General features: G+C 67.5%; 197 protein-coding genes, 1 tRNA gene and 10 pseudogenes (2 of these 208 running past the window's edge). 115 read left to right on the top strand and 93 right to left on the bottom strand.

Annotated elements, in window-relative coordinates; translation table 11 throughout:
• A protein-coding gene (gene rsmA / locus HND92_RS18690) for a 16S rRNA (adenine(1518)-N(6)/adenine(1519)-N(6))-dimethyltransferase RsmA (protein ID WP_011807187.1) crosses the window boundary here: on the top strand, positions 1-482 show its 3' portion. It extends 280 nt beyond the left edge of the window; 482 of the gene's 762 nt are visible here — the last part of the coding sequence; its start codon lies off the left edge, out of view; the stop codon is at positions 480-482.
• A 294-nt stretch (positions 483-776) separates the two neighbouring features.
• On the opposite strand, the gene HND92_RS18685 is transcribed toward rsmA, so the two are convergent.
• The 6 genes from HND92_RS18685 to HND92_RS18660 form a co-directional block, all read right to left on the bottom strand.
• Complete coding sequence (locus HND92_RS18685) at positions 777-1,202, bottom strand: barstar family protein (RefSeq protein WP_011807186.1); 426 nt, start codon at positions 1,200-1,202, stop codon at positions 777-779.
• A gap of 139 nt (positions 1,203-1,341) precedes the next feature.
• On the bottom strand, positions 1,342-1,746 hold the full coding sequence (locus HND92_RS18680; protein WP_011807185.1) for a ribonuclease domain-containing protein: 405 nt from the start codon (positions 1,744-1,746) through the stop codon (positions 1,342-1,344).
• 154 nt (positions 1,747-1,900) lie between these two features.
• Entirely contained in the window at positions 1,901-4,213 is a 2,313-nt protein-coding gene (locus HND92_RS18675; protein ID WP_172209046.1) for an NADP-dependent malic enzyme, read from the bottom strand.
• 255 nt (positions 4,214-4,468) lie between these two features.
• The gene (locus tag HND92_RS18670; protein WP_172209043.1) at positions 4,469-5,608 is read right to left on the bottom strand and encodes a sensor domain-containing diguanylate cyclase; all 1,140 of its coding nucleotides are present in this window, start codon (positions 5,606-5,608) and stop codon (positions 4,469-4,471) included.
• Positions 5,609-5,691: 83 nt separating this feature from the next.
• Positions 5,692-7,209, bottom strand: a complete 1,518-nt coding sequence (locus HND92_RS18665; protein WP_172209032.1) for a CoA-acylating methylmalonate-semialdehyde dehydrogenase — start codon at positions 7,207-7,209, stop codon at positions 5,692-5,694.
• A gap of 67 nt (positions 7,210-7,276) precedes the next feature.
• The gene (locus HND92_RS18660) at positions 7,277-8,635 is read right to left on the bottom strand and encodes an aspartate aminotransferase family protein (RefSeq protein ID WP_172209030.1); all 1,359 of its coding nucleotides are present in this window, start codon (positions 8,633-8,635) and stop codon (positions 7,277-7,279) included.
• A gap of 86 nt (positions 8,636-8,721) precedes the next feature.
• On the opposite strand from HND92_RS18660, the gene HND92_RS18655 reads away from it, so the two are divergent.
• Both HND92_RS18655 and HND92_RS18650 read left to right on the top strand, forming a co-directional pair.
• Entirely contained in the window at positions 8,722-9,660 is a 939-nt protein-coding gene (locus tag HND92_RS18655) for a LysR family transcriptional regulator (RefSeq protein ID WP_047349238.1), read from the top strand.
• A 54-nt stretch (positions 9,661-9,714) separates the two neighbouring features.
• On the top strand, positions 9,715-10,020 hold the full coding sequence (locus tag HND92_RS18650) for a flagellar basal body protein (protein ID WP_011807180.1): 306 nt from the start codon (positions 9,715-9,717) through the stop codon (positions 10,018-10,020).
• A gap of 170 nt (positions 10,021-10,190) precedes the next feature.
• Here HND92_RS18650 and HND92_RS18645 read toward each other — a convergent pair whose 3' ends face one another.
• Complete coding sequence (locus HND92_RS18645) at positions 10,191-10,457, bottom strand: DUF2061 domain-containing protein (RefSeq protein ID WP_011807179.1); 267 nt, start codon at positions 10,455-10,457, stop codon at positions 10,191-10,193.
• 160 nt (positions 10,458-10,617) lie between these two features.
• On the opposite strand from HND92_RS18645, the gene HND92_RS18640 reads away from it, so the two are divergent.
• From HND92_RS18640 to HND92_RS18605, 8 genes are all read left to right on the top strand, one after another.
• Complete coding sequence (locus tag HND92_RS18640; RefSeq protein WP_172209029.1) at positions 10,618-11,679, top strand: SPFH domain-containing protein; 1,062 nt, start codon at positions 10,618-10,620, stop codon at positions 11,677-11,679.
• Positions 11,680-11,761: 82 nt separating this feature from the next.
• Complete coding sequence (locus HND92_RS18635) at positions 11,762-13,258, top strand: DUF4178 domain-containing protein (RefSeq protein WP_172209027.1); 1,497 nt, start codon at positions 11,762-11,764, stop codon at positions 13,256-13,258.
• Positions 13,259-13,307: 49 nt separating this feature from the next.
• Complete coding sequence (locus HND92_RS18630; RefSeq protein ID WP_011807176.1) at positions 13,308-13,529, top strand: DUF350 domain-containing protein; 222 nt, start codon at positions 13,308-13,310, stop codon at positions 13,527-13,529.
• 79 nt (positions 13,530-13,608) lie between these two features.
• Positions 13,609-15,240, top strand: coding sequence for a site-specific DNA-methyltransferase (locus HND92_RS18625; RefSeq protein ID WP_172209026.1), 1,632 nt, complete (start codon positions 13,609-13,611; stop codon positions 15,238-15,240).
• A 5-nt stretch (positions 15,241-15,245) separates the two neighbouring features.
• Complete coding sequence (locus HND92_RS18620; RefSeq protein WP_047349266.1) at positions 15,246-16,952, top strand: ATP-binding protein; 1,707 nt, start codon at positions 15,246-15,248, stop codon at positions 16,950-16,952.
• A 107-nt stretch (positions 16,953-17,059) separates the two neighbouring features.
• Positions 17,060-19,759: a DEAD/DEAH box helicase gene (locus HND92_RS18615; protein WP_172209025.1), complete on the top strand. Its 2,700-nt coding sequence runs from the start codon at positions 17,060-17,062 to the stop codon at positions 19,757-19,759.
• Positions 19,756-21,321 carry a polyamine aminopropyltransferase gene (locus HND92_RS18610; RefSeq protein ID WP_172209023.1) on the top strand — a complete coding sequence of 522 codons (1,566 nt, stop codon included), beginning with the start codon at positions 19,756-19,758 and terminating at the stop codon, positions 21,319-21,321. The genes HND92_RS18615 and HND92_RS18610 overlap by 4 nt, the downstream gene beginning before the upstream one ends.
• A 95-nt stretch (positions 21,322-21,416) precedes the next feature.
• The gene (locus HND92_RS18605) at positions 21,417-23,147 is read left to right on the top strand and encodes an FAD-dependent oxidoreductase (RefSeq protein ID WP_253940075.1); all 1,731 of its coding nucleotides are present in this window, start codon (positions 21,417-21,419) and stop codon (positions 23,145-23,147) included.
• Between the two features lie 46 nt (positions 23,148-23,193).
• Here the strand turns inward: HND92_RS18605 and HND92_RS18600 are convergent, their stop codons facing one another.
• Positions 23,194-23,994 (bottom strand): cation-translocating P-type ATPase, encoded by an 801-nt coding sequence (locus HND92_RS18600; protein WP_305793033.1) that lies wholly within the window; start codon positions 23,992-23,994, stop codon positions 23,194-23,196.
• Positions 23,995-24,047: 53 nt separating this feature from the next.
• Here HND92_RS18600 and HND92_RS18595 point away from each other — a divergent pair, with 53 nt between their 5' ends.
• On the top strand, positions 24,048-24,515 hold the full coding sequence (locus HND92_RS18595; protein ID WP_123675469.1) for a hypothetical protein: 468 nt from the start codon (positions 24,048-24,050) through the stop codon (positions 24,513-24,515).
• Between the two features lie 36 nt (positions 24,516-24,551).
• Here HND92_RS18595 and HND92_RS18590 read toward each other — a convergent pair whose 3' ends face one another.
• The 6 genes and pseudogenes from HND92_RS18590 to HND92_RS18565 all read right to left on the bottom strand — a co-directional run bounded on the left by HND92_RS18590 (position 24,552) and on the right by HND92_RS18565 (position 30,476).
• Positions 24,552-24,872 carry a hypothetical protein gene (locus HND92_RS18590; RefSeq protein ID WP_172209019.1) on the bottom strand — a complete coding sequence of 107 codons (321 nt, stop codon included), beginning with the start codon at positions 24,870-24,872 and terminating at the stop codon, positions 24,552-24,554.
• A 102-nt stretch (positions 24,873-24,974) separates the two neighbouring features.
• Positions 24,975-25,958, bottom strand: a complete 984-nt coding sequence (locus tag HND92_RS18585; RefSeq protein ID WP_172209017.1) for an FAD:protein FMN transferase — start codon at positions 25,956-25,958, stop codon at positions 24,975-24,977.
• A pseudogene (locus HND92_RS18580) lies at positions 25,939-28,115 on the bottom strand (PepSY domain-containing protein). The gene HND92_RS18585 and the pseudogene HND92_RS18580 overlap by 20 nt, the downstream one beginning before the upstream one ends.
• Positions 28,116-28,128: 13 nt before the next feature.
• On the bottom strand, positions 28,129-28,611 hold the full coding sequence (locus tag HND92_RS18575) for a DUF2271 domain-containing protein (protein ID WP_047349248.1): 483 nt from the start codon (positions 28,609-28,611) through the stop codon (positions 28,129-28,131).
• A gap of 39 nt (positions 28,612-28,650) precedes the next feature.
• Complete coding sequence (locus HND92_RS18570; RefSeq protein ID WP_172209015.1) at positions 28,651-29,073, bottom strand: PepSY domain-containing protein; 423 nt, start codon at positions 29,071-29,073, stop codon at positions 28,651-28,653.
• Positions 29,074-29,093: 20 nt separating this feature from the next.
• Positions 29,094-30,476, bottom strand: coding sequence for a ferric reductase-like transmembrane domain-containing protein (locus tag HND92_RS18565; protein ID WP_172209013.1), 1,383 nt, complete (start codon positions 30,474-30,476; stop codon positions 29,094-29,096).
• Between the two features lie 147 nt (positions 30,477-30,623).
• Between HND92_RS18565 and HND92_RS18560 the strand changes: the two genes are divergently transcribed.
• The 9 genes from HND92_RS18560 (at position 30,624) to HND92_RS18520 (ending at position 42,674) form a co-directional block, all read left to right on the top strand.
• Positions 30,624-30,953, top strand: a complete 330-nt coding sequence (locus tag HND92_RS18560) for a PepSY domain-containing protein (RefSeq protein WP_172209003.1) — start codon at positions 30,624-30,626, stop codon at positions 30,951-30,953.
• A complete protein-coding gene (locus HND92_RS18555; protein ID WP_011807163.1) occupies positions 30,953-31,624 on the top strand; it encodes a response regulator transcription factor in 672 nt (223 codons plus the stop codon). Before HND92_RS18560 ends, HND92_RS18555 begins: the two co-directional genes overlap by 1 nt.
• Positions 31,621-32,988: a sensor histidine kinase gene (locus tag HND92_RS18550; protein ID WP_172209001.1), complete on the top strand. Its 1,368-nt coding sequence runs from the start codon at positions 31,621-31,623 to the stop codon at positions 32,986-32,988. Before HND92_RS18555 ends, HND92_RS18550 begins: the two co-directional genes overlap by 4 nt.
• A 356-nt stretch (positions 32,989-33,344) precedes the next feature.
• Positions 33,345-36,731, top strand: a complete 3,387-nt coding sequence (locus HND92_RS18545) for a site-specific DNA-methyltransferase (RefSeq protein WP_172208999.1) — start codon at positions 33,345-33,347, stop codon at positions 36,729-36,731.
• Between the two features lie 10 nt (positions 36,732-36,741).
• A complete protein-coding gene (locus HND92_RS18540; protein ID WP_041836131.1) occupies positions 36,742-37,902 on the top strand; it encodes an AAA family ATPase in 1,161 nt (386 codons plus the stop codon).
• Between the two features lie 2 nt (positions 37,903-37,904).
• Positions 37,905-38,507, top strand: a complete 603-nt coding sequence (locus tag HND92_RS18535; protein WP_011807159.1) for a DUF4276 family protein — start codon at positions 37,905-37,907, stop codon at positions 38,505-38,507.
• Positions 38,508-38,513: 6 nt separating this feature from the next.
• Positions 38,514-41,330 carry a BPTD_3080 family restriction endonuclease gene (locus HND92_RS18530; RefSeq protein ID WP_011807158.1) on the top strand — a complete coding sequence of 939 codons (2,817 nt, stop codon included), beginning with the start codon at positions 38,514-38,516 and terminating at the stop codon, positions 41,328-41,330.
• Positions 41,331-41,460: 130 nt separating this feature from the next.
• On the top strand, positions 41,461-42,177 hold the full coding sequence (locus tag HND92_RS18525) for a riboflavin synthase (protein WP_011807157.1): 717 nt from the start codon (positions 41,461-41,463) through the stop codon (positions 42,175-42,177).
• Positions 42,174-42,674: a GNAT family N-acetyltransferase gene (locus tag HND92_RS18520; RefSeq protein WP_172208997.1), complete on the top strand. Its 501-nt coding sequence runs from the start codon at positions 42,174-42,176 to the stop codon at positions 42,672-42,674. The genes HND92_RS18525 and HND92_RS18520 overlap by 4 nt, the downstream gene beginning before the upstream one ends.
• 106 nt (positions 42,675-42,780) lie before the next feature.
• On the opposite strand, the gene HND92_RS19470 is transcribed toward HND92_RS18520, so the two are convergent.
• The 4 genes and pseudogenes from HND92_RS19470 to HND92_RS18510 form a co-directional block, all read right to left on the bottom strand.
• Entirely contained in the window at positions 42,781-43,062 is a 282-nt protein-coding gene (locus HND92_RS19470) for a TonB-dependent receptor (RefSeq protein WP_253940074.1), read from the bottom strand.
• Positions 43,063-43,102: 40 nt separating this feature from the next.
• Positions 43,103-43,558: pseudogene (locus tag HND92_RS19465) on the bottom strand (TonB-dependent receptor domain-containing protein); the annotation flags it as partial.
• Positions 43,453-44,025, bottom strand: coding sequence for a hypothetical protein (locus HND92_RS19460; RefSeq protein ID WP_253940073.1), 573 nt, complete (start codon positions 44,023-44,025; stop codon positions 43,453-43,455). The pseudogene HND92_RS19465 and the gene HND92_RS19460, both read right to left, overlap by 106 nt.
• A 101-nt stretch (positions 44,026-44,126) precedes the next feature.
• Positions 44,127-44,513, bottom strand: coding sequence for a hypothetical protein (locus HND92_RS18510; protein ID WP_172208995.1), 387 nt, complete (start codon positions 44,511-44,513; stop codon positions 44,127-44,129).
• A gap of 103 nt (positions 44,514-44,616) precedes the next feature.
• On the opposite strand from HND92_RS18510, the gene HND92_RS18505 reads away from it, so the two are divergent.
• Entirely contained in the window at positions 44,617-45,102 is a 486-nt protein-coding gene (locus HND92_RS18505; RefSeq protein ID WP_047349257.1) for an NUDIX hydrolase, read from the top strand.
• 141 nt (positions 45,103-45,243) lie between these two features.
• Here the strand turns inward: HND92_RS18505 and HND92_RS18500 are convergent, their stop codons facing one another.
• From HND92_RS18500 to HND92_RS18480, 5 genes are all read right to left on the bottom strand, one after another.
• Positions 45,244-46,221, bottom strand: a complete 978-nt coding sequence (locus tag HND92_RS18500) for a tripartite tricarboxylate transporter substrate binding protein (protein WP_172208993.1) — start codon at positions 46,219-46,221, stop codon at positions 45,244-45,246.
• 64 nt (positions 46,222-46,285) lie between these two features.
• Positions 46,286-47,365: an IS630 family transposase gene (locus HND92_RS18495; RefSeq protein WP_005801445.1), complete on the bottom strand. Its 1,080-nt coding sequence runs from the start codon at positions 47,363-47,365 to the stop codon at positions 46,286-46,288.
• Positions 47,366-47,755: 390 nt separating this feature from the next.
• A complete protein-coding gene (gene tcuB, locus HND92_RS18490; protein ID WP_011807152.1) occupies positions 47,756-48,982 on the bottom strand; it encodes a tricarballylate utilization 4Fe-4S protein TcuB in 1,227 nt (408 codons plus the stop codon).
• Between the two features lie 5 nt (positions 48,983-48,987).
• On the bottom strand, positions 48,988-50,412 hold the full coding sequence (gene tcuA / locus HND92_RS18485; protein WP_371814903.1) for an FAD-dependent tricarballylate dehydrogenase TcuA: 1,425 nt from the start codon (positions 50,410-50,412) through the stop codon (positions 48,988-48,990).
• 174 nt (positions 50,413-50,586) lie between these two features.
• Entirely contained in the window at positions 50,587-51,561 is a 975-nt protein-coding gene (locus tag HND92_RS18480; RefSeq protein WP_172208989.1) for a LysR substrate-binding domain-containing protein, read from the bottom strand.
• 149 nt (positions 51,562-51,710) lie between these two features.
• Between HND92_RS18480 and mnmA the strand changes: the two genes are divergently transcribed.
• A complete protein-coding gene (mnmA, locus tag HND92_RS18475; protein ID WP_172208987.1) occupies positions 51,711-52,850 on the top strand; it encodes a tRNA 2-thiouridine(34) synthase MnmA in 1,140 nt (379 codons plus the stop codon).
• 238 nt (positions 52,851-53,088) lie between these two features.
• Positions 53,089-54,750 carry an L-lactate permease gene (locus HND92_RS18470; protein ID WP_172208985.1) on the top strand — a complete coding sequence of 554 codons (1,662 nt, stop codon included), beginning with the start codon at positions 53,089-53,091 and terminating at the stop codon, positions 54,748-54,750.
• 107 nt (positions 54,751-54,857) lie between these two features.
• On the opposite strand, the pseudogene ssb reads toward HND92_RS18470, so the two are convergent.
• Together ssb and HND92_RS18460 are read right to left on the bottom strand one after the other, a co-directional pair.
• A pseudogene (gene ssb, locus HND92_RS18465) lies at positions 54,858-55,402 on the bottom strand (single-stranded DNA-binding protein).
• 134 nt (positions 55,403-55,536) lie between these two features.
• On the bottom strand, positions 55,537-56,718 hold the full coding sequence (locus tag HND92_RS18460; RefSeq protein ID WP_172208983.1) for an MFS transporter: 1,182 nt from the start codon (positions 56,716-56,718) through the stop codon (positions 55,537-55,539).
• Positions 56,719-57,008: 290 nt separating this feature from the next.
• Between HND92_RS18460 and uvrA the strand changes: the two genes are divergently transcribed.
• Together uvrA and putP are read left to right on the top strand one after the other, a co-directional pair.
• On the top strand, positions 57,009-60,098 hold the full coding sequence (gene uvrA, locus HND92_RS18455; protein WP_172208981.1) for an excinuclease ABC subunit UvrA: 3,090 nt from the start codon (positions 57,009-57,011) through the stop codon (positions 60,096-60,098).
• Between the two features lie 235 nt (positions 60,099-60,333).
• Complete coding sequence (gene putP / locus HND92_RS18450) at positions 60,334-61,827, top strand: sodium/proline symporter PutP (protein ID WP_011807144.1); 1,494 nt, start codon at positions 60,334-60,336, stop codon at positions 61,825-61,827.
• 61 nt (positions 61,828-61,888) lie between these two features.
• Here putP and HND92_RS18445 read toward each other — a convergent pair whose 3' ends face one another.
• From HND92_RS18445 to pyrF, 5 genes are all read right to left on the bottom strand, one after another.
• The gene (locus HND92_RS18445; protein WP_172208979.1) at positions 61,889-63,850 is read right to left on the bottom strand and encodes a methyl-accepting chemotaxis protein; all 1,962 of its coding nucleotides are present in this window, start codon (positions 63,848-63,850) and stop codon (positions 61,889-61,891) included.
• A 581-nt stretch (positions 63,851-64,431) separates the two neighbouring features.
• Positions 64,432-65,406, bottom strand: a complete 975-nt coding sequence (locus HND92_RS18440) for a succinylglutamate desuccinylase/aspartoacylase family protein (protein WP_011807142.1) — start codon at positions 65,404-65,406, stop codon at positions 64,432-64,434.
• The gene (locus tag HND92_RS18435; protein WP_253940072.1) at positions 65,403-66,395 is read right to left on the bottom strand and encodes a tripartite tricarboxylate transporter substrate binding protein; all 993 of its coding nucleotides are present in this window, start codon (positions 66,393-66,395) and stop codon (positions 65,403-65,405) included. The genes HND92_RS18440 and HND92_RS18435 overlap by 4 nt, the downstream gene beginning before the upstream one ends.
• Before the next feature lie 121 nt (positions 66,396-66,516).
• A complete protein-coding gene (locus HND92_RS18430; protein ID WP_088888065.1) occupies positions 66,517-67,413 on the bottom strand; it encodes a LysR family transcriptional regulator in 897 nt (298 codons plus the stop codon).
• A gap of 17 nt (positions 67,414-67,430) precedes the next feature.
• Positions 67,431-68,255, bottom strand: a complete 825-nt coding sequence (pyrF, locus tag HND92_RS18425) for an orotidine-5'-phosphate decarboxylase (protein WP_172208975.1) — start codon at positions 68,253-68,255, stop codon at positions 67,431-67,433.
• Between the two features lie 107 nt (positions 68,256-68,362).
• Between pyrF and HND92_RS18420 the strand changes: the two genes are divergently transcribed.
• A complete protein-coding gene (locus HND92_RS18420; RefSeq protein WP_172208973.1) occupies positions 68,363-69,262 on the top strand; it encodes a DMT family transporter in 900 nt (299 codons plus the stop codon).
• 67 nt (positions 69,263-69,329) lie between these two features.
• Here HND92_RS18420 and HND92_RS18415 read toward each other — a convergent pair whose 3' ends face one another.
• The 6 genes from HND92_RS18415 to def form a co-directional block, all read right to left on the bottom strand.
• Entirely contained in the window at positions 69,330-70,523 is a 1,194-nt protein-coding gene (locus HND92_RS18415) for a phosphoglycerate kinase (RefSeq protein WP_172208971.1), read from the bottom strand.
• Between the two features lie 89 nt (positions 70,524-70,612).
• Positions 70,613-70,948 carry an AzlD domain-containing protein gene (locus HND92_RS18410; protein WP_011807136.1) on the bottom strand — a complete coding sequence of 112 codons (336 nt, stop codon included), beginning with the start codon at positions 70,946-70,948 and terminating at the stop codon, positions 70,613-70,615.
• Entirely contained in the window at positions 70,945-71,694 is a 750-nt protein-coding gene (locus HND92_RS18405) for an AzlC family ABC transporter permease (RefSeq protein ID WP_172208969.1), read from the bottom strand. The genes HND92_RS18410 and HND92_RS18405 overlap by 4 nt, the downstream gene beginning before the upstream one ends.
• Entirely contained in the window at positions 71,691-72,662 is a 972-nt protein-coding gene (gene fmt / locus HND92_RS18400; protein WP_172208967.1) for a methionyl-tRNA formyltransferase, read from the bottom strand. Before fmt ends, HND92_RS18405 begins: the two co-directional genes overlap by 4 nt.
• Before the next feature lie 33 nt (positions 72,663-72,695).
• Positions 72,696-73,211, bottom strand: coding sequence for a hypothetical protein (locus HND92_RS18395; protein ID WP_172208965.1), 516 nt, complete (start codon positions 73,209-73,211; stop codon positions 72,696-72,698).
• The gene (gene def / locus HND92_RS18390; protein WP_011807132.1) at positions 73,208-73,720 is read right to left on the bottom strand and encodes a peptide deformylase; all 513 of its coding nucleotides are present in this window, start codon (positions 73,718-73,720) and stop codon (positions 73,208-73,210) included. Before def ends, HND92_RS18395 begins: the two co-directional genes overlap by 4 nt.
• A gap of 202 nt (positions 73,721-73,922) precedes the next feature.
• Between def and HND92_RS18385 the strand changes: the two genes are divergently transcribed.
• The gene (locus tag HND92_RS18385; protein WP_253940071.1) at positions 73,923-75,182 is read left to right on the top strand and encodes a LysM peptidoglycan-binding domain-containing protein; all 1,260 of its coding nucleotides are present in this window, start codon (positions 73,923-73,925) and stop codon (positions 75,180-75,182) included.
• Positions 75,183-75,234: 52 nt separating this feature from the next.
• On the top strand, positions 75,235-76,395 hold the full coding sequence (gene dprA, locus HND92_RS18380; RefSeq protein WP_172208961.1) for a DNA-processing protein DprA: 1,161 nt from the start codon (positions 75,235-75,237) through the stop codon (positions 76,393-76,395).
• Between the two features lie 210 nt (positions 76,396-76,605).
• On the opposite strand, the gene argC is transcribed toward dprA, so the two are convergent.
• Positions 76,606-77,538, bottom strand: a complete 933-nt coding sequence (gene argC, locus HND92_RS18375) for an N-acetyl-gamma-glutamyl-phosphate reductase (RefSeq protein ID WP_047349392.1) — start codon at positions 77,536-77,538, stop codon at positions 76,606-76,608.
• A gap of 175 nt (positions 77,539-77,713) precedes the next feature.
• Here argC and sucC point away from each other — a divergent pair, with 175 nt between their 5' ends.
• From sucC to tfpZ, 7 genes are all read left to right on the top strand, one after another.
• A complete protein-coding gene (gene sucC / locus HND92_RS18370) occupies positions 77,714-78,874 on the top strand; it encodes an ADP-forming succinate--CoA ligase subunit beta (RefSeq protein WP_011807128.1) in 1,161 nt (386 codons plus the stop codon).
• A 19-nt stretch (positions 78,875-78,893) separates the two neighbouring features.
• Entirely contained in the window at positions 78,894-79,787 is an 894-nt protein-coding gene (gene sucD / locus HND92_RS18365) for a succinate--CoA ligase subunit alpha (RefSeq protein ID WP_015914606.1), read from the top strand.
• 155 nt (positions 79,788-79,942) lie between these two features.
• The gene (locus tag HND92_RS18360; protein ID WP_172208951.1) at positions 79,943-80,626 is read left to right on the top strand and encodes a TerC family protein; all 684 of its coding nucleotides are present in this window, start codon (positions 79,943-79,945) and stop codon (positions 80,624-80,626) included.
• Between the two features lie 283 nt (positions 80,627-80,909).
• On the top strand, positions 80,910-81,725 hold the full coding sequence (locus HND92_RS18355; protein ID WP_088888075.1) for a Stp1/IreP family PP2C-type Ser/Thr phosphatase: 816 nt from the start codon (positions 80,910-80,912) through the stop codon (positions 81,723-81,725).
• Positions 81,726-81,829: 104 nt separating this feature from the next.
• On the top strand, positions 81,830-82,465 hold the full coding sequence (locus HND92_RS18350; RefSeq protein ID WP_172208949.1) for an FHA domain-containing protein: 636 nt from the start codon (positions 81,830-81,832) through the stop codon (positions 82,463-82,465).
• Positions 82,466-82,808: 343 nt separating this feature from the next.
• Positions 82,809-83,345 (top strand): pilin, encoded by a 537-nt coding sequence (locus HND92_RS18345; RefSeq protein WP_172208947.1) that lies wholly within the window; start codon positions 82,809-82,811, stop codon positions 83,343-83,345.
• Between the two features lie 211 nt (positions 83,346-83,556).
• Positions 83,557-84,315 carry a TfpX/TfpZ family type IV pilin accessory protein gene (gene tfpZ, locus HND92_RS18340; protein WP_172208945.1) on the top strand — a complete coding sequence of 253 codons (759 nt, stop codon included), beginning with the start codon at positions 83,557-83,559 and terminating at the stop codon, positions 84,313-84,315.
• Between the two features lie 200 nt (positions 84,316-84,515).
• Here tfpZ and HND92_RS18335 read toward each other — a convergent pair.
• Together HND92_RS18335 and moaC (HND92_RS18330) are read right to left on the bottom strand one after the other, a co-directional pair.
• A pseudogene (locus HND92_RS18335) lies at positions 84,516-85,594 on the bottom strand (IS630 family transposase).
• A gap of 86 nt (positions 85,595-85,680) precedes the next feature.
• Positions 85,681-86,181: a cyclic pyranopterin monophosphate synthase MoaC gene (gene moaC / locus HND92_RS18330; protein WP_172208943.1), complete on the bottom strand. Its 501-nt coding sequence runs from the start codon at positions 86,179-86,181 to the stop codon at positions 85,681-85,683.
• Positions 86,182-86,672: 491 nt separating this feature from the next.
• Between moaC (HND92_RS18330) and HND92_RS18325 the strand changes: the two genes are divergently transcribed.
• From HND92_RS18325 to HND92_RS18315, 3 genes are all read left to right on the top strand, one after another.
• On the top strand, positions 86,673-87,122 hold the full coding sequence (locus HND92_RS18325; protein ID WP_011807119.1) for an HI0074 family nucleotidyltransferase substrate-binding subunit: 450 nt from the start codon (positions 86,673-86,675) through the stop codon (positions 87,120-87,122).
• The gene (locus HND92_RS18320) at positions 87,119-87,430 is read left to right on the top strand and encodes a nucleotidyltransferase family protein (protein ID WP_011807118.1); all 312 of its coding nucleotides are present in this window, start codon (positions 87,119-87,121) and stop codon (positions 87,428-87,430) included. Before HND92_RS18325 ends, HND92_RS18320 begins: the two co-directional genes overlap by 4 nt.
• A 59-nt stretch (positions 87,431-87,489) precedes the next feature.
• A tRNA-Arg gene (locus tag HND92_RS18315) sits at positions 87,490-87,566 on the top strand.
• A gap of 20 nt (positions 87,567-87,586) precedes the next feature.
• Here the strand turns inward: HND92_RS18315 and moaC (HND92_RS18310) are convergent.
• The gene (moaC, locus tag HND92_RS18310; RefSeq protein ID WP_172208941.1) at positions 87,587-88,072 is read right to left on the bottom strand and encodes a cyclic pyranopterin monophosphate synthase MoaC; all 486 of its coding nucleotides are present in this window, start codon (positions 88,070-88,072) and stop codon (positions 87,587-87,589) included.
• Positions 88,073-88,183: 111 nt separating this feature from the next.
• Here moaC (HND92_RS18310) and HND92_RS18305 point away from each other — a divergent pair, with 111 nt between their 5' ends.
• On the top strand, positions 88,184-89,749 hold the full coding sequence (locus tag HND92_RS18305) for a M48 family metalloprotease (RefSeq protein WP_172208939.1): 1,566 nt from the start codon (positions 88,184-88,186) through the stop codon (positions 89,747-89,749).
• On the opposite strand, the gene HND92_RS18300 is transcribed toward HND92_RS18305, so the two are convergent.
• From HND92_RS18300 to HND92_RS18290, 3 genes are all read right to left on the bottom strand, one after another.
• A complete protein-coding gene (locus HND92_RS18300) occupies positions 89,717-90,073 on the bottom strand; it encodes a phage holin family protein (RefSeq protein WP_041836445.1) in 357 nt (118 codons plus the stop codon). The two genes, HND92_RS18305 and HND92_RS18300, sit on opposite strands and share 33 nt — an antisense overlap.
• A gap of 142 nt (positions 90,074-90,215) precedes the next feature.
• Positions 90,216-90,686 (bottom strand): hypothetical protein, encoded by a 471-nt coding sequence (locus tag HND92_RS18295; RefSeq protein ID WP_172208937.1) that lies wholly within the window; start codon positions 90,684-90,686, stop codon positions 90,216-90,218.
• Positions 90,687-90,734: 48 nt separating this feature from the next.
• A complete protein-coding gene (locus tag HND92_RS18290) occupies positions 90,735-91,466 on the bottom strand; it encodes a TerC family protein (RefSeq protein WP_172208935.1) in 732 nt (243 codons plus the stop codon).
• Between the two features lie 522 nt (positions 91,467-91,988).
• On the opposite strand from HND92_RS18290, the gene HND92_RS18285 reads away from it, so the two are divergent.
• Positions 91,989-92,432, top strand: coding sequence for a DUF3717 domain-containing protein (locus HND92_RS18285; protein WP_015914594.1), 444 nt, complete (start codon positions 91,989-91,991; stop codon positions 92,430-92,432).
• 40 nt (positions 92,433-92,472) lie between these two features.
• A complete protein-coding gene (locus HND92_RS18280; protein ID WP_011807111.1) occupies positions 92,473-92,778 on the top strand; it encodes a putative signal transducing protein in 306 nt (101 codons plus the stop codon).
• A gap of 73 nt (positions 92,779-92,851) precedes the next feature.
• On the opposite strand, the gene HND92_RS18275 is transcribed toward HND92_RS18280, so the two are convergent.
• Positions 92,852-93,412, bottom strand: coding sequence for a YaeQ family protein (locus tag HND92_RS18275; protein ID WP_011807110.1), 561 nt, complete (start codon positions 93,410-93,412; stop codon positions 92,852-92,854).
• Positions 93,413-93,488: 76 nt separating this feature from the next.
• A complete protein-coding gene (gene purB, locus HND92_RS18270) occupies positions 93,489-94,868 on the bottom strand; it encodes an adenylosuccinate lyase (protein WP_011807109.1) in 1,380 nt (459 codons plus the stop codon).
• A 118-nt stretch (positions 94,869-94,986) separates the two neighbouring features.
• On the opposite strand from purB, the gene HND92_RS18265 reads away from it, so the two are divergent.
• Positions 94,987-95,601 carry a glutathione S-transferase family protein gene (locus HND92_RS18265; RefSeq protein ID WP_011807108.1) on the top strand — a complete coding sequence of 205 codons (615 nt, stop codon included), beginning with the start codon at positions 94,987-94,989 and terminating at the stop codon, positions 95,599-95,601.
• A 292-nt stretch (positions 95,602-95,893) separates the two neighbouring features.
• On the opposite strand, the gene HND92_RS18260 is transcribed toward HND92_RS18265, so the two are convergent.
• The 6 genes from HND92_RS18260 to glnE form a co-directional block, all read right to left on the bottom strand.
• A complete protein-coding gene (locus tag HND92_RS18260; protein WP_253940070.1) occupies positions 95,894-96,481 on the bottom strand; it encodes a glutathione peroxidase in 588 nt (195 codons plus the stop codon).
• Positions 96,482-96,694: 213 nt separating this feature from the next.
• Positions 96,695-99,790: an efflux RND transporter permease subunit gene (locus HND92_RS18255; protein WP_015914591.1), complete on the bottom strand. Its 3,096-nt coding sequence runs from the start codon at positions 99,788-99,790 to the stop codon at positions 96,695-96,697.
• Between the two features lie 9 nt (positions 99,791-99,799).
• Positions 99,800-100,972, bottom strand: a complete 1,173-nt coding sequence (locus HND92_RS18250; protein WP_172208933.1) for an efflux RND transporter periplasmic adaptor subunit — start codon at positions 100,970-100,972, stop codon at positions 99,800-99,802.
• A 16-nt stretch (positions 100,973-100,988) separates the two neighbouring features.
• Positions 100,989-102,443 carry an efflux transporter outer membrane subunit gene (locus HND92_RS18245; protein WP_088888086.1) on the bottom strand — a complete coding sequence of 485 codons (1,455 nt, stop codon included), beginning with the start codon at positions 102,441-102,443 and terminating at the stop codon, positions 100,989-100,991.
• On the bottom strand, positions 102,440-103,126 hold the full coding sequence (locus tag HND92_RS18240; protein WP_172208931.1) for a CerR family C-terminal domain-containing protein: 687 nt from the start codon (positions 103,124-103,126) through the stop codon (positions 102,440-102,442). The genes HND92_RS18245 and HND92_RS18240 overlap by 4 nt, the downstream gene beginning before the upstream one ends.
• A 237-nt stretch (positions 103,127-103,363) precedes the next feature.
• The gene (gene glnE / locus HND92_RS18235) at positions 103,364-106,102 is read right to left on the bottom strand and encodes a bifunctional [glutamate--ammonia ligase]-adenylyl-L-tyrosine phosphorylase/[glutamate--ammonia-ligase] adenylyltransferase (protein ID WP_172208929.1); all 2,739 of its coding nucleotides are present in this window, start codon (positions 106,100-106,102) and stop codon (positions 103,364-103,366) included.
• Positions 106,103-106,224: 122 nt separating this feature from the next.
• On the opposite strand from glnE, the gene HND92_RS18230 reads away from it, so the two are divergent.
• From HND92_RS18230 to HND92_RS18215, 4 genes are read left to right on the top strand one after another with little or no spacing between them, the layout of a single operon-like run.
• Positions 106,225-110,343, top strand: a complete 4,119-nt coding sequence (locus tag HND92_RS18230; RefSeq protein WP_172208927.1) for a YhdP family protein — start codon at positions 106,225-106,227, stop codon at positions 110,341-110,343.
• Entirely contained in the window at positions 110,340-111,155 is an 816-nt protein-coding gene (locus HND92_RS18225; protein WP_172208925.1) for a carbon-nitrogen hydrolase family protein, read from the top strand. Before HND92_RS18230 ends, HND92_RS18225 begins: the two co-directional genes overlap by 4 nt.
• The gene (locus HND92_RS18220; protein ID WP_172208923.1) at positions 111,155-113,305 is read left to right on the top strand and encodes a nitrogen regulation protein NR(II); all 2,151 of its coding nucleotides are present in this window, start codon (positions 111,155-111,157) and stop codon (positions 113,303-113,305) included. Before HND92_RS18225 ends, HND92_RS18220 begins: the two co-directional genes overlap by 1 nt.
• A complete protein-coding gene (locus HND92_RS18215) occupies positions 113,305-113,955 on the top strand; it encodes a response regulator transcription factor (protein ID WP_011807098.1) in 651 nt (216 codons plus the stop codon). Before HND92_RS18220 ends, HND92_RS18215 begins: the two co-directional genes overlap by 1 nt.
• Before the next feature lie 90 nt (positions 113,956-114,045).
• Here the strand turns inward: HND92_RS18215 and HND92_RS18210 are convergent, their stop codons facing one another.
• Positions 114,046-114,696 carry an OmpA family protein gene (locus HND92_RS18210; RefSeq protein WP_011807097.1) on the bottom strand — a complete coding sequence of 217 codons (651 nt, stop codon included), beginning with the start codon at positions 114,694-114,696 and terminating at the stop codon, positions 114,046-114,048.
• A gap of 190 nt (positions 114,697-114,886) precedes the next feature.
• A complete protein-coding gene (locus tag HND92_RS18205; RefSeq protein ID WP_172208921.1) occupies positions 114,887-115,033 on the bottom strand; it encodes a hypothetical protein in 147 nt (48 codons plus the stop codon).
• Here HND92_RS18205 and HND92_RS18200 point away from each other — a divergent pair.
• Positions 114,966-116,174, top strand: coding sequence for a murein transglycosylase A (locus HND92_RS18200; RefSeq protein WP_162844526.1), 1,209 nt, complete (start codon positions 114,966-114,968; stop codon positions 116,172-116,174). The two genes, HND92_RS18205 and HND92_RS18200, sit on opposite strands and share 68 nt — an antisense overlap.
• A gap of 117 nt (positions 116,175-116,291) precedes the next feature.
• On the opposite strand, the gene HND92_RS18195 is transcribed toward HND92_RS18200, so the two are convergent.
• The 4 genes from HND92_RS18195 to HND92_RS18180 form a co-directional block, all read right to left on the bottom strand.
• Positions 116,292-117,992 (bottom strand): MFS transporter, encoded by a 1,701-nt coding sequence (locus HND92_RS18195; RefSeq protein WP_172208918.1) that lies wholly within the window; start codon positions 117,990-117,992, stop codon positions 116,292-116,294.
• A 74-nt stretch (positions 117,993-118,066) separates the two neighbouring features.
• On the bottom strand, positions 118,067-119,365 hold the full coding sequence (locus HND92_RS19455) for a DUF5666 domain-containing protein (RefSeq protein ID WP_253940069.1): 1,299 nt from the start codon (positions 119,363-119,365) through the stop codon (positions 118,067-118,069).
• A 20-nt stretch (positions 119,366-119,385) separates the two neighbouring features.
• A complete protein-coding gene (locus tag HND92_RS18185; RefSeq protein ID WP_011807093.1) occupies positions 119,386-120,243 on the bottom strand; it encodes a DUF6502 family protein in 858 nt (285 codons plus the stop codon).
• A 300-nt stretch (positions 120,244-120,543) separates the two neighbouring features.
• Positions 120,544-121,050: an Lrp/AsnC family transcriptional regulator gene (locus HND92_RS18180; protein WP_011807092.1), complete on the bottom strand. Its 507-nt coding sequence runs from the start codon at positions 121,048-121,050 to the stop codon at positions 120,544-120,546.
• A gap of 176 nt (positions 121,051-121,226) precedes the next feature.
• Here HND92_RS18180 and HND92_RS18175 point away from each other — a divergent pair, with 176 nt between their 5' ends.
• Positions 121,227-124,847, top strand: coding sequence for an indolepyruvate ferredoxin oxidoreductase family protein (locus HND92_RS18175; protein ID WP_172208916.1), 3,621 nt, complete (start codon positions 121,227-121,229; stop codon positions 124,845-124,847).
• A 92-nt stretch (positions 124,848-124,939) separates the two neighbouring features.
• Here HND92_RS18175 and HND92_RS18170 read toward each other — a convergent pair whose 3' ends face one another.
• Positions 124,940-126,070 (bottom strand): mechanosensitive ion channel family protein, encoded by a 1,131-nt coding sequence (locus tag HND92_RS18170; RefSeq protein WP_172208914.1) that lies wholly within the window; start codon positions 126,068-126,070, stop codon positions 124,940-124,942.
• A gap of 391 nt (positions 126,071-126,461) precedes the next feature.
• Here HND92_RS18170 and yajC point away from each other — a divergent pair, with 391 nt between their 5' ends.
• From yajC to HND92_RS18150, 4 genes and pseudogenes are all read left to right on the top strand, one after another.
• Positions 126,462-126,794 carry a preprotein translocase subunit YajC gene (gene yajC, locus HND92_RS18165; RefSeq protein ID WP_015914577.1) on the top strand — a complete coding sequence of 111 codons (333 nt, stop codon included), beginning with the start codon at positions 126,462-126,464 and terminating at the stop codon, positions 126,792-126,794.
• Positions 126,795-126,888: 94 nt separating this feature from the next.
• Positions 126,889-128,787 carry a protein translocase subunit SecD gene (gene secD / locus HND92_RS18160; RefSeq protein WP_172208912.1) on the top strand — a complete coding sequence of 633 codons (1,899 nt, stop codon included), beginning with the start codon at positions 126,889-126,891 and terminating at the stop codon, positions 128,785-128,787.
• A gap of 14 nt (positions 128,788-128,801) precedes the next feature.
• Positions 128,802-129,755: a protein translocase subunit SecF gene (gene secF, locus HND92_RS18155; protein WP_011807087.1), complete on the top strand. Its 954-nt coding sequence runs from the start codon at positions 128,802-128,804 to the stop codon at positions 129,753-129,755.
• Between the two features lie 83 nt (positions 129,756-129,838).
• Positions 129,839-132,192: pseudogene (locus HND92_RS18150) on the top strand (DUF1631 family protein).
• 233 nt (positions 132,193-132,425) lie between these two features.
• On the opposite strand, the gene recX reads toward HND92_RS18150, so the two are convergent.
• Both recX and recA read right to left on the bottom strand, forming a co-directional pair.
• Positions 132,426-132,881 (bottom strand): recombination regulator RecX, encoded by a 456-nt coding sequence (gene recX, locus HND92_RS18145; protein WP_011807085.1) that lies wholly within the window; start codon positions 132,879-132,881, stop codon positions 132,426-132,428.
• A gap of 81 nt (positions 132,882-132,962) precedes the next feature.
• Entirely contained in the window at positions 132,963-134,084 is a 1,122-nt protein-coding gene (gene recA, locus HND92_RS18140) for a recombinase RecA (protein WP_011807084.1), read from the bottom strand.
• A gap of 149 nt (positions 134,085-134,233) precedes the next feature.
• Here recA and HND92_RS18135 point away from each other — a divergent pair, with 149 nt between their 5' ends.
• The 3 genes from HND92_RS18135 to HND92_RS18125 all read left to right on the top strand — a co-directional run bounded on the left by HND92_RS18135 (position 134,234) and on the right by HND92_RS18125 (position 136,977).
• Positions 134,234-134,728: a MarR family winged helix-turn-helix transcriptional regulator gene (locus tag HND92_RS18135; protein ID WP_172208910.1), complete on the top strand. Its 495-nt coding sequence runs from the start codon at positions 134,234-134,236 to the stop codon at positions 134,726-134,728.
• Positions 134,729-134,777: 49 nt separating this feature from the next.
• Positions 134,778-135,452: a response regulator transcription factor gene (locus HND92_RS18130; protein WP_015914572.1), complete on the top strand. Its 675-nt coding sequence runs from the start codon at positions 134,778-134,780 to the stop codon at positions 135,450-135,452.
• Positions 135,453-135,531: 79 nt separating this feature from the next.
• Entirely contained in the window at positions 135,532-136,977 is a 1,446-nt protein-coding gene (locus HND92_RS18125) for a sensor histidine kinase (RefSeq protein WP_088888101.1), read from the top strand.
• Positions 136,978-137,057: 80 nt separating this feature from the next.
• Here the strand turns inward: HND92_RS18125 and HND92_RS18120 are convergent, their stop codons facing one another.
• Entirely contained in the window at positions 137,058-137,984 is a 927-nt protein-coding gene (locus HND92_RS18120) for a LysR substrate-binding domain-containing protein (protein ID WP_172208908.1), read from the bottom strand.
• Between the two features lie 110 nt (positions 137,985-138,094).
• Here HND92_RS18120 and HND92_RS18115 point away from each other — a divergent pair, with 110 nt between their 5' ends.
• The 3 genes from HND92_RS18115 (at position 138,095) to HND92_RS18105 (ending at position 141,318) form a co-directional block, all read left to right on the top strand.
• Positions 138,095-139,060: a tripartite tricarboxylate transporter substrate binding protein gene (locus HND92_RS18115; protein WP_011807079.1), complete on the top strand. Its 966-nt coding sequence runs from the start codon at positions 138,095-138,097 to the stop codon at positions 139,058-139,060.
• Between the two features lie 18 nt (positions 139,061-139,078).
• Positions 139,079-140,017, top strand: coding sequence for an N-formylglutamate amidohydrolase (locus tag HND92_RS18110; RefSeq protein WP_103738394.1), 939 nt, complete (start codon positions 139,079-139,081; stop codon positions 140,015-140,017).
• Between the two features lie 332 nt (positions 140,018-140,349).
• Complete coding sequence (locus HND92_RS18105) at positions 140,350-141,318, top strand: tripartite tricarboxylate transporter substrate binding protein BugE (RefSeq protein ID WP_123675520.1); 969 nt, start codon at positions 140,350-140,352, stop codon at positions 141,316-141,318.
• 121 nt (positions 141,319-141,439) lie between these two features.
• Here the strand turns inward: HND92_RS18105 and HND92_RS18100 are convergent.
• From HND92_RS18100 to HND92_RS18090, 3 genes and pseudogenes are all read right to left on the bottom strand, one after another.
• Positions 141,440-142,167 (bottom strand): annotated as a pseudogene (locus HND92_RS18100) (SPOR domain-containing protein).
• 59 nt (positions 142,168-142,226) lie between these two features.
• Positions 142,227-143,084 carry a biotin--[acetyl-CoA-carboxylase] ligase gene (locus HND92_RS18095; RefSeq protein ID WP_088888105.1) on the bottom strand — a complete coding sequence of 286 codons (858 nt, stop codon included), beginning with the start codon at positions 143,082-143,084 and terminating at the stop codon, positions 142,227-142,229.
• On the bottom strand, positions 143,081-143,722 hold the full coding sequence (locus tag HND92_RS18090; protein ID WP_011807074.1) for an SET domain-containing protein: 642 nt from the start codon (positions 143,720-143,722) through the stop codon (positions 143,081-143,083). Before HND92_RS18090 ends, HND92_RS18095 begins: the two co-directional genes overlap by 4 nt.
• A gap of 110 nt (positions 143,723-143,832) precedes the next feature.
• On the opposite strand from HND92_RS18090, the gene HND92_RS18085 reads away from it, so the two are divergent.
• The 14 genes and pseudogenes from HND92_RS18085 (at position 143,833) to HND92_RS18020 (ending at position 154,557) form a co-directional block, all read left to right on the top strand.
• Positions 143,833-146,778 (top strand): DNA topoisomerase III, encoded by a 2,946-nt coding sequence (locus tag HND92_RS18085; protein ID WP_172208906.1) that lies wholly within the window; start codon positions 143,833-143,835, stop codon positions 146,776-146,778.
• Positions 146,779-146,782: 4 nt separating this feature from the next.
• Positions 146,783-147,127, top strand: a complete 345-nt coding sequence (locus HND92_RS18080; protein WP_172208904.1) for a DUF4124 domain-containing protein — start codon at positions 146,783-146,785, stop codon at positions 147,125-147,127.
• 269 nt (positions 147,128-147,396) lie between these two features.
• Positions 147,397-147,558: pseudogene (locus HND92_RS18075) on the top strand (nuclease-related domain-containing protein); the annotation flags it as partial.
• A gap of 200 nt (positions 147,559-147,758) precedes the next feature.
• The gene (locus HND92_RS18070) at positions 147,759-148,058 is read left to right on the top strand and encodes a DUF1010 domain-containing protein (protein WP_172208902.1); all 300 of its coding nucleotides are present in this window, start codon (positions 147,759-147,761) and stop codon (positions 148,056-148,058) included.
• A gap of 5 nt (positions 148,059-148,063) precedes the next feature.
• A complete protein-coding gene (locus HND92_RS18065) occupies positions 148,064-148,591 on the top strand; it encodes a hypothetical protein (protein WP_172208900.1) in 528 nt (175 codons plus the stop codon).
• A gap of 33 nt (positions 148,592-148,624) precedes the next feature.
• Positions 148,625-149,116, top strand: a complete 492-nt coding sequence (locus tag HND92_RS18060; RefSeq protein ID WP_172208898.1) for a hypothetical protein — start codon at positions 148,625-148,627, stop codon at positions 149,114-149,116.
• Between the two features lie 110 nt (positions 149,117-149,226).
• Complete coding sequence (locus HND92_RS18055; protein ID WP_172208896.1) at positions 149,227-149,526, top strand: DUF1010 domain-containing protein; 300 nt, start codon at positions 149,227-149,229, stop codon at positions 149,524-149,526.
• A 36-nt stretch (positions 149,527-149,562) separates the two neighbouring features.
• Positions 149,563-149,988, top strand: a complete 426-nt coding sequence (locus tag HND92_RS18050) for a hypothetical protein (RefSeq protein WP_172208894.1) — start codon at positions 149,563-149,565, stop codon at positions 149,986-149,988.
• Positions 149,985-150,212, top strand: a complete 228-nt coding sequence (locus tag HND92_RS18045) for a hypothetical protein (RefSeq protein WP_172208892.1) — start codon at positions 149,985-149,987, stop codon at positions 150,210-150,212. The genes HND92_RS18050 and HND92_RS18045 overlap by 4 nt, the downstream gene beginning before the upstream one ends.
• An 80-nt stretch (positions 150,213-150,292) precedes the next feature.
• Positions 150,293-150,850 (top strand): ankyrin repeat domain-containing protein, encoded by a 558-nt coding sequence (locus HND92_RS18040; RefSeq protein ID WP_172208890.1) that lies wholly within the window; start codon positions 150,293-150,295, stop codon positions 150,848-150,850.
• Between the two features lie 208 nt (positions 150,851-151,058).
• Entirely contained in the window at positions 151,059-152,351 is a 1,293-nt protein-coding gene (locus HND92_RS18035; RefSeq protein ID WP_172208888.1) for a S1C family serine protease, read from the top strand.
• Positions 152,352-152,659: 308 nt separating this feature from the next.
• Positions 152,660-153,052 (top strand): VOC family protein, encoded by a 393-nt coding sequence (locus tag HND92_RS18030; protein ID WP_011807063.1) that lies wholly within the window; start codon positions 152,660-152,662, stop codon positions 153,050-153,052.
• An 18-nt stretch (positions 153,053-153,070) separates the two neighbouring features.
• On the top strand, positions 153,071-153,832 hold the full coding sequence (locus HND92_RS18025; protein ID WP_172208886.1) for a 3-oxoacyl-ACP reductase: 762 nt from the start codon (positions 153,071-153,073) through the stop codon (positions 153,830-153,832).
• Positions 153,833-153,846: 14 nt separating this feature from the next.
• Positions 153,847-154,557, top strand: coding sequence for a glutathione S-transferase N-terminal domain-containing protein (locus HND92_RS18020; RefSeq protein ID WP_172208884.1), 711 nt, complete (start codon positions 153,847-153,849; stop codon positions 154,555-154,557).
• 265 nt (positions 154,558-154,822) lie between these two features.
• Here the strand turns inward: HND92_RS18020 and HND92_RS18015 are convergent, their stop codons facing one another.
• The 5 genes from HND92_RS18015 to HND92_RS17995 all read right to left on the bottom strand — a co-directional run bounded on the left by HND92_RS18015 (position 154,823) and on the right by HND92_RS17995 (position 160,642).
• Positions 154,823-156,910, bottom strand: coding sequence for an acetate--CoA ligase family protein (locus tag HND92_RS18015; RefSeq protein ID WP_172208882.1), 2,088 nt, complete (start codon positions 156,908-156,910; stop codon positions 154,823-154,825).
• 203 nt (positions 156,911-157,113) lie between these two features.
• A complete protein-coding gene (locus HND92_RS18010; protein WP_172208880.1) occupies positions 157,114-158,100 on the bottom strand; it encodes a tripartite tricarboxylate transporter substrate binding protein in 987 nt (328 codons plus the stop codon).
• 181 nt (positions 158,101-158,281) lie between these two features.
• Positions 158,282-158,659: a Zn-ribbon domain-containing OB-fold protein gene (locus HND92_RS18005; RefSeq protein WP_088888119.1), complete on the bottom strand. Its 378-nt coding sequence runs from the start codon at positions 158,657-158,659 to the stop codon at positions 158,282-158,284.
• Positions 158,660-158,664: 5 nt separating this feature from the next.
• Positions 158,665-159,732, bottom strand: coding sequence for a thiolase family protein (locus HND92_RS18000; RefSeq protein ID WP_253940068.1), 1,068 nt, complete (start codon positions 159,730-159,732; stop codon positions 158,665-158,667).
• A gap of 79 nt (positions 159,733-159,811) precedes the next feature.
• Positions 159,812-160,642: an IclR family transcriptional regulator gene (locus HND92_RS17995; RefSeq protein WP_371814814.1), complete on the bottom strand. Its 831-nt coding sequence runs from the start codon at positions 160,640-160,642 to the stop codon at positions 159,812-159,814.
• 257 nt (positions 160,643-160,899) lie between these two features.
• On the opposite strand from HND92_RS17995, the gene HND92_RS17990 reads away from it, so the two are divergent.
• From HND92_RS17990 to HND92_RS17960, 7 genes and pseudogenes are all read left to right on the top strand, one after another.
• A complete protein-coding gene (locus HND92_RS17990; protein ID WP_172208876.1) occupies positions 160,900-161,661 on the top strand; it encodes a tRNA-uridine aminocarboxypropyltransferase in 762 nt (253 codons plus the stop codon).
• A 64-nt stretch (positions 161,662-161,725) separates the two neighbouring features.
• Complete coding sequence (locus tag HND92_RS17985; RefSeq protein WP_011807054.1) at positions 161,726-162,286, top strand: hypothetical protein; 561 nt, start codon at positions 161,726-161,728, stop codon at positions 162,284-162,286.
• A 171-nt stretch (positions 162,287-162,457) separates the two neighbouring features.
• Complete coding sequence (locus tag HND92_RS17980; protein WP_172208874.1) at positions 162,458-163,462, top strand: SDR family oxidoreductase; 1,005 nt, start codon at positions 162,458-162,460, stop codon at positions 163,460-163,462.
• A gap of 179 nt (positions 163,463-163,641) precedes the next feature.
• Positions 163,642-164,052, top strand: coding sequence for a hypothetical protein (locus HND92_RS17975; protein WP_172208872.1), 411 nt, complete (start codon positions 163,642-163,644; stop codon positions 164,050-164,052).
• Between the two features lie 42 nt (positions 164,053-164,094).
• Positions 164,095-164,523 carry a VOC family protein gene (locus tag HND92_RS17970; RefSeq protein WP_011807051.1) on the top strand — a complete coding sequence of 143 codons (429 nt, stop codon included), beginning with the start codon at positions 164,095-164,097 and terminating at the stop codon, positions 164,521-164,523.
• A gap of 264 nt (positions 164,524-164,787) precedes the next feature.
• Positions 164,788-165,830: pseudogene (locus tag HND92_RS17965) on the top strand (pirin family protein).
• 111 nt (positions 165,831-165,941) lie between these two features.
• On the top strand, positions 165,942-166,415 hold the full coding sequence (locus tag HND92_RS17960) for a peptidylprolyl isomerase (protein ID WP_011807049.1): 474 nt from the start codon (positions 165,942-165,944) through the stop codon (positions 166,413-166,415).
• Between the two features lie 57 nt (positions 166,416-166,472).
• Here the strand turns inward: HND92_RS17960 and HND92_RS17955 are convergent, their stop codons facing one another.
• Positions 166,473-167,390 carry a gamma-glutamyl-gamma-aminobutyrate hydrolase family protein gene (locus tag HND92_RS17955; RefSeq protein WP_011807048.1) on the bottom strand — a complete coding sequence of 306 codons (918 nt, stop codon included), beginning with the start codon at positions 167,388-167,390 and terminating at the stop codon, positions 166,473-166,475.
• A 172-nt stretch (positions 167,391-167,562) separates the two neighbouring features.
• Here HND92_RS17955 and HND92_RS17950 point away from each other — a divergent pair, with 172 nt between their 5' ends.
• A complete protein-coding gene (locus HND92_RS17950) occupies positions 167,563-167,907 on the top strand; it encodes an HPF/RaiA family ribosome-associated protein (RefSeq protein WP_015914545.1) in 345 nt (114 codons plus the stop codon).
• 98 nt (positions 167,908-168,005) lie between these two features.
• Here the strand turns inward: HND92_RS17950 and HND92_RS17945 are convergent, their stop codons facing one another.
• The 3 genes from HND92_RS17945 to tkt all read right to left on the bottom strand — a co-directional run bounded on the left by HND92_RS17945 (position 168,006) and on the right by tkt (position 171,801).
• The gene (locus HND92_RS17945; protein WP_172208870.1) at positions 168,006-168,566 is read right to left on the bottom strand and encodes a DUF924 family protein; all 561 of its coding nucleotides are present in this window, start codon (positions 168,564-168,566) and stop codon (positions 168,006-168,008) included.
• Between the two features lie 144 nt (positions 168,567-168,710).
• On the bottom strand, positions 168,711-169,712 hold the full coding sequence (gene gap, locus HND92_RS17940; RefSeq protein ID WP_172208868.1) for a type I glyceraldehyde-3-phosphate dehydrogenase: 1,002 nt from the start codon (positions 169,710-169,712) through the stop codon (positions 168,711-168,713).
• Positions 169,713-169,764: 52 nt separating this feature from the next.
• Positions 169,765-171,801, bottom strand: coding sequence for a transketolase (tkt, locus tag HND92_RS17935; RefSeq protein ID WP_172208859.1), 2,037 nt, complete (start codon positions 171,799-171,801; stop codon positions 169,765-169,767).
• Between the two features lie 163 nt (positions 171,802-171,964).
• Here tkt and HND92_RS17930 point away from each other — a divergent pair, with 163 nt between their 5' ends.
• Positions 171,965-172,780, top strand: coding sequence for a nucleotidyltransferase family protein (locus HND92_RS17930; protein WP_172208857.1), 816 nt, complete (start codon positions 171,965-171,967; stop codon positions 172,778-172,780).
• Between the two features lie 23 nt (positions 172,781-172,803).
• On the opposite strand, the gene HND92_RS17925 is transcribed toward HND92_RS17930, so the two are convergent.
• On the bottom strand, positions 172,804-173,643 hold the full coding sequence (locus HND92_RS17925) for a hypothetical protein (RefSeq protein WP_172208855.1): 840 nt from the start codon (positions 173,641-173,643) through the stop codon (positions 172,804-172,806).
• 66 nt (positions 173,644-173,709) lie between these two features.
• On the opposite strand from HND92_RS17925, the gene HND92_RS17920 reads away from it, so the two are divergent.
• From HND92_RS17920 to HND92_RS17880, 9 genes are all read left to right on the top strand, one after another.
• Entirely contained in the window at positions 173,710-175,101 is a 1,392-nt protein-coding gene (locus HND92_RS17920) for an aminopeptidase P N-terminal domain-containing protein (protein ID WP_172208853.1), read from the top strand.
• An 83-nt stretch (positions 175,102-175,184) separates the two neighbouring features.
• Positions 175,185-176,621: a pyruvate kinase gene (pyk, locus tag HND92_RS17915; protein WP_172208851.1), complete on the top strand. Its 1,437-nt coding sequence runs from the start codon at positions 175,185-175,187 to the stop codon at positions 176,619-176,621.
• Positions 176,622-176,774: 153 nt separating this feature from the next.
• The gene (fba, locus tag HND92_RS17910; protein ID WP_011807040.1) at positions 176,775-177,839 is read left to right on the top strand and encodes a class II fructose-bisphosphate aldolase; all 1,065 of its coding nucleotides are present in this window, start codon (positions 176,775-176,777) and stop codon (positions 177,837-177,839) included.
• A 211-nt stretch (positions 177,840-178,050) separates the two neighbouring features.
• The gene (locus tag HND92_RS17905; RefSeq protein ID WP_172208849.1) at positions 178,051-179,166 is read left to right on the top strand and encodes a Re/Si-specific NAD(P)(+) transhydrogenase subunit alpha; all 1,116 of its coding nucleotides are present in this window, start codon (positions 178,051-178,053) and stop codon (positions 179,164-179,166) included.
• A 24-nt stretch (positions 179,167-179,190) separates the two neighbouring features.
• On the top strand, positions 179,191-179,910 hold the full coding sequence (locus HND92_RS17900) for a hypothetical protein (RefSeq protein ID WP_253940067.1): 720 nt from the start codon (positions 179,191-179,193) through the stop codon (positions 179,908-179,910).
• 48 nt (positions 179,911-179,958) lie between these two features.
• Entirely contained in the window at positions 179,959-180,288 is a 330-nt protein-coding gene (locus HND92_RS17895; protein ID WP_015914535.1) for an NAD(P) transhydrogenase subunit alpha, read from the top strand.
• A gap of 11 nt (positions 180,289-180,299) precedes the next feature.
• Positions 180,300-181,724 carry an NAD(P)(+) transhydrogenase (Re/Si-specific) subunit beta gene (locus HND92_RS17890; RefSeq protein ID WP_103738478.1) on the top strand — a complete coding sequence of 475 codons (1,425 nt, stop codon included), beginning with the start codon at positions 180,300-180,302 and terminating at the stop codon, positions 181,722-181,724.
• Positions 181,725-181,949: 225 nt separating this feature from the next.
• The gene (locus HND92_RS17885) at positions 181,950-183,626 is read left to right on the top strand and encodes a long-chain-fatty-acid--CoA ligase (RefSeq protein WP_172208845.1); all 1,677 of its coding nucleotides are present in this window, start codon (positions 181,950-181,952) and stop codon (positions 183,624-183,626) included.
• An 85-nt stretch (positions 183,627-183,711) separates the two neighbouring features.
• A complete protein-coding gene (locus HND92_RS17880; RefSeq protein ID WP_172208843.1) occupies positions 183,712-184,473 on the top strand; it encodes a 5'-methylthioadenosine/adenosylhomocysteine nucleosidase in 762 nt (253 codons plus the stop codon).
• Positions 184,474-184,679: 206 nt separating this feature from the next.
• On the opposite strand, the gene corA is transcribed toward HND92_RS17880, so the two are convergent.
• The 9 genes from corA to tsaB form a co-directional block, all read right to left on the bottom strand.
• On the bottom strand, positions 184,680-185,666 hold the full coding sequence (gene corA, locus HND92_RS17875) for a magnesium/cobalt transporter CorA (protein ID WP_011807033.1): 987 nt from the start codon (positions 185,664-185,666) through the stop codon (positions 184,680-184,682).
• Between the two features lie 231 nt (positions 185,667-185,897).
• Positions 185,898-186,197 carry a hypothetical protein gene (locus HND92_RS17870; protein ID WP_135147942.1) on the bottom strand — a complete coding sequence of 100 codons (300 nt, stop codon included), beginning with the start codon at positions 186,195-186,197 and terminating at the stop codon, positions 185,898-185,900.
• Between the two features lie 29 nt (positions 186,198-186,226).
• The gene (locus tag HND92_RS17865; protein WP_011807031.1) at positions 186,227-186,481 is read right to left on the bottom strand and encodes a MoaD/ThiS family protein; all 255 of its coding nucleotides are present in this window, start codon (positions 186,479-186,481) and stop codon (positions 186,227-186,229) included.
• Between the two features lie 89 nt (positions 186,482-186,570).
• The gene (locus tag HND92_RS17860) at positions 186,571-187,863 is read right to left on the bottom strand and encodes an NAD(P)/FAD-dependent oxidoreductase (RefSeq protein WP_011807030.1); all 1,293 of its coding nucleotides are present in this window, start codon (positions 187,861-187,863) and stop codon (positions 186,571-186,573) included.
• Between the two features lie 123 nt (positions 187,864-187,986).
• Positions 187,987-189,834: an aldehyde ferredoxin oxidoreductase family protein gene (locus tag HND92_RS17855; protein WP_172208841.1), complete on the bottom strand. Its 1,848-nt coding sequence runs from the start codon at positions 189,832-189,834 to the stop codon at positions 187,987-187,989.
• Positions 189,835-189,874: 40 nt separating this feature from the next.
• The gene (locus HND92_RS17850; protein ID WP_172208839.1) at positions 189,875-190,369 is read right to left on the bottom strand and encodes a 4Fe-4S dicluster domain-containing protein; all 495 of its coding nucleotides are present in this window, start codon (positions 190,367-190,369) and stop codon (positions 189,875-189,877) included.
• Between the two features lie 179 nt (positions 190,370-190,548).
• Positions 190,549-191,319 (bottom strand): uracil-DNA glycosylase family protein, encoded by a 771-nt coding sequence (locus HND92_RS17845; protein WP_172208837.1) that lies wholly within the window; start codon positions 191,317-191,319, stop codon positions 190,549-190,551.
• On the bottom strand, positions 191,316-191,792 hold the full coding sequence (gene rimI / locus HND92_RS17840) for a ribosomal protein S18-alanine N-acetyltransferase (RefSeq protein ID WP_011807026.1): 477 nt from the start codon (positions 191,790-191,792) through the stop codon (positions 191,316-191,318). The genes HND92_RS17845 and rimI overlap by 4 nt, the downstream gene beginning before the upstream one ends.
• Positions 191,789-192,499, bottom strand: a complete 711-nt coding sequence (gene tsaB, locus HND92_RS17835) for a tRNA (adenosine(37)-N6)-threonylcarbamoyltransferase complex dimerization subunit type 1 TsaB (RefSeq protein ID WP_172208835.1) — start codon at positions 192,497-192,499, stop codon at positions 191,789-191,791. Before tsaB ends, rimI begins: the two co-directional genes overlap by 4 nt.
• Positions 192,500-192,573: 74 nt before the next feature.
• On the opposite strand from tsaB, the gene dacB reads away from it, so the two are divergent.
• The 3 genes and pseudogenes from dacB to HND92_RS19445 form a co-directional block, all read left to right on the top strand.
• Entirely contained in the window at positions 192,574-194,031 is a 1,458-nt protein-coding gene (gene dacB / locus HND92_RS17830; RefSeq protein ID WP_253940066.1) for a D-alanyl-D-alanine carboxypeptidase/D-alanyl-D-alanine-endopeptidase, read from the top strand.
• Positions 194,032-194,214: 183 nt separating this feature from the next.
• A pseudogene (locus HND92_RS17825) lies at positions 194,215-194,586 on the top strand (phospholipase); the annotation flags it as partial.
• Positions 194,576-194,680 (top strand): annotated as a pseudogene (locus tag HND92_RS19445) (OmpW family protein); the annotation flags it as partial. The pseudogenes HND92_RS17825 and HND92_RS19445, both read left to right, overlap by 11 nt.
• A gap of 222 nt (positions 194,681-194,902) precedes the next feature.
• Here HND92_RS19445 and HND92_RS17820 read toward each other — a convergent pair.
• From HND92_RS17820 to HND92_RS17795, 6 genes are all read right to left on the bottom strand, one after another.
• The gene (locus tag HND92_RS17820) at positions 194,903-195,856 is read right to left on the bottom strand and encodes an SGNH/GDSL hydrolase family protein (protein ID WP_172208831.1); all 954 of its coding nucleotides are present in this window, start codon (positions 195,854-195,856) and stop codon (positions 194,903-194,905) included.
• 72 nt (positions 195,857-195,928) lie between these two features.
• Complete coding sequence (locus HND92_RS17815; protein WP_011807021.1) at positions 195,929-196,927, bottom strand: L-threonylcarbamoyladenylate synthase; 999 nt, start codon at positions 196,925-196,927, stop codon at positions 195,929-195,931.
• An 11-nt stretch (positions 196,928-196,938) separates the two neighbouring features.
• Positions 196,939-198,114 (bottom strand): 5-(carboxyamino)imidazole ribonucleotide synthase, encoded by a 1,176-nt coding sequence (locus HND92_RS17810; protein ID WP_011807020.1) that lies wholly within the window; start codon positions 198,112-198,114, stop codon positions 196,939-196,941.
• Positions 198,111-198,608, bottom strand: coding sequence for a 5-(carboxyamino)imidazole ribonucleotide mutase (purE, locus tag HND92_RS17805; RefSeq protein WP_011807019.1), 498 nt, complete (start codon positions 198,606-198,608; stop codon positions 198,111-198,113). Before purE ends, HND92_RS17810 begins: the two co-directional genes overlap by 4 nt.
• Before the next feature lie 71 nt (positions 198,609-198,679).
• Positions 198,680-199,021, bottom strand: coding sequence for a ribbon-helix-helix domain-containing protein (locus tag HND92_RS17800; protein WP_103738466.1), 342 nt, complete (start codon positions 199,019-199,021; stop codon positions 198,680-198,682).
• 135 nt (positions 199,022-199,156) lie between these two features.
• On the bottom strand, positions 199,157-199,738 hold the full coding sequence (locus HND92_RS17795) for a DJ-1/PfpI family protein (protein ID WP_047351538.1): 582 nt from the start codon (positions 199,736-199,738) through the stop codon (positions 199,157-199,159).
• A gap of 184 nt (positions 199,739-199,922) precedes the next feature.
• Here HND92_RS17795 and trxA point away from each other — a divergent pair, with 184 nt between their 5' ends.
• The 4 genes from trxA (at position 199,923) to HND92_RS17775 (ending at position 205,453) form a co-directional block, all read left to right on the top strand.
• Positions 199,923-200,831, top strand: a complete 909-nt coding sequence (gene trxA, locus HND92_RS17790) for a thioredoxin (RefSeq protein ID WP_172208829.1) — start codon at positions 199,923-199,925, stop codon at positions 200,829-200,831.
• Positions 200,832-200,854: 23 nt separating this feature from the next.
• Positions 200,855-201,697, top strand: coding sequence for an META domain-containing protein (locus tag HND92_RS17785; protein WP_172208827.1), 843 nt, complete (start codon positions 200,855-200,857; stop codon positions 201,695-201,697).
• A 207-nt stretch (positions 201,698-201,904) separates the two neighbouring features.
• Positions 201,905-203,023, top strand: coding sequence for an IS630 family transposase (locus HND92_RS17780; protein ID WP_231403305.1), 1,119 nt, complete (start codon positions 201,905-201,907; stop codon positions 203,021-203,023).
• A 321-nt stretch (positions 203,024-203,344) separates the two neighbouring features.
• Entirely contained in the window at positions 203,345-205,453 is a 2,109-nt protein-coding gene (locus HND92_RS17775) for a TonB-dependent siderophore receptor (RefSeq protein WP_135148886.1), read from the top strand.
• A gap of 53 nt (positions 205,454-205,506) precedes the next feature.
• Here HND92_RS17775 and HND92_RS17770 read toward each other — a convergent pair whose 3' ends face one another.
• The gene (locus HND92_RS17770; protein ID WP_172208825.1) at positions 205,507-206,427 is read right to left on the bottom strand and encodes a phosphoribosylaminoimidazolesuccinocarboxamide synthase; all 921 of its coding nucleotides are present in this window, start codon (positions 206,425-206,427) and stop codon (positions 205,507-205,509) included.
• Between the two features lie 376 nt (positions 206,428-206,803).
• On the opposite strand from HND92_RS17770, the gene hpf reads away from it, so the two are divergent.
• The 3 genes from hpf (at position 206,804) to hprK (ending at position 208,736) form a co-directional block, all read left to right on the top strand.
• Positions 206,804-207,157 (top strand): ribosome hibernation-promoting factor, HPF/YfiA family, encoded by a 354-nt coding sequence (hpf, locus tag HND92_RS17765; RefSeq protein WP_011807012.1) that lies wholly within the window; start codon positions 206,804-206,806, stop codon positions 207,155-207,157.
• Between the two features lie 133 nt (positions 207,158-207,290).
• Positions 207,291-207,758 (top strand): PTS sugar transporter subunit IIA, encoded by a 468-nt coding sequence (locus tag HND92_RS17760; RefSeq protein WP_015914511.1) that lies wholly within the window; start codon positions 207,291-207,293, stop codon positions 207,756-207,758.
• Positions 207,759-207,779: 21 nt separating this feature from the next.
• Positions 207,780-208,736, top strand: coding sequence for an HPr(Ser) kinase/phosphatase (hprK, locus tag HND92_RS17755; RefSeq protein WP_011807010.1), 957 nt, complete (start codon positions 207,780-207,782; stop codon positions 208,734-208,736).
• A gap of 13 nt (positions 208,737-208,749) precedes the next feature.
• On the opposite strand, the gene fur is transcribed toward hprK, so the two are convergent.
• Positions 208,750-209,166, bottom strand: a complete 417-nt coding sequence (gene fur / locus HND92_RS17750) for a ferric iron uptake transcriptional regulator (RefSeq protein ID WP_015914510.1) — start codon at positions 209,164-209,166, stop codon at positions 208,750-208,752.
• Positions 209,167-209,279: 113 nt separating this feature from the next.
• Between fur and HND92_RS17745 the strand changes: the two genes are divergently transcribed.
• From HND92_RS17745 to HND92_RS17730, 4 genes are all read left to right on the top strand, one after another.
• Positions 209,280-209,819, top strand: a complete 540-nt coding sequence (locus HND92_RS17745; protein WP_370567745.1) for an outer membrane protein assembly factor BamE — start codon at positions 209,280-209,282, stop codon at positions 209,817-209,819.
• A 76-nt stretch (positions 209,820-209,895) separates the two neighbouring features.
• Entirely contained in the window at positions 209,896-210,717 is an 822-nt protein-coding gene (dapB, locus tag HND92_RS17740; protein WP_135148885.1) for a 4-hydroxy-tetrahydrodipicolinate reductase, read from the top strand.
• A gap of 7 nt (positions 210,718-210,724) precedes the next feature.
• Positions 210,725-211,384: a MotA/TolQ/ExbB proton channel family protein gene (locus HND92_RS17735; protein ID WP_011807006.1), complete on the top strand. Its 660-nt coding sequence runs from the start codon at positions 210,725-210,727 to the stop codon at positions 211,382-211,384.
• Positions 211,385-211,398: 14 nt separating this feature from the next.
• Complete coding sequence (locus HND92_RS17730) at positions 211,399-211,839, top strand: biopolymer transporter ExbD (RefSeq protein ID WP_172208823.1); 441 nt, start codon at positions 211,399-211,401, stop codon at positions 211,837-211,839.
• Between the two features lie 84 nt (positions 211,840-211,923).
• Here the strand turns inward: HND92_RS17730 and HND92_RS17725 are convergent, their stop codons facing one another.
• Entirely contained in the window at positions 211,924-213,204 is a 1,281-nt protein-coding gene (locus HND92_RS17725) for a mechanosensitive ion channel family protein (protein ID WP_172208821.1), read from the bottom strand.
• A gap of 143 nt (positions 213,205-213,347) precedes the next feature.
• Between HND92_RS17725 and leuS the strand changes: the two genes are divergently transcribed.
• From leuS to holA, 3 genes are all read left to right on the top strand, one after another.
• A complete protein-coding gene (leuS, locus tag HND92_RS17720; RefSeq protein ID WP_172208819.1) occupies positions 213,348-216,080 on the top strand; it encodes a leucine--tRNA ligase in 2,733 nt (910 codons plus the stop codon).
• Positions 216,081-216,093: 13 nt separating this feature from the next.
• Positions 216,094-216,603, top strand: a complete 510-nt coding sequence (lptE, locus tag HND92_RS17715; protein ID WP_047351527.1) for an LPS assembly lipoprotein LptE — start codon at positions 216,094-216,096, stop codon at positions 216,601-216,603.
• Between the two features lie 73 nt (positions 216,604-216,676).
• Positions 216,677-217,723, top strand: a complete 1,047-nt coding sequence (gene holA, locus HND92_RS17710; RefSeq protein WP_172208817.1) for a DNA polymerase III subunit delta — start codon at positions 216,677-216,679, stop codon at positions 217,721-217,723.
• A gap of 57 nt (positions 217,724-217,780) precedes the next feature.
• Here holA and HND92_RS17705 read toward each other — a convergent pair whose 3' ends face one another.
• Entirely contained in the window at positions 217,781-218,074 is a 294-nt protein-coding gene (locus tag HND92_RS17705; RefSeq protein ID WP_011807000.1) for a hypothetical protein, read from the bottom strand.
• 90 nt (positions 218,075-218,164) lie between these two features.
• On the opposite strand from HND92_RS17705, the gene HND92_RS17700 reads away from it, so the two are divergent.
• The 7 genes from HND92_RS17700 to gshB form a co-directional block, all read left to right on the top strand.
• Positions 218,165-219,445 (top strand): glutamate-5-semialdehyde dehydrogenase, encoded by a 1,281-nt coding sequence (locus HND92_RS17700; RefSeq protein ID WP_172208815.1) that lies wholly within the window; start codon positions 218,165-218,167, stop codon positions 219,443-219,445.
• Positions 219,446-219,509: 64 nt separating this feature from the next.
• Complete coding sequence (gene trkA, locus HND92_RS17695; RefSeq protein ID WP_172208813.1) at positions 219,510-220,964, top strand: Trk system potassium transporter TrkA; 1,455 nt, start codon at positions 219,510-219,512, stop codon at positions 220,962-220,964.
• Between the two features lie 15 nt (positions 220,965-220,979).
• Complete coding sequence (locus HND92_RS17690; RefSeq protein ID WP_172208811.1) at positions 220,980-222,446, top strand: TrkH family potassium uptake protein; 1,467 nt, start codon at positions 220,980-220,982, stop codon at positions 222,444-222,446.
• Between the two features lie 64 nt (positions 222,447-222,510).
• Positions 222,511-223,806, top strand: coding sequence for a glutamate--cysteine ligase (gene gshA, locus HND92_RS17685; protein WP_011806996.1), 1,296 nt, complete (start codon positions 222,511-222,513; stop codon positions 223,804-223,806).
• A gap of 140 nt (positions 223,807-223,946) precedes the next feature.
• Complete coding sequence (locus HND92_RS17680; protein WP_172208809.1) at positions 223,947-225,815, top strand: potassium transporter Kup; 1,869 nt, start codon at positions 223,947-223,949, stop codon at positions 225,813-225,815.
• A 121-nt stretch (positions 225,816-225,936) separates the two neighbouring features.
• On the top strand, positions 225,937-227,127 hold the full coding sequence (locus tag HND92_RS17675; RefSeq protein ID WP_041836441.1) for a benzoate/H(+) symporter BenE family transporter: 1,191 nt from the start codon (positions 225,937-225,939) through the stop codon (positions 227,125-227,127).
• A gap of 35 nt (positions 227,128-227,162) precedes the next feature.
• Positions 227,163-227,576, top strand: the start of a protein-coding gene (gene gshB / locus HND92_RS17670) for a glutathione synthase (RefSeq protein ID WP_172208807.1). It continues 537 nt past the right edge of the window; the window shows 414 of its 951 coding nt (coding positions 1-414); it begins with the start codon at positions 227,163-227,165; its stop codon lies beyond the right edge, outside the window.

Genomic DNA, 227,576 nt, shown 5'->3' with positions numbered 1-227,576 from the left:
TGAATGCTTCCAAAATAAGAGTAGTCGGCAACCTCCCCTACAACATCTCCACGCCCATCCTGTTCCATCTGCTGGCGCACGTGCGGGTCATTGCGGACCAGCATTTCATGCTGCAAAAGGAAGTCATCGACCGCATGGTGGCCGCGCCGGCGACCAGCGCCTATGGCCGGCTGTCGGTGATGCTGCAATGGCGCTACGCCATGGAGAACGTGCTGTTCGTGCCGCCCGAGAGCTTCGACCCGCCGCCGCGCGTGGACAGTGCGGTGGTGCGCATGGTGCCGCACGAAGCGCCCGAGGCGCTGTCGATGCCCGTGCTGGAGGAGTTGGTGCAGGTGGCCTTCAGCCAGCGGCGCAAGCTGTTGCGCCACACGCTGGGCCGCTGGCTCGAAGCGCGGCAGTTTGCCGGCACGTTCGACACCCAGCGCCGGGCCGAGGAGGTGCCGGTGAGCGAGTACGTCGCATTGGCGCAGGAGTGCTCCTGAAATAGGAGCTGCTCGCGCTTATCAGTAAGGTGCTAGCGCCCGATTTGATTCAAAGCGCAAAACCGTGACCGGCCGGGGCAGGGCTGCGGCCGGTCATGCTTCATCACGCGGCCGTGAGCCAGTAGCCAGCGTTGAAGGGGTTGCTCATGCGCAGCGCCATGGGGGAGACGTCCACCAGCTTGTCGGTGGGCATCTTCTCGCCCACGGGATCGATCGCGATCTCTATGGCCTGGGAGGCAGCACTGCCGTGCTCCTCCTGCGCCCGTTCCGCCTGGCCGGCGGTTGCAGAACGGGCTACAGAAAAGAATAGAAGCAGCGAAACGGGATCTTGCGGTCGCCCCAGTAGTCGGCGGCATCGCGGAAGATGTCCAGCAATTGCTCGCGGGCTTCCTTGTCGAACTTGGCCGTGATCGGGATCTGCTCCAGCACCACGATGAAGCCCGGCTGCGGGCCCGACTTGTGCAGCGGATCGGTCATGCAGTCGTACAGCGCATCGAAGTTCTTGCCGAAGTGCGCCGGGAAGGTGAACTGCGTGGCGATCAGGTCCAGGATGTCCTGCTTGGACTGCGCATGTGCCAGGTTGGCATACAGGAAGTGGTGGCCCATGGCGCGCGCCGTGTCCTGCAGGTCGTGCACCCGGAAGGCACGGATCGACTGCACGATATTGGGGCGCACACCGCGCAGAAGCGTTTCCTGGTCTTTACGAAGTGGCGTTTCCATCTCCGTTGCTCTTTCTTTTAGAGGTCCACGAATAGAAGTATCCGACAGCCTGGCGAAGGCGGCTAGCGGAAGAAAAACCGTTGGTGCGATGCATCAGGGGCCTTGCCAGGGGATTTGCCGCAAGGGGCATTCCTGGCGTTCATTCCCTGATTTCTCGAAAGCTCGCGTAATGGTCGCTGGTGAAATAGCAGGCGTCCGGTGTGCGGGGAGCGCCCCCGCACACGATGCGCCGCGCTCCCCGGTGGCGCACGCCCGGCGTGCGCACCGTGTATTCGCGGTAATAGCCGCGTTTCTTCAGGGGGAGCAGACGCTCGCGGTTGCCGAATACCGAACCATCCTTGTCGTACGGGAACGGCCCACCCTCATGGATCAGCGCATAGGTGGCCCGCCCCTGCGGGGGGAGCTCAGCCAGCGAGATGGGAGGATTGGCGGCAGTGTCAGGGAGCTGCCGCGCGGACACCACCACGGGCGCAAGCGTGACCGCAGCACCCAGAACGCACGCCCCCATTGCCTTGTACGCCCGGATGGCGACAGCCTGCAACATCCACTACACCTTTCAGAAACTACGGGTTAACCCGAAATTTCGACCCGCTAGTGTGACAAAAAGGCGCACATAAGGCAAGCGCCTGCCCAAAAAATGGGCAGAAACGAAGGGCAATTGTCAGCGCCCACTCGTAGAGCGGCGCTTGTCATGGCCGTTATCGGGCCGCGTTGGCATCCGCCACGGTGAGGGCGGTCATATTGACGATGCGGCGCACCGTGGCGCTGGCGGTGAGAATGTGCACCGGCTCGGCCGCGCCCAGCAGCACCGGGCCAATGGCGATATTGCCGCCAGCGGCGGTCTTGAGCAGGTTGTAGGAGATGTTGGCCGCGTCGATGTTGGGCATGACCAGCAGGTTGGCGTCGCCCGCCAGCGTGCCATGGGGCATGAGGGCCGAGCGGGCCTTGCCGTCCAGCGCCACGTCGCCGTGCATTTCGCCGTCCACCTCCAGCCAGGGCGCCTGCACGCGCAGCAGGTCCAGCGTCTGGCGCATCTTCACCGCGCTGGGTTGGTTGCTGGACCCGAAGTTGGAGTGCGACAGCAACGCTGCCTTGGGCTTGATGCCGAAGCGCATCATCTCCTCGGCCGCCATGATGGTGATCTCGGCGAGCTGCTCGGCCGTGGGGTCGTAGTTCACATGGGTGTCCACCACGAACACCTGGCGATCGGGCAGCAGCAGGCCGTTCATGCAGGCGTAGGTGTTCACGCCGGCGCGCTTGCCGATCACCTGGTCGATGTACTGCAGATGGTGCGATGTGTGGCCCCAGGTGCCGCAGATCAGGCCGTCCACCTCGCCCTTGTGCAACAGCATCGAGCCGATCAGCGTCAGGCGCCGGCGCATCTCGATCTTGGCGATGGGCACCGTCACGCCCTTGCGCTCGGTCATGCGGTGGTAGGTTTGCCAGAAGTCGCGGTAGCGGTGGTCCTGCTCCACGTTGACCACGTCGTAGTCCTGGCCCTCTTTCAGGCGCAAGCCGAATTTCTCGATGCGCTGGGCGATGATGGCCGGGCGGCCGATGAGCGTGGGGCGCGCGATCTTCTCGTCCACCACGATCTGCGCGGCGCGCAGCACGCGCTCTTCCTCGCCCTCGGAGAAGGCTACGCGCTTCTTGGGAGCCACCTTGGCCGCCGTGAAGATCGGCTTCATGGTCGTGCCGGAGGCGTAGACGAAGGTCTGCAGATGGTCGCGGTAGGCGTCCATGTCGGCCACGGGGCGCTGCGCCACGCCGCTGTCGGCCGCGGCCTGCGCCACCGCCGGCGCGATCTTCATCATCAGGCGCGGGTCGAACGGCTTGGGAATCAGGTAGTCCGGGCCGAAGGCCAGCGGCTCGCCGACATAGGCGGCAGCCACCACTTCGCTTTGCTCGGCCTGGGCCAGCTCGGCGATGGCATGAACGGCGGCGATCTCCATCTCGGTGGTGATCGTCGTGGCGCCGCAGTCCAGCGCGCCGCGGAAGATGTACGGGAAGCACAGGACGTTGTTGACCTGGTTCGGATAGTCGGTGCGGCCGGTGGCGATGATGGCGTCGTCGCGGACCGCCTTCACGTCTTCGGGCGAGATCTCGGGGTTGGGGTTGGCCAGCGCGAAGATCAGCGGGCGCGCGTTCATCTTGCGGACCATGTCTTGCTTGAGCACGCCGCCGGCCGACAGGCCGAGGAACACGTCGGCACCCTCGATCACCTCCGCCAGCGTGCGGGCGGACGTCTTCTGGGCGTATTGCACCTTGTCCTCGTCCATGAGCTCGGTGCGTCCTTCGTAGACCACGCCGGCCAGGTCGGTCACCCAGATGTTCTCCCGTGGAATGCCCAGCTTGACCAGCAGGCCCAGGCAGGCCAACGCGGCCGCGCCGGCCCCCGAGGTCACGAGCTTGATCTTCTTGGGGTCCTTGCCGGCCACCTTCAGGCCGTTGAGGATGGCGGCGCCCACGACGATGGCCGTGCCGTGCTGATCGTCATGGAATACCGGAATGCTCATGCGCTCGCGCAGCTTGCGCTCGATGTAGAAGCAGTCCGGGGCCTTGATGTCTTCCAGGTTGATGCCGCCGAACGTGGGTTCCAGCGAGGCAATGATCTCGATGAGCTTGTCCGGGTCCTTCTCGTTGATCTCGATGTCGAACACATCGATGCCCGAGAACTTCTTGAACAGGACGCCCTTGCCTTCCATCACCGGCTTGCCGGCCAGCGGGCCGATATCGCCCAGGCCCAGCACGGCCGTGCCGTTGGTCACCACGCCGACCAGGTTGCCGCGGGCGGTGTAGCGGAAGGCAGCGGCGGGGTCCTTGACGATCTCTTCGCAGGGCGCGGCCACGCCGGGGGAATAGGCCAGTGCCAAGTCATGCTGATTGACCATCTGCTTGGTCGCAGCAATCGTGATCTTGCCGGGCTGGGGAAACTCGTGATATTCGAGTGCGGCACGACGCAGCAGGGCGCGCTTGTCGGACGTGGGGGGGACCGCGGGGGTATCGGGCATTGAGGCGTCTCCAGCTCAAAAGTCAGGGGGCTGACGCCGCGCCCGAACCGCCGGGGCGGGTTGTCAGCTGATCGCGAGCCTGCCGCGATCGCCTGCCGGCCTTCAAGGGCTGCGAAGCAGGAAAGGAGCGCAAACAGGCTCTGAGGGACCGCGATTGTAGGGGAGGCTTGCGTGGAAACCCTGGTACGCAGACATGCGTATGTGGGTGAAACAGTTTTACCGCAGGTTGCGATCGGACCTTGTATGCCCGACGGCTCAGGCCATCAACGTGCTGTCCGCCGTTTGCTCGGTGGGAGGCCTGGCACTACTGGTCACGCGATTGCGGCCGGCCTGTTGGGCGGCGTACATCGCCTGGTCGGCGCAAGCGATGAGCGCCTGGGGCGTATCGCCTTGGTCCGGGAAGGCCGCCACGCCGCAGGACAGGGTGGCAGTCAATTCCGCGCTTGGAGCACGGATACGCAGCGCTTCGAAAGCCCGCCGCAGTTCCTGTGCGCGCTCGATCGCCACGGCCAGTGGGGTGTTGTCGAGCACCACCACGAACTCCTCGCCTCCCAGGCGGCAGGCTGCGTCCTCGGGGCGCACATGCTGCAGCAGCAACTGCGCCATTGCCTGCAGCACCAGGTCGCCGGTGCTATGGCCATGTGCATCGTTGATGCTCTTGAAATGGTCGATGTCGAGCAGCAACAGCGACAGCGGCTGTCCTTCGCTGCGGCAGCGTTCCAGCGTGGCCGCCAACACGGTGTCCAGATGGCGGCGGTTGGACAGCCCGGTCAGTGGGTCGCGCAGGGCTTGTTCGCTCAACTGGACCTGCAGCGACTGGATTTCCTCGAACTGTTTGCGCAACTGCGCATGCACCCTGTGCTGGGCTATGGCGCGGTGATAGCCATCGCTGGCGAATGCGAACAGATACAGCCCCATGGCCGTTATGCAGAGCAGGGAGGTGCGCAGGTCCGTGTCGGGCTTCCACGTCAGCGGGGCCACTATCGTCGCCAGTGCAACGCCGGTGGCAATTCCCACAACGAGGCGAATACCCCCTCGGGCGCCGTGGAAGACCACGACGTTGATGCAGCCCGATGCGACCAGCATGAAGGTGATCCACAGCGGGAAGCCCAGGATGCCAGCCCACAGGCCAAACAGGACGACGTCGGTGTCCAGGTTCTGCATTTCTGCGCGCAGCGGGTCGACCGCGTGTCGTGCCCGCCAGTAGGCGGCCTGGGGAAAGACCAGGTAGTTCAAGGCCAGCAACACCCACGTCCATCCTGGCGCGTCGGTGACGAGCAGATGCGAACCCAGCGCCAGAAAAAGCAACGGGTAGAAGATCGTGCGATTGCGCCGGTTCATGCGCACGGTCCAATGCACGCTGCTGCGGGAAGAGGGATCGGGGGGCAGCTTCATGGGCAGACAAATTGTTGTGAACAACTGTAATAGCGATGGCGACGCCTGCCCAGCAGCCGCATTTCTCAACCCCCGCCGTGCCGTCAGCGGCTGCTCGGGAAGCTGAACACCGCCCCCTCGCGCACGCCCGCCGAGGGCCAGCGCTGGGTGATCGTCTTGCGCTTGGTGTAGAAGCGCACGGCATCGGGCCCGTAGGCGTGCAGGTCGCCAAACAGGCTGCGCTTCCAGCCGCCGAACGAGTGGTAGGCCACGGGCACGGGCAGGGGCACGTTCACGCCCACCATGCCGACCTGGATGTGGTCGGTGAAGTAGCGGGCGGCTTCGCCGTCGCGCGTGAAGATGCAGGTGCCGTTGCCGTATTCGTGGTCGTTGATGAGCTGCATGGCTTCCTGCAGTGTTTTCACGCGCACCACGCCGAGCACGGGGCCGAAGATTTCTTCCTGGTAGATCTTCATGCCGGGCTTGACGTTGTCAAACAGGCAGGCGCCCAGGAAGTAGCCTTCTTCATGGCCCGCCACCTGCACGCCACGGCCATCCACCACCAGCGTGGCGCCCTCCTGCACGCCGCTGTCCACATACGCCTTCACCTTCTCGAAGTGCGGCTTGGTCACCAGCGGGCCCATGTCGTTGCTGTTGTCGGTGCCGGGGCCGACCTTCATCTTGGCGATCTCGGCCTTCAGGCCCGCAATCACGGCGTCGCCCACCTCGTCGCCCACGGCCACCAACAGCGGGATGGCCATGCAGCGCTCGCCGCACGATCCGTAGGCCGCGCCCATCAGCGCGCTCACGGCGTTGTCCACATCGGCGTCGGGCATCAGCACGGCGTGGTTCTTGGCGCCGCCCAGGGCCTGCACGCGCTTGCCGTGCTTGCAGCCTTCGGCGTAGATGTATTCGGCGATGGGCGTGGAGCCGACGAAACTCACCGCCTTGACGCGCGGGTCCTGCAGCAGCGTGTCCACGGCCAGCTTGTCGCCGTTGACCACGTTCAGCACGCCGGGCGGCAGGCCCGCTTCCAGCGCCAGTTGGGCGATGAACAGCGTGCTGCTGGGGTCGCGCTCGGAGGGTTTGAGCACGAAGGTGTTGCCGCAGGCCACGGCCATGGGCCACATCCACAGCGGCACCATGGCCGGGAAGTTGAAGGGCGTGATGCCGGCGGTGACGCCCAGCGCCTGGAACTCGCTCCACGAGTCAATGCCGGGGCCCACGTTGCGGCTGTGCTCGCCCTTGAGCAGCTCGGGCGCGTAGCTCGCGTACTCCACGTTCTCGATGCCGCGCTGCAGCTCGCCGTGGGCGTCGGCCAGCACCTTGCCGTGCTCGGCGGTGATCATCGCGGCGATCTTGTCGGCGTTTTCTTCGAGCAGCACCTTCAGCTTGGCTAAGACGCGCGCGCGCTTGAGCGGCGGCGTGTTGCGCCAGGCGGGGAAGGCGGCCTCGGCAGAGGTAATGGCGGCTTCCACCGTGGCCTGGCTCGACAGCGCCACGCTGGTGGTCGATTGGCCGGTGGCGGGATTGAACACGGGCTGCGTGCGCTCGGTGTCGGCAACAAGCTTGCCATCGATCAGGTGGCCGACGGTGGTGGTGACGTTCTTGTCGTGGTGCATGATGTTCTAAGCTAAAACGGGCTCTAGCGCTTATCCATCAAGCGCTAACAGCTATCAAAACAGGAGTTCAAGCGGTCTCGTGCAGAGCGTCGCCCAGGGCGCTGACCAGTCGGTCGATCTCGGCCTGGGTGCTGATGAACGGGGGGGCGAGCTGGATGGTGTCGCCACCGTAGCGCACATAGAAGCCCTTGTCCCAGCACTTCATGGCGATCTCGTAGGGGCGCTTGGCGGGTTCGCCGGGCAGGGCGCTGATGGTGATGCCGGCGGCCAGGCCGTAGTTGCGGATGTCGGCCACGTGCTTGGCGCCTTTCAGGCCGTGTACGGCGTTCTCGAAGTAGGGCGCCAGCGCCTTCACGCGGCCGGGCATGTCTTCCTTGTGCAGTATGTCGAGCACCGCGTTGCCCGCCGCACAGGCCACGGGGTGGGCCGAGTAGGTGTAGCCGTGCGGGAACTCCAGCATGTACTCGGGGCCGCCCTGCGCCATGAAGGTGTCGTAAATCTCCTTGGTGGCGATCACGCCGCCCAGCGGCTGCGCACCGTTGGTCACCTGCTTGGCGAAGTTCAGGATGTCGGGCGTCACGCCGAAGGCCTCCGCCCCGGTCCAGGTGCCGCAGCGGCCAAAGCCGGTGATGACCTCGTCAAAAATCAGCAGGATGTTGTTCTGCGTGCAGATCTCGCGGATGCGCTCCAGGTAGCCCTTCGGCGGGATCACCACCCCGGCCGAGCCCGAGAAGGGCTCGACGATCACGGCGGCGATGTTGGATGCGTCGTGCAGCGCGATCACGTCGAGCAGCTTGTCGGCCAGCGCGCGGCCGCCGTCTTCGGCCATGCCCTTCTGAAAGGTGCCGGCCGGCGGCTGGGTGTGGGGAATGTGGTCCGCCTCCACGCCCTGGCCGAACAGCTTGCGGTTGCCCACGATGCCACCCACCGAGATGCCGCCGTAGTTCACGCCGTGGTAGCCCTTCTCGCGGCCGATCAGGCGCGTCTTGGTGCCCTGGCCCTTGGCGCGCCAGTAGGCGCGCGCCATCTTGAGCGAGGTGTCGGCCGACTCGGAGCCCGAGCCGGTGAAGAACACATAGTCCAGCCCGGCGGGCGTCAGTTCCTTGAGCTTGTTGGCCAGCGCGAACGACGCGGGGTGGCCGAACTGAAAGGCCGGCGCGTAGTCCAGCGTGGCGGCGGCGCGGCCGATGGCCTGGGCCACCTCCGTGCGGCCGTGGCCCAGGCCCGAGCACCACAGGCCCGAGAGGCCGTCAAAAATCTTGCGCCCTTCGGCGTCGGTGTAGTAGGCGCCCTGGCCGCTCACGATCATGCGCGGCTGGGCCTTGAAGTTGCGGTTGCCGGTGAAGGGCATCCAGTGGGCTTCCAGCCAGGCGGCGTCGGTGCGTACGGCGGCTGCGGGGTTGGGGTCGATGACGGCGAAGCTCATGGCGATCTCCTGAAGGGAATGCGCGCATTGTTGGTCACGGTAATAATCCGTTGAAGCAACAAATATCCACATTCACTTAGCAATCCATGCAAGTAAAAAACGCCCGCCGTCCGCGCGCCGTGCTGGGGCAGCTGTCCGACATGGACCTGCGCCTGCTGCAGGTGTTCAAGGCCGTGGTCGAGTGCGGCGGCATGGCCGCGGCCGAGCTGGAGCTGAACATCGGCACCAGCACCGTGAGCCGCCATGTGAAGGACCTGGAGACGCGCCTGGGCCTGACGCTGTGCCGGCGCGGGCGCGCGGGCTTTGCGCTCACGCCCGAGGGGCAGCGGGTCTATGAGGAGACGCTGCGCCTGCTGGCCTCGGTGCGTGGCTTTCTGGGCAGCATCGACGACATCCACGACCGCATGGGCGGACAACTCGCCGTGGCGGTGTTCGACAAGACGGCGAGCAACCCGGCCGCGCGCATCGGCGACGCCATCGCCGCCTTCACGGCCCAAGCGCCCGACGTGCAGCTGCAGCTGCATGTGGGGTCGATCAACGCCATCGAGCGCGGCGTGATCGACGGCAGCTTCCAGGTGGGCATCATCCCCGCCCACCGCAGCTCGCAGAGCCTGGTCTATTCCGACCTGTTCGGCGAGACCATGCTGCTGTATTGCGGCGCGGGCCACCCGCTGTTCGGCGCACCCCACGACGATCTGGATTGGGACGCCGTGCGCCGCTACCCGTTCGCGGGGCTGGGCTACCACTCGCCCAACATGGAGCTGAGCCACGAGGCGCGCCTGACGCGCGCGGCCACGGGGTTTGACCAGGAGTCCATCGCCACGCTGGTGCTGTCGGGGCGCTTTCTGGGCTTTCTGCCCGACCACTATGCCGAGAGCTTCGAGCGCCAGGGCCGCATGCAGCCCGTGCGGCCCGCGCTGTTCCGCTACGACTGCCGCTTCGTCAGCCTGGTGCGCCGCTCACCCGCACCCAGCCGGGCCGCGCAACTGCTGCAGCGCTGCCTGCTGCAGGCGCATGGGGTCTGACGGCCCGCCCGGGCCGCTCAAGCGCCGGGCCGCGCTGCCGATAATGCAAGGCATATGACCACCCTTGCCGCCATCGCCCAATCCGGTCTGCAGGCCGCGCAGCTGCGCCTGGACAGCAGTGCCCACAACGTGGCCAACCTGAACACCCCGGGCTTTCGGCGCCAGACGGTGGACCAGCAGGCCGCACCGGCGCCGGGCGGCGTGCAGGCGCGCGTGGCAGCGCCTGCGGCCGCGCCCGGCGTGGCGCTGGAAGCGGAGGCCGTGGAGCAGATCAGTGCCACCTATGCCTTCCAGGCCAACCTGCTGGTGTTGCGCCGCGCCGATGAGATGGCGGGCGCGTTGCTGGACGTGCGGGCGTGACGCTGTCGGTTTAGACGAAAAGTGCCTCTGGCGCTTATCTGGCAAGCGCTAATAGCTACGTAAATAAGAGCAATCGCAACCCGCTAGCCCATCATGCGGCCCGGGCGAGGTGCGCGAGTTGCTGCGCCAGCCAGTCGGTAAACGACTCCGACCGCAGGTGGGCCGGGGTCTCAGGCGGCATGCGCATGGGCGGCCTCCGCAGGGGCGTGTGCCTGTGCCTCGCGGCGCTGGCGGGCGCGCTCCCAGGCCTTTTCATGGAAGAAGAACGCCACGGCCTGCACCGTGGGCTCCAGCAGGCTGAGGGTGAGCGACGCAATCAGATTGCCCGTGACGGCATACGCCACCAGGGCGGCCACGCAGATGTGGATCACGTAATAGCTGCCGGTCTTGGCCAGCGTGGGCAGGTTGTGGCGGGCGGCGATGCGGATGCGGGACATGGTGTTCTCCTGTAGCGGTATATGGAGAATGCTAGTCATTCGCATTTGGTTTGGCCAATTGTTCCTGGCTAAGTTGCAGATAGAAACTGTCGAATCGCCGCGGATATGATGGCCGCTCTCTTTTTTTCAACCTCTCAACCGACCCGAACGGGAGCACCGCATGGCCCTCATGGACTTCATCAAGAAGCAGTTCATCGACATCCTCCAGTGGACCGAGGACGGCGATGGCACGCTGGCCTGGCGCTTCCCGATGGAGGGGATGGAAATCCAGAACGGCGGCACGCTGGTGGTGCGCGAGTCGCAGATGGCGGTGTTCGTCAACGAAGGCCAGGTGGCCGACGTGTTCGGCCCCGGCACCTACAAGCTGACCACGCAGACGCTGCCGGTGCTGACCTACCTGAAGAACTGGGACAAGCTGTTCCAGTCGCCGTTCAAGAGCGACGTGTACTTCTTCAGCACGCGCCAGCAGGTGGACCAGAAGTGGGGCACGCCCCAGCCCATCACCATCCGCGACAAGGACTTTGGCGCGGTGCGCCTGCGCGCCTTCGGCAACTATGCGTACCGCATCGCGGACCCGAAGCTGTTCCACACCGAGATCTCGGGCACGCGCGAGTCCTACCCCTCGGCGGACCTGGAGGGCCAGCTGCGCGGCCTGGTGCTGCAGAACATCAGCAACGCCATCGCGGGCAGCGGCCTGCCGTTCCTCGACCTCGCGGCCAACCAGGTGATGTTTGCCGACGCGCTGGCACACGAACTGCAGCCCGCGTTCGCCAAGATCGGCCTGAAGCTCGAATCGATGACGGTGCAGAACGTCTCGCTGCCCGAAGAGCTGCAGAAGATCCTCGACCAGAAGATCGGCATGGGCATGGTCGGCAACGACATGGGCAAGTTCATGCAGTACCAGACGGCGCAGGCCATCCCGAAGTTCGCCGAAGGCGCGGCGGGTGGTGGAAACGGTGGCGGCAGCGTGGCGGGCGATGCCATGGGCCTGGGCGCCGGCGTGGCGCTGGGCCAGGTGCTGGCGCAGAACCTGCAACAGGGCCTGCAGGGCGGCGCTGCGCCATCGGCCCCGCAGGCCGCGCCTGCTGCCGCGCCGGTGGGCGTGCGGCCCGAGGAAGTGATGGCCACGCTGGAGAAGCTGGGCGAGCTCAAGTCCAATGGCATCCTCACGCAGGAGGAGTTCGACGCGAAGAAGGCGGAGCTGCTGAAGAAGCTCATCTGACGCGCGTGCACTCTCTTTTTAGTAGCTGCCAGCGCTTGCCACACAAGCGCTGGAGGCCAAAAACACCTTAGATCCACGACGCATGGCCGACAGCGGCACCCAGCGGACCTACCGCGCGCCCTGCCCGGGCTGCGGCGCGCCGGTCGAATTCAGGAGCGCGCAATCCACCCATGCCATCTGCGCTTACTGCCACAGCACCGTGGTGCGCAGCGGCGAGGTGCTGCAGCGCCTGGGCCGCATGGCCGAGGTCTTCGACGACCACAGCCCGCTGCAGCTCATGGCCAGCGGACGCATCGCGCTGGACGGCCAGACGCTGCCGTTCACGCTGATCGGCCGCCTGCAATACCAGGGCGAGGAAGGCCGCTGGACCGAGTGGGTTGCCTTCCTGCAGGACGGCAGCACCGCCACGCTCAGCGAGGACAACGGCGCCTATGTCTTCACCCGCCCGGCCACGCTGGGGCGGGAATTGCCCGAAGCCGAGCGCTTTCGCGTCGGCATGACCACGGCCGTGGCCGGCCAGCCGTTCAGCGTGGCGGCCAATGTGCGCGCACAACTCGTCGCGGCCGAGGGCGAGGTGCCGAAGCTGCCGCCGCTGGGCACGCCGTTCCAGGTGGTGGAGCTGCGCTCGGCCGACGGCGAGGTGCTCTCCATCGACTACGGCACCCAGCCCCCCCAGGTGCAGCGCGGCCGGGCGGTGCGGCTGGAGGATCTGCAGTTCCAGGGCCTGAAGGACGAGTCCGCCAAGGAGGAAAAGGGCCGCCAGTTCAGCTGCCCCCATTGCGGCGCGCCGGTGCAGGTGCAGCTGTCCAGCACCAAGAGCTGCACCTGCCCGTCGTGCCACAGCCTGATCGACCTGAGCGCGGGTTTGGGTGGCGAGCTGCGCCATGCCGCACAGTACGAACCGGTGCAACCGCTGATCCCGCTGGGCAGCGTGGGACAGTTCGAGGGCGCGCCATGGCAGGTGGTGGGCTTTCAGCACCGCACGGGCATGGAGCCCGGGGATGACGAGCACTTCGGCTGGGAGGAGTACCTGCTGTACCACCGCCAGCGGGGCTTCCTGTTCCTGGTGGACGCCAGCGATGGCTGGAGCCTGGTGCGCCCCGCCACGGGCGCGCCGCAGCACAAGCCGGGCGCGCCCACCGCCACCTACCTGGGCACGCAGTACCGCCTGACCTCCACCTACCAGGCCGAGACCAACTATGTGGCGGGCGAGTTCTACTGGCCCGTGGAACGCGGCCAAAAGACCAGCAACAGCGACTTTGCCGCCGTGAACGGCAAGGGCCTGCTGTCGCGCGAGCAGTCGCGCAGCGAGGTCACCTGGTCGCACGGCCAGCGCATGGACTCCAGCGCCGTCGCCCAGGCCTTCAAGCTGGGCGACAAGGCGGCGCTGTTTCGCCGCCAGGACGCGGGGCCCGTCGCCGCGGGCTCTGGCATCGGCTGCGGCACGGTGATCGTGATCCTTATCGTGCTGATCATCCTGCTGGTGCTCATGAGCAACTGCTCGGGCTCTTCAGGCGGGTACTACCGCAGCTCGGGTGGCTCGTTCGGTGGCTACAGCACGGGCGGCGGCCATAAATGACGAATCTTCTGACCCCTTTTTCTCTCAACCCCTCCAAGGAGCAAACGCCATGATGGGAATCGAATGGCTTCGGCCCGCGGCCTTCCTCGGGTCCATCCTCTACGCGCTGATCGGCGTGGTCATCTTCTGGCTGTGCTTCTGGCTGATCGACAAGGTCACCCCGGCCGACCTGTGGGCCGAGATCGTGGAAAAGCAGAACCGCGCCCTGGCGATGGTGGTGGCCGCGATGTGCCTGGGCATCAGCATCATCGTGGCGGCGGCCATTCACTGAAGGCCCGGGCCGGGCAATGCCTGCACCACAATAGCGAGCTTGCCTTGCGCCCCCCGCTGCGGGCCTTTGACTGCCTGATATGCCCACCCTCGACTGGCTCAACCGCTCCACCGCCTTCACCACCGCCGCCCAGGTGCCCTACCGGCTGCTGGACACCGTCTCCACCCACGGCGATGCCGCCAGCGCGCAGGGCAACCTGCTGATCCAGGGCGACAACCTCGAAGCCCTGAAGGCCCTGCTGCCGTTTTACCGGGGCAAGGTGAAGTGCATCTTCATCGACCCGCCGTACAACACGCAAAGCGCGTTCGAGCACTACGACGACAACCTGGAGCACAGCCAGTGGCTGAGCATGATGCTGCCGCGCCTGCAACTGCTGCGTGAGTTGCTGAGCGAGGACGGCTCGATCTGGGTGACCATCGACGACAACGAGGGGCATTACCTCAAGGTGCTGATGGATGAGGTGTTTGGGCGGCGGAATTTTGTCGCGAATGTTGTTTGGCAATCGAAAGATACGCCAGGCAACAACGCGGCCGGCATGGCAGAAACGCATAACCACTTGCTCGTCGCACGGAAGTCAGGTGCGTTCAAGTTCTCCCTTCTTCCGCGTAACGAAGAGCAGTTAGCGAACTACACCAACCCGGATGATGATCCACGAGGGGCTTGGTTGGCGGCACCGTTGACACGGGCTGAGTTCAGAGAGCGCGACTATTACGCCTTGAAGAATCGAGTGGGGAAGGAAGTGTTTCCACCCAAAGGAAGTAGCTGGCGCAGGCCTCCCGACAAGATGAAGTGGCTCCAGGCTGATGACCGCATATGGTGGGGAAAGCAGGGGGACGCCGAGTTTCCGATGGAAAAAAAGTTCCTGTCGGAAGCAAAGGAAGGAGTCGTAAATAAGACGTGGTGGCCTTACGAATTCGCAGGCAGCACACGCAATGCAAGTGCGGAACTCAAGGCTTTGTTCGAAGGGCAGAAGGTTTTCGATACTCCCAAGCCGGAGAAGCTTTTGCAGAGAATCTTTGAGATCGCGACCAATCCCAACGACCTCGTCCTCGACAGCTTCCTCGGCTCCGGCACCACCGCCGCCGTGGCGCACAAGATGGGCCGGCGCTGGATCGGCATCGAAATGGGCGAACACGCCGCCACGCACTGCCTGCCCCGGCTGGAGAAGGTGTTAGCGGGCGAGCAGGGCGGAATCAGCCAGGCGGTGGGCTGGCAGGGCGGCGGCGGCTTTCGCTTCGCCCGCCTGGGCGCTCCCGTTTTTGACGCACAAGGCTGCATCCACCCCGAGGTACGCTTCGCCACGCTGGCGGCTTTTGTCTGGCAACAGGAGACGGGCACCGCCTTCGACTCCGCCAACGGCCAGGCGGGCACGCCCTGGCTCGGTACGCACTCTGTTTTTGATAGCTTCTCGCGCTTGCCTGATGCACCCGAGGCCGCAATTCCACCTGAAACCGAGCCTCCCGAGCTGGTGCTGCGCAGCCGCACGGCCTACTACCTGCTCTTCAACGGCATCCTGGGCGACAAGCGCCCGGCCAGCGGCAATGTGCTCACGCGCGCCGTCCTCGATGCACTCTTGCAACTGCACGCCGCTACGCCCCATCCCGACGCCCCGCTGGTGGTCTATGGCGAGGCCAACCGCCTGGGCCCCGAGACGCTGGCGCGTGCGCGGGTGACGTTCAAGCACATTCCGTATGACGTGAAGGCGAGGTGAATGCCATGCAGGAATTCGACACAGCGGCAGAACTTCAGCGCTGGTTGCGTGCCCAGTTTCCCCGTGAGAACGAACGCCACGAGTGGAAAGAATGGCATTCACTCAAGTCGAACATCTCGGGGCGCAAGGGCGATGACTTGGTGTCCTACATCAGTGCCTTAGCCAATATGGACGGTGGCTGCGTGGTGATTGGAGCACAGGACAAAACGCTCACACCGACCGGCATTCGGGATTTTGCCGGTTACACCGCGGAGAACGTGGTGCACCGGGTGTTGGGCAAAACGCCTGGCTTGCCGTCAATGGGGCTGCATGTGCAGGAACTGCGCGCAGGGGATACGGGCGCAGTGGTGTGGCTGGTGCACGTGCCGCGCCATGCTCCGCGCGAACTGGTGCTAGCGCACGATAAAGCATGGCAGCGCGATGGCGACAGCCTGGTGGAACTTCGCGAAGAACGGCGGCGTGCCATCTTGGCTGAGAATCTAGCGGGCGAGGATTGGAGTGCGGCCGTGGTTCCCGATGCCACGCTGGACGACCTTGACGAAGCCGCTATTGCCAAGGCGCGCGAAAAATACTTTGAGAAACACCAACGCGAACCCTGGGCTGCGCAGGTGTCGCAGTGGAGCGCCGAGAAGCTCTTAGACAAGATTGGCTTGACGATCCACGGGCGGATTACGCGTGCTGGCTTGCTGCTGCTGGGGCGCCGCGAAAGCGCCATGGCACTGCTTTCGCCTCATCCCGTCGAGATCACCTGGAAGGTGGCTGCCGAAAGGGTGGCAGAGCATTTCCACCCGCCGTTTTTGCTCACCACTACCGAGGTAGCGTTGCGCGTGCGGAACCCTAATATCAAGCTGTTCCCGGCCAATGAACTTTTGGCGGTGACTTTGCCGCGCTACGACACGAACACTGTGTTGCTCGAAGGTTTGCACAACTGCCTGGCGCACCAAGATTACGCACAATGTGGGCGTGTCGTCGTGGAGGAGTCGGCCGGGCTGGTGCGCATGATCAACCTGGGCGGTTTCTTTGACGGACAGCCCGACGAGTACGCCAGCGGGGCGCGAACGCCGGAGCGCTACCGCAACGAGCGCCTGGCCAAAGCCATGGCCGAAGTGGGCATGATCGACAAGGTGGGCTTCGGCATCCACGACATGGTGCTAGCGCAGCGGCGGCGTTTCTTGCCGCTGCCGGACTATGAAGGGTCATCCCCTCTGCGCACCGTTTTCAACGTCTATGGTCAGGAGATCGACGAGAACTACAGCCACTGGTTGATGGAGCGCACCGACCTGCCCATCGAGCATGTGCTTTGGCTCGACCGGGTGCAGAAAAAACGCAAGCTCGATGCTGCGCAGGTGGCGGAGTTACGGCGGGCGGGCTTGATTGAGGGGCGAAGCCCCAAGCTGTACATATCGGCTCAGTTGGCTGTGGCGACGGGGCAGGAGGTGGCGTATCTGAACCAGCGCCGCCCTGACGCCGACGACTACAAGGCCGCTGTGTGCAAGTTGCTCGCCATGGGACCGCAGCCGCGTGCAAAAGTTGATGAACTGCTCTTGCCCAAGCTGCAACTGTGGATTCCGGAACTGGCCCAGCGCAAGGCGTACATCAAGGCCTTGCTCAAGGAAATGTCCAAAGAGGGGCGTATCCGGAATATTGGAGGGCCCACCAAGGCGGCCCTGTGGGCGCTGGTGTCGGATGACGCGACAAACAAACCCCAATAAACCCCAATAAACCCAAACAACTTGCCTCGATCGCTTAGAAAGCTTCTTTCAAATCAATGGCTTGCATTGGGGTTTTGACCCCAATCCTCCCCAATCCTTCCCAATCCATGCCCCCCATCTCCCTCAAGACCTACCAGCAAGCCGCGCTCGACACTCTGGCCGCCTTTGCCCGCGCGGCGCGGGTCAAGGGCCCCGTGAGTGCGTTCAGCGAACTGGCGGGCCGCCCCTGGCATGCGGGGGCGTTTGGCGACGATCTGCCCTGCGTGTGCCTGCGCATCCCCACGGGCGGTGGCAAGACGGTGCTGGCCGCGCATGCCGTGCCGCTCTTGGCGCGCGAGTGGGCGGCGGTGGATGCGCCGGTGACCGTCTGGCTGGTGCCCAGTGATGCCATCCGCCAGCAGACGCTGAAGGCCTTGCAGACGCCCGGCCACCCCTACCGCGCTGCGCTGGCCGATGCCTACGGTGAGGGGCTGCGCGTGTGCGTGTTGGAGGACGTGGCCCAGATTGCCCCGCCCGAGTGGGGGCGCAACGCCATCGTGGTGGTGGCGTCGATCCAGAGCTTTCGCATCGAGGATGCGGGCCAGCGCAACGTGTACAGCTTTTCAGAAAGTTTCGAGCCGCATTTCAGGGGCGTGGACGAGCGGGCGCTGGGCCGCCTGCGCGAGCTGCCCGACGCGCTGGTGACGCACGAGGATGTGGAGCGCGACGCCACCGGCGTGCTGGCAGGCTTTGCGGGCCAGCCGCGCTGGAGCCTGGCCAACTGGCTGGCGCTGCACCAGCCCCTGCTCATCGTGGACGAGGCGCACACCGCCAAGACGGACAAGAGCTTCACGGCGCTGCAGCGGCTCAACCCCTCGTTCATCCTGGAGCTGACGGCCACTCCCATTGCCGCCAAGACCAACGTGCTGTACCACGTCAGTGCGCAGGAGCTCGCGGCCGAGGACATGATCAAGCTGCCCATCGTACTGGCCGAGCACCCCGAGGGCTGGCCCGCCGCCGTATTCGGCGCGGTGCAAACCCAGCGCAAGCTGGAGGCCGAGGCACTGAAGGACGAGGCGGCGGGCGCGGGCTATGTGCGGCCCATCGTGCTCTTTCAGGCCCAGAACGCGGGCGAAGAAATGCCGCCCGAAAAGCTGCGCGATTATCTGGTCGATGAACTGAAGCTGCCGGCCCATCAGGTGGTCGTGGCCACCGGCAAGGAGCGTGGCCTGGATGACATCCCCCTGGCGGCGCGCGACTGCCCGGTGCGCTACGTCATCACCGTGCAGGCGCTGCGCGAGGGCTGGGACTGCCCGTTTGCCTATGTGCTGTGCAGCCTGCAGAAACTGAGCAGCGCCACGGCGGTGGAGCAACTGCTGGGCCGCGTGCTGCGCATGCCCTACGCTGCGCGCCGGGGGCGCGAGGCGCTCAACCGCGCCTACGCCCATGTGTGCGCGGCGGAGTTCTCGCAGGCGGCGCACGCACTGGCGGATCGACTGATCGAGCACATGGGCTTTGAAGCGCTGGATGTGGCGAGCATGATCGCGCCACCGAGCAGCCTGCCGCTGTGGGACAACGATTTGGAGAAAAATCAGGCTCCAGCGCCCATCCAGCAAGCGCCAATAGCTACAAATTTTGAAGCAATTGCCGCCTCACCCAAGCTGTTGGCCCTGCCTGGCGTGCAGCAGCGGGCGATTGCCGGCGTGCAGCAGGTGGTGGTGACCGGCCACATCGGCCAGGACACCGAAGCGCTGCTGCTGGCCCAGGTGCGCGGCGCCAAGAAGCAGGAGCAAGTGCGCGAGCAGGTGGCACAGCACAACGCGCTGGTGGCGGCGCAAGCTGCGCCCGCATCGCGCAACATGCCCTTTGCGCCATTACCCACGCTGGGTTATCGGCTTGACGCGCAGGCCCCCCTGTGGCCGCTGGAGCGCGAGGCGGTGCTGGAGGCCGTGGAGCTGGACCTGCTGGCGCCGCAGGCGGTGCAGTTGCCCAGCTTTCAGGTGGCGCAGGAGTCGGACGTTTTCGAGATCGGCATGGACGGCGCCCGCGTGGCGCTGCGCCTTGCGGGCAGCGCGCAAATGGCCATGGACTGGGAGAGCAGCAGCATCGATGCCGACACCCTGGTGGGTTGGCTGGACCAGTCCCTGTTCAAGGCACCTGAACTGGCCGGGTTCACGCAGAGCCAGCGCCGCGCCTACCTGGCTGCCGTGGTGAACCACCAACTGCACGGCTGCGGCGTGCCGCTGGTGGTGCTGGCGCAGGCGCGCTTCAAGCTGACACGCGCCATCGAGGCTCATGTGGGCGACCTGCGCGAGGCGGCCACGCGGCGTGCCTTTCAGCAACAGGTGCTGGGTCTGGGGGATGGCGGTGCATGGCTGATCGAGCCCGATTGGGCGCACCCGCATGTGTTCGAGCCGGGCCGCTATCCCGCGCCCGTGGCCTCGCGTTACGGCGGGCGCTATCAGTTTGGCAAGCACTACTTCCCGGTGCTGGCCGATCTGAAGGATGGCGGGCAAGAGTTTCAATGTGCGCAGCTCATCGACCGCCACCCGAAGGTGCGCCACTGGGTGCGCAACCTGGACACCGCGCCCTGCGGCTTTGGCCTGCCCACCTCGCGCGGGCGCTTTTATGCCGACTTCGTGGCCGAGCTGGTGGACGGGCGCGTGGCACTGCTGGAGTTCAAAGGCGCGCACCTGCTGAACGACCCTTACGAAATCGAGAAACGCCAGGTCGGAGAGCTGTGGGCGCGCACCAGCGGCGCCCGCGCGGTGTTTGGCTGGCTAACCATCGAAGGCTTGGCGCAGCAACTGGACACGGCGCTGGCATGAGCACTCCTGGCGGCGCCCCTGGCATCACAACCCCGGCCGTACCCCTGCCGGGCCCCCGCCCCATCGACATCGCGCTGCTCGCCAGCGTGTTCGTGGTGGCCGCCTGCGGCCTGCTGTACGAGCTGGCGGCCGGGGCGCTGGCGTCGTATGTGCTGGGCGACTCGGTGCTGCAGTTCTCCACCGTCATCGGCACCTATTTGTTCGCCATGGGCGTAGGCTCGTGGCTGTCGCGTTACTTCGAGCGGCAGTTGCCCGCGCATTTCCTGCGCATCGAGTTGCTGGTGGCGCTCATCGGCGGGGCGCTGCCTGCCGTGCTGTTCCTGGCCAATGCCTACGTGCCCAGTGCGTTCCGCGTGCTGCTGTACGGCATGGTGCTGCTGGTGGGCACGCTGGTGGGCTTGGAGATCCCGCTGGTCATGCGCATCCTCAAGCGCAATGTGCAGCTCAAGGACCTCGTGAGCCAGGTGCTCACCTTCGACTATCTTGGCGCGCTGGCCGTGTCGATGGCGTTTCCGCTGCTGCTGGTGCCGCAACTGGGGCTGGTGCGCACGGGGCTGCTGTTCGGCTTCATGAACGCGGCCGTGGCCGTGTGGGCGCTGTGGCTGTTCCGGCATGAGCTGCGGCGCTTTGGCGCGCACGCGCTGGCCTGTGCGCTGGTGCTGGCGGCCCTGCTGGCGGGGCTGCTGGGGGCCGAGCACATCACGCGCTTTGCCGAGGACAAGTTCTACCAGGACCGCATCGTGCTCAGCAGCGCCTCGCCCTACCAGCGCATCGTGGTCACGCACGGGCGCGCGGGGCATCGCCTGTACCTGAACGGCAACCTGCAGTTCGCCGAGCGCGACGAATACCGCTACCACGAGGCCCTGGTGCACCCCGTGATGGCCGCGCACGGTCATCCGAAGCGCGTGGCGGTGCTCGGCGGCGGCGACGGCATGGCCGTGCGCGAGGTGCTCAAGTACCCCTCGGTGGAGTCGGTCACCCTGGTCGAGCTGGACCCGGCGATGACGCAGCTCTTCGGCAGCCACCCCACGCTGCGGCAGCTGAACGGCGATGCGCTGGCGTCACGCAAGCTCACCATCGTCAACACCGATGCCTTCCAGTGGCTGCAACAGGGAGATGACACCTATGACGTGATCGTGGTGGACTTTCCCGACCCCACCAACTTCGCCATCGGCAAGCTCTACACCAACAGCTTCTACGCCCTGCTGGACCAGCGCCTGGCCGCCAGCGGCTATGCGGTGGTGCAGACGACCTCGCCGCTGGTGGCGCGCAGGAGCTTCTGGACGGTGGTCACGACCATCGAGTCCGTGGGCCTGCAGGCGCGGCCCTACCACGCGCATGTGCCGAGCTTTGGCGAGTGGGGCTTCGTCATCGCCAGCCGCCGCCCCTGGCGCGTGCCGGCCGAGCTGCCCGCGGGGTTGCGCTTTCTGGACGCGGCCGCGCTGCCCCTGCTGTTCGACTTCCCGCGGGACATGGCGCGCGTGCCCGCCGAGGTCAACCGCCTGTCCAACCAGGTGCTGGTGCACACCTACGAACAGGAGTGGGGCCAGGTCGCCCACTGATCCCTGGGCCGATGCTGCGGGACGACCCCGCCCCTGCCCCTGCCGGCGGTGTCTGACGAACCCGGCCGGGGCCGATGCCGTACAGTGGGCGGCCCATGTCCAACCCCGCCCACACTCCTTTCTCTCCCCGCCGGCGCCAGTTGCTGCAGGCCGGCGCCGCCCTGGCCGCGGGGCTCGGCCTGCCCGGCTGCGACAAGCCTGCGCCGGCCGACGTGCTGGGCGGTTACACCGGCATCGACATGGCGCGCGGCCATGCGCTGCGCGACCGGCTGGCCGAGGGCGCGCCCTACACGCCCGATATCGTGCGCCGCACCCAGGTGGTGATCGCGGGTGGCGGGGTGGCCGGGCTGGCGGCCGCACGCGCGCTGCGCCTGGCGGGTGTGGATGATTTCCAGTGCCTGGAGATGGAGGACCAGCCCGGCGGCAACAGCCGCGCCGGCAGCGTGAACGGCATTGCCTGCCCGCTGGGCGCGCATTACCTGCCCGTGCCCGGAGAGCATGCGCGCGAGGTGCAGGACCTGCTGGAGGAGCTGGGCCTGCGCCAGCGCGTGGCCGGCCGCTGGCGGTATGACGAGCGCCACCTGAGCCACAGCCCGCAGGAGCGCCTCTACTTCCAGGGCCACTGGCAGGAGGGCCTGCTGCCCGTCGCCGGGGTGGGGGAGTCCACGCTGGCGCAGTACCGGCGCTTTGCCGAGCAGGTGGCCGCGCTTTCGCGCGGCGTGCGCTTCACCATGCCGGTGCTCAAGAGTTGGGTGCCCAATAAGCCGTTGGCGCCCGCCCATCAAGCGCTGGATGCTATGACTTTCGATGCGTGGCTGGCGCAGCAGGGCCTGGATGACGCCCACCTGCGCTGGTACCTGGACTACTGCTGCCGTGACGATTACGGCGCCGGCACGGCGCGCGTCTCGGCCTGGGCCGGCATCCACTATTTCGCCAGCCGCCACGGCTTTCATGCCCCGGGCCTGGAGGCCGATGCCGGCGATGAGCGCGAAGGCGTGCTCACCTGGCCCGAGGGCAACGGCTGGCTCACCCAGCGCCTGGCCGCGCCGCTGGTGCAGGGCGGTCAGTTGCGCACCGGCGCCAGCGTGCTGCGCATCGCCGAGACGCGCCGCGGCGTGGAGGTGGATGTGTACCTGCACGCCACCGACAGCATCGAGCGCTGGCAGGCGCGCCGCTGCATCGTGGCGCTGCCGGTGTACGTCGCCGCGCGCGTGGTGCAGCCCGCGCCGGACTTCCTTGCCCAGGCCGCGCGCCGCCTGCAATGGGCGCCGTGGCTGGTGGCCAATATCCATGTGAGTGCGCCGCTGGCCGACCGCGAGGGCGCCGCGCCCGCGTGGGACAACGTGCTCTATGCCGACCCCGTGCCCGGCGGCCTGGGTTACGTGCATGCCGGCCACCAGCGCCTGGACCCGCGCGCCGCCGCCAGCGGCCCCACGGTGCTCACCTACTACCAGGCGCTGGGCGACGTGCCGGGCGCCCGCCAGCAGCTGGCAGAGCAACCCTGGACGCACTGGCGCAGCGCCATCCTGGCGGCCCTGTCCGTGCCCCACCCGGACTTGCCCGAGCGCGCCACACGCATGGAGATCACACGCTACGGCCACGCCATGTCCATCCCCGTACCGGGCACGCAGGCTTTTTTGAGCCAAATCGGCCTCTCGCGCTTGTCTGGCAAGCGCTACCAGCTATTCAATGGAGAGCGTGTTCCCGTGCCGCCCACGCCGGGCACGCAGCGCCTGCTGTTCGCGCACGCCGACTGGTCGGGCTACTCGGTGTTCGAAGAAGCCTTCACGCGCGGCCATGCGGCGGGGCTGGCGGTGCGCTGGTAGGCAAAGCACGGAGCGCTGAGCCACGGTTGCTTTGCGCATGCGCGCCTCAGCGGGCGTTCTCTTTGCGGCGGGCGATCCGCCGCAGCCCTTCCAGCCAGACCACGCTCAAGGCCAGCACCCCTGCGCCCGCGCCCCAGGCTGCAAGGCCGGCAGGGGCCAGGCCCATCAGCGCACGCAGAGCGGGAATGCCCAGGAGCGCTGCCAGCAACAGGCCCACGGCCGCCGCCATGGGGACCAGCCAGCGGTTGGCGCGCGGCTGAAGCATCAGCAGCGACCGCGTCGGGTCACGCTGCGCCTGGATGAGCAGCAGCACGCACACCAGCAGTGTGCCCAGCACCACGGCGCGGCCCGGGGCGGCCTCCCAGCCCTGGGCATGCAGCCAGGCTTGCGCCCCCAGCAGCAGCGCGGCCACGCCCAGGCCTTGTGCCAGGGGCCACAGCAGCGCACGCAGGGCAAAGGGCGAGTCCTGCACCGGGCGGGCAGGGCGTTGCATGGTGTCCGCCTGCTCGGGCTCGGCCTCGAAGACGACGGAGCAGGCCGGGTCGATGAGCAGCTCCAGCAGCACGATGTGCACCGGCAGCAGCAGCGCGGGCCAGTGCAGCAGGGTAGGCACCAGCGCTAGCGCGACGATGGGCACGTGCACGGCGAAGACGAAGCGTGTGGCCTTGCGCACGTTGTCGTCAATGCGCCGCCCCTGGCGGATGGCGGCGACGATGTGTGCAAAGCTGTCTTGCAGCAGCACCAGGGCCGCGGCCTCGCGCGCCACATCGGTGCCGCGCTCGCCCATGGCGATGCCCACGTCGGCGGCCTTGAGCGCGGGGGCGTCGTTCACGCCGTCACCGGTCATGGCGAGGCCGCGGTGTATAACCCCAGCGCCGGTCTTTGCGCCATTCCTGATCTATGCAAGTGAGCAGTTCCCCTCCGTTTTTTGAACATCAGCATGAGCGCCTGGAGGCGCAGCTGCACGCCCATCTGCTGGATGTCGTGGGTGCGGATTTCGATAGCGCGCTGCAGCGCTTGCAGCGCTGGCGCGCCGACCTGGCCCAGCACATCGAGATCGAAAATACGCGGCTACTGCCCCATGTGCCGCCGGGTGCCCGCTGGGCCGCGCGGGTGTACCTGGTGGAGCACGACCGTATCGCGCTGCTGGCCGACGAGTACCTGCTGAAGGTGCGGGCAATGGCGCAGCAGCCGCCGCAGGGCGAGCAGGCCCGCCGCGCTGCGGTGCTGGGGCTGCTGGATGCGGCGCATGCGCTGCGGCATGTCCTGGAGCATCACCATGAGCGCGAGCACCAGGCGCTGGCGCATGAATTGCCCGAAAGCCTGCAGGCTGCGGCGTGGAATGGCGTGGAGCCCGGCGGCGCATAAGCGGCCTCGTGGGTTCCAGCTCCTTGCCTCGTCCCGTCAGACCTCCGTCTGCGCCGCGGCCACCCAGCGCAGGCCCCTGCCGCGGCTGAAGTAGTAGTCGCCCTGGGGGCTGATGACGACGGCGCGGCAGGCGGCAGGGTCCGAAAAATACTGCCACCCGTGGGCGCGCTCCTGGGCGCTTGCGTTGTTGGGGATGGCCTGCATGCCCTGGCCTGCGTTGTCGTCGCAGCGCGTGACCATGGCGCGCTCACGCGGGTGGCGGCGGTCCTGGTGGTGGTCGCGGTCCCCGGCAAATGCGGGGGCGCCGAGGGCGGCCACCAGCATTCCGATCGCGGCGAGAGAGAAGGTGGTGCGCATGATGAACTCCTTTGTGCCCGGTGATTGCAGCCGAAAGTGACTGTGCCTGCAGTCTGCGCGGGAGGCGGTGAATCAGTGCTGAACGCTGGATTCACCTGCCGTTCATACCCCGCTCGCCGGTGCGCCCGAGCCGAACCGGCCCAGCCCCAGCGTGATCAGTCCGTTGCCGCGCCTCAGCATCCACAGCGCCTCCAGCCCCATGCGCTGGGCCAGCGCCAGCCCTTCGCCGGGGCCGGCCACCAGCAGTGCGGTGGCCCAGGCGTCGGCGTGCATGCACTGGCGCGCCAACACCGTAACAGAGGCGACCTCGTTGCGCACGGGGGCGCCACGGCGCGTGTCCATGGTGTGCGCCAGCCGTGCGTCGCCTACCTGGAGATAGTGCCGGTAGTCACCCGAGGTCGCCACAGCCAGGTCCTGCAGTTCGACCACGCTGTGCACGGCGCGGCGTTCGGTCTCGGGGCTTTCCACCGCGACGGCCCAGGGTTGGCCATCGGCCTGGCCGCCCACGGCGCGCAGCTCGCCGTCCAGCGCCACCAGGGCGTGCGGTACGCCGTTCTGCCGCAGCACGTCGGCCATGCGGTCCACGGCGTAGCCCTTGGCGATACCGCACAGGTCCAGGTGCACGGGTGCGTGCTTGCGGGCGCGCAGCATGCCGCTGTCCAGCTCCAGCGCCTCGTACGTGGGGATGCGCGCGACAGGTGCCGCGCTGGTGGCTGTGCGGATCGCCTCGGCGTCGGGAGCGTCGCGCACCGCTCCAAAGCCCCAGGCATCGACCAGCGCACCCGCGGCCGGGTCGAAGGCGCACGCACTCAGGCGGCAGACGTCCAGCGCGCAGACCAATACTTCCAGGATTTCAGCGGGCAGCGTGACCCAGGCCCCCACGGGGGCGTGGTTCAAGCGGTTGAGATCGCTGCCCGGCAGCCAGGGCGACATCTGCGCATCCACGAGTTGCACGGCGGCGGCCAGCGCGGTTTGCAGCGCCTGCACATCGGTGTCCGGCGCCGCATCGCAGGTAACCGACCAGCGCGTGCCCATGGTGGGGCCATGCAGCGCCAGCCGCCGCGGGTCAGAACAGGTCTTCGGCATAGCGTCCCTGCTCTTTCAGTTGCGCCAGGCTCTGGCCCTGCGGGCCCAGCAGCGCATCCAGCACCTGTGCCACGCCCTGGGCCATGGCGCGGCTGCCGCACACACGCACGAGGGCGCCCTGCGCGATCAGTGCAAGCACCTGCGTGGCATCGCGGCGCAAGACTTCCTGCACGTAGCCACCGCCCGGTGTACGGGAGAACGTGGTGTGCAGCCCGGCCAGGCGGCCGTCGGCCTGCCAGGACGGGAGCTCGGTGCCGAAGTAGAAGTCCCGTTCGGGATGGCGCGCGCCGTAGTACAGGTGCATGGGGCGGTGGCGCGTGTTGTCGCGTATGAAGCCTGCCAGTGGCGCCACGCCCGTTCCCGCGCCGATCAGCAGTACCGGCGCGCGGCCCGCGGGCAGCACGAAGCCCGGGTTGGAGCGGATGAACGCCTGCACACTGTCGCCCGCCTGCAGCGCATGCAGGTGGCTGGAACACACGCCGCCGGGCATGCGGCGCACGCAGATTTCCACGAAGCCGTCGCGCGTGCCGCTGGCCAGCGAGTAGTAGCGCGGCACGGCCTGGCCGGGCGCGACGATGCCGATCAGGTCGCCCGCGGCGAAGCGGGGCAGGCCGCGGGCGGGCAGGGCAAAGCGCAGGATGGCCGCGGGTTCGCCCGCGCCGCCCGGAAAGTCCTGCCGCGCGGCGAGCGTCAGTGCCACCGTGCGCGGCAGGCGCGGCTGGTAATCGATCTGCAAGGGCAGACCCAGTGCTTGCGACAAGGCCCGTCCCCAGCGTGCGAACTCCTGCGCGGACTGCTGATGGATGCGCTCCAGCGGCAGCAGCGTGGGCCAGCCCTGCGCGCACAGCGCCTGCTCCAGCGCCTCGGCATACGCGCAGAAGGCGGGAAACTGCCGGTCGCCAAAGCCCAGTACCGTGACTTGCGCTCCCGTGACGGGCTGGCGCGTGATGGCGTCCAGCGCGCGCGCCGCATGGGCCGGCGGCTGGCCGTCGCCATAGGTGGCCGCCAGCACATAGACCTGGCGTGCGGTCGGTGGCACGCGCCAGTGCTCCAGTGCCGTGGTGTGCACGCGCTGGCCTGTGGAGACCAGTGCGGCATGCAGGGCCTGGGCAAAGCCCCAGGTGGTGCCGCCTTCGCTGGCCACGAAGACCAGGCTGTCGGCTTGCGCGAGCGGGCTGTTGTTGGCCATGCGGGGGCGGCTGCGACGGGCCTGCCACCACAACACCACGCCCGTGATCCAGAACAGCGGGATGCTGGCTCCCATGACGCCCAGCACCAGCGCCCAGACCCACGCGCCTTCGCCGGTGTGCAGCAGCAACGCCCAGTCGTGTACGCGCTGCGCCGCCGTGGCGTCCTGCCAGGCCAGGGTCTGGCCGCTGTAGCGGTCTACCCAGCCCTGGCCCTGCGCGGTGGTCACGCGCCAGGTGTCTTGCGGATCGTCGGCCGCCGGCAGATTCAGCTTGCGCAGGTCCTGAACGCGCAGCTCCTGCAGCAGGGGCAATTGGTCGGCGCGCAGGGCGGCCTGGCTGCCCTGTACGGAGGCCACGTCGGGCTCTGCCAGGGCATCCAGCGGCAGCAGGCCGAAGGTGGCGGCGCTCATGACCAGGGCGGCAGCGGCGGACACCGCCAGCACCAACAGGATGACCCGTCCCGCCAGCACGTGCAGGCGCTGCGCCAGCGTGCCGCGCACCGGGCCGGCCAGTTGCCGCCAGCCGCCCATGCGGCGCAGCAGCAGCACCAGCCCCGAGACCGAGAGCACCAGCATGGCGAGCGCCACCACGGCCGCGGTCATGCGCCCGGCGTCGCCCAGCAGCAGGGAGCGGTGCAGGTTCTTCACCCAGCGTGGCAGCAGTGAGGGCTCATAGCCCCCAGCACGCGGCCGTCCACAGGGTCCACACGCAGGGCCTGGGCCTGGCCGTTGTCAAAGGCATGCACCACGATGCCGCCGGAGGGCAGGTGGCGGATTTCCTCCGCGCCGGGCACGCTGGTCTGTACGCGCTGCACCAGGGTTGCCACGGGCAGGTCCTGCGCCGGGGAAGCCGCCTGCCACGCGTTGCGCAGCGGGTCGAGGGCCAACAGCGTGCCCGTAATGCCCAGCACCAGCGCGAGCGTGCCGGCCACCAGGCCCAACCAGCGGTGGATCTGCCGCCAAACCATGGATGCCCCTCGCTTATTTCAGTTGGTAGGTGAATGACTGGATGTACTGCTTGCCTGCCTGCGGCTTGCCTGCCTGGGCGGTGGACAGGGGCACGCGGATCTCCGACGGGCTGTCGCGCATGTCCTCGGCGGCAGCGTCGATGCGGATCTCGTAGCCCGCGTCGAGCAGCGCGTCGGCCAGGTCGGCCGTCACCTTGAGCGTGCGGCCCGCGCCCACGCTGGCGCCGGTCACGCCCTGCAGGCGCTTGCCGTCCTTGGCGGACAGGCGGTTCCAGTCGGCCAAGTGCTTGTAGTACTTGGCCTTGCCGCCGGCCACCCACAGCGTGCCCGCGTAGGCGCCCTTGGCGTCGGTGAGGTAGACGGCGAGGTAGGCGCCGTCGCCTCCGTAGTTCTTGAGGGTGGTCGAGAGCGTGACCTCGCGGCTGTGTGCCAAGGCGGGCAGGGTCAGCGCGCAGGCGGCGGCCACGGTGGTCAGCAGGGGTTTGGTGCTGGACATGGAGGTTCTCCGGTAAGAGCGTGTGGATGATTCAAAGGGTCATTCGATCTGGCTGCGTGGCGTGGTGCCGGGCGTCAGTACGGGGTTTTGGGCCGGCGCCGTCAGGGGTGCCGCAGTGTCCTGGGCGGGAGCCGCATCGCGGGACGGGGTGCGATCGCGCTCGCGCCGGCGTTCGCGCTCAGGTTCATGGCTGCCATCGCGCAGTTTCATCTTCACCACGCGCAGCGTCTGGGGGTCCAGCTTGGCCTTGAAGGCACGGCCCTGGGCGTCGCGGCCGCGCACTTCGTAGCAGCCGTCATCGATCTTGAGGCGCTGCACCTGCCAGCCCTGGGCGGCCGCGTGCCGCATCACGGCGTCGCGTGACTGCCAGTGCTGCACGGGGGCCTCGCAGTCATCGTCCGCCAGCGCAGGGGCTGCTGCCAGGGCCAGGCACAGGGCCAGCAACGGGGTCGGGTGTTTCATGGAAAGCTCCTTTCGGTGGATCAACGCATGGCAAAGGACTCGCGGTGCACGCGCCACGGGCGGGGGCCGCTGGCGTGCGCGTGCAGCGCATCGCCCAGACCCTGCGGACCGCAGAACCAGATGTCCAGCGGGCCGGGGGTGGCCTCCAGGTCCTGGGGCCTGAGGCGCTGGCCCTGGGCGTCGCCGTGCACCGTGAGCGTGACCGGTGGTTGGGCCTGCGCGCACAGCGTGCGCAGGCGCGGCAGCAGCGGATCGGTGGCGGCGTCGCGGGTGCAGTAGTGCATCTGCACCGGCTGCAGTTTGGAGGGCCCTGGCGTGGCGCCCGGCTGCCGGGCTTCCAGCAGCGCCAGGAAAGGCGTGATGCCGACGCCACCCGCCACCCACACCTGTTGGCGGCGGTGGCGGCCCCGGCCGTCGAAGCAGCCGTAGGGGCCTTCGATGTCCACGCGCTGCCCGGCCTGCAGGCGTCGGCCCAGGGTGCGGGTGTAGTCGCCCAGTGGCTTGATGACCAGACGCAGCAATGGCTCGCCTTGCGCACTGGTGCCCAGGCTGCCCGGTGCGCTGGCGATGGTGAAGGGGTGCGCGCCTTCCGACGCATCAAAGCGCACGAAGGCGAACTGCCCCGCGCGGTGGCCCGGCCAGCTTGCCGGCAGGGCGCAGATCACCTCAATGGGCGCCGCCGCGCCGCCATCGCCCAGCGTGCGCACCGCATGGATGTGGCCGGCGTGGCTGCGTGCGCGGCCGATCCAGCCGGCCAGCGACCACACGGCGGCCAGGCTGCCCAGCGCCAGCAACGTGCCCATCAGCAGGCCCAGCGGGAGCGTCCAGAAGGTCAGCGGCATCAGCGCCACGGTATGCAGCGTGAGCGCCAGAAACACCAGCGGCATGGCGCGGTGCAGGAAGCGCCACGGCTTGTAGGCCAGCAGCCGGGTCAGCAGCGTGATGGCCACCATGGCCAGCAGCAGGTAAAAAGCCATCTCGCCCAGGTCCTTGGCAAAGCCCCGGGCGTCGGTGAGCCTGGGCAGAACGGCGTCGCGTGCCGGCCGGCCGGCGCGGCCCCACAGGCCCTTGATCCAGTCGCTGGATGCATCGGCGCCCCAGTGCAGGATGGCCGTCAGCGCCGCACCGATGCCGGCCCACTTGTGCAGGCGGTAGACCTGGTCCATGCCGCCCAGCGGGCGCTCCAGCCAGGGCAGGCGCAGCGCCAGCACCATGGCCAGTGCCATCAGGCCGATGCTCCACAGACCCGAGAGATACAGCGCCTGTTGGCGCAGCTGCCACCAGCCAGTGGCTGCCCCCTGTGCATCCACAAGGGGGGACACGCCCAGCTCGGGCGGCAGTACCGCGAGCCAGGCCAGGGTGATGGCCAGCAGCCAGCCTCCCAGGACGATCTTGATGCGCATGGCGTTTCCTTCTTGTGCGTTGAGCAAGTGGCCCGCCACGGGTGTGTGGCGAGCGGCTTGGCAACGATTCTGGAAAAGCCACGATGAACTCGTGCTGAAGGCCGCGTTCATGCGACATTCATCGACGTGCACGTATAAAAAACGCCCATGAACGCCTTGCGCCGCCCCTTCGTCCTGATGGCCCTTGCGGTGGCCGCCGCCACCGCGGGCACTGCCGCGCAGGCCGCCGAGCGCGGCCATGGCGACCATGACCTGGCGCGCCAGGCGCTGGAGCGCGGCCAGGTGCTGCCGCTGCGTACCGTGCTCGAGAAGGTCGAGCGCGAGTACCAGGGCCAGGTGCTCAAGGTGGAGTTCGAGCATGATGACGGTCGCTTCCTCTACGAGATCCGCCTGCTGCAGCAGGACGGCCGCATGGCCAAGCTGAAGATCGACGCGGTCGATGGACGTGTGCTGCAGATCAAACGCAAGGAACATTGATGCGCATCCTCGTCGTGGAAGATGAACCTACGCTGCGGGACCAACTGGTGCAGGCGATCGCCGCGGCGGGCCACACGGTGGAAGCCGCCAGCGACGGCGCGCAGGCCCACTACCTGGGCGAGGTGGAAGACTTTGACGCCGTGGTGCTGGACCTGGGCCTGCCCGTGCTGGACGGCCTGTCGGTGCTGCGCCGCTGGCGCGCCGCGGGGCGCAACATGCCGGTGCTGATCCTTACCGCGCGCGCCGCCTGGCATGAGAAGGTGGCGGGCATGGACGCGGGCGCAGACGATTACCTCGCCAAGCCCTTTCACATGGAGGAGCTGCTCGCGCGCCTGCGTGCGCTGCTGCGCCGTCTGGGGGAGCACGCCAGCGCGCAGTGGCAGTGCGGCCCGATCTGGCTGGACACGCGCCAGGCGCGCGTGCTGGTGGACGGCCAGCCGCTCACGCTCACCAGCCACGAGTTCAAACTGCTGTCGCTGCTGATGCAGCGCAAGGGGCAGGTGCTGTCGCGCACCGAGTTGTCCGAGCACATCTACCCGCACGACAGTGATCGTGACTCCAACACCATCGAGGTCTTCGTGGGCCGCCTGCGCAAGAAGCTGCCGCCGGGCAGCATCGAGACCGTGCGCGGCCTGGGCTACCGGCTGGCCGAGGCCGGCGCCACGGCATGAGGGTGGGCGGCTCTCTGCGCCTGCGCCTGCTGGCGGGCACGCTGGCGTGGATGCTGCTCAGCATCGCGCTCGCGGGCTGGGCGCTGCGCACCTTGTTCCAAGACCACATCACCCAGCAGCTACAGGCGCAACTGGTGGTGCAGCTCGACCAGCTCAGTGCCTCGGTGGAATGGACCCCGCAGGGCGGCACGGCCGTGGCGCCGCTGGCCGGTGATGCGCGGCTGGCGCAGCCGCTGTCGGGCCTGTATTGGCAGGTGGACCAGGTGGGCGCGGCGCCGCAGGCCGCCGTGGCGCGCTCGCGCTCGCTGTGGGACCAGGTGCTGGCGCTGCCGCCCGTGCCGGGCGACTACCCTGCGCGCGGCTACCGCGTGCTGCAGCTGCACGATGCGCAGGGCCATGCGCTGCTGTCCGTGGCGCGCACTCTGCAGCTGCCCGAGGACGACGCTCCGCCGCTGCGCCTGGTCGTGGCGGGCGACACGGCCCTGCTGGCCGAGCCGCTGCAGCGTTTCACCCACCTGCTGCTGATCGCACTGGGCTTGCTGGCGCTGGGCCTGGCCATCGCCGTGGTGGTGCAGTTGCAGCTGGCACTGCGCCCGCTGCAACTGCTGCGCGAGCAGCTGGCCACCGTGCGCGGCGGGCGCGCCGCGCGGCTGGAAGGGTGCTTCCCGCAGGAGCTGCAGCCGCTGGTCAATGAGTTCAACCATGTGCTGGCCGAGAACGCCGACATGGTGCAGCGCGCGCGCACCCAGGCGGGCAACCTGGCGCATGCGGTGCACACGCCGCTGTCCATCCTGGCGAATGCCGCGGCACAAGAGAGCACGCCGCTGGCGCAGCTGGTGACCGAGCAGGTGGCCAGCGCGCGCCGCCAGGTGGACTACCACCTCGCCCGCGCCCGTGCCGCCGCCGCCGTGCGCGCCACGGGGCTGCGCACGCCGGTGCTGGCGCCGCTGCAGGCCCTGCTGCGCACCATGCAGCGCCTGCATGCCGACCGGCAGTTGGCGTTCGAGCTGGCGCCAAAGGCGCAGGATGGCGCCTTTCGCGGCGAGGAGCAGGATCTGTACGAACTGCTGGGCAACCTCATCGACAACGCCGGCAAGTGGGCGCGCACGCGCGTGGTGGTGGATGTGCGGCGCGAGGGCGATCTGCTGTGCTTCACCGTGGACGACGACGGCCCCGGCATTCCCGAAGCGCTGCGCGACCGCATGTTCGAGCGCGGCGTGCAGTTGGACGAGCAGCGCCCCGGCTCGGGCCTGGGGCTGGACATCGTGCGCGCGCTGGCGCAGACCTATGGCGGCAGCGTGCAGGCGCAGGCCTCGCCGCTGGGCGGGGCGCGGCTGCGCCTGTGCCTGCCGGCGGCGGACTGAAGCACCGCTTCCTAGGGCCTGTTCACACTATTTTTGCCAGATGCGTTGCAATCCAAAGCGCCAGGCGCTAGGCGCCAAACGAGGCTGGGGTGCGGCCCCAGCGAGGCTTGGCAACGACGCGGATGGCGCTTTGGGTTGCAACCCGAAGGGAAGGCCATGGAAACGGCGCCCCTCGTTGTTGCGTTTCTAGCCAAGGCCCCGGCCTTGGCGTCGTCACGCGCCTAGATGGGCGCCGTTTCCATGGTCTTCGCACTGGCAAAAATAGTGTGAACAGGCCCTACTGGCCATGCCAATGAAATCCGGCGCAATGCCCTGCTATAACTCCCCCCTTATCGAGCACAGAGGGGACGGAGCAAATGACCAACGAACAACAACAGCTTCAAACGCTGCTGCTCAACCTGCTGCCAGCAGACCACACCACCGTGGGCAATATCACGCTGCTGGAGCAGTTTCTGGCCGCCGCCCAGGCCGCCGGGCACCAGCCCCTCCCCACGGAAGCAGACTTCAAAACCGCACGCGAAGCGCTGGTGGCTGCCGGCCTGGCCGTCAAAGGCAAAGGGCGCGGCGGCGCCACCGCCCGGGCCACCGGCGCGCAACGGCCAGACTTTGCGCTCGATGCCCCTACCGCACCCGCCCCTGCAGCCGCCGACAAGCAGCCCAAAGCACCCAAAGCCAAACCCAGCCTCAAGCAGCCTGACAACGGCGACACCCAGGTGCTGGCCTACCGCCACCCCGACCGGCGCAAGAACAATCCCGAAGTGGGCCTGGTGAACGCCGAAAGCGACCCCGAGCAACCCAAAACCCGCTGGGCCTACGACCCGCACCTAGACCCTGCGCTGCAATTTGACAGCGCCCGCGCCCAGGCCGACGCGCTGATTGCCGATGCCTTGGCCGGTAACGACCCCGCCGCCATGCGCCATGCGTTGCAAACCTTGCAGCGTATGGGTGCGCCCTATTTGCAATGGACGGGCAAGGCCGAGCGCACCAGCTTTGAAGTGGACACCGTGAGCCTGCACGTACACGAGCGCATCGACGCCATGAGCATTCTGAGCAGCGTCGGTAAGCGCCAAAACGCTAGCAATTCAGTAGCTGCTAGCGCAGGGGGGACGGGCGCTAGAGGCCAAAAACACTCAAACTTTTTCCAGCCAGGGCTGTTTGAAGCGCCGTTTGAAAGCGTGCCCCTGCGCGCGGCGCTGGATTTCTACAAGCACGACCGCGGCTGGGCCAACCGGCTGGTGGCGGGTGACAGCCTGCTGGTGATGAACAGCCTGGTTAATAAGGAAGGCATGGCCGGGCAGGTGCAGATGATTTACATCGACCCGCCGTATGGGATTAAGTACGGCAGCAACTTCCAGCCCTTTGTGGGCAAGCGCGACGTGAAAGACCGGGCCGATGCGGATTTAACGCAAGAGCCCGAAATGATCAAAGCCTTCCGCGACACCTGGGAGCTGGGCATTCACTCGTATTTGACCTATTTGCGCGACCGGCTGTTATTGGCGCGCGAGCTATTGAGTGATTCGGGTAGCGTGTTTGTGCAGATTTCGGATGAGAACTTGCACCATGTGCGGGAGTTGATGGATGAGGTTTTTGGCCCGGAAAACTTCCTAGGCCAAATAATCATTCAGAAAACTGGGGGATTTACAAAGAAAACTTTGTCACTGATTGAAGATTATGTTGTTTGGTATGCAAAAGATAAGGAGGCTGTTAAATACCGAGACCTCAGGGAGTTCTCTCCAACGCCAGAGCCAAACGACAAATACTATCGCCGCCTCCTCTTGAAAAATGGTGATTGGCGATGGTTTACAAGCGATGAATCGGAAAACCCTGAAAAAACGCTTGAGATAGGACGAATTTTTAGACACGGGCCAACAAATTCGGATGGTCCATCAAGTAATCCAAAGCCATTCAATTTTCAAGGCCTAGATTACTGGTGTAATCCAAATAGACACTGGACGGTAGATCCTGTCACCGACCTGCCTAGAGTGGCTCGTTCGGGAAATATATTTCAGCTAGGCAACGACGTTGCTTTTAAGCTGTTTTGGGACTTCAATGCGGCAAAACCATTGGGTAATGTTTGGCTTGATACCCAGTCTGGTGGCTTTAATGCTGACAAAGTTTATGTTGTGCAAACAACTACAAAAGTCATCGAGCGCTGCATGCTAATGACCACCGACCCCGGCGATCTGGTTCTGGACCCCACCTGCGGTTCCGGCACCACGGCCTACGTCGCCGAGAAATGGGGCCGCCGCTGGATCACCTGCGATACCTCGCGCGTGGCCATCACGTTGGCCAAGCAGCGCCTGATGACCGCCAGTTTTGATTACTTCGCCCTGCGCTACCCGCATGAGGGGCTGCGCGGCGGTTTTATCTACAAAACCGTGCCCCACGTCACGCTCAAAAGCATTGCCAACAATGCCGAGATCGATGCGATTTACGAGCGTATGCACCCAGCCATTGCGTCGGCACTGGAGCAGCTGAATGCCCTGCTCAAGGATGCCGCGCAGGACTTTGGTATTCCCTGGTTCACGCCGACTGAAGGTGCCCGCAAAGGGCAGAAGCTGGATTTCCACGCGGGTGACGCCTTGCTGGAATGGGAGGTGCCCTTTGATTTACCGAAGGACTGGTTGCCAGAGCATCTCCGAGATTGGCAAGAGCTTGCACAGGTGGGGCAAGAGCGTGCGTTGACGGGAGTGGAGCAAGCGTTCGAGGCCTTTCACACCGCGCGCCAAAAAATGCAGGCCGAGATGGACCGCAGCATTGCCGCCAACGCTGAAAGCGAAACCCTGTACGACCAACCCGAGCGTGACAAGACCAAGCTGCGCGTGTGCGGCCCGTTCACGGTGGAAGCCGTGCCCTTCCCCACCGTGCTATCACTAGAGGAGCTGCCGGCGCAAGCGGGGCAAGCGCAAGCGGCCGATTTGGCCGATATGAGCCTGGCGCGCAGCGGCCACACCAGCCGCCAGCACACCTGGCGCGATGAGTTGCTGAAAACCGGCATCCGCGGCAAGGGTGGGCAGATGCTGCGCTTTGCCGAACTGGAGGTGTTGCCCGGCACCACCAGCGTGCACGCCAGCGGCAGCCTGGACACCGGCGAGCGCGTGGTGGTGAGCTTTGGCCCCGAGCACGGCGCGCTGGAGCAGCGCCAGGTGGAGCGCGCGTTGAACGAGGCGGGCGAACTGTTCCCCCGCCCCAAGATGATCGTGTTCTGCGCCTTCGCCTTCGACCCCGAGGCGGCCAAGGACATCGACGCGCTCAAAGGCATCACCGCACTGAAGGCGCAGATGAACACCGACCTGCTGACCGAAGACCTGAAAAAAGCCCGCAGCAGCAACCAGAGCTTCTGGCTCATGGGCCAGCCCGATGTGCTGCTGACGCAACTGCCCGATGGCCTGTGGCAGGTGGAGGTGAACGGCTTTGACTATTTCGACACGGCCAAGGGCGAACTGGTGTCGGGCGGCAAGGGCAAGATTGCCGCGTGGCAGCTCGATACCGACTACGACGGGCGCAGCCTGTTCCCGCACCAGGTGTTCTTCCCGATGGCGGGCAAGGACGAGGGCTGGATGAAGCTGAAAAAGGACATCCGCGCCGAGCTGGATACAGAGTTGCTGCAAGCCTTCACCGGCACCGTGTCGCTGCCGTTTGCTGCCGGTGACAACCGCACGGTGGCCGTGAAAATTGTGGACGACCGGGGCATTGAGTCGCTGAAGGTGATGCGGCTGGATGCTTCGGCAACCCAGGCATAAGGAGAGCGCAGTGCTGATTTCAAGACTCCAACTGCAAAACTGGCGCAACTTCAAAAAAATCGAGGTGGATTTGCGCGACCGGGTGTTCGTGATTGGGCCGAACGCCTCGGGCAAGTCCAACCTGCTGGATGTGTTCCGGTTTTTGCGCGATGTGGCCAAACCCAAGGGTGGGGGGCTGCAGCGCGCCGTGGAAATGCGCGGCGGCATGACCAAGGTGCGCTGCCTGCTGGCGCGCAGCAACCCGGAGGTGCTGATCGAGGTCGATCTGGCAGAAAAAATAGATACCCCGGCCATCTGGCGCTACTGCCTGGCCTTTCGCAGCGAGGGCAAAGGCAAGCAGCGGGTGGTGGTAAGCAAGGAGCGGGTGGAAGACTTGCGCACGGGCGCCGTGCTGCTCGACCGGCCCCACAACCCGGAAGACCAGGCAGACCGTGAGCGTTTGACGGAAACCAGCCTGGAGCAGGTCAACGCGAACAAGGATTTTCGGGACATTGCGCAGTTTTTTGGCGCACTGACTTATCTGCATCTGGTGCCGCAATTGCTCAAACATGCGGAGCTGGGCGCCAGCGTCTTGCTGGAAGGTGACCCTTTTGGCCAGTCGTTTCTGGAGCGCATTGCCAAAACCCCGGACCGCACCCGCGATGCACGTCTGAAAAAAATCGAATCGGCCCTGCGGGCCTGTGTGCCCAATATGCGCGACCTGAAATTCAGCCGCGACAACGCCACGGGCACGCCCCACCTGGAAGCGCTCTACGAGCATTGGCGGCCCGATGCGGGCTGGCAGCGTGAAGACCAGTTCTCTGATGGCACGCTGCGCCTGCTGGGCATCATGTGGAGCCTGCTCGATGGCGACTCTTTGCTGCTGCTGGAGGAGCCGGAGTTGTCGCTGAACGAGTCGATTGTTCGGCAGATTCCGCCCTTGCTGTGGCAGATGCAGCGCCGGGCAAAGCACCGCCGCCAGGTGTTTGTGACCACCCACAGCGAGGCCCTGCTGGAGCACAGCAGCGTGGACCCGCGCGATGTGCTGCGGCTGGAGCCTTCGGCCGAAGGCACACGCGTTGTGCCTGCCACAGCCCAGGAGCTGGAGTTGGTTGCGGCGGGCTACAACGTGGCCGAGGCCATGGTTCGCAAGGCCCCGCCAAGCCAGATTGAACAGCTTTCCATTTTTTAGCCATGGCCCAACCGCTGGACATCGCCCTGGTGGTGGAAGACGTTTTGAGCCTGGTCCTGATGGAGAAGGTGCTTGCGCATACCGGGCGCGGCTATACGGTGCTGCGGCCTCTGGTGGCGCGCGGGGTGGGCAATATGCGCAAATCGGTGTCCAAGTACCTGAACGCCAGCCGCGCTTTGCCCCACGTCGTCCTGGTGGATCTGGATCAGACGCCGTGCGCCCCGCAGTTGCGCGAACAGTGGGGGGTTGCCACTTTGCCTCGGTCCATGCTGTTTCGGGTGGCAGTGCGTGAGGCAGAGGCTTGGGTGCTGGCCGATCAGGAGGGGTTTGCAAGCTTTGCGGGCATACCGGTCAACAAAATTTCTCCTGCGCCCGAGTCCTTGGCCGACCCCAAGCAAGAACTGATCAATCTGGTACGGCGCAGCCGCAACAAACGGCTGGTAGCAGAACTGGTGCCAGCGCAAGGCAGTGCGGTTTCGATTGGGCCGCTGTACAACGAGCGCATGCGCCAATTTGTCCATGAGCGCTGGAATGTGGACGCCGCCATGGCGCACGCCCCCAGCCTGGCGCGCACTTTTGATCGCCTGCAAACCTTTTTGAAGTGAAGCGCCTTGACCTCACCCACCTCCCTCATCATCAACTCAGCCTTCACCGAGCCGCAGCAGCACTGGGCCGAGAACCCCGACCGCACACTGAGGCGCGAGCCAGTGCGCCGCCCGGCGGGCTACGAGATCATCGACACGCGCGAGAACACGCGGCGGCAGGTGGCCATCCCGCTGGTGGACACCATCCGCGACCGGGTGCGCCAGTGGCGCGCCGATGGCTGGCCGGGCACCACGGCGGTGACGCTGGCGCTGCTGCAGCACTGGTGGGATGCAGACAAGGTGTCGCGTCGCCAGTACCCGTTCTACTTTTGCCAGCTCGAAGCCATAGAAACGCTGATCTGGCACCTGGAGGCGCTGCCTGAATATCGGCAGGGCATCTTCATCGAGGGCGACGGCGGCGCGTTTGAACGGTTGTGCAACAAGATGGCCACGGGCAGCGGCAAGACTACGGTGATGGCTATGGTCATCACCTGGCAGGTGCTGAACGCGTTGACCTACCCCAAGTCGCCGCGCAAGTATTCCAGCGCCATTTTTCTGGTGGCGCCGGGCCTGACGGTGAAGTCGCGCCTACAGGTGTTGATGCCGGGGCACGAGCAGAACTACTACGACCAGTTTGAGCTGTGCCCTTCCGAGGCGCTGCGGCAAAAGCTCAACCGGGCCAGCATCCTGATCGAAAACTGGCACACCCTGATGCCACTGAAAGAGCAAGAGCGCTCGGTGGTGAAAAAGGGCAAAGAGAGCGACGAGGCTTACACCCGCCGCGTGCTGGGCCCGCTGGCCAACGCCAAGAACCTGGTGGTCATCAACGACGAGGCGCACCATGCCTACCGCAAGCCCGCCGACATCAAGGTGAGCAAGGCCGAGGCCGAGGCGCTGGGCATTGACCTGGACGAGGCCACCCGCTGGGTGGAGGGGCTGGACCGCATCCACAAAACCCGGCGCATTGCGCGCTGCTACGACCTGTCGGCCACGCCCTTTGCGCCCACGGGGCGCAGCAACACCGAGGCGGGCCTGTTCAGCTGGGTGGTGTCGGACTTTGGCCTGAACGATGCCATCGAGGCCGGGCTGGTGAAAACGCCGCGCGTGGTGGTGCGTGACGATGCTCTGCCCAATGCGCAAACGCTGCGCCCCAAGCTCTACCACCTGTACCGCGAGCCCGATGTGGCCGAAGACCTGAACCGCAAGGCCGAAGCCCACGAACCCCTGCCCGCGCTGGTGCAGCAGGCCTACACGCTGCTGGGGGCCGACTGGCGTGCCACGGCGGCCGACTGGGCGGCGCAGGGGCACCTCTCGCCCCCAGTGATGCTGACGGTATGCAACCGCACCGAAACCGCAGCACGGGTGGAGCACTATTTCACCAAGGGCCATGCGCAGTGGGCCGAGCTGCACGATGCCCAGCGCACGCTGCGGGTGGATTCCAAAGTGCTGGAAAAAGCCGAAGTGGGCGAAGCGGCCAGCGCCGACAAAGACTATGACGCGCGCCTGCGCAGCATCGTGCAGGCCGCGCGGATTGAGCCGCAGAGCAAAGAGCGTTGGCTGGCCAGCAGCACCAAAAAAGAAGAAGTGCTGCGCGAGCTGGTGGACACGGTGGGCAAACCTGGCCAGCTGGGGCAAGACCTGCAGAACGTGGTGTCGGTGGCCATGCTGTCGGAGGGCTGGGACGCCAAGACGGTGACGCACATCATGGGGCTACGCGCCTTCACCAGTCAGCTGCTGTGTGAGCAGGTGATTGGCCGGGGCCTGCGCCGCGTGGCCTACGACATCGACCCCACCACGGGCCTGTATGCGCCGGAATTTGTGAACGTGTTTGGCGTGCCGCTGTCGGTGGCTATGCCACCCGGTGGTGATGGGCCCCCGCCGCCACCGCCCAAGCCCAGCGTGCAAATCAAGGCCCTGCCCGAGCGGCAAGTGCATGAGATCAAATGGCCCAACATCCTGCGGGTGGACCAGGTGGTGCGTCCACAGCTGGTCGTGGAGTGGAGCAAGGTGCCGACGCTGACGATTGACCCGGCCAAAGTGGCACTGCACGCGGACATTGCCCCCGCGCTGGGCGGCGCAGCCGACTGGAGCCAGATCACCACCATCGACCTGGAGAAACTGCCCGAGGAGTTTCGGCTACAGCGACTGGTGTTCAAGGCGGCGCAGAAGGCATTTGAGCAGTTGCAAGACCAGTTCAAAGGGCAACGGGAATACTTGCTGTTTCAGTTGGTGCGGCTGGTGGAGACGTTTCTGGCGTCGGGCAAGATCGACATTCCGTCGCTGTTTCATCAAGACCCGCTGCGCCAGCGGATTTTGTTCTCCATGCACATGGATGCCATCGTGCAGCATCTGATGGCCTATGTGATCGAGCAAAACACCTTGCGGCTGGAGGCAGTGTTTGATGGCGAGCGTCCGGTGGGCAGCACGCGCGACATGCGCACCTGGTACACCACGCGCGTAGCCGAGCCCACGCAGCGCAGCCAGATCAGTCACATCGTGGTGGACAGTGGCTGGGAAAAATACGCTGCCAATGTGGCCGAAACGCACCCGGATGTGGCCGCCTGGGTAAAGAACGACCACCTGGGTTTTCACATCCTGTATTTGTGGAACGGCACCAAGCGCAAGTACATCCCTGACTTCTTGGTGCGATTCACATCAGGCAAGACCCTGGTGCTGGAGATCAAGGGCGAAGACTCACCCCAAGACCAAGCTAAACGACAGGCACTGGATCAATGGGTGCAGGCAGTGAATGCGCAAGGCGGCCTGGGCAGTTGGGCGTGGGATGTGGTGGCAGGTAGCGCAGCAGGGTTGCAAGATGTCCTTGCGAAGCACGCTGCGAAGTGATGAATTCGCATCTTCCCCCTGACCGAGCTTTACGCGTCAAAGGGGCCATGCGCAGGCCAGTAGCGGCTGGCAGAATCCCGTCTCTTTCTCCTCGCGGGGCAGGTTGCACTGCCCAAGGAAATCCACGTTTATGTTCACAGGCATCGTCCAAGCCACGGCCACCATCGCCGCCATCGACGACCGCGCCGGCCTGCGCACCTTCACCCTCGAATTCCCCGCTGGCTTCTGCCAGGACCTCGCCATCGGCGCCAGCGTGGCGACGGACGGCGTGTGCCTCACGGTGACCGAGATCCTCTCGCCCACGCGCGCCACGTTCGACGTGATGCTGCAAAGCCTGAACATCACCACGCTGGGCAGCTACGCCGTGGGCGACCGCGTGAACGTGGAGCGCGCCGCCAAGGAGGGCGCTGAGATCGGCGGCCACCCCCTGTCGGGCCACATCGACTTCACCGGGCAGCTGGTGCAGCGGCGCGAACTGGACAACAACCTGGTGTGGCGCGTGGCCGTGCCCGATGCGTTTCGGCGCTACGTGTTCGCCAAGGGCTACATCGCCCTCCACGGCGCCAGCCTCACCGTGGCCGAGGTGGACCGCGCCGAGGGCTGGTTCGAGGTCTGGCTGATCCCCGAGACGCGCCGCGCCACCGTGTTCGAGGACGTGCAGGTGGGTGACCGCCTGAACATCGAGATCGAGCGCAGCACCCAGGTGGTGGTGGACACCGTGCGCGAGGCCGTGCAGGAAAGCCTGGGCCGCCTGGCGCCGGTGCTGGAGGGGCTGCTGAAAGAGAAGGGCCTGTCGCTGGACGACTACCTTCCGCACCCGTCCAGGGCCCTGCCGCCGCAGCGATGACCGGCGCGCCGCGCGCCCTCACGACGGCTGACCTGCCCGCGTTGCTGGCGGTGCAGCGCGCCTGCTACGGCGACGCCTACGTCGAAAGCGCCGAGGTGTTTGCCCGCCGCCTGGCCAGCCCCGTGAACTGCTCGCTGGTGCTGGAGCATGAGGGGCGCGTGGCCGCCTACCTGGCGGCCTACCACTCGCTGCTGGGCAAGGTCACGCCGCTGCACGGCGACTTCGATGCCGTGCCGGCGCCCGATACGCTGTATCTGCACGACATGGCGGTGCTGCCCGCCTGCGCCGGCCGGGGCCTGGCGCGTGCGTTGCTCACGCGGCTGCTGCCGCGGGCCCGCGCGGCGGGGCTGCGCCACACGGCGCTGGTGTCGGTGCAGGGCTCGCAAGCCTACTGGGCGCGCCAGGGCTATGCCGCGCACTTGGTGCAGGACGCCGCGCAGCAGCGCCACCTGGACAGCTACGGCGCTGGCGCGGTGTACATGGCGCAGGCACTGTAAAAACGATAGCTGTTAGCGCTTGCCATCAAAGGATTTCAGAATGTTTTGTGCCTGAAAGCCCCATGCAGCAAGCGCGACCAGCTATCTTTTTAATTGCCTCCGAAGCCTAGAACTGCAGGTCCGCGCGCAGCCATAGCGTGCGGCCGGGTTCGTTGATGCGCACGCCGCCCGGGTAGCCGAAGCCGGCGTTGCCCGCCAGGTTCGGGTGCTCGGCGTAGTTCTTGTCCAGCAGGTTGTCCACCCCTGCGGCAAGCTTCAGCTGCGCGTTGATGCGGTAGCCCGCGTGCAGCGACAGCACGCCGAAGCCGGCGCTTGCGCCCAGGTCGCGGCCCACCACGTTGCCCTGGCCGTTGGCATGGCGGTGCTGCGCGGCCACCAGGCGCCACAAGCCGCCACAAGCCGCCGGCGCTCCACGGGCCCTGGGCGTATTCCAGGCCCAGGCGCGCCTCCAGCGGCGGCATCTGCGGCAGCGGGCGGCCTTCACTGGTGTTGCGGCCCCAGCTGTAGGCCAGCGTGCCCTGTGCCGTCCACGCCGTGCCCAGGCGCTGGCTGGCGCCCAGCTCCAGCCCGGCGGTGCGCGCGTCGACGTTGCGCACGGCCGATTTCATGCCGGTGTAGTCGAACAGGATGTAGTCGCGCACCACGCCCACATAGGCCGAGGTCCACAGCTGCCAGTCCGCGCCCTTCCACTGCGCGCCCATGTCCAGCTGCGTGGTCTTCTCGGGGCGCAGCGTGGCGAAGGCGTTGCCGGCGCTGGCCGCGCTGTTGCCGGGGGAGATCAGCTCCCAGTAGTCCGGAAAGCGCTGCACGTGCCCCAGGCCCGCGTAGACCAGCGCGCCCTGCGGCGCCAGCGTGCGTTCCCAGCGCACGAAGCCGCTGGGCATGGCCGAGCGCGTGCGGTGGTCCGCGCCGGCCGCCGGGGCCATGCCGCCCATGCCGCTCGGGCAGGGTAGCGCCAGGCTTCGGCGCGGTCCAGGCGCAGGCCGCCCACCCAGCGCGTGTCGGCCTGGGCCTGCCATGACAGCTCGGCAAATGCGCCCAGGTTCTCGAACTTGGCGTCGCGCATCCAGGGCTTGCTGTCGTAGGGCACGCTGGGCGTGCCGCTGCGCTTGTCGTGCGGGCTGCGCTGCGCGTCCAGACCCGTCTCCAGCTGCCAGTCGGGCTGCCACTGCAGCGTGGCGGCCACGTCGCGCAGCGTGTGCTCGGGGGCCGCGGCCGCGTTGTTCACGGCGTCGTTCGCGGCCAGGGCCGGGCCTGCCAGCAGCAGCGCGCAGGCCAGCGCGCAGGGGGTGAGGTGCGAGGACAGGGGCGCGCACCGCAAGGCAGGCGCGCGGAAGGAATATGCAGTCATGAGAAATCCACGCCCGGCGCTGCTCGGCCGCGGGGGCGGCAGATCAGCGCGCAGGCAAACAACGGAAGGCGCCAGCCCCATGGGCCGGCGGGTGGTTGCAGTCAGGCGTGGGTGGAAGGCGGGCCGCGCGGGGGCAGCGGCGCCTGGGCGCGCCAGGCCGCCACGGCCGGCGCGCGGCTGCGCTGTGCGGGGTGCACGCGCGGGGCGGGCGGGCGCAGGGCGGCCAGCGTCAGCGCCGGCGGTGTGGCCAGGGCAATGCACAGCAGGCAGCCGGGGTCGGCATGGTGGCTGTCGTGCGCAGCCGGGTCGGCGTGCGGCGCGGGGTCACCCGCAGGTGCGGCGAAGCAGACGTCCAGGTGCGCCAGGTCGACTGCCGGCAGCGCCTGGCGCACCTGCACGTTGGCCCACAGCGCCACCAGCCACGCACACACGAACACCGCGAGGACCGCGGAGCCCAGGCGTCGGTGGTGGCGAATGCGCTGCAGCATGGGGTGGGGATTATCCCGAGCGCTGCGCGTTCGGGGCGCGCCGGAACTTGACCCAGCGCAAGCCGTCAGAAAGTGTCTACATGCGCTGGTGATAATCGCGGCTATGCCAAACCGCTGGAAACCCAACGTCACCGTGGCCGCCATCGTCGAGCGCGAGGGCCGCTTTCTGTTCGTCGAGGAAGACACGGCCGACGGGCTGCGGCTGAACAACCCCGCGGGCCACCTGGACCCGGGAGAGTCGCCCATCCAGGCCTGCGTGCGCGAGGTGCTGGAGGAGACGGCCTACGACTTCGAGCCCACGGCGCTGGTGGGCGTGTACCTGAACCGCTTCACGCGCACGCGCACGGGGGACGACATCACCTACCTGCGCTTTGCGTTTGCGGGCAATGTGGGCGCGCACCACGCCTGGCGGTCGCTGGACGACGGCATCCTGCGCGCCGTGTGGCTCACCCCCGAGGAGCTGCGCAGCTGCAGCGCGCGCCACCGCAGCCCGCTGGTGCTGCAGTGCGTCGAGGATTACCTGGCCGGCCGGCGCGCGCCGCTGGACTTGATCCACACCGACGCCAGCGTGCTGCGGACGCCGGGCTGAGGATCAGGGCGCTGGGCTTGGCTCGCAGCGCCAGCCAAGCCAGCAGACGCCGTGGCGCGGGCTTGGCACGGTCACTGGCCGTCGCCCCTCCTTTTCGCAAAGCGCGAGCAGGGGGATGCGGCGCAGCTGCTCATGGGGAGATCACTGCGCGGTGATCTTGCGCTCGCGCACGATGGCGCCCCACTGGTCGTATTCCTTCTTCATGAAGCTGGCGAGCTCGGCGCGCGTGGTGGGGTGGGGCGACAGGCCGTGCTTGTTCAGGGCCTCCTTCACGCCGGCGTCGTTGAGCGCCTTCACGATCTCCTTGTTCCAGCGCTCCAGCAGCGGCGCGGGCGTCTTGCCCGAGGCCACGAAGGCGTACCAGTTCAGCGCCTGAAAGCCCGGGAAGCCCGACTCCGCCACCGTGGGGATGTTCGGCAGGTAGGCCGGGCGCGTCAGGCCCGTGGTGGCCAGCGGGATCAGCTTGCCCGCTTCCACGTGCGGCATGGCGGTGGGCGGCGCGGCGAAGTAGCTGGTCACGCGCTCGCCCAGCAGGTCCTGCAGCGCGGGGGCGCCGCCCTTGTAGGGCACGTGGACCATGTCGATGCCGGCGCGCTGGTTGAACAGCTCGCCCGCCAGGTGCGAGGCCGAGCCCGCGCCGGTGGAGGCATAGTCCACACTGCCGGGCTTGGCCTTGGACAGTTGCACGAACTCGGCCAGCGTCTTCGCGCCCGCGCCCTTGTGCACCACCAGCACGTTGGGGAAGTACACCCCGCCCGAGATCGGCGCCAGGTCCTTGAACGGGTCGTAGGGCAGCTTCATGAGGTGCGGCGCGATGGTCAGCGGACCCACCGAGCCGAACAGCAGCACCGTGCCATCCGATGCGCCCGCGGCCACCTGCTGGTGGGCGATGTTGCCGCCCGCGCCGCCCTTGTTCTCCACCACCACGGACTGGCCGATGTTCTCGGCCAGCTTCTTGGCGATCAGGCGGGCCGCCGCGTCGGCTGCGCCCCCGGGCGCAAAGCCCACGACCAGCGTGACCGGCTTGGCCGGCGGAAAGTCCTGCGCCAGTGCCGGGCCGGCCCAGGCGATGGAGGTGAGGGCCACGGCGGCGGCCTGGATCAGGGTGCGTTTTTTCATGGCGAGGCTCCTTTAGTCGTTGTAAGTCAAATGGTGCTCTAGTGTGGTGTCTCAAAAGTAATCATCAAATAATGGTACTCGCTGCCCGCGCCACAGATGCCAAGATGGTGTCCGCACTTTTATGCCACACGAACGGCTTGGGATCCTCGTTGTGACGATCAATGTATTCCCGTATGGATTGCTCCAGCTGAGCAACGCTGGTGTGGGCGCTGCGCTTGATCCACTGCTCGCTGATCTGGCTAAAGAAACGCTCGACCAGATTGAGCCAGGACGCTGAGGTGGGCGTGAAGTGAACGTGGTAGCGAGGATGGGCTGCTAGCCAGGCCCGCACTGCCTGCGTCTTGTGCGTGCCGTAGTTGTCCATGATCAGGTGGATGTCTTGTTCGCCAGGCACCGCTGCATCGATGGCTTTGAGGAACTGCAGGAATTCCACACTGCGGTGACGGCGCTTGAGCTGTCCTATGACTTTGCCAGTGGCCACATCCAGCGCTGCAAACAGCGACGTTGTGCCATGGCGCTTGTAATCGTGCGTGCGCGTGCTGGGTTTGCCAAACGTCAGTGGTAACCCTGGTTGGGTGCGATCCAGAGCCTGGATCTGGCTCTTCTCGTCCACGCACAGCACCAAGGCGCGATCGGGTGGTGCCATATACAGCCCCACCACATCCCGTACCTTGTCCACGAAATGGGGATCCGTCGATAGCTTGAAGGTTTCTTGCAGGTGCGGCTTCAGCCCAAAGGCATGCCAGATGCGCTGCACCGTCGCGGGCGATACGCCAGCGTGCCGACTCATCTGGCGCACGCTCCAGTGCGTGGCGTTGTCAGGCTTGCTCTGGCGAACCTTGTCCACAATGAGCTGAACCTGCTCGTCGCCCACACTGCGCGGGCGGCCAGCGCGCGGGGCATCGGTCAAACCCGCCAGACGATACGCCCGGTAGCGCCGCCGCCACTTGGAGACAGTTTGCACCGTCGTGCCCAAGCGTTGGGCAATCATGGTGCCCGACTCCCCATCTGCGCAGCCCAGCACGATTCGCATGCGCAGCTTCTCGTCCTCGGGCGCTTTGCGTACGCGCAGTCGCGCATGCAGCTCTGCGCGCTCGGCATCGGTGATCTGCAGCTTCGTGGCGGGGCGTCCAGGGTGGGCCATCAGCGTAGTCTCCTATAAGGAAGCTGATTCGACCAACACCGGTCAAAATAGTTCTATCTATTTTTGAGACACCACACTAGGGCCTGTTCACACTATTTTTGCCAGTGCGAATGGCGTGAAAACCGCGCCAATCTAGGCGCGTGACGACGCCAAGGCCGGGGCCTTGGCTAGGAGGGCAACGACGCGTGGCGCGGTTTTCACTCCGTTCCCTCCGGGTTGCGATCAAAAAGGGCCATTCGCGGCGTTGCCAAGCCTCGCTGGGGTAGCACCCCAGCTTCGTTTGGCGCCTTGCGCCTGGCCCTTTTTGATCGCAACGCATCTGGCAAAAATAGTGTGAGCAGGCCCTAGCGCTTATCCATCAAGCGCTAACAGCTATGGTTTTAGAAGCAATCAATCGCTGCCCAGCCCGATAGGGTTGGGCTGGCGCTTTTCGGTGGTGTGGCGCAGCAGCGCGGCGGTGCGGAACACGCCGTGGGCGAACTTGCCGTAGGGCAGCGTGGCAAAGAGGGCCATCACCGCGCCCAGGTGCAGGCACAGCACCAGGGCCAGCGCGGGCGCGGCCGACGGGGTGATGCGCACCAGCCACAGCGCCAGGCCGCTGGCGGCCACCAGGAACAGCAGGGCGATGAAGCCCAGGTCCATGGGCTTTTGCGCGGCGTCGCCGTGTGCGGGGTGGCGCGTGCGGTTCAGGTACCACAGGCCGATCGTGCCCAGCACCAGCATCACGCCGCCCGCCACGCCCAGCAGTTTGGGAATGCTGGGTGCCTCGTAGGGCGCCGGCCAGCCGAAAACGTAGTGGTACACCGTGGCCAGCGAGGTCGCGGCAAAGCACAGCAGGAAGCCGTAGAACGTGAGGTGGTGCGCGCGGCGGCGCTTGAGGGTGTAGGCGTCGTCCTCGTTGTGGCAGCCGTCGCCATGGCCGCCGTCCAGGTACTTCAGGCGCAGCACGTCGTGCGCGGCCTCGGTGGCGGCGGGGGCGCTCACGTCGGCGCCGCTGGTGGCGGGCTTCACGTCCTTCCAGAAGCGGCGCACGCCCATGGACAAGGCCAACACCACGAACAGGAACACCGGCGCGAACAGGCCCACCAGCAGGTTGTGCGGGAACAGGCGGTAGAAGTTGCCGCCCAGGTCCGCGCCCCACAGCGCGCCGAGCCCGCCGCCCTGCAGCGCGGCGCCCAGCACCAGGAACAGCGTGAGCGCGGCCACGAGGGCCAGCGACAGCGTGAGGCCGTTGCGGCGGTACAGCCGGCCCAGCGCGGGCGGCCAGGCGTAGTCGGCGTAGGTCTGGCCGCGCACCTGGGCCATGGCCTGCGGGATGTTCACGGCGAATTCGTGCGGCGGCGCGTACTGGCAGGCGTGCAGGCAGGCGCCGCAGTTGTGGCACAGGTTGGCCAGGTAGTGCACGTCGGCCTGGGTGAAGTCCAGGCGGCGCGTCATGGCCGGGAACACGGCGCAAAAGCCCTCGCAGTAGCGGCAGGCGTTGCAGATCTGCATCTGCCGCGCCACCTCGGTCTCGGCGGCGCTCTGCGCCGGCGCGGGCACGATGGGAATCACGCGGGCGGGCCCGCCCTGGGCCAGGCCTATCGCTTCGTCGGTCAGGGATTTCAGGGTTTGCATGGTGTTCAGCCCTCGTCGTTCACCGCGCCGTGCGCGGCAGCCTGGCCCGCGGCGGCCAGCGCGGCGTTGCGCCCGGCGATGCGGCCGAAGGCCGTGCCGATCGACATGCCCACACCGGCGGTGTAGCCCTTGCCCAGCACGTTGCCTGCCATCATTTCGCCGGCCACAAACAGGTTGGGGCTGGGCACGTTGTTGAAGCGCACGGCGGCCGTGTCGTCGGTGTGCAGGCCGAGGTACGTGAAGGTGACGCCGGGCTTGAGCGCGTAGCCGTAGAACGGCGCGGTGTCGATGGGCCGCGCCCAGTGCGTCTTGGCGGGCGCCACGCCCTCGGTATGGCAGTCGTCCAGCGTGGTGTGGTCGAACTGGCCCACGCGGCAGGCGGCGTGGTAGGCGTTCAGCGTCTGCATGAAGGTCTCTGCGGGCAGGCCGAGCTTTTCGGCCAGCGCGGGCAGGCTGTCCGCCTTCACGCCGGGGAACACCGGCGGCATGAAGCGGCCGATGGCCTTGCTGTCGATGATGGAGTAGCCGATCTGCCCCGGCTGCTGCGCCACCAGGCGGCCCCAGATGGCATAGCGCTTGGGCCAGAAGTCTTCGCCCTCGTCGTAGAAGCGCTCGCCCTCGCGGTTGACCACCACGCCCAGCGACACGCAGTCGATGCGCGTGCAGATGCCGCCGTCGTACAGCGGCGCGCGTGCGTCGATGGCCACCATGTGCGCCTGCGTGGGGTCGCCGATGCGGTCGGCGCCGTGGTCGTCGAGCAGGTGCTTGAGCAGCACCCCCTTGTTGTAGGCCGTGCCACGGATCAGGAAGTTGTCGGCCGGCCACTCGCCGCGCGCGTTCTGGCCCCAGGCCTCGCGCAGCCATTCGCGGTTGGACTCGAAGCCGCCGGCGGCCAGCACGCAGCTCCTGGCGGTGATGCGCTGGCCCTGCACCCAGGCGGCCTGGAAGGTGCCGTTCTCGATCTCGATGCGCTCCACGGGCGATTCGTAGCGCACCTGCACGCCCAGCGCCTCGGCGCTGCGGTAGTAGGCATTCACCAGCGCCTTGCCGCCGCCCATGAAGAAGGCATTGGTGCGCGCCACGTGCAGCGTGCCGGCCAGCGCGGGCTGGAAGTGCACCCCGTGGCGGCGCATCCAGGGGCGGCAGGTGCTGGACGCGCGGATCACCAGGCGCGCCAGGTGCTCGTTGGTCTGGCCGCCGGTCACCTTCAGCAGGTCCTGCCAGTACTCCTCTTCAGGGTAGGCATCGACCAGCACGTCCTGCGGCGCGTCGTGCATGCAGCGCAGGTTGCGGGTGTGGGCGGAGTTGCCGCCGCGCCAGGCGCGCGGGGCCGATTCCAGCAGCAGCACGCGGCTGCCGGCCTCGCGGGCCATCAGCGCGGCGCACAGGGCGGCGTTGCCGCCGCCGATGACCAGGACATCGGTGTCCATCGGGGGAGATTGCATAGGTTTCGCTCGTGGGGGCGCGCCAGGCAGGGGCGAGGGGCGCAGCAGTCGAGCGTGGACTGTAGGCAGCGGCCCGCCAGCCGTGCAGCCGCGGGCGGGTATGGGGGTATCACGAACGGTGATGGCTGCGCGCCCGGGCGCGACGCCCGAAAGCAGCCGCTACGGGGCGGGAACCCCTGCCGGTGCCTGCGCCAGCAGTGAGGTGCCGATCCAGCGGCCCTCGGTGACCAGACCGCAGGCACAGTCCAGCAGCACCACGCGCGCAGCCAGTGCGGCGGGGGACAGCTCTTCGTCCGGCAGGCTGCACAGCAGGTTCACGCGCCGCGCGGGCGCGCCCGTGAGGCGCGCGCACTGAAAGCGCGTGGCCGCGTCCGGGTAGCGGCCCAGCGCCGCCCAGGGCTGCAGCGTGGAGCCCAGGCCGGCGTCCACGGCGGCCATCCACATGGCCAGCGAGTCCACTTCCAGCACCACATGCGGGGCGATGCCCGCGCTGGCAAAGGCCGTGTCCAGCGTGCTGCGCAGGCCGTGCGGGCCGGTGGGCAGGATCAGCGGCTCCTCGCGCAGCTCGGTGATCGCCACCTCGGCGGCCAGGCGCGGGGCGGCGGCGCCGCGCATCAGGAACAGGTCTTCTTCCAGCAGCGGCTGGATTTGCCAGCGCTGGGTGCGTCCGGCCAGTTGCGCCTGGTGCAGGCGCGAGTCGAACAGCACGGCCAGGTCCAGCTCGCGCGCATGCAGCATGGCCGAGAGGTGGCCCGACATGCCCTCCACCATGTGCAGCCGCACGTCGGGGTAGCGCTCGCGCATGGCCTGCATCAGCGGCAGCCCCAGCAGCGCCGAGGTGGTGGGCGCCAGGCCCACGGTGACGGTGCCCGACAGCCGCGCCTGCTGGGCGGCGCGCACGGCCTGCTCGGCATGGCGCAGCGTGAGCTGCGCCTCGCGGAAGAACGCGGCCCCGGCCTCGGTGGGGGCCACGCCGCGCGGCGTGCGGTGCAGCAGGCGCGTGGCCAGCTCGCCCTCCAGCCGCGTGATCTGCTGGCTCAGCGCGGACTGCACCAGGTTCAGGTCGAGCGCGGCGCGGCTCATGGAGCCCAGCTCCACCACCCGCACGAAATATCGCAATTGCCGCAGTTCCATCGTCTCCAACACCCGGTTGACCCCAGGCGCCGCCCGGCCGGGGGGGGCTGGGATAATCGCACACCTATGAAACATGCCCCCCACGCTCCCCACTTCGTGTGGTCGCTGCCCCCCAAGGGGGCCGCTTTTCATCCTGGGGCGGCCCGGCGATGAAAAAACACCGGGTCGTGGTGGGCCTGTCGGGGGGCGTGGACTCCGCCGTCACGGCGCACCTTCTCAAGCAGCAGGGCCACGAGGTGGTCGGCATCTTCATGAAGAACTGGGAAGATGACGACGACAGCGAGTTCTGCTCCAGCCGCCAGGACTTCCTGGACGCGGCCAGCGTGGCCGACGTGATCGGCATCGAGATCGAGCACGTCAACTTTGCCGCCGAGTACAAGGACCGGGTGTTCGCCGAGTTCCTGCGCGAATACCAGGCCGGCCGCACGCCCAACCCGGACGTGCTGTGCAACGCCGAGATCAAGTTCAAGGCCTTCCTGGACCACGCCATGCGCCTGGGCGCCGAGAAGATCGCCACCGGCCACTACGCGCGCGTGCGGCAGAACCCGGCCACGGGCCTGTTCGAACTGCTCAAGGGGCTGGACCCGTCCAAGGACCAGAGCTACTTTCTGCACCGCCTGAACCAGGCGCAGCTGTCCAAGACGCTGTTCCCCGTGGGCGAGCTGCACAAGACCGAGGTGCGCCGCATCGCTGCCGACATCGGCCTGCCCAACGCCAAGAAGAAGGACTCCACCGGCATCTGCTTCATCGGCGAGCGGCCATTCCGCGAGTTCCTCAACCGCTACATCCAGCATGCGCCCGGCCCCATCCTGGACGACCGCGGGCGCAAGCTGGGCCGCCACGTAGGCCTGTCGTTCTACACGCTGGGCCAGCGGCAGGGCTTGGGGATCGGCGGTGTCAAGGAAAAAGGCGCCGGGGCGAAAGCACCGTCTGGCCAGCCGGTGCGCGGCGCGGGCGACCATGCGCCCTGGTTCGTGGCCCGCAAGGAGCTGGAGACGAACACCCTGCGCGTGGTGCAGGGCCACGACCACCCGTGGCTGCTGTCGCACCGCCTGGATGCGCAGGACGCGAGCTGGATTGCCGGCCATCCGCCCGCTGCAGGCGCCTGCGCCGCCAAGACGCGCTACCGCCAGCAGGACGCCGCCTGCACGGTGCTGGCCGCACAGGGCGACGCCTTCAGCCTGCAGTTCCCCGAGGCGCAGTGGGCCGTGACGCCGGGCCAGTCGGCCGTGCTGTACGACGGTGAGGTGTGCCTGGGCGGTGGGGTGATTGCGGCCGTGAACGGCTGAAAGCCCGCCCAGGGGGGGGTAGGCGGCATCAGGGGATACCCGAATAGCCGGGATGCCGGACCTGAGTCCCTGCTATGGTGTGAAATTGCTTCAGCACCGGTCTCCGGTTTTTTCACGCTGCGTCGCGGGCGGGCTTTCTACAGTCTCGTCCGCGCCGCTCCAGCCGGTTGACCTCCGGTACTGGGCGTGCGAGGCATTTCTCCTTCCAAAACCGGGACAACAACAGGGGGCACAGGCTATGGTCTGGCAACAAATCTACGACCCACTGGGCAATATGGTCATCTCCACCGCACTGGCCGCGCTGCCGGTGGTGGTCATGCTCGCGGCCTTGGGCTTTTTCCACATCAAGGCGCATATCGCGGCAGGCATGGGCCTGATCACGGCGCTGCTCGTGGCGGTCTTCGTCTACGGCATGCCGGGCGACATGGCCGGGCGTGCGGCGCTGTTCGGTGGTTTCACCGGCCTGCTGCCCATCGGCTGGATCGTGCTGAACATCATCTTCCTGCACCAGCTCACCGAGCAGAACGGCAGCTTCGCCGTGCTGCAGGACTCGCTGTCGGGCATCACGGAAGACCGCCGCATCCAGCTCTTGCTGATCGCCTTTTGCTTCGGCGCGTTCTTTGAAGGCGCGGCCGGCTTCGGCACCCCCGTGGCGGTGACGGCCGCCATCCTGATCGGCCTGGGCTTCTCGCCGCTGGCGGCCTCGGGCCTGTCGCTGATCGCCAATACGGCGCCGGTGGCCTTTGGCGCCCTGGGCACGCCGGTGATCACGCTGGCCAAGGTGCACGGCTACGACCTGATGGAGGTGACGGCCATGATCGGCCGCCAGTTGCCCTTCTTCTCGCTGCTGGTGCCGTTCTGGCTGATCTGGGCCTTCGCCGGCCGCAAGGGCATGATGGAAATCTGGCCGGCCATCCTGGTGACGGGCGTGTCCTTCGCCATTCCGCAGTTCCTGGTGTCCAACTACATCGGGCCGGAACTGGTGGACATCATCGCCGCCATCGTCTCCATGGTCTGCCTGGTGGCCTTCCTGCGCGTGTGGAAGCCCAAGACGGTGTGGACATCGCCCTCGCTGCGCGGCCACGACCCCAGCGCCGCAGAGGCCAAGCCGCCGCAGCCGGTCAAGCGCCACAGCACGCAGGCGCTGGTGGCGGCCTGGACGCCCTGGGTGATCCTGTCGGTGTTCGTCTTCATCTGGGGCCTGCCCTCGGTCAAGGCTTGGCTCAATGGCATCTTCGCGCCGGCCTTCCCCATGGCCGGGCTGCACAACCTGATCGAGAAGGTGCCGCCCGTGGTGCCCACGCCGCACAAGGAGGCCGCTGTCTACACACTGAACCTGCTGTCGGCCACCGGCACGGGCATCCTGCTGTCGGCCGTGGTGAGCGCGCTGGTCATGAAGTACAACCCGGTGGCCATCGTCACCACGTTCTTCCGCACCTTCTGGCTGGTGCGCTACTCGCTGCTCACCATCGTGCTGATGCTGGCACTGGGCACGCTCACGCGCTATTCGGGCACCGACACCACGCTGGGCCTGGCTTTTGCCAATACCGGCGTGCTGTACCCGTTCTTCGGCACGCTCATGGGCTGGATCGGCGTGGCGCTCACGGGATCGGACACGGCCTCCAACGTGCTCTTCGGTGGCATGCAGAAGGTGGCAGCCGAGCAATTGGGCCTGTCGGCCAACCTGATGGGCGCGGCCAACAGCTCCGGTGGGGTGATGGGCAAGATGATCGACGCGCAGTCCATCGTCGTGGCCTCCACCGCCACCCGCTGGTTCGACCACGAGGGCGACATCCTGCGCTACGTGTTCTTCCACTCCATCGCGCTGGCCTGCCTGGTGGGCCTGTACGTGACGATGCAGGCCTATGTCTGGCCGTTCTCCCTCATGGTGGTGCACTGATTTGAGTGTTTTCGGGCTGCAGCGCTTGTCCATCCAGCGCGAGCAGCTATCACTGCAATAGCAAACGGGCGCCCTGGGGCGCCCGTTGTGCTTGGTGCGAGGCCGAATCAGAACGGAATGTCGTCGTCCATGTCGTCAAAGCCCGATGCGGCGCGCGGCGGCTGCGCCACGGGCGCGGGGGCGGGGCGGGCCGCGGGGGGGCGGGGCGCGGCGCGGGTGCGGCGCGGCGCGGGGCCTCGTAGCCGCCACCACCACCGCCGCCGTTGTCGCCGTAGCCGCTGTCGTCATAGCCGCCACCCTGTCCGCCGCCCATGCCCTGGCGGCTGCCCAGCATCTGCATGGTGTCGGCGCGGATTTCGGTGGTGTAGCGCTCCTGGCCGCTCTGGTCGGTCCATTTGCGCGTGCGCAGGCTGCCTTCCACGTAGACCTGGGAGCCCTTGCGCAGGTACTGGCCCACGATCTCGGCCAGGCGGCCGTTGAAGACCACGCTGTGCCATTCGGTGGCTTCCTTGTTCTCGCCGGTGTTCTTGTCGCGCCAGCGGTCCGTCGTGGCGATGCGCACATTGGCGACCTGGTCGCCGCTGGGGAAGGTGCGCATCTCGGGGTCGCGCCCCAGGTTGCCGACGATGATGACTTTGTTCACGGATGCCATGAAAAATCCTTGTGCTTAGCCCGGACGGCAGGGAAGGGTTCCGGGCCAGATGAGTCCAACAGGCGACCCCTGCGAGGCCGCAGGTGCGCAGCATAGCGGCTTGCACGCCGCCGGTGCGCCGGAGGGTGAAAAAATCAGTGGCCGCCGCCGCGTCCCACCGGTCGCAGTGGCCAGGTGATGAGCAACCACAGGGCCGTGAGCACGGCGGTGGCGGTGAACAATCCCGGCGCGCCCGCCCACTTCGCCAGCGCGCCGCCCAGCGCACCGCCCGCGAACAGGCCCAGCGACTGCAGCGTGTTGTAGGCGCCCAGCGCCGCGCCGCGCAGGTTGGCCGGCGCCATGCGCGACACCAGACTGGGCTGCGTGGCCTCCAGCGCGTTGAAGCCGCAGAAGAAGATGAACAGCAGCGCCGCCACCGGCATCAGCGATGGCGCAGCGCCTCCGGCCGCCAGCAGGCCAAAGCCCATCTGCACCACCAGCACCAGTCCAATGGCGACCAGCAGCGCCGCGCGCAGCCGTCCGCGCCGCTCCATGGCAAACAGCCCGCCCATGGCGACGAAGGACAGCACCACGGCCGGCAGGTACACCTGCCAGTGCGCGTCCTTGGGCAAGCCGGCCTGCACCAGCAGGGCCGGCACGGCCACCCACATGGCCATCTGCACCGTGTGCAGCACGAACACGCCCAGGTTCAGGCGCAGCAGGTCGGCATGGCGCCACACGTCGGCCAGGCGCCCGCGCGGCGCGTCGACATGCTGCACCGGCTCGGGCGGCACCATCCACAGCACCACGGCCACGCCGCCCAGCGCCAGCGCGCAGGTCAGGCCGAAGAGGCCGGCCAGGCCGATGTGCGTGGCCAGCAGCGGCGCCGCCACCAGGGCGATGGCGAACATCAGCCCGATGCTGGCGCCCACCAGTGCCATGGCCTTGGTGCGCACCGCGTCGCGTGTCTGGTCGGCCAGCAGCGCCGTGACGGCGGCGGACACCGCGCCCGCACCCTGCAGCGCGCGCCCCACCAGCAGCCCCATCACCGAATCGGCCAGCGCGGCGAGCAGGCTGCCCGCGGCGAAGACCAGCAGCCCCAGGACGATGACACGCTTGCGCCCGAAGCGGTCCGACGCCATGCCCAGCGGCAGCTGCAGCACCGCCTGCGTGAGCCCGTAGACCCCCATGGCCAGCCCCACCAGGGCCGGGTCGTCGCCGCCCGGGTACTTGCGGGCTTCGAGGGCAAAGACCGGCAGCACCAGGAACAGGCCCAGCATGCGCAGCGCGAAGATCAGCGCCAGGCTGACGCTGGCGCGGCGCTCCATCGGGGTCATGGCGGTGGAGGGCGGAGTGGGTGTGGTGGTGTCCGGCACGGGCGCGGGGGCAAGTCAAAGCGGTGATTCTCGCCCATGGCCGGGCCGCACGCGGCAGGGCGGGCCATCGCGGCGTGTGGCGAATTGGGCATGAAATCGCGGTCAGATGCAATACAGATGAGCGCAAACAGCTATTTTTTTAGGAGCATCTGCATGGCTTACCAGACTGACGCCCAGGGTGCTCCGGCCGCGGCTTCTGCGCGGGCGGGGTGGGTGACCTATCATCGTGCGTTTGCCTCCAGGCACGCGCGATGCCCACCTTCGAGCCACCCTCCGACGATCGCCACCCTTCGCCTGCCGATGCGGCCGGAGGGCGCCCACTGGCGCAGGTCCTGCGCGAGCAGCGCATCAGCATCCGCGGGGCGCGCACACACAACCTCAAGAACATCGACCTGGACATCCCGCGCAACCAGCTCGTGGTGATCACCGGGCTGTCGGGCTCGGGCAAGTCCAGCCTGGCGTTCGATACGCTGTATGCCGAAGGGCAGCGCCGCTATGTGGAGAGCCTGTCGGCCTATGCGCGGCAGTTCCTGGGGCGGCTGGACAAGCCCGATGTGGACCTGATCGAGGGTCTGTCGCCGGCCATTTCCATCGAGCAGAAGGCCACCAGCCACAATCCGCGCTCCACCGTGGGCACGGTGACCGAGATCCACGACTACCTGCGCCTGCTGTTCGCGCGCGCGGGCACGCCGTACTGCCCGGACCACGGCCTGCCGCTGTCGTCGCAGACCGTGAGCCAGATGGTGGATGCGGTGCTGGCCTTGCCCGAGGACACCAAGCTCATGCTGCTGGCGCCCGTGGCACGCCAGAAGAAGGGTGAATTCACCGAGCTGTTCATGCAGATGCAGGCGCTGGGCTACGTGCGCTTTCGCGTGGACGGGCAGATCTACGAGCACGAAAGCCTGCCGCAGCTCAAGAAGACCGAGAAGCACGACATCGACGTGGTGATCGACCGCTTGAAGGTGCGCCCCGACGCCCAGCAGCGCCTGGCCGAGAGCATCGAGGCCGCCCTGCGGGTGGGCGGGCACGAGGGCAACGGCCGGGTGCTGGCGCTGGAGATGGACTCGGGCCAGGAGCACCTGTTTTCCAGCAAGTTCGCCTGCCCGGTGTGCAGCTACTCGCTGCCTGAGCTGGAGCCACGCCTGTTCTCGTTCAACTCGCCCACGGGCGCCTGCCCCGCGTGCGACGGCCTGGGCCAGCAGGAGGTGTTCGACCCCGCGCGCGTGGTGGCTTTCCCGGCCATCAGCCTCGCCAGCGGCGCCATCAAGGGCTGGGACCGGCGCAACGGCTACTACTTCGCCATGCTGGAGAGCCTGGCGCGGCATTACGGCTTTGATGTGGAGACGCCCTTCGAGGAGCTGTCCGAACGCGTGCGCGAGGTCATCCTGCACGGTTCGGGCGAGGAAGAGATCGCCTTCAGCTACCTGCTGGACAGCGGCCCGAACAAGGGCAAGCCCATCGTCAAGAAGCACCCCTTCGAGGGCATCCTGCCCAACATGGCGCGGCGCTACCGCGACACGGACTCGGCCGTGGTGCGCGAAGACCTCGCGCGCTACCGCAGCGCCCAGCCCTGCCCCGAATGCCACGGCGCACGCCTGCGCCGCGAAGCGCGCCATGTGAAGGTGGGCGAGGGCGACGCCGCGCTGGGCATCTACGACGTGAGCCACCGCACGCTGGCGGACGCGCTGCAGTGGTTCGCGTCGCTGCAGCTGGCCGGCGCCAAGGCCGAGATCGCCGGCAAGATCGTGCGCGAGATCGCCGCGCGCCTCACCTTCCTGAACGACGTGGGCCTGTCCTACCTGAGCCTGGACCGCAGCGCCGAGACGCTCTCGGGCGGCGAGGCGCAGCGCATTCGCCTGGCCTCGCAGATCGGCAGCGGCCTGACCGGCGTGATGTATGTGCTGGACGAGCCCAGCATCGGCCTGCACCAGCGCGACAACGACCGGCTGATCGCCACCCTCACGCGGCTGCGCGACCTGGGCAACAGCGTGATCGTGGTGGAGCACGACGAGGACATGATCCGCGCCGCCGACCACTGCGTGGACATGGGGCCCGGCGCGGGCGTGCATGGCGGTCGCGTGATGGCGCAGGGCACCTACGACGAGCTGTGCGCCAACCCGCAATCGCTCACCGGGCAGTACCTGAGCGGCGCCAAGACCCTGCCGGTGCCTGCGCGGCGCACGCCCTGGCTGCCCGTGTTGCAACAGAGCGCCGCAGCGCCCGAACCCGACAAGAAGCCCAAGTCGCGCTTTCCCGAGACGGCTGCCAGCCTGCGCAAGAAGGAGCGCCTGGCCGAGCACCGCGCCACGCAGGGGCAATTGCAGGCGCTGCGCGTGGTGGGCGCCACGGGGCACAACCTGAAGGGCGTGAGCGTGCAGTTCCCGGTGGGGCTGTTCACCTGCGTGACGGGCGTGTCCGGCTCGGGCAAGAGCACGCTGGTCAACGACACGCTGCACAAGGCCGTGGCGCGCCAGCTCTACCGCGCGCACGACGAGCCCGAAGCGCATGAAACCATCGAGGGGCTGGAGTATTTCGACAAGGTCATCAACGTCGACCAGAGCCCCATCGGCCGCACGCCGCGCAGCAACCCGGCCACCTACACGGGCCTGTTCACGCCGATCCGCGAACTGATGGCCGAGACCACCACCGCCAAGGAGCGCGGCTACGGCCCCGGGCGCTTCTCCTTCAACGTGGCGCAGGGCTCGGGGGGCGGGCGCTGCGAGGCCTGCCAGGGCGACGGCGTGGTGAAGGTGGAAATGCACTTCCTGCCCGACGTGTACGTGCCCTGCGACGTGTGCCACGGCCAGCGCTACAACCGCGAGACGCTGGAGGTGCAGTGGAAGGGCAAGAACATCGCCCAGATCCTGGACCTGACGGTGGAGGACGCCCACGCCTTCTTCAAGGACGTGCCCACGATCGCGCGCAAGCTGCAGACGCTGCTGGACGTGGGCTTGTCTTATATCCGCCTGGGCCAGAGCGCCACCACGCTCTCGGGCGGCGAAGCGCAGCGCGTGAAGCTGGCGCAGGAACTCTCCAAGCGCGACACCGGCCGCACGCTCTACATCCTGGACGAGCCCACCACCGGCCTGCATTTCGCCGACATCGACCTGCTGCTCAAGGTACTGCTGCAGCTGCGCGACGCGGGCAACACCATCATCGTCATCGAGCACAACCTGGACGTCATCAAGACCGCCGACTGGGTCATCGACATGGGCCCCGAGGGCGGGGCCGGCGGCGGCACCGTGGTGGCCGAGGGCACGCCCGAGCAGGTGGCCCACAATGCGGCCAGCCACACGGGCCGCTACCTGGCGCCATACCTGTCTGCCGCCCAAAATCAGTAGTAACCCTGAGGTTTTGCGCCGCCGGCAGTTACAGTTGCGCGCCGCGGCGGAGTGTTTCACTACGTCAGCGCGGCTTTATGGCGAATGATTGGGCGCGGGCTCTGGAATCATCGCGCCACTTCGCTGGCCGGCGCTTGTCGGCACGGCAGCCCCCGGCCTCCGCGCCGGCTTCTCCTCCACCTTTTTTTGGCAGGACTTCGCGGCGCGCAGCGCGCCCCGCGGGCCTGGACGTTTCATGAACCTGCTAGACCCGACCGTCATCACCTTCGGCATCTACCTGCTGGCCATGCTGTTCATCGGCTGGCTGGGCTACCGCGCGACGACCGACCTCTCCGACTACATCCTGGGCGGGCGCAGCCTGGGCAGCTTCGTCACCGCGCTGTCGGCCGGCGCGTCCGACATGAGCGGCTGGCTGCTCATGGGCCTGCCCGGCGCGGTGTACCTGAGCGGGCTGAGCGAGGCGTGGATCGCCATCGGCCTGACCATCGGCGCGTACCTCAACTGGCGCCTCGTGGCCGCGCGGCTGCGCCTGTACACCGAGCGCACCAACAACGCCCTCACGCTGCCCGACTACCTGGCCTCGCGCTTCGAGGACGGCGCCAACGTGCTGCGCCTGGTGACCACGGCGGTGATCCTGGTGTTCTTCACCATCTACTGCGCCTCGGGCGTGGTGGCGGGTGCGCGCCTGTTCGAGAGCATGTTCGGCCTGCCCTACCAGACGGCCCTGTGGGTCGGGGCGCTGTGCACCATCGCCTATGTGTTCATCGGCGGCTTCCTGGCGGTGAGCTGGACGGACACCATCCAGGCCTCGCTGATGATCACCGCGCTGATCCTGGCGCCCGTGGTGGCCTACTTCGCCGTCACCGGCGAGCTGCAGGCCGGCCAGAGCCTCACCGAGATGATCGGTGCGCAGAAGCTCGACCTGATGCACAACGCCAGCGTGATCGGCGTGGTCTCGCTCATGGCCTGGGGCCTGGGCTACTTCGGCCAGCCGCACATCCTGGTGCGCTTCATGGCGGCGGATTCGGTGGCCTCCATCCCGCGCGCGCGCCGCATCGGCATGACCTGGATGGTGCTGTGTCTGGGCGGCGCGGTGGCTGTGGGCCTGGTCGGCATCCCGTACTTCGCGGTGCACACGCAGCAGGCCGCCGGCGTGCAGGCCAATGCCGAGACGGTGTTCATCGAGATCGCGCGCCAGCTCTTCAACCCCTGGATCGCCGGCCTGCTGCTGGCGGCCATTCTGGCGGCGGTGATGAGCACGCTGTCGTGCCAGCTGCTGGTGTGCTCCAGCGCGCTGACCGAGGACATCTACCGCGTGTTCCTGCGCAAGAACGCCACGCAGCGTGAGCTGGTGTGGGTGGGCCGGGCGATGGTGTTCGCCATCGCCGTGGTGGCGATCGTCATCGCGGGCAACCCCAACAGCCGCGTGCTGTCGATGGTGAGCTACGCCTGGGCGGGCTTCGGCGCGGCGTTCGGGCCGGTCATCCTGCTGTCGCTGTTCTGGCGCGGCATGACGCGCAACGGCGCGCTGGCCGGCATCGTGGTCGGTGCCGTGACGGTGGTGGTGTGGAAGCAGGGCGGCTGGCTGGGGCTGTACGAGATCGTGCCCGGCTTCGTTCTGGGCGCGCTGGCCGTGGTGCTGGTGAGCAAGCTGGGCAAGCAACCCTCACCCGCCATGCTGCAGCGCCACGACGCGGTGGACGCCGAGATGGCGCGTCTGCAAGCCTGAGGCGAATGCGGGTTTGAGGCAAAGTGGCCTCAAACCCTTTATGGATAAGCGCTAACAGCTATTAATTAGGTAGCGCCACGGCGTGCGGTCGTTCGCCCAGCTTGAACACCGCCACGCCTGCCACCAGCTCCTGCGCCTGGCTGCGCAGGCTGGCGGCGGCGGCGGCCATCTCTTCGACCAGCGCGGCGTTCTGCTGCGTGGTCTGGTCCATCTGGCTCACGGCCTCGCCCACCTGGGCCACGCCCAGCGACTGTTCGCGGCTGGCGTTGCTGATCTCGCCCATGATGTCGTTGACGCGGCGCACGGCGGTCACCACGTCTTCCATGGTCTTGCCGGCGCGCTCCACCAGCGCATTGCCGCGTTCCACGTCATGCACGCTGGCGGAGATCAGCTCCTTGATCTCGCGCGCAGCGCCCGCGCTGCGCTGCGCCAGGCTGCGCACCTCGCTGGCCACCACGGCAAAGCCGCGGCCCTGCTCGCCGGCGCGTGCGGCCTCCACGGCGGCGTTCAGCGCCAGGATGTTGGTCTGGAACGCGATGGAATCGATCACCCCGATGATGTCCGCGATCTTGCCGGACGAGCTGTGGATGCCGTGCATGGTCTGCACCACCTGCGCCACCACCTCGCCGCCCTGCGCGGCCACGCCGCTGGCGCTGGTGGCCAGCTCGCTGGCACGCGCGGCGCTGTCGGCGTTCTGGCGCACGGTCGCGGTCATCTGCTCCATCGATGCGGCGGTCTCTTCCAGGGCGCTGGCCTGGCTTTCGGTGCGGGCGGCCAGGTCGGTGTTGCCCTGCGCGATCTGCGCGCTGGCCGTGGCCACGCCCTCCGCGCCCTGGCGCACGCGGCCCACCACCTCGGTGAGCTGGCGGCGCATCTGCAACAGCGCGGCGATCAGGCGGCCCATTTCGTTGCTGCCGTGGGCGATGTCGCTGCCCGACAGGTCACCGCGCGCCACGGCGCGGGCCAGCTCCACGGCCTGCGCCACCGGCTGCGTGATGGAGCGCACGAAGACCAGCATCAGCACCGTGGCGCCCGCCAGCGTGCCCAGCAGCGCCAGCGCCTCCCACGCCAGCGTGGCGCGCAGGCGGTCGATGCGCGCCCGCAGGGCCTCGTCCACGCCCTGCATGGCCTGGGCGTTCAGTGCGTACAGCGCGTCGATGGTGCGGGTATAGGTGTCGAAATACTCCTGCGCGGGCAGCGTCAGCGTGTCGGCCTGCAGCAGGGCCTTGTCGGCCAGGGCCAGCGTGGCCGTGATTTGCGCGTCCAGCGTGCGCGCGGGCGCGCCCAGCGTGGCCGCAAAGGCAGGGCTCGCCTCGGTGGCGCGCGCCAGGTTGCGCAGCGTGTTGCCCTGCAGCTCCACCACGCGCTGGCGCAGCGACTGCAGCAGCCCCTTGGCCTCCAGCGGCAGCTCGCCGCCGCGGCCCAGGAAGCCCGCGCCCTGGGCGCGCATCACGCCCAGCTTCTCACCCAGCTGCGGCGCATGCACCAGCGAGGCCTGGATCAGCGCGTTGGTGGCGAAGTCGGGGTCCAGCTGCAGCTCGTAGCTGTGCAGCAGCTGCTCGCCGGTCTGCAGCAGCGACGTGATCAGCGCCGTGTGCTGCGCCGTGCTTTGCGCGGCGGGCAGCGAGCGTGCGGCCACGGCCGGCTCCAGCTGCTGCCAGGCCTGCTGGGCGCGCTGCCAGGCGTCGCGCTGGGCCGCGGGCACCTGCGCCGCGTCCAGGCGGGCGGTGGCCTCGGCGAAGGCTTTGTTCACCGCATCGCGCGCGGCCGGGCGCCGGGCGGCCAGGGTTTCGTCACCGCCCAGCATGCCGTTGGACAGGCCGCGGTGCACCTGCAGCCCCTGCACCACCTTGTGCAGCGCCAGCAGCGGCGGGGCGCCACGGGCCTCGTGGCGGGCGCGCGCCAGGTCGTCGAGCGCGCCGCTCACGAACAGCCAGGTGGGCACGGCGCTCATGAGGATGCCGGCGAGGCCCAGGATGAGGAATTTGTAAAGCAGCGGCAGGCGCTGAGAAAGCGAGGTCATAGCGGGAACCTTTCCTTGTCCGCGAGACCGCCTAGGGCCTGTTCACACTATTTTTGCCAGATGCGTTGCGATCAAAAAGGGCCAGGCGCAAGGCGCCAAACGAAGCTGGGGTGCTACCCCAGCGAGGCTTGGCAACGCCGCGAATGGCCCTTTTTGATCGCAACCCGGAGGGAACGGAGTGAAAACCGCGCCATTCGTCGTTGCCCTCCTAGCCAAGGCCCCGGCCTTGGCGTCGTCACGCGCCTAGATTGGCGCGGTTTTCACGCCATTCGCACTGGCAAAAATAGTGTGAACAGGCCCTAGAGGGCGGGCGAGACAAAGAGATGTCAAGGACGTGTAACGTAATGTTATTCGGCAAAAACCTGCCTGTCCTTGAACGAGTTCAGCTTTTTGGGCGCGCAGGGGCTCCATCCCGTCCCAGAGGTGTTGCGACGGGTTTGAGGGTGTTTTTGGCCCCTGGCCCAATAAATACGGGCGCTAGTAGCTATCAGTATGGAAGCGAAACCTGCGCATGCCCCAGACGCTGCCACGCGACCGGCCTGCCCTGCGCGGGGCGAAGCACCGGCCGCTGGCCGTGCCGCCTACAGCGGCCGCCGCGTGGCGAAGCGCACCACGGTCACGCCGGCGCGCGCCTGGCGGGTGCTGGGCATGACCAGCACGCAGTCGTCGTACGGCGTGGTGACGGGCTCGCCATCGTTGTCGCCGATGACGGTACCGGCCTGGGGGATCACCTCCAGGCCCGTGAAGGGCTGGGTGAAACGAAAGCGCTCGCTCCTGGCGACCACCGGGCCGGTGACCTCCAGTGCCCACTGGCGCGGCGCGTCGGGCAGGCGCCAGCCGGGCAGCCCACGTGCCAGGGTGGCGGAATCCACCACGCCGGCCGCTTGCAGGAAGCGCACGCACTGGTCCTGCGCCACGGCGCGGCTGGCCGGGTCGCCATGGAAGCCGCATTCGACGAGCAGCGAGCGCGTGTCGCCGCCCTCGGCATCGGGCTGGCCAAAGCGGCCATAGTCGCGCATGCGCGTGCCGTCCTTGTGGCCCGCGTCCACCACGATGTGCTCGGGCGCGGCCAGGGTGCGCGCGAGGTGCAGGTTGCGCGGCTGCATGCCGGTGAGCAGCAGCGGCGCGCAGGGCTCGTGCATGGAGTGCAGGTCCAGCAGCCAGTCGGCCTCGGCCACGAAGGGGCGCAGCGCGGCCGCGCGCCGGCGCTCCAGCGTGTCGCCGGCGTCCATGCGCGCATCCACCCACTGGCGGTTGAGGTCTTCGTCCACGAAGCGGGCGGCGTCGTGGTGGTGGGGGTCGAACCGGTCGAACGCGGCCAGATTGCACAGCGCCAGCGTGAGCGTGCCGCGCGCGGGGCGCAGGCCGGCTTCCAGCAGGCCCTTGAGCGCCCAGGCGCCGCACAGCTCGTTGCCATGCACGAGGGCGCTGATCATCACGTGGCGGCCCGGCGTGCCGGAGTCGAAGCGCCACACGCCCTCGGTGCCGGTGTTGCCGGCGCGCCAGGCGCCGAGGTCGGGCGCGGTCAAAGTGAAAGGCAGGGGAGCGCTCATCATTCTTCGATCTTGGCGAACTCGATGATCTTCTTGTACTTGGCGACCTCTGCGGCGAGGAATTTGTCCACGTCCAGGCTGGGGGATGCCACGGTGGAGCCCGCGGCTTCCATTCGCTTGCGGAAGTCCGGCGACTCCAGCGTCTCGTTGAGCGCCTTCTTGAGCCGCTCGGCCACGGGCTTGGGCAGGTGGGCGGGCGCCATGAGGGCGAACCAGGTGCCGATGTCCACGTTCTTGTACTGCGCCGATTCGGCCAGCGCCGGAATGTCGGGCGCGACGGTCGAGCGCTTGGCCTCGGTGGTGCCCAGGGCGATCACTTTGCCGCTCTTGATGTGCGGCAGGCCGCTGGAGAGCACGAACACGCCGAACTCCAGGTTGTTGCCCACCAGGTCGTTGGTGAGCGGCGCCACGCCGCGGTAGGGGATGTGCGTCATGAACAGCTGGCCCTGTTCCTTGATCATCTCGCCGGCCAGGTGCAGCGAGGTGCCCACGCCCGAGCTGCCATAGCTGAGCTTGCCGGGGTTCTTGCGCACGCGTTCGGTGAATTCGGCCAGGTTCTTCACGCCGGTGCCGGTGCTGGCCACCAGCACCAGGGGCTGCGAGGCCACGAGGCCGATGGCGGTGAAGTCCTTGATGTCGTACTTGACCTTCTTGGTCACCAGCTTGTTGATGGCGATCTCGTTGCTGGCGCCAACCAGCAGCGTGTAGCCGTCGGGCGCGCTGCTGGCCACCTTCTGCGCGCCAATGGCGCCGCCCGCGCCGCCCAGGTTCTCGATCACCACGGGCACGCCCAGGCGGTTGGACAGCTCCGCGCCCACGGCGCGGCCGGTCAGGTCGGTACTGCCGCCGGGCGGATAGCCCACGACGATGGTGATGGGCTTGCTGGGGTAGGCGGGCGCTTGCGCGAAAGCGGCAGGGCTGGCAGCGGCGAGCAGCGCGGCGCTGGCCAGCAGCGCGCGGCGCAACGGGGCGGGGATGCGGGAAGTGTGCATGGCGTTTTCCATAGGCAGGTCGAGGTGGGTGCCATTGTGGAAAGCGCACCGTGGCTGCGTCGTGCCGAAGTGGCACCAGGCCGTGCATTGTGGGCACGCGGCCCGCGGGTTTATCCGGGGATCACTGGCGCGCCAACGTGGCCCACAGCGCCTCGGCCCAGGGCGAGAGCCGGCGCTTGGGCCGGTACATGCGCACGTCGAAGCGCACCTGCATGCGCTCGTCGCCCGCGCGGGCCAACCGCCCCGACTGGCAGTCGGCATGCACCATGGACCAGGGCAGCCAGGCCACGCCCAGGCCGCGCAGCACGTACTCGTACTGCGCGTCGGCCGAGTCGCATTCCACCACGCGCGCCAGGCGAGGCGCCAGCGGGTCATGCGCCAGGCGGTCTTCCACCAGCCGGCCGAGCGCCAGCGTGTGCGAGTAGGCGAGGTAGGGCACCGCATCCGTGCCGCCAAAGTGGTGCAGCGGCGCACCGCCGGCGCGGGCGCGGGAGACGGGCACCAGGCGGTCGCTGGCGAGTGTGAGGTGGGTGAACTGCCGTGCGTCCAGGCGCACGGCGAGCGAGGTGTGGTGGTAGGCCAGGGTGAAGTCGGCCTCGCCACGCTCGATCATGGCCACGGACTCATCCAGCGCACAGGTGCGCACGCGCAGCTCGCCGCCCGCCAACACGGGCTGTATGCGGGCCAGCCAGTCGGCCACCACGGTGCGTGCCAGGGTACGGCCGGTGGCCAGGGTGACGGTGCGCGCCTGCCGCCCCGCGATGGCGCGCAACTCCTCGTGCGAATGGGCCAGGTTCTGCGCCATCTGCTGCGCGGTTTCCAGGAAGGCCTGCCCCGCGGGCGTAAGCCGCACGGGCCCGCCGCCGTCGCGCTCCGTGAGCGGCGTGCCGGCCCACGCCTCCAGCGCGCGGATGCGCCGCCCGAACGCGGGGTGCGTCACATGGCGCAGTTCCGCCGCGCGGGTGAAGCTGCGCTCATGCGCCAGGGCGATGAAGTCCTCCAGCCACTTGAGTTGCATGGCCGGAAAACGCTGGGCTAGGCGCGCGCGGCGTTGAGCGCGGCGCGCGTGGCCTGGGCCGCGTTGCGTGCGGCCGCGGCAAAGTCCGCACCGCCCGAGGCATAGAGCACGGCGCGCGAGGAGTTCACGATGATTGGCCCGTGGGCGCGCAGCCCGGCGCGCACCGTGGCGGCTGCGTCGCCGCCCTGCGCGCCCACGCCGGGGATCAACAGCGGCAGCGTGGGTGCCAGCGCACGCACGCGCTCTATTTCTTGTGGGTACGTGGCGCCCACCACCAGGCCGAGCTGGCCGTTCTTGTTCCAGGGGCCCTGCGCCTGGCGGGCCACGTGCTCGTACAGCAGCGGCTGGCCTTCGACGCTGGCCAGGCGCTGGGCCTGCAGGTCATCGCCACCAGGGTTGGAGGTGCGGCACAGCAGGAAAGCACCCTTGCCGTGGTAGGCCAGATAGGGCTCGATGGAGTCAAAGCCCATGAAGGGCGAGAGCGTCACGGCATCGGCGCCGTAGCGCTCGAAGGCCTCTTTGGCGTATTGCTCGGCCGTGGAGCCGATGTCGCCGCGCTTGGCGTCCAGGATCACGGGCACATGCGGGGCGTTGCAGCGCATGTGCTGCATCAGGCGCTCCAACTGGTCTTCGGCACGGTGCGCAGCGAAGTAGGCGATCTGCGGCTTGAAGGCGCACACCAGGTCGGCCGTGGCGTCCACGATGGCGGCGCAGAAGTCGTAGATCTTGTGCGCCTCGCCACGCACGGACTCGGGAAAGCGCGTGGGTTCGGGGTCCAGGCCCACGCACAGCAGGGAGTTGTTGCGCGTGGTGGCGTCGCGCAGCATGTCAAGAAAAGTCATGTCCGTGATTTTAGGCAACACCATGCCGGTGCCGTGCACCACGGCGTCCAGGTGTTTTCGCGGGCGGCTTCGGCAAGGACGGCGCCTGCCCGGCACAATCGCCGCCCATGCCTGCTCTTTCCCGCCGCCAGCTCGTCGTTCTTGCCCTGTTGACCCTGGTGTGGGGCCTCAACTGGCCGGTGATGAAGATGGGTGTGGCGCACTTTCCGCCGCTCACCTTTCGCATGGCGTCGCTGTGGCTGGGCCTGCCCATCCTGGCCGCGGTGATAGGGGTGCGCAAGCTGCCCTTCACTATTGCGCGCGCGCATTGGGGCCGCGTGGCGCTGCTGGCGCTGACCAACATGGTGCTCTGGCACGTGCTCATGATCCTGGCGATCCCGCAGCTGTCCAGCGGGCGCGCGGCCATCCTGGGCTACACCATGCCCATCTTCTCGGCCGTGCTGGGCGCGCTGGTGTTCGGCGACCGGCTGGCCGGGCGGGCGTGGATGGGTGTGGGCGCGGCGCTGGTGGGCGTGGTGCTGCTGCTGTGGCATGAGATCGGCGCGCTGGGCGGCAGGCCCCTGGGCGTGACGTTGATGCTGGTGTCTGCCGCGAGCTGGGCCATGGGCACGCAGCTGTTGCGGCGCCTGAGCGTGCCGGTGCCGCTGCTCACGCTGTCGTTCTGGATGGTGGCCATCACCTGCGTGGTACTCACCGTGTTGGCGGTGGCGTTCGAGCGCGAGCGCTGGGTGGCACCCGACGCCCAGGCCTGGGCCGCCATTTTGTACAACGGCCTGCTGGCGCTGGGCTTTGCGCAGACGGCGTGGTTCTTCCTGGTGCGCACGCTGCCGCCCGTGGCCTCCACGCTCAGCGTGATGATGATTCCGGTGCTGGGCGTGTTCAGCGGCGCGCTGTGGCTGGGTGAGGTGCTGCATTGGCAGGACTGGACCGCCGTGGGCCTGATGGCCGTGGCCATCGGCACCGTGCTGTGGCCGGCCCGCGCCGTGCAGGCGCAGGAGTTCAAGTAAAAAGAGCTGCTAGCGCTTATGCAATAAGCGCAAGCAGCTCTGATTTTTATAGCGTTCTGGGGCGGGATCAGCCTGCCGCGCGCTTTTGCAGTATTTCGATGGCCGGCAGGGTCTTGCCCTCCAGCACCTCCAGGAACGCGCCACCGCCGGTGGAGATGTAGCCCACGTCCTTCTCGATGCCGTACTTGGCAATCGCCGCCAGGGTGTCGCCGCCGCCGGCGATGCTGAAGGCGCTGGATTCGGCGATGGCCTGCGCGATGGCCTTGGTGCCGCCCGCGAACTGGTCGAATTCGAACACGCCCACGGGGCCGTTCCAGACGATGGTGCCCGCGGCCTTGAGCTGCGCGGCCAGTTGGGCCGCCGTCTCGGGGCCGATGTCCAGGATCAGGTCGTCCTCGGCCACTTCGCTGGCCTTCTTCACGGTGGCGGGTGCGTCGGCCGCGAAGGCCTTGGCGACCACCACGTCGGTGGGGATCGGCACCTCGGCGCCGCGCGCGGCCATGGCGGCGATCACGGCCTTGGCTTCGTTCACCAGGTCGGGCTCGGCCAGGCTCTTGCCGATGGGCAGGCCGGCCGCCAGCATGAAGGTGTTGGCAATGCCGCCGCCCACCACCAGGCCGTCCACGTTCTTGGACAGGCTTTGCAGGATGGTCAGCTTGGTCGAGACCTTGGAGCCGGCCACGATGGCGACCAGCGGGCGCTTCGGGTGGGCCAGCGCGGTCTGGATGGCGTCGATCTCGGCGGCCAGCAGCGGGCCGGCGCAGGCCACCTTCGCGTACTCGGCGATGCCGTAGGTCGTGCCCTCGGCGCGGTGGGCGGTGCCGAAGGCGTCGTTCACGTAGATGTCGCACAGCTGGGCCATCTTCTTCGCCAGCTCGGGGTCGTTTTTCTTCTCGCCCTTGTTCAAGCGGCAGTTTTCCAGCAGCACGACCTGGCCGGGCTGCACCTGCACACCGTCCACCCAGTCGGCCACCAGCGGCACCTCGCGGCCCAGCAGTTCGGACAGGCGCTGGGCCACCGGGGCCAGCGAATCCTCGGGCTTGAACTCGCCCTCGGTGGGGCGGCCCAGGTGGCTGGTCACCATCACGGCGGCGCCGGCTTCCAGCGCCATCTGGATGCAGGGCACGGAGGCACGGATGCGCGTGTCCTCGGTGATGCGGCCGGCGTCGTCTTGCGGCACGTTCAGGTCGGCACGGATGAACACGCGCTGGCCACGGGCCTGGCCCTGGGCGCAAAGGTCGGAAAAGCGAAGGATGTGCATGGGAACAGTGGGTGAGTGCGCCGCGCCGTCACGGTGCGGTCATGAAAACTGCGCGGATTGTAGGCGCCTGGTAACCGCGCCGTAACTCTCTACCAGCCCAGTCCGATATGCAGCGGCAGGTACACCGCCATGCCCACGACGATGGTGCCCAGGATGCCGCGGCGCCAGAAGTAGTAGCCCGCGGCGGCAGCCACGGCGGGCAGCCGTGCGTCCTGCAGCGTCTGGATCAGCGCGCCCTGGCTCATGACCAGCTCGGGCGCGATCACCCCGGCCAGCGCGGCCAGCGGCGCGTACTTCAGGCCGCGGCGCAGCCAGTCGGGCATCGGCAGGTCGCGCTCGGGGATCATGAAGAACGCGCGCGTGAGCAGGGTGATGCCCGCCAGCCCCAGGATGGCGATGGCCGGCTCGATCCAGGCACCGTTCATGTGTCGCCTCCCACCGCGCGGGTGCGCGCACGCCGCAGCGCACGCTCGGCCGCTTCGGCGGCCAGCCCTGCGGTGACGGCTGCGGCGATCGCCACCAGGATGTTGAGCTTGAGCGGCAGCGCGAAGGTGGCCACCGCCGCCGTGCAGGCCACGGCCGTGGCGAGCCAGGTGGCACGGTCGTTCAGCATGGACAGCAGGATGCCCAGCAGCGCCAGCACGCCCGCAAAGCCCAGCCCCCAGGACAGCGGGATGGCGTTGGCCAGCACGATGCCTGCAATGGACGGCACCTGCCAGGCCAGCCAGTTGGCCGAGGCCGCGCCCCAGAAATAGGGCACCTGCTCGGGCGCAGGCACGGGCTTGGGAAAACGCTTCATGAAGCTCACGAAGATCACATCGCCGCTGAAGTAGCCCAGCGCCAGCCGGTGGCGGCGCGGCAGGTGGGCGAAGTAGCTGCGCCACATGCTGCTGAAGATCACGAAGCGCAGGTTCACGCAGGTGGCCGTGAGCCACACCACCCACAGCGGTGCGCCCGCCACCATCAGCGGCAGCACGGCCAGCTGTGCGCTGCCGGCATACACCGCCAGCGACATGAACAGCGCCATCGGCAGCGACATGCCGCTCTTGGCCATGGCCACGCCCGTCACCAGGCCCCAGGCGCCGATGCCCAGGCAGGTGCCGGCCATGTCACTGGCGCCCTGGCGGAAGGCCGGGTCGCGCAGCTGGGCGCGCAGGAAAGGCAGACTCATGGGGCGGCGCCCAGCACCATGCCTGGCGCCAGCGGGAAGCCGCGCAGGAAGTCCGCGGCGGGCAGCCGCTTGCCGCCCGCGCGTTGCAGCACCGTCAGGCGCAGCAGGCTGCCGGCGCCGCAGGCCACGCCGATGCCGTCGGCATCTATAGACAAAATCTGGCCGCAGGCCGCATCCAGCGTGCGCGAGCAGCTATCTATTTCGCAGCTCCATACCTTGATGGCATCGGCCCCCAGCGTGGTGGCCGCGCCGGGGAAGGGGTCGAAGGCACGCACGCGCCGGGCGATCACCTCCGCCGGCTGGTTCCAGTCGATGGTGCTTTCCGCCTTGTCGATCTTGTGCGCGTAGGTCACGCCCTCGGCCGGCTGCGGTGTGGGTTTGAGGCCCCCGCAGGCGGCCATCTCCAGCGCCTCCACGATCAGCCGCCCGCCCAGCTGCGCCAGCCGGTCGTGCAGCGTGGCGGTGGTATCGGTGGGGCTGATGGCGGTCTTTTCCAGCAACAGCATGTCGCCGGTATCCAGGCCCGCGTCCATCTGCATGATGGTCACGCCGGTTTCCGCGTCGCCGGCCTCGATGGCGCGGTGGATGGGCGCCGCGCCGCGCCAGCGCGGCAGCAGGCTGGCGTGGATGTTCAGGCAGCCGAGCCGGGGCGTGTTGAGCACCCACTGCGGCAGGATCAGCCCATAGGCGGCCACCACCATCACATCGGCCTGCGCAGCCTCGATGGCGGCTTTGGCGGCCGCTGCGTCCTCGGGGTATTTGCCATCCAGGCGCAGGCTCAGCGGCTGCGCCACGGCGATGCCGTGCTGCAGCGCGCACTGCTTGACGGGTGAAGCCTGCAGTTTCATGCCGCGGCCCGCGGGGCGGTCGGGCTGGGTCAACACCAGGGGCACGGTGAAGCCTGCGGCCAGCAGGCGCTCCAGGGCCACGCGCGCAAACTCGGGCGTGCCGGCAAAAATGACTCTCATACAACGCGTGGAATAGCGGCCCCGGGGTGGGGCTCAGTGAAAGGGGTCGTTGTCGTTCAGCCGCTCGTCCGTGAACATCACGCGCTGCACGACGCCCGTCGGGTCGATGTGCACATGGGCCTGGCGGGGCTCTCCATTGTCACGAAAGCGGTAGGTCCAGATATCGCCATTGAAGCGCGCCACCTTCTCCACCAGCGCAGGCGGGCCGAAGGTGCGTCGCACGGCTGCGCGCGTATCGACGCCATTGCGCAGCGCATGGAAGCGCTCCAGCGTCAGTACCTGCTCCACCCGCACCAGGCGTTGCCGGGCGTCAAAGTCGAGGTGGTAGACCTGTTGGCCTGCGGGCTGGCGGCTGTAGACCAGCCGTTCTCCGCCTTCAGGGAGCATTACGGTCAGCGTGGGTGCGCCCATGGTGCGCTCGATGTCCGCACGCGGCGTGCCTGTTTTCTGCCACTCGGGTACGGCGCAGCCCGCCAAAAAAACAGCCAGCAGCAGTGCGCTCCAGCGGAGCCGGCGCGGTGCGGTTGCGTGCGCCGGCAGCGCGGTCATGCGCGTTCGGCCTGCTTTTGCTGCTTCAACAGCTTGGTCTTGATGCGGTTGCGCTTCAAGGGCGACAGGTATTCCACGAACACCTTGCCCAGCAGGTGGTCCATCTCGTGCTGGATGCACACGGCCAGCAGGCCCTCGGCCTCGATCACGCGCGGCTGGCCGTCGCGATCCAGCGCGCGCACGTGCACGGCAGTGGAGCGCTCCACGCCATCGTAGATGCCAGGCACCGACAGGCAGCCCTCGTCGCCCACCTGTTTCTCGGCACTGGCCCAGGTGATCTCGGGGTTGATCAGCACCAGCGGCGTGTCGCGCTCTTCGGAGACGTCGATCACCACGATGCGCTCGTGCACATCGACCTGCGTGGCGGCCAGGCCGATGCCATGGGCGTCGTACATGGTGGCGAACATATCGTCCACGATGGCGCGCACGCGCTCATCCACCGCCGTCACGGGCTGGGCGACCTTGTGCAGGCGAGGATCGGGGTAACAGAGAATCGGAAGAATTGCCATGGCAGAGCGCTCAATATGTCGCTATTTTCGCCACTTTTGCCCGCCATTGCGGCGCCCAATCACAATAATCGTTGCCCGATCAAGGGCTTGGGCACAGAATCTCAAATGGTTTGTAATGTATTCGCGGCAGTTTCTTCTGTAAAACAATTAACTGCACCGCAGCGAGAGGGGCGTTTTTCCAATGAATGACACGAGGAACAATATGGCGGCTCAGGCCCGTATGCGCGTGACGGCGCTCGGCGCACTGGCTTTGTTGGCGGGTGCCGCCATGGCACCGGCGGCGCAGGCCCAGAATTACCCGATTACTTCCGAGCAGCGCGCCACCGCGCAGCAGGTGGCTTCACGCGGCGTTCCCCTGTCCGAATTGGCCGCCAATGCGCCCGATACCTACGTGGTGAAACGCGGAGACACGCTGTGGGGTATTTCCGGCATGTATTTGAAGCGCCCCTGGCGCTGGCCGGAACTGTGGGGCATGAATCTGCAGTCCATTCCCAACCCGCACCTGATTTTCCCGGGCCAGACGCTGTACCTGGAAAAGGTGGACGGCTATGCCCGCCTGAGCACCAGCCGCAAAGGCGCGCCCGAGACCGTGCGCGTGTCGCCGCGCACGCGCTATGACAGCCTGGCCGGCACGGCGCTGCCCACGCTCAAGCCGCACCTGATCGAACCCTTCCTCGTCGAGCCTCTGGTGGTGGACGAGCTCACACTGCAGCAGGCCCCGCGCATCGTGGCCACGCGCGACGAACGCATGATCATGGCCAACGGCGACCGCGCCTACGTGCGCGGCCCTGAAGGCAGCCCCCTCGTGATGGCGCCTGGCGTGCCGCGCCAGTACCGCGTGTTCCGCAACGCCATTCCGCTGAAGGATCCGCACACTGGTGAGGTGCTGGGCTACGAAGCGCAGTATGTCGGCCGCGCCGAACTGGTGCGCAGTGAAACTACCACTCCAGTGCCCCAGAGCGATGTAGCGCGGGGCAAGAGTTCCAGCGAGGGCCGGGGGGAAGTGCTGGAGGGGCAAGCCCACGGCACAGCGGTGGACATCGTTCCCGCCACGGTGGACCTGAGGGGCGCGAAGGAAGAGATCCGGGCCGGCGACCGCCTGCTGCCCGCACCACAGCGCAGCTTCAACAGCTACACCCCGCGGGCACCGCAGGGCCCCGTGGATGCCAGCGTGGTGTCGATCTACGGCAGCGCGGCCGTGGCCAACGCCGGCCAGAACCAGGTGATCACCATCAACCGCGGTGCGCGCGACGGCATGGAAGCCGGCCATGTGCTGCAGCTGCTCACGCAGGGCGAGCGCTTCAAGGACAAGACCGACGAGCAGCGCGCCATGGTGCGCCTGCCCAGCGAGAGCAATGGCGTGGCGATGGTGTTCCTCACGTTCGACCGCGTGTCCTACGCCCTGATCCTGCAGTCGCAGCAGGCGGTGCGTGTGGGCGACCGTCTGGTCAACCCCGAGTAAGCCCCGGGCGCCGCCACCTGCGGGCGGCCGCTCCCTAGCCTTGTCACCGCGCATGCAACGCGACGAACTGGCCGCCTGGCTGCGTCTGACGCTCACGCCTGGCGTGGGCAACGGTGCCGCGCGCAGGCTGCTGGCCGCGTTCGGCCTTCCCCAGAACATCTTTGCGCAGGGCGAGAGGGCCTGGCAGTCCTGCGTCACCACGGCGCAGGCGCGCGCGCTCGCCCGCGTGCCCGAGGAGCTGGAGGCGCTGACCGAGCGGACGTGGCAGTGGCTGCTGGACGGGCGGGCGCCCGCGCAGCCGGCGCACGGCATCGTCACGCTGGGTGACGAGGCCTATCCTCCTGCGTTGCTGGCCACCGAGGATCCGCCGCTGCTGCTGTACCTGCTGGGTGCTCCGCAGTTCGTGCAGGGCGGCGCGCCGTTCGCGCCGGCGCACAGCCTGGCCATGGTGGGTAGCCGCAACCCCACGGCCCAGGGGGCGGACCATGCCCGGCAGTTCGCACGTGCTCTGCGGGAGGCGGGTTTGTGCGTCGTTTCGGGCCTGGCGCTGGGCATCGACGCGGCGGCGCACGAGGGCGCGCTGATCGATCCGCCCGACGGCGCCGCGCCCGCCACCATTGCCATCGTGGGCACCGGGCTGGACCGGGTGTACCCGCGTGCCAACAAGGAGCTGGCCCACCGCATCGCACGCCACGGCCTGCTGGTCAGCGAATACCCGTTGGGCACGCCGCCGTTGCCGGCCAACTTTCCCAAGCGCAACCGCATCATCTCCGGCCTGTCGCAGGGCACTCTGGTGGTGGAGGCGGCGCTGGCCTCGGGCTCGCTGATCACCGCGCGGCTCGCGGCCGAGCAGGGGCGCGAGGTGTTCGCCATACCCGGCTCCATCCACGCGCCCCAGTCGCGTGGCTGCCACGCGCTGATACGCCAGGGCGCCAAGCTGGTGGAGTCGGCGCAGGACGTACTGGAAGAACTGCGCTGGCATGCGCCGGCAGCCGCCATCCCCGCAGCACAGGACGCGTCCGAGGAGCCCCTTGCGCCGTCTTATCAGTGTGTGCTGGATGCGCTGGGGTTCGATCCACTGGGGCTGGACGCACTGGTGGCGCGCACCGGGCTGGATGCCGCCACGCTGCAAGTACGGCTGCTGGAGCTGGAACTGGAGGGGCGTGTCGCGCGCCTGCCCGGCGGGCTGTTCCAGCGCACGGGGCAGGCTTAAAGCAGCGACGGTAGTGCGCGCTTCGCGGCGCACGCCTGCGGGGCGGGGGCTTGCTGCGCGGCCTTGACCGCTCGGCAGATCAGCCGGCGCGGTACGGGCATGTGTTTGCTATATAAAAATGAGCTGCTCGCGCTTGCTGTACATCCATTTCAAAGGATTTTTCCGTTGAAACCTGGATGAAATAAGCGCAGACAGCTATGTTTTTTGATGTTATAGCCCGAGCATCAACCGCAGGTTCTGCACCGCAGCGCCGCTCGCGCCCTTGCCCAGGTTGTCCAGGCGCGCCACCAGCACGGCGTGGCGGTAGCTCTCATTGGCGAACACGCGCAGTTCCAACTGGTTCGTGTCGTTGAGCGCCAGGGCATCGAGTTTGCCGTCCTCGGTGGGCGGCAGCACCTTCACCCACTGCTCGGGCGTGTTGCTCTTGGCGTAATGGGCCGCCAGTGCGTCGTGCAGGTCCGCCGCCTTCGGCTGGCCGGGCAGCAGATCCAGATGCAGCGGCAGTTGCACCAGCATGCCCTGGCGGAAGTTGCCCACCGAGGGGATGAAGATCGGGCGGCGCGTGAGCCCGGTGTACTTCAGGATCTCCGGCAGGTGCTTGTGCGACAGGCCCAGCGCATACAGCTCAAAGGGCGCCGCATGGCCTTGCTCATAGGCCTCGATCATCGTACGGCCGCCGCCGGAGTAGCCGCTCACCGACGGCAGTGCCAACGGGTGGTCGGCAGGCACCAGGCCGGCGTCGACCAGCGGGCGCAGCAGGGCGATGGCGCCGGTGGCATAGCAGCCGGGGTTGGATACGCGCGTGGCGTTGCGCACGGCCTCCAACTGGCCGGGCGCCAGTTCGGGAAAGCCGAACACCCAGCCCGGCGCCGTGCGGTGGGCGGTAGAGGCATCAATGATCTTGATGGCGCGGCCGGTCTCGGCAGTGATGGCGTCCACCAGCGCGACTGTTTCGCGCGCGGCATCGTCGTGCAGGCACAGCACGACCAGGTCCACACCGGCGATCAGTGCGCGCTTGGCGGCGGCGTCCTTGCGCAGTTCGGGGGCGATGCTGACCAACTCCACCTGGGGCATGGCCTGCAGGCGCTCACGAATCTGCAGGCCGGTGGTGCCTGCCTCGCCATCAATAAAGACCTTGGACATCGAGTAGCTCCTGCAAGGGCCGGCCCAGGGTGGGGCCGGGGGTGTAAGTTATATCCACATCAATGGTGCGTCGCAGCATGATACATTTACCGGCTGCCATTCCCGAGCAAGCGGCTGTATTTCCGCTCTTCGGCAGAACGGGTACAAACACCATCCTTCCCCTGAGAGAGACCTCATGAAGATTCACGAATACCAAGGCAAGGAAATCTTGCGCAGTTTCGGCGTGCCCGTCCCGCGTGGCATCCCCGCTTTCACGGTGCAAGAAGCCGTGGAAGCCGCACAAAAGCTCGGCGGCCCCGTGTGGGTCGTGAAGGCCCAGATCCACGCCGGTGGCCGTGGCAAGGGCGGTGGCGTGAAGGTGGCCAAGACCATTGATGACGTGAAGGCACGCGCCAGCGAGATCCTGGGCATGCAGCTGGTCACGCACCAGACCGGCCCTGAAGGGCAAAAGGTGCGCCGCCTGTACATTGAAGATGGCGCCGACATCAAGAACGAACTGTATGTGTCCCTGGTCACCGACCGTGGCACGCAGAAAGTGGCGCTGATCGCCTCCAGCGAAGGCGGCATGGACATCGAGGAAGTGGCCCACTCCACGCCCGAGAAGATCATCACCGAGATGATCGACCCTCTGACCGGCATCACGCCCGAGCAATCCAAGAAGGTGGCCGCAGCCATCGGCCTGACGGGCGCTTCGGTGGACCAGGCGGTGGACCTGTTCGCCAAGCTCTACAAGTGCTACATGGACACCGACGCGTCCCTGGTCGAGATCAACCCGCTGAATTGCGACTCCAAGGGCAACCTGATGGCCCTGGACGCGAAGTTCAACTTCGACGCCAACGCGCTGTTCCGCCACCCGGAAATCGTGGCCCTGCGCGACCTGGACGAGGAAGATCCGGCGGAAGTCGAGGCCTCCAAGTTCGACCTGGCCTACATCTCCCTGGACGGCAACATCGGCTGCCTGGTGAACGGCGCGGGCCTGGCCATGGCCACCATGGACACCATCAAGCTGTTTGGCGGTGAGCCGGCCAACTTCCTGGACGTGGGTGGCGGCGCCACCCCCGAGAAGGTCACCGAAGCCTTCAAGATCATGCTCAAGAACCCCAAGGTCAAGGGCATTCTGGTCAACATCTTCGGCGGCATCATGAAGTGCGACACCATCGCCACCGGCGTGATCACCGCCTGCAAGGCCGTGAACCTGCAGGTGCCGCTGGTCGTGCGCATGAAGGGCACGAACGAAGAGCTGGGCAAGAAGATGCTGGCCGAATCCGGCCTGCCCATCATCAGCGCCGACACCATGGCGGAAGCCGCCACGAAGATTGTCGAAGCCGTCCGTTAAGCAGGCCCGGAGATAAAACATGTCGATCTACATCAACAAAGACACCAAGGTCATCACCCAGGGCATCACCGGCAAGACCGGTCAGTTCCACACGGAAAAGTGCCAGGAATACGCCAACGGCAAGAACTGCTTCGTGGCGGGTGTGAACCCCAAGAAGGCCGGCGAGAAGATTTTTGACATTCCAATCTTTGGGTCGGTCAAGGACGCCGCCAAGGAAACCGGTGCTACCGTCTCCGTGATCTACGTGCCGCCCGCAGGCGCGGCCGCCGCCATCTGGGAAGCCGTCGAGGCCGACCTGGACCTGGCGATCTGCATCACCGAAGGCATTCCCGTGCGCGACATGCTCGAAGTGCGCAACAAGATGAAGGCCAAGGAAGCCGCCGGCGGCAAGCGCACGCTGCTGCTGGGCCCCAACTGCCCTGGCCTGATCACGCCGGACGAGATCAAGATCGGCATCATGCCCGGTCACATCCACAAGAAGGGCCGTGTGGGCGTGGTGAGCCGTTCCGGCACGCTGACCTACGAAGCCGTGGCACAGTTGACCGAACTGGGCATCGGCCAGTCGTCCGCCGTCGGCATCGGCGGCGACCCGATCAACGGCCTCAAGCACATCGACGTGATGAAGGCTTTCAACGACGATCCTGACACCGACGCCGTGATCATGATCGGCGAGATCGGCGGCCCCGACGAGGCAGAAGCTGCCCGCTGGTGCAAGGCCAATATGAAGAAGCCCATCGTGGGCTTCATCGCAGGCGTGACCGCTCCTCCGGGCAAGCGCATGGGCCATGCGGGCGCGCTGATCTCCGGCGGCGCCGATACGGCGGACGCCAAGCTGGCCATCATGGAAGAGTGCGGTTTCACCATTACCCGCAATCCTTCCGAGATGGGTCGCCTGCTCAAGGGCCTGCTGTAATCCGCGAGCCTGGCGCGGTGTAGCGCGCCAGGTTACGCAAAACTACGCACGCGCGAGAGGGTCGTCCCTCTCTACACTGACAGCTCCAACACAAAAGAAACGCCAGCTTGGTTGACCCAGGCTGGCGTTTTCGATTCATAACACTGGAGCCATCAATGGAGTACTTGAGCAATGCCGATTTCTGGATCGGCCTGGTGAAGATCGTCTGGATCAACATCATTTTGTCGGGCGACAACGCTGTCGTCATCGCCCTGGCGGCGCGTTCGCTGCCTGCGCAGCAGCAGAGGAAGGCCGTCATGTTCGGCTCCGGCGCGGCGGTGGTGCTGCGCATCGTATTGACGGTAGTGGCGGCCAAGCTGCTCCAACTGTCCTTCCTGCAGATCGTCGGGGGCTGTCTGCTGCTGTGGATTGGTTATCAACTTCTCACGGGCGAAGAGGAAGATGACGGCGCATCCAAATCCGCAGGAGGCATGTTCGCGGCCATCCGCACTATCCTGATTGCCGACCTGGTGATGAGCCTGGACAACGTCATTGCCGTCGCCGCGACCGCCCAGGGGAACATGGTGCTGCTCGTCCTGGGGTTGGCCATCAGCATACCGCTGGTGATCTTCGGCTCCACCCTGATGATCAAGCTCATGGAACGCTTTCCCGTCATCGTCACGCTGGGGGCCGCGCTGATCGGTTGGGTGGGAGGCGAGACCATCGTCAACGACAACTTGCTTCACGATTACGCGATGGGTCACCCGTGGCTCCACTACGTAGCCGCCATAGCGGGCGCCGTGCTGGTGGTGATGGTGGGCAAGCTGATGCAATCCCGCGGCGAACCTCGGCAGGCGTGAAAAGTCTGGCGCGCGGTAGTGCGACGGGAATGTGCCGCGACCTGACGGACATGTCCTTGAAGTAGCAAAAATGGCAGGCAAGAAGGGGCTGCGTAGGGCCTCTTTTGCAACACACGTCAACGGGCCTGGCTTGCACGCGTTCAACATCATGACGGACCTGTCGCCCCGTGCGCCTCGACTATGATGCGCAGTCCCGCAATGCTGGTTGTGAGGGATATGCAGCGATGCCATCCTCAACCGCATGTAAAGCGCCTTCGCGTGAGGCGTCTCGCGGGAGTCTCTTATGAAACCTCTGCCGATGCTGAGCTACGAATTCTGCGCGTTGACGGACACGGGGCGGGTGCGCTCCAACAACGAAGACGCTGTGGCCATCCATGAGACGGCGCAGATGGTCATCCTGGCCGACGGCATGGGGGGCTACAACGCGGGCGAGGTGGCTGCCGGGATGGCGATCACCTACATCGGCACCGAGATGGTCCGCTGGCTGCAAGGCGACGGCTCCGCGGCATCACCTTCGGATGTACGGCATGCACTAGAGGCCTGTGTGGACAATGCGAACCACGCGATCCTCGGGGCCTCGATGTCCAACCCGCAGTACCTGGGAATGGGTACCACGCTGGTCGTCGGCGTGTTCCGTGACGACCGGCTCATTCTCGGCCACATCGGTGATTCGCGCTGCTACCGGTGGCGCGAGGGCCTCTTGCGGCAGATCACGCGCGACCACTCGTGGTTGCAGGAGCAGATCGACCTGGGACTGCTCACACCGGCACAAGCAGCCGTTTCGGGGCAGCGCAACCTGGTTACACGGGCGCTGGGGGTGGATGTGTCCGTGCACATAGAAATCAACGAATTTCCTGTCGAGCCCGGTGACTTGTTCATTCTTTGCTCCGACGGCCTGACGGATATGTTGAGTGACGAAGATTTGGCCGAACTGGCGCGGATGCCCATTGCGCTACAAGATAAAGCGGCGCGCATGGTGGCCATGGCCAACGCCATGGGAGGGCGGGACAACATCAGCGTAGTGCTGGCGCAAACGCAACTCGCTCAGGACGCCAAAAAACGCGGCGGCCTCATGGCGCGCCTGCTGCGCACCTCGTGACCCTTCCGCCAAGCTCAGCCCGACCGCCAGGGCTTCATTTGCCTGTGCCCGGAAATTGCTACTTCTCTCTACTAGCTAAGTTGTTTGGATAAGGAAAAGTGATCATGCCCAGAATGGTCGTGTCGATCGATGGAGTTGTCATCAAGGAAGTTACCTTCACCAAGGAACGCACAACGGTAGGCCGCCGCCCCTACAACGACGTGGTCATCGACAACCTTGCCGTCAGTGGTGAACATGCGGTCTTCCTCATGAATGGGGATGATGTGGAAGTGGAAGACCTGGGCAGCACCAACGGCACCTATGTCAACGGCAAGGCCATCAAGCGGCAGCCTTTGCGCAACGGCGACACGGTGGAATTGGGGAAGTACAAGATCCGCTTCCTGCACGAAGAGCCTGGTCACGACTATGAGAAGACGATGGTCTTCAAGCCGGGCATGTTGCCGCCACTGGCCAAGCCTGCGGCCTCTGCTCCAGTCGTGCTGAGCGCCGCCGTGCGGGTGATGAACGGCCCCGCCGCCGGCCGTGAGGTGGCTCTGACAAAAGTGGTTACCACCATTGGCAAGCCCGGCGTGGCCGTGGCTTCCATCACCAAGCGGCACAGTGGCTTCGTGCTGGCTCATGTGGAGGGTGGGGACTTTCCGTTCCTGAACGGTACGCGCATTGGAGTGGACCCCATAACTCTCAAGAATGGTGACCGCATCGCTCTGGCCAGCACTGAGATGGAGTTTGTGCAAGGCTAGAGCGTGCAGAGGGCAACGCTAGTGTGGCGATCATTAGCGCTTCGCTTTTAAAAGCCGTTAGCGCCTGATGGGAGAAGGGGTGCTGCCGCGGGTCGCAGAATGCCGCGCTGCCTCTAACAGACCGAATTGCGTAGTTCTCCACGTAGAACACCTTGGGGTGACAAATGTGTCGACGTGTGACCGATTGGTTGGACACTTCCTTTGTGGGGGCTGGAAAACTGGTGAAAAATGTCGCGCGCTGCAACGTTTGGTTGCATTCTGGTGTTGGCACAGAAGCTGCTCAAGTTTTCTCAACCCGCAGGATTCCTCTGCGGGGGCTATTACCTAATTCTGAGGAGGATTTATGAAGCGTACCTTGCAACAAGGTTTCACCTTGATCGAACTGATGATCGTTGTGGCGATCATCGGTATTCTGGCTGCTGTAGCTTTGCCTGCTTATCAAGACTACACTGTACGCGCCAAGGTGTCGGAAGTCGTTTTGGCTGGCTCTGCATGTCGCACAGGTATTACTGAGGCTGTGCAAAACTCTGGCGTTGCTGACGTTTCTAAAGAACTGCCCAAGGCTTGCACTGTCAGCGGCAGCAAGCTGGTGACTGCTGGTAAAGAAACCAATGGCGTTCCCGACGCAGGTAGCGACAAATTGAGCGGTGCGGATGCCAACGGCAAGATCTGGATCGTGGCTGATACCACCAACCTGAACAAGCTGACGGCCAGCACCAACGTTCTGACCATCACGCCTATGATTGACGCTACCAATGCTTTGGATGGCACCAAAGACGGTGGCAAGAACATCAATGGCTGGCGTTGTGGCAATACCACCGATGGCACCACCATCCCTTCCAAGTATTTGCCCGCTTCCTGCCGCGGCACTTACCCATAATCGCTGGGCACTATGCACATCGGGAAAGGAGCGCTTCGGCGCTCTTTTTTGTTTCTGTGGCCTGCTTGTATTTCCACGATAAGATTAGAGTGGCAGAAAGTGTGGTGCAACCTGCTGATGGGGTCAGCCCCCGCATACGATAGAACAAGGATAAAAACCGGGGCATTACCCTCATGGATTGAATAACCTTTAGTCGGAAGACCATACGGCCATGCGAAGTTGGAAAGGGCGCTTGCACGCCAGTTGTATTCATCTGGGCGTCAGCCTGAGCATTGCGGCGCTGGCCGCTGTGGTGGTGTTTGGGTTGTGGTATCCATACCCCTATCGCGAAATATCCGGGGGGCGGTCACTTTTCTTGCTGGTGGTATTTGTGGATGTGGTCATGGGACCATTGATCACGCTGGTTATCTTTAACCGCAACAAACCTCGACGCGAGCTGATGACGGATTTCTTAGTTGTGGGTTTGCTGCAGTTGGCTGCATTGAGCTATGGAATATGGACGGTGTTTGTTGCGCGGCCTGTGCACTTGGTGTTTGAATACAACCGAATGGCAGTGGTTCACGCCATTGATGTTGATCTTGCGCTACTTTCCAAAGCACCGAGGGAACTGCAAAAATTGCCGATGACGGGGCCCACCGCCATTGCACTGCGGCCATTCAAAAATTCGGCAGAACAGATTGACGCCACTATTGCGGCAATGGGGGGGGCGCCGTTACCGGCACGCAGTGATCTCTGGCAACCTTATAGGGACAGCGTTGTCGACATTCTCAAAGAGGCCAAGCCAGTTGCAGAGCTGGAGACGCGCTTTCCGTCACAAGTTTCAGTGATTTATCGGGCCGTCGAAAGTACAGGGAAAACCGTGCCCCAGTTGCGCTATCTGCCTTTGCTCGGCAGAAATAACGCATGGACAGTCTTGTTGGATGCCGCTACCGCAGAGCCAGCGGGATTTATTCCCCTGGATTCCTTTTGATGTAAAGGAAGTAGCCCCCATTCACAAGCGTTGCAGCCATTTTTTCGGAGGCCTTTGCTCACTTGGGCGGGGCAGAGAGAGTGATACGCTTTAGCTTTGCCTGCGGTCTCCGTCGGCACAGGTGACGAAGATCTCTGAGTGAAAAGGGCGTTGTCTTCCCCAATGAAATGGAGTCTAGTGTGGTGTCTCAAAAGTAATCATCAAATAATGGTACTCGCTGCCCGCGCCACAGATGCCAAGATGGTGTCCGCACTTTTATGCCACACGAACGGCTTGGGATCCTCGTTGTGACGATCAATGTATTCCCGTATGGATTGCTCCAGCTGAGCAACGCTGGTGTGGGCGCTGCGCTTGATCCACTGCTCGCTGATCTGGCTAAAGAAACGCTCGACCAGATTGAGCCAGGACGCTGAGGTGGGCGTGAAGTGAACGTGGTAGCGAGGATGGGCTGCTAGCCAGGCCCGCACTGCCTGCGTCTTGTGCGTGCCGTAGTTGTCCATGATCAGGTGGATGTCTTGTTCGCCAGGCACCGCTGCATCGATGGCTTTGAGGAACTGCAGGAATTCCACACTGCGGTGACGGCGCTTGAGCTGTCCTATGACTTTGCCAGTGGCCACATCCAGCGCTGCAAACAGCGACGTTGTGCCATGGCGCTTGTAATCGTGCGTGCGCGTGCTGGGTTTGCCAAACGTCAGTGGTAACCCTGGTTGGGTGCGATCCAGAGCCTGGATCTGGCTCTTCTCGTCCACGCACAGCACCAAGGCGCGATCGGGTGGTGCCATATACAGCCCCACCACATCCCGTACCTTGTCCACGAAATGGGGATCCGTCGATAGCTTGAAGGTTTCTTGCAGGTGCGGCTTCAGCCCAAAGGCATGCCAGATGCGCTGCACCGTCGCGGGCGATACGCCAGCGTGCCGACTCATCTGGCGCACGCTCCAGTGCGTGGCGTTGTCAGGCTTGCTCTGGCGAACCTTGTCCACAATGAGCTGAACCTGCTCGTCGCCCACACTGCGCGGGCGGCCAGCGCGCGGGCATCGGTCAAACCCGCCAGACGATACGCCCGGTAGCGCCGCCGCCACTTGGAGACAGTTTGCACCGTCGTGCCCAAGCGTTGGGCAATCATGGTGCCCGACTCCCCATCTGCGCAGCCCAGCACGATTCGCATGCGCAGCTTCTCGTCCTCGGGCGCTTTGCGTACGCGCAGTCGCGCATGCAGCTCTGCGCGCTCGGCATCGGTGATCTGCAGCTTCGTGGCGGGGCGTCCAGGGTGGGCCATCAGCGTAGTCTCCTATAAGGAAGCTGATTCGACCAACACCGGTCAAAATAGTTCTATCTATTTTTGAGACACCACACTAGGTTGCATCAGCTTGCCACATACACTCCCGACTTCCCCCCTCGCTTTTCCGTCACCATCACATCCCGCACCACCATCGCCCGGTCCACCGCCTTGCACATGTCGTAAATCGTCAGCAGGGCAATCTGCACTGCGGTCAGGGCCTCCATTTCAACCCCGGTGGGCCCTACCGTTTCCACAGTCGCTGCACAGAATATGCCGCAAGCGCCATCCACGCGTGCGTTGGCGACTTCAAATTCAATAGCGACCCGCGTCAATGCCAGGGGATGGCATAGCGGGATCAGCTCGCTGGTCTTCTTGGCTGCCATGATGCCGGCGATGCGCGCTACGCCGAGCACGTCGCCCTTCTTGGCGGTGCCCGACTCGATCAGCGCGAGTGTGGCGGGCTGCATCTCGATGCGGCCCGTGGCAATGGCCACGCGGTGGGTGGCCGGTTTGGCGCCGACGTCCACCATGTGGGCTTGGCCTTGGGCGTCGAAGTGGGTGAGGGGAGAGGGGGACGTTGTCATAAGGTGGGTTTACAACCGGGTGCGAAACATTCCAATGGCCGGGGCATCATACGGCCATGTGCAGATGGCCGCGATTGATGGCCGGCCCGTTCGCGCGGGTGAAGGAGTTTTGTGCAAGGTTCTATGCAAAATGTGCTCCCAGCGCCCGGCTGGAAAGCGCTGACAGCTTCTTTTTTTATAGCATTTGGCTCCCTGCAAGCACCGGCTGTGGTGGCCGTTTTTTGCCGGGGGATGGATTTGAGGTGCAGAATTGAACGATCAGCGCATCGCCGCTCATGCGCGCATTAGAGGGCGAGTGTGTGCCTGACGCGGCGGGCAGTTTTCTTCGAGAGACGAAGGGTCATGGGTCCATTACAGGACGGGTGGCGGCCGCATTGGCCCATCGCTCCGGCGCGGCTTCGACGACTTTGCCCACATCACGCAGATGCGTTGGGGGCAAAGTTCCAGCAGTCCATTTGCCGTGCCTCCTATTCCGCTGCCACAATGCGGCCATGCCTGTTTCATCGACTCCCAGCATTGACCTGACAGCCCTGCGCAAGTCGTATGCGCAAATGGCGGAGGCTTTGCAGCTTTGGCAGGATCAGCCGGAGGGCTCGGTATTCAAGCCGCATTTGCGCTCGGCGGTGATCCAGTCCTTCGAGTACACCTACGAGATCGCACTGCGCATGCTGCGGCGTGTGCTGGTTGAGCGGTCTCTGGCTGCCGATCTGGTTCAGGATTTGTCTTTCAATGACCTTGTGAGGTTGGGGGCGGATGCCGGGCTGTTGCAAGACCCGCAGGCTTGGCGCCGCTGGCGTGCCATGCGCAATGCCACCAGCCACACCTACGATGAGGCCAAGGCGGCGCAAGTGGCGGCTGCCATTGGTGCGTTCAGCCACGATGCCCTGGCGTTGCTGCAAGCGCTGGAGCGGGCTGTCGCACGCGAGCAGGCAGACTCATGAGCACCGGCCCTGTTGCCTCCCTTGCGCTCAGCCCAGCCCAGCGCAGCGAAATCCGCCGCATCGTAGATGCGGCGGTGCCTGGGGCACGGGTCTGGGTGTTTGGATCGCGCGCGGCGGGTAGGGCTCGCCCTTTCTCGGACGTGGATTTGTTGCTGCAGACCCGGCAGCCGCTGGCCTGGGATGAATGGGCGGCACTGGAGGATGCGTTCGAGCAAAGCGATTTGCCCTTCAGGGTGGATGTGGTGGAGCGGCGGGGTTTGCCGCCTGATTTCCTGCAGCGGGTGGAGCGCGAGAAGGTTCTTCTTTGAGCCCGTCAAGCGCCAGTCCGAGGGGGTTTCCTCGTATGATCCGCCCTTTCCTGCGCATGCTGCCCGTAGCTCAACCGGATAGAGCAATTGCCTTCTAAGCAATAGGTCGGGGGTTCGAGTCCCTCCGGGCAGGCCACCCACATTCCGTGGCCCGCATCAGGCCACAAAGCTTCCCGACTTGCCGCCGTGCTTTTCCAGCAGCTGCACGCCGGTCATCACCATGCGCTTGTCTGCGGCCTTGCACATGTCGTAGATGGTGAGCAGCGCCACCTGCACGGCGGTCAGGGCCTCCATCTCCACCCCCGTAGGCCCCACCGTTCCCACGGTAGCCGTGCATTGCACAGCGTTGTCGGAAGGCAGCAGTTCGAACTCCACGGCCACGCGGGTGAGGGCCAAGGGGTGGCACAGCGGAATCAGCTCGCTGGTTTTCTTCGCCGCCATGATGCCGGCGATGCGGGCCACGCCGAGCACGTCACCTTTCTTGGCGGTGCCCGACTCGATCAGCGCGAGTGTGGCAGGCTGCATCTCGATGCGGCCCATGGCAACGGCCACTCGGTGGGTGGCCGGCTTGGCGCCGACGTCCACCATGTGGGCTTGGCCTTGGGCGTCGAAGTGGGTGAGGGGAGAGGTAGGCGTTGTCATAAGGGGGGGTTACAACCGAGTGCGAAACATTCCAATGGCCGGGGCATCATACGGCCATGTGTAGATGGCCGCGATTGATGGCCGGCCCGTTCGCGCGGGTGGAGGAGTTGTGTGCAAGGTTCTCTACAAAATTGGCTCCCAGCGCCCAGCTGGAAAGCGCTGACAGCTTCTTTTTTTATAGCATTTGGCTCCCTGCAAGCACCGGCTGCGGTGGCACAGCCATCGCTGCCCACACTGGGAGACGGCCTGGAGATGACGACCAGTGCCGAGCGCAAGCTGGGCGACCGCATCATCCGCGAGCTGTACCGCGACCCGGATTACATCGATGACGCGGTGCTGAACGAGTATGTGCAGAGCCTGTTCCTGCCACTGGTGCAGGCCGCCAAGGCGCGGGGGGAATTGTCGCCCGAACTCGAGGAACGCTTTGCCTGGGAGATCTTGCTGGGCCGCGACCGTACGGTGAACGCATTTGCCCTGCCGGGGGGCTACTTTGGCGTGCACCTCGGGCTGATCGGCGTGGTGAGTACGCGCGACGAGCTCGCGTCGGTGCTGGCGCACGAACTCAGCCATGTCACCCAGCGCCATATTTCACGCCTCATCGCGCAGCAGGGGCGGCAGACGCCGCTGATGCTGGGCGCGCTGATCCTCGGCGCGCTGGCTGCGAGCCGCAGCCCCGATGCGGCCCAGGCCCTGATGGTGGGTGGGCAGGCGCTGGCCGTGCAGAGCCAGCTGAACTTCTCGCGCGACATGGAGCGCGAGGCCGACCGTGTGGGCTACGGCCTGATGGCGCCCGCTGGCTTTGCGCCGCAGGGCTTCGTGGGCATGTTCGACAAGCTGCAGCAGGCCAACCGCATCAACGACAACGGCAGTTGGCCCTACCTGCGCAGCCACCCCTTGACCACGCAGCGCATTGCGGACATGCACAGCCGCATTCCGCCGGGTGCGGCGCAGCCCGCGCGGGCTACGCTGGAGCACCTGATGATGGCTGCGCGCGCGCGCGTGCTGATGCGCCCCGGTGTCGACGCTTGGCGACAGTGGGTTGCCGAGCCGCAGGACGCCGGCTTTGCCGCACGGCCCGCACCGCAGCGGGTGGCGGCCTGGTATGCGGCCACCCTCAGCGCGGTGCAGTTGGGCGACATGGCGGCTGCGCGCAAGGCGTTGCGTGCGCTGCAGTCCAGCGCAGGTACCGATGCTGCCGCGTTGCGCCAGGCGCGCCTGCTGGGTGCTGAGCTGGAGCTGGCTGCGGGCGACGCGCCCGCGGCGCTGACGTACCTGCAGGGCAGCGTCGTCACGGAAGGCAGCGGTGTGCCCAGCGCGCCCGCGCCCGCACGGCCCGAGATGCTGCTGCGCACCCAGGCCCTGCTGCGCACGGGCGCGGCGGGCGAGATGGCGGGGCCCTTGCAGACCTGGGTAGCCACGCATCCTCGGGACGCGACCGTCTGGCAAGCGCTGGCGCAGGTATGGCAACAGCAGGGGCAGTCCCTGCGCGCCGTGCGCGCCGAGGCCGAGGCACACGCCGCACGCTATGACTACGCGGCCGCGGTGGATCGTTTCAAGGCGGGGCAGGACCTTGCGCGGCGCAGCAGCGCTGCGGGGGACTACATCGAAGCGTCGATCATCGACACGCGGCTGCGTGCCGTGGAGTCACTTCTTAAGGAACAGGCCGCCGAGCGCTGATTCGATCAGCATGCCCAGCAGAGAGTAGATCAGCGAACCGATCAGCGCGGCGGTAAAGCCGTGTACCTGGAAACCGTCGCCCAGCACCGACGCGGCGGCCCAGAACATGAGCGCGTTGATCACGAAGAGGAACAGCCCGATGGTGACGATGGTCACCGGCAGCGTCAGCACGACGAGGACCGGGCGCAGCACCACGTTGAACAGGCCGATCACAAAGGCCGCGATCAGCGCAGCGCCGAAGCTGCGCACCTCCACGCCGCTGTAGAGGTAGGCCACGCAAAGCAGGGCGGCCGCGCTCAGCAGCCATTTGAGCAGTAGTCGCATGGCGCGCAGCATAGCACCAGGCCGGTGAATGCGCCGCGCCGCATGCGGCATGAGCGCGTGTAAAAAAAGCCGGCCCATCTGCGCTCGCACGCGATGGGCCGGCTGGGCTGAACCGTGGTTTTGCCGAGTCCTGCCGTGCCGATCAGTCGGCCAGCATGAACAGCAGGCCCAGGCTGGCGAGCGAGCCGGGCACCGTCCAGCGCCGTGGAGGTTTGCGCACGATGACCGGCGCGGCGGCGGGCGCCGCGTCGGTCGGGGTGTTCACCTCCTGTTCCAGCTTGGGGCGACGGGCGTCTACCACCCTGCACGCGCCATGCTCGGCCTGCAGCTGCGCCAGCAGCTCGGGCAGCGGCCCCTTGGCCAGTACCGTGCTGATGGGCGCACCCTCCGCCCGCAGCCAGGGCTGCAGCTGGGCAAACAGCTTGTCCGCCCATTTGGCGCGCCAGTTCTCGCGTGCGCTATGGCTCACCCATTTGCTGATGCGGTGCGTCATGCGCGGTGCGCAGGCCACCAGCACCCAGTGGATCGTGCCCGCAGTGGCGGGGGCCGTCAGCGGCTCCAGGACTTGCCGCGCGTAGGCTGCGTCGTCCACATACACGATGACCTTGTCCATGGCGGATCTCCTGTCGGGCCTATGGGTGCGTGTGCAGGAAGGCCTGTTTCAGCCGTGCTGTGCAGGGGCCGTCTTGCCGCGCTGCGCGACGATGGCCTTGCCGACCACCAGCACCAGCAGGGCGCCGGCCACGCTGGCGGCGTACTTCAGAGTGTCGGACTGCTCCAGCTTGAGCATCCACTGCCACTTGTCGGGGTTGGCCAGCGCGGGGTCGGAGACCAGCATGCCGCCGGCGATCCAGCCCAGCAGCATGCCGCCGGCGGTGATGATGACCGGGAAGCGCTCCATGAGCTTGATGACCAGTTGGCTGCCCCACACGATGATCGGGATGGAGATCAGCAGGCCCAGCACCACCAGCAGCAGCGAGTGGTCGCCCGCGTTCTGCGCGGCGCCGGCAATGGCGATCACGTTGTCCACGCTCATCACCAGGTCGGCGACGATGATGGTCTTGATGGCGGCCAGCAGTTTGTCGCTCTCGGCCACGCTGCCGTGGCCGTCCTCGTCGGGGGCCAGCAGCTTCACGCCGATCCACACCAGCAGGATGGCGCCCACCACTTTCAGGAAGGGCAGGTTCAGCAGCGTCATCGCGAAGGCGATCAGGACCACGCGCAGGATGATGGCGCCCGCCGTGCCCCAGATGATGCCCTTGGTGCGCTGCGCGGGCGGCAGCTTGCGGCAGGCCAGGGCGATCACCACGGCGTTGTCACCACCGAGCAGGATGTCGATGATGATGATCTGCCCCAGTGCAACCCAGAACTCGGGTGAAGTCAGAAATTCCATAAAGTCCTCGTTATCAGTAACCGAAAGGAGGCCCGCAGCCACTGTAGGTGGCGGTGGGCGGCTCCGCAAGAGAGACACTGCACGGTGACCAGGGACTCGTCCACCCGCGTGGGTTGCGACGCGCGAAGAGGTAAGGACGGCCTTGATCAGCCCCGCAGGGCCATCAAAGGTCTTGCTCAGCCGCGTGCGATGCGTGGCGCATGCCGGGCCCGGGCTGCCGGAAGCGGTGCGCTTCGTACTGACGACAGACCGAGAGCCTCCGCACCCCGGGGCCGATGGCCGTCAGGACTTGGAGGTCAGGAGCTACTCCCCTTCGAACCTGCGATTGGAACATGCCACGAGGGCGGCGCGCAAGCGGCAGGCGTTTTTTGCGCAAGGCGGTTTGAAGAAAATGTTGCCAGATGCGCGACGGAATATGCCTGTCATGCTATTTAAAACATAGCGAATGGCCCTGGCGACCCCGCCGCCATGCGCATGGAACACACCGGGACGGGCGGTATCATCGGCGCGCCCCTACCTGCCATGTCCTGCATCCACGTCGCCGATATCGAAGCCGCCATCAACCATTGGCGCGCCCGCGCCCCATCGCCCGATGGCGTGGGGCTGGCGCCGGAAATCGAGGCGCTGGCCGAGGTGTATGGCCGCATGGTGTTTGCGCGGGCCGAGGACGTGGCGCCGCAGCAGATGCCCGCCGCGGCGCTGGCGGCGTGGCTGGCCTGGTACGAGACCACACCCGACACACCGTGCATCGCCATCTGCTCCACCAGCCAGGGGGATGAATGGTGCAAGGGCTGCGGGCGCAGCTTTGCCGAGGTGCAGCACTGGCTGGCGATGAGCCCGATGGACAAGCGCGCCGTGTGGCGGCGCATCACCCGCGAGGGCACGGCGCTGCGCTTCACGCGCTATGCCGAACGTGCGGCCGAGCGCCCCGCCGATTGCGCCGGCGGCGCTCCCGGCGCTGGTTGACCGGCTTTACGGCGGGGCGCGCGCCGGCTAAGGTGGCCGCATGCTGCGTTTGACCCAGGCCCCCGATATCGCCATGGCCACGCTGTGGCGCGACCTGCTGTGCGAGGCCGGCATGCCCGCCAGCGTGCAGCGCCAGCATCTGGGCGCGGCGGCGGGCCACCTGCCGCCAGGAGAGTGCCTGCCCGAGATCTGGCTCACGTACCCCGAACATGCAGAACGCGCCCGTGCGCTGTTGCGGGAGTTCCAGCATCTGCCGCAGCGCCAGTGGCGCTGCCACGCGTGCGGCGAGGCGATCGAGGGCGGCTTCGAGCAGTGCTGGAATTGCGGCGCCTTGATGCCGCAGTAGATTGCTATTTATTCAGGAGCTGCTGGCGCTTGTTGGTCGGGCGCTAGAGGTGTTTTTTGCTCAAAACGCCACGTTACTTCCAGCGCAGCGGTTCCACATGCACGCTGCCCAGGGTGCTGCTCAGCGTGAGGCCGCCTTCCTGCACCGTTGCCTGCAGCTGCATGCTGCGCTCGGCCAGTGTCGCCAGTTGCTGGGCGGCGTCGGCGGGCAGGCGCCAGACCTGCAGCTTGTCCAGCCGCGTGAGCTTGTTCTCGATGCCCTTCCACCACACCTCGGCTGCGTGGTGAAAACAATAAACGATGACCGCATCGGATTTGCTGCAGGCCTTGGTCAGCGGCTTGTCCTCGGGCTGCCCGACCTCGATCCACAACCGCTTGCGACCCGTGAAGTCGGTCAGCGATACGTCCGGGTCCTCCGGATCGGACAGGCCCGCGCCGAACGCCAGCGTGCCATCGCCCTGGCAGGTGTCCTGCAGTTCATGGGCCTGCAGCGCCAAGGCGGCCAGCCGCACCATCATGCGCTCGTCGGTCTCGCTGGGGTGGCGCGCCAGGGTGAGTGCATGGTCGGCGTAGTAGCCGTGGTCGATGTCCGCGATTTGCAGGTTCGCCTTGAAGATGGTGGACTTGAGGGCCATGGGATGCTTTCAAAATGAGAGCTGCCCGCGCTTGGCTGGCAAGCGCGGGCAGGCAAAAAGGCTCAAACCGGCTGGATCAGACGCGGCGCGCCAGCTCGGCCGCCTTGCCGGTGTAGCTGCCCGGCGTCATGGCCAGCAGGCGGTCCTTGTCGGCTTGGGGGATCTCCAGGCCGTTGATCAGCGCATGCAGGGCCTCGGCCGTCACGGTCTTGCCGCGCGTGACTTCCTTGAGCTTCTCGTACGCGCCCTGCACGCCGTAGCGGCGCATCACGGTCTGGATGGGCTCGGCCAGCACTTCCCAGCTGGTGTTGAGGTCGTCGGCCAGGGCTTCTTCGTTCAGCTCCAGCTTGTTCAGGCCGGTCATCAGCGAGGTATAGGCCAGCGCGGCGTAGCCCAGCGCCACGCCGATGTTGCGCAGCACAGTGCTGTCGGTGAGGTCGCGCTGCCAGCGGCTGATGGGCAGCTTTTCGGACAGGTGCCTGAGCAGCGCATTGGCCAGGCCCAGGTTGCCCTCGGCGTTCTCGAAGTCGATGGGATTGACTTTGTGGGGCATGGTGGACGAGCCGATCTCGCCCGCCTTGAGCTTTTGCTTGAAGTAGCCCAGGCTCACGTAGCCCCAGATGTCGCGCGAGAGGTCCACCAGGATGGTGTTGGCGCGGGCGATGGCGTCGAACAGCTCGGCCATGTAGTCGTGCGGCTCGATCTGGATGCTGTAGGGTTGGAAGGTGAGGCCCAGGCCCAGCGGCTCGGGCGTCTCCACAACCTTGCGGCTGAAGGCTTCCCAGTCGAAGTCGGGCCAGGCCGACAGGTGGGCGTTGTAGTTGCCCACGGCGCCGTTCATCTTGCCCAGGATCTTCACCGCCGCGATGCGCTCGCAGGCCGCCTGCAGGCGCACGACCACGTTGGCCAGCTCCTTGCCCACCGTGGTGGGGCTGGCGGTCTGGCCGTGGGTGCGGCTGAGCATGGGCACGTCGGCAAACTGGTGGGCCATCTCGCGCAGCTTGAGCACGATGCGGTCCAGGCCCGGCAGGATGACCTGGTCGCGGCCCGAGCGGATCTGCAGCGCATGGCTGGTGTTGTTGATGTCCTCGCTGGTGCAGGCGAAGTGCACGAACTCGGCAGCCTTCTCCAGTTCGGGGCGGGCCTCGAACTTGGACTTGATCCAGTATTCGACCGCCTTCACGTCGTGGTTGGTGGTCTTCTCGATGTCCTTGATGGCGCTCGCGTCGGCCTCGGAGAAGTTCTTCACCAGGCCCAGCAGGTAGGCGCGCGCGCCGGTGGACAGCGGCTTGAACTCCGCAAATCCCGCGTCCGACAGCGCGATGAACCAGGCCACCTCCACCTGCACGCGGCGGTGCATGTAGCCGTGCTCGCTCATGATGGGACGCAGGGCGGAGAGTTTGGCAGCGTAGCGGCCGTCAAGGGGCGACAGGGCGGTGATGGTGGACAGGCTCATGGGCCGTCATTGTAGGTGGGCGCCTGGAATGCCGAAGGGCCGCGGCCGGCCGGCGCGCCCGCCCCTAGAATCGCGCTCACCCGACCAACCCCATCCCCCCTAGGCGCTGCACACCACCATGAAACTGATCGGATCGAATACGAGCCCCTACGTGCGCAAGGTGCGCGTGGTGCTGGCCGAGAAAAAGCTGGATTACCAGTTCGTCGAGGAGAACGTGTGGGCCGACGACACGGCCATCAGCGCGTCCAACCCGCTGGGCAAGGTGCCCTGCCTGATCATGGAGGGCGGTGAGGCGGTGTTCGATTCGCGCGTGATCGTGGAGTACCTGGACACGCTGTCCCCCGTGGGCAAGCTCATTCCCGCCCTGGGGCGCGAGCGCGCCGAGGTCAAGACCTGGGAGGCGCTGGCCGACGGCCTGCTGGACGCCGCCATCCTTGCGCGCCTGGAGGCCACCTGGGCCGGCCGTCAGGACGGCGAGCGCAGCCAGGCGTGGATCGACCGGCAGCTCGCCAAGGCGCGCGCCAGCCTGCAGTCCATGAGCAAGGGGCTGGGCGACAAGCCTTATTGCAGCGGCATCCACCTTACGCTGTCGGACATTGCCGTCGGCAGCGCGCTCGGGTGGCTGGAGTTCCGCTTTCCTGACATCGCCTGGCGCACGGACCACCCCAACCTGGCCCGCCTGATGGACAAGCTGATGCAGCGCCAGAGTTTCATCGATACCCAGCCGCGCTGAACCGCCGACCCACTGGACCTAAAGAAAAAGCGCGCCTTCCGTGAGGAAGTGCGCGCTTTTTGCTGCGGAATAAAAAAAGTTGCGAAGCGCCCCGAAACGAATGAAGAGAGGGAGGGAGGAGAAGCGCCCCAGGGTTGCAGCCAGGCCGGGCCTGGAAGGCTTCGCAACGTTAAAAACGGTTAACGGATCACGCCGCGATGGATTCGCGGCCACGGTTAGCTCCTAGAGTGGGGGTGATGGTAAAAAGTTCCAGATCTCACCCATAAAAAATTCAAAAAAATTTCACCAAGCCTCAACGCGGCGCCGCCAGTTGCTGCTCGATGGCCTGGATCAGCGCTTTGCTGTGGGGTTCCACCGAACTTCCGTAGCTTCCCACCACCTTGCCCAAACGGCTGACCAAGTACTTGTGGAAGTTCCAGCGTGGCGTCTGCCCCGCGGACGCTGCGGCGAGCTGGCGGTACAGCGGCAGGGCTTCGCTGCCCTTCACGTGGCTCTTGGCAAACATCGGGAAGCGCACGCCAAACGTGTTTTCGCAGAACTGGGCGATCTCGGTGTTACTGCCGGTTTCTTGTGCAAAGTCGTTCGACGGAAAGCCCAGCACCACCAGCCCTTGGTCGCGGTAGCGCGCGTACAGCTCTTCCAGGCCTTGGTATTGGCCGGTGAAGCCGCAGTAGCTGGCCGTGTTGACCACCAGCAGCACCTTGCCGGCGTATTGGCACAAGGCCTGCGGCGCCTCGTCCTGCAGGCGCGGCACGGTGTGCTGCAGCAGGGCGGGGCAGGCCCGGGCATCTGCGGCCGGAGGCGCCGCAACATCCGCCGCCTGGGCGGCGGGGCCCAGCAGCGTGGCGCATAGGAGCAGCGGCAAGGTCAGGCGTGGCATGGTGCAGGGATGGCGGAGATGGCAAAAGCCCGTACACGCCGCCATTGCACCATGTCTGCAGGCGGCGAAAAAGTTTTTGGCTATCGACCATGCTGAAAGCATGGGTTTCACCTTGTTGCGATCTGACCGCCCTCGATGTCGCGTAATTGCTATTAAAAATATAGCTTCCAGCGCTTGCTGTAAAAGCGCTGGAGCCCTAAAACACGCTAGACCCTAGCTGGGTGCCCGCGCCTCGCCTGCCTGCGCCTCGCGCGCATGGGGACGACGCAGTACCCGGTGGCGCAGCCATTGCTCGAAGTCGTCCACATAGGTGAACACCGCCGGCACCACCAGCAGGCTGAGCACCGTGGAGGTGATGAGGCCGCCGATCACGGCCACGGCCATGGGGGAGCGGAAGCTCATGTCCGCGCCGCCCAGCGCCAGGGCAATGGGCATCATGCCGGCGCCCATGGCCAGCGTGGTCATGATGATGGGGCGCGCGCGCTTGTGGCAGGCGTCCAGCAGCGCGTCCATGCGGCTCATGCCGTGGCGCCGCGCCACGATGGCGTATTCCACGAGCAGGATGGAGTTCTTCGTGGCGATGCCCATGAGCATGATGAGCCCGATGAGCGACGGCATGGAGAAGCTCTTGCCGGCCAGCAGCAGCGCGACGAACGCCCCGCCCAGCGACAGCGGCAGCGCCGCGAGGATGGTGACCGGCTGCAGGAAGTCCTTGAACAGCAGCACCAGCACGATATAGATGCACACCACGCCGGTGAGCATGGCCAGGCCGAAGCTGGCGAACAGCTCGCCCATCATCTCGGCGTCGCCCACGTCGATCAGGCGCACGCTGGCAGGCAGGCCCCGTACGGCGGGCAGCTGGCGTACGGCCTCGGTGACCTCGCCCAGGCCGCGCTCGCCCAACTCGATCTCGAAGTTCACGTTGCGCGAGCGGTCGTAGCGGCTGATGACCGCGGGGCCGCCGGCCAGCGACAGCTCGGCCACCTCGCCCAGGCGCACCGGGCCGTGCGCGCCGGGCAGCGTGAGGCGCTCCAGCACCGACAGGTCTTCGCGCGCAGCATCCTCCAGGCGCACGACGATGGGTACCTGCCGCTGCGCCAGGTTGAGCTTGGGCAGGTACTGGTCGTAGTCGCCCACGGTGGCCACGCGCAGCGTCTCGGCGATGGCGCTGCTGGTGACCCCCAGGTCGGCGGCGCGGGCGAAGTCGGGGCGCACGGCGATCTCCGGGCGCACCAGGCTGGCCGTGGAACTCACCCCGCCAATGCCCGCGATGGTGCGGATGTCCCGCTCCACCGCGCGGGCGGCGGCCGCAAGCGCCTGCGGGTCTTCGCTGGCCAGCGCCAGGATGTACTTGTCGTTGGAGCCGCCCAGGCCCACCTTCACGCGCACGCCGGGCAGCTCTTGCATGGCGGCGCGCAGGCGCTGCTCGATCTCCTGCTTGCGCGGGCGCTCGCCCCGCGGCGTCATGCGCAGCGTGAGCGTGGCCTTGCGCGGGTCGCCCGCGCCCGCGCCGGCGAAGGGGTCGGCCCCGGCCGAGCCGCCGCCGATCGTGGTGTAGATGCTCTCCACATGGCCCACGCCCATGGCGCGCTCGGTGGCCAGGGCCACCACGGCGCGCGTGTCGGCCAGCTTGGCGCCGGGCGGCAGCTCCAGCGTGACCTGGGTCTGGGCGTTGTCGTCCGCCGGGATGAAACCCGAGGGCAGCAGCGGGATCAGTGCCAGCGAGCCCACGAAGAACAGCAGCGCGCCCAGCAGCGTGAGGACGCGGTGCTTCAGGCACCAGTGCGAGGCACGCATGTACGCGGCCAGCCAGCGCGGCTCCTTCTCGTGGCCCACCATGGGCTTCATGATGTAGGCGGCCATCATCGGCGTGAGCAGGCGCGCCACGACCAGCGAGGCGAACACCGCCAGCGCCGCCGTCCAGCCGAACTGCTTGAAGAACCGCCCGGCAATGCCGCTCATGAACGCGGTGGGCAGGAACACGGCGATCAGCGTGAAGGTGGTGGCGATCACGGCCAGGCCGATCTCGTCGGCGGCCTCCATGGCCGCCTGGTACGGCGTCTTGCCCATGCGCAGGTGGCGCACGATGTTCTCCACCTCCACGATGGCATCGTCCACCAGGATGCCCACCACCAGCGACAGCGCCAGCAGCGTGATGATGTTGATGGAAAAGCCCAGCAGGTGCATGCCGATGAAGGCCGGTATCACCGACAGCGGCAGCGCCACGGCGGACACGATGGTGGCGCGCCAGTCGCGCAGGAACAGCCACACCACCACCACCGCGAGGATGGCGCCCTCGTACAGCAGCTTCATCGAGCTGTCGTACTCGTCCTGCGCGATGTCCACGAAGTCCACCGTGCGCGTGAGCTGCAGGTGCGGGTGCTCGGCCATCAACTGGTCCAGCGCGCGCTGCACGCCCGCGCCCACCTCCACCTCGCTGGCGCCGCGGCTGCGCGAGACCTCGAAGCCGATGACCGGTTTGTCGCCCAGCAGCGCGGCGGTGCGTGGCTCGGCCACGGTGTCGGTCACGGTGGCCACCTGGTCCAGGCGGACATGGCGGCCGCCGGACAGCGCGATCTCCAGCGCCGCGATCTCCTGCGCCGTCTGCACCGTGGCCAGCGTGCGCAGCGGCTGCTCGGCCCCGCCCAGCTCGGCGCGGCCGCCCGCGCTTTCCACCTGCACCTGGCGCAGCTGGCGCGAGACTTCGGCCGCGGTGGCGCCCAGCGCCTGCAGCTTGAGCGGGTCCAGCGCCACGCGCACCTCGCGCGCCACGCCGCCTACGCGGTTGACCGCGCCCACGCCGGGCACGGCCAGCAGCCGGCGCGTGAGGGTGTCGTCCACGAACCAGGACAGCGCCTCGTCGTCCAGCTGGTTCGAGGCGATGGCGAATGCCAGGATGGGCTGGCTGGACAGTTCCAGCTTGGTGATGATGGGGTCGCGCAGGTCCGCGGGCAAGTCCGAGCGCACGCGCGAGACGGCCGAGCGCACGTCGTCCACCGCCTCCTGCACGGGTTTTTCGAGCTGGAACTCGGCCGCGATGGTGGCTGTGCCGTCGGTCAGCGTGGAGGTGATGTGCTTGAGCCCCTGGGTGGTGGCGATGGCGTTCTCGATCTTGCGCGCCACGTCGCTCTCCAGCTGCCCCGGCGCCGCGCCGGGCAGGGAGGCCGTGACCATGACCACGGGCAGGTCCATGTCGGGAAAGTTCTGCACCTTCATGGACCGGAAGGCCAGCAGTCCGGCCAGCGTGAGCAGCACGAACAGCATGGCCGCCGGGATGGGGTTGCGGATCGACCAGGCGGAGAGGTTCATGGTCGCTCCTTATTTGCTAGCTGCTTGCGCTTGAGGGGCGGGCGCTACAGCCTCTTTTGGTGCTGAATTTGCGGCCGGCGCAGCCTGCACGCGCACCAGGTCGCCGTCGTTCAGGAAGGCGCCGCCGCGCGCCACGATGCGCGCCTGGGGCGCCAGGCCCGAGGTGATGGCCACGCGCTCGCCGCTGCGCGCACCGGTCTGCACGCGGTGCATGGCCACGCGCGAGTCCGTGCCTACCTCGAACACATGCGAGAAGCCGTCGCGCACCACCACGGCCGACAGGGGCACCAGCAGCGCGTCGCGCTCGCCCAGCAGGAACTCGCCGCGCGCGAACATGCCCGCCCTTATCTCGGGGTGCGCCGGCAGGTCCACGTACACCAGCGCATTGCGCGTCTGCGGGTCCACCGTCGGGGCCAGCATGCGCACCGTGCCTTCCACCTGCGCGCCGCTGGCGGCCGTCACCACCGCCTTGGCACCGGGACGGATGCGGGGCAGCTCGCTGGATGTGACCTCCGCGCGCCACTCCAGCCGGCCCTTGCGCACCATGCGAAACAGCTCGGTGCCCGCACCCACCACCGCGCCCACGGTGGCCGTGCGCGCGGAGATCACGCCACTGTCGGGCGCCAATACCTGGGTGTGTTTCAGGCGCAGCTGCTGGGCGTTGAGCGCCGCCTGTGCCGCCGCCACGCGGGCCTGTGCGGTCTGCGCGCCGGTGGCGTATTGCTGGATCTGCTGCTGGCTCAGTGCACCCGAGGCGCTCAGGGTGTTGGCGCGGTCGGCGTTGGCCTGCGCCTCGGCCTGGGCGGCGCGGGCCTCCAGCAGGCTGGCGCGGGCCTGGGCCACGTCGGCCTCGATGGTCTCGGGCGCGAAGGTGGCCAGCACCTGGCCGGCGCGCACCGTGTCGCCCACGTTCACGCGCACGTCGGTCAGCCGCAGGCCGCTCACCTCGGCGCCAATGCTGGCCTCCTGCCACGCGGCCACGTTGCCGTTGGCCGACAGGCGCTGGGTCACGTTGCCGCGCTGCGGCTGGGTGGTGGCCACGGTGAGGGCGGGACGCGGCCCCTCGGCCTGTGCGGAGTCCTCGGCATGGGTGGGGCCGCTGCCCAGCAGGACGGCGGTGGTCGCGGCAAGCCCCAGCAAAGCCAGGGCGATCAGGGTGCGGGTCGGTGTCAGGCGCGGCATGGCGGTCGAAAAGGAATTAGTGCGAAGAAGAAGGGGGGGTGGTGGCCGCCTGCGTGGAAGTCTGGGCCGCCGGCGCGTCGGCCTCGGGCGTCCAGCCGCCGCCGGCCGCGCGGTACAGCGCCACCCAGGCGGCCATGCGCTCTTGCTCCAGCGCGACCACGGCGGTGTCCGAGGCGAGGGCGGTGCGGCGGGCATCCTCCAGTTCCACCAGGCTCGCCAGGCCGGCGCGCCAGCGCTCCTGCGTGGCGGTGAAGGAGCGGCGGTAGTCCTCGGCGGCGCGCCGGGCGTCGGTGCTGCGGCGCGCGGTGCTGTCCAGGCGCGCCAGGGCCTGCTCCACCTCGCTCACGGCCTGGCGTACCTGTGCGCGGTAGGCCTGCGCGGCGCTGTCGTAGCGCGCACGGGCGGCATCCACCTGCGCGGCGCGGCGACCGCCGTCGAACAGCGGCAGCGTGACGGCCAGCGGGCCGATGGACCAGGTGTTGCTGGTGGCTTGCACCCCCGCGGTGCGCACCAACCCGCGGCCAATGGTGCCGCTGAGCGTGAGGCGCGGGTAGCGCTGCGCCTGGGCGTCGCCCACCTCGGCACTGGCGGCCGCCACCTCGCGCTCGGCGGCGTACACGTCGGGCCGCTGCGCCAGCGTCTGCGCGGGCAGGCCGTCGATGCTGAACAGCTGCTCGGGCGGGTGCAGCGGCGGCGCGGCAGCCAGCTGCGTGCGCAGCAGGGGCTCGTCGCGCCCGGTGAGGGCCACCAGTGTCTTGACGATCACCTCGCACTGCAGGCGCTGCTGCTCGGCGCGCACCGCGCTGTCGGCCTGGCTGGCCGTGGCCAGCGCGGCAGTGGCGGGGGCGGTGAAGCCGGCGCGTTCGCTCTCGCGCGTGAGGCGGGCCGTTTCGCCGCGCGAGCGCGCATCCGCCTGCGCCACTTGCAACTGGCGCGCGCAGTGGTGCCAATTGCTGTACTGCAGAGCCGTCTCGGCCGCCACGGAAACGCGGGCCTCGTGCCACTGCGCCTGCGCACCGGCCAGGCGCTCGCGCGCGGCGTCCGCCACGGCGGCGTTGCGGCCGAACAGGTCGATCTCCCAGCCGGCCTGCAGCCCCGCCTGCGCGGTGGTGGCCACGCCGCGCACCTGCTCGTTGAAGCCGCGGCTGGCGCTGGCCTGCGCGTCCAGGCTGGGCAGCAGCGCCGCGCGTGCGGCCGTCTGCTGCGCGCGGGCCTGTGCCAGACGGGCGCCGGCCTCGGCCACCGTGGGACTGAGGGCCTGTGCGTCCACGATCAGCGCGCCCAGCAGCGGGTCGCTGTGGCGCTGCCACCAGTCGGCCAGATCGGCCACGCTGCCTTGGTGGGGCAGCGGTGCGTGCCAGGCGGCGGGTGCGGGTGCCTGCACGGCCGCGGGCGGGCGTTGCACGGCGCAGGCGGCCAGTGCCAGGGGCAGGGTGGAAAGCGCAAGGCGCTGGAGGACGGGGCGCTTCATGGTGCGGTAGACCTGCGGGCGGTGCGCCGGCGGGGGGTGGAAGAGGTCGAAGGGGAGGGCGAGGTCGGGGCCGAAGGGGCGGCAGGCTGAGCGCGCGTACGCCGGCGCCGCTCGGTGGCCACCATGGCCATGGCGTAGTCGGCCAGGCGTTCCGCCCACTGGTCCACGGCCGCCGGGGATGCGAGCAGCTGTGGCTGCATGGCGCACACCACTTCCTGGTGGCTCCACAGCTGAAAGGCCAGTCCGGTGACGGTGAGCGTGAGGCGGTGCAGGTCGTCGTCGGCCTGCGGCAGCCCCAGGTGCCGGCACAGCAGCGCGGCCATGGCCTCGTTGGGTGCGCGCACGTCTTTTTCCAGCTCGATCTGCCACTGCGCCGTGGGCTCCAGCATTTCACGGATGTGCAGCCGCACCACCTGGCGTGCCATCTCGCCGTCGTGCAGCGGCCCCAGCGCGCCCTGGTAGAAGCAGTGCAGCGCGGCGCGCAGGGACAGGCCGGGGCGCATGAAGTCGGGCACCAGCGATTGCAGCGAGCCGAAGGGCGCGGAAAACAGCGCCGCGTACAGCGCGGCCTTGTCGCCGAAGTAGTAGCTCACCGAGGCCACGTTGACCTGGGCCTCGGCGGCGATCGCGCGGATCGAGGTCTTGGCGTAGCCCTGTTCGGAAAACAGTTTGAGCGCCGCCATCAGCAGCCGGGTGCGCGCCGGCGGCGGGCTGTCGCCGGGGGCGCCGGGGCGGGGGGCGAGAGGGGGCGGGCCTCGTCATCGCGGCGCATTAGACCGCGATGAATCAAACGTTTGTTTGATTTTTACGGGGCGCTACATCTGCGCACGAATGGAAATTCCATGTATCAAAAGTGCCCCTTGCGCTTTATGGGTAAGCGCTAATAGCTATGAAAAATATAGCTAAATGCCGTAGCCGACTCAGCCGAACACGGCGCGCCACAGCGCGCGCACGGCGCCTTGCTCGGCGGCCAACGTCTCGGGCGGCACGCGGGTGGGCTCTTCGTTGAGCCGCGCGCGGTGCTGCACGTGGCGCAGCGTGCGGTAGGCGTCGGCGGCGGCGCGGCCCACGCCCGCAGGCAACAGGCCGGCGGCCTCGGCGCGCTGCAGCAGCGCGATGTTGCCCACGTTGCCCTGCAGCTCGGGGTGCGCCGCGGAGTGCGCCAGCACCAGGTACTGCACGGCGAACTCGGCATCCACCATGCCGCCGGGGCTGTGCTTCACGTCGAACTGGTCCGCAGGCGCCGGGTGGGCGCTGCGCACGCGCTCGCGCATGGCGACGATCTCGCTGCGCAGCGCGGCGGCATCCCGCGGCGCGGTGATCACGGCCTGGCGCACGGCGTCGAAGCGTGCGTGCAGGTCTTCGTTGCCCAGCACGAAGCGCGCGCGCGTCATGGCCTGGTGTTCCCAGGTCCAGGCGGTGTTGCTGCCGCGCTGCTGCTGGTAGTCGGCATAGGCCTTGAAGCTGGTGACCAGCAGGCCCGAATTGCCGTTGGGCCGCAGCGCGGTGTCGATCTCGAACAGGTCGCCCTCGCCGGTCTTCACGGTGAGCCAGTTGATGAGCTTGCGCGCGAAGGCGGCGTAGACCTCGGGGGCACGCTCGTCGTCGTCGTCGAACACGAAGACGATGTCCAGGTCGCTGCCGTAGCCCAGTTCCTTGCCCCCCAGCTTGCCGTAGCCAATGATGGCGAACTGCGGCTGCTCACGGTGGCGGTTGCGCAGCCGGCCCCAGCACCACTCGGCCGTGATGCGCAGCACGCTGTCGGCCAGCGCGGACAGGTCGTCCGCAACCTGCTCCACGGTGATGCGCCGCTCCACGTCGCGCGCCAGCGTGCGGAAGGTCTCGGCATGGTGGGCACGGCGCAGCAGGTCGAGCAGGTTCTCGTCGTCGTCCTCACCCGTGGACTGCAGCGCGGCCAGGCGCAGCCCCAGTTCGCGTTCGAAGTCGGCGGGCACGAAGCGCTCGGACAGCAGGGCGTCGCCCGCCAGCTCGTCGATCACTCCGGGGTGCTGCAGCATGTAGCGCGCGGGCCACCTGGCGGCGCCCAGCAGGTGCAGCAGATGCTCGTGCACCGAGGGGCGCTCCAGCAGCAGCGCCAGGTAGCTCTCGCGGCGCAGCAGTGGCTCCAGCCAGCCCACCAGGCGCACCGCGGCGTCCTCGTTGACCTGGCCCTCGGCCAGCCAGCGCCCGGTGCGTTGCACGATGCGAAACAGCCGTGCGCGCGCCTCATCGCGCAGGCCCTGCACGCGCGGATGGGTGCGCCACTCGGCCACGCGCTCGCGCACCTTGGCGGGCAGTTGCTCCAGCAGCGCCTCCAGGTCGGGGGCGGGCGACGCAGCCGCTGCGGCGCGCGGGCCGCCGCATCCGCCATTGCTGCATTGCTTGTGGCCCGTGCCGCCGAGCAGGATGTCGAACTCCTGGGCCACCAGTTCGCGGTGCGTGTCCAGCGCGCGCAGGAAGTCGCAGCAGTTCAGGCCCAGGGTGCGTGCGATCCAGGCCAGATCATCGTCGCGCGTGGGCAGCACATGGGTCTGCTGGTCGTCCAGGTACTGGATGCGGTGCTCCACGCGGCGCAGGAAGGTATAGGCGGCCGCCAGCTGCTCGGCCGTCTCCTGCGGCATGAGGCCGGCGCGGGCCAGGCGTTCCAGGGCCTCCAGCGTGGGACGGCAGCGCAGTTCGGGGAACTGGCCGCCGCGCACCACCTGCAGCAGTTGCACGGTGAACTCGATCTCGCGGATGCCGCCGCGCGAGAGCTTCACGTCATTGGCGCGCTCGGGGTGGCCGGCGCTGCGCTTGGCGGCATGGTCGCGGATCTGGCGGTGCAGCGAACGCAGTGCATCGAACACGCTGTAGTCCAGGTAGCGGCGGAAGACGAAGGGCAGCACCACGCCGCGCAGCGCCTGCACGTTCGGCATGCCCAGGCAGTCCAGCGGCGCCACCACGCGGCTCTTGAGCCAGGCAAAGCGTTCCCATTCGCGGCCATGCACCAGCAGGTATTCCTCCAGCGACGCCAGCGACACGGCTGGTGGCCCCGAGTTGCCGTGCGGGCGCAGGGCCAGGTCCACGCGGAACACGAATCCGTGCTCGGTGGTGTCGCCCAGCAGGCTGTAGATGGCCTTGACCGCGCGGGCGAAGTATTCGTGGTTGGAGAGCTTGCCGCGCCCGTCGGGCTGGCCGGCGGTTTCGCCCTCGTGTTCGTAGACGTAGATCAGGTCGATGTCGCTGGAGACGTTCAGCTCGCGCGCGCCGAGCTTGCCCATGCCCACGATCCACAGCTGCACGGGCTGGCCCTGGGGCCCCAGCGGCGCGCCGTGGCGCGCGTCCAGCTCGGCGCGGGCGTGCCGGCAGGCGCGGTCCAGTGCCAACTCTGCCAGCCGGGTCACGGCCAGGGTGATGTCGGACAGCGGTGCGGCCTGGTCGCAGTCCAGCGTGATCAGCCGCTCCATCACCAGTTGGCGCAGGATGCGCAGCGCCGCGCCCAGGTCGTGGCCGCGCGCCAGCAGGGCGTCGCAGGCCTGGGCCATGGTCTCGCGGGTGGGCACGCCCGGGGGCAGCAGCGCCAGCTCGGCCTGGTAGCGGCGGTGCAGGCGCTGGTGAAAGCGCGAGTATTCCGACGGCGGGCTGCCGGCGGTCACGGGATCAGTCGAAGGCATCTGCATGGCAAGGGCTGCTCGGTGTGCTCGCGGCCCGCGCCGGGGCGCGGCCGTACATAACGACACCGTGGGGTGCTGAACCCTCAGGGGATGTGCGGGTCATAATTCCTGCCATCGTTTCGCCCGCCATGACAGAGTCTCCTCCCCATCCCTCCCGCCTTCTCAAACTCGTGGCGGGCTGTGCGCGATGGGGATTGGTCGCCTTGGTGACCTTCTGGTTGCTGCTGGCGGCCGCCTGGGGGGGGCTGCATGGCTGGATTGTGCCGCGTATCGGCGACTTCCGTCCGCAGCTGGAACAGCAGGCCCAACGCGCACTGGGGGTACCTGTGCGCATCCATTCCATCAGCGCGCGCAGCGAGGGGCTGATCCCCTCGGTGGAGCTGAAGGACGTGGCCCTGCTGGACGCCCAGGGGCGCGAGGCGCTGCGCCTGCCGCGCGTGGTTGTGGCGCTGTCGCCGCGCTCGCTGCTGCGCTTTGGGTTCGAGCAGATCTATATCGAAGGCCCCGAGCTGGACATGCGCCGCGAGCGCGACGGGCGCATCGTCATCGCGGGCCTGGCCTTCCGCGACAGCGCCGAGGGCGACAGTGCGGCGGCCGACTGGCTGTTCTCCCAGGCCGAGGTGGCGATTCGCGCCGGCACGCTGCGCTGGACCGACGAGCTGCGTGGCGCCGAGCCGCTGGCGCTCACCGAGGTGAGTGTGGTGCTGCGCAACAGCGCGCGCCGCCACCAGGTGCGCCTGGACGCCACGCCGCCCGCCGAATGGGGCGCACCCTTCACCTTGCGCGGCCAGTTCCGCCAGCCGCTGCTGTCCACGCACAGCGGCGACTGGCAGCGCTGGAGCGGCGAGCTGTTCGCCCACTTCCCGCGCGTGGACGTGTCGCGCCTGCACCGGCACGCCGATCTGGAGGGGCTGCAGGTCGCGCAGGGCCGGGGCGCCGTGCGCGCGTGGGTGGATGTGCAGCGCGGCCAGATCGGCGGCGGCACGGTGGACATGGCACTCGACGAGGTCAACGCTACCCTGGGCAAGAACCTGCGCCCACTGGCGCTGCGCACGGTGACGGGGCGGGTGGGCGGTCGCTGGCTGGACCACGGCTTTGAGCTGTCCACCCAGAATCTGCAGTTCGTGGCCGACGATGGCCTGCGCTGGCCCGGCGGCAATCTGGCGCTGCGCCACAGCGGACAGGGCCAGGCAGGCCGAGAGCGTGGCGAACTGCAGGCCGACCGGCTGGACCTGGCCGCCCTGGCGCAGATCGCGAGCCGGCTGCCGCTGGGCGACACCGTGCTCGGTGCGGTGCGCGACTATGCGCCGCGCGGTCTGGTGGAGCAGTTGCGGGCCGAATGGCAAGGGCCGCTGGCGCAGCCGCAGAAGTACCAGGTTCGCGGCAAGGTCGCAGGGTTGGCGCTGGCGGCGGACGACGCCGTGCCTACCGTCGCAGGTCTCAGTGGTGCGCAGGTGTCTTTCGATCTCACCCAGGCGGGTGGGCAGGCCGAGTTGGCCATGGCCGACGGGACGCTGCGCCTGCCCGGCGTGTTTGAGGAGCCCGTAGTGCCCGTGCAGCGGCTGGAAGCGGGGGTGCGCTGGCAGATCGAGGGCGAGCGCATCGCGGTCCAGACCAGCCAGCTGCGCTTTGCCAATGCGGACGCCCAGGGCGAGGCGCGGCTGAGCTGGCACACGGGCGACCCTGCGGCGTCGCCTGCGCGCGCGCGCTTTCCGGGGGTGCTGGACCTGTCGGGCACGCTGTCGCGGGCCGATGGCACGCGCGTGCATCGCTACCTGCCGCTCACCGTGCCAGCGGAGTCGCGGCACTATGTGCGCGACGCCATCCTTGCGGGGACCGCCAGCCAGGTGCAGTTCCGCGTGAAGGGCGACCTGCACGACTTTCCCTATGGCCATGTTCCGCGCGAGGGCGAATTCCACATCGCAGCGCGTGTCAAGGACGTGACGTACGGCTACGTGCCACCGGCGCTGTTGCACGCGGGCGACCGGCCCTGGCCGGCTCTCACGGCGCTGTCGGGGGAGCTGGTGTTTGACCGCGCGGGCATGGAAGTGCGCAACGCCACGGGGCGCTTTGCCGGGTATCCCGCGCTGCGGGTGCAGAAAGTGAACGCGAAGATCGCGGACCTGCAGCACACCGAAGTGGTGGTCGGGGCCGACGTGCGCGGCCCGCTGCCCGACATGCTGGCGCTGGTGAGCGCCTCGCCCATCTCCCGGCTTACGCAGGGGGCGCTGGACCGGGCCGCCGCCACCGGCGTGGCCGAACTGCAGCTGGGCCTGACGCTGCCCATCAGCCACATCGACCAGTCCACCGTGCGCGGCAGCGTCACCCTGGCGGGCAACGACGTGCACTTTGTGCCCGAGGCGCCCCTGGTGAACGCGGCCCGGGGCGTGGTGCAGTTCAGCCAGAGCGGTTTCACGCTGGTGGGCGTGCAGGGACGCGCCCTGGGGGGCGAGGTACGGCTGGAAGGCGGCATGAATGCGGCGCAGGCGGGGGCGGGGGAGTCATCGGTGCGCGTGCGTGCGCGCGGCACAGCCACCGCCCAGGGTCTGCGCGGAGCACAGCAGCTGGGCCTGGTGTCGCGGCTGGTGCGCGGCGCCAGTGGCAGCGCCGCCTACACGGTGGCCGTGGGGGTGCGGCGGGGAGTGGCCGAACTGCAGGTGGCCAGCGACCTCGTCGGTCTTTCGCTGACGGCGCCCGCGCCACTGGGCAAGGCAGCGCAGGCCCCGTTGCCCGTGCGCTTCGAGAACCGCTTGACGCCCGAGGCCGCAGCCTCGGATACCGCGCCCTTGCAGGACGAATTGACGCTGGAGTTGGGCGACGTGGGCAGGCTCAACTACCTGCGCGCACTGGACGGGCCGCAGGCGCGCGTGCTGCGCGGCGCGCTCGCCATCGGCGTGCCGCCGGCGCAGATGCCCGCGCCTCCCGCCCAGGGTGTCGCGGCACACGCCGTGTTGGGTGCGCTGGACGTGGATGCGTGGACGGCGCTGTTGCAGGAGCCTTCGGCACCGTCGGCACAGGCACAGGCAGTAGTGCCGGCACCCGCGCCCTCCGGGGAGGCACTGGCCACCGTTTACCTGCCCACCAGCCTGGCCGTGCGTGCCGCCACGCTCACGTTGCATGGGCGCACGCTGCACGACGTGGTGGTGGGCGCGTCGCGGCAGGGCGCCGTGTGGCGTGCCAACGTGGATGCCGATGAGCTGGACGGGTACCTGGAGTACCGCCCTGCCGGTGCGTCCGCGCCGCGTGCCGATGCGGCCCAGGGTCTGCTGCACGCCCGGCTGGCGCGGCTGGCCATTCCGCAGATGGCCGAGACGCAGGTCAACGCGCTGCTCGATGCGCGCGAACCGGGCACGCTGCCGGCGCTGGACATCGTGGTGGAGGATTTCGAGTTGCGCGGACGGCGCCTGGGGCGCATCGAGATCGAGGCCCGCAACCGCGGCACGGAGGGCGGCCAGCGCGAGTGGCGCCTGTCCAAGTTCAATCTGACCGCCCCCGAGGCCGTGCTGACCTCGCAGGGCCACTGGGCGCTGGTGGGCAGCGGGGCGCAGGCGCAACGGCGCACGGTGATGGACTTCGAGCTGGACATCCGCGATTGCGGCGCCTTGCTGGCACGCTTTGGCATGGATGGCGTGGTGCGCCACGGCAAGGGACGCATCGGGGGCCAGGTGGGTTGGCTGGGCTCGCCGTTGTCACCCGACTACCGCACCATGAGCGGCCAGATGAATGTGAACGTGGAGGCAGGCCAGTTCCTTCAGGCCGACCCGGGACTGGCCAAGCTGCTGAGCGTGTTGAGCCTGCAATCCCTGCCGCGGCGCTTCGCGCTGGACTTCCGCGACGTGTTCAGCGAAGGCTTCGCATTCGACTTCGTGCGTGGCGACATGCGCATCGAAAACGGTGTGGCCACCACCAACATTCTGCAGATGAAGGGCGTGAATGCCGCCGTGCTCATGGAAGGCAGCGCCGACATCGAACGCGAGACGCAGGACCTGCACGTGGTGGTCGTGCCCGAAATCAACGCCATGACGGCTTCCCTCGTGGCCACGGCGATCAACCCCGTCATTGGCCTGGGCAGTTTCCTCGCGCAGGTTTTCCTGCGCGGCCCGCTGATCCAGGCCGCCACGCAGGAATTCCGCATCGACGGCACCTGGTCAGAACCGCGTGTGGAGCGCATCCAGCGCCGCAAGAGCGCTGCGCCGGAAGGCGCAGCGAGCCCTACCGTTCCACCGGCATCAGGAGACACACCATGAAAGTCGCAGCCTTGCAACTGGTCTCGGGCGTCGCGCTGCAGGGCAACCTGGCGCAGGCGCGCCATCTGCTGGAGCAGGCGGCGCAGGCGGGCGCGGAGCTGGCGGTGCTGCCCGAGTATTTCTGCGCCATGGGCCTGGCCGATGCGGACAAGCTGGCGCTGCGCGAAACCATGGGCGACGGCGTGGTCCAGCGGTTTCTGGCGCAAGCGGCGCGCGAGCTGGGCCTGTGGGTGGTGGGCGGCACGCTGCCGCTGGTGTGCGACAGCGAAGAGCGCGTGCACAACACCACGCTGGTGTTCTCGCCCGCGGGCGACTGCGTGGCGCGTTACGACAAGATCCACCTGTTCCGCTTCGACAACGGCACTGAATGCTTCGATGAGGCGCGCGTGATCCAGGCCGGGCGCGAGAGCGTGCGCTTTGCCCTGCCGGCGCGGGATGGCAACGTGTGGCGCGTGGGGTTGTCGGTGTGCTACGACCTGCGCTTCCCCGAGCTGTACCGCCAGCACGCGCGCGCGGGTGCCGACCTGCTGCTGGTGCCCAGCGCCTTCACCTACACCACCGGCCGGGCCCACTGGGAGGTGCTGCTGCGTGCGCGCGCCGTGGAGAACCTGGCCTATGTGCTGGCGCCGGCGCAGGGCGGAACGCACGAGAACGGCCGGCGCACCTGGGGCCACAGCATGCTGGTGGACCCCTGGGGCAGCGTGCTGGCCCAGCAGCCCGAGGGCGCGGGCGTGGTCCTGGGTACGCTGGATGCGGCGCATCTGCGCCAGGTGCGCCGCCAGCTGCCGGCGCTTGAGCATTGCGTGCTCTGATGGGCGGCACCGTGGAGCGCGGCGGACCGGCGGGCGGACGGGACAGGGGTGCTGCGGGCCCGCAGCAGGGCCCGCAGTCGCTGCTGCCCCCTTCGGCGCCCGAAGACGGGCCCCAGGACAAGGTACCCCGCCGGTGGCGCCGCTGGGTGGGTGCGTGGCGGCGCTGGTCCCTGTGGACGCTGCTGGTGGCGCTGGTGGCGGGCATGCTGGTCACCCAGGTATGGCTGGCTGGCCGCTACGAGGCCAGCCAGGTGCAGAGCCGCCTGGAACGCGACACTGCCGACGCCGTGGCCGACATCCGCAACGCCTTCGCGCACAACCTGCAGAACCTGCAGGCGCTGCAGGCGGGCGACCCCGATCTGGCCGCGTGGGAGGCGCGCGCGGCCGAGCTGCTGAGCACGCGCCGCGAGCTGGTGCGCATCGAATGGCGCGACACGCAGCTGCTGCTGCGCGCACATGCGGAGTCGCCCTATCGCCCCCTGCCGTGGGACGCCACCACGCGCAGCGGCACGCATTCGGAGACCATGCTGGCCTGTACCAACGCCCGGCGCATCACCGGCCCGTCGTACTCCAGCAGCTATTTCCAGCCCCTGCCCGACGGCATGGGCGCCGAGATGATGGAGGTCTGCCTGCCGTTGATCCAGGACGGACGCGTGCGCGGCTTCCTGGTGGCTACCTACGCGCTGCAGACCGTGCTGCAGGACTTGGTGGCGCCCAGCCTGCAGCGCACCCAGGAGGTGTCGTTCACCGAGGCCGACGGCACGCGGCTGGCGCTGGTGGGCGCGCTGCGCCGCGGCTCGCGCATGTTCACGGCGCAGCAGCTGTTCGACCTGCCGGGCAACACCCTCGTGCTGCGCATGGACGGCTGGCACGCCGCGCCCAGCGTGTTTCCCAACGTCCTCACGGCCCTGGTCACGGCCATGTCGATCGCGCTGGTGTCGGTGCTGGTGGTGCTGGTGCGCGACAACCGGCGCCGCCTGCGCGCCGAGCGCGACCTGGGCGACGCGCTGGCCTTTCGCAAGGCGATGGAGGACTCGCTGGTCACGGGGCTGCGTGCGCGCGACCTCAACGGCCGCATCACCTATGTGAACCCGGCGTTCTGCGACATGGTGGGCTTTCCCGCATCCGAGCTGGTGGGCCAGACGTCGCCGCTGCCCTACTGGCCGCCCGAGCACGCGCAGGAATATGCGGAGCGGCAGGTGGTGCGCATGTCGGGCCGGCTCGACCCGCCGCGCGAAGGGTACGAATCCACCTTCATGCGCAGGGACGGAACGCGCTTTCCCGTCATGATCTACGAAGCGCCGTTGATCAACGCACAGGGCCTGCACACGGGGTGGATGGGCTCGTTTCTCGACGTGAGCGAGCAGCGGCGCGTGGAGGAGCTGTCGCGCACGTCGCAGGAGCGCCTGCAGGCCACGGCACGCCTGGCCACCGTGGGGGAGATGGCATCGCTGCTGAGCCATGAACTGAACCAGCCGCTGGCGGCCATCTCCAGCTATGCCAACGGCTCGCTCAACCTGCTGGAGCCGGCGCCGGGCGCCGAGTTGCCGTCGCCCCAGGACCTGCAGGACGTGCGCGTGGGCGTGCAGCGCATTGCAGCGCAGGCCGAGCGCGCGGGCCGCGTGATCAAGAGCGTGCACGACTTCGTGCGGCGCCGCGACCAGACCCGCGAGCCGGTCACCGCGCAGGACCTGTTCGATGCGGTGCTGCCCATCATCCGGCTGCAGGCGCGCAAGCTGGGCGTGCGCGTGGTGCTGTCGATCGAGGACGGCCTGCCGCCCGCGCTGTGCGACCGCACCATGGTCGAGCAGGTGCTGTTGAACCTCACGCGCAACGCCATGCAGTCCATGGACGACCCGCAGATCCATCCGCGCATCCTCGATCTGCGGGTGCGGCGCGCGGCCTCCAATGCGTCCAACAGCTGGCTGGAGTTCTCGGTGGCCGACATGGGCATGGGCATTCCCGAGGACGTGGCCGAGCGCCTGTTCACGCCGTTCTACACCACGCGCGTCGAGGGCATGGGCCTGGGGCTGAGCCTGTGCCGCACCGTGGTGGAGCAGCATGGGGGCTTTCTGGACCATGCGGCGCGTGAGCCGCGTGGTACGGTATTCACTTTCACCCTGCCCGCATTTCAGAAAGCCGACCCCTGATGGAACCCGCCTCCAACGCCACTGTGTACATCGTGGACGACGACGCCGAGGTGCGCGAGGCGCTGGCTTGGCTGCTGCGCTCGCGCCGTGTGCTCAGCGAGGCGTTCGCCAGCGCCGAAGCGTTCGAGACCATGCTGGCCGAGCGCACCGCCAGCGGCCTCATGCAGCGCCAGCCCTGCTGCCTGCTGCTGGACGTGCGCATGCCGGGCGGCATGAGCGGCCTGGCGCTGTTCGACAAGATGGTGGAGCGCGGCGACACCGCGGGCATGCCGGTGATCTTCCTCACGGGCCACGCCGACGTGCCCACCGCCGTGGCCACGGTCAAGCGCGGCGCGTTCGACTTCTGCGAGAAGCCGTTTTCCGACAATCAGCTCGTGGACCGGATACAAGCAGCGCTGGAGCTGTCGGCCCGGCACATCGAGGCCTGCCGCGCGCGCCACGAACTGCAGGACCGGCTGGCCGACCTGACCGACCGCGAGCGCGATGTGATGCGGCTGGTGGTCGAAGGCCTGCCCAACAAGCTCATCGCCGATCAGCTCGACATCAGCGTGCGCACGGTGGAGGTGCACCGCGCGCGCGTGTTCGACAAGATGCAGGTCAAGTCGGCGGTGGAGCTTGCCAACCTGCTGCGCGCCGCGCCACCGGCGTAAAAAAAGACGCGGGCCCTTGCGGGCGCGCGTCGTCTTCGTCTTCACATCGTCGGCGCGGGCAGGATTGCCGCGCCGACGGCCCGCCGCAGATCAGCCGCGGCCCTGGCGCTCGCCCACATAGATCTCCACGCGGCGGTTGCGGGCGCGCCCGTCGGAGGTGTCGTTGGAGGCCACAGGTTCACGCGAGCCACGGCCTTCCACGTGGATGCGGTTGCCGTTCACGCCACGCGCCGTGAGGTAGTTGCGCGTGCTCTCGGCGCGGTCCAGCGACAGCGGGTTGTTGATCGCATCGCTGCCGGTGGAGTCGGTGTGGCCGACGATGCGCACCTCGGTGTTCGGATTGTTGCGCAGGCCCTCGGCAAAGCGGTCCAGAATGGGGCGGAAGTTGGGCTGGATGTCCGAGCGGTTGGTGGCGAACGAGATATCGCTCGGGATGTCCAGCTTGAGCTGGTTGTCCGGCGTCTGCGTCACCGTCACACCGGTGCCCTGGGTGGCGGCCTGCATGTCCTGCTTTTGGCGCTCCATGTGCTGGGACCAGATGTAGGTGCCCAGGGCGCCCACGCCCGCGCCGATCACGGCGCCCTGCGCCGCATGGCCGCCCGTCATGGCGCCGATGGCTGCGCCGCCCAGCGCACCCACGCCGGCGCCGGTGGCGGTGCGGCGCTGGGTGTCGGTCATGTTGGCACAGCCCGTGGCCAGCATGACCACCGCGAGACTGCCGATGAGGAGAGGTTTGCGCATGAGAGAACTCCTTTGTTGTTGCTCGGTCGGCTCGCAGCCCTCGAGCGGGCGGCTGGGCCAGTGCGAGCAGCGTAGCAATCCAGCGGTGCCTCGTCTGTAGGACGCGGCGCAACGCGCGTGCGCGACCCGTGGCCGATGGGCCTGCGTTCAATGGGCCGCGCTCATTCCCGGCCAGAATCCGCGAGCGCTCTCAGTCGTGCGGCGGGGCGTCGCCCCGTGGGGGCTCGCTGGGGGCCGCTGGCGGCTCGCCGCCCTTGCGGCCGCTGAACATGGTCCACCAGACAATGCCCACGAGGAGCACCAGTGCAAGCAATGCTTCAAGCAAAATCAGCCCCATGAATCTTCGTCTCCTGCGCCTGGTGGTATCGGCGCTGATTGTAGGAACGCTGGCCGCGTGCTCCACCCGTCCTCCGGCGCCCGTGACGCCCAGCGTGCCGTCCGTGCAGCCGCCCGCCGCGCCCACTGTACCGGTGCCTGTGCCGGGCACGCTCACGCAGTCCAAGAGCCGCTGGGTGCCGGTGGGCTGGGGCGAGTTGCCGGGGTTTGAGGGCGATGCGCTGCACGAGGCCTGGAACGCCTGGCTGCGCAGCTGCGAGCGCCCCGCGCCGGCGTTCGCGCCGCTGTGCGGCGATGTGCGCCGCCTGAGCATCGCGTCGCCCGAGGAGCAGCGCGGCTGGATGATGCAGCGCCTGCAGCCCTACCGCGTCGAGTCGCTGGACGGAGCGGCCGACGGCCTGCTCACGGGCTACTTTGAGCCCTATCTGGACGCCGCGCGCCAACCGGGCAACGGCTTCAGCGTGCCTTTGTATGCACCCCCGGCCGATCTGGCGGCGCGCAAGCCCTGGTACACGCGCCAGCAGATCGACACCCTGCCGCAGGCCCAGGCGGCGCTGGCCGGCCGCGCGATCGCCTGGGTGCGCGACCCGGTGGAAGCCATGGTGCTGCACATCCAGGGCTCGGGCCGGCTGCGCGTGCAGGAGGCGGACGGCAGCGTGCGCCTGGTGCGCCTGGCCTTCGCGGGCACCAACGACCAGCCGTACAAGAGCGTGGGCAAGTGGCTGCTGGACCAGGGCCTGGTGCGCGACGCCACCTGGCCCGGCATCACCGCCTGGGTGCGGGCCAATCCGCAGCGCGTGAACGAGATGCTGTGGTCCAACCCGCGCTACGTGTTCTTTCGCGAGGAGCCGCTGGACGCGCTGGACGCCGCCTTCGGGCCCAAGGGCGCGCAGGGCGTGCCGCTCACGCCGGGGCGCTCGATCGCCGTGGACCGCCAGAGCATCCCCTACGGCACGCCGGTGTGGCTGGCCTCCAGCGGCCCCACGGCGCAGTTGTCGCGCCTGGTGCTGGCGCAGGACACGGGCAGCGCCATCCTGGGCGCGGTGCGCGCGGATTACTTCACCGGCTGGGGCCCCGAGGCGGGCGAGATTGCCGGGCGCCTGAAGCAGGGCCTGCGCCTGTGGGCGTTGTGGCCGCGGTAGTGCTATTGATTTGGAAGCTGTTCGCGCTTGATTTGTGCTGATTTCAATCCAAATTGATGCTGAAATGCCCGTAAGGCAAGCGCTGAAAGCTATCAATATGGTAGTGATTCATTCGCCCTAGACCACGTAGCGCGACACCACGGGCGGCGCGTCGCCCACGTGGAAGGCAAAGCGCCTGTCGCGCAGCGCCACGTCGGAGGCGGTGACGCGGTCAAAGCGCCGCAGGTGCTCCGTCCAGGATTCGTCCACCACGCGCTCCACGTAGCGGCGCGGGTCGGCGATGTCGTGCTGCAGCTCCCAGCTCAAGGCGCCCTGGCGCAGGCGCGCGCGGCGGCTTTCCTGCATCACGGCGCGAAATTCCGCCGCCCGTGCGGGGTTGATGAAGTATTCGATGCTGACCACCAGCCGCAGGCCGGCGGCGGGCGGGCTGTCGGCCCGCGGTGCCTGGAAGGCGCGCGAGGCGCTCAGGTCCTCCTCGCCATGGCGGTTGCTCACCAGGCGCTGTACCAGCGCCATCACCAGCACCCCGGTGAGTGCCGCCAATGCCAGGCTCATGTGCACGCTGGAGAGTGCGGCGACCTGCCCCCACAGCGCCGCGCCCACGGCCGTGGCGCCCATGATGGACATCTGGTAGATGGACATGCCGCGCGCGCGCACCCAGTTGGGCAGCGCCAGCTGTGCGGCCACCGTGAGCGAATTGGCGGTGGTGATCCACGCCGCCCCGCCCACCAGCATGGCCGGCACCGCCACGTACACGTTGGGCGCAATGGCGACCACGGCGGTGGCCAGCGCCTGCAGCAGCGTGCCGCGCGCCACCAGCTGGTCCAGCGACATCATCTGGCGCAGGCGTGGCAGGAACATGGCAGCGCTCACGGCGCCCGCGCCCATGGAGGCCAGCAGCAGCGTGAAGGTGCCCGCGCCGCCGCCCTGCAGGTCGCGCGCCACCAACGGCAGCAGCGCCAGCAGCGCCGTGGCATGCAGGAAGAAGATGGAGATGCGCCACAGCACGGCGCGCATCGGAGGCGACTCGCGCACGAACTGCAGACCCACGCGCATGGCACTGGTCAGGCGCTCGCGCCCCAGCGGGTTGGGCATGGGCTGGCGCCGCCAGCGCATGATGGTGAACCCCGCCACCAGCGACAGCACGGCATTCAGCACGAACACCCAGGCGCTGCCCGCGCTGGCGATGATGGCGCCGGCCACCAGCGGGCCAATGATGCGCGAGGCGTTCATGGCCACGCCATTGAGCGCCAGCGCCGCGGGCAACTGTTGGCGGTTCACCAGCTCCGGCACGATGGCCGCAAACACCGGCCAGCGCATCGCCAGCCCGATGCCGTTGGCGAACGTCAGCGCCAGCAGCAGGTAGGGGTTGAGCCCGCCCCAGAGGATGGCCACGCACAGCACCACCGCCACGGCCGCCACCCAGAACTGCGTGACCATGAAGTAGCGCCGCCGGTCCAGGATGTCGGCCAGCGCGCCGCTGGGCAGGCCCAGCAGGAACACGGGCAGCGTCGAGGCCGTCTGCACCAGCGCCACCAGGGCAGGCGAATCGGTCAGCGTGGTCATCAGCCAGGCAGTGGCCACGTCGTTCATCCACATGCAGGTGTTGGCCGCCAGCCAGGTGAGCCACAGCATGCGGAACACCGGCACCGACAGCGGCGCGAAGGGCGACTGCGGCGCACGCTGCGCCGCGCTGTGCTGCAACTCGGCTGTGGCGGCGGCCTCGGCGGTGTGGGCGGCGGCGGAGGCCGCGTCGGGGCCTGGCGGTGTGGGTGGTGAACTCAGCGGTCCGCTGTCATGGAGGGGCTGGGGCGGCATGTGTGGCCATTGTGACGGGAATGCGGCGCGCTTGCTGCGCCGGGGCCGCAATCTCGGCGGGCGCGAAACGGTGTTCAGCCTCTGTTGGAATTGCCGTTGCCGTTGCCTCCGGCGTTGCCGTTGCCGTTGCCCCCGGCATTCCCATTGCCGTTGCCCCCGGCATTCCCGTTGCCGTTGCCCCCGGCATTCCCGTTGCCGTTGCCTCCGGCATTCCCGTTGCCGTTGCCTCCGGCGTTCCCATTGCCGTTGCCTCCGGCGTTCCCGTTGCCATTGCCTCCGGCATTCCCGTTGCCATTGCCTCCGGCATTCCCGTTGCCGTTGCCCCCGGCGTTCCCGTTCCCGTTGGTGTTTGCGGGAGGAGGCAACGCGGATGGAGGGTCAACTACGGCCCTCTGCCGCACGCGTATCCGCTGCGCGACCAGCACGCCGTTGGCAGACATCCGGCCCGCCACTTCCAGCGTTGCGCCGTTGCGGATGTCATCAGCCCGCCCCCCGGTTATTTGCGCGCCCGAGCCATCGATATCCGTGCCTTGCAGCGCAAAGGATTGTGCAGAGGCGAAGTTCGTCACCACACCTTCCAGCACGACGGGCGTGTCTGCCTGGCGTGAGAGGCTGTGCGCTGGCCGCAGGAAGCGGGCCACGAGCACGTTGCCGGACGGTGCCTGGGCTGCATGCACATACAGCGGCATGCCGTTGTCCAGCATGCCCGCCTCCAGACCGTTCAGAAAGGCAGCCTGTGCATACTGGATCTGCATCGTGCCCAACTGGAACCGGCGGGCCACCGTATCGAGGGCCTGCACGCTGCCCCACAGCACGGGCTGTACCGAGGGGAGCGTGGCGGTGGTCAGCTGCAGCCGGGTCGCGCGCATCAGCCCACTGCTGGTGGGCAACGCATGTACCTGCACGATCTGGCCGACTTGCAAGGCGGCCAAGCCGGACAGCCCGTCGAGCACGGTCTCGTCATCGACATATACCCGCGCACCCATTACCTCGATGCGCCCCAGCGCCGCGTCCACGGCATCCACCGCCCCCCGTAGCTCCGGTATCGACAGTACCTGCGCGGCCGTACCCGTGCTGAATCCGGTATCGAGGGTGCCGTTCACTTGCACGGTCATGCCAGGTTTCAGGCTGCTCTGGCCGCTCTTCAGGCTTTGCTGACCATTGGCGTCTTCCTGCGAGACGCCTTCCACTTCCACCTGGGCGTGGCTGATATCGAAGCGCACGCCGTTCACAACCATGTACGACCCGCTGGGTGATTCGCCGAGGCTGTCGACGCTGCCAATGGCCACGGAAGACATGGCGATGCCGGTGCCGCCCGAGCCCACGCCGTCGCCGCCTCCACAGGCTGCGAGCACCAGCCCCAGCGTGGTCATCAGCGCGTATATCCCAGTCCTCATGTTTTTTTCCTGCGCCTTGCAGAGCCTGCACGGGTGGTCGGCTTCACGTCCGGCGGCTCGTCCTCATGGTAGACATACACCCCTACGCGCATGCGTGCCGTTCCCATGCCTGCCGCAGAGGCATGGGCCTGGGTCATTTCCCGTACCAGGCGGTAATGCACGGAATCCCAATGTTCCCGCGCCAACTGGTGGATGCGTTCGCACTCCGACACGGTCAAGCCCGAGGCATAGACGGAGCGTTCCAGCATCCGGGGCTGCTGCCCCAAGGTATTGCTGACGGCGGCCAGCAGATGGTCCCGCACATTGTCCCCGGTGAAGGCCAGCATGTCCCGCAGACTGGTGCCCGGGATGAAACCGTCGCCCACCAGTTCCACCTCGCCTTCGCCGTCGCCCGTCAGCCCCCTGACCAGATTCAGGCGCTGAAGCTCCTCCAGCAGGGTTCTGTGGTGCACATCGCCGCGGGTGGCGAGACGCGCCACCAGTTCAAAGGAGGGGCCATGGCCGGTGTCCACAATAGGAAGGCGGCGCCGGCTGGGCTCCTCGGCGGCCAGCTGCAACCAGGCCGTGAAAGCCTTGGCGGCCGACGACCCTTCGGTGGCAGGCAAAGGATCGCGTACTTGGCGCACTCTGGCGGTCACGTCCTTGCGATTGAGACCGGTGGTGACCGAGATCTGGCTCAGGTTGGGATCGGGAATGCCTTGGCTGCGCCAGAGGTGGCGCGCCTCCTCCAGCAGCAGGTCCCTCAGGATTTCTTCGAGTTGGGCGTGCTTCAGTCCCATCGCCAACGCCAGCCTGACCGCGGGGCGAAGGATTCGTACCAGCGCGGACTGCGTCCATTTCAGGCGGTCTTGCATGGGAAGGTGAAAGGGCGAGAGGCTCGTCGTTCAAGTGTGACTGCTCATGCAGCCAGCGGTGCCTAAAAAATGCGAGTGTGCCATCTGCATGACACCAGGAGAAGGACCGCCAGGCGCGATGGCCGTTGGCGTCATGTTCCCTGAACGCGCTGGAGTCTGACCTCGCTGGAACGAAGCCGCCCCGATGCGCGGCCGCTTCAGCGGGTTGCTGGGATCGTGGCGCCCGGGCACCAGTTGCAATGAAAATGCGATCAAACCCTTATGGGGAAAGCGGTGCCAGCTACTGAATTAGGAGTGACCCTACGCTGCGGCGCCACGCACCACGGGCCGCACCGGGCCCAGGTGCGCCAACGGCAGCGCGCCGCCTGCCTTGACCTCGCCCAGCGAGAAGCTGGTGTGCATGTCCTTCACGTTGGGCAGGTTCAGCAGCACGGTGCGTGCGAACTGCGAGAAGCTGTCCAGGTCGCGCGCCACCACCTGCAGCTCGAAGGTGCCGGTGCCGCTGATGTAGTGGCACGAGACCACCTCGGGGATCTGCGCGATGGCCTGCTCCATGGCCAGCGTCAGGTCGCCGGTGTTGCGCTCGGCGTCCAGGCGCACGAACGCCAGTACGCCCAGGCCGATCTTGTGGCGGTCGATTTCCGCGTGATAGCCGCGGATGTAGCCCGCTTCCTCCAGGGCGCGTACGCGCCGCCAGCACGGTGCAGCGGACAGGCCTACGCGTTGCGCCAGCTCGGCGTTGGTCAGGCGCGCCTCGGCCTGCAGCTCGCGCAGGATGGCGATGTCGTATTTGTCCAAGGTTTCCATTTTTGGATTGTTTTAAGAAAGAAGCTTTCGCGCATCAGGGTAAACGCGGCAAATAAAGCAAACACATATCGGTGTCTCGCGCATACACTGCGCAGATCGGGTGGCGCCCACACGGCACCGTCCCGCACGCCGCGCCCAACAGAGGCGGCGGATCACAGAACCCACGGAGACAAGACATGAATGCCCCGCTGCCCGAACACGTCCGCCGCGCGCTGGAGACGGTCACCCTTGAGGACAAATACACGCTGGGCCACGGCCGCGCTTTCATGAGTGGGGTGCAGGCCCTCGTGCGCCTGCCCATGCTGCAGCGCCAGCGCGATGCCGCCGTGGGCCTGAATACCGCGGGCTTCGTGAGCGGCTACCGTGGCTCGCCCCTGGGCGGCTACGACCAGGCCCTGTGGGGCGCCCGCAAGCACCTGGCGGAGCACCACGTGGTCTTCCAGCCCGGCGTGAACGAGGAGCTGGCCGCCACCGCCGTCTGGGGCACGCAGCAACTGGACATCTACCCCCAGTCCAAGAAGTACGACGGCGTGTTTGGCATCTGGTACGGCAAGGGCCCGGGCGTGGACCGCTGCTCCGACGTGTTCAAGCATGCCAACATGGCCGGCACGGCGCGGCATGGCGGCGTGATCGCCGTGGCGGGCGACGACCACATCAGCAAGAGCAGCACGGCGGCGCACCAGAGCGACCACATCTTCAAGGCCTGCGGCCTGCCGGTGTTCTTCCCCAGCAGCGTGCAGGACATTCTGGACATGGGGCTGCACGCCTTTGCCCTGAGCCGCTTCTCGGGCCTGTGGTCCGGACTCAAGACCATCCAGGAGGTGGTGGAGTCGTCCAGCAGCATCTCTGTGGACCCCGACCGCGTGAAGATCGTCATGCCCGAGGACTTCACCATGCCGCCCGGCGGCCTGCACATCCGCTGGCCCGATGCGCCGCTGGAGCAGGAGGCGCGCCTCATGGACTACAAGTGGTACGCGGCACTGGCGTACATCCGCGCCAACAAGCTCAACTACAACGTGATCCAGGGCCCGCAGGACCGCTTCGGCATCATCGCCAGCGGCAAGGCGTACAACGACACGCGCCAGGCACTGGTGGACCTGGGCCTGGACGACGACACCTGCCGTCAGCTGGGCATCCGCGTGCACAAGGTCAACGTGGTGTGGCCGCTCGAAGCCACCATCACGCGCGACTTCGCGCAGGGCCTGCAGGAGATCCTGGTGGTGGAGGAAAAACGCCAGGTCATCGAATACCAGATCAAGGAAGAGCTCTACAACTGGCGCGCCGACGTGCGTCCCAACGTGCTGGGCAAGTTCGACGAGATCGAGGGTGACAACTCCGGCGGCGAATGGAGCATGCCCAATCCCAGCCAGAACTGGCTGCTGCGGCCCAAGGCCGACCTGACGCCGGCCATCATCGCCAAGGCGATCGCCAAACGCCTGAAGAAGCTGGGCGTGCCCGAGGACATCGTGGCGCGCATGGACGCGCGCATCTCCGTGGTGGAGGCGCGCGAGCGCGGCCTGCTGGAGGTGAAGACCGACACCGGCGAGCGCATGCCGTGGTTCTGCAGCGGCTGCCCGCACAACACCAGCACCCGCGTGCCCGAGGGCTCGCGCGCCGTGGCCGGCATTGGCTGCCACTACATGGCCAACTGGATGCCCGACCGCGCCACGAGCACCTTCACGCAGATGGGCGGCGAGGGCGTGACCTGGGTGGGCCAGGCGCCGTTCACCAAGGACAAGCACGTGTTCGCCAACCTGGGCGACGGCACCTACTTCCACAGCGGCCTGCTGGCGATCCGCCAGAGCATCGCCTCGGGCGCCAACATCACCTACAAGATCCTCTACAACGACGCCGTGGCCATGACCGGCGGCCAGCAGGTGGGCGAGCGCCCCGAAGGGCACTCGGTGGCGCAGATCGCCCACAGCCTGCGCGCCGAGGGCGTGGTCCGGCTGGCGGTGGTGACGGACGAGCCCGAGAAGTACCACGGCCGCACGCACCCGGCCAACGCCGCGCGCGTCGGCCACCCCGAGCTGCTCAACGACCTGCCGCCGGGCGTTGAAGTCTTCCACCGCGACGAGCTGGACCGCATCCAGCGTGAGTTCCGCGAGATCGCAGGCTGCACGGCCATCATCTATGACCAGACCTGCGCGACCGAGAAGCGCCGCCGCAGGAAGCGCGGCCTGCTGGCCACACCCGCCAAGACCGTGGTCATCAACGAGCTGGTGTGCGAGGGCTGCGGCGATTGCTCGGTGCAGTCCAACTGCCTGTCGGTGGAGCCGGTGGAGACCGAGTTCGGCCGCAAGCGCCGCATCAACCAGAGCACCTGCAACAAGGACTATTCCTGCGTGAAGGGCTTCTGCCCGAGCTTCGTCACCGTCGAGGGCGGCCAGCTCAAGAAACCCAAGAAGGAGAAGAAGGGCGACCTGTCCACGATGGCGCCCATCCCCGAGCCGGTGCTGCCGGCGGCCGAAGCCGCGTGGGGCATCGTCGTGGCTGGCGTGGGCGGCACGGGCGTGATCACCATCGGGTCCCTGCTGGGCATGGCCGCGCACCTGGAGGGCAAGGGCGTCATCACGCAGGACGCGGCGGGCCTGGCGCAAAAGGGCGGCTCCACCTGGAGCCATGTGCAGATCGCCAACCGCCCCGAGGCCATCCACACCACCAAGGTGGACACGGCCAAGGCGGACCTGGTGATCGGCTGCGACCCCATCGTTGCCGCGAACAAGGCCACGTTGGCCGCCATGCAGCCGGGGCGCACCTTTGTCGCCCTCAACAGCCACGGCACACCGGCCGCGGCCTTTGTGCACAACCCCAATTGGCAGTTCCCGGCTGACGGCTGCGAGGCCGCCATCGCCCAGGCGGTGGGCGCCGAGCTGCTGGGTGTGTTCGACGCCGAGCAGGTGGCCAGCCAGTTGCTGGGTGACAGCATCTACACCAACCCGCTGATGCTGGGCTATGCGTGGCAGAAGGGCCGCGTGCCGCTGTCCCACGCCGCGCTCATGCGCGCCATGGAGCTCAATGGCGTGCAGGTGGAGAACAACAAGGCCGCCTTCGAGTGGGGACGCCGCTGCGCGCACAACCTGGCCGAGGTGCAGGCGCTGTTCCAGGCCGCGCAGGTGATCCAGTTCGTGAAGAAGCCCGGCTTGGCCGAGATGGTCGCCAAGCGTGTGGACTTCCTCACGGGCTACCAGAACGCCGCCTATGCGGCCGAGTACCAGGCCTTCGTGGACAAGGTGCGCGCGGCCGAGGATTCACTGGGCCAGGGCACGCGCCTCACTGAGGCGGTGGCGCGCTACCTGTTCAAGCTGATGGCCTACAAGGATGAGTACGAAGTGGCGCGGCTGCACACCGACAAGGCGTTCACCGACAAGATCGCCGCGATGTACGAAGGCGATTACAAGCTGGTGCACCACCTGGCGCCCCCACTGCTGGCCAAGCACAACGACAAGGGCGAGCTGGTCAAGCAAAGCTACGGGCCCTGGATGCGCAAGGCCTTCGGCGTGCTGGCTCGCATGAAGGGGCTGCGCGGCACGGCGCTCGATGTCTTCGGCAGGACCGAGGAACGCAAGACCGAGCGCGCGCTGATCCGCGAATACCGCGCCTGCATCGAGGAACTGCTGAAGGGCCTGACGGCCGAGCGCCTGGCGCTGGCGGTGGAGATCGCGCGTATCCCTGAGGACATCCGCGGCTACGGCCATGTGAAGGAGCGCCACCTGCAGGCCGCGCGCAAGAAGTGGTTCGCGCTCATGGACCGCTGGCGCGCCCCACACGCGGGTGCGCCCCGCCAAGTGGCCTGAGACTGGGCGGGCCTGTCATGCCCGCCTATTCCTTCCCCGCCTATTCCTTCTGACCCCGCCCGTCGCGGCCTGACCGAGGGCAGCGCGGTCGTTCACGCGTTCTGAGGAATGGGCATGCCGGCCGCACTGGACGGGCCTTCCTGCCCGGCCGGCGGGTCGGCCAGCTGCACGCGGCTGACCGGCACCGCCAGCCGCATGCCCAGCGCCTGCAGCCGGCCCAGCAACGCCAGGTTGATGCGCTGCTGCAGGTCCATGTAGAGGTTGTAGTCCGGGTCTTTGACGATGTAGACCACTTCGTAATCGAGCGAGCTGGCGCCAAATCCCTTGAAATGCGCGCGGTCGAAGCGCAGTTGCGGTTCGGCCTCGATGATGTCGCGCACCGCTTGTGCCAGGGCCTGCGCCTGCGCGGGCGAGGTGTCCTGCGCCACGCCAAAGCCAAACACGATGCGGCGCTCGCGCATGTGGCGATAGTTGTTGATGGTCTGCTTGAGCAGCTCGGTGTTGCTCATCACCACCTGTTCCCCGCTCAGGGCGCGGATGCGCGTGGTCTTTACGCCCACCTGCTGCACGGTGCCTGCGATGGGACCCACGACGATGAAGTCGCCCACCTCGAAGGGCTTGTCCACCGCGATCGCCATGGAGGCGAACAGATCGCCCAGCACGCTTTGCACTGCCAGCGCCACCGCAATGCCGCCCACGCCCAGGCTGGCCAGGAAGGCGGTGATGTTCACCCCCAGGTTCGAGAGGATGGCCAGCAGCACCGTGGCCCACACCAGCGTGCGCAGCCCCCAGGACATGAGCGTGGCCGAGGCGCTGATCTGCCCCGTGCCCGCGGCGCCATGGTGGCGCCGGTAGCGTTCGACCCCCAGACTGATGGCGCGCGTGCCCCACAGCCCCAGCTGCACCGCCACGGCCAGGAACCAGAGCTGGCTCACACGGTCATGCCAACGCCCGGGCAGGTCCAGCATGCCGGTGCCCACCAGCAGTGCTGCCAGCAGGATGAGCAGACGGCTGGTTCCAGCGAGCACCTGCGCCAGCAGGCTTGCCGCGCCGGCATCGCCGCCGCCGGATTTGCGGTCGGCATGCGCGACGGCCCAGCGCAGCAGCAGCGTGAGCGCCAGGTAGATGCCCATGGCCGTGGCCGCCGCCGCCAATACCTCGGCAGCGGACATGCCCCAGAACCACTCTGTCTCCAGCCAGGCGGATACCGATGCGAAATCCATGGAAAGCGTTTCCTTTCTTGACACGGGGGGTGGGAGGGAAGGGGCCGCGGCGCGGCGCCGGCCGCCGCGGGCGGCACACAGGCATGCTACGAAGCCCTGCCAGGCGCCGGCGTAGGCCCAGGCCGACGATGTGCGCGTCGCATCCGATGCATTAACCGCCCCTGGTCCGGGGCTTTATGCTATATATGTGATAGCTGTTGGCGCTCATTGGACGGGCGTTGCAAGGTGTTTTGATGCTGAATTCCAGAGGGCGCCCGCAGCCCGCCGGCCGCCGGTGCGCGCAGCCCTGGCCGGCAGCCCCCCGCATACAATGGCCGGCTCACCGCCCGCAGGCCCTGGCGCCTCCCGGCGAAGCCCCTTTGCACCTATTACTACCAGTGGAGTCCTTCCCGTGTTGATTTCTTCTGCCTTTGCACAGACCGCCCCCGCCGCAGCCGCCGAGGCCGGCCTGATGGGATCGCTCACCAGCATGCTGCCGCTGGTGCTGATGTTCGTGGTGCTGTACTTCATCATGATCCGTCCCCAGATGAAGCGCCAGAAAGAGCACCGCGCCATGATCGACGCGCTGGCCAAGGGCGACGAAGTGGCCACGGCCGGCGGCTTGCTGGGCAAGGTGGCGGGCCTGAGCGAAGGCTACCTGCAACTGGAGATTGCGCCTGGCGTGCAGGTGCAGGTGCAGCGCAGCGCCGTGGCCCAGGTGCTGCCCAAGGGCACGGTCAAGTAAACCGTCCCGGCTGTAGGCCCACGGGCCTTGTTATGAGGGCAGTGCTGCGCCGCATCCCGCGGCCGCTGCCCCGCATGGATTGAAGAGCGCGATCATGAACCGTTATCCGGTCTGGAAGTACGCGATCCTGGTGATCGTGTTGCTCATTGGGGCCCTGTATACCCTGCCCAACTTCTTTGGCGAGGCGCCCGCGGTGCAGGTGTCGTCGGCCAAGGCCACGCTGAAGGTCGACGCCGCGGTTCAGCAGCGCGTCGAGGACGCGCTGAAAGCCGCCAACGTGGCCTCGGACTCCATCGTGTTCGACGGCAACTCGGTGCGCGCGCGCTTTGACACGCCGGACAACCAGCTCAAGGCCAAGGACGCGATCGAGAAGGCCCTGATCCCCGACCCGAGCGATCCTTCCTACATCGTGGCGCTGAACCTCGTGTCGCGCTCGCCCGACTGGCTCACCGCGCTGCATGCACGGCCCATGTACCTCGGCCTGGACCTGCGCGGCGGCGTGCACTTCATGCTGCAGGTGGACATGCAGGCGGCGATCACGAAGAAGATCGAGTCGTACGCAGGCGACCTGCGCAGCGCGCTGCGCGAGAAGAACATCCGGCACGGCGGCATCGGCCGCGAAGGGCAGGCCGTGGACATCCGCGTGCGCGACGAGGCCACGCTCACGGCGGCACGCAACCTGATCGCCGACCAGTTCCCGGACCTGGCGGTCGTGAGCAGCGCCGACGGCGACGGTATGCGCCTGCGCGCCACCATCAAGCCCGAGGCCCTGCGCAAGGTGCAAGAGCAGGCCTTGAAGCAGAACATGGTCACACTGCACAACCGTATCAACGAACTGGGCGTGGCCGAGCCCGTGATCCAGCAGCAGGGCCTGGACCGCATCGTGGTGCAGCTGCCCGGCGTGCAGGACACGGCCAAGGCCAAGGACATCCTGGGCCGCACCGCCACGCTGGAAGTGCGCATGGTGGACGAGGGCACCGAGGCGCGCGCCGCCGAAATGGGTACGGGCCCCGTGCCGTTCGGTGCCGAGAAATACCTGGACCGCAACGGCCAGGCCGTGATCGTGAAGAAGCAGGTCGTGCTGACCGGCGAGAACCTCACCGACGCGCAGCCAGGATTCGACGGCCAGACCCAGGAGCCCACCGTGAACCTCACGCTGGACGCCAAGGGCTCGCGCATCTTCAAGGACATCACGCGCGAGAACGTGGGCAAGCGCATGGCCATCGTGCTGTTCGAAAAGGGCAAGGGCGAGGTGGTGACCGCGCCCGTGATCCGCAGCGAGATTGGCGGTGGTCGCGTGCAGATCTCCGGCCGCATGACCACGGCCGAGGCCAACGACACCGCACTGCTGCTGCGCGCCGGCTCGCTGGCCGCGCCCATGGAGATCATCGAGGAATACACCATCGGCCCGAGCCTGGGTGCCGACAACATCGAACGGGGTATCCAGTCGGTGGTCTGGGGCATGGTGGCCATCGCGGCCTTCATGTGCGTGTACTACAGGCTGTTCGGCGTGTTCTCCACGATCGCGCTGGGCGTGAACGTGCTGCTGCTGATCGCCATCCTGTCGATGCTGCAGGCCACGCTGACCCTGCCCGGCATCGCCGCCATGGCCCTGGCGCTGGGCGTGGCCATCGACTCCAACGTGCTGATCAACGAGCGCATCCGCGAGGAACTGCGCGCTGGCGTGGCCCCGCAGGCGGCGATCGCCACGGGCTACGAGCGCGCCTGGGCCACCATCCTGGACTCCAACGTCACCACGCTGATTGCGGGCCTGGCGCTGCTGGCCTTCGGCACGGGGCCGGTGCGCGGCTTTGCCGTGGTGCACTGCATCGGCATCCTGATCAGCATGTTCTCGGCGGTGTTCTTCTCGCGTGGCCTGGTCAACCTCTGGTATGGCCGCAAGAAGAAGCTCAAGAGCGTGTCCATCGGCCAGGTGTGGAAGCCCGAGGGCGATGAGCACCGCTCGGTGGCTGCCCGCGGCAACAGCAACTAAGAAAGGGGAAAACCATGGAGTTTTTCCGCATCAAAAAAGACATCCCGTTCATGAAGTACGCGTTGGTGCTCAACGCGGTGTCTTTCATCACTTTCGCGCTGGCGGTGTTCTTCCTGGTCACGCGGGGCCTGCACCTGTCGGTGGAGTTCACGGGTGGCACCGTCATGGAGGTGGCCTACACGCAGACGGCCGACATCGGCAAGGTGCGCGACACCGTCGCGGGCCTGGGCTATGCCGACGTGGTGGTGCAGAACTTCGGCACCTCGCGCGACGTGATGATCCGCCTGCCCGTGCAAAAGGGCGTCACCTCGGCCCAGCAAAGCGAGCAGGTGCTGAGCGCGCTGAAGGCGCAGGACCCCGAGGTCACGCTGCGGCGCACCGAGTTCGTGGGCCCGCAGGTGGGCGAAGAACTGGTGCACAGCGGCCTGATGGCGCTGGGCATGGTGGTGCTGGGCATCGTGATCTACCTGGCCTTCCGCTTCGAGTGGAAGTTCGGCGTGGCAGCGGTGATCGCCAACCTGCACGACGTGGTCATCATTCTGGGCTTCTTTGCGTTCTTCCAATGGGAGTTCTCGCTGTCGGTGCTGGCCGGCGTGCTGGCCGTGCTGGGCTATTCGGTGAACGAGTCGGTGGTGATCTTCGACCGTATCCGCGAGGCCTTCCGCAAGTTCCGCAAGCTCAACACGCATGAGGTGATCGACCACGCCATCACCTCCACCATGAGCCGCACCATCATCACCCATGCCTCCACCGAGGCCATGGTGCTGTCCATGTTCTTCTTCGGGGGCCCCAGCCTGCACTACTTCGCACTGGCGCTGACCATCGGCATCCTGTTCGGCATCTACTCGTCGGTGTTCGTTGCCGCGGCCATCGCCATGTGGCTGGGCGTCAAGCGCGAAGACCTGGTCAAGGCGCCGACCCGCAAGGAAGGCGACCCGGCCGACCCGAACTCCGGCGCCGTGGTCTGACGATGCGCGTGCGCAGCCGCCTTGTCCGCGTGCCGCTGCAAAGGCCGGGGCGCGACAGCGGCTGGGGCTAATATCGGAGCCCTATGGATTTTTCGCCCGCTTCCACTGCCCACCGACGGCTGGCCCACCTGGCCCGCCAGCGTTTCGTGGAGGGGCTGTGCGCCGGCTTGCCGGCGCTGGACAAAACAGTCCATGACTTCCTGACCGAGTTGATGGGGCAGACCGCCACGCAGCGCGACATGCAGTTGCGGCGCGATGCCTGGATGGGCCATCAGGCCCACCGCAAGACCTGGGTGGAACACCTGGGCCGGGCCTGGCGTGAAAGCCTGGCGCCCCCGCCCGTCACGGGGCGCGGCACCCTCAACGCGTCGAAGGCGTTCGATGGGCTTGAACTGCTGGGCGACGACGTGCTGGAGAACAAGATCATCGCCTCGCGCATGGCGCTGACCCTCACCGAGCATGTGGCCGCTCCTTTCGATGCCGCGCGGCAGCGCACACAGCATCTGGAAGGCCGTGAGCTGGCCAGCACCGATATCCTGCGCCCCGAAACCCTGTGCCTGCATCTGGTCGAGCAGTGGTTGGAGGTGGGCCTGCAGCGCGACCATTTGCAGATGGTGATCGACCCGCTGCAGCGCGAACTGGCGGCGCTGGCGCTGGCGCAGTACCAGGCCCTCGTGAAGCTGTACGACGAACAGGGCGTCGTGGCGCAGGACGACCTGCGCGCCCGCGTGCGCCGCGCGGCCGCCGGCCCCAACACCGGCAGCCCCGGCGAGCCGCCGCCCGCGTCCGGTCCCGTGGGGCTGGCCTCGCAGGCATTGCAACAGTCGCGCGCCGCGCTGGGGCGGCCCACGGAATTTGCCCCCACGCGCCAGGCGGCGTCGGCCTTCATGCCCCCGCCCCCGGCATGCGCGGGCAGCCGGCGATGGCCGGCATGGGCAGCCCGCTGGTGCGCGCGCGCCAGCGCGCCCAGGGCGTGATGATGCAGCTGCGGCGCTTGCTCACGCAGCCCACCACGGGCTACGACATGGTCAAGGCACCCCCCGCGTCCGCGGCGCTGGCCCATGCGCTGGCGGCGCACCGCGTCTCGGCCGACAGCTACTACAGCGACGTGGCCACGCTGGTCGAGGACTACAGCCCACAGGCCGTGGTCCGCGTGGCGAGCGCCGTGCGCGAGCGGTCCGTGGAGTTCAAGAAGAAGGCCAGCACCGCCAGCGAGAAGGCCATCATCGAGGTGGTGGCGCTGATGTTCCAGAGCATCCTGAGCGAAGACCGCATCCCGCCCTCGGTGCGCGTGTGGTTTGCACGCCTGCAGGTGCCGGTGCTGCGCGTGGCGCTGGCCGAGCCCGAGTTCTTCAGCAACCTCACGCACCCCGCGCGCCAGCTCATCGACCGCATGGGCGCCTGCGTGCTGGGCTTTGACGCCAGCTCCATCAACGGCAGCGCGCTGGAGGCCGAGATCCGCCGCATCGTGCAGGTTATCGAGCAGTACCCCGAGACCGGCCAGCGCGTGTTCCAGCTGGTGCATGACGAGTTCGAGAAATTCCTCGCCAAATTCCTCACCGAGAAGCAGGGTACCTCGCGCATCGTCAGCGTGGCCCAGCAGGTGGAGCAGCGCGAGACGCTGGCGATCCAGTACACCATCGAGCTGCGCGCGCTGCTCAAGGACATGCCGGTGCGCGACGAGATCCGCGAGTTCCTGTTCAAGACATGGGCCGAGGTGCTGGCGATGTCGGCCGTGCGCGACGGGGCCCAGCATGCCAGTACCGCGGCCTTCAAGCGCGCCGCGGCCGACCTGGTGTGGGCGGCGGGCGCCAAGCCCAACCGCGCCGACCGTGCGCTGGTCATCCAGAACTTGCCGGCGCTGCTGCAGAGCCTGCGCCAGGGGCTGGCGCTGATCGGCGTGGCGGGGCCCGAGCAGGACGCACAGATCAAGGGAATCACCGACACGCTGGCCGACGCTTTCCTCTCCAAGACGGCCTCGATCCCGCAGGCGCACATCGATGCCATGGCCAAACGCCTGGCGAACCTGGAGGACTACATTGGCGACGAGGCGCTGGGCGACATGCCGCTGAGTGCGGACAACATCGAGATGCTGCTGGGCATCGACGCCTCGTCCATCCACGTCATCGCCGACAACGGCGCGCCTGTGCAGGACGACATGGTGGCCTGGGCGCAGCAGCTGCCGCTGGGCACCTGGTTCACGCTGGACCACAACAGCGCGTCCACGCAGGTGCAATACGCCTGGCACAGCCAGCGCAAGCAGCTGCACCTGTTTGCCACGCGCGATGGCGGCAGCTACCTCATCCAGCTGCGCCGGCTGGGGGCCTACCTGCAGGCGGGCCTGCTGGTGGCGCAGGAGGAGGAGAGTCTCACGCTGCGCGCCACGCGCGATGCGCTCACCAAGCTGGACGCCAACCCGGAGCGCCTGCTGGGTTGAGCGGTCGCGCAGCGGCCCAACGCGCTCAACGGGGGCCGGCTGCGCACAGCCGCGCCGCGGGCCTCAAGCCTCTGGCATGTCCGTGGCGGCGCTGAAGCCATCGCGCGTATTGCGCGGCCTGGCATTGCACGACGGCGCGGCGTTGCGGGGTGCGACCGGTGGCGGACTGCGCGTCGACAGCTGCTATGGATGAAATAGCTTTGACGCTGGACAGAAGCGCGCCAAGCCCCGTTCTATTCCCATTCATCACCACCCCGCACCACGCGGCGCACCACGTCGGCGGCGAAGCCACGCGTGGCCAGAAAGCGCATCTGGCGCGCACGCTCCTGCGGCGTGTCGGCGGGCTGGTCGCCAAAGCGCTGGCGCCACACGGCCCGGGCGCGCTGCAGTTCGGTGCCCGCCAGCTGGGCGGCGGTGCTGCGCACCAAATCCTCGTCCAGCCCCTTGCGCCGCAGCTCCTGCAGCACGCGCTGGGTGCCGAAGCGCTCCGCGCGGCGGTGCACCACGGACTCGGCCACGCGCTCTGCATTGATGAAGTCGCGCGCCTGCAGCTCGTCCAGCAGCGCCGGCAGATCGTCGCCCTCCTGCACGTGGCGCGCGAGCTTGGCCTGCAGTTCGCTGCGCGAATGCTCGCGCTGGGCAAGCAGGCGCAGCGCACGGCCCTTGAGGGAGAGGGCGGTGAATCCCATGAATGCTATTGAAAAAAGAGCTTCCAGCGCTTGATGGTCAAGCGCTGGAAGCAGATTTCGTTCAAAAACCCCGGTGCGCGGTTACGCTTCGATCTCGCCCGTCTTGTCGGCCTTCTTGCCGCGCGCAGGCTTGTCTTCGGGCAGGTCGGCCGCCGGGCTCGCGTGGCCCGTGGGCAGCAGCGCGATGCCCAGGCTTTCGCGCACCTTGTTCTCGATCTCCACGGCCAGGCCGGGGTTCTCGCGCAGGAACTCGCGGGCGTTGTCGCGGCCCTGGCCGATCTTTTCGCCGTTGTAGGCGTACCAGGCGCCACTCTTTTCCAGGATGCGCGCGTTCACGCCCATGTCGATGATCTCGCCCTCGCGCGAGATGCCCTCGCCGAACAGGATGTCGAACTCGGCCGTCTTGAACGGGGGCGAGACCTTGTTCTTCACCACTTTCACCTTGGTCTCGTTGCCGATCGCCTCGTCGCCCTTCTTGATGGTGCCGGTGCGGCGGATGTCCAGGCGTACCGAGGCGTAGAACTTCAGCGCGTTGCCGCCGGTGGTGGTCTCGGGGCTGCCGAACATCACGCCGATCTTCATGCGGATCTGGTTGATGAAGATGACCATGCAGTTGGTCTTCTTGATGGTGGCGGTGAGCTTGCGCAGCGCCTGACTCATCAGGCGTGCCTGCAGGCCGGGCAGGGCGTCGCCCATCTCGCCCTCGATTTCGGCCTTGGGCGTGAGCGCGGCGACCGAGTCCACCACGATCAGGTCCACGGCACCCGAGCGCACCAGGCTGTCCACGATTTCCAGCGCCTGCTCGCCCGTGTCCGGCTGGCTGATGAGCAGGTCGGTGAGCTGAACGCCGAGCTTGCTGGCGTACTGCACATCCAGCGCATGCTCGGCATCCACGAAAGCGCACTGGCCGCCTTGCTTCTGCATCTCGGCGATGACCTGCAGCGTGAGCGTGGTCTTGCCCGAGCTTTCCGGACCGTAGATCTCGATCACGCGGCCGCGCGGCAGGCCGCCCACGCCCAGGGCGATGTCCAGACCCAGCGAGCCGGTGGAGACCACCTGGATGTCCTCAATGGCCTCGCCCTCGCCCAGGCGCATGATGGTGCCCTTGCCGAACTGCTTTTCGATCTGCGCGAGGGCGGCTTGCAGGGCCTTGGCCTTTTCGCTGTTGACGGCGGTTGCGTTGCCTTTGACGGTGGCGTCCATGAAATGCTCCTTCGGGTCGGGGTCACGGTGAAATCGTGTGCCTGCCTGGAAACTGTTTCCAATGACAGGCTGGATGCTTGAACAGTAGTTTATGGGCGGTTGATGCGTTATCCAATCAATTTTTGGTCAGTTTGGCTGACAATATGCGGATGACCGCTCCCCCCAACCTCGACGACCGCTGGCGCCAGACCCACCTGGGCCGCCTGCTGGGCCATGCCATGCGGCGCTTCGATGCGCGCGTGCTGCAGCTCATGGCGCGCGACGTGCAGGTGCCGCTGGCGCTGTCCAACCTCGCGGCGCGCGACCAGGTGAGCGCCGCGCACATCCACATCACGCGGCATCTGTCGCTGCAGGGGGACCGCCTCACCGACCTGGCCGAGCGCGCGGGCATGGCCAAGCAGTCCATGGCCGCGCTGGTGGAGCAGTGCGCGGCCTGGGGCCTGGTCACGCGCGAGCCCGATCCGCGCGATGCGCGTGCGCGCCTGGTGCGCTTCACGCCCACGGGACTGGCGTGGCTGCAGGCGTTTCGCGCGGCGGTGGCGCAGGCCGAGGGCGAGTTCCGTGCCGAGGTGGGGCAGGACGTGGCCACGGTGGTCGCGCTGGGCCTGGAGGCCTACGCCGGCGGCGAGGGCACGGCGGCCTAAAATTCAGGCAGAGCGCAGGCCGGCGCACGACAACCAGGAGAGACACCCCATGCGCATCCTCATCGCCGAAGACGACCAGGTGCTTGCCGACGGGCTGCTGCGCACGCTGCGCGGCTCGGGCGCCGTGGTGGACCATGTGGCCAGCGGCACCGAGGTCGATACCGCGCTCCTGACCAACAACGAGTTCGACCTGCTGATCCTCGACCTGGGCCTGCCCAAGATGCACGGCCTGGAGGTGCTCAAGCGCCTGCGCGGGCGCGGCTCGGCGCTGCCGGTGCTGATCCTCACGGCGGCCGACAGCGTGGACGAGCGCGTGAAGGGCCTGGACCTGGGCGCCGACGACTACATGGCCAAGCCGTTCGCGCTGTCGGAGCTGGAGGCGCGCGTGCGTGCGCTCACGCGCCGCGGCATGGGCGGCACCAGCAGCGCCATCCGCCACGGGCCCCTGGTGTACGACCAGGCGGGCCGCGTGGCCACCATCGACGGCAAGATGGTGGAGCTGTCCGCGCGCGAGCTGGGCCTGCTGGAGGTGCTGCTGCAGCGCGCCGGCCGCCTGGTGAGCAAGGAGCAGCTGGTGGAGCGCCTGTGCGAGTGGGGCGAGGAGGTGAGCAACAACGCCATCGAGGTCTACATCCACCGCCTGCGCAAGAAGATCGAGCGCGGGCCGATCCGCATCGCCACCGTGCGCGGCCTGGGCTACTGCCTGGAAAAGATCCCCAGCTGACGGGACCCGTGAATGCTCTGTTATTGATAGCTACCTGCGCTTGATGCATAAGCGCTAGCGGCCAAAAACACCCACCGCCTTGAAAATCTTCCAGCGCGAGCAGCGCTCCCTCTTCGGCGAAATCCTGGACTGGATGCTCACGCCGCTGCTGCTGCTGTGGCCGGTGAGCCTGGCGCTGACCTGGCTGGTGGCCCAGGGCCTGGCCAACAAGCCCTTCGACCGCGCGCTGGAGTACAACGCCCATGCGTTGGCGCAGCTCGTCACGGTGCACGACGGCAAGGTGCTGTTCAACCTGCCCCAGCCCGCCAGCGAGATCCTGCGCGCCGACGAGTCCGACATCGTCTATTACCAGGTGCTCTCGCCCACGGGCGACTACCTCTCGGGCGAGCGCGACCTGCCGCGCCCGCCGCCCGAGGAGCAGGCGTTCTCCGGCGAGGTGCGGCTGCGCGACGCCGAGCTGCGCGGCATCGACATCCGCGTGGCCTACATCTGGGTGCGCGTGCCGCTGCCCGACGCGCCCGCCGCGCTGGTGCAGGTGGCCGAGACACGCGCCAAGCGCAGCGTGCTGGCCACCGAGATCATCAAGGGCGTGATGCTGCCGCAGTTCGTCATCCTGCCGCTGGCGGTGCTGCTGGTCTGGCTGGCGCTGGCGCGCGGCATCAAGCCGCTGCACCAGCTGGAGGAGCGCATTCGCGCGCGCAAGCCCGACGACCTCTCGCCGCTGGACCACAAGGCCGTGCCGATGGAAGTGGCGCCGCTGGTGGATTCGGTGAACGACCTGCTGCGGCGCCTGTCGGAATCCATGGCCACGCAAAAGCGCTTCCTGGCCGACGCCGCGCACCAGCTCAAGACGCCCCTGGCCGGGCTGCGCATGCAGGCCGACCTGGCGCAGCGCGAGGGCACCAGCACCGAGGAGCTCAAGCAGTCGCTCAAGCAGATCGGGCGTTCGTCCATCCGCGCCACGCACACCGTCAACCAGTTGCTGGCGCTGGCGCGGGCCGAGGGCGGCAGCGCCGTGGTGCAGCGCCAGCCGCTGGACCTGGCGCGGCTGGTGATCGAGGTGGTGCGCGACAGCGTGCCGCGCGCCATGGACAAGCACATCGACCTGGGCTACGACGGCGTCGAGCCCGGCACCAATGGCGTGTGGATGGACGGCAACCCCACGCTGCTGAAGGAACTGGTGCGCAACCTGGTGGACAACGCCATCAACTACACCCCGTCCAGCGCGCAGCAGCCCGGCGTGATCACCGCGCGCGTGCTGCCCGACCCGTTCAGCCATGTGCTGCTGCTGCAGGTGGAGGACTCGGGCCCCGGCGTGCCCGAGGCTGAGCGCGAACTGGTCTTCCAGCCCTTCTACCGCGCGCTGGGGACGGACGCCGACGGCTCCGGCCTGGGCCTGCCCATCGTGCGCGAGATCGCACGCCAGCACGGCGCCGAGGTGGAGCTGGAGGACGTGCGCCCCGGCGCGGCCATGCCCGGCGCGCGCTTCAGCGTGCGGTTCGCGGCACGCGAATCGGGGCCATAGCGCTGCCGCTGTCCGATGCTATCGATAAAATAGCTGCTAGCGATTGATGGGCAAGCGCTGGAGGCCATTTTGAGGTGGATTCAAGCAGCCGGTGCGGCCGTGCCCGCTGCGGGGTCCGCCAGGGCCAGCAGCCAGTCGCGAAAGCGCACCAGCGTGGCCAGCTGCGCACGCGACTCGGGGTAGCACAGCCAGTAGCCCAGGTCGCTCGTGTAGCCGCCGCCGGGCAGCGGCTCGGTGACGGTGCCAGCGGCAATCTCGTCCCGCACCAGGCAGCGCGGCACCAGGGCCAGGCCCATGCCCACCGACACCGCGCGGATGATGGTCTGGAACTGGTCGAACTGCGGGCCGGCCAGCGGGTCCAGGCCGTTCACGCCGTGCGCCTCGGCCCAGTGCTGCCAGGCGCCGGGCACGCTCACGTGGCGCAGCAGCGTGTGGCGTGCCACGTCCTGCGGGCTGTGCAGGGGCGGCGCGCCGGCCAGCCCGGCGCGCGGGCCGATCAGGGCCACGTCGTTGCCCGTCAGGTAGTGCGCGCGTGCGCCCGGCCAGTGCCCATCGCCGAACAGGATGGAGCAGTCCAGCTCGGGGTCGGCAAAGTCGTAGCCGTGCACGTAGGGCACGAAGTGCAGCGTGATCTGCGGGTGCTGCGCACGCAGCTGCGGCAGGCGCGGAATCAGCCACTTGGCGGCCAGCGTGGGCAGCACCGACAGGTGCAGCGCGCCGCCCTCGTCGCCGCTGGTGATCAGCTCCAGCGTGGCCGCCTCCAGGCGGGCGAGCAGGGCGCTCACGGCCTTTTCGTAGCGCTCCCCAGCGGGCGTGAGCGACAGGCGCTTGCGGCTGCGCTCGAACAGCGGAACGCCCACCCAGCGCTCCAGCTCCTGCACCTGCTTGCTCACCGCGCTCTGGGTGAGGTGCAGCGCCTCGGCCGCGCGCGAGATGCCCCCGAAGCGGGCCACGGTACAGAACGCCCGCAGCAGGTGCAGCGGCGGGTGAAGGCGGCGCAGGATCATGGGGTTTGCCGATCAAAACATTCCACAATGGAATGATAACAGGCACAGCTATTGCTTTCCCGACCGCACCCCTTCGTTTATCTTTCGTTCACCATCAAAGGAGTGAGTCCATGCAACGTCGCAAACTGATTGCCGCGCTGGCGGTTACCTCTGTAGTTTCTGGAATGACCTTCGCCCAGGACAACAGCCGTCCCCTGCGCATCGTCGTGCCCTTCCCGCCGGGCGGCGCCACCGACATTGCCGGCCGCTCGCTGCAGGAACCCCTGCAGCGCCTGCTGGGCCAGCCGGTGGTGATCGAGAACAAGGCCGGTGCGGGCGGCTCCATCGGCATGGCCGAGGTGGCGCGCGCCACCGACGGGCTGACCTTCGGCGTGGCCACGCTGTCCACCCACGGCGTGAACCCGGCCGTGCTGGGCAAGCTGCCCTACGACCCCATCAAGGACTTCGTCGGCGTGACCGAGATCGTCAAGGCGCCCGGCATCATCGTGGTCAACCCCAAGGTGCTGCCCGTCAAGGACTTCGCCGACCTCGTGAAGCACCTGAAGGCCCATCCCGGCAAGGTGGAATACGCCACGCCGGGCAACGGCACCATCGGCCACATGTGGGGCGAGCTGTTCAAGAGCGCCACGGGCACCAGCATGGTGCACATCCCCTACCGCGGTGCGGGTCCGGCCACCAACGACGTGCTGGGCGGCCAGGTGCCGGTGTACTTCGACCAGGTGGCCTCGTCGCTGCCGCACGTGAAGGCCGGCAAGCTCAAGGCCCTGGCCGTGTCCTGGCACGAACGCCTGGCCGTGCTGCCCGACGTGCCCACCTATGCCGAGCTGGGCTACAAGCAGGCCAACGATGCGTCGTGGTTCGGCCTGGTGGCGCCCAAATCCACCCCCGCGGCCCAGGTGCAGCGCGTGCAACAGGCCGTGGCCCAGGCCCTCAAGGAGCCGGCGGTGCGCGATCGCCTGGCGGCCCAGGGGCTGTATGCGTCGGGCACCACGCCCGCCGAGTTCTCCGCGCAGATCGCGCGTGAAATTGACAAGATGAAACAGGTGGCAGCCTATGCCAAGATCAAACTGGATTGATTTCCACGGAGTGTGCCTATGCAAGCAGTGCTGAAACTGATCCACAGCCAGTACCTGCAGGCCGAGCCCGGCGCAGCCGGCGCCCCTGCGGCGCCGCCCGCTGCGTCACCCGCACGCATGGTCTCCCGCATCGCGGGGCGCACGCCCCTGGTGCTGGATTCGCCGCACAGCGGCACCGTCTACCCCGCCGACTTCCGCGCTGCGCTGGACCTGCCCGTGCTGCGCCGTGCGGAAGACACCCACGTCGAAAAGCTCTACGCCTTCGCGCCCGGGCTGGGCGTGGGCTGGGTGGAGGCGCATTTCCCGCGCATCTACCTGGACGCCAACCGCGACACCACCGAACTGGACGCCACCCTGCTGGACGCGCCCTGGCCCGACCCGGTCACCGCCGACCCCGTGGTGCTGCAGAAGGTGCGCCTGGGCAAGGGGCTGATCTGGAAGTTCACCGACGAGGGCGAGCCCATCTACGACCGCCCGCTGGGCGTGGACGAGGTGCGTGCACGCATCGATCGCTGCTGGCGGCCCTACCACGCGGCGGTGGCGGCCGAGATCGACGCCGCCCACGCGCGCCATGGCTACAGCATCCACCTCAACTGCCACTCCATGCCCGCCGTGGCCGCCAGCCATGCCACGCTCTACCCGGGCCTGCACCATGCCGACTTCGTGGTGGGCGACCGCGACGGGGCCACCGCCAGCCCGGCGTTGTCGCAGCAGATCTGCGCGTTCCTGCGCGAGCGCGGCTACAGCGTGGACTACAACCATCCCTACAAGGGTGTGGAACTGGTGCGCCGCTACGGCAACCCCGCGCAGCACCGCCACAGCATCCAGGTGGAGATCAACCGCAAGCTCTACATGGACGAGCAGACGCTGGACATCCTGCCGGCAGGGTTCGACCGCCTGCGCGCCGACCTGCGCGCGCTGGTGGAGTCTCTGCTGGCGACCGACCCGCGCGGCTGACCGCTGGCGGCGGCATTCAGGCGGCGGCCTCGGCAGCGAAGGGGCCGCGGGCGGCTGTACCGAGGTTCCCAACGCAAGGCCCGTTCCCATGGACGGGCCTTTGTCATTCCACGCGCTTGTGCAGGCCAGTGGCGATAAAAACATAGCTGCTGGCGCTTACCAGGCAAGGGTGAATGCGGGATTTCTTCCCTACGGCCACCGGGCGCCGACGCGGTGTGCGCCTGCAGTGCATTCCGCATTGAAATGAGATGTGTCGCAATGCTCATTGGTCAGCGGCCCGCGGGGTTACCAGAATGGTTTGTTACCAAAGACCAACCTTGAGGGAGCATTGCATGCAGCGTAGAGACATCCTGACACTGGCGGCCGCTGGCGCCATCCCCGGCCTGGCGAGTGCCCAGGCCTCCAGCAGCACCCTGCGGCTGGTGGTCCCCTTCCCGCAGGGCGGCGCCACCGACATCACCGCGCGTGTGCTGGCCGCGCCGCTGTCGCGCATCCTCGGCATGCCCGTGAAGGTGGACAACCTGCCCGGCGCGGGCGGCGCCACCGGCATGCAGGCGGTGGCCAAGGCTGCGGCCGACGGGATGACGCTGGGCGTAGCCACGCTCTCCACGCATGGCGTGAACCCCGCCGTGTACAAGAAGCTGCCCTACGACGCGATCAAGGACTTTGCGGCGGTGACCGAGATCGTCAAGGCTCCGGGCGTGCTGGTGGTGCACCCCAGCGTGCCGGCGCAAAACTTCGAGCAGTTCATCAAGCTGCTCAAGAGCCAGCCGGGCAAGATCACCTATGCCACGCCCGGTGCGGGCACCATCGGCCACATGTGGGCCGAGTTGCTGCAAAGCACCACTGGCACGTCCATGAAGCACGTGCCCTTCCGCGGCGCGGCGCCCGCCGTGGCCGACCTGCTGGAGGGCAAGGTGCAGGTGTACTGCGACCAGGTGGCGTCGTCGCTGCCTCATATCCAGGCGGGCAAGCTGCGCGCGCTGGCCGTGTCGTGGAATCAGCGCCTGGCCGTGCTGCCCAAGGTGCCCACCTATGCCGAGCTGAGCCTGTTCACCAACAACGATCCGTCGTGGTTCGGTCTGGTGGCACCCGCCGGCACGCCCGCCGTCGTGGTCCGCGCGCGCCGCAATGCCGTCGCACAGGCGCTGGAGGAGCCCGCCGTGCGCAAGGCGCTGGCCGACCACGGGCTGTTCCCCTCGGGTTCGCTGCCCGCGGAATTCGGGGCCCAGATCCAGAAGGAAGTGGACAAGATGCGGCGCGTGAGCCGCTTCGCGCAGATCAGCTTGGACGCGGGCTGACGGCTGACGGCGGGCCGGCAGCGGCGCTGCCGGTGCGAAGGCCGCCATCCATCAAGGCTGCCGCGCGCCATGCCGCGCAGGCCACCGCGGCCGGCAAACCGCGCTGGCGGCGTGCCAGGGATCAGGCGCAGGGGCGCAGCGTCTTGCCCGCCAGCGCCGGCTGCAGCGTGGTGTCCAGGCGGGTGCGCAGCGTGTCGTTCACGGCCGGCAGGCGCAGCATGAAGCCGGGCGCGTCGGCGCGCTCCTGCACCACGCGCGCGGTGCGCACGCCCTGGTTGGCCAGCAGGGCCATGCCGCGCTGCGCGGCCTCCTCGGTCGAAAAGCGCCCCAGCGACAGCCCCGGCTCCAGTGCCGCGCCGGGCCGGTCGTAGGGGATCTTGAGCGCGCGCAACTCGGCGCGCTTCTTGGCCACCGCCTCTTCGTCGGGAAAGCGCCCCATGTACACCATCCAGCGGCCCGTGATCGGCGTGGGCTCCAGGGTCCAGCTGCCCTCGGGCAAGACGGCCGCCGCCTGGCGCAGCGCGTCGGCCTGGCGCGCGTCGAACACGCCCGCCTGCAGGCAGGCCGGGGCTCCGCGGGCGCGGCGGCGGTTGCGGGGGACGCCGCCGCCCCGCTGGCGGGTGCCGAGGCCGGCGCGGAAGACGCCGGGCCCGCCGGTGCCGCGGACGACGCGGCCCCCTTGCTGCCCTGGGACAGCAGGCGCAGGTTCTGCGGGGCGATCTGCTGCTCCATGCGCTGCGGCTCGGACTCGTCCACCGGCGCCAGGCCCCAGCCGCGCAGCAGCCCCTGCGTCCAGGCGTAGTAGCCGGCGTTGGCCAGCAGCAGAAGCACGACGGCAAGGCGCAGCATGGCTCAGTCCTTCAGGGTGCGGGGGGCGCGCAAAAAACGCGGGGAACGCGGCGTGGCGGTCATTGCGGGCGCACGCTGATCTCGGCGCTGGTGACGGGCTGCATGCCGCGCGCGGTGTGCACCAGCAGGGTGCCGTCCTCGGTCACGCCATGGGCCGTGCCCTGCGTGCCGTCGCTCAGCGTGACGGCGCGCCCGGCCAGCAGGTCGCGCTGCGCAAAGCGCGCCTGGAAGGGGGCGAAGCCATGCTCGGCAAAACCCAGCAGCGCATGCACCAGCGGCGGCGCGATGCGCTGCAGCGCGCTGGCCGCGGTGAGCGTGGTGTCCACCTCGCGCAGGCACGCGGGAGGCGTGCGCAGCCCGTCGGCCAGCACGGGCAACACGTTCAGCCCGATGCCCACCACCACGTAGCGGCTCTGGCCCGCCACCAGCGGCGGCACGGCCGCGCCGGGCGCGGTCAGGGTGGCCGTCTCCACCAGGATGCCGCCGAGCTTGCGCCCATCCTGGAGCCACAGGTCGTTGGGCCACTTGAGCAGGACGCGCGGGTGCCCGCTGCCTTCGGGGGGCAGGACGGGCTGCAGCGCCTGCGCCACGCTCACGCCCACGGCCAGCGACAGGCCCGACCAGTCGTGCGGCGCCAGCGGCAGGCCCAGCGAAAACGTGAGCGCGGGCACCACGCCGGTGTCGCGGTAGGTGGCGGCGCTGTGCCAGTCGCGCCCCAGGCGGCCGCGGCCGGCGGTCTGCTCCTCCGTCACCAGCAGCGTGGGCTCCAGCCGGCCGTCGCGCGCGCGGCGCATGAGCTCGCTGTTGGTGGAGTCGATGCTGGGCAGGACCTCTACGGTGAAGCCGGGCAGCAGCGGCGCAATCGCCTCCCACAGGGCCTCGGCCGGCCAGCGCACGGGGGTGGCGGCGGGGCTCACCGCTGGGCGCTCCTGCGGCCCTGGCGGGGTTTCGCGGATTTGGCGGGCTTGCCGGCTTTGCCGCTGCCTTTGGCTTCCTCGGCCTTGCGGGTCTTTGGGGCCTTCCCGGCTTTTTCGGTGGGAGGTTGGGGTGCCAGGCCCGGCGGCGCCCAGCCGCGCTTGGGCGCCAGCAGCGTGCCGCGGCAATTCTTGCTGCCGCACCAGCAGGGGTATTCGGCCTTCAGCTTGGGCGTGTAGCGCTCTTCGATGATCAGGCCGTAGTCGTAGTTCAGTTCCTCACCCGCGCGGATGTTGCGCAGCGCGGTGATGAAGATGCGGCCATCGCGCTCGTCGGCAAAGCAGTTGGGGTCGCAGCTGTGGTTGATCCAGCGCGAGGAATTGCCGCCGAACTTTGCGTCGATCACGCGGTCTTCATCCACGTGGAAGTAGAAGGTGTGGTTGGGCTGCGCGGGGTCGTGCGGGTGGCGGTCCTGGGCTTCCTGCCAGCTGATGACCTCGCCCGTGTACTCGACGAGGACCTCGCCCTCGGCAATGTCCTGCACGGCGAACACGCCCTTGCCATGCACGCCCGAGCGCCGGGTCTGGATGCGCCGACCGGCGGCGGGCATGGGGGCAGCGGTGGAAGCGGTGCGGGGCATGGGGAAACTCTGTTACTTTGAATGTGTGCACACATGCGTGCGCGTGCGCGCGTGTGAGGCGGATTGTAGAAGCGCCAGCAGGGCGCGGTATGGCGTAAGAGACCCACAAAATGACCAAGACACTGGTAATTGCAGAAAAGCCCTCGGTGGCGCAGGACATCGTGCGCGCCCTCACGCCGGTTGCCGGCAAGTTCGAGAAGCACGAGGACCATTTCGAGAATGAGCGCTACGTGGTCACCAGCGCCGTGGGCCACCTGGTGGAGATCCAGGCGCCCGAGGAATTCGACGTCAAGCGCGGCAAGTGGAGCTTTGCCCATCTGCCGGTGATCCCGCCGTATTTCGACCTGAAGCCCGTGGACAAGACCAAGAGCCGCCTGAACGCGGTGGTCAAGCAGGCCAGGCGCAAGGACGTGACCGAACTGGTCAACGCCTGTGACGCGGGCCGCGAGGGCGAGCTGATCTTCCGCCTGATCGAACAGTACGCCGGCGGCGCCAAGGGCGGGCTGGGCAAGCCCGTGAAGCGCCTGTGGCTGCAGAGCATGACGCCCCAGGCCATCCGCGACGGCTTCGAGAACCTGCGCAGCGACCAGCAGATGCAGGGCCTGGCCAGCGCCGCGCGCAGCCGCTCCGAGGCCGACTGGCTGGTGGGCATCAACGGCACGCGCGCCATGACGGCCTTCAACTCGCGCGACGGCGGGTTCTTTTTGACCACCGTGGGCCGCGTGCAGACGCCCACGCTGTCGCTGGTGGTGGAGCGCGAGGAAAAAATCCGCAAGTTCGTCAGCCGCGACTACTGGGAAATCCACGCGGGCTTTCATGCCGAGGCCGGCGAATACCTGGGCAAGTGGTTCGACCCGAAGTGGAAGAAGAGCGACGACCCCGAGGCCCGCGCCGACCGCGTCTGGTCGTACCACCAGGCCAAGGACATCGCCGACGCCGTGCGCGGCAAGGCCGCCACCGTCACCGAGGAAAGCAAGCCCACCACCCAGGCATCGCCGCTGCTGTTCGACCTGACCAGCCTGCAGCGCGAGGCCAACGGCAAGTTCGGCTTCTCCGCCAAGACCACGCTGGCCCTGGCGCAAAGCCTGTACGAGCGCCACAAGGCGCTGACCTACCCGCGTACCGACTCGCGCGCGCTGCCCGAGGACTACCTGCCCGTCGCCCGCCAGACCTTCGAGATGCTGGCCGGCTCGCCCATGGGCCACCTGGCCCCGTTTGCGCGCCAGGCCCTGCAAGACAACTACGTGCGCCCCAGCAAGCGCATCTTTGACAACAGCAAGGTGTCAGACCACTTTGCCATCATCCCCACGCTGCAGGCGCCCTCGGGCCTGTCCGAGGCCGAGCAAAAGCTGTACGACCTGGTGGTGCGCCGCTTCATGGCGGTGTTCTTCCCCAGTGCCGAGTACCAGGTGACCACGCGCATCAGCCAGGTGGTGGGCCATTCTTTCAAGACCGAGGGCAAGGTGTTGGTCAAGCCCGGCTGGCTGGCCATCTACGGCAAGGAGGCCGCCAACGAGGTTGAAGACGGCAAGGCCGGCGACAAGGGCCAGCCGCTGGTGCCCGTCAAGCCCGGCGAGATGACGCACACCGAGTTTGCCGAGGCCAAGGGCCTTAAAACCAAGCCGCCCGCGCGCTACTCCGAAGCCACGCTGCTGGGCGCCATGGAAAGCGCCGGCAAGCAGATCGACGATGAAGAGCTGCGCAGCGCCATGCAGGAAAAAGGCCTGGGCACGCCCGCCACGCGCGCCGCCATCATCGAAGGCCTGCTGACCGAAAAATACATGCTGCGCGAAGGCCGCGAGCTGATCCCCACGGCCAAGGCCTTCCAGCTCATGACGCTGCTGCGCGGCCTGGATGTGCAGGAGCTGTGCCGCGCCGACCTGACGGGCGAGTGGGAATTCAAACTCGCGCAAATGGAAAAGGGCCAGCTGAGCCGCGAGGCCTTCATGCAGCAGATCCAGGCCATGACCGAGAAACTGGTCAAGAAGGCCAAGGAATACGACCGCGACACCATCCCCGGCGACTACGCCACGCTGGCCACGCCCTGCCCCAACTGCGGCGGCGTGGTGAAAGAAAACTACCGCCGCTACGCCTGCACCGGCGCCAGTGGCGCGGGCGAGGGCTGCGGCTTCTCGTTCACCAAGTCGCCCGCGGGCCGCACGTTTGAAACCGCCGAGGCCGAACAGCTTCTGCGCGACCGGCGCATCGGCCCGCTGGAGGGCTTTCGTTCCAAGGCCGGCTGGCCCTTCGTGGCCGAGGTCACCATCGCCCGCGACGAAGAGGCGGGCAACTACAAGCTCGAATTCGACTTTGGCGACGACAAAAACGCCGAGGAATCGGGCGAGATCGTGGACTTTGCCGGACAGGAGAGCTTAGGAAGCTGCCCCGTCTGTGGCGCCCATGTGTACGAGCACGGCAGCAACTACGTGTGCAGCAAGGCCGTGCCCACCGCCCAGCAACCCACACCGTCGTGCACCTTCAAGAGCGGCAAGGTCATCCTGCAGCAGCCCGTGGAGCGCACGCAGATGAGCAAGCTGCTTGCCACCGGCAAGACCGACTTGCTGGACAAGTTCGTCAGCATGCGCACGCGCCGTGCGTTCAAGGCCTTCCTGGCCTGGGACAAGGAGGCGGGCAAGGTCAACTTCGAGTTCGAGCAGCGCGAATCCAAATACCCGCCGCGCAAGACGGCTGCTGCAAAAACAGGAGCTGCCAGCGCACGCGGGACGGGCGCTGGAGCCGTAAAAGCCTCTAAACCTGCCACCAAGGCCGCCGCCAAGAAGGCCGCGGCCAAAACCACGGCCGCCAAGACCCCGCGCAAGGCCAGCACCGCCGCCGGCAAGGCGCCCAGCGCCCAGTTGGCCGCCGTGATTGGCACTGAACCCGTGGCGCGCCCCGAGGCCGTCAAGAAGTTGTGGGACTACATCAAGGCCCACAACCTGCAGGACCCGCAGGACAAGCGCACCATCGTCGCCGACGACAAGCTGCGCGCCGTCTTCGGCAAGGACCGCATCGGCATGTTCGAGCTGGCCGGCATCCTGGGCCAGCACCTGGCCTGACGCCATGCTGAGCCGCGGCGAGCGCATCTTCTGGGGCGGCCTGGCCGCCGCCGTCATTGCCGGCGCCGCCGCCGCGTGGTGGACGGCAGACCAATGGACGCCCCACGCCGCCCCTTGGGCCGCGTGGCGCAAGATCACCCGCCCCGGCCCCGACACCCTGCCGCCGGGCAAGGCCGGCCGGCCCGCCCCCGCTGCACAGGGCGCGGCCGGTGCCGCGTCGGCGCCCCTGGCGCAGCCGCGCAAATGCCAGCAACCCGATGGCCGCGTGATCTACACCGACCAACCGTGCCCGCGGGGCAGCCGCGAGCAGACGGTGGACGGGGCGGTCACGTCCCTGCCGGCGCGCTGAGCGAGCTTTGCCGCGCCGCCGGGGGGTGCTCCCCTGCGTTTGGTGCGGCGCCGTGTCTGTCGGGCATTTGACGCCCTGAATTCAAATTGCTCCTGATTGAATAGCTATTAGCGCTTACTGCATAAGCGCTAGGGGCTGTTTTCATCTTAAGCCGCGCACCGTGCCCCCATGCAGCCGGATGCCGCAGGCTTGGGGGTTTCGTCAGTTTGGAGTCAGCTTCGCCGCCTATAAGGTTTCAATCCGAAACAAATAGGACGGGCGGGGAAGGAATGGCGACGTTGATACCCGCACTTGGCTCATGCGCGGGACGCATGCAGTCGGGTGAACGCAGGCTGGCCGAGCGGCTGGAACAGAAACTCGAAGACGACTACCTGCTGTGGTGGGACGTACCCATCGGCCCCAAGCAGACCTTCACCGAATGCGTGATAGTGCCTCGCGCTTAATTCAATGTTTCAGCATCACGGAATAAAAGGGAGGAACGCAGTGCGTGTGCATCGGCTAAATTTTAGGCGGTCTAAATTTCTACAACGCTCAGAAATATGCGGTGCTGTATGCGCCGCACATGTGTTTGGCACGCCTTTGACTGCGTTCGTACGATTGTCTAATCCTAGTTAGGCCCATCACCCGCTTTATGCAGGCCGCTATTTATTCCAGCGCTTCGCCTTTCTCAAAGGTTTCTCCTTTGGGGTTTAGGCCGTCCGCGGGGCTTCGCCTGCATGCGCTGCGCCAATTTGCAGCCTTTTTGGCCTCCAGCGCTTGCCAGTCAAGCGCTACCAGCTATCTTTATTGCAGCGCTGCGCCGCTTCCGTGGCGCAGCGCTTTTTCGTGGGCCGCGCCCTTCTTCAAGTCAGGGCGTTCCCTTTTGGCCTTCGGGTCTAACCCTGCGTTCAAGCCGACCCGCCTACGGCGGGCGGCTTACCTTGGCCGTTAGAGATCATGGATGAATTTCCGGGAGATCACGCAGAGCAAGTCAAGGAGATCTATGCACGGTTTGGCTTGGCCATCTATCAGGCACAGTGCCTAGAGCACGGATTGGTCAATGCCCTGGTGATGCTCGATCTCATTCCAAATGAGCGTCACAAGGTCAAGAGCAGAGCTCAGTGGGAAGGCTTAGTTGATTACTTTATGGACTCCAAGTTTGAGCTGACTCTTGGAAAGCTAATCAAATCGCTATCAGCCGTTGCAGCCGTACCGGATAACCTTGCTCAAGATCTTGCCTCAGCATTGAAGCTGCGCAACTATCTGGCTCACCATTACTTCCGCGAACGCTCAGAGATGTTCGTGAGTGCGACAGGTCGGAGGAAGATGTTCGATGAGCTCATTGAGTGGTGCGACCAATTGTCGAAGGCTGATGATGAGCTCTCGTTCGTTGTTGCGCCTGCGGCTGCTGCTGCGGGACTTACGCCTGAACTACAAGAAAAGCTGTTCAAGGAGCTTCTTGAGCGGGCGCAGAATTCTAGTTAGAAGAACTTTGCCAAGTAATTTACGAAAAAAATAATGGATAAATATCAAGCACTCTCTCTTGGAATGTCTATTCTTGCTCTCGCAGTCTCAGTTGCCACCGGCTATGTTCAATACCAAATAAGACAGGACACTGTCGAGGAGAGAATAAAAATTGAACTGAAAATGGCGCAGGATGAACATCCATTAAATCCATTGGATTTACGTATGATTAGCGGAGTAGAGGAACGAGAGTTGCTTGAATCAGCCATTCTAGTGACGAATATCGGAAATACAGCCGTAAAAATACTTGAGGTTGGGTATCAGGATTTTGATTTGCCAAAACATGCTTTTTACTCGGGCCCAAAGGATGCAAAGAATCTATCCCCTGGGGAACAAGCAATATTTAAGATCGCAGATCTTCTTAAAATCCAATGGCAGCTCACTGATGACATTCGGTTAGGCGATGAGAAAAATGCAAAAATATTCGCCGTCTCCACAAAAGGAAATCGATTTGAGGCACCTGCAATTATTGAGGTTGCGAAATAATAGCGTGTCTATTTTTTAAATCGATGAAATTAAGAGTTTCTAACATTTCGTCGCAGCCGACCGCCTCCGGCGGCGGCTGAACTCAGGTCGTTAGTCCCATCACCCGCTTTATGCAGGCCACTATTTATTCCAGGGTTTTGCCTTTCTCAAAGGTTTCTGCTTTGGGGTTTAGGCCGCTCGCCGGGCTTCGCCTGCTGGCTTGGTGTCAGTTCCAAGCCTTTTTGGCCACTAGCGCTTGCCAGTCAAGCGCTAGCAGCTATCATTCTTGCAGCGCTTCGCCGCTTCCGTGGCGCAGCGCATTTTCGTGGGTCGCGTGCGTCTTCAAATCCAGGCGCTCCCTTTTGGCCTTCGGGTCTAACTCTGCAGTCAAGCGGACTGGCCTACGGCCAGCCGCTTACTTTGGCCGTTAGGCATCACAATCAAACATTTCGCGAGGTGGATAGAACATGTTCTCGAAGCTCTTCGGCGGCGGCAAGCCTTCACCTCCTCGCTCGGTTGCTGGCCGACAGTGCTTTGATCTGATATGTGCAGCTCGGGAATACTTCAGCATTGAGAAGGGTTGGCCGCTACCGGCAAGTCTTGCGAAAGACCCCGTTTTTATTGGTCGCCTGATGGCCATGATGGACATGCTGTCGGAAAAATCAGGCGAATCCAATTTCCTCAAACCAAACTGCAGGGGCTTGTTCTCCGTTATCTTCGGTGAGCCAAATGCAGAGCATGCGGCGCAACTGATGGCGCGGGGCGATTCCAACCCACAGTTAATGCAAGCACTGGTCGCATTGGAGCAAGAGCTTCCAGGCAACTCCAACGCCAAGTTCGTCATGCTCAGCCGGATCGGGTCGCCTATGGTTGATGCATTCAAGAAAAAATGATCAGCAGCTACAGCTTCTATCTCGTAGTCGATCACTCCATTGACAATGCCGCAAGCACTATTGAATCGGTGTCGTCCTTGAGCGATTCACGCACATCTGTACATCCAGAACATGGCAATGGCATTTCCACCTTCCAAATCATCACAGCAGATTTGGTGGTTGCAACAAAGATCAAGTTGCTATTTGGCGCTTATATTCGTCACGAGGACTCGGGTGATGCCTAACAATTCATTCAAGCCGACGCCGCTTCGCGGCGCGGCTTAATTCAGGTGTTAGGCCACTCAAAAACTGCATCTAGGCAAACATGAGCGAACTACAAAGCGTGATTGAAAAGGCATATCAAGCGGCGAAGTCCGGGGAATGGGATCGCCTTCTATCTGAATGGGAGAACTCCACTGTTCTCGCTAAACGCTGTAGTCGCTATTCAAAGCCTGGTTCGTCGTGGAGCTTTCTTCATCAGGCTGCCTACTTTGGCAATGAACAAGCATGTCGTGCGTTGATTGGCCTTGGTGCATCGACCGAGGCACAGACCCATGACTCTCTTACTCCAGCAGAAATTGCCGCGCAGAAGGGGCATCACGAACTTGCCACCTTCCTTAGGAACGCATCTGTCGGCAGAAACACGCTATGGGAACCGCCGATTGACCCGGACGTTCTGCCGAGCAGCAACCGGTGGAGCGAGGCAACAGAAGCAAGAGCCAGCACTGAACTGTTCGTCGCCTATGGCGGGGGACTGGTCAGAATTACCAAGGGCTCACCGTACTTCACAGACTCCCTTGGTCGTGTCTTGGTGGGTTGGCACGGGACGTTCAACCCACCATGCGGCATGGACGGCGAGTCAATGCTTTCTCGTAAGGCATAAAGTGCTTACAGAAGTCGCGCCTAACTGGTCGGCCAAGCGGACGCCAACAAGGTCCATGGCTTCGCCATTTTTATGGGCCTTGTTGGTGCCCTCCACTCGCTGCGCTCCTTCCGGCGCCGCTTACCTTGGGCGTTAGGCGTCACACAATACAGACGTAATATCTATTCGACAGAAATATCAAAATCACTTACTTATTCAAAGGATTAACATGATCAGGCACTTCCTCAAGAAATTCACATCAATATCTGTGTCTATAGCCACAATAGGTTTCCTCGCTGGCTGCGCAACCCCAGCAGTAGTTAAGGAAGTTGCCGACAAGCCTGTGGACTCACTCGACATTACTGCTGCAGCAAATTCAAAACCAATACAACTGAGCAAAATAGTCGTTAAACTAAAACGAGGAGAGCATATTGGGGCACTTCAGGCAGGTTTACTTTGCGTTGGTCAAGGTGAATTAAACTGGAAAGGCGGAAAACTGAGTATTGATTCTGATGAATTCACCGATGCATTCAAGGATGAGCTAGAAAAATACTCATTCAAAACAGTTGGGGACACCTCAGCTCTATTTGAGGACCCATCAAGCTGGAAGTCGGAAATACTTGTCGCCGGACTCATAAAAGAACTTAAGGCAAATATTTGCTATCCAATGGCAGGATTTGGAAACTTTACTAGCAGCAAAGGCGAGGCATTTGTCAAAGTTGAGTGGCAAATTTACTCAAAACTTGATCGATCTGTCGTTCACTCTGTTGGAACAGAAGGCTCATCAAAGGTAACTGATGCATCAAGTGGGGGAGGAGAAACCGTTGTCCTCAATGCCTTCGCCCAAGCTGCACGCAATCTTCTGGCAGATCAAAAGTTTAGGGAAATAATTATCCGAGGTGGTCAAACCGTGAAAGAAACCACATTCAAAACCACTGGTGGTGTAGTAGCAACCCCAGGCAAAGCCACACCCATGAAAGATGACGCATCGATATGGAAAGATGGTGTTGTTACTGTCTATGCAGGAAAAGGACACGGTAGTGGATTTGTTATTGGCGAAAACTTGATCCTAACAAATCATCACGTTATTGGGGATTCAAATAAGTTGGTTGTTAAGTTTGGTTCAGGTTTTGAGGTTTCAGGCGAGGTAATTGCATACAACTCGGGGAGAGATGTTGCCGCCATCAAAATCAACGCATCCTTACCCAAATACTTCAGCATAAAACGAGAGCTTCCCTCAATTGGTTCTGAAGTTTTTGCGATTGGCAGCCCATTAAGTGACGAATACGGAAGCACGGTCACCAAAGGGATAATTAGCGAATATAGAGATGAAGGCGGGAAGAAATTCATTCAAAGTGATGTTAATGTACGTCCCGGCAACAGTGGAGGCCCTTTAGTCACGAAGAACGGGCAGGTAATTGGGATGACTGTCTCTGGCGTGCAGCTAAATGGTGCAGGTCAAGGAATCAATTTCTTTATACCAATTGGCGATGCTCTTGATGCACTTAACATTAAAGAATAAAAGTCTTACTAGTGTCCACAAACATAGCATCACGCAACAAGCCTAACAGTACGGTCAAGCTGACGCCAAAAGCTGCGCTTTTGGTGCCCTCCACGCTTCGCGTTCCGGCGCAGCTTACCTAACGGCGTTAGGTATACGACTCGTCCCACGATCATCGGCTGCACAAGCAGGGACTGCTGGTTGATACCTCCTTGTCGCTTTCCTGCGGCCCAGCGCTTCGCCCGCTACTATCTGTGCCCGCGGCGCATGTGCCGCGCGCCTGTCCTCCAGGTGCCCACCAAGCATTTCACCAAGGAGACCCACCCCCCATGTTCAGCCACGTCATGCTGGGAGCCAGCAACCCCGATCAATCCAAGCAGTTCTACGACGCCTTCCTGGGCGCCCTGGGCTGCAAGCCTGGCTTCACCGACCCCAAGGGCCGCACCTTCTGGCGCCACGCGGGCAACACCTTTGCCATCTCCGCGCCCATCAATGGCGAGCCGGCCTGCTTTGGTAACGGCGCCACCACGGGCTTTGCGGCCGAGTCGCCCGAGCAGGTGGATGCGGCGCATGCGGCAGGCGTGGCCAGCGGCGGCGTGACGTGTGAAGACCCGCCGGGCTGGCGCGAGCATGCGCCGGGCGGGCGGCTGTACCTGGCCTACCTGCGCGACCCGGCCGGCAACAAGCTGTGCGTGCTGCACCGCCCGCCCAAGGCCGCCTGACCCCCGGAGCGTTCACGCATGCAACTGTCTGAACAATGGGTGCTGGTCACGGGCGGCGCCCGGGGCCTGGGTCAGGCCATCACGCGCGCCGTGGCGCGCGAGGGCGCGGGCGTGGTCATCAACTACCACCGCAGCGATGCCGCCGCCAAGGCGCTGGCCGACGAGCTGGGCCCGCGCGCCATCGCGCTGCAGGCCGACGTGACCGACGCCGCCGCCGTGCAGCGCCTGTTTGCCACCGCGCGCGAGCGCACCAGCGCCCCCATCAGCGCCGTGGTGAACAACGCGCTGGCGCAGTTCTCGTTCGACGGCGATGCGCGCCCCAAGCTGGGCGAGATCACCTGGGAGCGCTTCAGCCAGCAGATCGAGGGCGCGGTCAAGGGCGCGCTCAACACCATGCAGGCCGCGCTGCCCGCCATGCGCGCGCAGGGCTTCGGGCGCATCGTGAACGTGGGCACCAACCTGTTCCAGAACCCGGTGGTGCCTTACCACGACTACACGGCGGCCAAGGCCGCGCTGCTGTCGCTCACGCGCACGGCGGCGCACGACCTGGGGCCGGATGGCGTCACGGTGAACATGGTGTCGGGCGGGCTGCTGCGCACCACCGACGCCAGCAGCGCCACGCCCGAGGCCGTGTTCGACCTGATCGCCAGCATGACCCCGCTGCGCCGCGTGACCACGCCGGCCGAGTTTGCCGACGCGGTGCTGTTCTTCCTCTCGCCCTGGGGCCGCGCCGTGACGGGGCAGAACCTGGTGGTGGACTGCGGCCTCGTCAAGGATTGAAAAAGGAGTCGCCCATGGCATGGACCCACCCCATCACGGCCAGATGGCCCGCCGCGCACCCCGACCGGCTGCAGCTGTATTCGCTGCCCACGCCCAACGGCGTGAAGGTGTCGATCCTGCTGGAAGAGACGGGGCTGCCGTACGAGCCGCACCTGGTGAGCTTCGAGACCAACGACCAGCTCTCGCCCGAGTTCCTCGCGCTCAACCCCAACAACAAGATCCCCGCCATCCTCGACCCCCATGGCCCAGGTGGTGGCCCCGGCGGCCAACCGCTGGCGCTGTTCGAGTCCGGCGCCATCCTGGTCTACCTGGCCGAGAAAACCGGGCGCTTTCTGCCGCAGGACGCTGCCGCGCGCTACGAGACGCTGCAGTGGCTGATGTGGCAGATGGGTGGCGTGGGGCCGATGTTCGGGCAGCTCGGGTTCTTCCACAAGTTCGCGGGCAAGGACTACGAGGACAAGCGCCCGCTGGGCCGCTACGTGGCCGAGTCCAAGCGCCTGCTGGGCGTGCTGGAGCAACGCCTGACGGGCCGCGACTGGATCATGGGCAACGACTACACCATCGCCGACATCGCCGTGTTCCCCTGGGTGCGCAACCTGGTGGGCTTCTACGGCGCGGGCGATCTGGTGGGCTTTGACGCCTTCCCGCAGGTGCAGCGCGTGCTGGCGGCCTTCGTGGCACGCCCCGCCGTGCAGCGGGGGCTGGAGATTCCGGCGCGGGGCTAACCCGGCACGGGGCTGACCCGGCGCGGGGCATCCCGGCGCGGGGCATCCCGGCGCGGGGCATCCCGGCGCGGGGCATCCCGGTGCGGGGCTGACCCGCCCGAGGCTCACCCCGCTTAGGGCGCACGCGTGGCGCGGCGAGCCGCCACGCACTTGGCGCTGAGCAGCGCAAGCGCACGCACCAGCGGTGGGCGTGCGCCGCGCCCCGGCCAGCGCGCCGGTTCATGGTCAAAAACGGCTCTAGCGCTTATGTAGCAAGCGCAAGCAGCTATGCTTTTGATACTTCCACCAGCGCATCCACCACCACGGCGCCCTGGCCTGCGGCGCCCACCATCACCGGGTTCAAGTCCAGCGATGCAATGGCGCCGCCGGCACCCGCGATCACCTGGCCCACGGCCACGGCGACGCGCGACAGGGCGGCCACGTCCAGCGGCGGCTCGCCGCGCACGCCATCCAGCAGCGGGGCGATGCGCAGCGTGCGCAGCGCGGCCTGCACGTCGGCCTCGGAGAACGGGGGCAGCAGCACCGCGCAGTCCTTGAGCGCTTCCACGTACTTGCCGCCGTCGCCCACCACCACCACGGGGCCAAAGATCGGGTCCATGCGCGCGCCCACCATGAATTCATGCTGGCCCTTGCGCGTGGCCGCCACGATCACGCCGTCGCGCTGCACGCCCATCGCATCCATTTGGGCCCAAAAGCGCTCGAACAGCTCGGCCGCCTGCTCGCGTGTCTGCACATTCAGGGCCACCAGCCCGTGCTCGGACTTGTGCGGCACCTCGGCCGAGCAGGCCTTGACGACCGCGGGCGCGCCAAGGGCGTCGAACGCCGCGCGCGCCTCGTCGGCGGTGCGGCACAGGTGCATGGGCACCGTGGGCACGCCGTGGCGCGCCAGCAGGCCCAGGCTGTCCACCTCGTTCAGAAAGCCTTGCGCGTCGGCAGGCACCTGCACCTGGGGCAATGCGGGCCAGGTCGTGCGCGGCTGGCGCATCCGTTCCGTGTGGCTGGCCACCTGGGCCAGCACGGCGATGGCCTCGCCCTCGTTGGGGAAGGTGGCAATGCCGTGGGCGCGAAAGGGCGCGGCCACGCTCTCTTGCCACGCGGCCACGGCCACGGGCTTGCCCGTCGCGGCCTCGAAGGTCGCGGCGTCGCGGGCGAACCGGTCCACGTCGTAGCCCGCGCCGGCCACGGGAATGTTCAGGAAGAACAGGTCCGCCGCCGGGTCCTGCGCCACGGCGGGCAGCACGTCGCCGAACAGGCCGCTGTTGGACAGCAGCGCGGCGGTGACGTCGATGGGGTTGCTGGCGGTGGCAAAGCCCGGCAGCTTGGCGGCCACTTCGGCCTGCGTGGCGGGGCTCAGCTCCGCCAGGGACAGGCCCATGTCTTCGGCGGCGTCGGCGCCCATCACGCAGCTGGCGCCCGAGTTGCTGATCACCACCAGGCGGCGGCCCTCGGGGCGCCAGCCCTTCAGGTAGGCGTGCGCGGCGCGCGCCTGCTCATGCGGGTCGCGCACACGCCAGATGCCGTGGTGCTTGAAAAAGGCGTCCACCGTGCGGTCCTCGTTGGCCAGCGCGCCCGTGTGCGACGACGCGGCCTTCTGCCCGCTGGCCGACCGCCCGGCCTTCACCGCGACGATGGGCAGGTCGCGCTCGCGCGCAAAGGCGGCGGTGGCGGCCAGCATCTCGGGGTGGGCGATGTTCTCCAGGTACAGCAGCAGCAGTTGCACGTCGGGGTCGTGCGCCACGGCCCAGGCCATCTCGGACGCGGTCACGTCGGCCTCGTTGCCCGTGGCATGCACATGGCGCACGCCCAGGCCGCGCCCGCGCAGCAGGCCGTAGGCCATGGCGCTCATGCCGCCGCTCTGGCTCACGATGCCCACCGGGCCGTCCATGGGCGGCACCTCGATGAACATGGTGGAAAAGCCCGCGATGGCGCCCGTGCCGAAGTTGGCCAGGCCCTGCGTGTTGGGGCCGTACAGGCGCATGCCGGCGGCGCGCGCGGTGGCCACCATGTGGTCCTGCAGCTCGCGCCCGGCGGGGCCCGTCTCGCCAAAGCCCGAGGCGATCACCACGGCGGACTTCACGCCGCGTGCGGCGCATTCCTCCACCGCGGCGACGGTCTTGTCGCCGCCCACGGCAATCACGGCCAGGTCGGGCGCCTCGGGCAGCGCGGCCAGGCCGGCGTAGCTCTTGTGGCCCTGCACTTCCTCGCGCGCCGGGTTGATGGGATAGATGGTGCCCCGGTAGCCGTGGCGCTGCATGTAGTGGATGGGCCGGCCGCCGATCTTGTGGATGTTCTCGGAGGCGCCAACGATGGCGACCGAGCGGGGGTTGAGTGCGGAGGTAAGAAGGTCAGACATGATGGGTCGCGAGACGTTGGGCGTTCAGTCGCCACGCCGCTGGCAGGGGCGTGGAATGCAATGGCAGGGACAGGGGCGCGGCGCAGGCAGCCAGCACACGCCAGCTCGGCGGCAACCCGCCCGGGGCCTGAAGCCGGCCGCGCCGCCCCCGCAGCGCCCAGCGGGGCGAGCGTGTGGCGCGCGGCGCGGCCATTCAGCGGGCCTCAGTCAATCCGGGCGCCGGAGGCCTTGACCACCTTGCCCCACTTGTCCACCTCGGCCTGCAGGAAGCCGGCGTAGGCGGCGGGCGTGTTCCAGGCGGCGGCAAAGCCCTGGGCCTCGAAGCGCTGCTTCACCTCGGGGTTGTCCAGCGCCTTCTTCAGCTCGGCGTTCAGGCGGTCCACCACCTCCTTGGGCGTGCCCGCGGGCGCCAGCACGCCGTTCCAGGCGATGGCCTCGTAGCCGGGCAGGCCGGACTCGGCCACCGTGGGGATGGCCGGTGCGCTGGGCGAGCGCTGGCTGCTGGTGACGGCCAGCGCCTTCAACTTGCCGGCCTTCACGTGCGGCATGGACGAGAGCATGGTGTCGAACATCAGGTCCGCCTGGCCGCCCATCACGTCGGTGAGTGCGGGCGCGCTGCCCTTGTACGGCACATGCGCCATCTTCACGCCGGCCGACGCGCTGAACAGCTCGGCCGACAGGTGCGTGGACTGCCCGTTGCCGGACGATGCGTAGTTGAGCCCGCCCTGCTTGGACTTGGCCAGCGCGACCAGCTCCTTGACGTTGTTGGCCGGCGTGGCGGGGTGGGTCACGATGACCAGCGGCCCGCTGGTGAGCTGCGACACGGGCGCGAAGTCCTTGGTGATGGAGTAGTTGAGCTTGCTGAACAGCGAGGGGTTGATGGCATGCGCCGTGGTGGCCACCACCAGCGTGTAGCCGTCCGCGGGGCTGCGGGCCACGGCTTCGGCGCCGATGTTGGCACCCGCGCCGGGGCGGTTGTCGATCACGAAGGGCTGGCCCATCTGCTCCTGGAGCTTCTGCGCCACCACGCGCGCCACGATGTCGGTGGGGCCGCCGGGCGGGTAGGGTACGACCAGCTTCACGGGCTTGTTCGGGTAGTCGCTGGCCCAGGCAAAGGGCGTGGCGGCGGCGCACAGCGCGGCGCAGGCCAGGCCCGTGAAGCGGCGGCGGTGTAAAGAGGTGAATGGCATGGTTTGTCTCCTTGTGATCTTTCAGTCGATGGATGAAAAGCGCGGCCGATGCAACTGGCGCAACCGAAACCAGGACAGCCGAGCAAGGGCCTGGGCCGGCCGCGCCGCCCCGCAGCGAGGGCTGCGTCCCCCTGCCCGCGTTGCGCAGCAATGCGAGAGCGGGGGGAGGACGCGAAGCGTCTCAGGGGGGTGTTGCTTCATCTGGCACGAAGCGCAGCAGCGGCCGGCCCAGGTGCTCGAAGAATTCGGCGCGCACGCGCTCGCCGATCTGCACGCCCGCGGCCGCGTGGCCCATGAGGCGCGGGCCCTCGTCGAGCTGCACGATCGCCAGCGTGTAGGGCGCCAGCGCGCGGAAGTCCTCCGAGGGCGCGCGCGCCACCACCGTGGTGGCGCGCACGGTGGCGGTGCCGGCGGCGTCGCGCCAGTCCAGCCCCTCGTGGCCGCAGCGTTGGCACGCGTAGCGCGCCAGGGTCTGGGCATGGCCGCAGGCGGCGCAGCTTTGAAAGCGCACCACGCCCGCGCGCAGGCCGTCGTTGAAAGGGGTTGCCAGTGAGGTCATGGCGGTCAGCCCTCCGTTGAAAGAATGAGGCTCACGTGGGACGACATCACGCCCCCGTCGGCATGGATGAAGGCGCGCTGCGGGGTGCGGATCTGCCGCTCGCCCGCCTGGCCCGTCATCTGCCGCCAGGCCTCCACGGTGTGGGCCATGCCGCCGGCCACGCCGCAGTGGCCGAACGACAGCAGGCCGCCGTGCGTGTTCAGCGGCAGCGTGCCCGTGGGCGCGAAGTCGCCCGCGCGGGCCCGTGCGGCGGCGCCGGCGCGCGGCGCGAAGCCGATCTCTTCCAGCAGCATCACCAGCGTGATCGTGAACGAGTCGTAGATGCCCAGGTAGTCGATATCCGCAGGGGTCAGGCCGGCCTCGGCAAAGGCCTGGGCGGCGGCATCGGATGCGCCGCACCGCATCACGTCGGCCATGGCGGTGAGGTGCTGGTGGCGGTGCGCCTGGCCCGCGCCCGCCAGGCGCACAGGGGCGTGCGGGCCGGGCTCGGCCGAGACGACGAACGCCATGGCGCCGTCGGAAATGGGGCAGCAGTCCAGCAGCGACAGCGGCGCGGCGATGGGCTTGGCGGCCAGCACCTCGGCATGGGTGATGGGCGTGCGCAGGTGCGCCTCGGGGTGGCGCGCGGCGTTGGCGCGCATGAGCACGGCGAACTCGGCCAGGTCGGCGCTGGTGACGCCCGTGCGGTGCATGTATTCCGAGGCCATCAGCGCGTAGTACGCGGGCACGCTGGCGCCGTTGGGCACCTCGTAGTCGGCGTCGCCCACCTGGGCCAGGGTCTGGATGGAGCTGTCGCGCGACTGACCCGTGAGGCGGTTCTCCCCCGCCACCACCAGCACGTTGCGGCAGCGGCCCGAGCGCACCAGCTCACGCGCGGCCATCAGCATGGCCGCGCCCGTGGCCCCGCCCAGCTGCATGCTGTGCGCGTAGTGCGGCGCCAGTGCGAAGCGCTCGCAGAACAGCGTGGACAGCATCAGGTGCGGCAGCGTGGTGGCGTAGCCGCACAGCACGCCGTCGATGTCGGCGCGCGCCAGGCCGGCGCTGGCCAGCGCCTGGTGCGCGGCGCCGGCCATCAGGTCGAGCGCGCCGCGCCCTTCGTGGCGGCCAAAGGGTGTGCTGCCCGCGCCGCGCAGGTAGGCGGGGAGGGTGGGGTCATCGCAGGGTCTCCGGGAGGGTTCTTGAGGGGGAGGCTGCGCCGGCCTGGCGGCGGCTGGTGCGCACGGCCTCGGACCAGCGCACCTGGCATACGGTGGATTCGCGCATCAGCGCCTGGGCCATGGCGGCTTCCCGCGCGAGGATGCGGTCGTTCAGCGCGGCAATGCTCAGGGCCGCCACGGGGCGGCCCTCGGGGTCGAGTACGGGCACGGCGATGCCGCCCATGCGCTCAACGACCACGTCCAGCAGCACCACGTGGCCGCGTTCGCGCGCGTCGGCGATGCGCTCGCGCAGCAGCGCGGGCGTGATGCGCGGGTAGCGGCTCATCTGGCTGGCGAGGATTTCCAGCGCCGCCTCGCGCTCGGCCTCGGGCATCCAGGCCAGCAGTGCCAGGCTGCCGGCCCCGGCGCCCAGCGGGCGGCGGCTGCCCACGCGCAGGTAGTTGGCGCGGATGGGGTAGGTGCCTTCCTCCACGTCGATGCACAGCGACTCCACGCCGCTGGGGATGGACAGCACCACGCTGTCCTCGAACTGGCCCACCAGCCGCAGCAGGCTGGGGCGCGCCAGCGGCCGCGGGTCAAAGCGCCGCAGCGCGGCCGCGCCCAGCACCATGAGTTCGGGCCCCAGCGAGAACTGCTTGCTCTGCGCATCGCGCGCGACGAAGCCGTCGCGCACCATCACCTCCAGCAGGCGCAGCGTGGTGGCCTTGTCCAGTTCGGCCGCGGCGGCAATGTCGGTCAGGCGTGCGTTGCCGCCCTCGGACATCACCCGCAGCACGCGCATGGCGCGCTCCACGGTGGACGTGCTGCCACCGGGCAGGTGGTTCACCACGGCCTTGGGGCGTGCGCTGGAGGGGGTGGGGGCATGGTGCGTGTTTCTTTGGATGAAACGTGATTTGTCATGAAATTTAGGTGTGGGTGCGGTGGTTGGTCAAAGACCGTGTTTCAAATTTCAATGGCTAAAACAGTTGCGCCACGATGCGAGGGCTTACCCTGATGAAAGCGGCGGCCGCGCCGCGCGCATGCCCCACAATCGCCGCCTTGCCGACCCTTGTGCGCGCCCGTTGCGGCGCACGCCGCCCTTCCATGCCCCATGCCGTTTCCCTGCTGCGCGCCGCGCGCCTGGCCCGCAGCGCCAAGCCGTTCCTGGCGCGCGGCGGCTCGCGCCGCGAGCGTTGCGAGGGCTGCCGCCTGCCGCTGAGCCACTGCCAGTGCGCGCTGCGCCCGCAGCCCGCGGTGCGCGCGGGTATGTGCCTGCTGATGGCGGACACCGAGCCGCTCAAGCCCAGCAACACGGGCTGGCTGATCGCCGACCTGGTGCCCGACACCCACGCGTTTGGCTGGGCGCGCACCGAGGTCGATCCCGCCCTGCTGGCGCTGCTGGCCGACCCGCAGTGGCAGCCCTACGTGGTGTTCCCGGGTGAGTTCGCGCAGGCCGCGCGCGTGGTGCAGGCCGTGGCGCCGCAGGCCGACGCGGCTGCGCCCGCCGCTGCGCCGCAGGGCCCGCGCCCGCTGTTCGTGCTGCTGGACGCCACCTGGCCCGAGGCGCGCAAGATGTTCCGCAAAAGCCCCTATCTGGACCGCTTCCCGGTGCTGAGCCTGCACAGCGACGAGGCCTCGCGCTACCGGCTGCGCCGCTCCAAGCGCAGCGACCATTTCTGCACCGCCGAGGTGGCGGCGCTGTGCCTGGCGCAGGCGGGCGACACCCACGCGGCCGCGTTGCTGCTGGCCTGGCTGGACGTGTTCAGCGAGCGCTACCTGCTGGCCAAGCACCAGCGCCCCGTGGACCTGGACAGCGCTGCGCACCAGCAACTGCGCGCGCTGGCCGGCCCGCAACACACTGGTTGACGCAGTTGGTTGCACCGCGGGCCGCGGCGCTGCGCACAATGCCAAGTCTTTCGCTGACAACGCCATGCACCGCCGACTCGCCCTCTCGCACGCACTGACCGCCGCCCTGGCCCTGGCCGCCGGCTGCGCCAGCGCGCAGCCCAGCTACACCATCAGCACCCAGCAGCTGCAGCAGGCACTGGCCGAGCGTTTCCCGCGCAGCTACCCGCTGGGCGGGCTGCTGGACCTGCAGTTGCAGACGCCGCAACTCACGCTGCTGCCCGAGCGCAACCGCCTCAACGCCGTGCTGGACGTGGCGGCCAGCGGCGCGCTGCTGCAGGCGCGGCGGTACACGGGCGCGTTCGATGTGGACTTCGGCCTGCGCTACGAACCCACCGACCGCACCATCCGCGCGCACGACCTGCATGTGAACGCGCTGCGCCTGGACGGTGTGCAGCCCTCTGCCGCCGGCATGCTGCAGCGCTACGGCCAGCAGTTGGCCGACCAGTCGCTGCGCGAGGTGGTGCTGCACCAGCTGCGTGACAAAGACCTGGCGCTGGCCGACGGCATGGGCCTGCAGCCCGAGAGCATCACCGTCACCCCGCGCGGGCTGCTGGTGCGCTTTGGCACCAAGCCGCTGTCGTGAATGCTGTGCTACCCATAGCGCTTCACGCTGGATACGCAAGCGCTGCGGGCTGTTTGGATGCAAATGCGCCGCGCGAGGGCGGCTGTCCTACGCCGTTGCGCCGCCAGCGCGGTTACAAATAGGGTTTTGCCCTTCGTTGCGCCGCGCAGCGTCTGCGCGGCCCGCCGCACCATGACCACAGCTTTGCCCGCCAGCCCGTCCAGCGTCTTCGCGTCCTCGCCCAATCCGGTGGTGGTGATCACCGGCGCCTCCAGCGGCATCGGCCACGCCACGGCGCTGGCGTTTGCGCGCCGCGGCGCGCGCCTGGTGCTGGCCGCGCGCAACCCTGACACGCTGGCCCCTGTGGCGCTGGCCTGCCGCGCCGAGGGTGGGCAGGCGCTGGGCATTCCCACCGACGTGACCGACGCCGACGCGGTGCAGGCCCTGGCCGACAAGGCGGTGCGCCACTTCGGGCGCATCGATGTGTGGATCAACGGCGTGGGCGTGGGAGCCGTGGGGCGCTTTGACGATGTGCCGCTGGCCGCGCACCGCCGCGTGATCGAGTCCAACCTGCTGGGCCACGTGCACGGCGCGCACGCGGCGCTCACGCGCTTTCGCGCGCAGGGCCACGGCCTGCTGGTGAACCTGATCTCGCTGGGCGGCTGGGTGCCCGCGCCCTACGCGGCCGCCTACACGGCCAGCAAGTTCGGCCTGCGCGGCCTGTCCGAAAGCCTGCGCGCCGAGGTGGTCGACCTGCCCCAGGTGCATGTGTGCGACGTGGCGCCCACGTTCGTCGATTCGCCGGGCCTGTCGCACGGCGCCAACTACACGGGCCGGCGCATCCGCCCGCCGCTGCCCACGGTGGACCCGCGCGCGGTGGCCCAGGCCATCGTGGACCTGGCCGATGCGGCCCACCCGCGCGCCGTCACCTGGCTGGGCCTGGGCGCGATGCCCGGGCGTGTGGCGCATGCGCTGGCGCCGCAGGGCACGGCGCGCGCCATGCGCTGGTTCAGCGACCTGGGGCTGCGCCGGGCAGCGCCCGCGCCGCTCACCCAAGGCAATCTGTTTGCCCCCTCGCACCAGACCTCCATCGACGGCGGCCACCGTCAGCGCATGGCGGGATCGGCCACGGTGGTGGCGGTACTCGGTGTGGTCGGCCTGGCGGTGGGTTGGTGGTGGGGACGCGGACGGCGCTGATGCTCCTATTTACATAGCTGTCAGCGCTTGATGGGCGGGCGCTGCAGGCCTTTTTTATGCAAAGCAGCAGCGCCCGGCGTTTTCCTACAGCCCGCGCGCGGCCGGCTGCCTACGATGGCGCTGCCGGGGCCGCACCATGTGTGGCGCGGCATCCCACCTGCCACCGCCAGGACGCCGCCATGACCTCTCGCCCCTCCCACACCGACGCCACCGACGCCACCGACGCCGCGCCGTCGCCGGCCGAAAGCCACCCCGCCCACACCTTCACGCTGTACGCGTCGGGCGGGCGCGTGTACGCCAGCAATGTGCGCGACAAGCTCATCGACCTGGGCGCCCTCGCACCGCAGGCGCAGGGTTGGGCCTACCAGCTGGATGGCGACGGGCGCGTGGAGGCCGAAGGCTTTGACGATGCGCGGCAAGCGCTGGCCCACATCGCCGCCAGCATCACCTTCCTGTACCTGGACGGGCAGTTCACCGCGCTGCAGGACCTGGGCGACCGCGCCCGCCCCGACGTGCGCGGGGCGCCGCAGATCCAGGTGGCGCTGGACCCGCGCGGACAGGCCCGGCCCGCCATCGGCGTGGCGGCGTAGGCGGTGCCTTTCAACCCCACGGCCCTTTGTGCGGAGAACGCGATGCAAGTCCAACCCTATCTGATGTTCGATGGCCGCTGCGAAGAGGCGCTGGCGTTCTACGCCCAGGCGCTGGGCGCGCAGACGCAGTTGCTGATGCGCTTTCGGGACAGCCCCGAGCCGCCCGCGGGCGAATGCTCCGCGTCGGCCGCCGTGCCCGGCGACAAGGTCATGCATGCGGAGCTGCGCGTGGGGGAGACGACCCTCATGGCCTCGGACGGCATGGCGGGCGGCCACCCGGTGTTCAACGGCATCTCGCTCACGCTCTCGGTGGCCAGCGAGGTGGAGGCGCGCAGCAGGTTCGACGCGCTGGCCGACGGCGGCACGGTGGTGGCGCCGATGGCCAAGACCTTCTTTTCGCCCGCGTTCGGCATGGTCAACGACCGCTTTGGCGTGTCGTGGATGGTGCTGGCGGACTCCGCGCCGGGCTGAAGGCGCGGGGCAGGTGACGCGGGCGGGCCTTCGCTGCTGGAGCTGCGGGCCCGCGTACAGGGCGCCAGGTTGCTCATGAAAAGATAGCTGCCAGCGCTCAGCCCGACTGCCTTTGCGACGGTTTTTGCTCGAAGATTGGGCTGCCATCGTTCCACGCATGGGCCGCAGTGTCGCGCCGGCGCCCGCTGGGCAAATGGCCTTCCGTCCCCACATGATGCACAGTGCCTGCGCCGTGTCGCCGCGCCGGCCTTGGAAAGGAACCCCATGAACACCCGCGCCAGTCCCGTCCTGCAATCCCAGCCCCTGGGGCCGCTGTGGCCCACGCTCGATCCGTTCCTGTTCTGCGCCCACCATGACGACGCCTATCCCGCCGGCAACGGCGCCATGGGCGTGCAGGCGGTGGCGCTGGAAGGGCGCCAGATGGGCAGCGACTTCAGCCGCAAGGACGGCTTTTCGATGTACCACGGCGAGCACGTGCCCGGCTTTCCCGGCCACCCGCACCGGGGCTTCGAGACCGTCACGCTGGTGCGCAAGGGCCTGATCGACCATGCCGACTCGCTGGGCGCGGCCGCGCGCTTCGGTGGCGGCGACGTGCAGTGGGTCACCGCCGGCGCGGGCATCATGCATTCGGAGATGTTCCCGCTGCTGAACACCGACGCGCCCAACCCGCTGGAGCTGTTCCAGATCTGGCTGAACCTGCCCGCGCGCCACAAGATGGTGCGGCCGCACTTCACCATGCTGTGGAACGAACGCATCCCGCGCCTGGAGCATGCCGACGCGGCCGGCCTGCGCACCACGGTCACCGTGGTCGCCGGCGCGCTGGACGGCGCCGGTGCGCCGCTGCCGCCGCCCCCCGAGTCCTGGGCCGCGCAGGCGGACGCCGACGTCGCCATCTGGACGCTGCGCATGGAGCCCGGCGCGCATTGGACGCTGCCGGCGGCCCGCGGACAGGGCACGCGCCGCATGCTGTACTGGTTCGTGGGCGAAGGGCTCTCGATCGCCGGCGAGCCGCAGGGCGGCCATGCCGCGCTGGAGGTGGCGGCCGATCGGGCGCTGGAGCTGGTCAACACCGGCGGCGACACCGTGGAATGCCTGCTGCTGCAGGGCCGTCCCATCGGCGAGCCGGTGGTGCAGTACGGCCCGTTCGTGATGAACACCCAGCAGGAAATCATGCAGGCCATGCAGGACTTTCGCCGCACGCAGTTCGGCGGCTGGCCCTGGGACGCGAGCGACCCGGTGCACGGCAGCGCCCCCGGCGCTTTGCGCGCCACCCGGGCAGCGCGCAGGACGAGGTGCCGCAGGCCTGAACGCCTGCGCAGCGGCCGGCCCGGCCGCCCGCGCGGCCTTGGCGTGTGCGGGACAATGGCGGCCTTGCGGCGGCGCCTGCCCGCGCCGCCGCCCTCCACGGAAACCAAGCCATGAACATCACCCAAGACACCGCCGTCACGCTCAGCTACCGCGTCACCGATCCCGCCACGGGCAAGCCGCTCGATGCCGGCAATGTGGCCTACCTGCACGGCGGCTATGAGAACATCTTCCCCAAGGTCGAGGCCGCGCTGGAAGGCCAGGCCCCGGGCCATGCCGTCACGCTGGACCTGGCGGTGGAGGACGCATTCGGCGCGCGCGACGAGAGCCTGGTGCGCACCATCCCCAAGAGCGAGTTCCCCCCCGGCGTGAAGGTGGGCGGCCAGTTGCAGGGGCCCGGCGCCGACGGCCAGCCGCAGATGTTCCACGTGGTCAAGATCAAGGGCCCCGTGGTGCACCTGGACGGCAACCACCCGCTGGCCGGCAAGGCGCTGCGTTTTGCCTGCAAGGTGACCGAGGTGCGCGCCGCCACGGCCGAGGAGATCGCCCACCGCCATGTGCATGGCGGGCATGGGCACCACCATTGATGCTGCGTTATTGATAGCTGTCAGCGCTTGCCCATCAAGCGCTAGCGGCCATTTTGGCTAGCGCCTGCGCAGCAGCGCGCGGCGCAGCAGGCGCTCCGCGCGGTCGCGGATCTGCAGCGGGCTGTGGCCGGGCCGGGGCAGCACGCGCGCCCGGCTGCAGGCGGCCAGGAAGTCGTGCAGCAGCGGCGAGTCGTCCAGCGTGACCGCCGCGCTGGCGCGGAATTCCGGGTGCCACTGCGTCGCCGCGATGTAGCCGCGCCCGTGGCTCGGGTTGCGGCGTATCGCCTCGGGCACGCCGTCGGGGTAGCTCCAGGCCTCGATGTCGAAGCCGGGCGCCAGATTCTTGATGCCCTGGTGGTGGATGCTGTTCACGGTGACGCGCGGCTGCTCCGGGTACAGCCGCGCCAGCCGCGTGCCGGGCACGATGTCCACCTCGTGAAAGTGCTGGTCGTAGGTGCTCGGGTTGCGGTGCTGCAGCGCGCCGGGGTGCTGGGTTTCGATGTCCTGGTACAGCGTGCCGCCAAAAGCCACGTTGATGAGTTGCAGCCCGCGGCACACGCCGAAGATGGGCTTGCCGGCCTGCTCGAAGGCCTCCACCACCGCCAGGTCGTACAGGTCGCGCACGCGATCGCCCAGCCATGCGTCCTTGAGCGGCACCTCGCCGTAGCTGCCGGGCCAGACGTCCGCCCCGCCGTGCATCACCACGCCGTCGAGCCACTCGGCATAGTGCTTGAGCGTGACGTCGCCGCGCGCGGTCTCGCCCGTGGGGCAGGGCACCATCACCACCAGCGCACCGGCCGACATGATCCAGTGCGCGATGGACTGCTCCACGTACTGCAGGGTCTTGTTGGTGAACAGCGGCCGGCCCGGGTCCGCATGCGAAAAGCACGCGGACAGGCCGATCTTCAGGCGCGGCTGGGAGGGCGTCACCGACGGCATGCGGTCGGGCTGTAGCCAGGGCGGCAGGACAGTCATCGGCTCAGTTGTAACACCGCGCTTGCCCGCACGCTGTAGGAACGAGCCGCAGAGCGCGGCTGTGCGTTTTGCTTGATGCGAATCAAGCATGCAGGCGCCTACTGGGGCATGATGAAGACGAGGGGCGCTACCGTCCGCCCCATCGACCCATCCACTTCACGAAGGAGAAAACATGCAGATCCAGGTGCATACCGACGACCACATCCAGGGCGGCGAATCGCTGGCCCGCTGGGTGCAGGAAGAAGCCACCGCCAAGCTGGCGCGCTTTCGCGAGCACGTGACGCGCGTGGAGGTGTTCCTGTCCGACGTGGACGGCGGCAAGTCCGGCGCGGCCGACAAGCGCTGCGTGATCGAGGTGCGCCCCGCTGGCCGCCAGCCTGTGGCAGCGCGTGCCGAGGCGGCCAAGGTGGCCGATGCTTTCACGGCGGCCGTGGAGAAGCTGGTGCGCGCGCTGGGCGACGACATCGAGCGCGCCAAGGACCGCAACGGCCGCGACACCATCCGCACGGCGGAGTGAGCGGGCGCTATTGTTGTAATAGCTGCCGGCGCCCGACAGCAGGGCGCTGCAACATAAACAAGGCCGCAGGGGCGTTGGCTCCTGCGGCCCTTTGCCTTTCAGAAGCTGCTGCCCGGCTGCTGCAGGAAGGCGAGCTCCTCGGCCGTGCTGGCGCGGCCCAGCGCGGCGTTGCGGTGCGGATAGCGGCCAAAGCGCGCAATGATGTCCCGGTGCGCATGCGCGAAGTGCAGGCTGCCCGGGTTGCCCAGCGCGGTGAACAGGCGCACCGATTCTTCCTGCACGCGCGGCGACTCGCTGTGCATGTAGGGCATGTACAGGAAGGCGCGCTGCGCGGGCTCCAGCTGCGCGTCCAGACCCTGTGCCAAGGCCTCCTGCGCCAGCACCAGGGCCATGCCGTCCTGCGCGAAGGCGGCGGGGGTGCCGCGGTGCAGGTTGCGCGAAAACTGGTCGAGCACCAGGATTTCCGCCAGGCGGCCCTGGGCATCACCGCGCCAGTGCCACAACTCCCCCTGCGCGGCCTGCGCATGCAGCGCAGCGAAGCGGGTGCGGATGGCGGCGTCGAACGCGGTGTCCTTGGCGAACCATTGCTGCGGCGTGGCCTCGTCGAACCAGAAGCGCAGCACGTCGGCGGCGGTGGGGAGGGCGGGAGAGGTGGTCATGCCGCAAGTATGGGGTGCCGGCCGTGGACGTGCTTTGCTATTGAATAAATAGCTACCTACGCTTGATGGATAAGCGCTGGAGGCATATTTGACATAAAAAACGCGCCCGAAGGCGCGTTCTCTGTGAGCGGCGGAGGCTGCGGCTTACTTGCCGGCCATCACGCGCACCATCTCCAGGCACTTGTTGGAGTAGCCCCACTCGTTGTCGTACCAGGCCACGACCTTCACGAAGGTCTTGTCCAGGGCGATGCCGGCGTCGGCGTCGAACACCGAGGTGCAGGTCTCGCCCACGAAGTCGGTGGCCACCACCTTGTCCTCGGTGTAGCCGAGGATGCCCTTCAGCGCGCCCTCGGACTGGGCCTTCATCTCGGCCTTGATCTCGTCGTAGCTGGCTTCCTTCTCCAGCTCCACCGTCAGGTCCACCACCGACACGTCGGAGGTGGGCACGCGGAAGGACATGCCGGTCAGCTTCTTGTTCAGCGACGGGATCACCACGCCCACGGCCTTGGCGGCGCCGGTGCTGCTGGGGATGATGTTTTCCAGGATGCCGCGGCCGCCGCGCCAGTCCTTGTTGCTCGGGCCGTCCACGGTCTTTTGCGTGGCGGTGGCGGCGTGCACGGTGGTCATCAGGCCGCGCTTGATGCCCCACTTGTCATGCAGCACCTTGGCCACGGGGGCCAGGCAGTTGGTGGTGCAGGACGCGTTGGAGATGATGGCCTGGCCGGCGTAGGTGGCGTGGTTCACGCCGAACACGAACATGGGCGTGTCGTCCTTGGACGGGGCCGACATCAGCACCTTCTTGGCGCCGGCGGCGATGTGCTTTTCGGCGCTGGCCTTGTCCAGGAACAGGCCGGTGGACTCGATCACGATGTCGGCGCCGACTTCGTTCCACTTCAGGTTGGCGGGGTCGCGCTCCTGCGTCAGGCGGATCTTCTTGCCGTTGACGATCAGCGTGTTGCCCTCGACCGAGACCTCGCCCTTGAAGCGGCCATGCACGCTGTCATAGCGCAGCATGTACGCGAGGTACTCGGGCTCCAGCAGGTCGTTGATGCCAACGACTTCGATGTCGGAGAAGTTCTGCACGGCCGAGCGCAGTACGTTGCGGCCGATGCGGCCGAAGCCGTTGATGCCAATCTTGATCGTCATGGTGTGAGCCTCTAGGGATGGATGGATTGCAAAAAACGAGAACCGGGAGGGATCAGCGCGCGCGCTGCAGCGCGGCCAGCACCGTGTCGGCGACGTTCTCGGCCGTGAAGCCGAAATGCTTGAACAGCACGCCGGCCGGGGCCGACTCGCCATAGGTGTCGATGCCGACCACGGCGGCGCAGCCGTACTTCCACCAGAAGTCGGTCACGCCCATCTCGACGGCGATGCGCGGGATGCCGGCGGGCAGCACCAGTCGCTTGTACTTGGTGTCCTCGCGGTCGAAGGTGGTGGTGCTGGGCATGGAGACCACGCGCACGGCGATCTTCTTGGCGGCCAGCAGTTGCTGCGCGGCCAGGGCCAGCTGCACCTCGGAGCCGGTGGCGATGATCACGGCCTGGGCCTTCTTCTTCAGACCCACGGCGGCGGGCTCGGAGAGGATGTAGGCGCCGCGCGAGATGTCGCCCAGGTCGCTCTTGGGCGCGTAGGGCAGGTTCTGGCGGGACAGCAGCAGCGCGGTGGGCTTGTCGCGGTTGGACAGGGCCACGCTCCAGGCCACGGCGGTCTCGGCCGTGTCGGCGGGGCGCCACACGTCCAGGCCGGGGATCAGGCGCAGGCTGGCGGCGTGCTCGATCGACTGGTGCGTGGGGCCGTCCTCGCCCAGGCCGATGGAGTCGTGCGTGAACACGTGGATCACGCGCTGCTTCATCAGCGCGGCCATGCGGATGGCGTTGCGGCTGTAGTCGCTGAATGTGAGGAAGGTGCCGCCGTAGGGGATGAAACCGCCGTGCAGCGCCAGGCCGTTCATGATGGCCGCCATGCCGAACTCGCGCACGCCGTAGTTGATGTGGCGGCCCACCTGGCCGGCCTCGGTCTTGGCCACGGCGCCGTTGGGCTCGATGCGCAGCGCGGGCGTGCTCTTGGTGTTGGTGAGGTTGGAGCCGGTCAGGTCGGCGCTGCCGCCCAGCAGCTCGGGCAGTGCGGCGGTGAAGGCTTCCAGTGCGATCTGGCTGGCCTTGCGGCTGGCCACGGTCTCGGCCTTGGTGTGCGCGGCCACCACGGTGTCCACCGCCACCTGGGCGAAGTGCTTGGGCAGGTCGCCAGCCATGCGGCGGGACAGCTCGAATGCCAGCTCGGGGTAGGCGGCCTCGTAGGCGGCAAAGCGCAGCGTCCACTCGGCTTCGGCGGCCTGGCCGGCCGCCTTGGCATCCCAGTCGGCGTACACCGACTCGGGGATCGCGAAGGGCTCGTGCGTCCAGCCCAGGGCAGCGCGCGTGAGGTTGATTTCCTCGGCGCCCAGGGGCTCGCCATGGGCCTTGGCCGTGTTGGCGCGGTTGGGGCTGCCCTTGCCGATGACGGTCTTGCAGACGATCAGCGTGGGCTTGTCGGCGCTGGCCTTGGCCTGGCCGATGGCGGCGGCCACAGCTTCCACGTCATGCCCGTCCACGGCGTCGATCACGTTCCAGCCGCAGGCCATGAAGCGCTGCGGGGTGTTGTCGATGAACCAGGGCGCCACCTGGCCGTCGATGCTGATGCCGTTGTCGTCGTACAGCGCGATGAGCTTGTTGAGCTTCCACGCGCCGGCGAGAGCCACGGCCTCATGGCTGATGCCTTCCATCAGGCAGCCGTCGCCCAGGAACACGTAGGTGTGGTGGTCCACCACGGCGTGGCCTTCGCGGTTGAACTCGGCGGCCAGCAGCTTCTCGGCCAGCGCAAAGCCCACGGCGTTGGCCACGCCCTGGCCCAGCGGGCCGGTGGTGGTCTCCACGCCGGGGGTGATGCCGTGCTCGGGGTGGCCGGGGGTCTTGCTGTGCAGCTGGCGGAAGTTCTTCAGCTCCTGCAGGGGCAGGTCGTAGCCCGTGAGGTGCAGCAGCGAGTACAGCAGCATCGACGCGTGGCCGTTGGACAGCACGAAACGGTCGCGGTCCATCCACTGGGGGTTGGTGGGGTTGTGCTTCAGGTGCCGGCCCCACAACGCCACGGCCATGTCGGCCATGCCCATGGGGGCGCCGGGGTGGCCGGAGTTGGCTTGTTGAACGGCATCCATTGCGAGTGCGCGGATCGCATTCGCCATTTGTTGAGAGTTGGCCATGAGGGGTGGCTCCGCAGAGGGGGCGGTGTTCTTGTGAAGAAACCCGGGATTTTACCGGGGGCCCCGCAGCCTGGGCGGCGCGGGGGCTGATGGGCTTAGTTGGCGCGGCGGCTGGGCTGTCTGTGCGCGGTTGCGCGCGGCGCATGCACTACAGTGCGCAGCCATGCCCACGGTGCCTTCCTGCTTCGCAGATTCCTCCATCACGACGGCCCCCGGCCCGGCGCACGGCTGGGCGCAAGTGCCGGCCCTGCTGCTCGCCGCAGGCCGCGGCGAGCGCATGCGCCCGCTGACCGACGCCTGTCCCAAACCATTGCTCGAAGTGCGTGGTCGGCCGCTGCTGGAGTGGCACCTGCGTGCGTTGGTCGAAGCGGGTGTCGAGCGCGCCGTGATCAACACCGCGTGGCTGGGCGAGCGGATTGGCCACCGGTTTTCAGAGGTTTTTGCCGTCGAAGGCAAGCAGGACAAGCGCGAGCAGCTATCAATTTCATACTCCCATGAAGGCCGGGATTTCGGTCGCGCGCTGGAGACGGCCGGCGGTATCGCACGCGCGCTGCCGCAGCTGGGGCCGGTGTTCTGGCTGGCGGCGGGCGATGTGTTCGCGCCCGACTTCACCTTCGAGGCGCAGGCCGTGCAGCGGTTCGTGGCCGGCGATGCCCTGGCCCATCTGTGGCTCGTGCCCAACCCGCCGCACCACCCGCGCGGCGACTTCGGCCTGTCGCCCGAGGGGTTGGCGCTGAATCTGCCGGCGCAGGACCCGCGGCCGCGCTACACCTACAGCACCATCGCCCTGCTGCGCGCCGAGCTGTTCACCGCGCCCTGGTGCGACATCGCACCCGGCAACCCCGAGGGTGTGGCCGCGCCCCTGGCGCCGCTGCTGCGCCGCGCCATGGATGCGGGGCGGGTGACGGCGACGCTCCATACCGGGCGCTGGACCGATGTGGGTACGCCCGAGCGGCTCGCTGAGCTGAACGCCGGCTGAGGCAGCGTCCGTCGGCTATCGGCTCAGGCGCCTGGCGCGGATGCGGGGGGCGAGGCGGCGCCCGACGCGGGCTCGGAGGGGTCTGATGCCGGCTCGGCGGGCGGCGGCGGAGGCAGCAACTCGGGCGCGGGCGCCAGCGCGGTGGCCGATGCGGGATGGGCGGGCTGCACATCGATGGCCGGGCCGTTCTCGCAGTTGCGGAACTGCCACTGGCTGGGCAGAAAGCGGGCCTGCGGCCCGTCGGGTGCGGGCTTGCCCACTTCGGCCTGCACGTCGTAGGGAATGTGCGGCACCTGGAACAGGGCGATCTGGCCCTGGCGGCACAGCAGCGCGGGTACCACCTTGTTCAGCTCCCAGTCCTTGGTGTCGGTGTTGTAGCGGTACAGCGGGCCAATACGCTGGTCCTGGGCCAGTTCTACGCGCATCGGCAGCACCTGCATCGCCTGGGCCCATACGCCGGCCACGAGCACGGGCTGCGGAAAGCGCACCGCCTCCAGGCCGCGCAGGGACACGGGCTGCACCGGCGCGCCGTTGTCGAAGGGGTCCAGCCGGTTGATCAGGCTGCCCGCGGGAATCACCAGTTCGCCGTACTGCACGTCGTGCGGCAGCACGAAGCGTTCGCGGTGGGTGCGATGCACGGCGCTGTCCTGGCGCGTCTGCTGCGCGCGACCCGACAGGTACAGGCGCAGGCCCAGCCAGGCATCGCACACCACGGCCACGGCGCACAGGGCGACCAGCACGCGCCGGTCCAGCCGCGGCTTGTTGGGAACATCGATATACCGCGCATAGAACGCGTAGAAAAGCAGGGCCACGGTCAGCACCAGGCCCAGCAGGGGGATGAGGGTGGTCAGCAGGAAGGACATGCGGCGAGTCTGCCACGGCGCCTGGGCGCCGCCGCGCGCGCCGGCCGTTGGGCCCACAATGGCAGCATGACCACGCCCAGCTCCCTCTACGCGCAGCGTCGCGCCCGCCTTGCCGCCCAACTGGGCGCCGGCGGCATCGCCATCGTGCCCACCGCCCCGCTGCAGCAGCGCAACCGCGACAGCGAGTTTCTCTACCGCCACGACAGCTACTTCTACTACCTCACGGGCTTTGCCGAGCCGGGCGCGTGGCTGGTGCTGACCGCGGAAGGCCACAGCACGCTGTTTTGCCAGCCCAAGGACCTGGAACGCGAGATCTGGGATGGCTACCGCCTGGGGCCCGAGGCGGCCCTGGCCACCCTGGGCGTGGACGCCGCGCACTCCGTGGCCGATATCGACGCGCGCCTGCCGCGTCTGCTGGAAAACCGCGGCAGCGTCTGGTTCCCCTTCGCCACCCACCCAGGACTGGCTGCGCGTGTGGAAGGCTGGCTGAACCAGGTGCGCGCACGCGTGCGGTACGGCGCGCTGTGCCCCGCGCAGCAGGGTGATCTGTGCACGCTGCTCGACGAGATGCGCCTGATCAAGGACGGGCATGAGCAGGACCTGATGCGCCGCGCCGCCGCCATCAGCGCCCGCGCCCATGTGCGCGCCATGCAAAGAAGCGCCCGCATGCTGCGCGCCGGCCAGGACGTGCGCGAATACCACCTGGATGCGGAGCTGCTGCACGCGTTCCGCGAAGAGGGCTCGCAGTGCCCGGCGTATGGCTCCATCGTGGCTGCGGGGGCCAACGCCTGCGTGCTGCACTACCGCGCCGATGCCGCGCCGGTGCGCGCGGGCGAGCTGGTGCTGATCGACGCGGGCTGCGAGCTGGACGGCTACGCCTCGGACATCACGCGCACCTTTCCGGCCGATGGCCGTTTCACCGGCCCGCAGCGCGCGCTGTACGACCTGGTGCTGGAGAGCCAGAAGGCGGCCATCGCCGCCACGCGTGCAGGCAACCGCTTCAACGACCCGCACGACGCCACGGTGGCCGTGCTGGCGCAGGGCTTGCTGGACTTGGGCCTGCTGGACGCCAACAAGGTCGGCAGCGTGCAGGACGTGATCGCGAGCCGTGCGTACTTCCAGTTCTACATGCACCGCACCGGCCACTGGCTGGGCATGGATGTGCACGATTGCGGCAGCTACGTCGAGCCCTCAGAAGTGGGCCAGGTGAGCGAGCGGCGCGACCCGCTGTCGGGCGAGCTGATCCAGAACCGCCCCAGCCGCATCCTGCGCCCGGGCATGGTGCTGACCATCGAGCCCGGCTTGTACGTGCGCCCGGCGCCGGGCGTGCCCGAGGCCTTCCACCACATCGGCATCCGCATCGAGGACGACGCCATCGTCACGGAGACCGGCTGCGAACTGATCACCCGCGGGGTGCCCGTGGAGGGTGACGATATCGAGGCGCTGATGCGCGGCTGAGCGGGTGTTTTCAGGAACCGTGATGTAACTGATTTTGTGCAAAAATCGAAACTCGATTACATCCACGGAAAAGAGACACCCCCATGCAGATCCGCCGCGCCACCAAGATCGTTGCCACCCTGGGCCCCGCCTCCAGCGACCCGCAACTGCTGGAGCAGATGATCGCGGCGGGCGTGGACGTGGTGCGCCTGAACTTCAGCCATGGCAAGGCGCAGGACCATGTGGAGCGCGCCGCCATGGTGCGCGAGGCCGCCCAGCGCGCCGGGCGCGAGGTCGCCATCATGGCCGACCTGCAGGGGCCGAAGATTCGCGTGGGCAAGTTTGCCGAAGGACGGGTGATGCTGGAGCCGGGCCAGCCTTTCGTGCTGGACGCGTCGCGCAGCGAGCCCGGCGACCTGCAGGGCGTGGGCCTGGACTACAAAGAACTTCCCCGCGACGTGAAGCCCGGCGACGTGCTGCTGCTGAACGACGGCCTCATCGTGCTGCAGGTGGATGCCGTGCGCGGCGAGGCGGTGTACACCACCGTGAAGATCGGCGGCGAGCTGTCCAACAACAAGGGCATCAACAAGCAGGGGGGAGGCCTCACGGCGCCCGCCCTCACGGCCAAGGACATGGAGGACATCAAGACCGCCATGAGCTTCCAGGCCGACTATGTGGCCGTGAGCTTCCCCAAGAACGCCACCGACATGGAGATGGCGCGCCAGCTGTGCAACGTTGCCGCGGCCGAGTTCCGCCACAAGCCCGGCCTGATCGCGAAGATCGAGCGTGCAGAGGCCGTGCCGCTGCTGGAGGAGATCCTGCGCGTGTCCGACGGCATCATGGTGGCGCGCGGCGACCTGGCCGTGGAGGTGGGCAACGCCGCGGTGCCCGCGCTGCAGAAAAAGATGATCCGCATGGCGCGCGACATGAACAAGGTGGTGATCACCGCGACCCAGATGATGGAGAGCATGATCGCCAACCCCGTGCCCACGCGCGCCGAAGTGAGCGACGTGGCCAACGCCGTGCTGGACGGCACCGACGCCGTGATGCTCAGCGCCGAGACGGCGGCCGGCAAGTACCCGCTGGACACGGTGCGGGAGATGGCCGCCATCTGCGCCGCCGCGGAAGCGGCCGAAGACCTGGAGCGCGACTCCGACTTCATCGGCCAGACCCTGGGCCGCATCGACCAGTCCATCGCCATGGGTGCGCTGTTCACGGCGCACCACCTGGGTGCCAAGGCCATCGTGGCGATGACCGACAGCGGTTCCACGGCACTGTGGATGAGCCGCCACCGCATCCACATTCCCATCTATGCATTGACGCCGAAGGTGGCCACGCAGCGGCGCATGGCGATGTTCCGCAACGTGCGCCCGTTGCTCATGGACACCAGCGCCGACCGCGACACTGCACTGGACCAGGCCGAGAGCCACCTGAAGATGCGCAACATCGTGCAACAGGGCGACCTGTACGTGATCACATGCGGCGAGCCCATGGGTGCGCCCGGCGGCACGAACATGCTCAAGATCTGCCGCGCACGATGAACTCGCGGTAGCGCATCCTTTCACCCCGTGAACGCAGGCGGGGCGATGGGGGGTATTGGGGGCATGGGTCCAGGAAGCGGTAGGGCGGCTAAAATTACGGGTTACCAAGCGGTTACCGCCGCTCATCCATCAACCCTCGAACGGATCCACCCCATGCCTCTCGTCTCGATGCGCGAACTGCTCGACCATGCCGCCGACCACGGCTATGGCATTCCCGCCTTCAACGTCAACAACCTGGAGCAGGTGCAGGCCGTGATGGCCGCTGCCGACGAGGTGGGCGCGCCGGTGATCCTGCAAGCCAGCGCCGGCGCCCGCAAGTACGCCGGCGAGAGCTTTATCAAGCACCTGATCGCCGCCGCTGCCGAGGCGTATCCGCACATTCCCCTGGTCATGCACCAGGACCACGGCACCAGCCCCGCCATCTGCAAGGCCGCGCTGGAGCTGGGCTTCGGCTCGGTGATGATGGACGGCTCGCTGCGCGAAGACGGCAAGACCCCCGCAGACTTCGACTACAACGTGCGCGTCACCCAGGAAGTGGTGGCCATGGCGCACAAGATCGGCGCTACCGTCGAAGGCGAACTGGGCTGCCTGGGCAGCCTGGAGACCGGCGAGGCGGGTGAGGAAGACGGCGTCGGCGCGGCTGGCAAGCTCAGCCACGCCCAGCTGCTCACGGACCCCGAGGAGGCTGCGCAGTTCGTCAAGGCCACGCAACTGGACGCCCTGGCGATCGCCATCGGTACCAGCCATGGGGCCTACAAGTTCTCCCGCCCGCCCACGGGCGATGTGCTGTCGATCCAGCGCGTCAAGGAAATCCACGCGCGCATTCCCAACACCCACCTGGTGATGCATGGCTCGTCCAGCGTGCCGCAGGATCTGCTGGCCCTCATCAACCAGTTTGGCGGCAAGATGAAGGAAACCTACGGCGTGCCCGTGGCCGAGATCCAGGAAGCCATCAAGCACGGCGTGCGCAAGATCAACATCGACACCGATATCCGCTTGGCCATGACCGGGGCGGTGCGCAAGTTCCAGGCCGAGAACCCGGATAAATTCGACATGCGCGAGTGGATGAAGCCCGCGCGCGAAGCCGCCAAGGCCATCTGCAAGCAACGCTACCTAGAGTTTGGCTGCGAGGGCCAGGGCGCGAAGGTGAAGGGCTATACCCTCAGCGAAATGGCTGCCAAATACGCCAGCGGCGCGCTGCAGCAGGTCGTGAACTGACGCAATGAGGCGCGCGGCGGAGCCGTCTGCCGCCCACGCTTTCCCAAGCCCGGCGCCCCATGGCCGCCGGGCTTTTTCTTTGGCCTCGCTCCGTGCCATGTCGCGCGTGCGTCGAAGGTGTGAAATTCTTCATGTAAGCTCACGGTAAGTAGAAATACGCAATGCTGCGTGGACCAACGCCGTAGGGCGCTCGCGTGCAGGAGGAGATGACATGCTGATAGGTGTGCCCGCCGAAACCCTGGCAGGCGAGACGCGGGTGGCCGCCACGCCAGAAACCGTCAAGAAACTCGTGGCCCAAGGCCACACGGTGCGGGTGCAGTCAGGCGCCGGCGTCTGCGCCAGCGTCACCGATGCCGGCTTTGCCGCCGTGGGAGCCGAGATCACCGACGCGGCCGGCGCCTGGGGCTGCGACCTGGTGCTCAAGGTGCGCGCGCCGCAAGAGGCCGAAGCCGGCCTGCTGCGCCAGGGCAGTACCTTGGTCGGCATGCTGAATCCGTTCGACGCCGCAGGTCTGCACCGCCTGGCCGCTGCCGGCGTCACCGCCTATGCACTGGAAGCTGCGCCGCGCACCACGCGCGCGCAGAGCATGGACGTACTCTCTTCGCAGGCCAACATCGCCGGCTACAAGGCCGTGGTGATGGCCGCTGATCGCTACCAGCGCTTCTTTCCCATGCTCATGACTGCGGCGGGCACCGTGAAGGCGGCCCGCGTGGTCATCCTGGGCGTGGGCGTGGCGGGCCTGCAGGCGATTGCCACGGCCAAGCGCCTGGGCGCGGTGATCGAGGCCAGCGATGTGCGCCCCAGCGTCAAGGAGCAGGTGGAGTCGCTGGGCGCGAAGTTCATCGACGTGCCCTACGAAACCGCCGAGGAGAAAGAAGCTGCCGAGGGCGTGGGCGGTTACGCCCGCCCCATGCCGCAAAGCTGGCTGGACCGCCAGAAGGCCGAGGTTGCCAAGCGTGTCGCGCAGGCCGACGTGGTCATCACCACGGCGCTGATCCCCGGCCGCGCCGCGCCGGTGCTGGTCACGCAGGAGATGGTGGAGTCCATGAAACCCGGCTCCGTCATCGTGGACCTGGCGGCCGCGCAGGGCGGCAACTGCCCGCTGACCCAGCCGGGTCAGACCGTCGTGCACCACGGCGTGACCCTGGTCGGCGAGACCAACCTGCCCGCGCTCGTGGCGGCTGATGCCTCCGCGCTGTACGCGCGCAACGTGCTCGACTTTCTCAAACTCATCATCAACCCCGAAGGCGCCCTGCACCTCAACCGCGATGACGACATCGTGGTGGCCTGCTTGGTGGCGCATGAGGGGGCCGTCACGCGTGCGTGACCCTGTTCTGCCCGCAACCTTGGAGTGACTTTCTTGCGTCTTCGTTGGAACCCCTTTGTCCCCGCCATCGCGGCCCTGCTGTCGCTCGTTGCATGCGCGCCAGCGCAGCCGGACCTCGTACGGGTGGGCCGTGCCGAACTGCAGTTGCCCGCGGGCACCTGGCAGCCTTTGGGCGGTGACGCCGAGCAGTTTGACGTCCGCCCCGATGACACCGCGCACGATCTGCCCATGCAGACCCGCGCAGTGGCCCTGCGCAGCCGGGCCGAGGAGCCGCTGGCGGTTCTGGTGGTGCAGACCAATGCCAGCAACCACCCGCGCGACACCACGCTGTGGACCGCGGCCTGCCTGCCGCAAAAGGGCGTGCAGGTGGAGGACGCGGCGCGCGGCAGTCCGGTGCGCATCGACTGCCTGCGCTACAAGCGCAGCGCGGGCACCGACGGCTACCTGGCCAGCGCGCGTCCGGCGCTTGCCCAGTGGCTGACGCAGCGGCAGGCCGTGCCAGCCAACCCGTATTCCCACGTCTCGTACCGCTACTCCACCCCCGAAGGTGGCTATGTGTCCGTGGATGTGCTGGCCGATCGGCGGTTGCTGCGGCCTACCGTGCGCAACAACGAGGAGTTCCTGCGTGCAGGTCGTCCCGCGCAGGCGTGGATGGAGCAGCTCGCCCAAGCGGCCCGCCAGAGCATCACCATGCTGGACGGCCGTTTCGTCGTGCCCCCGTTTCCCCAGGCCTTGCCCGAATAGCTGTCAATTGGGGCCGTGTAGAGGTCCCCTTTCCGAAGGAGCGTCGAGATGGAGTCGGTTTCGCCCACGCTGATCAACCTGATCATCTTCGTGCTGGCCATCTACGTGGGCTACCACGTGGTCTGGAACGTCACGCCCGCGCTGCACACGCCCTTGATGGCGGTGACCAATGCCATCTCGGCCATCGTCATCGTCGGGGCCATGCTGGCCGCGGCGCTCACCGAAACGCCACTGGGCAAGACCATGGGTGTGCTGGCCGTGGCGCTGGCGGCGGTGAACGTGTTCGGCGGCTTCCTGGTCACCAGGCGCATGCTGGAGATGTTCAAGAAGAAAGAGCGCAAGGCGCCCGCCGAACAAGCGAAAGCAGCTACGAAATAAGGAGCGTTGGCATGAGCATGAACCTTGTCACGCTGCTGTACCTGGTCGCCAGCGTCTGTTTCATCCAGGCGCTCAAAGGCCTGTCGCACCCCACCACGTCGATCCGCGGCAACCTGTTCGGCATGGCGGGCATGGCGATCGCCGTACTGACCACGGCGGCGCTCATCGTGGAGTTGGCCAGCGACAAGGGCGTGGGCATGACCTACGTGCTGGCCGGCCTGGTGGTGGGCGGGGGCGCGGGCGCGGTGATGGCCCAGCGCGTGGAGATGACCAAGATGCCCGAGCTGGTGGCCTTCATGCACAGCATGATCGGCCTGGCGGCGGTGTTCATCGCCGTGGCGGCCGTGGCCGAGCCCTGGGCCTTCCAGATCGTGGCGCATGGCCAGCCGATCCCGCTGGGCAACCGTCTGGAGCTGTTCCTGGGCGCGGCCATCGGCGCCATCACCTTCAGTGGCTCGGTGATCGCCTTCGGCAAGCTCTCGGGCAAGTACAAGTTCCGCCTGTTCCAGGGCGCGCCGGTGGTCTTCAAGGGACAGCACCTGCTGAACCTGGTGCTGGGCCTGGCCACCGTCGGCCTGGGGCTGGTGTTCATGCTCACCGAGCGCTGGGATGCCTTCTTCGCCATGCTGGCGCTCGCCTTCGTGATGGGCGTGCTCATCATCATTCCCATCGGCGGCGCCGACATGCCCGTGGTGGTGTCCATGCTCAACAGCTACTCGGGCTGGGCAGCGGCGGGCATCGGCTTCTCGCTGAACAACAGCATGCTCATCATCGCGGGCTCGCTGGTAGGCAGCTCGGGCGCGATCCTGAGCTACATCATGTGCAAGGCCATGAACCGCTCGTTCTTCAACGTGATCCTGGGCGGCTTCGGCGGCGACGCGGCAGCTGCGGCCACGGGCGGGGGCGTGCAGCGCACGGCCAAGAGCGGCAGCGCCGACGATGCGGCCTTCATCCTGAGCCAGGCGGAGACCGTGGTCATCGTCCCCGGCTACGGCCTGGCCGTGGCGCGCGCGCAGCATGCGGTGAAGGAGCTGGCGCAAAAGCTCACCGACAAGGGCATCACCGTCAAGTACGCCATCCATCCGGTGGCGGGCCGCATGCCCGGCCATATGAACGTGCTGCTGGCCGAGGCCGAGGTGCCCTACGACCAGGTGTTCGAGATGGAGGACATCAACGGCGAGTTCGGCCAGGCCGATGTGGCCATCGTGCTGGGCGCCAACGATGTGGTGAACCCCGCCGCGCTGCACAAGGGCAGCCCCATCTACGGCATGCCGATCCTGGAGGCTTACAAGGCCAAGACCGTGATCGTCAACAAGCGCTCCATGGCCGCGGGCTACGCCGGCCTGGACAACGAACTGTTCTACATGGACAAGACCATGATGGTCTTCGGCGACGCCAAGAAGGTGGTCGAGGACATCGGCAAGGCGATTGAATAAGCCGCCACGTTGCGCGCACGGCGCACCGTGCGGGACGATTTACGCACGGTCGTGCGATAAGTATCGTCTGAAGATACTTTGAAGGGCGTTTGATCGCCCTCAAGGAAAACGCCAGTACCACGCGGCGTGTTGGCGTCACACAATGTGATGAACCGGCCCACCCGCGCCGGCCCCTGTCCCACCCGGCCGCGCGCGGCGCCGCCACCTTGCAAGGAGCACGCACCCATGACCGAGCGCATCTGGCTCAAGCACTACCCCGAAGGCGTTCCCGCCGACATCGACGCCTCGCAGTACCCGTCGCTGGTGGCGCTGATGGACGAGAGCTTCAAGAAGTTTGCCGATCGCACCGCCTACAGCTTCATGGGCAAGGACGTCAGCTACGCCGAGACCGACGCCCAGAGCCGCGCCATGGCCGGCTACCTGCAAAGCCTGGGCCTGGCGCGCGGCGACCGCGTGGCCATCATGATGCCCAACGTGCCGCAGTACCCGGCCACGGTGGCCGGCATCCTGCGCGCCGGCTACGTGGTGGTCAACGTCAACCCGCTGTACACCGCGCGCGAACTGGAGCATCAGCTGAAAGACAGCGGCGCCAAGGCCATCGTCATCATCGAGAACTTTGGCGCCACGCTGCAAAAGTGCATCGCCAACACGGCGGTCAAGCACGTGGTGCTGGCCAGCATGGGCGACCGCCTGGGCCTGATCAAGGGCGCCATCGTCAATTACGTGGTGCGCAAGGTCAAGAAGCTGGTGCCCGACTTCAGCCTGCCCGGCGCCGTGCGCTACAACGACGCCATCGCCAAGGGCCAGCGCGCGCCGTTCACCGCGCCGCCCATCGGCCCCGACGACGTCGCCGTGCTGCAGTACACCGGCGGCACCACCGGCGTCGCCAAGGGCGCCGTGCTGCTGCACCGCAACCTGATCGCCAACGTGCTGCAGTCCGAAGCCTGGAACGACCCGGTGATGAAGCAGATTCCGGCCGGCGAGCAATCCACCGGCGTGTGCGCGCTGCCGCTCTATCACATCTTCGCCTTCACGGTGAACATGATGCTGAGCCTGCGCAATGGCGGCAAGACCATCCTGATTCCCAACCCGCGCGACCTGCCGGCGGTGCTGAAGGAACTGTCCAAGCACAAATTCCACAGCTTTCCGGCCGTCAACACGCTGTTCAACGGCCTGGCCAACCACCCCGACTTCAACACCGTCGACTGGAGCCATCTGAAAGTCTCGGTCGGCGGCGGCATGGCGGTGCAGCGCGCCGTCGCCAAGCTGTGGCTGGAGAAGACCGGCTGCCCGATCTGCGAGGGCTACGGCCTGTCGGAGACCAGCCCCTCGGCCACCTGCAATCCGGTGACGTCGAAAGAGTTCACCGGCACCATCGGCCTGCCGATCCCCAGCACGTACATTGCCATCCTGGACGACGACGGCCGCGAAGTGCCGCTTGGCCAGCCGGGCGAGATCGCCATCAAGGGCCCGCAGGTCATGGCCGGCTACTGGCAGCGCCCCGACGAGACCGCCAAGGTCATGACGGAAGGCGGCTACTTCAAGTCGGGCGACATCGGCATCATGGACGAGCGCGGCTACACGAAGATCGTCGACCGCAAGAAGGACATGATTCTGGTCAGCGGCTTCAACGTCTACCCCAACGAGGTGGAGGACGTGGTGGCGCTGATGCCCGGCGTGCTGGAATGCGCGGTGGTGGGCGTGCCCGACGAGAAGACCGGCGAGGCCGTGAAGCTGGTCATCGTCAAGAAGGACCCGGCGCTCACCGAGGCGCAGGTCAAGGACTTCTGCCGCGCCAACCTCACGGGCTACAAGCAGCCCAAGGTGATCGAGTTCCGTACCGAACTGCCCAAGACCCCCGTCGGCAAGATCCTGCGCCGCGAGCTGCGCGACAAGAAATAAGCCGAGAACCCGAGGGCCCCGCGCGGGCTCTCGCATTCCCCCAGCCGGGATAATCCCGGCTTTTTTACGCCCGGCCCTCGCCCTCATGACCACTGCCATCCTCAGCGCCCTGCCCGAAGAGCAGGGCGGCCTCATGCACGCCCTGCAGCAACCTGAGCAACTGCAGCATGCGGGCCGCGTCTTCTGGCGCGGCCACCTGCATGGGCAGCCCGTGGTGCTGGCGCTGTCGGGCATTGGCAAGGTGGCGGCGGCCACCACGGCTGCAGCGCTGGCCGAGCGCTTCGGCGTGGCGCGCATGGTGTTCACCGGCGTGGCCGGCGGCGTGGGTGAGGGCGTGCAAGTGGGCGATGTGGTGGTCGCGCAGGACTACCTGCAGCATGACTTTGATGCCTCGCCCATCTTCCCGCGCTGGGAAGTGCCGGGCTACGGCCGTGCGCGCATGGACTGCGATGCGGCGCTGAATGCTCTGCTTTTGGAAGCTGCTCGCGCTTACCTGGCGGACGCTGGAGCCCATTTTGTTGCTGATCTTCCCAATGCTGCACGCGCCCCGCAGGTGCACCACGGCCTGATGGCCAGCGGCGACCGCTTCGTCTCCACGGCGCAGGAATCCAGCGCGCTGCGCGCGGCGCTGCTGGCGTCGGACCACGACGTGCTGGCCGTGGAGATGGAAGGCGCCGCCGTGGCCCAGGTCTGCCGCGACTACGGCCTGCCGTTTGCGGCGGTGCGCACCATCTCCGACCGCGCGGACGACAGTGCGCATGTCGACTTCGCCCACTTCATGCAGAACGTGGCCAGCCGCTATGCGGACCACATCGTGCAGCGCTTCGTGCAAATGCTCCCAAAATAAGAGCTGCTAGCGCTTGATGCGTAGGCGCCAGAGGCCGATTTTGTTTGAAATTGGCGCGCCCTTATCCATCCGATGGCCGCGGAGCAGGCCACCCCCGCAGGCGCCGTGGAACTGGCTTCGCCAGGCCACCGGCGTCGTCCCCCTTCCCGCGGCGCGCAGCGGTGCGAGAGAAGGGGGAAGCGGCGCAGCCGCTCAGGGGGTTGTCCCTATTTCAACCAGCCCCGCTTGCGGAAGTACAGCATCGGCCCCAGCGCGCTGGCCACCATCAGCGCCAGCACGTAGGGGTAGCCGTACTGCCAGTCCAGCTCGGGCATGAACTTGAAGTTCATGCCGTAGACGCTGGCGATCAGCGTCGGTGGCAGCAGCGCCACGCTGGCCACGGAGAAGATCTTGATGATCTTGTTCTGGTTGATGTTGATGAAACCGACCGTGGCGTCCATCAGGAAGTTGATCTTGTCGAACAGGAAGGCCGTGTGGCTGTCCAGCGACTCGATGTCGCGCAGGATCTGGCGCGCGTCCTCGAACTGCTCGGAGCTGAGCATGCGGCTGCGCATCATGAAGCTCACCGCGCGGCGCGTGTCCATCACGTTGCGGCGGATGCGGCCGTTCAAGTCCTCCTGCCGCGCAATGGCCGCCAGCACCTCGCTGGCGCGTGCGTCGGTCACGTTGCCGGCCAGCACCTGGGTGCTCACATCCTCCAGGTCGTCGTAGATGCCCTCCAGCGTGTCGGCGGAATACTCGGCATCGGTGTCGAAGAGGCTCAGCAGCACGTCCTTGGCATCGTCGATCAGGCCGGGGGCGCGGCGCGCGCGCATGCGCAGCAGGCGAAAGACGGGGATGTCCTCGTCGTGGATGGAAAACAGCACGCCCTTGCTCTTGAGGGTGTCGTTGACCAGGTTCAGGATGAAGGCCACGCGGGCCGAGGCGGGCTCGTCGTCCACATCCACCAGAAAGTCGCTGCGGATGTGCAGCTCGCCGTTGTCTTCCTCGTAAAAGCGCGCGGACTCTTCGATGTCCTCGTCCATCGCATCTTCGGGGATGGACAGGCCGTAGTGCTGCTTGATCCAGCGCTTTTCTTCCAGCGTGGGGGACTCCAGGTCCACCCAGATCGGCTGAAAGCGCGCCAACTCTTCCAGGGACTCGATTTCTTCCTGGACGAGCCGGCCGTTGGCGAGCGTAAAGATGTTGAGCATGGCTCACTCTCCCGGTTGTCTTGTGGCGTCTGCAAAAGGGGCGGGGGGCGCTTTCAGTCCCTTCGGCATGTCAATGGGCCGGGAGGCTGAAAGCTACCAACTAGGGTAGGTTTCCACGGAGCTGTCTCCATACGTTGTGCAAGGCGGGAATTATCGCATCCGCTCCCCAATGGAAGCACCGCCGCATGACACGTTCTTGGCGCCTTTTCGGGGGAAAGGCGCCGCACCGCATCACCCCCCGCCGCGGTGCGTGTGCAGGTCCAGGTGCCGCATGAAAGCCTGGCGCTCGGCGGGCGGGACGCCGTCGAACGCGAAGTGCAGGTGCAGCGTGGGCAGGCGCAGCAGCGCGATCTGGCGCGCAGGCCCCGGCGCCCAGTGCAGCGTGAGCGCGCCGCCCGCGAGCGCGATGCGTACCTGGGCGTCGCCCTGTGCGGCCCAGTCGTGCCCCGCCAGCGCCCGCTGCAGCAGCCGCTGCCATTCGGCGGGCGCGCAGCTCATGTCGCGCGTGAAGTGGTCAGGCCAATCGCTCAAAAGGTGCGGGGAGGGTAGGAGGCTGCGATTCAGCCGCCGGCGATCGGCGGCCAGATGGCGAGCGCGTCGCCCTCGTGCAGCGTGGTGGTGGCGCGCGCCGCGGGGGCGATGTAGCGGCCGTTGACCAGCACCAGGTGCACCATGTCCGGCGGCAGGCGGAAAGGCGCGATGATCTGGCTGATGCTCTGTGTGGGGGCGACTTCCAGCACCATCTGGTTGCCTGGGCGCACCTCGGGCGGCAGGTAGTCGGTGAGCGAGGCAAAGAGCTTGAAAGTGATGCGCATGTGCCTATCCGGTTTTCATGCCAAATCAGCCGTTTGCACTTGTGGGATAAGCGCTGACAGCTACTTTTAGCATAGCAAATTCCCTGGCCTCAGCGCCGGCGCGCGTCCTGTGCGCCGCTCCAGTGGCCCTGCCCCTGGGCGCAGGCCAGGTAGGCCTCCATCAGCCGCGTGGGGTCGCGGCGCAGGTGTTCCTTCCAGGGGCCCAGGCGCACCTGGCCTTCCACCAGGCCGCGCATGGCGCCCACGTGCTGCGTCATGCCCACGGAGTTGCAGCCGATGAGCCGGTCGCCCTCGAACTGCAGGCTCAGGTGTTTGCCGGCCGCCGCGTCGGTCAGCGCCACCTGTTCGCCGCCGGGCACGCCCTGCCAGTTGCCGAAGCTGGTGGAGATGAGCCCCAGCGTGTCCAGCACGTTGATCTGCGTGACCACCGCCAGCGCCGCGGGAAGCCCCAGCATGTTGAGCGCCGCCACGCGCGCCTGCTCGGCCGCGTTGGGCTGGATGGCGCTGACCACGGTCTTGCGCGTGAAGGGGTCGAACGCCTCGGCGCAGTCGCCCGCGGCATAGATGCCGGGCACGTTGGTCTGCATGCGCTCGTCGGTCAACACGCCCTGCAGGCAGGTGACGCCACTGCCCGCCAGAAATCCGATGGCCGGGCGCACGCCCGTGGCGCTGATGACGAGGTCGGCATCCAGCACCCTGCCGCCCGACAGGTGCACGCGCAGCGCGTCGCCGCTGCCTTCACCTTGTGCGCGGTCGATGCGCTCGACCTTGTGGCCCGTGAACACCTGCACGCCCTGGCGCTCGCACCAGTCGCGGATCATGCCGCCGGCCACCGCGCCCATCATGCGCGGGACCATGCGGTCGCCCATCTCGACCACGCTGAGCTGCACGCCGCGCTTTTGCAGCGCCTCCATGATGATGCAGCCGATGAAGCCCGCGCCCATTTGCAGCACGCGCGCGCCGGGCCGGGCGCGCGCGGCGATGGCACGGGCATCGGCCAGCGTCCAGCAGGTCTGCACGCCCGGCAGGTCCAGCCCGGGGATGGGCGGGCGCACGGGGTGGGAGCCGGTGGCGATGAGCAGCCGGTCGAAACCCAGCGTGACGCCACCCTCCAGCGCGACGGTGCGGGCCTGCACATCCACGCCCGCGGCGCGCGCGCTCAGGCGGTCGATGCGCTGCTGTGCGAAGTGGTCGGCGCGCTTGCGCAGGTAGGTGCCGCGCTCGTCGATGTCGCCCACCAGCAGGTAGGGGATGGCCATGCGCGAGTAGGGCGGCTCGGCCTCGTCGCCCACGAGGGTGATGCGGTCGCCCGGCGCATGCTTGCGCAGGGTTTCCGCGGCGATGACGCCGGCCGGGCCGGCCCCGAGGATCAGGTGGTGCATAGGGATGCTCGGTTGCTGCAGTATTGATAGCTGCTAACGCAGGATAGGTAAGCGCTGCATGCCGATTTGCCTTTTATCCTTGCGCCGCGGGCGGGCCCCTGCCGTGGCCCGCGGCAGATGGCCTCACAGTCCCAGGCGCGCGCGCGTTTCGGGCGTGGGCCGGCCTTCGGGGTCCCAGCCGCGCACGGCGTAATACTTGGGCAGCATTTCGGGCAGGTGGCTCACCGTGCCCTTGGAGCCGCCGGTCTTGGCCGCCTCGGTCAGCAGGCGCCGGGGCAGGCTGTCGTCGGCCTTGGTGAAGCCGGCGGCGTTGTTGAACTCGCGCTCCATGTTCCAGATGCGCTCGCCGATCTTCTCCAGCTCCGGCACCGTGAAGCCTTCGTCGCACGCCGCCTGCAGTTGGGGGGCGAGGTCGGGCAGGCTCCAGGCGAAGGTGGTGAAGATGCACACGCCGGCCGAGTCAAACGCCGCCGTCGCGTCCTGGAAGGCCTTGACCAGCTCGGGCTTGCCCTCGGTGGCCGTGGGCTCGGTCTTGACGGGGATGCCCAGGATCTCGGACGCGATGGTGTAGCCGCGCAGGTGGCAGCCGCCGCGGTTGCTGGTGGCGTAGGCCAGGCCGATGCCCTGGATGGCGCGGCCGTCGTAGGCGGGGAACTCCTGGCCCTTGGAGGACATGGACAGCTCGGGGTGGCCGTACTTGGTGCACAGGCGCTTGGAGCCCTGGCCCACCTCCTTGCCAAAGCCGCGGCCGTGGATGGTTTCTTCGGCCAGAAAGGCCAGCGCCTTGGCCGAGCCGAAGGGCGCCTCGATGCCGATCTGCTCGCGGGTGAGCACGCCCATTTCGTACAGCTCCATCACCGCGCCCACGGTGGCGCCGAAGCTGATGGGGTCGATCCCCTGCTCGTTGCACAGCAGGTTCACGTACTGCAGGCATTCCAGGTCGTTCACGCCGTTGGCCGCGCCCAGGGCCCAGGCGGCCTCGTATTCCAGGCCGCCGCTGGCGCCCCAGTACTGCGGCTTGTTGACCACGGTGAAGTGCGTCTCGTCGATCTTGCTGATGCGCCCGCAGGCGATGGTGCAGCCAAAGCACGCCTGGTTGGTCACCAGGTGCTTCTTGCCGTCGCTGGCGCGCGGCGTGGCCATGGCCTCGGCGGAGATGTCCTTGGCACCCTCGAACTGCACGTCGCGGTGGTTGCGCGTGGGCAGGGCGCCCACCTCGTTGATCACGTTCATCAGCACCTGCGTGCCGTAGGTGGGCAGGCCCTGGCCGGTGACGGCGTTGTCGTGCAGGATCTTCTTGCGCGCGAAGGTCTCGGCCATGAAGGCCTTGGGGTCGCGGATGTTGCCCACGCCCTTGGTGCCGCGCACGGCGATGGCCTTGAGGTTCTTGCTGCCCATGACCGCGCCCACGCCCGAGCGGCCCGCGGCGCGGTGCAGGTCATTGACCACGGCGGCGAACAGTACCTGGTTCTCGCCCGCGCGGCCGATGCCGGAGATGCGCGTGAGCGGGTCCTGCAGCGTGGTCTTGAGGTGCTCCTCGGTCTCCCACACGCTCTTGCCCCAGATGTCGGCGGCGTCGCGCAGCTCGGCCACGTCGTCGTTGATGTACAGGTACACGGGCTTGGGGGACTTGCCCTCGAAGATGACCATGTCCCAGCCGGCCATCTTCAGCTCGGCACCCCAGTAGCCGCCCGAGTTGGAGCAGGCGATGGCGCCCGTCAGCGGCCCCTTGGTGATGACGGTGTAGCGCCCGCCGGTCGATGCCATGGTGCCCGTCAGCGGCCCGGTGGCCCAGATGATCTTGTTGTCTGGCGACAGCGGATCGACCTGGGGGTCGATCTCGCTGACCAGGTACTTGGTGCCCAGGCCGCGCGAACCCAGGTACTGGCGTGCCCAGTCCATGTTCAGCGGCTCGGGGGTAACGGTGCCAGCGCTCAGGTTGACGCGCAAAATCTTGCCAGCCCAGGACATGATGTGTACTCCTAATTAGATAGCTGTCAGCGCTTGTGTATCAAGCGCTGGCGGGCTGATTGGCTTGATTGCCCAGCTTGTCGGCCCATTGCTTCATGCGCTCCAGGCCGGTCCAGTTGGCGTCGATGTAGGTGATGGCCGTGGTCGGGCAGGCCTCCACGCAGGCCGGGCCCTCGGCGCGGTCGTGGCACAGGTCGCACTTTTGCACCTTGCCCGTGTCGGCCACGTAGTTCACGGTGCCGAAGGGGCAGGCGATGGTGCAGACCTTGCAGCCCACGCAGGTGGACTCGGACACGATCTTGGCGCCGCTCAGCTTGTCCACCGTGATCGCCTCCACCGGGCAGGCGTGCAGGCACCAGGCCTCGTCGCACTGGGTGCAGGTGTAGGGCACCTTCTTGCCCGTGGTGTGGAAGTCGAACACCTTGATGCGCGATTTGGCGGTGGCGTAGACGCCGTAGTTCTCGAAAGAGCAGGCCATCTCGCACTGCAGGCAGCCGGTGCACTTGTCGGCGTTGATGTGCAACACCTTTTGCATGAATGTCTCCTTGGGTACCGGCGCCCAGGGCAGGGGACGCCTTGCCTATGAAAAGATTTGCATAGGTATTGTAGGCAGCCCAGGGGAGGGGACTTGCAGAGGGGAAACCCGCGTCGGGTATGGGGTGCGCGCCGTACCCCGCCAGGCGCGTGCCGGGCGGGCCGTTCGGTCGCGGCGGGTCAGGGTGCGGTGCTGCGCCGCACCAGGGCCAGCGCCCGGCACAGGTCGGCCCAGGCGGCGGCCTTGGCATCGGGTGCGCGCAGCAGGTAGGCCGGGTCGTAGCTCACCACGGCGGGCGTGCCGTCTGGCAGGTGGTGCGCGGTGGCGCGCAGGCGCCCCAGGGGCTCGCGGCTGCCCAGCACCACGCGCGCCGCGCCCAGGCCCAGCACCAGCACCAGGGAGGGGCGCAGCGTCTGCAGCGCCTGTTGCAGGCCGGCGGCGGGCTCCAACCCCTCGGCGGTCAGGCCCGGCGCGTGCCGGTTCAGCGTGGCGACGAAGGTGCGCGGGTGCCGGTGCAGGCGCATGGCGCGCAGCATGTTGTCCAGCAGGCGGCCGCTGTCGCCCGCCAGCGGCTCGGCCGGCGTGGGGCTTTCCAGCACCACCAGCCAGCCGGCGCCCAGCTCGGGCGGAACGGCCTGGGGGTCGGCCTGCGGGTACAGCGCCACGGGCGCGCGCAGCAGCAGGCCGGTGGGCGCGGCGCCGGCCGTGCGCGGCTCGGACGCGGGTGCGGCAGGGGCAGCGGCATGCGCGGGCTGGCGCGGGGCGGCTGGCGTAGGTTGCGCGTGCAGCACTGGCGTGGGCGCGGCGGCGGATGCGATGGCCGCTTCCGCTTCCGCTTGCGCAGGCGCGGCCACTCGGGGCGGCAGCGGGCGTGCCGGCGGCGGCGCCCAGACGGTGACGCCCATCTCTTGCAGCATGGCGCGTTGGCGCGCGTCCAGGGACAGGCTCATAGCAGCAGGCTCATCACCACGGCGTCCTCGCGCTCGCCGTCCGCGGCGGGGTAGTAGCGCTTGCGCTCGCCCACACGGCGGTAGCCGTGGACTTCATAGATGCGCCGCGCGCGCTCGTTGCTCGCGCGCACCTCCAGCCACAGCCATTGCGCGCCCTGGCCGCGCGCCCACACGGCCAGCGCGTCCAGCATCACATGGGCCCAGCCCTGGCGCTGGAAGGCGGGCGCCACAGTGATGTTGAGCAGGTGCACCTCGTCCACGCCGCGCATGGCGACGAAGTAGCCCAGGATCTGTCCATCGGCCACGAGCAACTGGGCCTGGTAGCCGGCGGCCATGGCGTCGATGAAGTTGCCGCGTGTCCAGGGATGGCTATAGGCGCTGTTCTCGATGGCCAGGAGCGCATCCAGCCGCGCGGGCGTCAGCGGCTCGAAGGCGGCCTCGAAGGCGTGGGGGGGCTGGACGATGGCGCTCATGTCTGGGGGGCCGGCGCGGCCTGGCGGGCGGCTTCTCGCTCGGCGGTGGTTTGCGCCACTTTATCGCGGATGTAGCGCGGCAGCGCTGCGTCGGCCGCCACGCCCGCGCCCGCCGCCATCAGCGCCGGTGCCAGCCGCAGCAGGGCCGCCGCCGTAGGCAGGGCGTGCATGTGCGGGGCCTGCGGCGCGAGGCGCTCGCCGTAGGCGGCGCGGGCATTGCCGGCGACCGTCCAGCCATCCGCCACGGCCAGGGCCTCGGGCGCCAGCAGCTGGAAGTCCTGCGGCACCTGCCAGCGGCCGTCGGCCTGCCACTCAAAGGGTGCCGCGTAGACCTCGTTCATGCGGGCGTCCAGCGTCGCCACCACCCGCGTGCAGCCGTGCTGCGCGCGGGCTTCTTCGGCCACGGCGAGCAGCGTGTCCACCGGCAGCACGGGCACGCCCTGCCCGCCGCGCGCGCCAAAGGCCAGGCCCTGGGCCACCGCGCACGCGGTGCGCAGCCCCGTGAACGAGCCCGGGCCGCGCCCGAACACCACGGCATCCAGCTGATCGAACGACAGTCCGGCCTGCGCGAGCAGGTCGCGGATGGCCGGAATCAGCGTGGCCGAGGCCTGGGCGCCGCCGGCGCCGCTGTGCTGCCACACGCGCGCGCCGTGTTGCACGGCGATGGACAGCGCGTCGGTACTGGTGTCGAAGGCAAGCAAGTTCATGGAGGGCGTGATTATCGGCTGCGCGCCAAGCCATGGCGGGGCGGACGGCCATGGCGCCCCCTAAACTCGCCGCCATGTCGTTTTCTTTCCTTGGGCAGGCCCGCCGCCTGCGCTGTGCGGCCGGGTGGGCGCTGGCCCTGGCCTTCCTGACGCCCTGGGCGGGCGCCCAGCCTGTGCCCGCCGATGCATCGACCTTGCCCCCTTCGGTCGAGGCCGCGCTGCAGCGCGCCAAGGTGCCGCGCGAAGCACTCTCCGCCTTGGTGGTGGAAGTCGAGGGGCGCCAGCCGCGCCTGGCCCACCGCGCCGATGCGCCCGCCAACCCGGCCTCGGTCATGAAGCTGGTCACGACGTATGCGGCGCTGGACCTGCTGGGGCCGGCATTCACCTGGGACACGCACGTGTACCTGGACGCCGCGCCCCAGGGCGGCAGCCTGCGCGGCAACGTGTACATCAAGGGGCAGGGCGACCCCAAGCTGGTGGTGGAGCGCCTGTGGTTGCTCATGCGCCGCCTGCGTGCGACGGGGGTCGAGGTGATCCTGGGCGACATCGTGCTGGACCGCAGCGCCTTCGCGCTGCCGGCGCACGATCCGGCGCTGTTCGACGGCGAGCCCTGGCGCCCCTACAACGCCGCGCCCGACGCGCTGCTGCTCAACTACAAGGCGGTGTCCATCGGCTTCGTGCCGGATCTGGCGGCCGGCGTGGCGCGGCTGCGCTATGAGCCGCCGCTGGCCCAGGTGGAACTGCCCGCTACCGTGCCGCTGGCGGCGCAGGGCGGGGCCTGCGGCGATTGGCGTGCAGGGCTGCGGGCGGATTTCGCGGACCCTGCGCGCATCGCCTTCCAAGGCGTGTACCCGGCGGCCTGCGGCGAACGCGAGTGGTCCATCGCACCGGCCGACCCGGGCGGCTACGCGGCGCGCGCGGTGGAAGGCATGTGGCGCGAACTGGGCGGCAAGCTCACCGGCCGCGTGCGCGACGGCAAGGTGCCCGCGGGGCTGGCGCCGGCATTCGGCAGTACCTCGCCGCCGTTGTCGGAGGTGGTGCGCGACATCAACAAGTACAGCAACAACGTCATGACGCAGCAGGTGTTTTTGACGCTGGGGCTGCAAAAAGCCGGCGCAGGCAGCTTCGACCAGGCGCGCAGCGTGCTCGCACAGTGGTGGCGCCAGCGCCTGGGCGCCGCCGAGATGCCGGTGGTGGACAACGGCGCCGGCTTGAGCCGTGAGGCGCGCGTGAACGCGCGGGCGCTTGCGCGCATGCTGCAGCACGCCTGGGCGTCGCCGGTGATGCCGGAATTCATGGCATCGCTGCCCATTGCCGGGGTGGACGGGACGCTGCGCCGCCGCCAGGGCCAGGCTGCGGGCTTCGCGCACCTCAAGACGGGTGCGCTGCGCGACGTGGTGGCGCTGGCCGGCTATGTGCATGCCGCGAGCGGCCGGCGCTATGTGCTGGTGGGCTTCGTCAACCACCCAAATGCCTCCGCGGCACGACCCGCCCTGGACGCGCTGGTGGACTGGGCCGCGAGCGACCGCTGAGCCGGCGCAGCCGCCGTCCGCCATCGACCGCCTGGGCCGGCCCACCGGCAGACGTGTCGTGCTGCCCGCGGCGCGGCGGGATGCCTCCGATGTTGGTATTTACCCGCAGACGGCCTGTCGCGCTTCATCGGTAATATTCCTGAAAAAAACGAACGTTCGTTCTATTCATAACAGGAGTTCCTGATGAAACCACGCATGCAGTGGGTAGCCGTTGCCGTTTCCGCCGCCGTTCTGGCGGCCTGCGGGGGCGGCGGCGCCGACACCACGCCCGCCGCGGCGGTCACCGCAGTCAAGGTGATGGGCGACAGCCTGGCGGACAGCGGCACCTTCGGGCTGAAGTTCACGGTCCAGGGCACGGCCCCTACGGGCGCGGGCTCCACGGCCATCTGGCCCGAGCGCGTGGCCGCCAGTTATGGCCGCACGCTGTGCCCGCACTATGTGTCCGCGGGAGGCAGCTTCAGCGCCAAGGCCGACTGCACGAACTACGCGGTAGGCGGCGGGCGCATCAACAACTTCACGGCGCCCACCTCGCCCGTGTCCATCCTACAAGAGCTTCCTCAAGACCACGGCCCACTTGTCCAGCGGCCAGAGCATCGGCATGCGGCTGAACCCCAACGTGGTGGCGGTGGGGGTGGGCTACCGGTTCTGAGAGCGCCCCAGGCGCCGAGGGAGGGGGCGCGCCGCGGGGTGCGCGAAGTGCCCCAGGTTTTCGTCTCCGAGGCTTGAGAAAGGCCGGCTCCTTGCGGAGCTGGCCTCTTTTTTTGGGGGCTCTGACGATCAGGGGAGCGAACGGGGGCGGATGCGCCCCCGTGGCTGGCCGGCGCAGCACCGGTGTGGCCGCCGGCGGGTGCCCCGCGGGCGGCGTGCTTGCTTACCAGCGGTTGCGCAGGCGGTCGTAGGCGTAGTTGCCGAATTCGCGGTGCGCGGCCGGAGTGATGTACACCTTGTCGGCGAACAGGAAGCGGTCCGGGTTGGCGTTGGGCAGCAGCGTGGCGGTGGTGCACAGCGCGGAGTTCACCTCGCCCGCGCCGATGCCGATGCCCGGGCCTGCGTCCACCGACGTGCACACGGGTGTGCTGCTGTCGGTGAAGCCGTACCCGCCGGGCGATCCCTCGAACAGGTTCACGTAGTAGGCCACGTCCACGTAGAGCACGGTCTTGCCCATGTCCACGATGTTGACCAGCAGGTCGTCATTGAAGCGGCGGCTGGCGCTGCTGATGAGGCTTTCCTTCTTGATGGCCTTGGCCCAGGGTGTGCGGCTCAGGTCGTAGGTGCCGGTCATCAGGATGTGCTTGGCGCCCGCGTCCGACAGGCGGCGCACTTGCGCGGCCAGCTCCTGGCCTGCCTTGCCAGCGGCAGCCACGTACTGCTCTTCGGTGAGCGTTCCGGCCTGCACCGCGGCCATGCCGGTGATGATGTCGCTCACGCCGGCGCTCAGCATCACCAGATCGGTGTCGGCAAACTTGTTGGCAGCCAGGAACTGGTCGATCTGCTGCGTGACCGTGGGGGTGGCGGCGTTGCCGGCGGCGTCGGGGGTGGCCGTCACGCGGGCATTGCCCTGCGCGTAGCTCAAGCCGCCTGCCGACACGGGCTTCAAGGTGCCGCCGTAGTTGGAGGAGATGCGCAGCATCCAGTTGTTGATGCTGCCGTCGTTGATCGTGTAGCTGGAGCCCTTCTGGCCCACGTCGGCCAGGCCGTCGCCGAAGGCGATGAAGCGCTGGGGCGAGATTGCCGATTCAGTGCTGCTGGAACCGCAGGCCGCGAGCAGCGCGGCCGATGCACAGGCGGCGGCCACGAAAGTGCGGCGCATCCAATTTGCTGCCATGTATTTCTCCGATTGAAGTGGGCGAGAGTGTAACGAGGGTGCGGACAAGGCTTGTAGCTTGATGTAGGCGCGTCAGCCCGCGGCCGCGGCGCGCTGCAGGCGGTCGCGCACGCCTTCCCATGCGGGCGCATCGGGCGGCGTTTCGATCCAGATCAGCTTCACCCCGGCCTCGTCGAAGCCGCGCAGCGCGGCGAACAGCTGCTGCGCGGTGGCGGCGGCGTCATCGGGCATGCGCCGCACAAGGATCTTCGACGACGCCGCGCGCAGCGGCGCGCGTGCATACACGGCGATGTGGGCCGCGTCCGCCCCCAGCACATCCAGTCCGGCCTGCAGCTGCTTGGCGTCCATCAGGCGCACGCGCGCCGTTGGGGCGTAATGGGCTAAAAGTGTGCCTGAAGCCCGCGGGGTCAGTGCTGGAAGCTCTTCTTTCGATAGCGGTCGTTGGCCGCAGGCGCGCTGCACGTCTTCGCGCGAGATGGCGCCGGGGCGCAGCAGCACGGGCACGCCGCGCGTGCAGTCGATGATGGTGGACTCGATACCGACGGTGCAGGCGCCGCCGTCCAGCACCAGCAGGTCGTCGCCGAATTCCTCGGCCACATGCTGCGCGGTGGTCGGGCTCACGCGGCCGAAATGGTTGGCGCTGGGCGCGGCCACGCCCCACACGGGGGGCTCCAGCCGCTGGCAGGCTTGCAGCACCGCATGGGCCACGGGGTGCGCGGGGCAGCGCAGGCCCACGCTGTCCTGCCCGCCCGTGGAGGCCACGGCGGCGTGGGGCAGGCGCGGCAGGATGAGCGTGAGCGGGCCGGGCCAGAAGGCGTCGATGAGTTGCTGCGCGAACAGCGGCACTTCCTTGGCGTAGCGGGTGATGGCCGCGGCGTCGGCCACGTGCACGATCAGCGGGTGGCTGGCAGGGCGTCCCTTGGCGGCAAAGATCTGCGCCACGGCCGCGTCGTTGTCGGCGTCGGCCGCCAGGCCGTACACCGTCTCGGTGGGCAGGCCCAGCAGTTCGCCGCGCGCCAGGGCCTGCGCGGCGGCCTGCACCGAGGCGTCCAGGCGTCCATCCAGAATCATGCGGGCCTCGTTCAGAACGGCGCGATGCCGAGGAGGGCCGCCGCCTGCAGCGCCGTGGCGCGCACCGCCTCGGGCGTGGTGCCGGTGATGTTCAGGTGGCCCATCTTGCGGCCGCGCTTGGCCTCCACCTTGCCGTACAGGTGCAGGTGGCAGCCGGGCAGGGCCAGCACCGCATCCCACGCGGGGGCAGTCGGCGCCACGGGCTGGTCCCCCGTGAACCACAGGTCGCCCAGCAGATTGAGCATGATGGCGGGGCTGTGCAGGCGCGGCTGGACCAGCGGCAGGCCGGTCATGCAGCGCACCTGCAGCTCGAACTGCGAGACGTCGCACGCGTTCTGGCTGTAGTGGCCGCTGTTGTGCGGGCGCGGGGCGATCTCGTTGACCACCAACGTGCCGTCCTGCAGCACGAAGAACTCCACGCACAGCACGCCCACGTAGTTCAGACCGTTTGCTACTGATTTCGCAGCTATCAGCGCTTGACTGGTCTGCGCTGGAGGCAGATTTCCTTCGTAGACCTCGGTCACGGCCAGGATGCCGTCCCGGTGCAGGTTGCGCTGCACGGGCAGGTGCACCACGGTGCCGTCACGCCCGCGCGCGACGATGACGGAGCACTCGTGCGCCAGCGGCAGCATCTTTTCCAGCACGCAGGGCACGCGGCCCAGTTGCTCCCAGGCGCCGGCCAACTCGGCGGGCGTGGCCACGCGCACCTGGCCCTTGCCGTCGTAGCCCATGCGGGCGGTTTTCAGAATGCCCGGCAGCAGATCAGCGGGAACGGCGGCGAGCTGCGCGGCGGTTTCGATCACTGCATGCGGCGCCACCGGCACGCCGCACTGCACGAAGTGCGCCTTTTCGCGCGCGCGGTCCTGGGCGATGGCCACGGCGCTGCCGGCGGGCGACACCGGCAGGCTGCGCGCCAGGGTGTCCAGCGCGGCGGCGGGCACGTTTTCAAACTCGGTGGTCACGGCGTCGCAGGCGCGGGCCAGCGTGGCCAGGCCCTGCGGGTCTTCGTAGCCGGTGCGGATGTGGTGGTGGCTCACCAGGCCGGCGGGGCTGGCCGCGTCCTCGTCCAGCACCGCGGTGAAGTAGCCCATGGCCTGGGCCGCGTGCACGAACATGCGCCCCAGCTGCCCGCCGCCCAGCACGCCCAGCGTGGCGCCGGGCAGGATCACGGTCTGGCGCTCGTTCATGCGGACACCGGCGGCAGCGTCATGGCGCGCGCGGCGGCGGTCTGCTCGGCGCGGAAGGCGTCCAGCTGCTCGCGCAGCGCCGGGTTCTCGCCCGCCAGCAGCGCCACGGCGAACAGCGCCGCGTTGGCCGCGCCGGCCGCGCCGATGGCGAACGTGGCCACGGGCACGCCCTTGGGCATCTGCACGATGGAGTGCAGCGAGTCCACACCCTGCAGGTGGCGGCTGGCGACCGGCACGCCCAGCACCGGCACGGTGGTCTTGGCGGCGATCATGCCGGGCAGGTGCGCGGCGCCGCCGGCGCCCGCGATGATGGCCTTCAGGCCCCGGCCGGCCGCGGCCTCGGCGTAGCGGAACATGTCGTCGGGCATGCGGTGGGCGGAGACCACCTGCGCCTCGTGCGCGATGCCGAATTGCTGGAGGATGGCAACTGCGTGCTGCATGGTCTCCCAGTCGCTGCTGGAGCCCATGACCACGCCGATCTGGATGGGGTTCATGTGGGGGTGCGCGCGGTGCGCTCGCCGGGGGTGAAGCCCGCGATTTTACTTTTTGTGCGCGCGCCCGGGGGTCAATGCGCCAGCAGGGCGGCGCTGGCGCCCAGCGTGATCGAGCGGACGGGCACGCGCGCGTCGCGCGGAATCTCGCCGGACAGCTGCAGCGCCAGGTAGCGCGTGCAGCACACGCGCAGGAACGAGGTGAAGTTGTCCACCGCGCCGTGCTCGGCCACCAGCTCGTCGTACAGCTTGGTGCACAGCTGGGCCAGGCTGTAGCCGTCGCGCGCGGCGATCTCCTGCAGCACCTGCCAGAACAGGTTCTCCAGCCGGATGCTCGTGGCCACCCCGTGCAGCCGCACGGAGCGGGCGCGGTAGGCGTAGAGCTGTGGGTCGGCGCTGATGAAGACCTGGCACACGGCGGAACTCCTTCGGGCGTGGGGACGGCGGGCCATGGTGCGGCCCTCCGCCGGCGCCGTCAAGTCAGGAGGTAGGTGCTTTCAAAATGATAGCTGCTCGCGCTTGATGGGTGAGCGCTGCAGCCCTTTTTGCCTTCAGAGCGTGATGCGCGTGCCCAGCAGCGCCAGGAACTGTGCGATCCACGCGGGATGCGCGGGCCACGCGGGCGCGCTGACCAGGTTGCCCTCGGTGTGCGCCTGGTCCACGGGGATGTCGGCGTAACGGCCGCCGGCCAGTTCCACTTCGGCGCGGCAGGCGGGGTAGGCCGAGCAGGTGCGGCCCTTGAGCACGCCGGCACCCGCGAGGAGCTGGGCGCCGTGGCACACGGCGGCCACAGGCTTGCCCGCCTCGAAGAAATGGCGCACGGCGGCGCACACGGCAGCGTCGTTGCGCAGGTACTCGGGGCCGCGCCCGCCGGGGATCACCAGCGCGTCGTAGCTTTGCGCCTGGACGTCCGCGAACGTGGCGTTCAGGGTGAAGTTGTGGCCGGGCTTCTCGCTGTAGGTCTGTGCGCCCTCGAAGTCGTGGATGGCCGTCTTGATGTGGTCGCCCGCTTTCTTGCCCGGGCAGACCGCATGCACCGTGTGGCCCACGGCCTGCAGCGCCTGGAACGGCACCATGGTCTCGTAGTCCTCGCAGTAGTCGCCGCAGATCATCAGAATCTTCTTGCCTGCCATGGGAGTCTCCTTTGCTGTGGGTGGCTGGGGTACAGACCATTGTGGGCAGCCTGCAGGTGCGGCAGGTATTAACCCGCTACTACAAGGGGCCCTGCGGGCTTGTACCTGTGGCGCGCGAAATTTGCCGCAGAATCCCCGTCACCATTGACCGGCGCCGTGCGCCGCACTACCGGGACCGCTACACATGATCGACGTCACCCTAGAGAATTTTGAAACCGAGGTGGTTGCCGCCTCGATGCAAGTGCCCGTGCTGGTGGACTTCTGGGCACCCTGGTGCGGCCCCTGCAAGACGCTGGGCCCGGTGCTGGAGAAGCTGGAAGTGGAATACGCCGGCCGCTTCACCCTGGCCAAGATCGACTCCGACCAGGAGCAGCAGCTGGCCGCCATGTTCGGCATCCGCAGCATTCCCACCTGCGTGCTGATGGTGAATGGCCAGCCCGTGGATGGCTTCATGGGCGCCCAACCCGAGAGCCAACTGCGCGCCTTCCTGGACAAGCATGTGCCCAGCGCCGAGGAGCTGCAGGCCGAGGAGCAGGAAGAGGAAGCCCTGGATGCGCTCGCCGAGGGCGATACCGAGGGTGCGCTGGAAAAGCTGCAGCACGCCGTCGCCACCGACCCGGCCAACGACGACGCGCGCTTTGACTACGTCAAGCTGCTGCTGCAGCTGGGCCGCGAAGACGACGCCAAGGTGGCCTTCGCGCCGGTCATCGCCAAGGCCGAGGTCTCGCGCCGCCTGGGGGCGCTCAAGGCGTGGATGGATGCTCTTGATTTCGTAGCTTCTAGCGCTTATGGGGCGGGCGCTGGAGCTGAATTTGATGCAAAGATTGCGGCCAACAAGCGCGACTTCGAGACGCGCTTTGCACGCGCACGCTGGCTCATGGCCCAGCAGCGCTGGCAGGAGGCCATGGACGAGCTGCTGGAAATCCTCATGCGCGACAAGGCCTGGAACGACGATGCCGCGCGCAAGGCCTACGTGGCCGTGCTGGAGATCATCGAGCCCCCGAAGGTCAAGGTGGCCGACGGGCAGATCCCGCCCGAGGACCCGGTGGTGGCCAGCTACCGGCGGCGCTTGTCCAGCGTGGTGCTGAGCTGACCCACGCCGGAGGCGGGCGCGCGGTGGCGGGACTGCAGCCGTTGCACGCAGCCGGGCGGACGGCGCTGCTGCTGGCCGCCGCGTGGCTTGCCGGCTGCGCCACGGCCCCGGGCCCCGATGCGCAGATCTCCGGCACCGTGATCTCGCGCGAGCGGCTTTACGTGCCGCCCGACGCGCTGTTCGAGGCAGCGCTCGTGGACGTGACGCGCGAGGGCTATCCGCCGCGGGTGCTGGGCCGCCAGCGCATCGACCCGGCCGGCCCGCTGCCCTACATGCTGCGCATTCCCTACCGCCAGGTGGACGTCCACGCCCAAGGCCGCTACGAGGTGCGCGCAGCGGTCATGCAGCAGGGGCGCCTGCTGCTGGACACACCCCGCGTGCACCCGGTGCTGATCGATCCGGCCTTCCGCCATGTGGACGTCATCCTGGCGCGCGTGCCAGCGCTGCAAGCCACGGCGGCCGCATCCGTGCCGTTGCGCCAGACCTATTGGAAACTCGTGGAGGTGGTGGACGATGCGCCCGTGGACGCGCCAGCCGAGGGGCAGGCCGCGGCCCATCTGGTGCTGCAGCGCGATGCGGGGCGCGTGAGCGGTTCGGGAGGGTGCAACCGTTTCGTGGGGCAGTACGTGCAAGAGGGCGGGCAACTGCGGCTGTCCCGCATGAGCGCATCCCTGCGCCTGTGCCTTGCGGGCGGTGGATCGGAGCCGGCCTTCTTCCAGCGCCTGGGCGCGGTGGCGTATTACCGGCAGCAAGGCCGGACGCTGGAGCTGCGCGGCGAGGACGGCACGCCCCTGCTGCGCTTCGTGGCCGAGGAATGGGGCGCGCCGCGGCCCGAGGACGACGAGCCACCCATGCAACCCCAGTGAGTGCGCTGCGACCCATGCCGCGGCGTTCGCCGTGGTTGATGCGGGTGCATGAAGGAAATTGGCCTCTAGGGCCTGTTCACACTATTTTTGCCAGTGCGAATGGCGTGAAAACCGCGCCAATCTAGGCGCGTGACGACGCCAAGGCCGGGGCCTTGGCTAGTGTAGTGTTTGATTCTTAATGAAACTTAATTGAGCAACCACGCTCCAATGCTCTACTACGGTTTGCATTGGAGTGAAAAATTGCGAGTTGCCCCGACGATTGTGTTGACGGATGAAGAGGAAAGCGAGCTGAGCCGGCTGGCGCGCTCCAAGCGCACCAGCGTCAGATTGGCCCAGCGCGCCCAGATCGTGCTGCTGGCCGCGCAGGGGCTGCAAAACAAGGATATTGCCGAGCAGCTTGGCATTGGGCGCGTGCAGGTGGCGCGCTGGCGTGAACGCTACCTGCAATTGGGGCTGCAAGGTATCGAGCGCGACTTGCCGCGCGGCGCACCGCCGGTGAAGGTGGATGTGGCCAAGCTTGTGAAGCTAACCACACAGACCAAGCCCGAGGCGGCCACGCACTGGAGCACGCGCACGATGGCCGCTGAGTTGGGCGTCAGCGCCAGCACCGTGATGCGCCATTGGCAGGCCCACGGTCTCAAGCCTCACATCGTGCGCGGCTTCAAGGTCTCGCGCGATCCGCAGTTCGTGCAAAAGCTCGAAGACATCGTGGGGCTTTACATGTCGCCGCCCGAGCATGCGCTGGTGCTGTGCTGCGACGAAAAGAGCCAGGTGCAGGCGCTGGACCGAACGCAGCCCGGGCTGCCGCTCAAGAAGGGGCGCGCGGCCACCATGACGCACGACTACAAGCGCAACGGCACAACCACCTTGTTCGCTGCGCTCAACGTGCTCAACGGTCAGGTCATCGGCCAGTGCCAGCAGCGCCACACCCACATCGAGTGGCTGAAGTTCCTGCGTCAAATCAATCGGGAGACGCCCAAGGACAAGACGCTGCATCTGATCGCCGACAACTACGCCACGCACAAGCATCCAGCTGTGCAGGAGTGGCTGGCCAAGCACCCCAGATTCAACATGCACTTCACGCCGACCTCGGCATCGTGGCTGAACATGGTCGAGCGCTTCTTTCGCGACATCTCCGAGAACCGGCTACGCCGCGGGGTGTTCACCAGCGTGCCCGAACTCGTCTCGGCCATCGATGAGTACATCGCGCATCACAACACCAACCCCAAGCCGTTCATCTGGACCAAGAACGCTCGCGACATCCTGCAAAAGGTCATCCGCGCCAATAGCCGATTAAGTTCCAAACAGAATGCAACACTACACTAGGAGGGCAACGACGCGTGGCGCGGTTTTCACTCCGTTCCCTCCGGGTTGCGATCAAAAAGGGCCATTCGCGGCGTTGCCAAGCCTCGCTGGGGTAGCACCCCAGCTTCGTTTGGCGCCTTGCGCCTGGCCCTTTTTGATCGCAACGCATCTGGCAAAAATAGTGTGAACAGGCCCTAGCGCTTGGTGGGTGAGCGCCAGCCGCTACAAAAACAGAAGTTCTGATGCGTGCATCGCGGCAGGCGCGGCATTTGCGCGACCGTGTTTTTTACAAACCGAGATGATAATGATTCCCATTTGTTGAAACCAAGGGAATTGTCGTCCATGAACCCCCATCCCCTCCGCCCCGTCGTGCGCTCCATCGCACTCATGACGTTGATCGTGCAGCCGCCCTTGATGGGCGCCGCATGGGCCCAGGCGAGTGCGCCCGTCGAGCCTACGCTGAAGGAGGTGACGATTGTCCAGCAGCGCGAGGACCGGGTGAGCAGCGGGGCGACCGGGCTGGATCTGGACATCAAGGAAACGCCGCAATCCATCAGCATCGTGACCACCGAGCAAATGCGCGATTTCGGCACCAGCAATCTTAACGAAGCGCTGCGCCTGAGCACCGGCATCATCGTCGACGAGTGGGAGACCAACCGCACCACGTTCACCGCGCGCGGCTTTGACATCGCCAACACGCAGATCGACGGCGTCGGCCTGCCCAATGATTGGGGCATCGTCACCGGCGCCATGGATTCCTTCGGCTACGAAAAGATCGAAGTCATCCGCGGCGCCAACGGGCTGCTGACCGGCGTGGGCAATGCGGCGGGCACGATCAACTTCGTGCGCAAGCGTCCCACCAACAAGGAGCAGGGCTCATTGGGTCTGAGCTATGGGTCCTGGGGGACCACGCGCGTCGAGGCGGACTACTCGCGGCCGCTCACCGCCGATCGCCGCTGGGCGGGCCGGGTCGTGGCGGCACGCGAGGAGGGCGGCTCGCACCTGCGCAGTTTCGACCGCGAGCGCACGTTCCTCTATGGCGTTGTGGATGGGCAGGTGGGCGACAACGGCCTGTTGACGTTGGGCCTGTCCCATCAGCAGTCCGACTCCACGGGCAACATGTGGGGCGCCCTGACCTTCATGAATGCCGATGGCACCCAGAACGCATGGGGCCGCAACGCATCCACGACGCAGGACTGGACCCGCTGGGACACCACGACCAAGACGGCCTTCGTGGAATACGCCCACCAGATCGGCATGGACTGGCAGCTCAAGCTGGCCTACAACTACCGCGCCATCGACAACGACAGCAAGCTCTTTTACGCGTTTCCCTCGGGCTCCAGTCTGGTCGGCTATGCGTGGGGCGGCAAAGACACGATGGACGCGCACCTGGCCACCGCCACCGTCAACGGCCGCTTCGAGATGCTGGGACGGCAGCACGAGGCGCTGTTCGGTGTGAGCTGGGCCAAGAGCGAGTACACGGGTAATGGATACGCCGGGTCGGACTGCGGCGCCAGTGCCTGCAGCGCCATCGCGCTGCCGGGCTTCCCGTACCCCGGCAACCTTGTTCCCGAGCCGCAGTGGGGCCCATTGGTCCTCGAAAGCACGCTGAACCAGAAACTGCAGCGCGCATTTGGCACCATGCGGTTCACGCTGACGGATCGGCTCAAGGCGGTGGTGGGAGTCAACCACGCGCAATACAGCCGCGACGGAACGAGCTATGGCGTGGCCTCCGACCTTTCACGCAGCAAGACCAGCCCCTATGCCGGGCTGACGTTCGAGTTCACGCCCAGCGTGCTGGGCTACGTGAGCTACTCTGACCTGTATTTCCCGCAGAGCCAGGCCGATGCGAACGACCGCTATCTCGACCCTAGCAAGGGCACCAACTACGAGGCGGGCCTGAAAGCCGACTGGCTGGACAAGCGCCTGCTGACCTCGGTCGCGGTGTTCCAGGCCAAACAGTCGGGCCTGGCCACGCCCACGGGCACCTATAACCAGAATGGCCAGGCGGTCTACGCGCCCGAAGACGTGAAGTCCACCGGCGTGGAGCTGGAAGCCGTGGGCCGGCTCAACAACCATATCGACCTGACAGCCGGCTATACCACCCTGAAGCTGACCGGCCCGGATGGCGGCGACACCTACGCCTGGGTACCGCGCCATACGGCCAATCTCGCGCTCAAGGCGCGTCTACCGAGCCTTCCCGCGCTGTCCTTTGGCACCAGCGCACGGTGGCAAAGCAAAATCTCCAACATGGAGGCCAGCGGCTTCACCGTGCGCCAGGGCAGCTATGCCGTGCTCAATGCCTTCGTCGCATGGCAGCTGCAGCCCAAGACGACGCTGCGCTTCAATGTGAACAACATCACCGACGAGAAGTACATCAACACCCTGCGCTACGCGGGCTACTACGGCGCGCCGCGCAGCTACCAGCTCTCGCTGAACCACCAGTTCTGAGCAAGCGTTGGCGATCCCCGGCCGATCCCCGGCCAGGGGCGTCGCGCAAGCAATCAGGCGGTCAGGCGCTCCAGCGCTTCGCGGTATTTGGCAGCGGTCTTTTCCACCACCTCGCGCGGCAGGCGCGGCGCGGGGGCGGTCTTGTTCCAGGGCTTGCCGCCCACCTGGGCCTGCTCCAGCCAGTCGCGCACGAACTGCTTGTCGTAGCTGGGGGGGTTCTCGCCCTTGGCCAGGGCCTCTGCATAGCCCTCCACGGGCCAGTAGCGCGAGCTGTCGGGCGTGAGCACCTCGTCCATCAGCACCAGCGTGCCGTCGGGCGCCAGGCCGAACTCGAACTTGGTGTCGGCAATGATCATGCCCTTTTCCAGCGCGACGGCGGCGGCGGCCTCGTACAGCTGGATGGAGATGTCACGGATCCTGGTGGCCAGATCCAGGCCCACGATCTCCACGGTGCGCTCAAAGCTGATGTTCTCATCGTGCTCGCCCATGGCGGCCTTGGCGGCGGGCGTGTAGATGGTCTGCGGCAGCTTGGCGGCATTGGTCAGGCCGTCCGGCAGCGGCACGCCGCAGACGGAGCGCGATTCCTGGTACTCCTTCCAGCCACTGCCGGCCAGGTAGCCGCGCACCACGGCTTCGATGGGGATGGGCTTGAGGCGCTGCACCAGCATGGAGCGGCCCCGCACCTGGGGCGCCTCCGCCGGCGTGACCACGCTCTCGGGCGCCTCGCCCGTGAGGTGGTTGGGCACGATGTGTCCCAGTTTGCCGAACCAAAACAGCGCCATCTGGGTGAGCAACTCGCCCTTGCCGGGGATGGGCTCGCCCATGATCACGTCAAAGGCCGAGAGGCGGTCGCTGGCCACCATCAGGATGCGGTCGTCACCCACGGCGTAGTTGTCGCGCACCTTGCCGCGTGCCAGGAGCGGCAGCGAGGTCAGGGCGGAGGTGTGCAGTGCAGAGGTGCTGGGCTGGGTCATGGCGGTCGTACGGAAGGCGCTCGCGCAATGCAGGCGCGCGGTGGACGTTGGGGCAAGACGCCCCGCCGGTGGCGAGGTCGAAGGAAGGGATTTTAGCGACGCGGCCTCCGTGCGGGCGCCGTGCACCCGCCACAAGGCACGCGGGTTGGAGAGGCTGGAGCCCCAGGTCGGCGCTGGAGGCAACCCAACGATTGTGATGCGTTTCGGTCGGTTTGACACCTTCCTGTCATATCCCTTGCGCCATGCGCGGGAACGATTGATTTGCGCTGGCGGCGGGCGCATAGTGAACCCAGGCCTGAATGCATTCACGTTCGCAGACCGCCCCGCACCGGCAAGGGGCGGTGTTTTTCAACTGTGAGTCACAGGAGACTTGTCTATGAACTTGACGATCAGCGGCCATCACCTTGAAGTGACCCCCGCATTGCGCAGCTATGTGACGTCCAAGTTGGACCGCATTACCCGCCACTTCGATCAGGTGGTGGATGTCAAGGTGCTACTGACCGTGGAGAAGCAGAAGGAAAAGGAAAAGCGCCAGCGCGCTGAATGCACCGTGCATGTGAAAGGAAATGACCTGTTCGTGGAAAGCACCCATTTCGACCTGTATGCCGCCGTGGACGAATTGATGGACAAGCTCGACCGCATGGTCGTGCGCCACAAGGACCGTCTGCAGGACCACCAGGCCGGCCTACGCCGCGCCACCATTCAGGCAGCAGCTGCCGCCACGGCTTGAACCGTCCCTTGACGGCCTGTGTACCGCCGGAACGCGCCGGCGGTGCCGCAACCGCCCAGCCAGGGCGGTTTTTTGTTGCCAGTGGATACACTCTCAGGGTTTCCGCTAGGCGTGCATAATCGTCGCTCAGACCATGAATCGACTTGCTTCCATACTGCCTCCCGCACAAGTGCTCGTGAGTGTCGATGTCACCAGCAAAAAACGTGCCTTTGAGGAGGCGGGCCTGTTGTTCGAAAGCCAGCACGGTTTGTCGCGGGCCTTGATCACCGACAGCCTGTTTGCGCGCGAACGCCTGGGTTCGACCGGGTTGGGCCATGGCGTGGCCATTCCCCATGGCCGCATCAAGGGGCTGAAGTCGCCCATGGCGGCGGTGTTCCAACTGGCGCAGCCGATCGGCTTCGACGCGCCCGACGAGCAACCCGTATCGCTGCTGATTTTTCTGCTGGTGCCCGAGGCGGCCACGCAAAAGCACTTGGAAATCCTCTCGGAAATCGCCGAACTGCTGAGCGACGGCGCCTTGCGCGAACGCCTCAAGACCCATACCGACGCGGCCAGCCTGCATGCGCTGATCGCGGGCTGGCAGTCCGCCCAGGGCGCCTGACGCCACCGCCATCGCGCCGCCGTGAAACCCAACGTCGTCAGCGCGGATGTGCTCTTCGAGGAGTTCCGCAACCTCCTGAAATGGGAGTGGGTGGCGGGCCTGGGCGCGTCCGAGCGGCGCTTTGCCGAGGTGGCGGTGCGTGCCGCCCGCTCGGGTGCGGACCTGGTGGGTTACCTGAACTACATCCATCCCTACCGTGCGCAGGTCCTGGGCGAGCGCGAGATTGCCTATCTGACCAACGCCACGCCGGAGGACTGCAAGCGCCGCATCGCGCGCATCGTCACGCTGGAGCCCCCCGTGCTTGTGCTGGCCGACGGCCAGGCCGCGCCGGACGAGGTGGTGTCCATGTGCGAACGCGCGCAGATCCCCATGTTTTCCACCCAGGAGTCCGCGGCCTTCGTGATCGATGTGCTGCGCGCCTACCTGTCCAAGCACTTTGCCGATCGCACCACCATGCACGGCGTTTTCATGGACATCCTGGGCCTGGGCGTGCTCATCACGGGTGAGTCGGGCCTGGGCAAGAGCGAGCTGGGGCTGGAGCTGATCACGCGCGGCAATGGCCTGGTGGCCGACGACGCGGTGGACCTGTACCGCATCAACCAGACCACCATCGAGGGCAAGTGCCCCGAGTTGCTGCAGAACCTGCTGGAGGTGCGCGGCATCGGTCTGCTGGACATTCGCGCCATCTTCGGCGAAACGGCAGTGCGCCGGCGCATGCGGCTGAAGCTCATCGTGCACCTGGTGCGCAAGGAGACCCTGGAACGCGACTACGAGCGCCTGCCCTACGAGCCGCTCACGCAGGACGTACTGGGCGTGCCGGTGCTCAAGGTGGTGATCCAGGTGGTGGCGGGCCGCAACATCGCGGTGCTGGTGGAAGCGGCTGTGCGCAACACCATCCTGCAATTGCGCGGCATCGATACCTATCAGGAGTTCGTGGAGCGCCACCGGCGCGCCATGGAGCGGGGCGGCGCCTCCTGAGGGCGCCGGGCTCTTATTTCTTCGCGCAATTAGCGCACTGGCCGTAGAGCGCCATGGCGTGGTCGTGCACCACCCAGCCCTTGGCCTGGGCGATCAGGTTCTGGCGCTTTTCGATCTCGGGGTCGTAGAACTCCTCGACCTTGCCGCAGGCGGTGCAGACGAAGTGGTCGTGGTGCTGGCCCTCGTTCAGTTCGTAAACGGCCTTGCCGCTCTCGAAATTGCTGCGGATCAGAATGCCGGCCTGCTCGAACTGCGTGAGCACGCGGTACACGGTGGCCAGCCCGATGTCCGAGCGCTCGTCCAGCAGCACGCGGAATACGTCTTCGGCCGTCATGTGGCGCTGGGCGCCCTTCTGGAAGATCTCCAGGATCTTCAGCCGGGGCAGCGTGGCCTTGAGGCCGGTGCTTTTGAGTTCGTCGATGTTCGTCATGACAAGGTCTTTCGTGTGCCAGGGCGAAACCATGGATACCGGCGGCTTGCGCGCAAGGCCCAGAAGATCCAGCCGCTACAATGGGCCGGATCATATCCCCTATGCATAAACCCATGTTTGCACCCGCCCGTTGGGGCGCCCGCTGGGGCGCCATTGTGTTGATTGGTGCCGGGATGGCCGGCTGCGCGGGCACCGGCAGTCGCCTGGCCGGCATGGTCACGCCCTACAAGGTGGACGTGGTGCAGGGCAACTTCATCTCGCGCGAGCAGGTGCAGATGTTGCAGCCTGGCATGGGCCGCCAGCAGGTGCGTGAGATCCTGGGCACACCCCTCATGGTGAGCGTGTTCCACTCCGACCGCTGGGAATACGTCTTCACCCTCAAGCGCCCCGATTTCGAGGTGCAGACGCGCAAGCTCACCGTGTTCTTCAAGGACAACGTGATGGAGCGTGTCGAAGGCGACGAGATGCCCACCGAGGCCGAGTTCGTGGCCTCGCTCTCCACCAAGGTGTCCAAGCCCAAGGTGCCGCAGCTTGAGGCCACCGAGGCGCAGCTCGCGCGCTTTCCCAAGGCGGAGCCGGCCGCCGAGCCGGCCGCCGCGCCCGCTCTGCCACCCGCCACGAGCTATCCGCCGCTGGAATCTCCGCGCCGTTGAAAGCGGCCGGTGCGCTCGCTGCAGCGTGTCGCGCTGGACGCAGCAGAACCGCCCCCTGTTTGGATTGCGAACTGACATGACCTCTTCCTCCTCCGCACCCCGCCGTGTGGCCGTGGCCGGCGCTTCTGGCCGCATGGGCCGCATGCTCATCGAGGCGATTCAGGCGAGCGACGGCTGCGTGCTGGCCGGTGCGCTGGACCAGCCCGGCAACCCCGCCGTGGGCACGGACGCCGCCGCGTTTTTGGGGCGCGCGAGCGGTGTGGTCATCACCGCTGACCTGCGCGAGGGGCTCAAGGACGCCGACGTGCTGATCGACTTCACGCGCCCCGAGGGCACGCTGGCCCACCTGGCCGTGTGCGCGGAACTCGGCGTGCAGATGGTCATCGGCACCACGGGCTTTTCCGATGCGCAGAAGGCGCAGATCGAGGCCGCCGCGCAGAAGGTGGGCATCGTGTTCGCGCCCAACATGAGCGTGGGCGTGAACGTCACGCTCAAGCTGCTGCAGATGGCCGCGCAGGCGCTGCGCACGGGCTATGACATCGAGATCATCGAGGCGCACCACAAGCACAAGGTGGACGCCCCCTCGGGCACGGCGCTGAAGATGGGCGAAGTGATTGCCGAGGCGCAGGGCACGCGGCTCGCCGACCGTGCCGTGTACGAGCGCTACGGCCACACGGGCGAGCGCAAGGCAGACACCATTGGCTTTGCCACCGTGCGCGGCGGCGACATCGTGGGCGACCACACGGTGCTGTTCGCCGGGACGGGTGAGCGGGTGGAGATCTCGCACAAGTCCAGCAGCCGCGCCGGCTACGCCCAGGGCAGCCTGCGCGCGGTGGGCTTCCTGGCCACGCAGCGCGCGGGCCTGTTCGACATGTTCGACGTGCTGAACCTCAAGTAACCTGCCCATGGACAGCCTGCACTGGTTGCGTCAGGGTGATGCGGTCACGCAGGCGTCGGCGCTGCTGCTGCTGGCCATGTCGGTTGCCAGCTGGGTGGTGATTTTCTGGAAGCTGCGCCTGATGCGGCGCGCCCATGTGGACGTGCCGCGCAGCACGGCCGCGTTCTGGCAGGCGCCGTCGCTGGCCGCGGCGGCCGAGCGTCTGCCCGCCTTTGACCGTGAAGGGCTGGTGCTGCCGCTGGTGCGTGCCGCGCAGCAGGTGGAGCAGGCCGGCGCGGCTACGCTGGCCGGGCAGGGCGGCCTGTCGCAGCGGCTCACGCGCGTGTTGCGCGATGCGCTGCATGGCGTGCTGGGCAAGCTGCAGTTCGGCCAGGTGCTGCTGGCCACCGTGGGCTCCACGGCGCCGTTCGTGGGGCTGCTGGGCACGGTGTGGGGCATCTACCATGCGCTCACGGCCATGGCCGGCGCGGGGCAGATCAGCATCGAGCGCGTCGCCGGCCCGGTGGGCGAAGCGCTCATCATGACGGCCGCGGGCCTCACGGTGGCGATCCCCGCCGTGCTGGCCTACAACTGGTTCGGGCGTGTCATCGGCCGCATCGAGGCCGACCTCGAAGGCTTTGCCCGCGACCTGCGCGAGCTGGTCATCGACACCAACGCCGCCGACTAGGGCCGGTAAACGCCATGGCATTCGGCCGACTGGAGCGCACCCCGGGCCCGCAGCCCATGAGCGAGATCAACGTCACACCGCTGGTGGACGTGATGCTGGTGCTGGTGGTGATCTTCATCCTGACCGCGCCGCTGCTGGCCAGCAGCATCCGGCTGGAGCTGCCGCGCGCCAAAGGCGCACAGCCGGGCACGCCCGCGCATGCCGTGATGCTGGTGGTGGACACCGCCGGCCAGGCCTACCTGGACGATGAGCCCGTGGGCGCCGATGCGCTGGCGCAGCGCCTGCGCCAGATCGCCGCCGAGGCGCCGGACACCGAGGTGCAACTGCGCGCCGATACCGCCGTGCCCTACGGCCGCGTGGTGGAGGTGATGGGGGCTGCCCATGCGGCGGGCCTGCAGCGCATTGGTTTCGTCACGCAGCCCACCGATGGGGCCGAGCAAGGCACTCAAAATTAGGAGCTGCTCGCGCTTGATGTGCGGGTGTTTGCGGTAGAAAAGGAGCTGAGAACGCCAGCTGGCAAGCGCTGGCAGCTCTTGTTTTTATGGCAATGCGGCCATGGCTGTTGGGGCGCCGGGGCGCAGTCCCGCGCGGATGTCGTTGCCCGTGGGGCTCTGGAACAGGTGCAGGCCGAACTCCGGCAGCACGGCGATCAGGTGGTCGAAGATGTCGCCCTGGATGGCTTCGTACTCCACCCAGGCGGTGGTGGCCGTGAAGCAGTACAGCTCCAGCGGCACCCCCTCGGCCGTGGGCTCCAGCGTGCGCACGATGAGCAGCATCTGCTGGTGGATGCGCGGGTGCGCGCGCACATAGGCCTCGCAGTAGGCGCGGAAGGTACCGATGTTGGTCAGGCGGCGCTGGTTGGCGGGCTCCAGCGCCTGTGCACCCAGCTGCGCCTGCAGGGCGGCGTTGGTCTGCTGCACGTCGCGCAGCTTGCCTTCCAGGTAGGGGCGCAGCAGCGCGATGCGCGACAGGCGCTCGATCTCCGCCTCGGTGAGAAAGCGGATCGAGTTCGTGTCCAGCCGCAACGCGCGGCGGATGCGCCGCCCGCCCGAGCTGAACATGCCGCGCCAGTTCTTGAAGCTCTCGCTCATCAGCCGCCAGGTGGGGATGGTGGTGATGGTCTTGTCCCAGTTCTGCACCTTCACGGTGTGCAGTGCGATGTCCACCACGAAGCCGTCCGCGCCCACCTGGGGCATCTCGATCCAGTCGCCCACGCGCAGCATGTCGTTGGACGACAGCTGCACGCCGGCGGTGAACGAGAGGATGGTGTCCTTGAACACCAGCATCAGCACCGCCGACATGGCGCCCAGGCCGGACAGCAGGATCAGTGGCGAGCGGTCCACCAGCGCCGCCACGATGACGATGGTGCCCACCAGCGCCAGCAGCAGCTTGCCCAGCTGCACATAGCTCTTGATCGAGCGCGTGGCCGTGGGCACGCCGTCCGGGGCCTGCTCATGCTCGTGCAGCACGGCGTCCAGCAGCGCGATCAGCGTCCGCACCAGCTGCAGCACGGTGAGCGCCACGGCCACGTTGCCGATCACTGCGGCCGCCACGGGGTGCACATGGGGCACGGCGCCAATGCCTGCCTGGATGACGAGCGACGGTGCCACATGCGCCAGACGCCGCAACACCTGGTCGTGCCAGAACACCCGCGCCCAGCGCGCGCCCAGGCGTTCGCGCAGGCGCGGCACGGTGTTCAGCAGCACGTATTGGGCGACGGACTGGAGGGCGAAGGCCAGCAGCACCAGGCCGCACAGGCCCAGGGCGGCCTGCAGCCAAGGATCCAGCTCGGCAATCAGCGGGGGCACGGACACAGGCAAGACAACTTTCCAGAAATGCAGGAAGCAGCCGGCCCAGGCGGGGCGGCCATGCAGGGGATGGGGGGATGAACGCCTAGAATTGGGCGCAGTACAGCCCATTGTGACCACTGCGCAGGTGCGCGGTTCTCCTTTTCCCAGCTTCCATGCAAGACAAATACAACCACACCGAGGTGGAGCGCGCCGCGCATGCCCACTGGAATGCCAACGACGCCTACCGCGTGACCGAGGACCAGGCCAAGCCCAAGTTCTACGCCTGCTCCATGCTGCCCTACCCCAGCGGCAAGCTGCACATGGGCCATGTGCGCAACTACACCATCAATGACATGCTCACGCGCAGCCTGCGCATGAAGGGCCACAACGTCCTCATGCCCATGGGCTGGGATGCCTTCGGCCTGCCGGCCGAGAACGCCGCCCTCAAGAACGGCGTGCCGCCCGCGCAGTGGACCTACGACAACATCGCCTACATGAAGAAGCAGATGCAGGCGATGGGGCTGGCCATCGACTGGAGCCGCGAGATCGCCACCTGCGACCCCGACTACTACAAGTGGAACCAGTGGCTGTTTTTGAAGATGCTGGACAAGGGCATCGCCTACCGCAAGACCCAGGTCGTGAATTGGGACCCGGTGGACCAGACCGTGCTGGCCAACGAGCAGGTGATCGACGGGCGCGGCTGGCGCACCGGCGCGCTGGTGGAAAAGCGCGAGATCCCCGGCTACTACCTGAAGATCACCGACTACGCGCAGGAGCTGCTGGACCATGTGCAGATCGGCAACGAGAAGGCCACGCTGACCGGCTGGCCCGACAAGGTGCGGCTGATGCAGGAGAACTGGATCGGCAAGTCGGCGGGCGTGCGCTTTGCGTTCCCGCACGACATCCGCAACGCCGCGGGCGAGCGGATCCAGGACGGCAAGCTGTACGTGTTCACCACGCGCGCCGACACCATCATGGGCGTGACGTTCTGCGCCGTCGCGCCCGAGCACCCGCTGGCCCAGCACGCCGCGGCGTCCAACGCCGGGCTGGCGGCCTTCATCGAGGAATGCAAGAAGGGCGGCACGACCGAGGCCGAGCTGGCCCTGAAGGAAAAAGAGGGCATGCCCACGGGCCTGTTCGTCACCCACCCGCTCACCGGCGAGCAGGTCGAGGTGTGGGTGGGCAACTACGTGCTCATGAGCTACGGCGACGGCGCCGTCATGGGCGTGCCCGCGCACGACGAGCGCGACTTTGCCTTCGCGCTCAAGTACCAGTTGCCCATCAAGCAAGTGGTGCTGGTGGACGGCGAGACCTTCGACTTCCACCAGTGGCAGGACTGGTACGGTGACAAGGAGCGCGGCGTCACCATCAATTCCGACAACTTCAGCGGCCTGTCGTACCAGGACGCCGTGGCCGCCGTGGCCCATGCGCTGGCCGAGAAGGGCCTGGGCGAGCTCAAGACCACCTGGCGCCTGCGCGACTGGGGCATCAGCCGCCAGCGCTACTGGGGCACGCCGATCCCCATCATCCACTGCGAGAGCTGCGGCGCCGTGCCCGTGCCCGAGAAGGACCTGCCCGTGGTGCTGCCGCAGGACCTGGTGCCCGACGGCAGCGGCAACCCGCTGGCCAAGTGCGAGGCCTTCCTGAAGGTGGACTGCCCCTGCTGCGGCAAGCCCGCGCGCCGCGAGACCGACACCATGGACACCTTCGTGGACTCGTCCTGGTACTTCATGCGCTACTGCGACCCGAAGAACCGCGACGCCATGGTGGCGGGCGGCACCGACTACTGGATGCGCGACCAGAAGGTCGCCACCGGCGGCAGCGGCATGGACCAGTACATCGGCGGCATCGAACACGCCATCCTGCACCTGCTGTATGCGCGCTTCTGGACCAAGGTGATGCGTGACCTGGGGCTGGTGAAGGTGGACGAGCCCTTCACCAAGCTGCTCACGCAAGGCATGGTGCTGAACCACATCTACAGCCGCCGCACGGCCAAGGGCGCCAAGGACTACTTCTGGCCGCACGACGTGGAGCACGTCTACGACGAGGCCGGCAAGATCGTTGGCGCCAAGCTCAAGAACCCCGCCGAGAGCGGCGACGGCCTGCTGCCCGTGGGCACGCCCATCGACTACGAGGGCGTGGGCACGATGTCCAAGTCCAAGAACAACGGCGTGGACCCGCAGCAGCTCATCGAGAAGTACGGCGCCGACACCGCGCGCCTGTACACCATGTTCACCGCGCCGCCCGAGCTGACGCTGGAGTGGAACGACGCCGCCGTGGAAGGCAGCTACCGCTTCCTGCGCCGCGTGTGGAACTTCGGCGTGAAGCTCTCCGCCATCGACAAGGACGCGGCCCTGGCCAGCGTGGCGGGCGCCGCCAGCCTGAAGGACGTGCAGTTCGGCAAGGAAGCCAAGGCGCTGCGCCTGGAGATCCACACCGTGCTCAAGCAGGTGGACTACGACTACCAGCGCATGCAGTACAACACCGTGGTCTCCGGCGCGATGAAGATGATCAACGCGCTGGAGGACTTCAAGGCCACGGACAGCGCCGGCGCCCAGGTGGCGCTGATCGAGGGCTTCGGCATCCTGCTGCGCGTGCTGTACCCGGCCACGCCGCACATCGCCCATGTGCTGTGGGACGAGCTGGGCTACGCGGGCACCCTGGGCGACCTGCTGGACGCCGCCTGGCCCCAGGTGGACCCCGACGCCCTGGTGCAGGACGAGCTGGAGCTGATGCTGCAGGTCAACGGCAAGCTGCGCGGCGCGATCCGCGTGGCCGCCTCGGCCGACAAGGCCGCCATCGAGCAGGCGGCCCTGGCGAGCGAGGACTTCCAGAAGTTCGCCGAGGGCAAGGCGCCCAAGAAGGTCATCATCGTGCCCGGCCGCCTGGTCAACGTCGTCGTCTGAGAGCCCTCCCGCCATGCACAAGCGCACCCTGCTCACCGCCCTGGCCCTGTCGCCGCTGGCCGCCCTCACCGCCTGCGGCTTTCGCCTGCGCGGCGCGCCGCAGTTCGCCTTCCGGTCCCTGTACGTGCAGGCGCAGCCCGGCTCGCCGCTGGCACGCGAGCTGATCCGCACGCTGCAGGGTGCGGGCGGGGACCTCGTGGTGCTGACGGCGCCCGCGCAGCTGCCCCAGGCCGAGGCGATCCTGGACGTGCTGTCCGAGCAGCAGGAGCGCGTGGTGGTGGGCCTGAACGCCTCGGGCCAGGTGCGCGAGCTGCAGCTGCGCCAGCGCGTGCGCATCCGCCTGCGCGGCCAGCAAGGCCAGGAATGGATCGCCGACACCGAGCTGCTGCAACAGCGCGACATCAGCTACAACGAAACCGTCGCCCTTTCCAAGGAAGGCGAGGAGGCCATGCTGTTTCGCAACATGCGCACCGACCTCGTGCAACAGCTGATGCGCCGCCTGGCGGCAGTGAAATCGCTGTAACGCTCCTTATTTAATAGCTGTTTGCGCTTACTGCACGGGCGCTAGCGGCATATTTTTTACTAGAACAGGCCGCATGCAAATCGCTTTGAACCAGCTCGGTGCGCAGCTGCACAAAGGCCTGCGCCCGCTCTACACGCTGCACGGCGACGAGGCGCTGTTGCAGCAGGAGGCGCTGGACGCCATCCGCGCCGCGGCACGTGCGCAGGGCTATACCGAGCGCAGCAGCTTCACCGTGGCCGGCGCGCATTTCGACTGGAGCGGTGTGCTGGCCGCGGGCGGGTCGTTGAGCCTGTTCGCCGACAAGCAGATCGTGGAGATCCGCATCCCCTCGGGCAAGCCCGGCAAGGACGGCGCCGCCGCGCTGCAGCAGATGGCTGCCGCCGCGCCGGGCAACGACAGCACGCTCACCGTGGTGGTGCTGCCGCGCCTGGACAAGGCCACGCGCACGGGCGCGTGGTTCGCGGCACTCGAAGCGCACGGCGCCACGGTGCAGATCGACCCCGTGGAGCGCGCCCAGCTGCCCGCCTGGATCGCCCAGCGCCTGGCCGCGCAAGGCCAGCGCGTGGTCGCGGGCGAAGAGGGGCAGCGCACGCTGCAGTTCTTCGCCGACCGGGTGGAGGGCAACCTGCTGGCCGCGCACCAGGAGATCCAGAAGCTCGCGCTGCTGCACCCCGAGGGGGAACTCACCTGGGCGCAGGTCGAAGCGGCCGTGCTCAACGTGGCGCGCTACGACGTGTTCAAGCTGTCCGAGGCGGTGCTTTCCGGCCAGGTGGCGCGCGTGCAGCGCATGCTGGACGGCCTGCAGGCCGAGGGCGAGGCCGAGGTGCTGGTGCACTGGGCGCTGGCCGAGGACATTCGCGCCCTCAAGCGCGTGAAAGACGCCATGAACGCCGGCAAGCCCCTGCCCATGGCCCTGCGCGAGAACCGCGTCTGGGGCGCGAAGGAGCGGTTGTTCGAGCGCCTGCTGCCCCAGGCCAGCGACGCCGCCCTGGCGCGGCTGCTGCAGTCCGCCCACACGGTGGACGGCATCGTCAAGGGCCTGAAGGCGCCCGACTGGCCACAGGACGGCTGGCAGGCGCTCTCGCGGCTGGCGCTGCAGATGTGCAAGCTGGCGCGCTGAGATTGCAAGGAAAATATGGCTCTGGCGCTCATGGGATAAGCGCTAGCAGCTATTGATTCAGGAGTGTTGGGCGACCAGCGCCGCACGCGCCTTGTCCGCCCACTGCTGCAGCTGGTCCACCAGGGCCTGGTGGCTGAAGGAGCAGCTCTCCTCGGTGAACAGCGCGCCGGCCTCCAGCCGGTCCAACAGGCCCAGCAGCACCTCGCCATAGCGCGGGGGCAGTGCGGCCAGCAGCACGGCGTGGCCGCGCGCGGCGGCGCTGAAGGCGTGGTTGCTGATGCGCTGCTCGCGCAGGGCGTGCAGGTCGGCCTGCAGGTTGTCGAGCTGGTGGGTGGCGAGTTCGGCGGTCATGGCGAGGGCACGGAGGGTGGCAAAGGCCTCAAGCGTAGCCGGAGTCCCCCGGCCAGCGTGGCGGCGGCGAACTGCGTCAGAATCACGCCCATGAACGCGCTGAACATCGCTGAATACACGCACACGCTTGGTTTGCAGGCAAAAACGGCCTCCGCCCAAATGGCGCGCGCGCCGGCAGCTATCAAAAACAATGCATTGCTGGCCCTGGCGCGGCTGCTGCGCCAGAACGTGGACGCCCTGCAGGGGGACAATGCCCGCGACCTGGAGCGCGCCCGCACCGCCGGCCTGGCTGAGCCCATGGTGGACCGCCTCAAGCTGACCCCCAAGGTGTTGCAGACCTGCGCCCAGGGCTGCGAGCAGCTGGCGGCCATGCCGGACATCATTGGCGAGATCATCGGGATGAAGCAGCAGCCCAGCGGCATCCGCGTGGGGCAAATGCGCGTGCCGATTGGCGTGTTCGGCATGATTTATGAAAGCCGCCCCAATGTGACCATCGAGGCCGCCAGCCTGTCCATCAAGAGCGGCAACGCCTGCATTTTGCGCGGCGGCTCCGAGGCCATCGACTCCAACAAGGCGCTGGCCAAACTGGTGCAGCTGGCGCTGGCCGAGGCCGGCCTGCCCGAGCATGGCGTGCAGCTGGTGCAGACCACCGACCGCGAGGTGGTGGGCCAGCTGATCGCCATGCCGGCGTACGTGGACGTGATCATTCCGCGCGGCGGCAAGGGGTTGATCGAGCGCATCAGCGCGGGCGCGAAGGTGCCCGTCATCAAGCACCTGGACGGCAACTGCCACACCTATGTCGATGACCCCTGCGACATCGCCATGGCGGTGAAGGTGGCCGACAACGCCAAGACCCAGAAGTACAGCCCGTGCAACGCCAGCGAGGGCCTGCTGGTGGCGCGCGGCGTGGCAGCGCAATTCCTGCCGCAGATCGGTGCCGTCTACGCCGCCAAGGGCGTGGAGATGCGCGGCTGCCCCGAGGCGCTGGCCATATTGCGCGCCGTTCCGGGCGTGCAGCTGGCCGAGGCCACCGAGGCCGACTGGAGCGAGGAATACCTGGCCCCCATCATCAGCGTGAAGGTGGTGGCAGGCGTGGATGAGGCCATCGCGCACATCAACCGCTACGGCAGCCACCACACGGACGCGATCCTCACGCGCGACCACATGCACGCACAGCAGTTCCTGCGCGACGTGGATTCCGCCAGCGTGATGGTCAATGCCAGCACGCGCTTTGCCGACGGCTTCGAGTACGGGCTGGGCGCCGAGATCGGCATCAGCACCGACAAGTTCCACGCGCGCGGCCCGGTGGGCATCGAGGGCCTGACGTCGCTCAAGTGGGTGGTGTTGGGTGAGGGAGAGGTGCGGACTTGATGGGGTTGCTGCTAATTTGATAGCTGCTGGCGCCCGTCAACATTGGGATTGAGGCCAATTTCGCATGAAGATCATCATCCTGGGAGCGGGGCGCGTGGGCTACAGCGTGGCCGACAGCCTGGTGTCGGAGGAGAACGACATCACCGTCATCGACACCGACGCCGAGCGGCTGCGCGACCTGGAGGCGCGGTTTGACCTGCGCGGGGTGGTGGGCAACGGCATCGACCCCCAGGTGCTGGCCGAGGCCGGCGCGCGCGACACCGACCTGCTGATCGCCTGCGCCGCGCAGGACGAGACCAACCTGGTGTGCTGCAAGGTCGCGCAGCTGATGTTCAACATCCCCACGCGCATCGCGCGCGTGCGCTCGTCGGGCCTGGAACTGGAGCGCAACCAGGCGCTGCTGGGCAAGGAGGGCTTTGGCGTGGACCGCGTCATCTGTCCCGAGGAATCGCTCACGCGCTACATCGGCAAGCTGGTGGAATACCCCGAGGCGCTGCAGGTGCGCGAATTCGCGGGCGGGCGCGCCTGCCTGGTGTCGGTGCGCGCGCGCCCCGGCGCGCCCATGGTGGGCATGCGCATCGCCACCATGCGCGAAACCGCGCCCGACGTTGCCATGCGCATCGTGGCCATCTACCGGCGCTTTCCCGACGAGCCCGACCGCTTCCTGCCCTGCGACGGCGCCACGCGTGTGGAGCCGGGTGACGAGGTGTTCGTGCTGGCCGCGCGCGAGCAGATCCCGCAGGTGCTGGCCGCGCTGCACCGCCACCATGGGCACCCGGCGCGGCCCGTGCGCCGCATCATGATTGCAGGCGGCGGGCGCGTGGGCCTGCGGCTGGCGCGCCAGTTGGCCCAGCGGGGGGGCTTTCACATCAAGGTGGTGGAGGAAAGTGCCGAGCGCTGCGTGGCGCTGGCGGCCGAGTTGCCCTCCGACATCCTCGTGCTGCAGGGCGACGCCACCGACGAGGACCTGCTGGGCGACGAGAGCATCGAGGAGGTGGACCTCTTCCTCGCGCTCACCGACGACGACGAGGACAACATCATGGCCAGCCTGCTGGCCAAGCGCATGGGCGCGAGCCGCGTGCTGGCGCTCATCAACCGCCGCACCTATGCCGACCTGATGCACGGCACGCAGATCGATATTGCGCTGTCGCCCGCGCAGGCCATGCTGGGCGAGCTGCTGGCCTATGTGCGGCGCGGCGACGTGCAGGCAGTGCACAGCCTGCGCCGCGGCGTGGCCGAGGCGCTGGAGATCGTGGCCCGCGGCGACCGCAAGAATTCGCGCGTGGTGGGCCGCAAGGTCAGCGAGATCCACCTGCCCGCCGAGGTGCACATGGGCCTGATCGTGCGCGGTCTGCCCGAGGACGGTGGCGAGCCGCCGGCCGACGCACCGCCCCAGGTCATCATTCCGCGCAGCCACACCGTGATCGAGAGCAACGACCACGTGGTGTTCTTCCTGCCCCACAAGCGGCTGGTGCGCGAAGTGGAAAAGCAGTTCCGCGTGAGCGCCACCTTCTTCTGATCGGCAGGAGCCGCGATGTCCGACGTCCTGTCCGTCATGCGCGTACTCGGTGCCCTGCTGGCACTGTTTGCCGTGTCCATGGGGGTGCCGCTGGCGGCGTCGCTGTGGGCGCGGGAGGGCCTGTGGCAGCACTACGCCACGGCCATCGCCGTCACATCCATGGCCAGCGCGCTGCTGTGGGGCGGCCTGCGCGCGCACAAGCGCGAACTGCTGCCGCGCCACGGCGTGATGCTGGTGTCGGTGGTGTGGGGAATCCTGCCGCTGTTCGCGGCGCTGCCGCTGCTGCTGGTGATGCACGCCATCGGCCGGCCGCTGTCGTTCACGCATGCCTACTTCGAATCGGTGTCGGGCCTCACCACCACCGGCGCCACGGTGCTGGCCGAGCTGGATCGGCTCCCCCTGTCGGTGAACATGTGGCGCACGTTCATGCAGTGGATCGGCGGCATGGGCATCCTGATTCTTGCGGTGGCGGTGCTGCCGCTGCTGGGGGTGGGCGGCAGCCAGCTCTTCAAGGCCGAGGCTGCGGGCCCGGTGAAAGACACCAAGCTCACCCCGCGCATGACCGAGACGGCCAAGGGGCTGTGGGGCGTGTACGTGGTGTTCTCGCTGGTGTGCGCGCTCGCGTTCTGGCTGGGCGGCATGACGCCGCCGGACGCGATCATGCACATGTTCGCCACCGTCAGCCTGGGCGGGCTGTCGCCGCACGATGCGAGCTTTGCCTACTTCGAGTCGCCGCTGCTGGAAACCATCGCCCTGGTTTTCATGCTGTGCGCCAGCTGCAACTTCGCGCTGTACTTCATCGCGCTGCGCAAGGGCAACTGGCGGGGCTTCTGGCGTGACCCCGAGATGCGCGCCACGATCACCGCGCTGCTGGGCGGCGGGCTGTTGGTGGCGCTGCTGCTGTGGGTCAAGGGCGTGTACGACCCGCTGCAGGCGCTGCGCCACGGCATGTTCAACGTGGTGTCGGTGGCCACGACCACGGGCTTTGCCACCACCGACTACCTGGGCTGGCCGGTGTTCGCGCCCGTGTTCATGCTGCTGCTGTCGGGTGTGGCCACCAGCGCCGGGTCCACGGGCGGCGGCATCAAGATGGTGCGCATGCTGATCCTGCTGAAGCAGGCGCGCCGCGAGATGACGCGCATCGTGCACCCGCGTGCGGTGCAGCCCGTGCGCCTGGGCGACCGCGTGGTGGACAACCGCATGATCTTCTCGGTGCTGGCCTTCATGCTGGTCTACGGCGCCACAGTGATCACGCTGAGCATGGTGCTGCTGCTGACCGACCTGGACATGGTGACCGCCTTCTCGGCCGTGCTGGCCAGCGTGCACTGCATGGGGCCGGGGCTGGGAATGCTGGGGCCGGCCTCCAACTTCGCGGTGCTCACCGACTTCCAGCTCTGGGTCTGTACGCTGGCCATGCTGCTGGGACGCCTGGAGATCCTGAGCTTCATGGCCCTGCTCACGCCCGCATTCTGGCGGCGCTAGGGCGCACGTGGCCTTCCCTACAATCGTCGCCAACCTCTTTCCGTCTCCCATTTGAGGGCTCTTCATGGTTCCCCACCTCATCACCGCGCTCACCGGGCCAATCAACGAGTTGGAGCAGCGCATCCTCGACTCCATGCCAGCCATCGAGCGCTGGTTCCGTCTGGAGTGGATGGAACACACGCCGCCGTTCTACTCGTCGGTGGACATCCGCAACGCGGGGTTCAAGCTGGCGCCGGTGGACACCAACCTGTTCCCGGGCGGCTGGAACAACCTCACCAATGAAATGCTGCCGCTGGCGGTGCAGGCGGCCATGGCGGCCATCGAAAAGATCTGCCCCGAAGCGCGCAACCTCTTGATCATTCCCGAGAACCATTCGCGCAACACCTTCTACCTGGCGAACGTGGCGCAGCTGGTGCGCATCTTCAACATGGCCGGGCTGAACGTGCGCGTGGGCTCCATCAGCCCCGAGATCAAGAAGACCACCACCATCACGCTGCCCCATGGCGAGACCGTGACGCTGGAGCCGGTGATCCGCAGCAAGCGCCGCCTGGGGCTGAAGAACTTCGACCCCTGCACCATCTTGCTCAACAACGACCTGTCGGCCGGCCCGCCGGGCATTCTGGAGGAGCTGTACGAGCAGTACCTGCTGCCACCGCTGCATGCGGGCTGGAGCGTGCGCAGAAAGAGCCGCCACTTCCAGAGCTACGAGGAGGTGGCCAAACGCTTTGGCAAGATGCTGGGCATCGATCCCTGGCTCATCAATCCGCTGTTCAGCCGCTGCGAGGGCGTGGACTTCAACGAAGGCACGGGCATGGAGGAGCTGCGCAGCGCCGTGGACGCCACGCTGGCCAAGGTGCGCCGCAAGTACAAGGAATACGGCATCAACGAAAAGCCGTTCGTGGTCGTGAAGGCCGACAACGGCACCTACGGCATGGGCATCATGACGGTGCGCGACGCCAAGGAACTGGACGGGCTGAATCGCAAGACCAAGAACAAGATGGCCGTGATCAAGGACGGCCAGGTCGTGCATGACGTGATCGTGCAGGAGGGCGTGCTCACCCAGGAGCGCGTGCACGAAGCGGTGGCCGAGCCGGTGGTCTACATGATGGACCGCTACGTGGTCGGGGGGTTCTACCGCATGCATGCCGAACGCGGCGTGGACGAGAACCTGAACATCCCCGGCGCGAGTTTCGTGCCGCTGGCGTTCGAGCACAGTACCCATCTGCCGCAGCCCGGTGCGCGTCCGGGCGCCAGTGCCCCCAACCGCTTTTACATGTACGGCGTCATCGCCCGCTTGGCGATGCTCGCGGCCAGCTACGAGCTGGAGGCCACGGACCCCGAGGCCGAGGTGTACGACTGATGCGCCGGATGTGCCGCCCTGCAGTTGCTGCATTGCAACATAGGCGGTACCCCGTATGTGCCCGAAGCGGGGGCGGCGCACAATGGCGCTCCTTTGGCATCCCCCGTGGCCGCTGAGGCAGCAGCCCGGACCTGTTCACCGTGCAAACCTCCAAATCGTCGTTAGCAGCGCTCACCCTGGGCGCGATCGGCGTCGTCTATGGCGACATCGGCACCAGCGTGCTGTATGCGGTCAAAGAGGTCTTCGGCTCCGGCCATGTGCCTTTCACGCATGCCAACGTGTACGGCGTGCTGTCCGTGCTGTTCTGGACGCTCACCGTGATCGTCTCGCTCAAGTACGTGGTGCTGGTGCTGCGCGCGGACAACCATGGCGAAGGCGGCCTCATCGCCATGCTGGCGCTGGCGTCGCAAGCGGTGAAGGACCGGCCGCGCCTGCGCGGCTGGCTGCTGGGCCTGGGCATCTTCGGCACGTCCCTGTTCTATGGCGACGGCGTGATCACGCCGGCGATCTCCGTGCTTTCGGCCATCGAGGGCCTGGAGGTGGTGTCGCCGCATTTCGGCAAGGCGGTGATTCCGCTCACGCTCGTGGTGCTGTTCGGGCTGTTCGCCGTGCAAAAGCGCGGCACGGCGGGGGTGGGCCGCTACTTCGGCCCGGTGACGCTGGTCTGGTTTTCTACGATCGCAGCCCTGGGCGTGCCGCACATCGTGGGCCATCCGGAGATCCTCGGCGCCCTGAGCCCGCACCATGCACTGGGCTTCATACTGGGCAACCCGGGCATCAGCTTCATCATCCTGGGCGCGGTGGTGCTGTGCGTCACCGGCGCAGAGGCGCTGTACGCCGACCTGGGACATTTCGGCAAGCGCCCCATCCGCCTGGCGTGGTTCAGTGTGGCCATGCCGGCCCTCACGATCAACTACTTCGGCCAGGGCGCGCTGCTGCTGGCCGAGCCATCCGCCGTCAAGAACCCGTTTTACATGATGGCGCCCGACTGGGCGCTGGTGCCGTTGGTGGTGCTGGCCACCATGGCCACGGTGATTGCGTCGCAGGCGCTGATCACCGGCGCGTTCAGCGTGACCAAGCAGGTCATCCAGCTGGGATACCTGCCGCGGCTGAACATCCAGCACACCAGCGTGCGCGAGACGGGCCAGATCTATCTACCGTTTGTGAACTGGAGTCTGTTCGTCGCCATCGTGTTGGCGGTGGTCATGTTCCGCAACAGCAGCAACCTGGCGGCCGCCTATGGCATCGCGGTGACGCTGGACATGCTGATCACCACGGTGCTCACCTTCTTCGTGATCCGCTATGGCTGGGGCTATCCGCTGGCGCTGTGCGTGGCCACCACGGGCTTCTTCTTTGTCGTGGACCTGGCGTTCTTCAGCTCCAACCTGCTCAAGCTGCTGCAGGGGGGCTGGTTCCCGCTGATGATCGGGGGGCTGGTGTTCACGCTCATGATGACCTGGAAGCGCGGACGCGAGTTGCTCAACGACAAGCTGCGCGAGGACTCCATAGGCCTGCAGGACTTCCTGGCCTCGGTGCAGGCCAACCCGCCCATGCGCGTGGACGGCACGGCGGTGTTCCTGAGCGCCGAGGCGGGCGTGGTGCCCAATGCACTGCTGCACAACCTCAAGCACAACAAGGTGCTGCACCGCCAGAACCTGTTCGTTACCGTGCGTTACCACGAGACCCCCTGGATCGGCCTGGACCAGCGCCTGCAGGTGGCGCCGTTGGGAGGCGACTGCTGGCAGGTCACCGTGAACTACGGCTTCAAGAATGAACTGGACCTGCCCAGCGCGCTGCGCCTGATGCACGGCCGCGGCTGCGAACTGGAAACCATGAGCACCAGCTATTTCCTCTCGCGCGACGTGGTCGTGCCTACCATCGGCAGCGGCATGGCGCCGTGGCGCGAAAAGCTGTTTGCGCAGATGCACCACAACGCCAGCGGGGTGGCGGCTTTCCTGCACCTGCCCAGCAACGCCGTCGTGGAGTTGGGCTCCAAGGTCGAGATCTGATTGGGCTGGCGGGTTTGTAAGGTTTTTGGCCTCCAGCGCTTAGCTGGCAAGCGCGAGCAGCTATATATTTTGATGAAGCAGGACAGTGGTTGCGCCAAGAGCAATGCCACAATCCGCCGCCATGCAGTTTTTCAAAGACCTGAGCCTGTCCGCATTCACCGCCGGTTTCGTGGCTGTGCTGGTAGGGTTCACCAGTTCGGTCGCCATCGTGTTCCAGGCGGCGCAGGCGTTCGGGGCAACGCCCGAGCAGATCACCTCCTGGATGTGGGCGCTGGGCCTGGGCATGGGACTGTGCTCGCTGATTCCCTCGCTCATCCTGCGCCAGCCGGTCATGGTGGCCTGGTCCACGCCCGGTGCAGCGGTGCTCGCCACCGCCGGCCTGGCCGGCTTCAGCATGGGCGAGGCGGTCGGCGCCTTCATGGTGTGTGCCTTGCTCATCACCCTGGCCGGAGTGACGGGTTGGTTCGAGCGCGTGATGAACCGTATTCCCATGGAACTGGCGTCGGCGCTGCTGGCCGGCGTGCTGGCGCGCTATGGCATGCAGGCCTTCGCAGCCGTGCAGACCGCGCTGCCGCTGGTGCTGGTCATGCTGGCGTCCTACTTGTTTGCACGGCGGCTGCTGCCCCGCTATGCGGTTGTGCTCACGCTGGTGGCAGGCGTTGCCTGGGCCGCAGGCAATGGCCAGATGCGCTGGTCCGCGGTGCACTGGGCGCTGGCCACACCGGTCTTCACCACGCCGCAGTTCAGCCTACAGGCGCTCATGAGCCTGGCGCTGCCGCTGTTCATCGTGACCATGGCGTCGCAGAACCTTCCGGGTGTGGCCGTCATGCGGGCCACCGGATACCAACTGCCGGTGTCGCGGCTGATCACCCTGACGGGCCTGGCCACCCTGGTGCTGGCACCGTTCGGCGCCTTTGCCCTCAACTTCAGCGCCATCACCGCAGCGATCTGCATGGGGCCCGAGGCGCACCCCGACCGCGCGCGGCGGTACACCGCCGCCGCATCGTGCGGGCTGCTGTACATCGCAGTGGGCATCTTTGGTGCGGTGGTCACGGGGCTGCTGACGGCGTTTCCACAGGAGCTGGTGGTGGCCATCGCTGGGCTGGCGCTGTTGGGCGCCATCGGAGGAGGGCTGGCGTCTGCGCTGCAGGCCGAAGCGCATCGGGAGGCGGCGTTGATCACTTTTCTGGTGACGTTGAGCGGTGTCACCATAGTCGGGATCGGATCGGCGTTTTGGGGGGTGGTCGCCGGCAGCATCGCGCTATTTGTGCAACAGTATGGACGCCCGCGCGCGCCCCAGGCGCCGCGCTAGGGGCATAGCCCTCTGCAATACAGCCCGTGCATTCCATGAATCTCCTCATCGTCGCCGACCCCATCGAGCAATTCAAGATCTACAAGGACACGACCTTCGCGATGATGCGCGAGGCGCAGCGCCGCGGCCACCGGCTCGCGGTCTGCGAGCCCCGGCACATCCACTGGTTGCGCGGTGGTCGGGTCACGGCGCGGGTGCGCGACATCACTCTTACGGGCCACGCGGAGAACTGGTTTACTGCGGGCGAACTCCGCTTGGCGGCACTGGCGGACTTCGGCGCCGTGCTCATGCGCAAGGATCCTCCGTTCGACAGTGAGTATTTCTATGCCACGCACCTATTGGAGCAGGCCGAGCGTGAAGGCGCTCGGGTGTTCAACAAGCCGCGTGCTTTGCGGGACCATCCGGAAAAACTGGCCATTCTGGAGTTTCCGCAGTTCATCGGCCCCACG

The sequence above is a fragment of the Diaphorobacter sp. JS3050 genome (assembly GCF_013154915.1).
Classification (GTDB): domain Bacteria; phylum Pseudomonadota; class Gammaproteobacteria; order Burkholderiales; family Burkholderiaceae_C; genus Diaphorobacter; species Diaphorobacter nitroreducens.
Note: the sequence above shows the minus strand (reverse complement) of the source record. Positions and strands in the feature narration are given on the sequence as shown.

Coding starts and splice junctions, on each gene's coding strand:
- HND92_RS18685 (WP_011807186.1), bottom strand. CDS start 1,202: ATGGAAACGCCACTTCGTAAAGACCAGGAAACGCTTCTGCGCGGTGTG.
- HND92_RS18680 (WP_011807185.1), bottom strand. CDS start 1,746: ATGTTGCAGGCTGTCGCCATCCGGGCGTACAAGGCAATGGGGGCGTGC.
- HND92_RS18675 (WP_172209046.1), bottom strand. CDS start 4,213: ATGCCCGATACCCCCGCGGTCCCCCCCACGTCCGACAAGCGCGCCCTG.
- HND92_RS18670 (WP_172209043.1), bottom strand. CDS start 5,608: ATGAAGCTGCCCCCCGATCCCTCTTCCCGCAGCAGCGTGCATTGGACC.
- HND92_RS18665 (WP_172209032.1), bottom strand. CDS start 7,209: ATGCACCACGACAAGAACGTCACCACCACCGTCGGCCACCTGATCGAT.
- HND92_RS18660 (WP_172209030.1), bottom strand. CDS start 8,635: ATGAGCTTCGCCGTCATCGACCCCAACCCCGCAGCCGCCGTACGCACC.
- HND92_RS18655 (WP_047349238.1), top strand. CDS start 8,722: ATGCAAGTAAAAAACGCCCGCCGTCCGCGCGCCGTGCTGGGGCAGCTG.
- HND92_RS18650 (WP_011807180.1), top strand. CDS start 9,715: ATGACCACCCTTGCCGCCATCGCCCAATCCGGTCTGCAGGCCGCGCAG.
- HND92_RS18645 (WP_011807179.1), bottom strand. CDS start 10,457: ATGTCCCGCATCCGCATCGCCGCCCGCCACAACCTGCCCACGCTGGCC.
- HND92_RS18640 (WP_172209029.1), top strand. CDS start 10,618: ATGGCCCTCATGGACTTCATCAAGAAGCAGTTCATCGACATCCTCCAG.
- HND92_RS18635 (WP_172209027.1), top strand. CDS start 11,762: ATGGCCGACAGCGGCACCCAGCGGACCTACCGCGCGCCCTGCCCGGGC.
- HND92_RS18630 (WP_011807176.1), top strand. CDS start 13,308: ATGATGGGAATCGAATGGCTTCGGCCCGCGGCCTTCCTCGGGTCCATC.
- HND92_RS18625 (WP_172209026.1), top strand. CDS start 13,609: ATGCCCACCCTCGACTGGCTCAACCGCTCCACCGCCTTCACCACCGCC.
- HND92_RS18620 (WP_047349266.1), top strand. CDS start 15,246: ATGCAGGAATTCGACACAGCGGCAGAACTTCAGCGCTGGTTGCGTGCC.
- HND92_RS18615 (WP_172209025.1), top strand. CDS start 17,060: ATGCCCCCCATCTCCCTCAAGACCTACCAGCAAGCCGCGCTCGACACT.
- HND92_RS18610 (WP_172209023.1), top strand. CDS start 19,756: ATGAGCACTCCTGGCGGCGCCCCTGGCATCACAACCCCGGCCGTACCC.
- HND92_RS18605 (WP_253940075.1), top strand. CDS start 21,417: ATGTCCAACCCCGCCCACACTCCTTTCTCTCCCCGCCGGCGCCAGTTG.
- HND92_RS18600 (WP_305793033.1), bottom strand. CDS start 23,994: ATGACCGGTGACGGCGTGAACGACGCCCCCGCGCTCAAGGCCGCCGAC.
- HND92_RS18595 (WP_123675469.1), top strand. CDS start 24,048: ATGCAAGTGAGCAGTTCCCCTCCGTTTTTTGAACATCAGCATGAGCGC.
- HND92_RS18590 (WP_172209019.1), bottom strand. CDS start 24,872: ATGCGCACCACCTTCTCTCTCGCCGCGATCGGAATGCTGGTGGCCGCC.
- HND92_RS18585 (WP_172209017.1), bottom strand. CDS start 25,958: ATGCCGAAGACCTGTTCTGACCCGCGGCGGCTGGCGCTGCATGGCCCC.
- HND92_RS18575 (WP_047349248.1), bottom strand. CDS start 28,611: ATGTCCAGCACCAAACCCCTGCTGACCACCGTGGCCGCCGCCTGCGCG.
- HND92_RS18570 (WP_172209015.1), bottom strand. CDS start 29,073: ATGAAACACCCGACCCCGTTGCTGGCCCTGTGCCTGGCCCTGGCAGCA.
- HND92_RS18565 (WP_172209013.1), bottom strand. CDS start 30,476: ATGCGCATCAAGATCGTCCTGGGAGGCTGGCTGCTGGCCATCACCCTG.
- HND92_RS18560 (WP_172209003.1), top strand. CDS start 30,624: ATGAACGCCTTGCGCCGCCCCTTCGTCCTGATGGCCCTTGCGGTGGCC.
- HND92_RS18555 (WP_011807163.1), top strand. CDS start 30,953: ATGCGCATCCTCGTCGTGGAAGATGAACCTACGCTGCGGGACCAACTG.
- HND92_RS18550 (WP_172209001.1), top strand. CDS start 31,621: ATGAGGGTGGGCGGCTCTCTGCGCCTGCGCCTGCTGGCGGGCACGCTG.
- HND92_RS18545 (WP_172208999.1), top strand. CDS start 33,345: ATGACCAACGAACAACAACAGCTTCAAACGCTGCTGCTCAACCTGCTG.
- HND92_RS18535 (WP_011807159.1), top strand. CDS start 37,905: ATGGCCCAACCGCTGGACATCGCCCTGGTGGTGGAAGACGTTTTGAGC.
- HND92_RS18525 (WP_011807157.1), top strand. CDS start 41,461: ATGTTCACAGGCATCGTCCAAGCCACGGCCACCATCGCCGCCATCGAC.
- HND92_RS18520 (WP_172208997.1), top strand. CDS start 42,174: ATGACCGGCGCGCCGCGCGCCCTCACGACGGCTGACCTGCCCGCGTTG.
- HND92_RS19460 (WP_253940073.1), bottom strand. CDS start 44,025: ATGACTGCATATTCCTTCCGCGCGCCTGCCTTGCGGTGCGCGCCCCTG.
- HND92_RS18510 (WP_172208995.1), bottom strand. CDS start 44,513: ATGCTGCAGCGCATTCGCCACCACCGACGCCTGGGCTCCGCGGTCCTC.
- HND92_RS18505 (WP_047349257.1), top strand. CDS start 44,617: ATGCCAAACCGCTGGAAACCCAACGTCACCGTGGCCGCCATCGTCGAG.
- HND92_RS18500 (WP_172208993.1), bottom strand. CDS start 46,221: ATGAAAAAACGCACCCTGATCCAGGCCGCCGCCGTGGCCCTCACCTCC.
- HND92_RS18495 (WP_005801445.1), bottom strand. CDS start 47,365: ATGGCCCACCCTGGACGCCCCGCCACGAAGCTGCAGATCACCGATGCC.
- tcuB (WP_011807152.1), bottom strand. CDS start 48,982: ATGCAAACCCTGAAATCCCTGACCGACGAAGCGATAGGCCTGGCCCAG.
- tcuA (WP_371814903.1), bottom strand. CDS start 50,412: ATGGACACCGATGTCCTGGTCATCGGCGGCGGCAACGCCGCCCTGTGC.
- HND92_RS18480 (WP_172208989.1), bottom strand. CDS start 51,561: ATGGAACTGCGGCAATTGCGATATTTCGTGCGGGTGGTGGAGCTGGGC.
- mnmA (WP_172208987.1), top strand. CDS start 51,711: ATGAAAAAACACCGGGTCGTGGTGGGCCTGTCGGGGGGCGTGGACTCC.
- HND92_RS18470 (WP_172208985.1), top strand. CDS start 53,089: ATGGTCTGGCAACAAATCTACGACCCACTGGGCAATATGGTCATCTCC.
- HND92_RS18460 (WP_172208983.1), bottom strand. CDS start 56,718: ATGACCCCGATGGAGCGCCGCGCCAGCGTCAGCCTGGCGCTGATCTTC.
- uvrA (WP_172208981.1), top strand. CDS start 57,009: ATGCCCACCTTCGAGCCACCCTCCGACGATCGCCACCCTTCGCCTGCC.
- putP (WP_011807144.1), top strand. CDS start 60,334: ATGAACCTGCTAGACCCGACCGTCATCACCTTCGGCATCTACCTGCTG.
- HND92_RS18445 (WP_172208979.1), bottom strand. CDS start 63,850: ATGACCTCGCTTTCTCAGCGCCTGCCGCTGCTTTACAAATTCCTCATC.
- HND92_RS18440 (WP_011807142.1), bottom strand. CDS start 65,406: ATGATGAGCGCTCCCCTGCCTTTCACTTTGACCGCGCCCGACCTCGGC.
- HND92_RS18435 (WP_253940072.1), bottom strand. CDS start 66,395: ATGCACACTTCCCGCATCCCCGCCCCGTTGCGCCGCGCGCTGCTGGCC.
- HND92_RS18430 (WP_088888065.1), bottom strand. CDS start 67,413: ATGCAACTCAAGTGGCTGGAGGACTTCATCGCCCTGGCGCATGAGCGC.
- pyrF (WP_172208975.1), bottom strand. CDS start 68,255: ATGACTTTTCTTGACATGCTGCGCGACGCCACCACGCGCAACAACTCC.
- HND92_RS18420 (WP_172208973.1), top strand. CDS start 68,363: ATGCCTGCTCTTTCCCGCCGCCAGCTCGTCGTTCTTGCCCTGTTGACC.
- HND92_RS18415 (WP_172208971.1), bottom strand. CDS start 70,523: ATGCACATCCTTCGCTTTTCCGACCTTTGCGCCCAGGGCCAGGCCCGT.
- HND92_RS18410 (WP_011807136.1), bottom strand. CDS start 70,948: ATGAACGGTGCCTGGATCGAGCCGGCCATCGCCATCCTGGGGCTGGCG.
- HND92_RS18405 (WP_172208969.1), bottom strand. CDS start 71,694: ATGAGTCTGCCTTTCCTGCGCGCCCAGCTGCGCGACCCGGCCTTCCGC.
- fmt (WP_172208967.1), bottom strand. CDS start 72,662: ATGAGAGTCATTTTTGCCGGCACGCCCGAGTTTGCGCGCGTGGCCCTG.
- HND92_RS18395 (WP_172208965.1), bottom strand. CDS start 73,211: ATGACCGCGCTGCCGGCGCACGCAACCGCACCGCGCCGGCTCCGCTGG.
- def (WP_011807132.1), bottom strand. CDS start 73,720: ATGGCAATTCTTCCGATTCTCTGTTACCCCGATCCTCGCCTGCACAAG.
- HND92_RS18385 (WP_253940071.1), top strand. CDS start 73,923: ATGGCGGCTCAGGCCCGTATGCGCGTGACGGCGCTCGGCGCACTGGCT.
- dprA (WP_172208961.1), top strand. CDS start 75,235: ATGCAACGCGACGAACTGGCCGCCTGGCTGCGTCTGACGCTCACGCCT.
- argC (WP_047349392.1), bottom strand. CDS start 77,538: ATGTCCAAGGTCTTTATTGATGGCGAGGCAGGCACCACCGGCCTGCAG.
- sucC (WP_011807128.1), top strand. CDS start 77,714: ATGAAGATTCACGAATACCAAGGCAAGGAAATCTTGCGCAGTTTCGGC.
- sucD (WP_015914606.1), top strand. CDS start 78,894: ATGTCGATCTACATCAACAAAGACACCAAGGTCATCACCCAGGGCATC.
- HND92_RS18360 (WP_172208951.1), top strand. CDS start 79,943: ATGGAGTACTTGAGCAATGCCGATTTCTGGATCGGCCTGGTGAAGATC.
- HND92_RS18355 (WP_088888075.1), top strand. CDS start 80,910: ATGAAACCTCTGCCGATGCTGAGCTACGAATTCTGCGCGTTGACGGAC.
- HND92_RS18350 (WP_172208949.1), top strand. CDS start 81,830: ATGCCCAGAATGGTCGTGTCGATCGATGGAGTTGTCATCAAGGAAGTT.
- HND92_RS18345 (WP_172208947.1), top strand. CDS start 82,809: ATGAAGCGTACCTTGCAACAAGGTTTCACCTTGATCGAACTGATGATC.
- tfpZ (WP_172208945.1), top strand. CDS start 83,557: ATGCGAAGTTGGAAAGGGCGCTTGCACGCCAGTTGTATTCATCTGGGC.
- moaC (WP_172208943.1), bottom strand. CDS start 86,181: ATGACAACGTCCCCCTCTCCCCTCACCCACTTCGACGCCCAAGGCCAA.
- HND92_RS18325 (WP_011807119.1), top strand. CDS start 86,673: ATGCCTGTTTCATCGACTCCCAGCATTGACCTGACAGCCCTGCGCAAG.
- HND92_RS18320 (WP_011807118.1), top strand. CDS start 87,119: ATGAGCACCGGCCCTGTTGCCTCCCTTGCGCTCAGCCCAGCCCAGCGC.
- moaC (WP_172208941.1), bottom strand. CDS start 88,072: ATGACAACGCCTACCTCTCCCCTCACCCACTTCGACGCCCAAGGCCAA.
- HND92_RS18300 (WP_041836445.1), bottom strand. CDS start 90,073: ATGCGACTACTGCTCAAATGGCTGCTGAGCGCGGCCGCCCTGCTTTGC.
- HND92_RS18295 (WP_172208937.1), bottom strand. CDS start 90,686: ATGGACAAGGTCATCGTGTATGTGGACGACGCAGCCTACGCGCGGCAA.
- HND92_RS18290 (WP_172208935.1), bottom strand. CDS start 91,466: ATGGAATTTCTGACTTCACCCGAGTTCTGGGTTGCACTGGGGCAGATC.
- HND92_RS18285 (WP_015914594.1), top strand. CDS start 91,989: ATGTCCTGCATCCACGTCGCCGATATCGAAGCCGCCATCAACCATTGG.
- HND92_RS18280 (WP_011807111.1), top strand. CDS start 92,473: ATGCTGCGTTTGACCCAGGCCCCCGATATCGCCATGGCCACGCTGTGG.
- HND92_RS18275 (WP_011807110.1), bottom strand. CDS start 93,412: ATGGCCCTCAAGTCCACCATCTTCAAGGCGAACCTGCAAATCGCGGAC.
- purB (WP_011807109.1), bottom strand. CDS start 94,868: ATGAGCCTGTCCACCATCACCGCCCTGTCGCCCCTTGACGGCCGCTAC.
- HND92_RS18265 (WP_011807108.1), top strand. CDS start 94,987: ATGAAACTGATCGGATCGAATACGAGCCCCTACGTGCGCAAGGTGCGC.
- HND92_RS18260 (WP_253940070.1), bottom strand. CDS start 96,481: ATGCCACGCCTGACCTTGCCGCTGCTCCTATGCGCCACGCTGCTGGGC.
- HND92_RS18255 (WP_015914591.1), bottom strand. CDS start 99,790: ATGAACCTCTCCGCCTGGTCGATCCGCAACCCCATCCCGGCGGCCATG.
- HND92_RS18250 (WP_172208933.1), bottom strand. CDS start 100,972: ATGCCGCGCCTGACACCGACCCGCACCCTGATCGCCCTGGCTTTGCTG.
- HND92_RS18245 (WP_088888086.1), bottom strand. CDS start 102,443: ATGAAGCGCCCCGTCCTCCAGCGCCTTGCGCTTTCCACCCTGCCCCTG.
- HND92_RS18240 (WP_172208931.1), bottom strand. CDS start 103,126: ATGGCGGCGCTCAAACTGTTTTCCGAACAGGGCTACGCCAAGACCTCG.
- glnE (WP_172208929.1), bottom strand. CDS start 106,102: ATGCAGATGCCTTCGACTGATCCCGTGACCGCCGGCAGCCCGCCGTCG.
- HND92_RS18230 (WP_172208927.1), top strand. CDS start 106,225: ATGACAGAGTCTCCTCCCCATCCCTCCCGCCTTCTCAAACTCGTGGCG.
- HND92_RS18225 (WP_172208925.1), top strand. CDS start 110,340: ATGAAAGTCGCAGCCTTGCAACTGGTCTCGGGCGTCGCGCTGCAGGGC.
- HND92_RS18220 (WP_172208923.1), top strand. CDS start 111,155: ATGGGCGGCACCGTGGAGCGCGGCGGACCGGCGGGCGGACGGGACAGG.
- HND92_RS18215 (WP_011807098.1), top strand. CDS start 113,305: ATGGAACCCGCCTCCAACGCCACTGTGTACATCGTGGACGACGACGCC.
- HND92_RS18210 (WP_011807097.1), bottom strand. CDS start 114,696: ATGCGCAAACCTCTCCTCATCGGCAGTCTCGCGGTGGTCATGCTGGCC.
- HND92_RS18200 (WP_162844526.1), top strand. CDS start 114,966: ATGGTCCACCAGACAATGCCCACGAGGAGCACCAGTGCAAGCAATGCT.
- HND92_RS18205 (WP_172208921.1), bottom strand. CDS start 115,033: ATGGGGCTGATTTTGCTTGAAGCATTGCTTGCACTGGTGCTCCTCGTG.
- HND92_RS18195 (WP_172208918.1), bottom strand. CDS start 117,992: ATGCCGCCCCAGCCCCTCCATGACAGCGGACCGCTGAGTTCACCACCC.
- HND92_RS19455 (WP_253940069.1), bottom strand. CDS start 119,365: ATGACCACGCTGGGGCTGGTGCTCGCAGCCTGTGGAGGCGGCGACGGC.
- HND92_RS18185 (WP_011807093.1), bottom strand. CDS start 120,243: ATGCAAGACCGCCTGAAATGGACGCAGTCCGCGCTGGTACGAATCCTT.
- HND92_RS18180 (WP_011807092.1), bottom strand. CDS start 121,050: ATGGAAACCTTGGACAAATACGACATCGCCATCCTGCGCGAGCTGCAG.
- HND92_RS18175 (WP_172208916.1), top strand. CDS start 121,227: ATGAATGCCCCGCTGCCCGAACACGTCCGCCGCGCGCTGGAGACGGTC.
- HND92_RS18170 (WP_172208914.1), bottom strand. CDS start 126,070: ATGGATTTCGCATCGGTATCCGCCTGGCTGGAGACAGAGTGGTTCTGG.
- secD (WP_172208912.1), top strand. CDS start 126,889: ATGAACCGTTATCCGGTCTGGAAGTACGCGATCCTGGTGATCGTGTTG.
- secF (WP_011807087.1), top strand. CDS start 128,802: ATGGAGTTTTTCCGCATCAAAAAAGACATCCCGTTCATGAAGTACGCG.
- recX (WP_011807085.1), bottom strand. CDS start 132,881: ATGGGATTCACCGCCCTCTCCCTCAAGGGCCGTGCGCTGCGCCTGCTT.
- recA (WP_011807084.1), bottom strand. CDS start 134,084: ATGGACGCCACCGTCAAAGGCAACGCAACCGCCGTCAACAGCGAAAAG.
- HND92_RS18135 (WP_172208910.1), top strand. CDS start 134,234: ATGACCGCTCCCCCCAACCTCGACGACCGCTGGCGCCAGACCCACCTG.
- HND92_RS18130 (WP_015914572.1), top strand. CDS start 134,778: ATGCGCATCCTCATCGCCGAAGACGACCAGGTGCTTGCCGACGGGCTG.
- HND92_RS18120 (WP_172208908.1), bottom strand. CDS start 137,984: ATGATCCTGCGCCGCCTTCACCCGCCGCTGCACCTGCTGCGGGCGTTC.
- HND92_RS18115 (WP_011807079.1), top strand. CDS start 138,095: ATGCAACGTCGCAAACTGATTGCCGCGCTGGCGGTTACCTCTGTAGTT.
- HND92_RS18110 (WP_103738394.1), top strand. CDS start 139,079: ATGCAAGCAGTGCTGAAACTGATCCACAGCCAGTACCTGCAGGCCGAG.
- HND92_RS18105 (WP_123675520.1), top strand. CDS start 140,350: ATGCAGCGTAGAGACATCCTGACACTGGCGGCCGCTGGCGCCATCCCC.
- HND92_RS18090 (WP_011807074.1), bottom strand. CDS start 143,722: ATGCCCCGCACCGCTTCCACCGCTGCCCCCATGCCCGCCGCCGGTCGG.
- HND92_RS18085 (WP_172208906.1), top strand. CDS start 143,833: ATGACCAAGACACTGGTAATTGCAGAAAAGCCCTCGGTGGCGCAGGAC.
- HND92_RS18080 (WP_172208904.1), top strand. CDS start 146,783: ATGCTGAGCCGCGGCGAGCGCATCTTCTGGGGCGGCCTGGCCGCCGCC.
- HND92_RS18070 (WP_172208902.1), top strand. CDS start 147,759: ATGCAGGCCGCTATTTATTCCAGCGCTTCGCCTTTCTCAAAGGTTTCT.
- HND92_RS18065 (WP_172208900.1), top strand. CDS start 148,064: ATGGATGAATTTCCGGGAGATCACGCAGAGCAAGTCAAGGAGATCTAT.
- HND92_RS18060 (WP_172208898.1), top strand. CDS start 148,625: ATGGATAAATATCAAGCACTCTCTCTTGGAATGTCTATTCTTGCTCTC.
- HND92_RS18055 (WP_172208896.1), top strand. CDS start 149,227: ATGCAGGCCACTATTTATTCCAGGGTTTTGCCTTTCTCAAAGGTTTCT.
- HND92_RS18050 (WP_172208894.1), top strand. CDS start 149,563: ATGTTCTCGAAGCTCTTCGGCGGCGGCAAGCCTTCACCTCCTCGCTCG.
- HND92_RS18045 (WP_172208892.1), top strand. CDS start 149,985: ATGATCAGCAGCTACAGCTTCTATCTCGTAGTCGATCACTCCATTGAC.
- HND92_RS18040 (WP_172208890.1), top strand. CDS start 150,293: ATGAGCGAACTACAAAGCGTGATTGAAAAGGCATATCAAGCGGCGAAG.
- HND92_RS18035 (WP_172208888.1), top strand. CDS start 151,059: ATGATCAGGCACTTCCTCAAGAAATTCACATCAATATCTGTGTCTATA.
- HND92_RS18030 (WP_011807063.1), top strand. CDS start 152,660: ATGTTCAGCCACGTCATGCTGGGAGCCAGCAACCCCGATCAATCCAAG.
- HND92_RS18025 (WP_172208886.1), top strand. CDS start 153,071: ATGCAACTGTCTGAACAATGGGTGCTGGTCACGGGCGGCGCCCGGGGC.
- HND92_RS18020 (WP_172208884.1), top strand. CDS start 153,847: ATGGCATGGACCCACCCCATCACGGCCAGATGGCCCGCCGCGCACCCC.
- HND92_RS18015 (WP_172208882.1), bottom strand. CDS start 156,910: ATGTCTGACCTTCTTACCTCCGCACTCAACCCCCGCTCGGTCGCCATC.
- HND92_RS18010 (WP_172208880.1), bottom strand. CDS start 158,100: ATGCCATTCACCTCTTTACACCGCCGCCGCTTCACGGGCCTGGCCTGC.
- HND92_RS18005 (WP_088888119.1), bottom strand. CDS start 158,659: ATGACCTCACTGGCAACCCCTTTCAACGACGGCCTGCGCGCGGGCGTG.
- HND92_RS18000 (WP_253940068.1), bottom strand. CDS start 159,732: ATGGCCGGCGCCGCGCACCAGGCGCTGGCCAGCGCCGGCCTGGCGCGC.
- HND92_RS17990 (WP_172208876.1), top strand. CDS start 160,900: ATGCCCCATGCCGTTTCCCTGCTGCGCGCCGCGCGCCTGGCCCGCAGC.
- HND92_RS17985 (WP_011807054.1), top strand. CDS start 161,726: ATGCACCGCCGACTCGCCCTCTCGCACGCACTGACCGCCGCCCTGGCC.
- HND92_RS17980 (WP_172208874.1), top strand. CDS start 162,458: ATGACCACAGCTTTGCCCGCCAGCCCGTCCAGCGTCTTCGCGTCCTCG.
- HND92_RS17975 (WP_172208872.1), top strand. CDS start 163,642: ATGACCTCTCGCCCCTCCCACACCGACGCCACCGACGCCACCGACGCC.
- HND92_RS17970 (WP_011807051.1), top strand. CDS start 164,095: ATGCAAGTCCAACCCTATCTGATGTTCGATGGCCGCTGCGAAGAGGCG.
- HND92_RS17960 (WP_011807049.1), top strand. CDS start 165,942: ATGAACATCACCCAAGACACCGCCGTCACGCTCAGCTACCGCGTCACC.
- HND92_RS17955 (WP_011807048.1), bottom strand. CDS start 167,390: ATGACTGTCCTGCCGCCCTGGCTACAGCCCGACCGCATGCCGTCGGTG.
- HND92_RS17950 (WP_015914545.1), top strand. CDS start 167,563: ATGCAGATCCAGGTGCATACCGACGACCACATCCAGGGCGGCGAATCG.
- HND92_RS17945 (WP_172208870.1), bottom strand. CDS start 168,566: ATGACCACCTCTCCCGCCCTCCCCACCGCCGCCGACGTGCTGCGCTTC.
- gap (WP_172208868.1), bottom strand. CDS start 169,712: ATGACGATCAAGATTGGCATCAACGGCTTCGGCCGCATCGGCCGCAAC.
- tkt (WP_172208859.1), bottom strand. CDS start 171,801: ATGGCCAACTCTCAACAAATGGCGAATGCGATCCGCGCACTCGCAATG.
- HND92_RS17930 (WP_172208857.1), top strand. CDS start 171,965: ATGCCCACGGTGCCTTCCTGCTTCGCAGATTCCTCCATCACGACGGCC.
- HND92_RS17925 (WP_172208855.1), bottom strand. CDS start 173,643: ATGTCCTTCCTGCTGACCACCCTCATCCCCCTGCTGGGCCTGGTGCTG.
- HND92_RS17920 (WP_172208853.1), top strand. CDS start 173,710: ATGACCACGCCCAGCTCCCTCTACGCGCAGCGTCGCGCCCGCCTTGCC.
- pyk (WP_172208851.1), top strand. CDS start 175,185: ATGCAGATCCGCCGCGCCACCAAGATCGTTGCCACCCTGGGCCCCGCC.
- fba (WP_011807040.1), top strand. CDS start 176,775: ATGCCTCTCGTCTCGATGCGCGAACTGCTCGACCATGCCGCCGACCAC.
- HND92_RS17905 (WP_172208849.1), top strand. CDS start 178,051: ATGCTGATAGGTGTGCCCGCCGAAACCCTGGCAGGCGAGACGCGGGTG.
- HND92_RS17895 (WP_015914535.1), top strand. CDS start 179,959: ATGGAGTCGGTTTCGCCCACGCTGATCAACCTGATCATCTTCGTGCTG.
- HND92_RS17890 (WP_103738478.1), top strand. CDS start 180,300: ATGAGCATGAACCTTGTCACGCTGCTGTACCTGGTCGCCAGCGTCTGT.
- HND92_RS17885 (WP_172208845.1), top strand. CDS start 181,950: ATGACCGAGCGCATCTGGCTCAAGCACTACCCCGAAGGCGTTCCCGCC.
- HND92_RS17880 (WP_172208843.1), top strand. CDS start 183,712: ATGACCACTGCCATCCTCAGCGCCCTGCCCGAAGAGCAGGGCGGCCTC.
- corA (WP_011807033.1), bottom strand. CDS start 185,666: ATGCTCAACATCTTTACGCTCGCCAACGGCCGGCTCGTCCAGGAAGAA.
- HND92_RS17865 (WP_011807031.1), bottom strand. CDS start 186,481: ATGCGCATCACTTTCAAGCTCTTTGCCTCGCTCACCGACTACCTGCCG.
- HND92_RS17860 (WP_011807030.1), bottom strand. CDS start 187,863: ATGCACCACCTGATCCTCGGGGCCGGCCCGGCCGGCGTCATCGCCGCG.
- HND92_RS17855 (WP_172208841.1), bottom strand. CDS start 189,834: ATGTCCTGGGCTGGCAAGATTTTGCGCGTCAACCTGAGCGCTGGCACC.
- HND92_RS17850 (WP_172208839.1), bottom strand. CDS start 190,369: ATGCAAAAGGTGTTGCACATCAACGCCGACAAGTGCACCGGCTGCCTG.
- HND92_RS17845 (WP_172208837.1), bottom strand. CDS start 191,319: ATGAGCCTGTCCCTGGACGCGCGCCAACGCGCCATGCTGCAAGAGATG.
- rimI (WP_011807026.1), bottom strand. CDS start 191,792: ATGAGCGCCATCGTCCAGCCCCCCCACGCCTTCGAGGCCGCCTTCGAG.
- tsaB (WP_172208835.1), bottom strand. CDS start 192,499: ATGAACTTGCTTGCCTTCGACACCAGTACCGACGCGCTGTCCATCGCC.
- dacB (WP_253940066.1), top strand. CDS start 192,574: ATGTCGTTTTCTTTCCTTGGGCAGGCCCGCCGCCTGCGCTGTGCGGCC.
- HND92_RS17820 (WP_172208831.1), bottom strand. CDS start 195,856: ATGGCAGCAAATTGGATGCGCCGCACTTTCGTGGCCGCCGCCTGTGCA.
- HND92_RS17815 (WP_011807021.1), bottom strand. CDS start 196,927: ATGATTCTGGATGGACGCCTGGACGCCTCGGTGCAGGCCGCCGCGCAG.
- HND92_RS17810 (WP_011807020.1), bottom strand. CDS start 198,114: ATGAACGAGCGCCAGACCGTGATCCTGCCCGGCGCCACGCTGGGCGTG.
- purE (WP_011807019.1), bottom strand. CDS start 198,608: ATGAACCCCATCCAGATCGGCGTGGTCATGGGCTCCAGCAGCGACTGG.
- HND92_RS17795 (WP_047351538.1), bottom strand. CDS start 199,738: ATGGCAGGCAAGAAGATTCTGATGATCTGCGGCGACTACTGCGAGGAC.
- trxA (WP_172208829.1), top strand. CDS start 199,923: ATGATCGACGTCACCCTAGAGAATTTTGAAACCGAGGTGGTTGCCGCC.
- HND92_RS17780 (WP_231403305.1), top strand. CDS start 201,905: ATGCTCTACTACGGTTTGCATTGGAGTGAAAAATTGCGAGTTGCCCCG.
- HND92_RS17775 (WP_135148886.1), top strand. CDS start 203,345: ATGAACCCCCATCCCCTCCGCCCCGTCGTGCGCTCCATCGCACTCATG.
- HND92_RS17770 (WP_172208825.1), bottom strand. CDS start 206,427: ATGACCCAGCCCAGCACCTCTGCACTGCACACCTCCGCCCTGACCTCG.
- hpf (WP_011807012.1), top strand. CDS start 206,804: ATGAACTTGACGATCAGCGGCCATCACCTTGAAGTGACCCCCGCATTG.
- HND92_RS17760 (WP_015914511.1), top strand. CDS start 207,291: ATGAATCGACTTGCTTCCATACTGCCTCCCGCACAAGTGCTCGTGAGT.
- fur (WP_015914510.1), bottom strand. CDS start 209,166: ATGACGAACATCGACGAACTCAAAAGCACCGGCCTCAAGGCCACGCTG.
- HND92_RS17745 (WP_370567745.1), top strand. CDS start 209,280: ATGTTTGCACCCGCCCGTTGGGGCGCCCGCTGGGGCGCCATTGTGTTG.
- dapB (WP_135148885.1), top strand. CDS start 209,896: ATGACCTCTTCCTCCTCCGCACCCCGCCGTGTGGCCGTGGCCGGCGCT.
- HND92_RS17735 (WP_011807006.1), top strand. CDS start 210,725: ATGGACAGCCTGCACTGGTTGCGTCAGGGTGATGCGGTCACGCAGGCG.
- HND92_RS17730 (WP_172208823.1), top strand. CDS start 211,399: ATGGCATTCGGCCGACTGGAGCGCACCCCGGGCCCGCAGCCCATGAGC.
- leuS (WP_172208819.1), top strand. CDS start 213,348: ATGCAAGACAAATACAACCACACCGAGGTGGAGCGCGCCGCGCATGCC.
- lptE (WP_047351527.1), top strand. CDS start 216,094: ATGCACAAGCGCACCCTGCTCACCGCCCTGGCCCTGTCGCCGCTGGCC.
- holA (WP_172208817.1), top strand. CDS start 216,677: ATGCAAATCGCTTTGAACCAGCTCGGTGCGCAGCTGCACAAAGGCCTG.
- HND92_RS17705 (WP_011807000.1), bottom strand. CDS start 218,074: ATGACCGCCGAACTCGCCACCCACCAGCTCGACAACCTGCAGGCCGAC.
- HND92_RS17700 (WP_172208815.1), top strand. CDS start 218,165: ATGAACGCGCTGAACATCGCTGAATACACGCACACGCTTGGTTTGCAG.
- trkA (WP_172208813.1), top strand. CDS start 219,510: ATGAAGATCATCATCCTGGGAGCGGGGCGCGTGGGCTACAGCGTGGCC.
- HND92_RS17690 (WP_172208811.1), top strand. CDS start 220,980: ATGTCCGACGTCCTGTCCGTCATGCGCGTACTCGGTGCCCTGCTGGCA.
- gshA (WP_011806996.1), top strand. CDS start 222,511: ATGGTTCCCCACCTCATCACCGCGCTCACCGGGCCAATCAACGAGTTG.
- HND92_RS17675 (WP_041836441.1), top strand. CDS start 225,937: ATGCAGTTTTTCAAAGACCTGAGCCTGTCCGCATTCACCGCCGGTTTC.